Source organism: Bacillus xiamenensis (genome assembly GCF_001857925.1).
In the GTDB taxonomy this organism is placed as follows: domain Bacteria; phylum Bacillota; class Bacilli; order Bacillales; family Bacillaceae; genus Bacillus; species Bacillus xiamenensis.
Genome location: NZ_CP017786.1, coordinates 2,941,245 through 3,171,930, shown reverse-complemented (window position 1 = coordinate 3,171,930; position 230,686 = coordinate 2,941,245). Strand labels below are relative to the sequence as shown.

The following is a 230,686-nucleotide window of genomic DNA, read 5'->3' as shown; positions in this document are numbered from 1 at the left end:
TGCCATTTCTACCGAGATGGTTCCTGGCATTGGAGAAAAGATAGAAGGCCCCAGTATACGGCCTATTCCTTCATATACATCAATTTCCCCTTGTTTCATTAAATGTTTAACGCCGCCTGCTAATTTTTCTACAATCTCTGTTTTTCTTTTTTGTACGTTGGCAAATTGCAAGGCAACGCCGCTTGCTTCAACGCCAAAATCAGCGGCACGTTTCACCGTTTGATAGACTTCTGCACTTCTGAGGAGCGCTTTAGATGGAATACAGCCTTTATGAAGACATGTTCCACCAAGCTTTGATTTTTCTACGACTGCTGTTTTCAATCCAAGCTGAGAGGCACGGATAGCGGCTACATAGCCCCCTGTGCCTCCACCAAGAATGACGAGGTCATATTCAGTTGCCATGACTTGTCACTCCTTTCTTCATCCTTTGATCATTTGGGTATTCCTTCGGTGATTCTTCTTCTTTTAAAATACGGAGCGCACCTTCTGCTAAGGATTGCAACTCATTTTCACCTGGGTACACGACAACATCTGAAATCCAGTCAATGTACCCTCTAATACTTGACGTAATTTGTTTGCTGTACGCAAGGCCGCCTGTTAACACAATCACGTCAACAGCCCCTTTTAAGACAGCACTCGCCGCACCGATTTCTTTGGCAATTTGATAGCACATCGCTTCATAAATAAGGGCTGCACGCTCATCGCCAGCTTCGATCATGCGCTCTACTTTTACCGCGTCTGTCGTGCCGAGATAGCCCGCAAGACCGCCTTCACCAATAATGCGTTTGAGCATTTCCTCTTGTGAGTATTCACCAGAAAAGCAAAGGGTGACAAGGTCACCTGTCGGAAGTGTTCCCGCTCGCTCTGGGCTAAAAGGACCTTCGCCATGGAGACCGTTATTGACATCAATGACCTTTCCTTTTTCATGTACACCAATCGTAATCCCGCCGCCCATATGGGTAATAATCATGTTCAAATCTTCGTAACGCTTTCCAAAAGAAGCGGCTGTTTTTCTTGCGACTGCTTTTTGATTTAACGCATGAAAAATGCTTTTTCGCTCAATTGTCGGCAGCCCGGAAATCCGAGCAATCGGCTTTAGTTCATCTACTACCACTGGGTCCACAATAAAAGCCGGAATGTTGAGGCCAAGTGCAATTTCTCGGGCAATAATTCCGCCTAGATTGGAGGCATGCTGGCCAGCATACCCTTCTTTTAGATCTTTGACCATTTGCTCATTTACTTCATATGTGCCTCCTTCAATCGGGCGAAGAAGACCGCCGCGCGCGCAAACAGCATCAAATTTTGAGATGTTCATCCCCTGTTCATGCAGCGTTTTAAGAATTGTTTCTTTACGAAATGAAAACTGATCAATGATATGAGGGAATTTCTTTAATTCCTCATCTGTATGTCTTAATGTCGTTTCAAAGATAGATCGTTCATTATGAAACACACCGATTTTTGTTGAAGTAGAGCCAGGATTAATCGTGAGAATACGCCATTCTTTTGTCAGCAAAAACAAAACCTCCGTTTCAACTCATTCATCAAATTAGCGGCGACTTAAAATATGTTGGCCATTTTGCAGGAATTGACTTCTTGATTTGCGCATTCTTTCAATTCGTTCTTCAGCCAATCGGTCTGCCGCTTTATACGTTGGAATGGCATCACGGTTTGAGATTTCAATTACACGCTCAATATTTTGGTAAATGCCTTCTACTTTTTTCATTGCACGATCTGCATTATAGCCATAAAGTTCATCAGCCACGTTAATGACGCCACCTGCATTGATCACATAATCAGGTGCATACACTATGCCCATCTCATGAATAAGATCTCCGTGATGGGTTTCTCTCAGCTGGTTATTGGCTGCACCTGCAATGACTTTTGCTTTTAGCTTAGGAATTGTCACATCATTAATGGTTGCACCAAGTGCACATGGTGCATAAATATCACATGGTTGATCATAAATATCGTCAGGATCTACCGCTTTTGCACCGAAGTCTTCTACAGCTCGCTGAACAGAATCTTTGTTGATATCTGTGACGATCAGCTGTGCGCCTTCTTCATGCAGGTGTTTACATAGGTTGTAAGCCACATTTCCAACACCTTGAACGGCAATTGTTTTTCCTTCTAATGAATCCGTCCCGAAAGCAGCTTTTGCAGCTGCTTTCATTCCTTTATATACACCGTAAGCTGTGACTGGTGATGGGTTTCCGGAAGAACCAAATGCAGGAGAGATTCCTGTGACAAAGTCTGTTTCTTCATGGATAAGGTCCATGTCTTCTACCGTTGTACCGACATCTTCAGCTGTGATATAACGGCCATTCAGCCCTTGAATGTAGCGTCCAAATGCACGGAACATTTCTTCATTCTTGTCTTTTCTCGGATCACCGATGATGACCGTTTTACCGCCGCCAAGATTCAGGCCTGCTGCCGCATTTTTATACGTCATCCCTCTTGCAAGACGCAGCGCATCTTCAATAGCGGCTTCTTCGTTTTCATATGTCCACATTCTTGTTCCGCCTAGTGCTGGCCCAAGTGTTGTATCATGTATCGCAATAATGGCTTTTAAACCAGACTGCTCATCCTGACAAAATACAAGCTGTTCATAATCGTATCGTTCCATATATTTAAAAAGTTCCATTGTTTTTTCCTCCTATTACTTCCGCTTCATTTGATGTACAAATGGCAAGTGCAATTGAATAGAGCTTACTTTCGGCTGAATCAGACCGGCTTGTTAAAGCAATCGGTGCCTTCGCTCCTGCCACCACAGCCCCCACCTTTGCATGAGCAAAGTAGATGAGGGATTTATAAAGAATGTTGCCTGCTTCAATGGTTGGGACAAGCAAAATATCTGCATGACCAGCGACATCACTCGTAATATTTTTATGAGAAGCTGCCGTTTGAGAGATGGCATTATCTAAAGCAAGCGGTCCATCAATCAGGCAACCAGAAATTTGACCTCGGCGGTTCATTTGCGCAAGACTTGCAGCCGTGAGCGTCGAATCCATCGCTGGGTTCACCACCTCTACCGCAGATAGCACCGCCACCTTTGGCATGGCATTTCCAACAGCATGTGCGACTTGAACGGAATTGACCGTAATTTCTTTCAGCATTTTTAAATCCGGTGCGATGTTCATAGCAGAATCTGTGACATAAATAAAACGGTCGAAGCCCGGTACTTCAAATGCCGCAACATGTGATAGGACACTCGCTGTTCGAAGTCCATACTCTTTATTCAGAACAGCTTTTAACAATACGGCTGTCGGGACATGCCCCTTCATGAGAATATCTGCATGGTTTTCACTGACTGCCTGCACGGCAATTTTGGCAGATTCTTCGGGTGAATCGGAGTGAATAATATCTATCCAGTCTTCATTGATCTCATGCTGTTTGACTAGCTCCTTTAGGCTACGTTTGTTCCCAACCAGCAGGAAGCGAGCAACCTTTCGCTGAATGGCCATTTTGATGGCCTGAAGCACTTCTTCGTCTTCTGCATGAGCCACAGCCGCTGTTTTATTCTGCAACTGTGAGGCTTTCATAATCAGATCGTCAAGCTTCATACTTGCCCACCTTTCCTTGTGCTCGGTTCGTGTTTTTATATGCAAGTTCCGTGCCAGCTTGAAATGTGTGAAAAACGAACCTTTCCGAGAAGAATTCGTGCAATTTTTTGCAGATTACGTGCATGTTACTGCATGCTATCTTTTGCAAGCTGGTATTTATCCATTTTATAGTAAAGGTTTCGAATACTGATCCCTAATGTTTTCGCTGTTTTCGTACGATTGAATTGATGTTTTTCAAGGGTTTGTTTGATCAACTGCGCTTCAAATGCTTCAACAGCATCTGAAAGCGTCTCCCCTTCAAATTGACTTACATCAAGCTCCTGCTGCTCTTTTTCTTCACGCGCTTCTGACTCCATAAAGGCAATATGCCTTTCTTCGATCCATTCTTCTTGCGGATTTAAAAAGATCATGGCTCGTCCAAGCACATTTTCAAGCTCTCTTACGTTACCTGGCCAACTATAAGAGCGAAGTCTATTGAGAGCCTGTTCTGTTAATCCGTTGACATTCCGTCCATAGTCTAAATTGATCTTCTGAATGAGTCGCTTGCTTAATGAGTCAATATCTTCAAGTCGCTGCCTGAGCGGCGGGATAGATATCGGGTATCTGTTCATTCGATAATATAAATCCTCTCTGAACTTTCCCTCTGCCATCGCTTTTTCGATATTGACATTTGTTGCCGTAATCACACGGACATCTACAGGTATCGCTTTTGTTCCGCCCACTCTCACAATTTCTTTCTCCTGCATGACGCGCAGTAATTTCGCTTGTGTACTTGGGCTCATTTCACCAATTTCATCTAAAAAGATGCTACCGTGATTCGCTTCTTCAAACAGCCCCTTTTTCCCGCCGCGCCTTGCACCAGAGAAAGCTCCCTCCTCGTAGCCAAAAAGCTCTGACTCTAAAAGGGTCTCTGATAATGCCGCACAATTGACACGAACAAAGCGGTTATATTTACGGTCACTTTCATTGTGGATGGCGTGCGCAAACAATTCTTTCCCAGTACCTGACTCTCCGCGCAGCAAAATGGTTGCCGGCGTTTTTGCGCCTAGCTTTGCCTGCTCAAGTGCAACAAGCATTTGTTCACTTTCCCCAACAATGTCTTCAAACGTATATTTGGCCTCAAGTGTACGGATGAGCTGTCTCGCTTTATTCAATTCATTCGTCAGTGATTGAATTTCTGATACGTCGTGAATGACACCGACACTACCCTTTAGAATGCCGTCAACAATCACAGGCGCTACGTTGACGATCACATCTTTTTTGTTTGGTCCAACCTTCATTCTGACGCCGCGAACCGGTCTTCTTGTTTCGAGTACCTTCAAGTGCATGCTTTCCCCTTCAGAGATATCTGCACCTGCTGGTTTACCAACCACTTCTTTGTCTGTTAAACCGGTCATTTTCGTATAAGCACGGTTAATCAAAATACCTTTTCCTTGCTCATCCACAACCGATATGGCTTCATCTGATGATTGAATGATGGCCTCAAGCATCGTTCGTACTTCTTTGAGGTTCGTCACTTCCTCCGCAAGCTCAACCGCATCTGTAATATCTTTAAAGATGGATAAAGCGCCAAGCATTTTCCCTGCGTCATCAATAATCGGAAGACGCGTGGTGACAATTTGAATTTGCTGATTTAAAAATTGTTTTTGATGAAATTCTGGCTCTCTGGATCTTAAAATATCGGGAAGTTTTGTGTTTGGAATGACTTCTCGAATGTGGCGGCCGATCGCATCCTTTTGTGAGCACCCTACCATTTTGGCAGCCGATCGATTAAATAGGACCACTTCTTCATCCATATTAATAAAAATCATGCCGTCATTCGTTGCATTAAAAATGCGGTCATGTTTATAGGTTTGTTCTTTGAGTATTTGAATAAGCTGTTGTTTCTCAGCCATTAATTCTGAAATGACGTATGCCATCGAACTTGGCACAATCACAGCATGCTCTGGTTTTTCTTCAATCAATTCCTTTAGCACAGCAGAACTGCCTGTTGTTTCAATGATGATATCAATGTCATCTTTTATGTATTCTTTCCAATCTGTTGTCGTGTCAATTCCATTCTTTTTCGCTTCTACCATCCCCGGTGCCTCGAGATCAAGGTCGGCGATCGCAATGATTTGAATCATATTTGTTTTCAGCAATGTTTCAAGCAGTGCTGATCCACCCTGTCCCGCACCGACAATCAAGACTCTCTGCATCCCGTTACCCCTTTATATGAAAAATTTTGCACACCATATTTTTCCGTTGCAAAAAATTGCACAACTCTTATATTACCACGTTTTCCTTTCTTGACAAAATATTTTTTGAATTAGACAATGGAAGTAAATGACGTTTAAGGGGACATTTGATGGGGAGAATCCTAGCATTAGTGATTATATTAATACCTGGCGCCTTTGCAGCACTTGGAATTAAGCTGCTGCGCGACACTATTTTCGGCATCATCATTGCACCATTTCCATATTTATGGCTGCAAGGAATTGCAGGGTTGTTTTTTTTAGGGGCAGGTCTTTATGTTGTCGCTGGATTTATTTTATATAGAGACCGCAAACGAAATAAAGTAACCACTCGTTTTAAACAAAGATGAGCATTAAAAGAGCCCTGCTATTGATTAGCAGGGTTTTTCGTCATTTCTTCTCTTATGCTCACCGCTCGGTCAGGAAAATCAGTGAAAATGCCATCGACACCTAATGAGAACATGTTTCGTATTTGCTTTTCACTATTTACAGTAAACGGTCTGATCACTTGATGGGCGGCATGGAGCGCCGATACGACCTCTTTTGTCACCCCAGCGCCCTTGATATTCGGATGGTACCCTTTTGCCGGTATTGTTTTTAAATACATCTCCGGCTGATGAATGACATCCATCGTGAGGACAGCCAGTTCAATGTGCGGCATCAGCTTGTGAAAAAGAGCTAAGCTACCATGATGAAATGATGAGACCAGCACCCGGTCCTCAATCTGAAAGTGCTCAATTTGCTCTTTCACCTTTTCTTCGATCCCTGGATAGCGATAAATGGAGTTTTTCAGTTCAATATTGATCATAAAAGATGATCGCTGCGTGACTAGCTCTAACACTTCCTCTAAAAGGGGGATCTGCACCGCACCTGTTTCTTCATAAAAAGAATGACTCGCGTCCCCTCTTTTTAACTCCTCATATGTATAGTCTTTCACTAAGCCTTTCATATTCGTTGTTCGGTTTAGCTTCTCATCGTGAATGACTGCCAGTCTGCCGTCTTTGGTCAGCTGAACATCAAGCTCAATCCCGTCAGCTCCAGAATGGAGTGCATGTTCAAAGGCGATCATGGTGTTTTCAGGATACATTCCTTTAAAGCCTCTGTGTGCAAAAATTTTCGTCATATGCCACCTCTAAATATGATGATTACCTTCATTATGACGTGTCTATTTCCGTTTTTCCAGTCTGAGCACATAAAAAAACCTCTTCTGATAAGAGAGAAGAGGTTAACAGGTCAATTCGATCACGTAATCGCTCTGATGGCTTGCTCTGTCGTCTCTGCGTCAAGAGCAAAAAGGGAAGAAACAACTGCGAATGCTGTAACGATTGTTACACCTAACAACAACTTTTTCATAAGATAACCTCCACTTTCTTTTGAAGTATTTGTGCATCGAATTTCTTTTCAAGAAAACGAATGGCATTTTGATAATCGTTTCGTTCCTTGAAGTATTTCGATATTTGTTCAGACAAATCCTCAAGCTCCACATATAATCTATTTTTTTCTATGTAGTCTAGTTTTTCAGAGAATACGTCTGCTGCTCCACTATTTTCGCACATCAAATCTAAAATTTCAAATTTTACTATATATTCATTATTTTGGATATCGCAACTGTACTGAATACCCTCTTTAATATATTCTTTCGCCTCAGGATCATCTAGATGAACTAGGGCATTCGCCAAAACATATAAAGATTGGATGTAATAATGGCGATTGTCACGGTGAATTTGAATGCTCATCCCTTTTTTGGCGTACTGCGCACTTTTTTCATAATCGGGTTTTGCATAATAAAGAACCGCTAAATTGTGATAGCACTTTCCAATCAGCACTTCATTGTTAATGCGCTTACTTTTCTCAAGTGCCTCTTGATACTTTTCTTCTGCTTCATCAAATTGAAATAAATCAATACAATTGCTTGCATGTAAAATTAAGCTATCAATCGCCTGCGATGTGTACTCCTCATGCGCTTTGAACGTATCAATGGCTTTTTTTATATGATTAATGGAAATGAAATTCTGCTTAAGTTCATAATAGATCGAAGCGACTTTATGGTGAAAAGTTCCTACTTCCAGATCTTCATTCACCCGTTTTAGGCGCTGCTCTGCAATTTTGTAAAAGCTAATCGCTTCATCATACTTTTTCACATACGCGGCATACTGTCCTTTGTAAAAGTAAAAATAAAAATTAATAATGTCATCTGCTTTTTCATCCAGCGTTCCGACACTTTTTATAATATGATTGGCTTTTTCAATATTTCCAAGTAACATTTCATGTCTGCCGTCGACAAGCTGATAATAAAGGAGAACTTCGCGATCTTCATCTGTGTTTTTTAGCAAATTCTGAATTTTCTCTTTATAGACAACAGATTTCTCCAGATCATTTTGAGAAATGACCCTCGTCCACTTGCTAATTTCGTTCGCAACCTCAGCAGAGTGGATTTTCAGCTTTCCCATAACCTCACCCTCTTCTTTTCATTATTATAGCATAGTAAAAGAATGTGAAAATTATTAAATTCGACAATGGGAATATTCAGTTCAAAAGGCACAATCTCTAAGAAGCCAGTGACTTTAAAACGCCAATCAATCAGGTCAATAGAAATAGAACTTTCGATCTTATTTGTTTTATTTACCAATTGCATAAGACCTTTTGCTCTCATCCTTTTTCTTACGAATAAGCGTTTTCTTCTTCTATTTTGGTGTTAAGCCAATTGATTGGCGTAGCTGATTACCACTACTTTATGTCATATTGATTTCTTTCATGCTTTATTTTTCATTTTATTCTGAAAATAAAGCTGCCCGTTTGTCCAATTTAAACATAAGATGATTTTATCAATTTAACCATTTTTTGACAATGTTTTTTAAAAATAAAAAAACGCCTCAATGAAGAAACGTTTTTTCATGTTCATATATTTAGCTAGCTCTATGCTCTAAACGCAGACGATCAGCCACCATAGCAATAAATTCTGAATTGGTCGGTTTGGCTTTTGACATACTGACTGTGTAACCAAAGAGTGAGGAAATGGAATCAATGTTCCCTCTGCTCCAAGCAACTTCAATGGCATGACGAATGGCTCGTTCTACTCTGCTGGCTGTCGTGTTAAATTTCTTCGCAATGTCTGGATACAATACTTTTGTGATACTGCCGAGAAGTTCAATGTCATTGTACACCATCGAAATGGCTTCTCTTAAGTATAAATATCCTTTAATATGAGCTGGCACGCCAATTTCATGAATAATCGTCGTAATGCTCGCATCTAAGTTTTTACGTTTAGGTTCAGGTTTGTTACGAAGGACACTGTTTTGGATAGAAGAAGATCGATGGGTGATTTGTGTGCCGTTTCCACTGACTTGACGAATATGACCTACTAAGTTTTCCATATCAAATGGCTTTAAAATGAAATAGGATGCGCCTAAATCGACTGCTTTTTTCGTTACATCTTCTTGCCCAAACGCCGTTAGCATAATCACACTTGGCTGCTTGGTCATATCAGTGTTTTCACGAAGTCGTTCCAGTACAGCAAGACCGTCTAAATGAGGCATGATAATATCTAAGAGAAGAACGTCCGGCTCTTTATCTTTAAATAATGTCAGACACTCCTGACCATTATATGCCACGCCAAGTACTTCCATATCTTCCTGTCCCTCAATATACTCTGTCAAAAGGCCAACAAGTTCTCGATTGTCATCAGCTACACACACTTTAATTTTCTCCACGTTCTTTCCTCCCCAATGTCGATTCCTTTAGTCTTTTGCATTTCTCTTCTGAGTGTTCAATTCGACAAAACCATGCTATCCCCTTTAAAAAACTTTCATTTTCCGAATAATAGAGCATTATCTAGCTTTTTCTACGTTTTTCTTAATGAATCGACGATTATCGCAATTTGACAACATGCTGTTTTCCATTTTGTCGAAAAATCTCTTTTTCCTTATTTTATAACATGCGGAAAGAGAAAGAAAGGGGAGAAAAAAACTGCCGAAAGATTCACGGCAGTTTTTGATCAGCTTGCTTTTTTGTTTTTCTGATATAGGTCAATTCCTGCTTCTGACAGCATCCACTCGATGTGTACGCCATACCCGCTTGTCGGGTCATTGACGAAGACGTGAGTGACCGCTCCAATGACTTTGCCATTTTGAATAATAGGGCTTCCGCTCATTCCTTGAACAATGCCGCCCGTTTTGCTTAATAAACGTTCATCCGTTACTTTCAGCACCATTCCTTTTGTTGCCGGAAATTTTTGTGGTGTTGTGCTGACGATTTTAATATCAAACTTCTCCACTTTATCATGGTCCACAACGGTTAGTATTTCTGCTGGTCCTTCTTTTACTTCATTCGATAAAGCGACTGGGAGTGGTTGATCTGCTACATGATTTTCGAGCTTTTCGGTTAACGTACCAAATATACCGAAAGGACTGTTGCGAGAAATATCACCTATTGTTTTTCGCTCGGAAGAAAATCTGGCCAATTTTTCTCCAGGATTGCCTCCTGTGCCTTTTTCAATGGATGTTACGGTTGATCTGACAATTTCACCATTGTCGACGACGATTGGTTTTTTTGTATCCATATCAGAAATCACATGCCCTAGGGCACCATATTTTTTAGAAGATGGTTCATAGAAGGTCATGGTTCCAATTCCTGCTGCGGAATCACGAATGTAAAGACCGATTCGATAGGTGCCTTCACTTGCATCTTTCGCGGGTATTAATGTTGTTTGAAAGGTTTTATGATCTCTTTTGATGAGTAAATGAAGGGTTTCTCCCGTTTTCCCGGCTTTCTGGATAAATGGGGTAAGATCATTCATTTTCTCCATCTTTTGACCATTGATTTCAATGATCATATCCCCTGATTGAATGCCTGCGGCTTCACCTGGTGATTTTTTGCCGTCTGCTGTTGTGATTTGATGAAAACCGACAACGAGAACTCCGACAGAGTGGAGCTTGACACCAATGGATTGTCCTCCAGGAATGACTTTTAATTCAGGGAGAACGTCAACTTTTGTTTTCTTAATAGGAAATCCTTTAAAATCATAAACAATTTCGGCTTTTCCCGCCTTTTGTCCTGTTACTTCAAGTTGATTCTGTTTGTCTGAAAGACTAAAGGCTGGTGAAGAAGCATTGGCTGATGCTTCAATTGATGTCTCAATCGAATGCTTCTCGTTTTCAAATACTGCGACATTTGTTGGAATGCTGATATAGTCCTTCACTATGCTCATAAACCCTGTACTTATTAAAGAAACAAGGAGAATAACACCAATGGCTTTTCTCATCTTTTCGGGCATTCATTTTTCACTCTCCTCGCTCCTTACCCACACCAGAACATAAATGTTTTGGCTACACCTTTACTTTTGCCTTCTTAGCGAGGATTTATAACCGGCAGCTGTAGAAAATGATTGGATAAATTGATAAAAGAAAAAGACGATTCCATGCGTATATACAGTGAATTTCAGACAACATAAAAAAGGCAGCTGATTTTTCAGCTACCCTGTCGTTTTGACATCATTTGCTTGATGCAATAATTCTTTTGCATGCTGTTTTGTCAGCTCTGTGACTTCTACGCCTGCAATCATCCGGCCAATTTCACTCACTTTTTCTTCATTACTTAATGGTTTGACACTCGTCAGTGTTCTGCCAGCTTTAGAGCGTTTAGAAATGAAGAGGTGAGTGTCAGCCATTGCTGCTACTTGCGGCAGATGCGTAATGCATAGGACTTGTGAGCCTGCCGCTACTTTATAAATTTTTTCAGCAATCGCCTGTGCGACTCTGCCGCTGACGCCTGTATCCACTTCATCAAAGATAATGGATGTCACTTCTTGTTTGGCGGAGAAAATACTCTTCACCGCCAGCATGACACGTGAAATTTCTCCTCCAGATGCTACTTTTGACAAAGACTTCATCGGTTCGCCAGGATTAGTAGAAATGACAAATTGCGCTTGATCTATTCCGTTTCTCCCGAGCTGAACGGGCTTTCCATCTAAAAGCGGGCAATCCGTACTGCCAAATGGCGCATATCGAACGGAAAAGGCCGTATCAAAGGACGATTTCTCCATATATAAATCCTTCAATTCAGCTTGAATTTGCTTCGCTAGTTTTTTTGCCCATTTTTTGCGAAGCTCAGAAACGTTAAGCGCTTCAAGCAATGCATCTCGGCTTAACGCATCAAGCTTGTCTTTGAGTGTTTGCAGGTGGCTGTCTCGATGTTGAATTTGATCTATTTCCTCTTCAATCTTAGCCGCATACTCTAAAATTTCCTCTACCGTTGTGCCGTATTTTCGCTTCAGCTGTTTCATCTCATTTAGCCTGGACTCAATAAAATCAAGACGAGCTGGGTCGAATTCTAACTGATCGAGCATACTGCGCATTTGAAAAGTCGAATCCTCTAATAGGTAATAGGAGTTCGAGACTTGTTCAGAGAGCTGTTTTAAATCTTCATTGATGTCAGAAACTTGCTCAAGCTCGCTTGAGGCCATTCCAACCCAATCAAGCCCTCCTTGCTCATTGCGCAAGGCATTATATGCATTTTGCAGCGAGGAGTAGATCTTTTCGAAATTGCTGATTTGATGACGTTCCTCTTGAAGCTTCTCATCTTCCCCAGGCTCTAATTGTGCCGCTTCAATCTCTTCCAGCTGAAATTGCAATAAGTCTAAACGGTGTACCATCTCTTGCTCATTTTCAGACAGCTGTTTGAGCTTTTGGGCCGTCTTCATATATTGATCATACGCTTCTTGATATTGCATGAGAGCAGGTGCAATTTCTTCTGCCCCAAATTGATCGAGCAGATGCAGATGATTTTCATCCTCCATCAATAGCTGATTATCATGCTGTCCATGTATATCGAGCAACAGCCGGCCAATTTCTCGCAGAAGAGAGATGGTGACAAGCTTACCATTAATGCGGCAGATGCTTTTCCCGCTTTGATTGATATCCCGGCGAAGAATCATCATTTCATCCGATGCGTCAATCCCCTGCTCTTCGCATAAAGCAAACACAGGATGATCTGCTGGTACAAGAAAAAGCCCTTCCAGCTCTGCTTTTTTTTCACCGTAGCGGACAAATTCAGATGATCCTCTTCCCCCTACAAGAAGTGAGACAGCATCAATCATAATTGATTTTCCGGCACCTGTTTCCCCGGTTAGAACTGTGAGTCCTTTTTCAAATGAAACCGTTAACTCTTCAATGATTGCAAAGTTTTTAATGGTTAGTTCTGCTAACACTCATTTGACACCTCTTTTTGTAAACCTGATCTCTTTATAGAAGCTCTAAAATTTTGGCCGAAACTGTATCCGTATCATCTGGCGTGCGGCAAATGATTAAAATGGTATCATCCCCGCAAATGGTTCCCATAATTTCTTCCCAATCTAAATTATCCATTAAAGCACCAATGGCCTGAGCATTCCCCGGCATGGTTTTTAAAACAATTAAATGACTGGCAGCATCCATTTTAATAAATGCATCCATCAAAGCACGCTTTAATTTTGACAGCGGGTTAAACCGCTGATCCGCAGGTAGGCTGTATTTATACGTTCCGTTGTTCGTTGGCACTTTCACTAAATGCAATTCTTTAATATCCCTTGATACGGTCGCCTGTGTAATGTTATATCCATCGGCTTTCAAAATATCGACTAATTCATCTTGTGTTTCGATCTCTTGGCTTGCAATGATTTCTCTAATCTTAATATGCCTTTGACCTTTATTCATTTTGACCCCCCTAGTAGGCGTTTCATTCTCAGTTTGTCTTTACGTTCTATGTTATATGATGCACACTTCAAAAAACAAGCATTACGTGAGAAACTGTCGATTCTCGTCTTTTGTCTATATAAAAAGGAATAATGCGTGCCGGTGCTCAACCGGTGCTCACGAATGTTAAATTCGCTCCGGTACTCGTCCTTCCTAGGGCTGCAAAGGTTTTCAGGTCACGCTGAAAAGAAGACAAAGGGCTAAAATAAAGTTCATTTTAGCCCTTTGTCAACAATCTAAAAGGAATAATAGCGAGCTATTATTCCTTTCATTTCAATGATCTCATTTGTCAGCCGGCTCAGGACTGTTTTTCTTTTCTTTCAATACGGAATGGGCTTCCTTGACGACTTTCTCAAGCGCAGAAACTGGAAGGGCCGTATTTTCCTCTTGATTAGGACGAAGCACCAAGTGAAGCAGGAATTCAATATTTCCGTCACCGCCCGTAATGGGTGAAAATGATACATCCTTTACATCATAGCCTTCTTTTGCAGCAAATTGATTCATTTCTTCTAATACTCCGAGGTGTACAGAAGGTTCACGCACAATGCCTTTTTTTCCAACAAGCTCTCGGCCAGCTTCAAATTGAGGCTTGACGAGGGCAATACAGTCACCGCCTGGCACAAGAATATGCTTAAGTGCCGGGAGAATGAGTTTGAGCGAAATAAACGAGACATCTATGGAAGCAACCTCTGGCAATCCTTCGGTAAAATCAGCTGGAACAGAATGGCGGAAATTGGTGCGTTCCATCACGATCACTCGATCATCCTGCCTTAATTTCCAAGCGAGCTGATTGTAGCCAACATCAACAGCATAGGATTTGACCGCTCCATTTTGGAGTGCACAGTCTGTAAATCCTCCTGTTGATGAGCCGATATCAATCAGCAGTTTTCCTTTAACTGTTAAGTCAAATTCTTTTAGTGCTTTTTCAAGCTTTAACCCGCCGCGGCTTACATATTTCAAAGGATTCCCCTTTACAGTCAGCGGGGTATCACGAGCGATTTTTTCTCCTGGTTTATCCAAACGGTTTTCATTTGAGTAAACGATCCCTGCCATAATGGCACGCTTTGCTTTCTCTCTCGTTTCCATTAGCCCTTGTTCGACTAATAAAACGTCAAGTCGTTCTTTCTTTGATGTCATGATCCAATTCCTTTTCTTGGTGCTGCAGGAAGCAGGTCACGTAAAGTTTCAGCCACCTGTGTTTTCGTCAGTCCAATTTCTTCAAGAAGCGCATCGACACTTCCATGCTCAATAAATTCATCTGGAATGCCCATACGTTCTACTTTTATATGTGGCGTTTTTTTATCGTGTATATATTCTAATACGCTGCTGCCAAATCCACCTTGGAGCACAGCTTCTTCAATCGTTAAAATTGGAATGCCTTCAGACAGTATTTCATTTAACATTCCTTCATCCAGCGGCTTAATAAAACGAGCATTGACGACACGAATTGATTTTCCTTCTTTTTGCAGTTCTTCTGCTGCTTGCAGCGCCATTTTAATGGTAGTACCGAATGTTAAAATAACGGCATCTTTCCCTGGACGAAGAACTTCCCATGAACCAATTGGAATGGTTTTCAGCTGTTCATCCATTTTGACGCCTAGTCCATTTCCACGCGGGAAGCGCATGGCAATCGGACCGTCATTATATTGAATGGCTGTGTTGACCATGTGCTGTCCTTCATTTTCATCCTTTGGCATCATGAGAACCATATTCGGCATATGGCGCATGAAAGCAATGTCAAACACACCTTGATGCGTTTCTCCATCAGCTCCGACAAGACCCGCACGATCAATACCAATAAACACATTGAGGTTTTGACGGCAAATATCATGAAGCACTTGGTCATAGGCTCTTTGAAGGAAGGTCGAATAAATGGCCAAAAATGGCTTCATATTCTGAGTTGCAAGCCCTGCTGCCATTGTTGCGGCATGCTGCTCTGCAATCCCTACATCAAACATTCGCTCTGGAAATTCCTTTGCAAACCCTTCAAGCTTTGAGCCAACAGGCATCGCAGGTGTAATTGCGACAATCCGTTCGTCTTCCCTCGCCAGCTTTCTGACGGTTTCACTCACGAGCCCACTCCATGACGGTGCGGCCGCTGCCGGTTTCACAAAATCGCCTGTATCAATTTTGTATGGACCTGTGCCGTGCCAAGTACCGATTTTATCAGATTCTGCCGGCTTATAGCCTTTTCCTTTTTTCGTGATGACATGAAGGAGAACAGGGCCTTTTGTTTTCTTTGCGTATTCAAGGTTTTCAAAAAGGTCCTCATAGGAATGTCCGTCTACAGGGCCTAAGTACGTAAAGCCCATTTCCTCAAAGAACATACCAGAGACAAGCAAATATTTCAGGCTGTCTTTAATACGTTCTGCTGTTGCAGCAAGTTTTCCGCCTACTGCTGGAATACGCTTGAATAAGTATTCAAGCTCGTCCTTCACCCATTGGTATTTGCCAGCTGTACGCAGTCTGCCAAGCATGGTATGAATGGCACCGACGTTTGGCGCAATACTCATTTCATTGTCATTTAAGATGACAATCATGTCTTTCTTTTCATCACCGATATGGTTCAGTGCTTCAAGCGCCATACCGCCGGTTAATGCACCATCTCCGATAATCGGGAGAATATATTCATCTGTTCCTTTAATATCACGTGCTACCGCCATACCCATCGCGCCAGATAATGAGGTTGAACTGTGCCCAGTCTCCCACACATCATGTTCACTTTCATTTCGTTTAGGAAAACCGCAGAGCCCTTTATATTGACGAAGTGTATCAAACTCAGCACCACGTCCAGTTAACAGCTTGTGAACGTAAGATTGATGTCCAACATCCCAAAGGAATTTGTCTTTCGGGCTGTCAAATACTTTATGAAGTGCAACAGTCAGTTCAACGACACCAAGATTTGGACCGATGTGCCCGCCAGAGTTCGCTAACGACTCAATTAAAAACGTGCGAATTTCAGCACTAAGCTCCTCTAATTCTGCATTTGACATTCCTTTTAGAAACGTTGGATTTTTTATTGATAAAAGATCCAATCAGGATCAACTCGCTTTCAACAAAATTTCTATCTACATATATAATGCCTCATTCCTGTGAAAACCAATTCAGGAATAAGAGTTGTCTCATCACGATAAACTGTTTACAGTTTACCACAATTGCTCGAAGCCCCTCAAATCTAGGCTGTTTTTAATGATCTCTTGAGGCAATCAGATCGCATAAATCATGCAGCAAGTGTTGCTCTAAATCAAGATTTGAGACAATTTCTTTCGCACGAGTGATATGTTCATCAAGTTTTTCTTTCGCTCCTGAAAGCGTTAATAAAGAAGGATATGTCGACTTTTCATTTGCCGTATCGGAGCCGACCCGTTTTCCTATTTTTTCTTCGCTTCCTTCGAGATCTAAAATATCATCTCGAATTTGAAAAGCAATGCCAATGTGGTAGCTGAATTCTCTCAGCTTTTCGATATCATCATCAGATGCACCTGCCAGCATTGCGCCAGCTGCCACACTAAAGGTCAAAAGCTTTCCAGTTTTACGGGCATGTATTGATTCTAGTTCAGAAAGAGGGATTTGCTTTTGTTCTGCTTCCATATCATCAAATTGCCCGCCAACCATTCCAAGTGCACCTGCTGATTTTACAAGTTCATCGATGATTTTGAGCTTTTGCTCAGCTGGTACACGATCCGATAATTGCGATGTGATGAGGCGGAAGCTTTCCGTTAAAAGCGCATCACCTGCAAGAACCGCAGTTGCCTCTCCATATACTTTATGGTTGGTCGGCTTTCCTCTGCGCAGGTCATCATCATCCATGCAAGGAAGATCGTCATGAATCAATGAATACGTATGAATCATTTCCACCGCACAGCCCACTGGTATGCCGTCTTCTTCCCTTTTTCCATACGCATTTAAAAGAGCAAGGACAAGAACAGGGCGCAGTCTTTTCCCCCCTGCTTTAAGAGAATAAAGCATCGAAGCTTTCAAGTCCTCTGGAATAGTTAATTCCTGAACATATGTAAATAAATAATCTTCAATTGCCTGTTTTCTTGTTGTCAAAAATTCAGTTAAGTTACTTGTCACCAGCATCTGCCTCCTTCACTGAAAAAGGAGCCAGTTCACCGTCCTCTTTTAAAATGAAATCCATTTGCTTTTCAACATGCTGTAATTTCTCATGACAAAGCTTTGAAAGTGTCATCCCCTCTTGGAAATAGTGGATGGCTTGCTCAAGCGGTACATCTCCTTCTTCAAGCTTCCCAACAATCTCTTCTAAACCTTTCATCGCCTCTTCAAATGTCATTTGTTCTTCTTTTTGTTTATTTGATTCTGTCATGATGATTGCTCCTCCTTCTCAATGACCTCACAAATGAGACGTCCATCCTTCATTGTGATGGCCAGCTGATCCTTCGTTTCTACTTGATTCACACTTTTAACCAGTTCATCTTCTTTATAGGCTAAACTATAGCCTCTTTCCATCACTTGAAGTGGATTTAATGCATTTAGTTTACCAAGAACCGATTGGAACTGCGAATGAATTGTTTTCATTTGCACATTCATGCTTCGGATGAGCTGTTCTGTTTGATTGACATGCCGTTTTTTCGCCTGAAGCAGCTGCTCTTTTGGATGAAGCGGTTTAAGTCTATAGATCTCACGCTCGAGTTGACTCCGTTTTTGTTCCATTTGTCTTGTCAGCTGTTTTTGAAAACGATCAAATACCATATCAAATTGCTGCTCTTTTTGCTCTTGTAATCGCTTTGGAAAACGGAAAGCATAAGAGGATTGAAGTGCCACAAGACGGTCTTTTGCTTGTGACGTTCGATTTTTTACTGCTCTTGTTAACCGAATGTCGATTGATTTGATTCGTTCGATTAAGTCGGCGGTGCTTGGAACAGCTAGTTCGGCTGCTCCTGTTGGTGTGGGTGCTCTCATGTCTGCAGTGAAATCACTAATGGTAAAGTCTGTTTCGTGCCCAACTGCAGAAATGATTGGAATGTCTGATGCGAAGATCGCTCTTGCGACTGCTTCTTCATTAAAGGCCCAAAGTTCTTCAATCGATCCTCCGCCTCTCCCGACAATCAAGACATCACAAAGCTGTTTTTCATTGGCTTCTTTAATCCGTTCCACAATCGAACGCGGAGCATTTTCTCCTTGGACTAATGCCGGAAGCACAATGATCTTGGCCTGCTGATAGCGCCGATTGATCGTGGTAATGACATCTCGAACAGCTGCTCCTGTTGGGGATGTAATGACACCAACGACCTCTGGAAATTCAGGAATTGTTTTTTTATAGCGCTCATCAAATAAGCCTTCACTTGCTAGTTTCTTCTTCAGCTCTTCGTAAGCAAGATGAAGAGCACCAACACCATCAGGCTGCATTTCCTTAGCATATAATTGATAGCTGCCGCTCGGCTCATATACTTGAATTCCTCCACGTACGAACACTTTCATTCCGCTCTTTGGTGAAAAGGGCAGCTTGGACGCAGAACGCTGGAACATGACAGCTTGCATACGTGCATGTTCGTCCTTTAAGGTGAAATAAACATGCCCTCTTGAATGAATCTTCACATTTGATAACTCACCTTTGATCCAAATATCTTCTAAATGAGGGTCAACATCAAATTTTCTTTTTATGTATTTTGTAAGGGCTGTGACCGTCACAAAGGCTTTTTCACTCATGACGTATTCCTCCTCTTCAAAAACGCACATTCATCCACCGGCAGCACGCAGGTGGATGAATGGATCAAGCTTATGATAATGTACGTTTTGCTGATTTAACCGTATTGTGTGCAAGCATCGTAATCGTCATTGGACCAACTCCGCCAGGGACTGGTGTGATGTAAGAAGCTTTTTCTTTTGCTGCTTCAAAGTCAACGTCCCCTACAAGTTTCCCTGTTTCTAGACGATTGACTCCTACATCAATGACAATAGCGCCTTCTTTAATTTGGTCAGCTTTAATAAAGTTTGCTCGACCGACGGCAACAACTAAAATGTCCGCTTTTAACGTATGTTCTGAAATGTTCGCCGTTTTGGAGTGGCAGTATGTGACAGTTGCATTTTCGTTTAACAGCAATTGTCCAACTGGTTTGCCGACAATATTGCTTCGTCCCACAACCACTACTTCTTTTCCAGAAAGATTGACACCGGTTTTGTTCAGCAATTCAACAATACCTGCTGGTGTACATGGAAGGAATGTATCTTCACCAAGCAGCATCTTCCCAATATTCAGCGGATGAAAACCATCTACATCTTTCTCTGGTGAGATACGTTCAATGACGGCTTTTTCAGAAATATGTTTTGGCAGTGGAAGCTGAACAAGAATCCCGTGGAATTGATCGTTCGCATTGTACTGATCGATTAGCTGAAGCAATTCTTCTTCTGTTAAAGAAGCATCTAAATGATCAAGCTGAAAATGCATGCCCATGGCTTCAGCTGCTTTTTTCTTCCCGCGCACATAAGAAAGTGAGGCCGGATCATCACCGATTAGAATAACGGCAAGACCAGGTGTGACTCCTTTTTGTTTTAGCTCTTCTACTTCTTTTGCTAATTGTTCACGCTTTTCTTTTGCTGTTTCTTTTCCATCGATGATTGTTGCGGTCATGTCGAATCCTCCTATTGCTTTAGGTCGTTTTTAATGTTTGAAAGTACGCCATTTACAAATTTCGGTGCTTTATCATCACCAAACACTTTAGCCAGTTCAATGGCTTCATTCATTGAAACACTAACCGGGATGTCTTCTTGATATACCATTTCGTATACAGACAGCCTTAAAATGGCTCTGTCTACGTTCGCAATACGATCGAGTTTCCAATTCACAAGGTGCTGTGAAATCATGTCATCGAGCTTGTCCTTTTGTTCAAGCACACCGAAAACCAGTTCCTCGAAAAAAGGATCTGATTCTTGTTCATCCAGCGCATGTGTAATGGCCTCTTTCGGATCAATATTGCTGACATCAATTTGAAATAATGTTTGTAGCGCCTTTTCTCTTGCAGTTCTTCTTTTCATCATTTACTCCTTTAACCACTTTATCCGCTTGTCGTTAAGCCATACAGAGATCATAACATATTTTGAACGTGGTCGCACCAAGATCCATGCGAGCTACGGCGAAAAACGAATAAATCAAAGCGTGACGTAATCATTATTCGGAACTCACCCAAAAATGGGCTTTAAAAAACCAAAGAGGCGATGCCTCCTTGGTTTCACTTCAACCCTTTTTACATTTCTTGATCTACTTCAGCCTCAGGTGCTTTTGTATCAAATTGAATGCCCACCACATGAATGTTGATTTCATTAATCGTTAAGGCGGTCATGTTTAAAAGGGTTTGACGGATATTTTCTTGAACAGCGGTGGATACCTTTGGAATGGACAGGCCAAACTCAACCACACAATACACATCAATTGTGATGCCTTCATCAGAGACATCTACTTTTACACCTTTACGGTGATTTTTCTTACCAAAGCGTTCTGCCACATCAGCAGCGAAGTTGCCGCGCATTTCCGCAATTCCCTCAACCTCTGAAGCAGCAATCCCAGCGATGACTTCAATCACTTCTGGCGCAATTTGCACTTTTCCCAATTGATCTTCATCAAGGTTCATTTCAAGCAAATTGTTTTCTGACACGATCATTCACCTCCGAAAGCTGTTATTATTTCATAATTTGATACGTTTCTAAAAACTTCGTATTAAAATTACCGCTCACAAATGTTTCATGCTCAAGCAATCTAAGGTGGAATGGAATGGTTGTGTAGACTCCTTCAATGACGAATTCTTGAAGCGCACGTTTCATTTTTGCAATCGCTTCTTCTCTCGTCTTACCATATGTGATGACTTTTGCAATCATACTATCGTAATATGGCGGAATCACATAACCCGGATAAGCAGCAGAATCAACACGTACACCTAGTCCGCCTGGCGGAAGATACATTTTAATTTCACCTGCAGAAGGCATGAAGTTTTTCTCTGGGTTCTCTGCATTAATACGGCATTCGATTGCCCAGCCTTCATATACGACATCCTCTTGAGTAAGAGAAAGCTTTTCACCTGATGCAACCATGATCTGTTCTTTGATCAAGTCAACACCTGTGACCATTTCCGTAACAGGATGCTCTACTTGGATACGGGTATTCATTTCCATGAAGTAAAATTTCTCTTCATTATAATCATAAATGAATTCGACCGTTCCAGCCCCTGTGTATTCAACAGCTTCTGCTGCTTTCACAGCTGCTTCTCCCATTTGCTCACGAATATCTGCATTCAGTGCTGGTGATGGTGTTTCTTCAAGAAGCTTCTGCATTCTTCTTTGAATGGAGCAATCACGCTCACCTAAATGAATCGTATTCCCATGCTGATCAGCAAGCACCTGGATTTCCACGTGTCTAAAGTCTTCAATGAATTTCTCCAAATAAACACCTGGGTTACCAAAGTTCTGCGCTGCTTCTTGCTGCGTGATTTTGACACCGTTGATGAGCTCTTCTTCTGTACGAGCTACACGGATACCTTTACCGCCGCCGCCTGCAGTTGCTTTGATAATAACAGGATACCCAATACTTGCTGCGGTTGAAACGGCATCATCAAGGTCTTTTACAATTCCTTGAGAACCAGGGACAATTGGTACGCCTGCCTGCTTCATTGTTTCTCTTGCCACATCTTTTGTTCCCATTTTGGAAATCGCTGATGCAGTTGGTCCAACAAAAATGACATTACATTCTTCGCAAAGCTCTGCAAAATCTGCATTTTCAGCAAGGAATCCGTATCCTGGATGAATGGCATCTGTACCTGTCAGCTTTGCAACACTGACAATATTTGTCACATTTAAATAACTATCTTTTGAAGCAGTCGGTCCGATGCAATATGCTTCATCAGCCATTTGAACATGCAGCGCATCTCGATCCGCTTCAGAAAATACCGCAACGGTTTCAATTCCAAGCTCTTTACAAGCGCGGATGATTCTAACTGCGATTTCTCCTCTGTTTGCAATTAATAGCTTTTTAATCATGATCGTACTCCTTACTCTGCTTTCACTAGAAAGAGGGGTTGTCCGAATTCTACAAGCTGACCGTTTTCAGCTAATACTTCGACGATTTCACCTTTTACTTCTGCTTCGATTTCATTAAACAGTTTCATCGCTTCAACGATACATACAACTGAGTCTTCCTTCACCTTAGAACCTGTTGTCACGTAAGGATCTGCTTCTGGTGAAGAAGAAGCATAAAATGTGCCAACCATTGGGGATGTGATTTTATGCAGATTTTCAGACGCAACTGCCTCTTGTGCAGGGGCTTCGGTCTGAGCTGGAGCTTGTGCTTTCGGAGCTTGTTGAGCTGGAGCTGCTTGGACAGGAGCCACTGGTGCTTGTGCCGCAACTTGCTGAACGACTTCTTTATTTTTTTTCAGTTTGATTGTTGCACCTTCATTTTCGTACGTAAATTCATCAATTGTAGATTCGTCAATTAATTTAATCAGTTCATGAATTTCTTCAATTTTTAACATGGATTTGCACCCCTATGTATGGATTTATCTTTTTTTATAGGCTAGTACTAAAACTACATACTATAACCATCTTACAGGAGGATTTCGTTGAATTCAACTACTATTGTGATGAAACGCTCCATTCAGGCATCTTAAAAAGGCCGCCAAACCGCATAAAAAACGCCCTTTTCAGCAAAGGGCGCTGGTTCATTTTTTATTGATTCGATGGCTCAAAAGTGACGGCTACGTTATCAAGCCCCCTCATTTCCTTTGTGACCAAATCAATAATATCTGCTGCTTGGGACTTTGATTTTTTATCAGAACGAACCGTGATGCTCACTTTATCGCCTTCAGCACTCACAAGAGCATCTTTATATCCTTTTGTTTTAATTAATGTCTCCAGCTGACGCTCTGTTCCTTCTGCCTCACTAAGAGCTGTCATTTGATCATACGCTTCACTTTTTTCTTGCGCTGTTGCATCATCACTAGACACGATTTCGTTAAATTCTTCGCGCTGCTTGCTGCGCTTATCTTCTAGTTCTAGTCTGTATGTTGTGAAAAGCTCATCGTCTGTCTGCTCTGAAACAGCCTTTCCTTCTTCACCACTTGTTTCAACATCTTCTTGTTTGGCATTTGTTTCTTTGTCAGTTGACTTGTCACCTGCGCCTTTTTCCGTTCCTTTTTCTGTTTCAGTCTTTTTCTCTTCCATTCCTTTTGATTTCGTATCTTCTACTGTCACTGCATTCTCACCTTGTGGGGACATGATATAGTACACACTTAATACGACAACTAAACTTAGCATCGTTAATAGCCAAACCGTTTGTTTTTTTAACATCATTCCGAATCCTCCTTGATTTTTTTAGGGGCAACAGCCACTCTATGGCTCGGTACATCAAGCACTCGTGTAACCGCTTCAATGATGGTTTTCTTTATTTGAACGTTGTCTACTCCTTGAGCAACAACGAGAACACCTCGAATTTCAGGCTTTTTCGTTTGGACAACAACAGGTGTTTCTTCATTGCCGTTTTTGATGATGACGATCTCTTCTTCCTTTGTTTGATCCGTCACACTTCGCACGCCGCCTTCTTTATCTGTTTCCTCTGTCGTTGTGCTTTTATTGGATTTGTTTTTTTCAAAAACTTTTAAAGACGTCGCATCTACATTGACCACAATGGACACATCTTCAACACCAATGATCGTCTCTAAAATTTCTTTCAACTGATTTTCGTACTCTTGCTCAACATCCTCAATTGAGTTTTTCTCCTTGCTTGACGACGCTGGTTTGAACACCGTCTGCTCCTCTGAAGATGTTTTTTTAGATGCTGGAACAGCAGCCTGTTGTTTGCTTGATGGTGGTGAGAGAATCTGGCTGACTAACATGAACGACACGCCGATAATGAATACAAGCAGCAAGTAATGATGCTTCGTTAATTTTGGTTTTCCTTCACCTTTTTCAGGTGGTTGGAACAATGATTTCAGCTTTTGTTTCCAGTCCTTGTTATTCATGATCTGCTGCGTCACCTCCCTCAATGTTCAGCGCAATATGTTCAGGACTTGTATTCCATACATCCGCAAGCGTCTCTTTTACTCTCGCCATCTCTTTTGGTGACGATCCAGCGCTTTCCTCCTTTTGCCTGGAGAGATCAATGTCGACCTTTGCCACCGTTTCTACAGCATCACCTGTGAGCGGGGAGAGGACTGCTTTGATGCGGAATTGATCTACCTCCATGTTCTGATCAAGGTGCTCTTCATCTGCCAACACTTCTACGTGTTTCATTTCATAGCTCTCCTTCTCCAGTGGCTCTTTTGCGCTTTTTTCTAGTTGGACAGCCATTTGCTTTAAAATATATGCACGCTGTGAGGCTTGTATTTCTTTTTTTTCTAAATTCATCTGATTTTTTATTTCTTCTGATTGCGCTTCTTCCTTTCCCTTCATTAATTCCGAGAAAATTTGGTCAGGATCGGCACGAAATAAAGCAAAGATCGGATTAAGCATCACAACGATCAGCAGTAGGCTGACGACCATTTTTGCATATTTCTGCATGCTTGAATTAGGAAGCAAAAGATCAATCACAATAGCAAATAAAATAAATAGGATAATACTTGTGATCCATTCTGTGAGAAAACTCAAAAGGTGCCCCCTCCTTACTTCATCATCATTGTGAGATTGCCAGCTGTAATGATGACGGTAATACTTAAAAAGAACATCAGTGACACAACAGCTAGTGCAGCAAATATATACAGAACACTCTTTGAAATGACATCAAGACAGCTTATAATCGGTCCGCCCCCTAAAGGCTGAAGAATGGCGGCGGCAAGCTTATAAATAAGGGCGAGCGACAGCACCTTAATCGCCGGAAAAGCCGCAATTGAGATCAATATGGCGACACCAACAAGGCCAACCGTATTTTTAAGCAGCACTGAGGCGCTGATGACGGTATCTGTCGCATCTGTAAACATCCGGCCGAGAACAGGAATGAAATTTCCTGTAATAAATTTGGCTGTCCGAAGCGCAATGCCGTCACTGACAGCAGCAGATGCTCCCTGGACGGAAATGACGCCGAGAAAAACGGTGAGAAAAACAGCAAGTCCGCCAATCGCCACATTTCTTAACAGCTGAGCCAGCTGGGTGACCTTGTATTGTTCCGTCAGCGTGCTGACAATGCTCAATATGGCGGATAAAAAGATGAGCGGAAGAACGACATACTGAATAAAAATGCCGCTCGTGTTCATTAAAAATAAAATCACAGGATGAAAGAATCCGGCAGAAACAATTCCGCCTGATGAAGCAATGAGCGCTAATAAAAGAGGAATAAGAGCAAGAATAAAACTGGTCATCGTTTGAATCGCTTCTGTTGCATAAGAAATGGCGACATGAAAACTGTTTAATGCAATAATGATGAGCACCATATAAACAAGAGCGTATGCGACTTTACTGACAGTGCTTTGCTCAAAAGCGTTTTGTAAAAGCTGCAAAAGCGAACAAAAGATGGTGAGTAAAATCAATGTGCCTAGAAGCTTTCCATTGGCAATGACCTCATGAAAAAGATAATGAACAAATGCCTTCAGCCACGTTTGGGGAGACAACTCTTTATCGCCATCAATCATTTCCTTCACTGTGCCTTTTTGGCTTTCAGGGAGAAAGCCGCCATACTCGTCCAATATGGTTTCCCAAAAGTCATTGATGGAATGAAGCTCTAATGCATCAGCCTGTCCACTCGCCGCTTCTTCTGCGACCGGTTCTTCACTTGATAAAGGCTCATTTTCTTCTGCATTTGCATACGGAACCATCATCCAAAAGAACATGATAAGCCCCGCCACAGCCATCACCCGTTTCATTAACATCACCTCTTTTCAATCAAGTCATGGACGGGATCATGCCTAAAATGGTCTCAATGATGACCGTTAAAATCGGGACCGCCATGACCAAGATGAGAATCTTGCCGCCAAGCTCTATTTTCGAAGCAATGGCGCCTTGTCCTGCATCTTTTGTGAGCTGGGCGCCAAATTCTGCAATATAGGCAATTCCGATGATTTTCAAAATGGTTTCAACGTACTTCATATTGACACCGGCACTTGCCGCAATTTTTTCGATCATGGAGATAATGGCATAGATTTGATCGATTAAATAAAGAAAAATCACACACCCTGTAAACACAACAAGCATAAAGGCGAAGGTTGGCTTTTGTTCTTTGACGATTAAAGCTAGAAAAGTAGCAATTAAACCAAGGCCAACAATTTGAATGATTTCGATTTGTAAGCCCTCCCCTATCCTTGAAATAGAAATACGGCTTTAATCTTCTTAAACAAATCATCTACAATGGTTGCCACCATAAATAAAATGTAGATAAACCCAAGCAGTGTCACCCACTGAGCGTACTCTTTTTTCCCCATTTGATCCAAAATCGTATGAAGAAAGGCCACGACGATGCCTACTCCTGCGATTTGGAAAATGACGTTTACATCAACGCCCATGCTCTCGACTCCCTTCTTCTCACATCAATAACAGAATCAGTAGTAATCCACTTAAAAATCCAAGACTCCTCACCATTTTTTCATTTTTCGCTTGGGCAACTTCAGCTTCTTTCTCTTCTGATTCCAAATGACCTAACGCCAGCTTGATATATTTTTGCTGAGCAGTGACATCATGCTGACCAAGAGTTTCTCCAAAATGCTTCAGCGCTTCATATTCGCCTTTTTTCAAAACGGTCTTTTTCCAAACGTCCTCTAAACTTTCGTTCCATGCATGCCTTGCTGAAAAGGTGCCGGCTTTGAGTTTTTCTGCAAATTGTTCAAATAATCGATTCACAGGTGGCCCTACTTGCGATGCAATTTGATCAGCGGCTCTAGCTAAAGGTGTTTGACCATACATGATTTCAGCTTCAAGAGATTGGAGAGCAAACCGAAGCTGCCGAATTTGCTTAGGCCGGTCGCTGTATCGTTTGGCAAACTCAAATCCTCCCCAAGTCGTGGCCGCGACGATGAAAATAGCGCCAATGAGCTTTAGCATACGTCCACTCCCTGCCTATACTTCATCTCTTGTCCATCTTGGTCATACATCCGACCGATCGTGCCGGGACCATTTTTTCTATTTAATTCAACATACCGATCAAATACTCGAAACTGCCATAACGGCTCGAATGATGGCCGTTTATATAGGTCCTCCAGTGAATACCCATGAGCTGAGACGATAATGGTGACTCCAGCATGGATCGCTTCTAAAAGTGCCTGTACATCCTCACTTTTTCCGATTTCATCTACAATGATGACCTCTGGACTCATGGAACGGATCATCATCATTAACCCTTCAGCTTTTGGACACGCATCCAGTACATCAATCCGGTGTCCAAAAGAATGCTGCGGCACCCCTCTTATACACCCGGCTATCTCAGAGCGTTCATCCACAATGCCTGTTTTTCTAGCAGGGATGGTTTTCGTTCCTGTACTCGCAAGACGCGCTACATCACGCAGCAATGTCGTTTTCCCTGTTTGCGGAGGACCAATGATGAGTGTGTTGCACCAATGTTGTTCATATAAATAAGGGAGAAAGGGCAGGGCCATGCCGATTTTTTCTTTTGCAATACGGATATTAAATGACGAAATATCTCTCAAGCCTTTGACGACACCATTTTCAACGATTACTTTTCCAGCAAGTCCTACCCGGTGTCCGCCAGATATGGTGATATAGCCTTGTTTTAGCTCTTCTTCAAGTGTGTACATGCTGTAATTACTTAGCCTGCCTAATAGCTGTGATGCGTCTTCTCCTGTTGTATGATAGGAAAGAAAGCGCGGTTTTCCTCCTTGCATCAATTCAACCGGACGATCTGTGCGAATGCGGATTTCTTCTATTTGCGCCCATTCTGCTTCTTTCAGCAGGCTGAGCTCTTGTCCAATCGAATGCGGGAGAATATCCAACAAACTCCGCAACGAATTCCCCTCCTTTTTTTCTTCTCTAAAATGTATGATGTGTGGCGTTAATTATGCCAAGCCATTCACTTATAAATCCCAACAAGAATAAACACGACACCCATGAAAATAAACACAAGCTTTGCATAGGATAACTGCCCTGCGATTTGATAGATTCCAATCGTCATGGTGATAATAAAAATGAGCGGCCCGATGATCGCTAGAATGCTATTGATGACAACCGCTTTACGTACATCATTTGTAAGTAAAATGAGGATGGCGGCCGTCAGTTCAATGGTCGCTGATAAAAATCTCATGCCTGCCATTGCAGCGACTGACGGGTGTATGCCCGGGAAAAGAAATTGTTTCATATAGAACCTCCAGCTTTTTTTACACTATATGCTTCACTAGCTGGAAGTAGTCTTGTTTTTCAGAAGGAAGAGAGATGAATGAGAGAATAGAGAGAGAAGTGTTTGGAGAGGCGTTATTTTTTCAATAAAAAAAGACTGTAAACTCGAGGTTTACAGTCTCAGATTGTTGACAAAGGGCTAAAATGAACTTTATTTTAGTCTTTTGTCTTCTTTTCAGCGTGACATGAAAACCTTTGCAGTCTAGGAAGGACGAGTACCGGAGCGGAGCGAATTTAACATTCGTGAGCACCGGCACGCAGGACTGACAAAGAATGCGAGGGTTTGTCTACACGCTAAGACTGTAAACTCGAGGTTTACAGTCTTTCTTCGTTCATTACGCTCTTGAAACGTATGAACCATCAGATGTATTAATCACTAGTTTATCTCCTTGGTTCACAAAGAAAGGAACGTTGACGATTAAACCAGTTTCTGTTTTCGCAGGTTTTGAGCCGCCTGATGTTGTGTCACCTTTAATACCAGGCTCTGTTTCTACTACTTCTAGTTCTACCGTGTTTGGAAGTTCTACTCCAAGTGTTTCATCACCGTACATCACGATTTGAACCGACATATTTTCAAGCAAATATTTCAGCTCATCTTTGATTTGCGCTTCGCTTAGTTCAAGCTGTTCGTATGAACTTGTATCCATGAATACATGCTGGTCGCCATTTGCATACAAGTATTGCATTGTTTTTGTTTCAATTTGAGCTTTCGCTACTTTTTCACCTGCACGGAATGTTTTTTCTTGAATTGCACCTGTACGCAGGTTACGCAGTTTCGAACGGACAAATGCTGCGCCTTTTCCTGGTTTTACGTGTTGGAAATCCACTACACGCCAAATACCGCCGTCCACTTCAATTGTCAGGCCTGTACGAAAATCGTTTACTGAAATCATTTTGTCATCCTCCTACATTTCACCATCATAATATGATAAGTTCTTTCGGTGAGTGGGTCAATCGTTTATTGCCGTCAGCTGTCAGGACAATATCATCCTCAATTCTCACGCCGCCGACATCCGGTAAGTAAATTCCCGGCTCTACTGTCACAACCATTCCTTCTTCTAACACGACCTCTGAGCGTGAAGAAAGACCAGGCGCTTCATGTACTTCCATACCAAGCCCGTGTCCAGTCGAATGCCCGAAGTATTGACCGTAGCCATACTTTTCAATGATGTCTCGTGTGATGCGATCAGCTTCTTTTCCTGTTAAGCCTGGCTTGATTCTATCCACACCAGCGTTTTCTGCTTCTAATACGATATGATAAATTTCCTTTAGCTTGTCGCTTGGCGTTCCTACAGCGATTGTTCTTGTCATATCAGAACAATAGCCTTTATAGTAAGCACCGAAATCCAGTGTAACCAAATCACCGGATTCAATCACTTTTTCACTTGCTCTCCCATGCGGCAGGCTTGAACGAACGCCTGAAGCAACAATCATATCGAATGAAGATCCCTCAGCACCTTCTTTTCTCATGAAAAATTCAAGCTCGTTCATGACGTCAATTTCTGTCAGGCCCGGCTTGATGTAAGTGAGAATATGATCAAAGGCGTGATCTGCAATCTTCGCAGCTTCCTCTAATATCTTAATCTCTTCATTAGACTTAATCAAGCGCAACTTTTCAACTGATTCTGAGACAGGAACAAGCTCTATACCGCTTGCTTTGCCTGCGTACTGCTGATATGTGGCAAATGTCATATGGTTCTGTTCAAACCCAAGACGTTTGACCCCAAATGCCTTTGCCGTTTGGACAGCAGTTTCTACAATGTTTCCTTTATGTTCAATGATGTCATAGCCTTTTACTTGGTCCTTGGCTTGCTCTGTGTAGCGGAAGTCGGTAATAAAGGCTGCTCGATCTTTTGAAACGACGGCAAGACCAGCTGATCCAGTGAAGCTGGTCATGTATTGTAAATTAAAGCTGCTCGTAATCACTAGACCGTCAATTTCTAATTCGTTTAAAAGATTTCTTAGTTTTTCAAGTTTCATGATCCCGCTCCCCCATCACTGACCAAATAACGAATCGCCAATTTATACCCTTCTAGACCAAGTCCAACAATTTGACCTTGGCAGACTGGCGCAAGAACTGAGTGATGGCGGAATTCCTCTCTTTTATGAACATTTGTGATATGTACTTCGATGACAGGTAAAGAAATACTTGCAATGGCATCTCTTAGTGCATAGCTATAGTGGGTAAAAGCACCCGGGTTAAACACGACGCCATCGTACTGCTCCTCTGCTTCGTGGAGCGCATCAACCAAATCACCTTCATGATTCGATTGAAAAAATGTTAATTGGATATTTGCTCGTTCTGCGAATTGAAACAAATCCGTTTCTAAATCTGTCAGCGTTTTACTTCCGTAAACAGCAGGCTCTCTTTTGCCGAGCCTATTTAAATTGGGCCCATTCAGCACTAGAAAATGAGGCATTTAACCACTCCTTCACCCTAATTCAATCTATATCGATGTCTGTTTCTTTTTCCTTAGAAACCTTTCGTTTCCAAAAATATTTTATCATATGAATGAGTGATTTACACTTTATTCTGTCTTTTTCCCGAGTGCCCTCGCAAGCTTCTGGCTTGTTAATTCATTGTATTCAAATGAAATACTGTACCCTACAAACATGCCATATAAAATATATAGGCAAAATGTCGTTACAATGGTGCTTTGCTGTAAATCTTGTACTTGCTTGACATCTGGGAAAATAGGATTAAATACATAAAAAACAAGTACCCATAAAAGCCCGCCATACACCAGCCCCATCCAAAAGCCTTTGATCCGTTTTAACAGCCCGTAATAAATAAAGGCCGCGCCAATAGATAAAAGCCCTAAAAGCACAATACTAATCAATGTGCCAAGTCCTCCCTTTTTCCAATCACCAAGCACAAATGGCTGCAAAAGCATATTTGGACTCACCTCTGAAAAATGAAACATATGGGTCAGAAATCCGATAAATCCCCAAAAAAATCCGCCGACAAAGCCTGTAGCTGCTGCCCTTGCCACCATCGAAGACGTTTGTACAGACTGATTTTTTTCTTCTTGGTTTTTCTTTTCATCACGTTTCATATGAACACCTCCAGCAAGTAGTATGTCCAAAATGTCATGAAAAAAAAGGATTTCCATGCGTGAGTGTAAAATTTTTAAAACAGGGTATACTGGCTAAAAAGAGGTAGATAGAATTCTAGTAGATAATCGACCTGTGAGCTAGTGATTTCCCTTCATTTCCTGTACAATAAAGGTATAAAGAAATGCATGTAAATTACAGGAAACAGGCAGGTTGATGAAATATGTCCAATCAAACAAAATCTCCAGCATATGGAGGGCAGGCAGTTGTAGAAGGTGTCATGTTCGGAGGTAAAAAGAACTATGTGACAGCGATTCGGCGTAAGGACCAGTCCATCGAGTTTTTAAAGCTTCCCCGGACCTCCAATAAACGAACCGCCTTTCTCAAGAAAATCCCATTTGTTAGGGGTGTTGCTGCACTTGTTGAAGCAAGCGCAAACGGCAGTAAGCACTTAAATTTCTCCAGTGAGCGCTATGACTTAGATCCTTCTGAAGATCATACTCTTGAAAAAGAACAAAAAGGCTCGAAATTCTCAATGATCTTCGGCATTGCTGTGATCGGAGTTCTCTCTCTTCTCTTTAGTAAATTTGTCTTTACCCTAGTACCTGTCTTTTTAGCTGAGCTTGTGCGGCCTGTGTTCTCAGGAAACTTCGCACAAATCGCAGTTGAAACATTCTTTAAATTGATCCTGTTATTAGGCTATATTTACTTTATTTCCATGACCCCTTTAATTAAAAGGGTATTTCAATATCATGGAGCAGAACATAAAGTCATAAACTGCTATGAACAGAACCTTGACATCACAGTGGAAAATGTCCAAAGCCAATCCCGGCTTCATTATCGATGCGGCAGCAGCTTTATTTTATTCACTGTCATTGTTGGAATGTTCGTCTATTTACTTGTACCGACAGATCCTTTATGGGTGAGAATTCTGAACCGCTTGGCACTCATTCCGGTTGTTCTGGGCATTTCATTTGAAGTGCTTCAGCTTACGAACAAACTCCGTGAAGTGCCAGTGCTAAAAGTGCTTGGCTATCCTGGCCTTTGGCTGCAATTACTTACAACAAAAGAACCCTCTGACGACCAAGTCGAGGTAGCCATTGCAAGTTTTAATGAACTTCTTCGTTTAGAGGAAGCGTCTGAGAAACAAGCATCAGATTCTACTCATCAAGTGATCTAGCTTATAAATCCGGTAAATTCCTTCGGAGGTGGACAGTTATGAATCGCCGAGTACATCCTGCTTTTACCATTATTTTCGCTTTAGGTGTTTTGGGATTTATATATTTACTCACAACGAATCCTGGCAGACTCTTTACGATGCTGCTATCAGTTGTGATCATTGGAGCGGTTATGTTTTTCCTTTTTAGATGGCTGATGAATCGAAGAACTGGAACAGAAGGCAACCTATATCGTAAAGCAGTCAAACAATCAAAACGTCGCTACCAGCAGCCTAAACCAAAGACGAAAAGCCATATGAAAAATCGGGTCACTCATTTGCGAAGCGTGCCGACTGACCACAAGTCTAAGCCCGTCCTTCTCAAAAAGAAAAGCCAAACACATTTGACTGTGATTGAAGGCAAGAAAAACAAAAAGAAGAATCGCGCCTTATTTTAAAATGTCCAGCTCTTTAAAAATTGCTCGGCCTTCTGTCTACCTAGATCGACGAGCGCCCTTTTCTTTTCTGTCATGAGATGAAATTCAGTGGCAATGACGTGTTCTACCGGAATAAAAATAATATGACGTTCGTGTTTTGTGGCAATATGCCTTTCGTCATGAGCACCACGCATCGTTTCAAAAAGAGCGCCAAACAGTTCAAACGCATTGCGGATGGAATGTTGAGGGCGTTCTTTTTCGTTTGGTGTTAATGTGACACCGACAAATGGTCTTTTTTTCTCTTCCGCAAATAACCAAATTGGAAAATTGCTGAGCACTCCTCCATCTACAATGGTACAAATTCCTTTTGAAGACCTCAGTTTGACAGGTTCAAAAAAATACGGCAGGCTGCAGCTCATGCGAATGGCTCTTGCGACGGAAAAACGTTCTGGATTTAACCCATATGAAGGAAGGTCATCTGGCAGGACGAGAATTTTCCCATTCGTTAAATCAGAAGCGACGATTTTCAGTGAACCTTTTTTCAGATCGCCAAATACGGTGACGCCTTTTCGTTTTAAAATGTCTGCCAGCCATTTTTCTAGCCGGTCTCCTTTGTAAAGACCAAGACGCCAATAAATAGATACCCATCTGAGCATTTTAAACGGGATGAATTGACACCTACGGTCAAGCAATTGATGCTCATCCATTTCATCTAAAAGGTCCCGAATCTCCTGGCTTGTAAAACCTGCTGCGATGAGTGAAGCAATGATCGCTCCAGCACTTGTTCCAGCTAGACGGACAAATTGAAATCCCCTCGCTTCAAGTGCTTCATAGGCACCTGCAAGTGCTGCACCCTTAATGCCTCCACCCGAGAACACACCATCTATCTTCATCAAGGAGCCCCCTTTTCAATGTCACACTATTAATAGTGTAGGAGCATTTGCTTTCAATTAGAACTTTATTCAAAAAGGACACCCTCGGCATGGGTGTCCTTTTTCTTAAGATTCTTGATTGGTTTGTTCGTTTTTCTTTTGAATCGCTTTCAGCTGAACGGATCGCTCATCGTTTTCTTCAAAGAATTGAACGAGATCGCCAATGCGGTCAATACTGTTCCAGCTGAGATGATGTTCAATGCCTTCTACATCATCATAAATTTTCTCTTCATCTACACCAATGATTCTTAAAAATTGCTCTAGCAGTTCATGTCTGTATACGAGACGTTTTCCAATTTTTTTGCCTTTCGGGGTTAAAATTAGACCACGATATTTCTCATAAATGAGGTATTCATCTTTATCTAGCTTCTGAACCATTTTTGTTACAGAGGAGGGATGGACAGCGAGTGCTTCTGCGATATCAGATACTCTTGCATATCCTTTTTCTTCTATTAGCATATAAATTTGTTCAATGTAATCTTCCATACTAGGTGTAGTCATAAAACCCCTCCAAAATGCACCTTTACTTAATAATCATAACAATTCTACACCATCGCTCATTAAAAAACAAGAAGTGTCCTTCGTCTTAACGCTTGTAATTCCAATCATCTGAGGCATATTTCGTTTTGGCGAGATGGTGGACAAACGCTAATTCTTCATCTGTCAGCTCATAAGGCACAAGCTCGATATTTAATCCTTTTTCAAACCCTCGTTTAAACGCAACACGTGCATCGTCTATCGTACATGTTCGGTCTGAGATTTCATTAATCGCCACCGCCTTGTTTTTAAAGCTGCGCTGCATCCGCTCTCTTACCCGGTCGTTTGGATAAAGGAACAAATCAAACAATTTGTCCTCATCAAGGTCAATTAAAATCGAGCCATGCTGGAGGATCACACCTTTTTGCCTCGTTTGAGCGCTGCCTGCTACTTTTCTGCCTTCTACGACAAGCTCGTACCAAGAAGGCGCATCAAAGCAGACAGACGACCTTGGATTCTTTAAGCTTTCTTTTTCTTTTTCTGTACGAGGAATGGCAAAATACGCATCGAGTCCCAGTTCCTTAAAGCCCTCTAAAATACCTTCTGAAATGACGCGGTATGCCTCTGTCACCGTCGCTGGCATCTCTGGATGCTCTTCTGACACAATCACGCTGTAGGTCAGCTCCTGATCATGAAGAACCCCTCTGCCGCCTGTTGGTCTGCGGACAAATCCAAGACCATAGCGCTTGACCGCTTCCATGTTGATTTCTTTTTCAACATGCTGAAAATACCCAACAGATAGTGTCGCCGGATTCCAGCCATAAAAACGGATCACTGGCGGGATGAGATTCTCACTATGCCAATAAAGCAAGGCTTCGTCCATTGCCATGTTAAAGGCAGGGTCTTGGTTTCCTGTATCAATGAAACACCATTTCTCTTTTTGCATATAAAAATCCCTTCTCTTTTACGTAGTCAATGTTAGATCATGGTGGCAGCCACCGGTTTTCTCTCTTCATCAGTCTATCAAATAGGGAAGGAATTGAAAATAATTCTGACCATTTATGATGACAAGTTTCTTTTGCTTTACTATAATAGTATTTGTCTAAAACGTACCATCAGACAGGCTACTGTGCTGATGCTCAAGAAGGAGTCGAGTCGTATTGCCAATATTCAACTATATCGTCCTCTCACTTTGTGGACTTTTCGTTCTTTATTCCATCGGCAGTTTCATTTATCAGCAGCGTATTATGAAAACGCTGACGGAAGAAGAATTTATTAAAGGGTACCGCAAAGCCCAGCTCATTGATGTGAGAGAGCCAAATGAGTTTGAAGGCGGACATATTTTAGGCGCAAGAAACATCCCCCTTTCACAACTAAAGCAGCGAAAAAATGAAATACGCCCTGACAAGCCTGTTTATCTCTATTGCCAAAACAACTTGAGAAGCGGGAAGGCAGCTCAAACTTTACGTAAAAATGGCTGTCGTGAGATTTATAATTTAAAGGGCGGCTTTAAAAAATGGGGCGGCCGCATTAAAACAAAGAATTAATAAAAATGACTCTGGGAGCTATTGCCCCCTAGAGTCTTTTTATTTTCTTTCAAAAACAAGAACTGGATTCCGTGCAGCCTTTGTTTCATCCATTCGTTTGACAACTGTCGTATGTGGTGCTTCCTGTACGACTTCTGGGTTCTCTTCTGCTTCTTTTGCAATTTGAATCATCGCTTCAATGAATGCATCAAGGGTCTCTTTTGATTCCGTTTCAGTTGGTTCGATCATGATACATTCTTCTACATTGAGCGGGAAGTAGATCGTTGGCGGATGATAGCCAAAATCAAGTAATCGTTTGGCCATATCAAGCGTCCGGACACCTAGTTTTTTCTGACGTTTACCTGAAAGAACAAATTCATGCTTACAGTGGCGGTCAAATGGCAAATCGTAATGGGCACTTAAGCGGCGCATCATATAGTTGGCATTTAACACCGCATGATCTGTTACAGCCTTTAAGCCGTCAGGACCCATAGAACGGATATACGCATACGCCCTGACATTGATGCCAAAGTTGCCATAGAACGGTTTGACACGTCCAATGGATTCTGGGCGATCATCATCAAAATAATAACGACCTTCCTTCTTCACAAGTACTGGCTTAGGCAAATATGGAATCAAATCCTTTTTCACACCGACTGGACCAGAACCAGGACCTCCGCCTCCGTGTGGACCTGTAAAGGTTTTATGCAGATTTAAGTGAACGACATCAAATCCCATATCCCCCGGTCTTGCTTTGCTTAAAACGGCATTTAAGTTCGCTCCATCATAATAAAGCTTACCTCCAGCTCCGTGAACAATCTCAGCCATCTCTAAAATATTTTCTTCAAAAAGGCCGAGTGTATTTGGATTTGTGAGCATGAGAGCAGCGGTTTCTTCATTGACAACACGCCGCAGATCCTCTAAATCGACAAGACCATTTTCATCAGATGCGACGGTGATCGTTTCAAATCCAGCGACTGTCGCAGATGCCGGATTCGTTCCATGGGCAGAATCAGGCACGATCACTTTTGTTCGTTTATGATCTCCTCTTGCTTCATGATACGCACGAATCATCATGAGCCCCGTCCATTCACCGTGTGCTCCTGCCGCAGGCTGTAAAGTCACGGCGTCCATTCCTGTGATTTCTTCTAAATGGCCACCTAAATCATAAAGTAACTCTAATGCGCCTTGCACTGTGTCTGCCTCTTGAAGCGGATGCACTTGCGAGAAGCCTGCAAGACGTGCGACCTTTTCGTTAATTTTCGGATTATATTTCATCGTACAAGAGCCTAGAGGATAAAAGCCAGAATCGACCCCATGATTACGCCTAGATAATGCTGTGTAGTGACGCATAATATCTAGCTCGGAAACTTCAGGCAGCTCCGCATCTTCATGGCGGATATACGTTTCATCAAATAAAGCTGGGAGCTTTTCTTCAGGTACATCTAAATCAGGCAGGCTATAACCAATTCTTCCTTCTTTGGATAATTCAAAAATAAGCGGCTGATCTTGTTTATTCATGGCGATCCCCCAATTCCTTGATGAACGTATCAATTTCTTCTTTTGTTCTTAGCTCTGTTACGGCTACAAGCATATGATGCTGAAGGTTTGGATAGGCTAGCCCTAGATCATATCCGCCAATGATTCCTTTTTCAAGCAATCGTTTATTAGCTTCCTTCACAGGCTCATCAAGCTTGATCACGAACTCATTAAAATGGGCCCCTTCTATTTCAGCCTGTAATCCATGCTTTTCCGCCTGCGTTTTAGCATAATGAGCTTTTTGTACATTTTGATAGGCGATTTCTTTTATGCCTGTTTTTCCAAGTGCCGTCATTGCAACAGAAGCGGCTAACGCGTTTAACGCCTGATTGGAACATATATTAGAAGTCGCTTTATCTCTTCGAATGTGCTGCTCGCGCGCTTGTAGGGTCAGTACAAATCCACGCACACCGTTCTCGTCTTCTGTTTGTCCGACTAAACGCCCCGGCACTTTCCGCATTAGTTTTTTCGTCACAGCGAAATATCCGCAATGAGGTCCGCCAAATGCAGCTGGAATGCCAAACGGCTGTGCATCACCAACGACAATATCTGCTCCAAGCTTTCCTGGAGGTGTCAGTAAACCAAGTGCAAGCGGGTTACTTGAAACAATAAACAGACTTTTCCCTTGATGTGCAATCGGTTCAATCTCTTTTAACGGTTCAACGACACCGAAGAAGTTTGGATATTGTACAAGAACCGCTGCTGTTTCGTCGCAGACAGCTTCTTCTAATGCAGCAATATCCGTCTGTCCTTTACGTGCAGGTACTTCGACGACTTCAATATGCTGTCCTTTTGCATATGTTTTCAGCACCGCTCGTGATTCAGGATGAACTGTCTCAGAGACCACAACCTTTTTCTTCTTTGTATGTCCTGCAGCCAGCATCGCCGCTTCAGCTAATGCGGTTCCGCCATCATACATTGAGGAATTTGCAAGATCCATACCGGTCAGCTCCGCAATCATCGTTTGAAATTCAAAGATCGCCTGCAATTCACCTTGCGAAATCTCAGGCTGATACGGTGTATATGCTGTATAAAATTCAGAACGTGAAATCACATGATCTACAATCACAGGCTGGTAATGATCATACACACCAGCACCTAAAAACGATGCATAGGCAAGAGTATCTTTATTTTTGGCAGCGAGACGAGACAATTCCCGCACGAGCTCTGTTTCAGATGCGGCTTCTTTGATGTTATATGTGCCTTTGAATCTTACTTTCTCTGGGATATCTGAGAAAAGCTCATCAATTGACTGAACGCCAATGACATCCAGCATTTCTTTTTGATCTTGCTCTGTTTGCGGCAAATACCTGTGCTTCATCCTCTATTCCTCCTCGTTATTTGGCTCTTTTATAAAATGGTGTGGCGACGATTTTGGCTTTTAGACGTTTTTTGCGAACTTGCACTTCCACCTCTGTCCCAAGCTGGGCTTGAGCGGTTTCGATCAAGGCAAGCCCGACATTTTTCTTTAACGTTGGAGATTGTGTGCCCGTTGTGACGATTCCAATCTGCTTCTCTCCTGAAAAGACCGGATAGTTTGTCCGCGGAATTCCTTTATCCATCATTTCAATGCCGACAAGCTTTCGTTTCGTTCCCTCTTCTTTTTGTTTTTTGAGCGCGGCTTTTCCAATAAAATCGGCTTCTTTATCCGTTTTAACAGCAAAACCAATCCCGCCTTCTAAAGGAGAAATATCCTTGGTCAGCTCTTGGCCATAAAGCGGAAGTCTTGCTTCAAATCTCAAGGTATCACGTGCACCGAGACCGCATGGAATGAGCCCTTTAGGCTCACCCGCTTCTAATAAAGCCGACCAAATATGGACAGCATCCTCTGACTGGCAGTAGATTTCAAAGCCGTCTTCTCCTGTATAGCCGGTTCTTGAAACAAGCACCTCTTTTTGAGCGACCTCCGTTTTTGATAAAAATGTAAACGGCTTGAGTAATGTCACCTCTTTACCTGCCACATCCTTCATGATGTCAGCAGCAAGAGGTCCTTGAAGGGCTAACAAGGCGGTTTGATCAGAGATGTTCTTGATTGTAACGTCATCCTCCCCTTGATGCTGAAGCAGCCAATCCACATCTTTTTCGATATTTGATGCATTGATGACAAGCAAATAGTTGTTCTTTTCTTTTTGGTAGACAAGCAGGTCATCCACCGTTCCGCCATCTTCATAGCACATGGCTGTATATAGTGCCTTACCATCTGTCAGCTTCGACAGATCATTGGTTAATAACCTTTGTAAAAAAGGAAGGGCATCTTGACCTTTGACTTCCACCTCACCCATGTGAGACACATCAAAAAGCCCTGCTTTTGTTCGAACAGCTTCATGTTCTTCTTTAATGGAAGAAAATTGGACAGGTAATTCCCAGCCCCCGAAATCAATCGTTTTTGCGCCAAATGTTTCGTACGCATGAAAAAGCGGTGTTCGTTTCAACATCAATCATTTCCCCCTTTTTTCTTACAGTGCAGACCACAAGCTGAATTTTCAGAAAAAATCACAGCAAAAAAGGACAGAGCGCTCCCTTTTATCAAAAAGAAGTCTCTGTCCTTGCACCTGAAAGTTTACAGCACAACATCATTGTGCGTTTTCCCCTTTGGTGGTTTGCTAAAAACCGATGAGCAAACACTCTCCAGAGTTGCGTCCGGTAAGAGTACTTTTGCCTGAGAGATTCACTGATTCAATCAGCTTGCTCCTTCGGCGCCTGCCAGTGCAAAATAACCGCTAGGTCTCTCCCCATACCATCATCCGCTCATATTCTTCACATTTATTGGACATACTATCAAAATGGGTGACTTATTCTCTAGTTCACTTACCAACATCCTACCATTAGAAATGGATCGAGAGCAACAGAAAAATCATTAACATTTTTAAAATAAACATTTAGTATCGTTCGCTTTTATTAAAATATATCATCTTTTAAACACCTATTAAAAAATGAAGCGTTTAAAAACAGAACGATTTTACATCAACCGACTAGAAAGGCAGGCGATGACATTGAATATTCAAACGATTTTTGATGAGGAATGGGCAAATGAATTTCAGCAGCGGCTTTCAGCAGACGGCCCCTGGGCGAACTGGAATATGTACCGTTTAGCAGCGCAGGTTCAACAAGTCACAGCCATCGATTCATTCGAGGGGCTGCTGGCTCCCGCACACCTGCCTGCATTTACTCCTTTAAAACACCAGCTTGAAGTCGCTAAAAGAGTCGTAGAAGAGATGAACGGGAAAGCCATTTTAGCAGATGAAGTGGGCCTTGGGAAAACCGTAGAAGCTGGACTCATTATCAAAGAATACATGATTCGCGGACTTGCCAAAAAGATTCTCATTCTCGTACCCGCCTCCCTTGTGTCCCAATGGGTGCAAGAGCTGCGGACGAAATTTTACATTGATGCTGTCGAGCAAAAAAAGAGCTATGTGTGGGAGCAGTGTGATGTTGTCGTTTCCTCGATTGATACTGCCAAAAGACAGCCACATCGAGACACCATTTTATCCATCGCCTACGATATGGTCATTATTGATGAAGCACACAAACTGAAAAACAATAAAACGAAAAACTATGAGTTTGTGAGAAATTTGAATAAGAAGTTCTGCCTGCTGCTCACAGCGACACCTATCCAAAACCGAATAGGAGAAATTTTCAATCTCGTCTCCCTTTTGAAACCAGGGCATCTAGGAAATGAACATCAGTTCAAAGATCTCTTTGCTAAAAAGGAACTTCAGCTTGAAGACCATGACCGGCTAAAACAATTAGTCAATAAAGTGATGATTCGTAACCGCAGGCAAGACACTGGCATCGAATGGTCAAAACGTCATGTGAAGACCATTTCCATTGATTTTTCGCCGACAGAACAATCCTTATATGATGAAATCTGTCAGCTGAAAAACAATCCATCTTATACGAAGCACATGTTTTCCATTATGACCTTGGAACGAGAATGCTGTTCAAGCCGAGAAGCGGTCTATATGACCATCAAAAAAATGCAAGAAGAGGAAAAACACATTCTAGGCGCTTCTGCAATTGGGCAAATCATGGAGAAAATCAATCAAGTCGAACAAAATTCAAAGGCGCTGGAAGTCGTTAAGCTCATTCAACAATTAAATGAGAAAGTCATTATCTTCACTGAATATCGTGCGACACAAATTTATTTACAATGGTTTCTCCAACAAAACGGGATCAGCTCAGTTCCCTTTCGAGGCGGTTTTAAACGAAGCAAAAAAGACTGGATGAAGGATTTATTTAGAGAACGGGCGCAAGTGTTAATTGCGACAGAAGCAGGCGGCGAGGGGATCAACCTTCAGTTTTGCAACCAGATCATCAACTACGACCTTCCGTGGAACCCAATGCGGCTAGAACAACGAATTGGACGTATTCACCGCCTCGGTCAAGAGCGGGATGTCCACATTTACAATATGGCCACAAACGGAACAGTCGAGGAACATATTTTAAAGCTGTTATATGAAAAAATTCAGCTGTTTGAAAACGTGATTGGTGATCTAGATGATATTTTAACCCGGATTGATATCAAAGAAGCCGAAACAGAATTGCATCATATCCTCTTTCAGCACGAATCTGACAGAGACATGAAAAAGAAGTTAACCCAATTTGCTTCCTATTTGACAGAAGCACAAACACCGCTTTTAGAAAAAAGACAGCAGGGTTCATAAAGGAGAGTTGACCAATGGAGCAGCGTGACATTCACACATTTCTTCTCCGCTTCTTTCAGGCAAATCAATGCGACATACTAGAGGAAAGTGCAGGGCACATGACAGTACAACTGACAATCGAAATGGATAAATTGATTATGAACCGCCCTTTTTACTGGCACTGGCTCGAAAAAACGGGCGGTGTACCTGAGCCGCGGCAATTGACCTTGATTACCGATCAAAAAAAAGCGGGTGACACGGTCGAGGGCGAATTCGTCCACTTCGGCTCCCCTCGCTTATTCCAAATTTTCGAGGCTGTGAAACAGCAAGGCCGTTTTATCCGGCTCTACGAAAAAGTCAGACCGCTCACAAACAACCAGATCGCTCTAGAGCCATGGCTTGGCCTCAATGTGAAAATATCCTATCTGGCAGACCGTAAGAAAGATAAGCTGCTGTCCCTTGGGCTTCATCTGATACGCGGGGAAGTCATCGAACAATTTCAAGATCAGCTGGAAGCCCGTGAGCTGTCGTCTCAAATTCCTGACTATTGCTTTACAATGAGTACGATGATTAAGCCAGAGAGCGGCGTCAAACGGCTCTACAGCCTGATGGAGCGTTATGCCCACGAAGAGCCGGACGATTGGGCAGTAAGAGCTGTTCAAAAGTGGAAGGAAGACTCGGAACTTTTAAACCAATTTTATGAAGGGACTTCTGACACATCTGTAGAATATGAAATAGAAAGACAAGCACTTAAAACTTTATACGAACCAAAAATCAGTCTTACGATTGAAAATGGAGGACTTTTTTACTTACAGCAAAAAAGGGGAGGCTGACTGAGCGAGTCTCCTTCCCTTTCATATGACATACAATTTTCGATCAATCAAAAGCAACGTTTGTCTATTTGTATTGGGCGGAAACATGACGCAAGCAATCTATGAGGTCTTATCACCTGTGTCTTTCCATTTCATGCGTTAAGTGCCTGAAATACACGATTCAGTATTTTAGGAGGGTATTTGTATGGAAAAGAAAACGAAGTTATTAGACAATGAATGGGTTCAATTATTACGCGAAGCTCGCAAAGTGGGACTAACAGTTGACGAAGTCCGTCATTTTCTCAAATCAAGCGAAAAGTCCTCTGAGTCTCCCCCTATGGTAAGAAGTCATTCTATCAAACCTTTCTGAATGTGCTATAATATCGAAAGGAAGGTGATGACATTGATTGGCCAGCGTATTAAACAATACCGCAATGAAAAAGGCTACTCACTATCAGAACTGGCCGAAAAGGCTGGGGTAGCGAAGTCTTATTTAAGTTCAATAGAAAGAAACTTGCAAACAAACCCCTCCATTCAATTTCTTGAAAAAGTCTCCGCTGTTCTGGACGTCTCGGTTCATACACTGTTAAACGAAAAAGATGAAACCGAATACGATGGTCAATTAGATAGTGAATGGGAAAAACTAGTTCGAGATGCAATGACATCAGGGGTTTCGAAAAAGCAATTTCGTGAATTTTTAGATTATCAAATCTGGAAAAAAAAGCAAGAAGAGGAGTAACGCGCACGTTTTAGCGCATACTCCTCCAATTGCTATGCAGAACTTGATATCAGTCTAAAGACTGGTTTTATTTTTTATCTTCGCTGTGTGCTTTTTCGTTTTCTTTCACGTAGCCTTTTTCATCCGTATGCTCTTTTGGATTGATCGTTAACCCATTCCACTGAGTCGCTTCGAAGGAAAGATCAATTTGAATCGCATCGCCTTGGTATTTATTTTGGATATAGTGACCCGCTCTATCCTTCGTCTGGTCATTGACAAATTCAATGATCATTTCCATTTTATCGTAATCAAACGGATTCTTTGGAATGCCGTCATACTCTGGAGCCGCTGTTCCATCAACGGTTGCTACATTGATTTTACCACTTTCATGTAAAAACTTCTCATCGACGGCATGACGAAGCTTTTCAAATGCGGTCTGATCCTGCTTTGACGTTAATAAATGCAGGTCAAGCAGGTTGGCATGGTCTAAAATAATATTTTTCGGGTATCCATTTCCACCTTCGGCTCCAACCGTTAGAACACTCACCTGAAATTGGCTGAGGAATTCTTCAGCTGTATTCTTTCCGCCGTTCTTCGCTGATGTTCCATCTTTAAACTGGCTATAATCAAGACTCATCAGCACTTGATTAATCGCAAGCGACCCCTTATTTTCAAAATTAAATTCCTTCTTGATTCGGTCACCAGGTTTTAAGTTCGAAAGGTTGATGGCGCCAGAATTTTCTTTTGCAGATAAAGCCAGCTCTCCTGTAGAGTAGACCGCGTTTGCCGTCTCGACATCATTAAACGCAGCCCACGTTCCCCCGCCAATTAATGCAAGACCTAATGCCCCTGATAATACACCTAAACGAATTGATTTTTTCATTACCATGATTGAACCCCCTAATAAATTGTTTTATTGAAACCTGAATAGGTTACAAACGGAAATTTATGCTTGTTCCTCTGATATATGTAATTCAGCTGTATGTCTTCGCTGTTTTGCAGCACCGACAAAATGAATCGTGGAATAAACAAGCAGCATCACACCTGGAATAATGAGCAGCAAAGCGGTTCCAGCAGAAGTCCCAGCATACGAAAGGAGCTTTCCTGCATAAGGGATGGTCACTCCCGTATACTGCGCAGTCACTTGATTCGCTTGTACGAGCGTACCATCTTGATACATATTGTTGTCTCCTTTGGTCTCAAAAGCTTTCTTTGCCCCAGTTCCTTTTACCCCAACAATTCGGTGGGTCACAAAGGACTGATCTTGCTTCGTTTGAAAAGTAATAATATCGCCTTTTTTGAGCGTCTCAGGTGAGGTTACACGTTTCACCACAATCAACGAACCAGTTGAAAATTCCGGTTCCATTGAGCCAGATAGCACTTGCTTAAATTGATAACCAAAGATCTGAGGATCTCCGCCTGTTGTTCTTGATGACAAAACGACAATAATACACGCAATCATCATCGTGAAGACCATCACGTAAAGAATACTACCAGACATTTTCATCCATTTTTTCATGATCCTTCTCCCCTTTACATATCATTTTTCATTCAGCAGGCAGCCATTTAGGATACATTTTCTTGGCATTTAGAGAGCTGCATATGTTGAGACCAAAAGAATGGTTTTTTAGATGCACCAAACCCTTTAGGATAATAGATTTTAAATGCATAAATCCCACTCGTTTTTGCGATTTCTGTCGTGATAGTCACCGTTTTTTTTGATGGGAGGGACTGTATCGACCCTTTTTCAAGAATATGACCATCTTGTAATGGCATCTGATCACTCTCTACTTTGTGCAGTTCCCACATCCATTTAGAGTGCGCAATGGGTTGTCCAATATTTTTTAGTGTCATGCTCAGCTTTTGAGGCGCACAGACTGTTCCTTCCATAATCGTTTGATCAATGAGCTTCAAATGACTTCGATCCCATTTCTTTGGCTGGCAATGCTGATCTGTCCCTTCAAAATTTTCACATGTTTTCATGACAAAATTTGAATACTCGACATCGTTAAAAGAAGCATTGGTAGATGTGATAAGAAAAGAAGTGAAAATCAAACAAATGGCACAAATGAGTACAAAGAGCAACTGTTTCACCAATTCTTTCAACTCCTTGAACGACTGTTCTTTAAAAAGAACGATTACACATAGTATAAGGAAATACCTATAAAACCCAAAACGCCAAATTAGTCCATTTTGTTCTTAAATAAGAACTTTTATGAGAAAATTCTTCCATTTTCTCGTTCTTTCGCCATATTGGATATTTTTTTCCATGCCATTTGTACTTCTTAAAAATTTACATAAAAGTGTAGGATTTGGTCAGGATAATAAGTGGTGAGGTGATGTTAATTGAAATATGGAAGAATGATGATCATGATCAGTTTACTGTTGGGTCCTGTCATACAAGACGTCAAACCTGCGGATGCAAGAGGATTCACTACGGCCGCAGATCAATGGGAAACAAGAGCTGTCAAAGAAGCAAAGAAAAGATATCCGTTAGCACAAGTCTTATTTAAACAAAAAGTATGGGACCGGTACCGGGAAAAAGAATCTGTGAAGCAGTATCATATTACGTTAAAAGATCATGCCAAAGAATTTGGGGTATTTGTCACCATTTCCTATAATCCTTACTCAAACAAAGTCAATAAAGTGATTGTTGTGGAAGAATACAGCTAAAGTGGCATAAAAAAACCGCCTGCTGGCGGCTTTTTACTTCTGTCGATGTCGTTTTTTTAGCATCATTGAAAAACCAAACGGCAGAACCCCAAATAAACGCTGTGAAAATGGAGGTTTTGTTTCCATTTTTTCTTGTTTATGTTCCTTTCGTTCGTCACGTGGTGTATTCATATATTTGATGATTTCCTGTGTCATATATTTTACATAATCATTTGTTTTCAACGAACATTCACCTCTTCTTCCTTAAAGTGTTACCAGAAAGAGTGTGATTTTATACACTGGCTAATCGGAGATTGTCCATTTCATGATTTCACCGGTCTCCCAATCCATCATCAGTTCTCGCTCTTCTGCTAAACCATCCTTTGTTTGAACACCGACCAGCATATGCATGATTTTTTTCTTTTGATCGCAACCGGCCCGTTTCAGTGTTACAAGGCCTTCTTCAGTGTTCAAATGGGTAAGCTGCTGATCACAACTACGATTTAATTTACTTGCAGCCTCACTTAATCCCATTCTAAATAGCTGCTGCTTTTTATAAAAAGAAATCGTCATCTCTGCACTTTTCAGCTCTTTTTGAAACCCAATCGTCATCGATCCGAGGATCAAAAGAAAAAAAAGAATCGCCGCAAGTACGTGCAGATAGATAAATCCTTCTTCACTTTTCACGTTTGAGGAACCACTCCTTTATATGTGAAAAAAATGGCTTCATACACCTTATCCGATACATCTGTGACCTCAAGAATTGCTCTATGTTGATTCGTTCTGACGCGAAATTGCTTCACCTTTTGCAATAAAGGAAGATGCCCAGCCTCATCCATTCGTTCCCGCAGCATCTCTTGGTATGGCTCAACCCTTACCACTCGCCCTTGATCGGAAATATACTCTAACGCTTTTCCTTCTTTTACCGACCTAACAGCAGTTGCTCGGCTTAATTCCTCATCTAATTGCAGCACAGTTTGCTTCCACTCCATTTGTGAAAATTGGTTGATTTCTTCAAATGGGCGGGCTTTCTCTACAACAGAAAAGATGAGCACACAACCAAAAGAAAGGAACAGAAATAACTGCAATTGACACAAAGCTTGTACAAGTGTAAATCCCTGTTCATCGTTCGACATGCCGCCGAAAGCATATCGTCTTCTTTTTTTGTACTTTGTATGATACACATCCCTTTTGTTTACTCCAATCGAGTTCATATGTGATCTCGCCTCTCTTCTTTTTGACAGCTGGCTTTGTCCCTTCTATGAACGCTTCGTTCATTTGTTCATGTAACACTTGGTAGGCTTCTAGTTTTGCTCTTAATTCCTTTTTCCCCATCATGATTTGTTCATAGGCTGGCATGAGCACAAGAGCTGAAAATAGAAAGATATGACAAGCAAACAACATCTCAAACGTACTAAATCCTCTACTGTTTTTGTACATGGATCCGCCCGCTCCCTAAATAAATCGTGAGTTTATAGGTTTGACTGCCAAATTGAACAATGAGAGATCCGCCGCTTTTCGGATGTCCATTTACATTAAAATGAATCCCTTGCGGAAATGTAGAATGCTTGATGATGCCCTTTTTATGCTGATAAGAAGCAATCACCTCATCGCGATTTTGATCTATTATTTGATAAGATACATGCGGCGGATGAATCTCAACATTCACACGGGTTTTTTTGATAAATGCCGTGTAGGCAGCCAACTGGAGGTCTTGTTTCATGATATTCACTTGTTTTTTGGCTTCAGCACTTTCTAATATAGTTGGAACTTTTCCTCCTAAGATCGACAATAGAATAGATAAAATAAGTAAGATCATGAGCTGTTCAATGAGCGTAAAACCCTTCTCATGCAAAAGCCATTTACTCATGCTTCACGTCGCCGTTTTGAATGACAATAGCCTTTCCATTTGGACAGGTTAATCCCTTTTTGACATAGCCTTCTTTTTCTAATTCAGCTAAAGATGGTGTCTTGCCGTCATGCTCTAATTCATATGCCATCACCTGTGTACTCACCATTGATTTGAGCCCTTCACACCCCTTCGCTTGAATGCTTTGATGGTGACGTGTGATATTCGGAATGGTAATGAGTAAAAGAATGGAAATCACGAGCATGACAATTAACATTTCCAATAGGGTAAATCCTTTATCATTCATGCCTTTGTCCTCCTTCTCACACTTGTTCCATTAGTTGATACATCGGTAAAAGAATAGATAAATATACAATGAGTATCAGGAGGGCTGTCAAACCATATATGATCGGTTGTAGCCATGAAACCCATTTTTCAATTTTCAGCTCTGCACTCTCTAATAGAAAGTGACTATACGTGTACAACTCTCTTGCAAGCATCCCGCTAGCTTCACCATGCTTGATAACAGCTGCAAAGTGTTTTTCGAAAAAAGGAGACCTGCTTATTTGGTGTTCCATGCTTTCTCCTTTTCTTAACTCTCCAATCATCTGTTCAGATATTTCTTGAAGAAAGGGTAAATAGCTTTGCTGTTTGAAAGCTTGCAAGCTTTCAAACAGCGATAATCCAGCTTGAAGAAGACCGCTTAGCTGAAGGGAAAAAAGATACGTATGCATCAGCTGCATCCCTTTATATAAAACAGGCAGCCTGCTCATCACTCTCAGCTTTTCAAGGGTCGACTTCTTCCTAAAAAAGACATAGTAATATCCAGCTAGACAGATACACATACAGCCTATAATCATGAGGAAAGCATGAAGAATTTGAAAGAGTCCAAACATCCCTTGGATCAGCCATGACATGCGGGTATCCATGGATGAATACAATAAGGAAAATTGAGGAATGATCATCTGCTGTACAAGTAACAGCACAACCAAAACCGTAAAGATGAGGAAGACCGGGTACCGTAACATACGTTTGAACGTGTCTAACTGCTTGATTTTTTTCTCTAAAAAACGAGAGCTTTGTTCAAGAGCACGTGCCAGGCTGCCATGCTTCTCTGAAAAACAGAGAATGGCAATGACTTCCCGCTGAAAATGGAGTCTTTCCAGCACCACATAAAAAGGCTCCCCTTCAAGCAACCACTGAATACCTCTTGTTAATAGCAGCTGTTGTTTCTTTGATAACTGGATATTCACCATCGTTAATGCCTCAATCAATGTATATCCAGCTTGAATCAATTGAGCAAGTTTTGATAGAAATTCAGCTTGTTCTCTTCTAGACCAAGATTTAAATGCCTGCTTCTTCATATACCCAGCGATGATATGTGTTTTTCGATAGATAGCCCAGTGCCACTCCTTTACGAATTAATTTTTGCAATGTTTCATATGACGAGTGAGCATATTCTCCTTTGGCCTCTTTGACACACTCACCAAGCTTCTTTCCGTAAAGTAATTCAAACACATTCGTTCGCCTGACCGGGCGATTTAATTTGCAATAAAGCTGACACGTTTCCCCGCAAAAAGGACATGTGAGCTCGATTAAACGCTGCGCAGTAATCGCAACCATGGTTTGTTCGAGTTCATTCATCGTGACACCAAATTCAAGCATTCGGTAAAGGGCACCTTTTGCATTTTTCGCATGCAGCGTACTCATCACTAAATGACCTGTCAGTGCTGCTCTTATTGCTGTTCTTGCTGTTTCAGCATCTCTTATTTCTCCTAGCACAATCATATCTGGGTCGTGTCTTAAAATAGCACGTAATCCTGTCGCATACGTAATACCTGCTTTTTCATTCACTTGTACCTGTAGCACTTCTTCATTTCTTGTTTCCACAGGGTCCTCAAGTGTAATAATATTTCGATTGAAATGCTTTTTTGCAAACTGTATCAATGAATAAAGTGTTGTTGTTTTCCCTGAATTTGTTGGCCCAGTAAATAAAATGAGTCCATGCGAATGATTTAAAAATGATAATAATCTGGCTGAAGCTTTAGGATATAGCGACAGATATTTTGTTTTTGGGACATGATCCTGCGGTAAAATTCTAATCACTAAACTTTCATCATTCACAGTCGGTAATGTAGACATCCGTACAAACACTTGTCCAGTTCTTAGCATCACAGCCAATGACCCATTTTGCGGTCTCCTTTTTTCACCGATATCCATGGAGGATAAAAATTTAAAATGAGCAATTAACCGCTCCCCGCTTTTTTTATCGATGGTTCGCTGCTGGATTAAATCTGAGTCTACACGGAAAGATACCGAAGCTTCCTTTTCTTTTGGTACAATATGCACATCAGATGCTCTCATGCGGCAAGCTTCTTCTAGCAGCTCTTGTCCCACATATTCAATACCATACAAGTGGTTCACTCCTTTCTCTGACCCTATTGTAAGGTGGAGGAGCCTGTCTGACAAAAGAGGATTTGATGGTTTTAACGACTAAACAGGCGAAAAAACCATCAACTTACAATGTGAAACGTGGATTTTTAAAAAAGAGCATATAAAAAAACCTGACTTTTACAAGTTCAGGTTTTTTCGTCATGTTGCTTCTTGCTGCTGCTCTTCAAAGATACGGAATCCTCTCTTTTCTAACGCTTTTGCAAGGCTATGTTCTGTATTTACTTTTGAAAAATCTATGCCAAGTTTGACAACTGTCTGCGCAATCTCTGGACGAATACCGGAAATAATCGTCTCAATTCCTAGAAGCTTCGTACTATCAACCACTTTAAATAGCTGATAAGCAACCATCGTATCAACAATCGGAACACCAGATATATCAATAAATAAATGCGTTAGACGTAGTCTGGATGCCTGTTCTAATACGGATTCCAAAATAATTTTTGCTCTGTACGTATCAATTTCCCCGATTAGCGGCAAAATTCCAATCTCTTTAGACACTGGAATAACGGGAGCACTCAGCTCTTGAATCATCTCTCTTTGTGCATTTAGCTGATTTAGTGTCACACGGTCATATTCTTCCGATAAACGCTCAATCATATCATCAAATGTAGCGTGAAAATGCTGATTCCACCCGCAAACATCTTGCAGCGTCACTTCAAGATTTGTTTCTTGTGTGAATTTCTCAATTCTTGAACAGAAAATATGGCGGAACACCTTAAATTGTCCGATGATCTCATATAAAGGCACTTCATGAACAGCTCGATCACGTGCAATATCAACTGACCACTTTTTCAGGTGATTCTCTACTTTGTCTGATACCGTTACTAACGTCGCTGCAATGGTTTGGATGAACGCAGTATTTTGTTCTTTTAGCTTCTTTTCTGTCTCCAATGAGGCATGTTTGGAATATAATGAGCCTTCTTCTGTTCTTGTTTTCAGCCACTCTTCGGTCATGACAGGGGCTTCTTTTAGGATAAATTCATATAATTGCTCAGATTTTTCATTTTTCATTTATGTCGTTCGCTCCTTTTTCACTTACAACTAGTGACAACCAACTTTTTATGTATAAATGACCGTAGATGGTGAACAATATCATTACACATTTGATATTGGGCTATAGCCAAGTGGTAAGGCAATGGACTTTGACTCCGTGATCGTTGGTTCGAACCCAGCTAGCCCAGTTCAGCACAAAAACGAAGACGGCTGAAGCATCATTCAGCTGATCTTCGTTTTTTATTAGGAAACCGATTGATGAATCGCTTTCTTTTTTGAAATTTTTATGAGTTCGCCTGGATTATAGCCAACCACTAATTTATTTCCATCAATAATGATTGGTCTCCGAAGCAGTTTTGGTTTTTCAATGAGAAGCTGAAGTACCTCATTTACTTTTAAATCATTAATATTTAAATTTAAGCTTTTAAAAGCTTGGCTTCGTGTCGCTAGAATTTCATCCATTCCTTCTGTTGTTAAGGAAAGAATCTTTTTTAATTCATCTAGAGTTGGCGTTTCTCTGAAAAGGTGACGCTCTTTAAAATCAATTTGATTCGCCTTTAGCCAATGTTTTGTTTTGCGGCAAGACGTGCAACTCGGGTATGAATAAAAAGTAATGTCACTCATTAGTCTTCCTCCTTAGGTCGTTAACCTTTTCTCTTATGGACTAAGTACCCTCATGTATTTAGACATAAACACTTTTTCATCACTTTTTCAAAAAAACTTTTTCTACTCTAAATAAATGTTCACACGTTGTCAAAAATGTAAATGTTTACATGACAACTGTTGATCAGCTATAATATGAATCAAAGGGGTTTTTTGAAGGGGGAGGGAAAGAAATGAATCGCATGTTCCGTGTGCTTGGCTTTTGGACGGGTATTTTTGCTGTCATGTTTTATTTAGGACATATGAAAGATGCATCCTTGCTGTTCTTCGGTCAAACCGTTCTTTTTGTATTTTTATCCTACTTGAATTTATCCGAAAGAATGTATATTTACATTTTCGGAGCGTACTTGACGATTTTCTTTGCCGGATTTACATATTATTCGATTTTCATCATGGTTCCCGGCACCGGACATTAATAGAAAAAAGCATCTCTACTGAAAGAGATGCTCAGATTGTTTACAAAGGGCTAAAATGAACTTTATTTTAGCCCTTTGTCTTCTTTTCAGCGTGACATGAAAACCTTTGCAGTCTAGGAAGGACGAGTACCGGAGCGGAGCGAATTTAAGATTCGTGAGCACCGGCACGCAGGACTGACAAAGAATGCGAGGGTTTGTCTACACGCTGAGCATCTCTACTGAAAGAGATGCTTTTTTCATGCAAACATTTATAGGGAAAATCCATTGATAAACGGATTTTGCTCTTGTTCTGTGAGCACAGTTGTCTCCTCGCCATGTCCACTTAAAACAAGCGTTGATTCTGGCAATGATAATAATTTGTCATGTATCGATTGAAGCAGCACTTTCTGACTGCCGCCTGTTAAATCGGTTCTTCCGATGCCGCCTTGGAATAATGTGTCACCAGAAATAACAAATCCTTCTTTTGCCGAATAGTAAGATACACTTCCTGGTGAATGACCAGGTGTATGTAATAAGTCTAATGTAAACGATCCAATTTGAAGCGTTCCTTCTGATGTAATCAATTGTTCAGCCTCTTTGACCGTAATTCCATTTCCAATCAATCGAGCTGAACCGTTTAACTCACCATTTGTAAGCCATTCTTTTTCCTTTTCATGTACATAAAGCGGGATTCCCCATTCTTGGCGCACCTCATCTGCTGCACCAATATGATCAAAATGGGCATGTGTCAGTAAGACAGCAAGTGGTTTAAGCTGCTTTTCTTTCACATAAGAAATCAGCTTTTGCGCTTCACCGCCTGGATCAAAAATTAAGCATTCTCCCTGCTCATTTTTCCAAATATATGCGTTCGCTTGTACATAGCCTAGTGGCATTCGTCTCCAATTCATTTTCATCACCTACTTTTTTCATTCTTTTTTATTATGAAGGCTATTCAATAAAAATTCAAACAATCGTCAACTTGAATCTACTCGACAAGCATTATGAAAACGGTTAAAATGAAAAGAAAGGAAATCAAGGGGATTGATGACAAAGGGGGATTTTCAAATGATGCTCGTCATTATTTTTGGTCTAGTCACGATTTTAGCTGCTCTCGGCATCTATCGCTCACTCAAAAAAGTGAACTTACTGGCTATTGCTTTCGCTGGCGCTACATTTTTGGTTTTTGGATGGTTTACTGTCATGACCATCATCTATAGCGGTTATCCAACTGCACATTAAAAGCCTGCTATCAGCAGGCTTTTTCTATTGATTCAAATGTTTATTCACGCTTTCTAATTTGCTTGTAAGGGTTGTGGTTTGATCCCGTCTGTCATCTATGCGAATATTGGTTGCTACTCGGTGTAAACCTTTTTCAAAAGGTGCCTCATGTATACGCTGAATGACCTCAAATAAAACGGATAGCTCACCTTCAATTAACGTACTCATTGGTGTAAGCTGATATTTGATTTTCCCTTGTTGTTGAAAGCCTTCTAGAATTCGTTGTACATCTGCTACGTATGCACTCACGCTTGGTGTATCAGTGCCTATTGGAATGATGGTGACGTCTGCGATAGCCATGTTTCTTGCTCCTTTCAATTGAATCCTTATTCTTTCTCGTCTTCATTGTAACCCATCACGATTCTAAAATGCCATGATCACGTGGCGTTTAAGCTGGGTTTGTCTCGTTCTATCGTCAAATCCGCCCTCTCTACCTTCCCAATCTTCGTGAACAAAAGCAGGCATATACCTGAAGCGGCTTCAACGATCCCGCCTGCTGCAATGACATAGCCCGAACCGAATAACGTCGCCATATAGCCGCCAATGAGGGCGCCTATCGGAATCATTAAATAGGAGATCATATTGATGATTGCATACACTTGCGGCTGATCCTCCGCTTTTACTGACAATTGAATCATCGTATGTTCAGGTACATTGACTGCACTGATGGCTGCACCTAAAGCAAAAGCAGATATAAACACTAGGGGTAATAATGCGTTCATTCCTGTTATGAAAAATGCAATTCCATCAACAATCCCTGCGCCTATAAACAGTAAACCATATCGATTCACTTTCACCTTTGTCAAAACAAACCCCATCAAAAATGCACCTAGTGCCGTTGTTACTTTAATGAATGAATACACGACTGGTCCACTATGTAAATCCTCTGTTAAATAAATAACAGACAATGCTTCCCATGGGGCCGCAGCAAAGTTTGAGCAGACACAAAAAATGGCTAATGGAAACAAAATATGATGACTTTTAACAAGCGAAAATCCCCTGATCAATCTTTTTCCGTATGATAATCCTTTTTTTCCTTTTTCAATTATCCATTCTGTTTGATATGTAATCATTAAAACCAATAAAGCTGACATGAGGTAAAGAGGAATAATCACAAGCATTGTATACCCTACTCCTACAAACGCGATCATAACACCACAAATCGTCACCGTCACAAGTCTGACCACATGACTTGCTGATTGAATCGTTGCATTCGCTTTTTGTATCACATCCTCATGCACAAGCTTTGGAATAATGGACACCGAAGCCGGTTCATAGGAGCCCCCAGTCGCCGAATGCAGCAGCATGCAGCCAATGATGAGTGTTAATGGTGTGAAACCATAAAAATAACTGATCACAATTACAAGGATAATCGCTCCTCGTGTTAAATCAGCAAAACACATCCAAAATTTTAATTGATGGGGCTTCATCATTGGGGTAATAAACGGTCCAACGATTGCTTGAGGGACAAAACTAACAGCAATAAAAAACGCCGTCCCTATTGCGCCTTTCCCTTCTAGCACTAAAAGCCACAAGATGGTGTTAAAAGATAAACTATCAGCTGTGATTTTACACATTTTAGAAACAAATAAGTAAGTAAAATTTCTTTTCCACAGGCTTTGAGCACTCAATGGTCGACATCTCCCTAAAACTTATCCTTTTTTTTACATCCTTTTCTTTCACAATAGCCTACAAGGAAGCCCTCGTCAATCACTTCAACGCTGTTTTTATTGACATAAAGAAATTGCTTTACCTGAAAATATGAAAAAGGGCTAAAATAAAGTTCATTTCAGCCCTTTGTCTTCCAGCTTGATAGAAAACCTGCGCAGTCTAGGAAGGTCGAGTGCGAGGGTTTGTCTACACGCTGAAAGCACCTACCAACCAGGTGCTTTTAACACTTACATGCTTCCCATAGTAACCGCTTTGTTTTATCATAGATCGAATCAAATTGATTCATAGAAAGAGGATTTTTCCCTAATCCAAGCTCCACTGTGTAGCCCTCACTTTTACATTGATAAATAAACCAATCTCGATAGCCTGCATAGCTATCAAGATATTGAATCGCTTTATACCCACTCACCCGTTCTAACCGTTCGACCGTTTCCTTGGAAATAGCCGGTTCGTGGCCGAGAAAGCCCCAGTATATCTCTTCTCCTTGTGTATGAAGGGCGATCAGCCGGTCAAATCGCTTACGTAATGCAAGGTTTGCCATGGCTTTCGCTTCTGGTTCTGTTAACGGCTGGTGCCCAGGAAAATCTCTATAAGACGGCGCCTTTGGCGCATTACGATAGTATTCAATTTCCCAATAGGCAGGAAATTGATTGTTTAAATCAATGCCTCGAATATTTGCCTTCCATTCCTGATAATCGGAAAACCCGCCATTTAGTGGTATGAATTCCTCACTGCGCAAACCTAATGATTCTGGACCATTGCGAACCAAGTCCACCCCGTCTGGATTGACGATTGGTACAATGGACAGGGCAGTCGTTTGCAAAATACGAACCGCTGCATCATGTCTTGCTTGCACTGGATCAGACGCTGCTAAACAAAGTGATTTGAGCCATTTTAATAAAACCGAGGTCGTCATCCATTCATTGGCATGAAAAGAGGCATTGAAATGAATTGAATGTAAATGCTGAACAGGCTCCGTATGAATTTCATAAATAGGTGTTCCGAGTACTGAATGTCCAATCACACTCATCTGTAGAAAAGGAAAGACAGCTTTCAAATGTTTTAATTCTTCTTTTAAGTGAGCACTATCATATTCAAATGTTCCGTTAATCCAATCATCTGATTGCTGAAGCCGGTAAGGCGCAATAAATCCCTGCACATCACCTATCGAATGAAAGGAATGGGTGCCTTCTGGAAGTCTATAACCCGGTAAAAGAAAATGATCAGTCCTTGTTTGATTGGATAATTGGAAAGCCTCTTTCCCTATACCAAGCTGCTTTGCCACACCTTCCTTCCCCGTTTCATTCAGCTGCCATTCAATGGTTCCAAACGACGTTGTTTTCATTTTCATCCCTCCTCTCACACTATATGAGCCATCATATAAAAAAAGAAAACCTCCGCTTCTAAATAGCAGAGGTTTTCTCATAAGTTAAGACGCCTTTTTCAGCTTGCTGTCATCTTCTTTTTTGGATGGTGCATGGTCCGAGCTGTTTCGGTCATAAAATCTAAGGAGATCTCCATAGATAATTTGATCAGAGAATTGAAGCTCTTGCTTTGCCTTTTCTTCATAGGACTGACAAACGGACTCATCTTCTCTCGGCTCACCCGTTTCTTTGTTGTAACAAACACCGTCTGTGAAAACACTATCCTTCGTAATAAAACTTCCATCTCGAAGCACTGTGAAGTCATTTGTATCTTTTGATAATAGGTCATGACCAAATTGAATTTGCTTGCTTGTATCAATTCCTATAAGGTTCATGACTGTTGGGCGGATATCGACCTGGCCGCCAACCGTATCAATCTCTTTTGGATGTTTATCCGTGATACCAGGTATGTGTACAACAAAAGGTACTTTTTGAAGCTGAACTTCTTCAAAAGGTGTAATGTCTTTGTTTAAAAATTGCCCCATTGCTTCGTTATGGTTTTCAGAAATTCCGTAGTGATCCCCATATAAAACAAAAATGGAGTTATCATATAGCCCTGCTTCCTTCATCTTTTTAAAGAAAAGCTTCAATGCCTCATCTTGATAACGCACTGTAGGGAAGTATTTATTCAACGTTTTGCTCTTTGAATCATACTCATCAATCAGCTTATCTTCTTCATCTAGATCAAATGGAAAATGGTTCGTTAATGTAATCAATCTCGTATAGAAAGGCTGCGGGATCGATTTCATTAGTTCCACTGACTGTTCAAAGAACGGACCATCTTTTAGTCCCCAGCCAACTGAATTTTCTTCATTTACGTTAAATGATTTAATATCAAAGAATTTGTCGTAGCCAAAGCTATCGTAGATCAAATCACGGTTCCAGAAGCTTTTGTTATTCGCATGAATGACAGAAGAATGGTAGCCCTCCTCTTTTAACAGCTCTGGTGCGGCTTTAAACTCATTGCTTGGATTAGTGAAAAATACAGCCCCTCTTCCAAGCGGATAGAGTGAATTATCTACAATAAACTCGGAGTCAGAGGTTTTTCCTTGACCCGTTTGATGATAGAAATTACTGAAGTTGTAGCTTTTCTTGATCAATTTGTTTAAGAACGGGGTGATTTCTTTCCCATTCAGTTTTTCATTGATCACAAAGCTTTGTGTAGACTCAAGTGATATAAGAATGACATTTCGCCCTTTTGCTTGACCGAACGTCTTTTCATTACGGTCTGTTTGATTGGCGCTTACATAGTTTTCAATTTCAGTTAAGCTATTGCTGTCAGCAAGTGCGCGTTGAGCAGACTGCTTCGATTGCAGAACCCCATCATAAATATGGAAATTATATAAGCTGATATTTTTCACTAGCATCTCACGATCAAATGAACGAGTTAACAGCTCTGGTCTTTCTGTTTCAGCCAAACCAAGATTAAAGAAGAAAGTGGCTGCCACAAATAAATAATAGGCTGCACGTTCCTTACGTGAAATCGTCACATCCGTTCTAAAAGAAGGCTGTTTTTTATAGAGCCAAATTAAAATGATGATATCAACGAACATGAGAAAATCAACTGGTTCAATTAAAGAGGTAATACTTGACCCAAGATCACCCATATTGTTTGTTTGAAATAGGACGGGGATGGTTAGAAAATCACTGTAGAATCGATAAAATACAATGTTGGCTAACAAAATAAATGTCAGAATAAAGCTCGTCACGATGATATATCGATTGCGATTTTTTTCTTTAAAGAATAAACCGATACCGAAGATAAACAAGAGAAAGCTAAGCGGATTAATAAACAGGATAAACTCCTGCATGAAATTTTCAATTTTTATATTAAAGCTAGATTTATAGATAACATAGGTTTTGACCCACATGAACAAAGTCGCAATCAGTAAAAATGAAATCGCCTTTAATCTTTTCTTTCGCATTGTAACCTCCTTATGCTAAAAACGCACTCAGGTTAGGGTCATACCCCAATTATTGGTGCTTCTTCAAAAATAACTAAAGTATATCTTATCCTGTCTATGCTGGAAAATCAATGTCTTTTTCCCCATGACAAACTTATAAATATGCTAAACATTCAATTTCATGCCTAGATATCGCTTATTTTAATAAAAATGACATCATTATGACATTTTTCTTCAAGACAGCCACTTGTTTTTTGCCATCCACGCACCGCCGATAACACCTGCATCGTTTCCTAGTGAGGCAATGACCACTTCAACATCTTCAGCACAAGGAGGGAATGCGTGATGTTTGACGACCTGCTCTACTTTACTGCGAAGAAGCTCGCCTGCTTTAGATACACCGCCGCCAATGACGATTTTTGTTGGGTTTAAGGCACTGGCAAGATTCGCAAGGACAAGACCAAGGTGGGTTGTCACTTCATCTACGACACGCATCCCAAGTTCGTCTCCGTTTTCTGCTGCCTCAAATACATCCTTTGCAGTCAGCGAAGGGAGCGTACCAAGTGATGATGTATGGCGCTCTGTTTGTAATGTATCCTTTGCGATTCGAACGATGCCTGTGGCAGATGCAATCGTTTCAATACAGCCTGTTCTTCCGCAGTTACATGGTGCTCCCTGAAATGGAACGGCGCAAATATGGCCAATTTCTCCGCCAGCGCCTGTCTCCCCTTGAACAACTTCTCCATTGACGATAATACCGCCGCCAACACCCGTGCCAAGTGTGACCATCAGGATATTTTTAGCACCATCTCCTGCACCCTTCCACATTTCACCGAGTGCAGCAATGTTCGCATCATTTTCGATCACAGCTGGAAGTCCTGTCTCTGCCTCTAAATGATCTTTCAAAGGATAGTTTGTCCAGCCCAGATTCGTTGTTTTATAGACGATTCCGGAAACTTTATCTACTGGTCCAGGTGCCCCCATTCCAATACCAATGAGCGCTGATTTCGGCATACTGATCTCAACCAGTTTATGATCAATTGATTTGGCAATATCGACTGTAATCGTCTGCCCGGATTTATCCGTAGGGATCTCCCACTTATGCTGAATTTCACCATATAAATTAATGAATGCAAGCTTAATTGTCGTACCGCCAAGATCAACACCTACAAACCAATCCCCTGTCATATGCCCTCCACCTTCACATTGTTTTTCGATTTAATTTGGCTAGCTCCATTTGAAGGATGGTCATTGCATTTGACCATTCAGTTCGGTCGATGATTCCCGATGTGTACATTTCCTTCAATTCATCTGCCATAAATTCTAATTCCACTTCACGATCTCCGAAATACACGTAATTACCAAATCTCATGAGCAGCTGCTGTACATCATATAACGTTTTCATTATTTTCACCATTTCTCTAAATCAACAGATAGGATAAGCGTATTCATAAATGCGCTTTCAGTCAAGTCATTCAACGTGTTTGAGTGTTTTCGATATATTCTTTCATTTTTAAGAATTGATCATTTTCCGGTTCTTGTTTTAACGCTTTGTCGATTAGCTCTTCTGCTTCCGCTGTCTCGCCCTTTTCTACGTACAGTAATGATAAATGATACAGTTTAATCGGTTCATTTGGATCTTTTTCAAGCGACTTTTGCAGAAACTCAATCGCCTTGTCCAGATGTCCAAGCTGCGCTTCAGATAGTGCATATATATGAAGGGCTTCAGCTGACGCATCCTTTTGCTGTACATATTCCTCTAAACGCTGACTTGCTTCGCTATAGTTCTTTTCATCAAATAAACTCGCTGCCTCGCTAGTTGCCGCGGCTTCTTTTTGATCCTCTGAATGAAACCCTGTATACAATCCAAAACCGCCAATAAGGAGTAGAAGAAGACTAGCAAGAAGCATTTTGACAGGCTGAGACTGTTTTGGAAGACGAACAGCTAATGCGGCCAAAAATCCGCCAGTAAGTCCCCCAAGATGCCCTGCATTATCAATACCTGATACAGTGAAGCCTATCCCTAAGTTGATGAGGATAATCACGATAATATTTGTCCCCATCGTCCGAAAGAAAAGCTTCCGGTTAGAGACCGCTAAATATAACAGTGCGCCTAAACAGCCAAAGATTGCACCTGATGCTCCGGCTGCAATTGCCGTATTAAACACAAAGCTCGCAATCGAGCCAAATATGCCGGAAATCAAATAAATCAGCAAAAATCTTCCTGACCCATAAATTCTCTCAACCGCCGCTCCAACGGACCAAAGAGCAAATGTATTAAAGAGTAAATGCGTCAGGCCAATGTGTAAAAACATTGGTGTCACAAGGCGCCACCATTCACCCTCTAAAATGAGCACATTATTTTTAGCACCAAACGCTGTTAAAGTGGCTGTATTTGTGCTTCCGCCAGACAGCTCTAGCAAAAGAAACATCACCACTTGAACAGCAATCAGCAAATAAGTGAAAATCGGTCTTCCATTTTGAAAAACGGCCCGTTCTCGTTCACGCTGCTTTTCCTGATCGTTAAATGCCTGAAGCACGTTCATTTTAAGCTGCATGACATCTTCGGCTGTATCTGTCTTCGCCGCTTCTACATCAACCGAAAGTGATGTATTCAGCCATTTTTGCAGCTCGTGTACACCGTTTTGAAGGGTTTCTTCATTAAGTAAAACAGGTGTCACCGTCACCTTTTGCTGTTTTTGCGGCTGACCGTTTATGTCTTCCCAATCATCTACTGGATGATCAGCAGTAAATTGCAGCTGCAGAAGATGAAGAGAACGTTTACGCATGGCTTCTCTCAGTTGATTCATCCGAAAGGCCTGCTCTTCCATATCTCGAACGATCTCCTGTCTAAAATTCACATCTTTTCTATATAGACGGATAAGATCATACCCTGAGTTTCGTGGTGCTTCAAAGAATATTTCATCTTCTGGGTACGGACTCTGAATCATCTCATACCCTTTTTGCCTTAGTTCATCAACAACTCGCCAAAATAGACTATCTATGACATTCATTCATTCGCGCTCCATTTTTTACATTATTATAGCAAGAATCGGTCTTATACGCATTTCTGAACAAAAAAATCCCGGCTTTTGCGGGATTAGAATGCTTGACGAATAAATTTCGTCCGAAAATATGGGATTTTCATCAGCCATTTAATCAACAAGTGACGCACTTGATTTTGGCCTAAAATCAAATTCATGAGCCGATAACGATTTTGCACAAGAACGAATGCAAACAGTGTGAACACAATGCTCCAAATCATTTTATTCATCATATTCCCTCCTATGTTCGTATCGTGGCTTAAATAGGATTTGTTTATGCATGAACATTCTTTTTTTATCAGAGCTCGTTCATTGGTTCCTTGTTCCCAATTTAATCGGTTGTTCTTTTGATTGAATATAAAATTCTTCTCCATACTCTGTTTGAAGATAAGATACATCAAATTGTTGAAGGTCAATCAAATCCTTGAACGTATGAGGCAACTTACCATTCCACTCTAACGCTTCAATCTTATGCGGGAAGTTGTGATCGTTTGGATTTGGTGTATGGATATATACTGCGTCTAGTGCAGGATCTTGTTCGTCAATACAAATCCATGTTTGATATGGCTTTTCAAAGCCTTCAAGCAGCTTGAGTGTTCTATTGTACAAGGCGACATGAGCTTTTATATGCTCTCTTCTTATTTTTAAGTTATTTTTCCCAACACCCCAAAAATCAAGATGGGTATGAAAAAAATCGAACCAATCATCAGGATCAAGTTGTAAGTCAAAAGTATTCACTTCCTCCCACAAATTACGGAAGTATCTTTTCTTTCCTCGAAATTTTTTCAACATATGCCTCCTAATAGCTAAAAAGTCAACGTAAACGATTATTAAAATCGGTTCACTTACAGAAAAGTGAAGCCACAACTTAAATTTAAGGAGGTATCAACTCAACATTCACTTCGACCAGCGCATCAATCAAACCAAACGGTCTCAACACAAAAAAGCCCGTTCTTACGCATAAGCAGCGGACGTTTACTGTTGATAAAACGCGCCTTTCTCACTGACCATGATAGATACTGGTATGTCGTGCGGTTCAGCTGGAAGATGGGCTACTTGCTGAACAGACAGGCAAAGAGCAAGCGTAACGCCATGATAATCAGCTAAATAACGGTCATAATAGCCGCCTCCGTATCCAATACGGTAGCCATGCTGATCGAAGCATACCCCAGGAACAATCATCAAATCAATCGCCTCTTTATGTACAGCTGCCGATGACGCAGGGTCTGGTTCAGATAGACCAAAGTAGCGGGATATCATCTTTGTTTTCGGTGTATATTCATAAAACGTCATCTCTTTTGTCTTCGGGAAACAGGTGGGCACACATACTGTTTTCCCTTGCTGCCACGCCTTTTCAATCAGAGGCATGGTAGGTACCTCTTTTCCTCTAGACATGGTCAGAGCCACCGTATTTGCCTGTTTCCATTCTGGCAATTGAAACAAGTGATCGTGAAGTAAAGACGTGCTGCGCTTGAATTCCTCAGAGCTCATCTGATCAAGCTTTTCTAGTGTTTGCAGCCGAAGCTCTTTTTTCACACGAATCATCTCCCATCATAAAAAAACAGCAGGAAAATTCCCTGCTGCTTACTTTGTTTCACGATGTAAAGTTTGTTTTTTATCACGTGAGCAATACTTTTTGAATTCAACGCGATCTGGATTGTTTCGCTTATTCTTTTTAGTAATATAGTTACGCTCACCGCATTCAGTGCAAGCTAGAGTAATATTTACGCGCATGTTTTTCCCTCCAAACTAAAATCAATTCACATTCAGACCTAACTATAATACCACTTCTAGCTTAGGAATGCTAGAATGTTTTTTCACCAATTTCATTTTTCAGTGCATTCCATCCGTATCCTTATCACAATGGCATATTGATGAAATGAAAAATTGCCTGCTCCCCTATAAAACCTCGTCCTTTGACGTACTGTTATAGATGAGAATCCCTCTTTCACCCGCAGCCTTTTTTGATTTTGTCTGCCTTCTTTTATTTTGACAGCGGGCCAGGTTTTCATACTCGTTTTACATATAAAAAGAAAAAAGATGAAAAAAAGGTGATTTTCTTCAGCAATTCCTTTTGAAACTAGCTTTTTTATGGTATAAAAAAGAAGGGTCGAAAACTGTCTGAAACAACCCTGAAAGCCTTTTTCGGCTTTCAGCATTAAAATATGAATAAAAGGTGATGAAACATGGAAATTGCAATTATCGGATTGCTTGTTGTCAGTATTGTACTGATCGCATTCTCATATTTTCAAAGAGAACCGATTAAGGAAGTAGAACAGGAACTTGAAACACTTCAACTATCTGCAATGCAAGAAATCTATAAACTGAAAAAGAAAATGAAGGTTCTTGAAGAAGAATTGCTTGAAACAAACATTGTGGTCCGCAAGCATTCAGAAATTGATCCATCTATCGCAAGACAAATCATTTCAAAGCATCAAAATGGCATGTCTCCAGAGGCGATTGCGCGTGCTGAACGTGTATCTGTAGAAGATGTCAACATGATCATTAAAGACAACGAGAGGGTGCTTGTATGACGAAAAAAAGCATCCAAACGTTCGCAGCAGGTATGATTCTTGCAACTGGTGTTCTGGCCATCGTATTTTTCCTCACTGGAAAAGATGAAGCAGCAGCTGATTCAACGACAAAAGAAACACTCGCAGCGAAAGTGACAGACACTGATGTGAAAAACTACTTAGATTCAAAAAAAGAAGTATCCGTCAGCCGCGAAACATATCAGCAGCTTCTTGATTATAAAGAAAAAGCGCTGAAAGCAAATGAAGACGGTGATTCTAATAGTGAGGAACAAACATCATCCAAGCAAAAAGGTAAAACGATCAAAGTCGTGATTAAAAATGGTATGAGCACAAGTGATGTTTCAGACATGCTAGAAAAAGACGGAATCATCAACTCGTCTAAAGATTTTAATGATTATGTGATTGACGCAGGCTACCATAAAGAAATTCGTGCCGGCAAATTCACTTTAAAAACAGGTATGACATTCAAACAAATCGTCAAAGCCTTAACAAAATAAGACAAAAAATCCCCTGACGGCTCTGACCTCCAGGGGATTTTTGATTATCCAAATCGTCCAGATATATAATCATTTGTTCTTTGATCGTTTGGCTCTGAGAACATCACATTCGTATCATTGACCTCAACAAGCTCGCCCATTAAGAAAAAGGCTGTTCGATCCGATACCCTTGCCGCTTGCTGCATATTGTGCGTCACTATGGCAATCGTATATTTCTCTTTCAGTTTCATAATTAATTCCTCGATCTTTAATGTAGAAACGGGATCAAGCGCAGATGTTGGTTCATCCATTAATAGAATATCTGGGCTTGTGGCAATTGCTCTTGCGATACAAAGCCGCTGCTGCTGACCGCCAGAAAGACCTAATGCAGGCGCACTTAAACGATCTTTCACTTCATCCCAAAGGGCGACATCACGAAGGGCTTTTTCTGCGATTTCTTTCAACTCCTGCTTGCTCTTCACTCCATGAATTCTTGGACCATAAACGACATTATCAAAAATAGATTGAGGAAACGGATTCCCTTTTTGAAACACCATTCCGACATTTTTACGAAGTTCAACTAAATCGACACGGCCTTTTAAGATGTTATCACCGTTATATATCATATCCCCTGTGATTTTCACACCTGGTACTGTTTTGACCATAAGGTTTAATGTTTTAATAAACGTTGACTTCCCGCAGCCTGATGGACCGATAATTGCTGTGACTTCATTCTCTCTAATGGCTAAATCAATATCTTTTAGTGCGTGATGCTGGCCATACCAAAGGTTCATATCGTTCACACGAAAGACTTCTTTTGCTGCTATTTCAGTTGCTGCTACCATTCAAATCCACCTGCCTTATCCAAATCGACCATTGATATAGTCTTCTGTTTTTTGCTGCGTTGGGCGTGTAAAGATACGTTCAGTGGCATCATATTCCACTAAATCACCGTTCAGGAAAAAGGCTGTACGATCAGATACACGTAATGCCTGCTGCATGTTGTGTGTCACTATGACAATTGAATAATCATGTTTTAATTCTGTTAACAGCTCTTCAATTTTTGCATTGGAGATCGGGTCTAGGGCAGATGCAGGTTCATCTAATAAAAGCACGCTAGGTTTCATCGCAAGGGTACGTGCAATACAGAGGCGCTGCTGCTGACCGCCTGATAATGACAAGGCAGATCGGTGCAAACGATCTTTGACCTCATCCCATAGCGCTGCCTTTGTTAAGCTTTCTTCTACCGCATCATCAAGCACTGATTTCCTTTTTTCACCCGCATATTTGAGTGCATGCGTAATATTGTTGTAGATGGATTTAGGAAATGGATTTGGCTTTTGGAAGACCATGCCGATTTCTCTTCTTAAATTCACCACATTAATGCGGTCATCCAAAATATTTAACCCTTCATACATGATCGCCCCTTCATTTCGTGCACCTGGAATCAGGTCGTTCATTCGGTTGATGCTGCGTAAAAAAGTCGATTTTCCGCAGCCTGATGGGCCGATTAATGCAGTGATCGCATTTTTTTCAATTTCAAATGAAATGTGATTGACCGCTCTTTTTTCCCCATAATAAATACTTAAATCCTGCACCTGTAAAATCTGTTCCGTTTGAAGTGGAGCCTTTTTTGCTGCAATCTCTTTTTTTTCTGCTAGCATTTGAACCATATCCCCTTCACACCTCTCTCATTTTATTTAGACGTAAGTTTCTTATGAATAAATGAACCAAGCCATCTAGCTGCTAAGTTGAACACTAGGACAGAGAGCACAAGTACGGCAGATGCACCATTTGCAATCGCCTCTGCATCTGGAATGATCCCTTGTGTATTGACATTCCATATATGAACGGCTAATGTTTCTGCCGGTCTAAAAATATTCAGTGGTGACGTATCGGAAAAAGGACTCCAATTCGTAAAATCAAGACGCGGTGTGGAGAGACCTGCTGTGAAAAGAAGTGCAGCCGCCTCACCAAAAACTCTTCCTGATGCTAAAATCGCTCCGGTAATAATGGATGGAAGCGCACCTGGAATCAGCACCGTCTTCACTGTATGCCACTTTGTCACACCGAGCGCAAGTGAAGCTTCCTTTTGATCCTTCGGTACAGATCGAAGCGCATCTTCTGTCACCCTGACCATCACTGGTAAGTTAAAGACAGTCAGCGCAAGGGCTCCTCCGATGATCGTATAACCCCATCCTGTTAAATTAACAAACATGAGTAAACCAAACATACCAATGACAATCGAAGGCAGTGATGATAACACTTCAATACATGTACGAATAAAATCTGTGATTTTGTTTTGAGACGCATATTCTGCCATGTACACTCCGCCGCCAACGCCAAGCGGGACTGTAATCAGCATTGTAATAAACAAAATGTAAAACGAGTTAAACAGCTGATCCCTAATACCGCCGCCAGAGCCAATCGCACTTGAGCGAGTTGTCAAAAAATCAAAGTTTAATTCTTTTGCACCGTTGAAAATGATATAAGAAAACAAACCAACTAGGATCGCCGTAATAATGGCGGCACATAATCCAAAAACAAATGTGGCAAAACGATCGGTCATTTTGCTATTCATTAAATCTTCCTCCTAGACGACAAGTATCTGATAATGAGTATGAACATAAAGGATACAACTAGAAGGACCAGTCCCATTGACCAAAGTGTATTGTTTTCAACACTTCCATACGTTGTGTGTCCCATGTTTAACGTAATAATGGTTGTTAATGTACCAGCTGTGTCCATAATACTCTCTGGTAGATTACGTGTGTTCCCAATGACCATCTGAACGGCAAGGGCTTCTCCAAATGCTCTTGCCATTCCAAGCACGACCGCTGTCATTAACGTCGGAAGTGCTGCCGGTACAAGAACTCGTCTGATCGTTTGCCATCTTGTTGCGCCTAATGCATACGATCCCTCACGTAAACTTTTTGGAAGTGAAGCCATTGCGTCAGTAGCAATGGATGTAACGGTTGGCAGAATCATAATAGACAGGACAATCGTTCCTGCTAATACACTGTGCCCTGAGCCGCTTGACTTGAAATGTCCAATAAACGGCACCAATACTGTAAGACCTATGAATCCGTAAACAACGGATGGAATCCCTACAAGCAATTCAATCACCGGCTGGAGAATTTTCCGGCCCCAGGCAGGTGCAATTTCTGTCATAAAGATCGCTCCTGCGATGCCTAGCGGCGCTGCAATAAGTGCCGATAGGAGCGTGACAGCAATGGACCCAAAGATAAATGGAAATGCACCGTATTGCGGATTTTCTGCTGTTGGGTTCCAATTGATACTGGTTAAGAACTCAATTGGGCTTACACCATTAACGATGAAAGATTGTAAACCCTTAATGCCAAGGAAGATCGTAATGGCGATTGATACAGCAATCATAAAGAATGCACAAAATCTCACCAAAATACTTCCTCTTACTTCATCCATTTGCCTATTTTTTTTCGAGCTGATCAGTCGATCGCTCGCTTCTGTATGTTCTATTTGTTTCATCTTTTTCTACACTCCTATGAATGTCATAAAAGGAAAAGTGAAAAGCTCCACTTTTCCTTCATCAGCAATTCAAGACCTCTTACTTATCTGTTTGCTTACCTGTTGCGTCTCTTTCTACTTTCATATTAGAGACTGAGATGTAACCTTGGTCTTTAACGATTTCTTTTTGTACTTCGTCACTCATCAGGTAATCTAAAAATTGTTTTGCTAGACCTTCTGGCTCACCTTTTGTATAAGAGTGCTCATAAGCCCAAATTGTATATTTACCGCTTTCTACATTGCTTTCTTCTGGTTTCACACCATCAATGCTAAGCGGTGTAATTTTGTCATCTGTTAAATAAGAGAATGCTAGGTATCCAATCGCACCAGGTGTTTCTGCAATCAGCTTTTTCACTGTGTTTGAAGAATCCTCTGTGATTCCTTCAGCAGGTGTCGCGCCGTCAAGTGCATATTTCACAAATGTTGCACGTGTTCCTGAAGAATCAGGTCTGTTGACAAGTGTGATTTTTTGGTCTTTCCCGCCAAGTTCTTTCCAGTTTTTGATTTTACCAGTGAAGATTTTTTTCAATTCTTCCTTTGTGATGTCTTTGACACCGACTTCAGGGTTTACAGCTGCTGCCATTCCAACAACTGCCACTTTGTGGTCTTTTAAAGCTTTTGCGTCGATTCCGTCTTTCTCTTCTGCGAATACATCTGAGTTACCAATTTGTACAGATCCTTCTGATACTTGAGAAAGTCCTGTTCCTGAACCGCCGGCTTGTACTTGAATATCGGCTTTTGGATGTTTATCCATGAATTTTTCTGCTGCCGCAAGAACTAAAGGCTGCATCGCAGATGATCCTGAGATGGTAATGGAACCAGATGCCTCATCTTTGTTTGAAGCATTTCCTTTACTGTCCTTTGAATCTCCGCTTGAGCTGCTGTTTCCGCATGCTGTGACGAATGCTAACAATGCGATAGTAAGGAAAGTAAGCAGCCATAGTCTGTTCTTTTTCATTTCAAGAATACCCCCTGAATAATTTGTCCTACGAGTAATACATTAAAGGTTCTTTATTAATTTCGTTTAAATGCAATGTAAAGGTTTTGTAAATGTCGAAGATTTGTAGAGGTATTGCGGAGTTTTTTATGATTTTTGTCAATTTATATCGAAAAGTTTGAAGAAAATATAAAAAAACGCCCACAAAAAGTGAGCGTTTTTACCTAGGAAAGATCTAGTTATTTGTTTCTGCTTCGTTTTCAATTTTATTTTTATTCTTCGTTTGGGTATCATTGCTTTCCTGTTTCGATTTCAGTTCAAAGTACTTGTCCAATACTTGTTCACCGATATCATTTGTAATTGGATAGCGCTGATTGTAGTCTTGATACACCCACGGTACAACGACTGAAATGGCCACTTCTGGATTATCAGCAGGCGCATACGCAACAAGTGTTGTGTTATACGTCGCTGTGCCGCGTTTGCTTTTAATTGGGCCATCATAGAAGGATTGCGCAGTACCCGTTTTGCCAGCTGGATTGTATTTTTTATTGCCAAAGTTCGAATACGCTGTCCCTCTTGGGTTCTGCATCACAAGCTTGAAGCCTTGCTGTACACGCTTGATCTCAGCACTTGTCATATCGAGCTTATTCAATACATCCGGTTTAACGGATTCTGTCACAGCTCCAATGCCGCGCTGCGGATCTGGCTCTCTCACTTCTTTTACAAGCTGCGGACGTAAACGATACCCGCCATTTGCAATCGTTGACACGTATTGCGCCATTTGCAGCGGTGTAAACGTATCATACTGTCCAATCGCATAGTCAAGTAAAAGACCAGATTGTGTAGACGTTCCTCTATAGCCCGTTGCTTCATTTGGTAAGTCGATCCCCGTTTTCACCCCAAGACCAAATTTACTGAAATTGTAACGGAATGTATCAAATGCTTTCGTATCAATTGGGAGCGGCTGATTCTTACGGTATTTCCCTTTCCCAATCGCAATCGCTGTTTTAAACATATACACGTTTGACGAACGTTCTAGGGCCGTTAAATCATTAATGAGTCCCATATTTTGATAGGATTTCTTCGGCGGTGACTGAGCGATATAGAGCGGTTCATCATACTGAGTGCTGCCAATGTGAAGAACGCCTGTTTTATAACCTGTTAGTACAGTTGCCCCTTTGACAGCTGATCCCATCGCATACGATGATGTCATCGTTCCTAGTGCGTAGTCATCGAATTTATATTTTCCGTTTTTGTTTGTAATCTGTTTACCCGCAATCGAGAGAACCTCTCCATTTCTCGGGTCCATCATCACAACAAACGCACGATCAAGAAGCTCTGTTCCGCTTCTTTGCTTCGCACTTTTCAAGTTCTTCTCAATGATTTTTTCAACCGCTTTTTGCAGCTGAATATCAATCGTCAGCACAAGGTCTTTTCCGCTTTTACCTTCTGTTAAGACTTTAGAACTTGTGATATTGCCATCTTTATCGGTTGTATTCTGTTCTTTTTCTTTTTGGCCCTGCAGCACATCTTCATATTGATATTCAAGATAGCTTTTCCCTACACGGTCATTTCGGCTGTAACCAAGGGATAGGTAATGTTCAAGAAGTGACTGCGGTAGACCTTCATCACTTGAAGACACACTTCCGAGCATACTGCGAAGCAGTCCTTTATAAGGATAACTGCGCGACCAGTCTGTTGTGACATCAACGCCTGGCAGCTCGTCCAAATGCTCAGAGACGTAAGCAATTTCGCTTGCCTTGACATTTTCATTTTTAATGAATTGAGGCGTGAGCGCATAACCTGCATCCATCTGCCTTTTAATCGCAAGCACTTGTAAATCTTTTTTCGTCAGTTGCTTTAATTCCTTGTCTGTGATGCGTTTCAGCTGAAGCTCATACAGTTTATCATCAGAGACCTTATCGTCACCCTTTAATTCGGATTCCTTTTGAACAAGCTTTTTCGCTTCATTTGGATGGGTTAAGATCCAAAAATCTTTTTTGTCACGATCTGTGATTTTCTTCGTGCTCACATGAATCATGTCCGCTAATTTTGTTGCCACTTTGAGCCGCTCTTCTTGTGAAGTCGTCGAGGTTCTCGTATATGTAATGGCATTTAGCGCTTTATTGCTGACGATCGTATTATAGTTTCGATCATAAATTTTTCCGCGCGGAGCAGATGAACTGACATTCACATCTTCCTGTTTTTCTGCTTGCTTTTTATAATCTTCTCCATTGACAATCTGCACAAAACCGAGCCTGACCACAACACCGGTAAAAATAATAAACGCAGCTAAAAATAATAGATTTAGCCGGATTGGAAGTGTTTTGCGCCCTTCCTTCGCGTCTTTTTTGTTTTTCTTGTTTCTCATCACATCACCTTTTCTATCAAGAAAGAAATGGCACCCCTTTTGTGTATAAAAGGTGCCATCATCATTTTAGCGGTTTTTCTATCATTTATCTAGAAATTTGATGTTCCAGTGGTAAGGAATTTTACCTTTCTCCCTTCATAAGGTTCGTTTGAGATACTGCCTTTTGACCGTCAGCTTCTTTTATATCCGCTGTTTTTCCTTTTAAATGAATATCTTTGACAAAATAATAAATGAGGGTGTGTCCCGCCCCTAGCACAACAAGTGAAGCAGGAATGCCGAGCTCATCACCGAGTAAAGTGACAGATAAAAGAAACAACACAATGGAGCAAATACGTCCAGCATTTAAAAAAAGTTCTCTGACGACAATATATTCAATTCGGGCTTTCCTTGCATATCTGGCATGTCCGATGACATCGTATGTTAAAGAGACATACGGAACAAGCAGAAGCGGATACCCGATCGCAATGGCTACCGCATACATAAGTAGTGATACATAGGACAAATGAAAGACGATTAAAAATAAAGCCCCGTATAAAATAAGTCCGCCAAGCATAATCGCTTTTTTGCGCCATTTTTTCTTCATCAAACGTGTAGCGAAAAAATAAGCAAAAAAGGCAACACCTGAATTGACTAAACCAAATGTTCCTAAAGCAAGCTCACTGTTTGTCGCAATAAACACAAAGACACTGATTAAAAAGACAAATACGCCTTCACGCAGCCCCTGAAAAAAGTGAGCCGTTGTGATCTTACGCCAATTCTCGTCTGCATGCCGCTCTTTCCAAATTTGCTTGATCATAAATTTCCCTTTTGACTGCCTTCTCTTAAGGAAAAAGCTCATCACAACCGCTAGTGAAAACAAAAAAAGCGATAAGGTGAAAATCACAGTATAACCCGTATCATCCGTTAATTGAGAAATGACAATCCCTGCAATCAGTGGTCCGATCATGCCAGCTGTAGAAGTGAGCACCCCTAGAAATCCATTGAAAAAATCTCTTGTTTCAGGTTCGGTAATCTCAAAGGTGAGTACGTTAAAAGCAAGCCAGTAAAACCCATAGCCGATTCCAAGTACACTCCCTAATAAAACAAGCCGTGCGGCCGCTTGTTCTCCTGCCATTAAGACAATTAAATAAAAAGCGGCTAAGAAGATGACACCGAAACGAAGAACAAACGCCCGATCTATCTTTTTAGCAAGACGTCCAGCAAATAAAAAGGTAATGGGCTGAAGCACAACAATCGCCAAATTATAAATCGCAAGATCCGTAAATCGTCCAGACTGTTTCCATAAATACACATTCACAAACGTATTCGAAAGCGCAATGGCAAGTGCGTATAATCCGCCAATCGTGAGGAGGAGCAATAAATCTCTTGTGACATCCATGTCCCCGAACATTTTCTTTAATCTGCTCATATATTTCATTCTCCTTTTCTACACAATAGTCTGTCTCATCAAAAGGCAGATATGTAAAAAAAGGAGGGAAAATATAAAAAGACCCGCTCCCGGAGAGAAGCAGGTCTTTTTGAAAAAAATCATTTATTTAGCTTCGCTGTAAAGGCGAGCGACTTCATCCCAGTTCACAACATTCCAGAATGCTGAAATGTAATCAGGACGACGGTTTTGGTAGTTTAGGTAGTAAGCATGCTCCCAAACGTCTAGTCCTAGAATTGGTGTTTTTCCTTCAGTTAAAGGAGAATCTTGGTTTGGTGTGCTTGTGATTTCAAGTTTTCCGTTGTTTACAACAAGCCATGCCCAACCAGAACCAAAGCGTCCTGCAGCTGCTGCAGCGAAATCAGATTTGAATTTTTCAAATCCGCCTAATTCTTTTTCGATTGCATCTGCAAGTTCACCAGTTGGTGCGCCGCCACCGTTTGGTGAAAGAAGCGTCCAGAATAATGAGTGGTTCGCATGTCCTCCGCCGTTGTTACGTACAGCTGTACGAATGTTTTCAGGCACAGAGTTTAAGTTAGCCACTAGCTCTTCAATTGATTGATCTTCAAGAGTTGATACACCTTCGATTGCTTTGTTTAAGTTTGTTACATATGTGTTATGGTGTTTTGTGTGGTGAATCGTCATTGTTTCCTTGTCGATATGTGGTTCTAATGCATCGTAAGCATATGGTAATTCTGGAAGTTTAAAAGCCATGGTTAAATTCCTCCTTAGAAATGTATGTACTGAAATGCTTCCTTAATAAGCAAGCAATTCACCCTAATCAAAGAGTATCAAAAGAAACGGCTTGTTTCAACGTTATTGCTCACGATCTGAAACATTTCAGTGTTTATTTTGTATTTAACCCTTCAGAAAGAGGTTTAAACACCTATTTTTCATTTAACGAAGCACATAAAACAAAAAGATTCCCAGCATGAGTGCTTGAATCAATCCTTTGGCAAATACGCCTGACACAAAACCAATTAATGAGCCCAGCCCAACTTTCACACTTGTCTTCACATCTTTTTGATGAACAAGCAGCTCTGCGATGACACTGCCGATAAATGGTCCAATGATAATTCCTGCAATCGGAATGACAAAAGGACCGACTAATAACCCAATGGTGCTTCCCCAAATGGCCGCCCTGCTTCCGCCAAAGCGCCTGACCCCAATCAGGTTTGAAACATAATCCGCTGCAAATAAGACAGCTGTAAACATGGCTTGAATGAGCCAAAAGGTGAGCGTCAGCTGCTCAAAGCTAAACAAGAACCCATATAGAAGAAACCCAAGAACCATGAAAACCACACTAGGGATAATTGGATAGACAAGTCCCACAAACGCAATAATAAATGCACAGCCAATCAGAATCCAATACAGCACGTCCAAACTGCGGCCGCCTCCTTTTAATATGCTGTATACATTATGCCTCATTCCTTTTATCTTAACCAGCCATGAAGGCCGTACTTGTACTGAATGGATAGACATTGATACAATATGAGAAATAGAAAAGAATGTAGGAAGTGAAACGGTTGAACGTATTTAGTCTATTGTTAAAAGGAATTTATTCACCAAAAGATATTGCCAGAGCACGTTTTACTGGGATTGGAAAGGCCATCTTATTTCTCTTTATCCTTGCCATCATCGCAGCTGTTCCTCAGGGCTATCATATCAGCCAAGAGATTTCGAATGCGATGTCAGGATTTCAGCATGTGATCAAAAAAGAGTTACCTGACTTTTCAATTGAAAAAGGAACACTACAAGCGGATCAAAGCGCTCCGATAGAAAAAGAAGAGAACGGCATCACGATTATCTTTGACCCAGCTGAAAAAATAACATCAAGTGAGCTTGAATCAAAACAAACAGCCATTGCCTTATTAAAAGAAAAAGCAGTGATTGCCATTGATGGACAAATGACAGATATCCCATACCAGCTTCTTGGCGGAACACTCACAAAAGATGAACTCGCCCGCGTCACAAACCAGAACCAAGCGATCATTATCCCTGTCATTTGTGTACTGCTGTATCTATCAACGGCCGCACTCATGTTCATCAGCGCAACATTTCTAGCGATGCTTGGTACATTTATGAAACGGATGCAGCAAAAAGAGCTGTCCTTTCAAATGCTTTGGAAGCTCTCTGCCTACTCACTCACATTAACAACCGTCTTTTTCGCCATTATGAGTGCGTTGAATACCCCAGTTGCCAACTCATTTTTGTTAAATTGGGTGATTAACTCTATCTTCTTATACCTTGTCTTAAAAGAAATACCTGCGAAAAAATAAATCACTTGTCAAAAGCAACTGAAAGCTCTCCAAGCCGGGGAGCTTTCAGTTTGTAAACAAAGTCTATAAGCTGCATTCCACTGATCCAAGTGATTTTTATGAAAGGCTGACTAGAACTCACTAGCACCCCCCTTTGTCGCTTTTGCACTCTTTTGGTTCTATCATTTCTGGACATGCATACACTGAAGTAAACTCTTAAAAGCGGTGAGCGAAATGCGGCGAATGATTTTTTTACTAATCAGTTTGTTTGTCCTCTTTATCATCTTTTTTGATTTGAAAAATGGAACCATTCCTGTTCGGGAAGATCCTGCTGTTCCCGCCAGCGCCTTTCAAGCATCTGAAAAAAAAGCGTATAAGACAGTCACTGTCAAGCAGGGTCAAACCGTCGTATCAATCGTACAAACGAGTAAGCCACTCGATGAAGTCATTGAAGATTTTGAAGCACTGAATAAAGGCGTCAAAGCGAATGAAATTCGGGCGGGCAGCACATACAAGTTTCCCGTCTATAAGAGATAAAACGTTAATTCCTTGTCATTCATATAAAGAGACTGTTACAATATGAAATGTAAAACACGTCGTACACTGCAAATGAATTGCATGTACACTAAGGAGCGATTGACAAGTGAGTGAAGTCACACATCGTACAAAAACGCGTCCCGTCAAAGTGGGACCTTTAACTATAGGTGGAAACAATGAAGTCGTCATTCAAAGTATGGCTACAACCAAAACACATGATGTCGAAGCGACAGTAGCTGAAATTAAGCGTCTAGAAGAAGCCGGCTGTCAAATCGTGCGTGTCGCATGCCCAGATGAGCGTGCAGCAAATGCGATTGCAGATATAAAAAAACAAATCAACATTCCACTTGTTGTCGATATTCATTTTGACTACAAGCTTGCACTGAAAGCCATTGAAGCAGGTGCAGACAAAATCCGAATCAACCCTGGAAACATCGGAAGACGAGAAAAAGTCGAAGCCGTTGTCAAAGCAGCAAAAGAAAAAGGCATTCCGATTCGCATTGGGGTAAATGCAGGTTCATTAGAGAAAAAAATTCTTGATAAATACGGCTACCCAACAGCAGATGGTATGGTAGAAAGTGCACTGCATCACATTAAAATTTTAGAAGACCTAGACTTTCATGACATCATCGTCAGTATGAAAGCGTCTGATGTAAACCTTGCCATTGAAGCGTACGAAAAAGCAGCAAAAGCGTTTGACTATCCGCTTCACCTTGGGATTACAGAGTCAGGCACTTTATTTGCAGGTACAGTCAAAAGTGCAGCGGGTCTTGGCGCTATCTTGAATATGGGTATTGGAAACACACTCCGCATTTCATTAAGTGCTGACCCAGTCGAAGAGGTCAAAGTAGCACGTGAATTATTAAAATCATTTGGTCTTGCAGCAAATGCAGCCACACTGATCTCTTGTCCAACTTGTGGACGAATTGAAATTGACCTCATTAGCATTGCAAATGAAGTCGAAGAATATATTTCTAAAATCAAAGCACCGATCAAAGTAGCTGTTCTCGGCTGTGCTGTAAACGGTCCGGGTGAAGCGCGTGAGGCTGATATCGGCATCGCTGGCGCTAGAGGTGAAGGCCTCTTATTCCGCAAAGGTGAAATTGTTCGGAAAGTGCCAGAAGAAACAATGGTCGAAGAACTGAAAAAAGAAATAGATAAAATTGCTGAAGAACATTATGCGAAAATGGAAGCTGAAAAAGCAAAACATGCGAACGCATAACAAAAAACGCCTGACGTCACTGTCAGGCGTTTTTCTGTTTCCTGTTAAAAGAACGGGGTAATAAATATCCCAAGGATAACGGAAACAATTCCGATCCCGATTGACCACGCGCCAAGCGCATGTGCTCCTTTTCTTCTTGCCATATAACCAACAACGATTGCCGCTACTCCTAATAGCACCGGCAAGACAAATAGTGAGATAATCGCAATCGCGAGTGCTGTATAGCCTATCCCCTTACTGCCTGAATCGTCACCTGCATGGTCACGTTCTCGTCTGTCTTCTAGATCTCTTGATGCTTGATATGGCTCTGCAATTTCAGCAGCTGTTTCCTCTAAATAGCCATCATCATTACTAAAGTGTGTGTCGATTTCACGATCATTTCTTCTGAAATCCTTGTCTCTTTCCATGATCAATTCCCCCTTTTGGTTAATAGAAAGGAGCTTTTTTAGTATGAGCAAAAATGTCTGTTTCATGTTTGCTAAAACTTGCTGGAATTGTGAATTGATTATGTTACACTTTAAGAGTATAAATATGAGGAGTGTGGGCATGTTACGTTTAGGAATTGATATTGATGGCACAGTGACGGCGCAGGACACCTTTGTTCCTTACTTAAATGAGTCGTTCCAATGCGCCATCACACTAGATGATATGACGGATTATGATTTGACGAAGCTTTTGAAGATTTCAAATGAAGAATTTTGGGGCTGGATGGATCAGTATGAGCCTCTTATCTATAAACAGGCGAAGCCTGCCGAGGGTGCAAAGGAAATCCTCGATCAAATGAAACATCATCATAAATTAATTTATATCACAGCCAGAAGGCAGCATCACAAAGATGTGACTTATACATGGTTTCAAGAAAATCACGTGCACTATGATGACATTGAGCTTGTTGGCGGTCATCATAAGCTGGAAGCTGTTCAAAAACACAAGATTGATGTGTTTTTCGAGGATCATCATGGTAACGCGACAATGATTGCGAAAGAGGCTGACATTCCAGTCATTCTTTTTAACTCACCCTATAATCAAATGCCAACTGATGACAGAATCATTCGTGTGAGCAGCTGGCAAGAAGCGTCTCAATGGATCAAACAATACGAACAACGTCTGCAAACTGCATACTAATGTATGGAATAGAAACAAGCCGGTACGTTTAATGTATCGGCTTGTTTGATGGGTTGAAATGCTCTTCTTTCATTAAGAAATGATGGAGTGCCCCGATCATGCCCGCCTGATTGAGGTGATAGCATGTGCCAAGCTTCACCTGAATGTTTTTCCAGGCATGCAGTGTATGTAAGTGCTTCTGAATATTTGGAATCAAGTCCTCCCTTGCACTCACGCCGCCGCCAATGAGAATTTTCTCTGGATTGAGGACAGTTGCAACATTGTAAATGCCGATGGCGATTCGTTTGTACCACTGATCTACCAGCTTCTCAATGGCCGGATCATGTTTGGCTTTTTCAAAAATCTCTTGACCGACTATTTGTTGACTTTGCGGAATTCCTTGCAGGTCCTTATAGCTTCGTATTAAACCAGCCGTTGAAGCGCTGCTGTTGAGTGTCGTAAACTGACCGTTTTCTGTTTCTGTCAGCATCATGCCAAATTCACCGCCGCGAAATGAGGCTCCGCGAACAAGCTGGCCGCCAGCAAAAATACCGCCGCCAACACCAGTGCCGATCGTCATACAAATAAAGCTGTCACACTCTTTTGCATGACCGCTATATTTTTCAGCCAGGGCTGCACAGTTCGCATCATTTTCTACCTCCACACGAAGAGAAGTCCTTTCTTCCAAGAGCGTTTTCACATTTTGTCCATGCAAGGCAATAATCGCTCCTGCAAATTCCGTATAGCCGGTTTGACTGTCTACAAAACCTGGAAGACTAATGGCGATCCCTTCTACATCCCAAGACGCTTGATACTCCTGAACCACGTCCTCCATTGCCTCTAAAAATGGTTCAAGTTGCCGGCAGTTCGTTTCATAGTCACCGCTCGTCATCAGCTCCCCTTTCTGATTCATTAATCCATGTTTTGTTTTTGTGCCGCCTACATCGAACACAGCATAATACCCCACGTTTGACCCCTCCCTCTATTCCAAAAGACTCAAGTTTGCTTGAACTATGACCTTTGATCTCATTTTAATGAAACAGCCACTCATTGTAAAACGTTTTCAAAACGACAAAACAAAAAGCCAGCGCATTGGCTGGCTTCAGATTGTTGACAAAGGGCTAAAATGATCTTTATTTTAGTCCTTTGTCTTCTTTCCTACGAGTGAACTTCCTTCGGTTCACAAGAAGGGCACGTTCCGTATATTTCAAATTTATGTCCGCTGATGTGATAATCCTCTAGATCAGCGTCAAGCTTGTCCATTGGACAGGCATCAATCTCCTTTGTTTTACCGCATGCAAGACAAATAAAGTGATGATGATGATGAGAGAACGAACATTTAAAACGGAACAATTTCTCACCTGATAATTCGGTTGTCTCTAATATCCCAAGATCTTCATATAAAGACAGGTTTCGATAAATGGTATCAAAGCTAAGACCTGGGTAATCTTCACTTAATGCCGTTAACACATTTTTAGCGGTCAAGTATTTGTCAGAATCAGAAAACAATTGAAGCATATCCTCACGTTTGCTTGTATATTTGTAGCCTTTTTCCTTTAATAAATCAAGCGCTTCTTGTACGTTCAAGATGATTCCCCCTTCTGAATTTCCCAATACTGATACACCCGATTAAAATCAAAATGGACAGCATCACAATGGTTCCGCCCGGCGCTAAATCAAGATAATAGCTTAAGATCAATCCGGTCATGACAGACAATTCACCAAACAAGATCGAAAGAAAAATCGCCTGTTTAAACCCTTTAGCAATCCGAATACTTGCCGCAACAGGCAGCGTCATGAGGGCAGACACAAGGAGTGTACCTACAATACGCATCGATGCCGCAATGACGAGTGCGACAACTAAAATAAAAATGAAATGAATCCATTTTGCTGAAATACCAGAAGCCTTTGCGTGTTCTTCATCAAAAGAAAGCAAAAACAATTCTTTATATAAAAGCACAACCACTAGCACCACAACAAGTGAGATCCCAACAATGATCCAAAGATCCAGTCTCGAAACCGCACTAACGCTTCCGAACAAATAACTGAACAGGTCGGTATTAAAGCCATTAGCAAGTGAAATAAAAATGACGGAAATTCCGATACCACCCGATAGGATAATTGGAATGGCCAGCTCCTGATAATGCTTATACACAGAGCGCAGACGTTCAATAAACAATGAGCCGGCAACAGAAAACGCCATCCCTAAGTAAAGCGGGCTCACCCCTGTCAGCAGTCCAAACTTTTTATCAAGAAATAAACTCGCTGCAATCCCCGCAAGTGACACGTGACTAAGGGCATCGGCAATAAGCGAGAGCCTCCTGACAACAATAAATACACCAAGTAAGGGCGCAATAAAACCAATCAGCATCCCTGCAATAAATGCATTTTGTAAAAATTCATAATGAAAAAATGGAAATAGCATTATTCATGTCCCCCATGATGGTGATGATCGTGATGAATCACTTGAATGTCATGTCCGTAAAATTGAGATAGCGCTTGATCATCCATTGAATCAAACGTTTTCGCATCTCCATGAAAATGAAGTGTCTGATTTAAACAAGCCACATGGGTAACTTTGTCAGAAACGGTTCCCACGTCATGTGTGACGAGAATTAAAGACATGCCTTTTTCTTTATTCAATGTTTCCAATAGCTGATAAAAGCCCTCTACTGTTTTTTGGTCTACTCCAACTGTCGGTTCATCTAATATGAGCAGCTTCGGCTGACTGACGAGCGCACGGGCAATAAATGCACGCTGCTGCTGACCGCCTGAAAGCTCCCCAATGTTTTGATGCTTTAAATCTTGTATACCAACTGAGCGAATGGCCTCTTCCACTTGAAGTTTATCCTGCTTACTCATTCGTTTAAATAAACCAATCTTCGCCGTTAAACCACTTGCAACGACCTCGTATACAGAAGCAGGAAACCCTGTATTAAAGCTATTCGCTTTTTGAGAAACAAATCCAATTTGATCCCAGTCTCTAAATTTTTGAGCAGGCGTGCCAAACAGCTTCAATTCACCTTGCTGTGGTTTGATCAGCCCAAGCAGGCATTTTAATAAGGTTGTTTTACCAGATCCATTCGGTCCAACAAGTGCTAGAAAGTTTCCTTCCTCTACTGTTAAATGAATGTGATCTATGACATTTCGCTGACCATAAGAATACGAGATGTCCTTCATTTCAATAATTGGCTTTGCCATGAATCTTTCCACCTTTAATCCAATATAAAAAGAATGATTACGATTTATACAACAAAAAGAAAATGGCAAAAGCCATTTTCTTTGTCCATACATACATTTCATTATATAAAAGAAAGATAAAAAAGTAAAATAAAAGCTAATGAATGGCTGTTTTGAATTTACCGCCTTTTGTTTCATGCGTATCCATAATCGTAATAAATGCTTGACCATCTATTTCAAATACGATAGATTTCAACTTTGTAATTTCAAGTCTCGTCACAACGGCGTAGATGACATCTTTTTCTTCATCTGTATAGCCGCCTTTTCCTCTAAGCTTGGTTGTTCCCCTGCCAAGACGATGAAGGATTGCATCTGAAATTTCATCATAATAATCCGATACGATAATGACAGCTTTTGTTTCATCAAGCCCTTGAATAACAGCATCAATTGTTTTCATTGCCAAATAATATGTCATGACAGAATACATAGCTTGCTCTGGTCCGAAGACAAAGCCCGCCCAAATAAAAATGAACACATTGACGATCATGACAAACTCACCGACGGAAAAAGGAATTTTTTTCGTTAAAAGAATTCCAAGGATCTCTGTTCCGTCCATTGAGCCCCCATTACGTATCACAAGTCCAACACCAAATCCAAGTAACAGCCCCCCAAATACAGTGGCTAAAATCGGCTGTGTTGTAAATGCCTCTACATGATGAAGTGAAGATTCAATCACGGCCAAGCTGACAATTCCAATCACAGTGGAAATCAAAAAGGTTTTCCCAATATGTTTGTATCCTGATATCATAAATGGAATATTCAAAATGACAACAATCGTCGCAAAGTTAATGAATGGGTTATCTGTAAAGAGGTAATCCAAAATAAGCGAGATGCCGATGATGCCTCCATCAATAATATTGTTTGGCACTAAAAATAATTCAATACTGACTGCTGCACACGCAGCTCCTACTAGAATCAGAAAAATTCTCAAAATAAAATGAGGCACTGATTCCTTTCTATGTTGTTTACTATTTGCCATACGTTCTCCCTTCTACACTTGTTAAATTTTCAATGAACATGTTATTCACTTTACTATTTTATCATTTCACAGAGTAAAATAAAATTTTTTGCACATTTTCCGTTTTCGCCCATACATTGTTACAGAGGGGAGGAATGGAATTGATTTTAATTCAGAAAATTGTACTGCAGCGGCTCAATCAGATCACGGCAAATGATTTGTTAAGGTATGCAAAACAGTACGGAGTCAGCTTAACATCCAGTCAGGCCGCTGAGGTTGCCAAACTGATGAATGGGAAAAACGTCAATATTTTTAATGATGCAGAGCGCAGCCGGCTGCTTAAGCAAGTGGAAGCGATTACTTCTAAACAGACAGCACAGACCGTCAATGATCTGTTTAACCAGTTTACAAGTTAGACAAAAAAGGGCCGCATTTAGCGGCACCTCATCACGTTGCATTCTTTTTTATTGACCCGTAATTTTATCTAGTAGACCTTCATCAAATTGCTTTTCTTTCAGCATCGCAATTTCGAATTTGTAAGGTGGTTTTTTGTTCTTTTTATCTTCACCTACATAAGGCGTTTCTAGAATCTTCGGCACATCTTGAAGCTGTGGATGATGAACAATATAGCTCAGGGCATCAAAACCAATTTCGCCAAAACCGATATTTTCATGTCGGTCTTTTCTTGCGCCTTGTACATTTTTACTATCATTGATATGAAGAACTTTGATTCGGTCAATCCCGACAATTCGATCAAATTCTTCTAGCACACCATCAAAGTCACTCACAATGGAATAACCCGCATCATGCGTGTGACACGTATCAAAGCAGACAGAAAGTGCTTCGTTATGTGTCACACCGTCGATAATTTGGGCAAGCTCTTCAAAGCTTCTTCCGCACTCTGAGCCTTTACCTGCCATTGTTTCAAGTGCAATTTGAACCTCCTGCCCTTTCACAATGACTTCATTTAAGCCTTCAATGATTTTTTGAATGCCAGCTTCTGCACCTGCACCCACATGTGCACCCGGATGAAGAACAATTTGTTTCGAACCAAGTGCTTCCGTACGCTCAATTTCTGAACGGAGGAAATCCACTCCAAGCTCGAATGTAGCGGGATTAACGGTATTGCCGATATTGATGATATAAGGGGCATGAACGACGATATCTGTCATGCCATGCTCCTTCATATGAGCTTGTCCAGCTTCAATATTGAGATCTTCAATTTTTTTACGGCGTGTATTTTGCGGTGCACCCGTATAAATCATAAAAGTATTTGAACCATAAGAGGCAGCTTCCTCACTCGCTGCAAGAAGCATATGTTTTCCACTCATGGATACGTGTGATCCAATCTTCAACAATGTTTCCCCCTACTTTCCGTTACGCTTTGACTTTCTACGCTCTTGTCTTTTGATCTTATCCATCTCACGTGTCATTTTCTTTTTATATCCAGGTTTGACGGCTTTCGGTTTTCTGACAAGACGCTTTGCTTTTTCTTCAATTTCATTTGGTGCTTTTTTACGTCTTTGACGCTTCAAACGATCATCTGCATCTCGCCATTCGCCATGAACAATTGTTTTGTTTTCAAAGACAACACCCATTTTTTCAATTTGAACGAGTGCATCCTCATCAGCGAGATCATAGATGGTCATCGCAATGCCAGATGAACCAGCGCGAGCCGTTCTTCCCACACGGTGAACATAAAAATCAAGATCAGATGGAAGCTCATAGTTGATCACGTGGCTGACACCCTTAATATCAATTCCGCGGGCAGCAAGATCAGATGCTACAATATAAGTGAACTCCAAATCTTCAATTTGTTTCATCACTTTTTTACGTTCACGCGGTGTTAATCCGCCATGAAGCACGCCAATTTTCATTCCTTTTTCCTGTAGGAATGAGGCGATTTCATCAACAGTTGCTTTCGTATTGGCAAAGATAATCCCTAAATAAGGCTGTACATTCGTCACCATTTCATGGAGCAGCTTTAATTTGTCACGCTGTTTAGATGGGACTAAAATATGCTGAATGTTTTCAGCCGTAATCCGTCTCGGTTCAACGTGAGCATATTTCGGATTATCCATATATTTTTTGAGGAAAGGCTTTAGCTTTTCTGGAATAGTTGCTGAGAACACAAGCATTTGCAGCTGTTCTGGCATTTGCGCCCCAATACGGTCTACATCTTCTAAAAAGCCCATATCCAGCATGAGGTCTGCTTCATCAATGACAAGAGATGTCGCTTTGTACACATTCAGCGCTTGCTCATGAATAAGATCAGCAATCCGACCAGGAGTGCCGACCACTAAATGCGGCTGGTTCTTTAGCTTTTGAATAGATTTCTGCTTGTCCGTTCCACCAATGTAAAGCTTTGCCTTGATTTCTTCTTCTGGAGATGTATTTTTTAAGATGGTTTGGGCTTCTTTAAAAATTTGATTCGCTAATTCTCGTGTAGGTGCAGTAATGACCACCTGCACTTGCTCTTTGCTTGGATCAATTGAATGAATCAGGGGCAATAAGTATGCATGGGTTTTTCCCGTTCCTGTTTGTGACTGCCCAATCACGCTTTCTCCTTTTAAAACAGCAGGGATGATTCTTTTTTGAATATCAGTCGGCTCATAAAAGCCCAGTTCATGAATAGCATCTATAATAAAAGGCTTTAATTCATATGTCGTAAATTTCGTTTCTTTCATGTTTTCACTCCTTAAGGCAATGCCTTTTTGCTCATCTCCTCATTATAGCTGATTTTCAGCAAAAAAACCATGTCCGCTTTTCTTACAGGAAACCAATTGATGCTTCCTTGCATAACCTATGAAGAGAAAGAGAATGCAGTAAGGGAGGTACAAGTATGTTAGGGCAAAGGCCTATGGGCGATTTTCAGCCGCATCGTCCCTCACGCCGGCACCTTGGAAATGGCGGACAGCCCGGGATATTTCAAAGGAGACAGCAGGCTCCTATCGAACAGCCTTTTCAAGGGCAGGGAAATCAATTTCAACAAATGATGCCTCGCTCTCCGTCTGTACAGGGCGGCGGTTTGCGCGGGATGGGCGGGATTCCAGGAGGCGAAAGCCGCGCACTTGGCGGCGGAGCGGGAATTAAGGGCATGCTCGCAAAATTTCTGCCTGGAGCTGGAGGTGCAGGGATCTCTGGAGGTGGTGCGGGATTACAAGGAATCCAGAGCTTCACAAATCCTGCGACCCTCTCAAGTATGTTAGGAAATGTACAAAAAGTACTCGGTATGGCGCAGCAGTTCACGCCAATGATTCAGCAATACGGCCCTTTAGTTAGAAATCTGCCTGCCATGATTAAGCTCTACAGCCAGCTCGGCAGCGCGGATGATGATGAGACGAATGACAATGATTCAAATGCAGAACCAAAAGAAATTGGAGAAGAACTAGACGTGCAGCATAAAGAAACAGCAGAGGTCAATGAAATAGATGATATAAAAGAAGAAGAAGAAGAGCCAGAGGACATTCTTGTCAAAGAGACAGCTTCACACTCACCTGCCCCTGTCATCAAACCGAAAAAAAGAGTGGGCAGTTCAGTACCAAAACTATATGTCTAGCGGTCTTTTAAAGGTGAAGTGTTGAACGTGTATAACAATCTTTGATATATGCGCTTACTTTGGCTATAATGGAAGAAAGAGAATGATCAAAAGCCGTTTTTTACGGCTTTTTATATTGTTCTTCTCTAGCAGCACTTCCCTACAGGAGGACGAATAGATGAATGTAATTAAAATATCGCCGCGTGGCTATTGCTATGGCGTTGTAGATGCAATGGTCATTGCTAAAAATGCCGCACTTGATAAAAACTTGCCACGCCCAATTTATATATTAGGTATGATTGTGCACAACAAACATGTCACAGATGCCTTCGAACAAGATGGGATCTACACATTAGACGGACCAAACCGTCTGGACATTTTAAAGCAGGTTGAAAGCGGAACAGTCATTTTCACCGCTCATGGCGTATCCCCTGAGGTTCGTCAAATCGCAGAAGAAAAAGGCCTTGTTACCATTGATGCGACCTGTCCAGATGTTACGAAAACACACGAACTTATTTCAGAAAAAACAGCTGATGGTTATGACATTATTTATATCGGGAAAAAGGGTCACCCCGAGCCTGAAGGAGCTGTCGGTGTCGCCCCTGACCGAGTCCACCTTGTTGAAACAGAAGCCGACATCGAAGCGCTCGATTTAACGTCAGATAAACTGCTTATCACCAATCAGACAACAATGTCTCAGTGGGACGTCCATGATTTGATGGAGCTGATTAAGGAAAAATATCCTCATGTCGAGTACCATCAAGAAATTTGCCTTGCAACACAGGTACGTCAGGAAGCTGTTTCACAGCAAGCCGGTCAAGCCGATCTCACCATTGTGGTAGGCGACCCAAAAAGTAACAACTCAAATCGTCTGGCTCAAGTGTCAATGGAGATTGCAGGAACGCAGGCTTACCGTATTGGTGACCTAAGTGAACTGAAGCTTGAATGGCTAAAAGGCGTAAAAACCGTTGCCGTTACGGCTGGTGCTTCCACACCGACACCTATTACAAAAGAAGTCATCCGCTTTTTAGAAAACTATGAACCGGATGATGAATCGACTTGGAAGATCGAACATGCTGTTCCTCTTTCTAAAATATTACCTCGCGTGAAAACGAAAAAATAAGAAAACGTCAGAGCTGCTATGCTCTGACGTTTTTTGTTTACACAAATTGAAATGGGTTCGTGTTCGATTCAGACACAAAGAGCTGCACATCATACTTTTGATCTGCACATAGAGATTGCAGCTTTGCCTTCACGCCCTCTTTCATGATCTTTTCTGCGTAATGACCTGGGTCCACTACATTTAGCCCGAGCATCATGGCATCGTGAGCGACATGGAAATAAAGATCTCCTGTCACATACACATCAGCACCCATTCTTTTCGCTTGATGGATGTATTTATTTCCGTCTCCTCCAAGCACAGCTACTTTTTTTACGACGGCTTCTTGATCTCCTACAAAACGAGCTCCATTCACATCTAGTTTCGTTTTCACAAATTGTGTGAAGTCTCTAAGTGTCATCGGTTCTCTTAATTCTCCAATGCGACCAAGACCTTTTTGAATAGGAGGTAGATCCGTCGTGTGTACACTGTAAGCCACTTCTTCATAAGGATGCGCTTTGATCATTTCACGAATCACTTGTTTTTCAATACTTGCAGGGAAAATGGTTTCGATTCGTACTTCTTTCACAAATTCCAGTTTACCCGTCTCACCAATAAATGGCGCAGCTTCTTCTGATGGCAGAAAACTGCCTGTCCCTTCATTTGAAAAAGCGCAATGACTGTAGTTGCCAATATGGCCAGCTCCCGCATTTCCTAAAGCCGTTCTGACGGCCTCTTCAAATTCCACTGGGACATACAAGGCTAGCTGCTTGATTGGGTCTTCATATGTTGGAACGAGCACTCGTGTGTCCCCAAGCTCTAAAGCTTCAGCAAGTAAGTCATTGACCCCTCCATCAGCCACGTCTAAATTTGTATGTGCCACATACACCGCAATATCATGTTTGATGCATTTTTCAATGATCCGTCCAGCCGGCTGATCTGTCGCCACATGCTTTAATGGACGGAAAATCGGCGGATGGTGGGCAATGATGAGATCCACATTCCGTTCAATCGCCTCATCTACCACATTTTCTAATACATCCAAGGTGATCATGACATTGGTCACTTTTTTATTCAACGTCCCAATCTGGAGCCCAATTTTATCCCCTTCCATCGCATATGCCTTTGGTGAAAATTGCTCAAATAATTGGATGATTTCATGTCCGTTCACTGTTTTAGCCAACAGTCAAAACCTCCTTTAATATCTTTATTTTCGCATTCAGCTCTTTTAGGCGCTCTTTGTTCTCTTCCGTTGGCGCGGCCTTTTGAATTTGCTTTTCTATATTCTCCATGTGCTGAAGCTCTTGCCTCCACTTGCGACAGAAGACGTCATTTTGCTTTTTGGCAAGAAATGGGCCAACTAGCATACCTGTTTCAATGGACATGCCTTCATAGGCTTTATCTTTGTCGCCTTTTTCTGCAATGATGATTTCGTATATTTTGCCATCCTCTTCTAAGATCACTTCATCCATCAGTTCATACTCCTCTTGATAGAGCCATAAACGAATATGGTGAGCGTGGATATTAGGCTGTAGAATGAGCCGTTCCTCCCCTGTGAGCTTATGCTTGCCCTCGTTTAGAATGCTTGCAATGAGTGCCCCGCCCATCCCTGCAATCGTTACAGCATTCACCTCGCCCTTTTCAATCACTTCAAGGCCATTTCCTTTTCTGACCGAAATCTGTCCATCTAATTCAAGTCTATGTACTTGCTGCTTCGCAGATTGAAGCGGTCCATCTGTAATCTCACCAGCAATGGCTTTCACGGCTTTACGATGCAAGATCGCATAGCATGGCAAATAAGCATGATCTGAGCCGATATCAGCAAAGACAGCCTCTTTTGGTAAAAAGTCTGCGACTCTTTTTAATCGTTTTGACAAATTCATTTCATTCATACATATCACTACTTTTCTTTAATGTTCATACTTGTCTATCTTATATAAATTATGGACTTTTTAAAAGTTGTTTTCAAATGAAAAAAGCTCTTCTTATGAAAAAGAGCTTTTTGCGCTTTATTATTTAATTTTGGATACCCATTCCGCCATTTCATCCAGCTTTTCATTCGGAATTAGTCCGCCTGGCATTCCGTTTCCGCCTTCTTGAATTTTCTTCTTAATGTCTGCCACTTCAAGCTTGTCGCCAACACCTGTTAATGCAGGACCGGCGCCGCCTTCATAGTTTTCCCCATGACAGCTAATACAGTTCTGCTTATACAATTCTTCCGGCGTCGCATTTGCTGTCTCTTCTTGCTGTTGCTCTTTACCCCCTGAGGCAATTTTTTCTTCATCTTTCAGCCCCTTCATTGATAAGAAAAAAGTGAGTCCAATTCCTAAAATGGCAATCAATAAGAATGGTATAAGTGGATTCCGTTTCATTTCTTTCATCCTCCCCTTTGTGAAAAACCCCTTTTGAGACTATGCAAACAATTCTAATTCTACTTTAATTTTACAAAAAGTAAACGAATTATGATATAAAACTTTGGCCAAGTTCACAGATTAGACAAAAATGAATCAAGATGAGAAATGAAGCCTTCAGCACATTTTGATGTATTTTTTATACATCTTTTCTCTAAGATCGTTGCAAATTCATTTGTTATTCAGTAAAATATAATCAGATTGAAAAAAGCGTTTTCATTTTGATGAAGAAAGAACGGATCTCTTTCAAGATCCGTCCGGTTTCTATTCTAAGAAGTCTTTTAATCGTTTACTTCTGCTAGGGTGTCTTAATTTACGAAGAGCTTTCGCTTCAATTTGTCGAATACGCTCTCTTGTTACGCCAAACACCTTTCCAACCTCTTCTAACGTGCGTGTTCTTCCGTCATCTAATCCGAAACGTAGTCTCAGCACATTTTCTTCACGGTCCGTTAGCGTATCTAATACATCTTCCAGCTGCTCTTTTAAGAGCTCATATGCAGCATGGTCAGATGGAGAAGTCGCCTCTTGGTCTTCAATAAAATCACCAAGATGCGAGTCATCTTCTTCACCAATAGGTGTTTCTAAAGATACAGGCTCTTGCGCAATTTTAAGAATTTCTCTTACTTTCTCTGGTGTTAAATCCATGTCTTCAGCAATTTCTTCTGGCGTTGGTTCTCTGCCTAGATCTTGCAGAAGCTGTCTTTGAACACGGATCAATTTATTAATGGTTTCCACCATATGAACTGGAATCCGAATCGTTCTCGCCTGATCGGCAATAGCACGTGTGATCGCCTGTCTAATCCACCAAGTCGCATATGTTGAGAATTTGTATCCTTTGCGGTAATCAAACTTCTCAACTGCCTTCATGAGACCCATGTTTCCTTCTTGAATCAAGTCAAGGAACAACATACCACGACCAACGTAGCGTTTTGCAATGCTGACAACGAGACGAAGGTTCGCTTCCGCTAATCTTCTTTTTGATTCCTCATCGCCTTCTTCGATCTTTTGAGCATACGTAATCTCTTCTTTAGCAGATAACAAATTGACGCGACCGATCTCTTTTAAGTACATACGAACAGGATCATTAATTTTGACACCTGGTGGTACGCTTAAATCGTTCAGGTCAAATTCTTCTTCTGCTTTAGCCAGCTGCTGAACATTTGGGTCTTCCGTCTCTTCGTTTTCACTGATGAGCTCGACACCCTGTTCGCCTAAGTATTCATAGTATTCATCCATTTGGTCTGATTCAATTTCAAAGCTAGACATACGCTCTGCAATTTCTTCGTATGTTAAAACGCCCCGTTTTTTACCCGTTTCAGTGAGCTTATCTCTCACCTGTTCAAAGGTTAATTCAGTTTCGGTTTCGTGGGCTTGTTTATCAGCCATTATGGATCCCTCCTTCCAAAGCTTGCAACGAATTCTAAAGTAACTTGCGATTTGCTTCCGCTCTGCTTTTCTCTCTCTATCAAACAGAATGAGCAAATAGGAATAAAATAAATAATGATGAAGGCAAGATGCTTGCGGTCTTATGCTCCTCCCATAAAGGATTCATTGCCAGCCGTAAGTCTTGTCATAAATAGTAGACGTATTACTTCAGCGAACGGTTCAACTGAATAATTTCTTTTGCAAGTGTTGCCGCTTTGAAGAAATCTTTTTGCCTCTCCGCCTCTGCACGTTCTAGTTCTTTTTCCTTTATCATTGACAAATTCCGATGATTCAACACTTTTTTAACATAATCACTTAATTCAGCTTCACTTAGTTCGTCTCCAACTTGAATCATCAATATATCCGTCAGAAGCTGATTCATCACATCATCTTCAATACGGTTCATCAGGTGCTGCGGAGTCGGTTCTTTGCCTTCTTCATACAACGCATAAATGTACGTTGCCAGCGCCCTGTGGGAATCTATATTAAATTCAATCCCTACCCGATCAAGCACTTTGCGAATCACATCATCGCTTTTTAACATATGTGCTAGCAGCATTCTCTCTGCGTTTTCATATGCCGGCCTTAGACGCTTTCTTCTCACCTGTGTTGAAAGGTGTGCGCGCCTTTTCTCAAGCCCGTTTTCTGCTTGCGAGCTCTTGGCTTCTTGCCGCTGCTGCTTTTCAAACAGCTCCAATTGTTCCCTTAATGAGTCAAGTGAGATGGAGAACTCTCCAGCAAGCTGTTTCATGTAAATCTCTTGTTCCAAGGAGCCGTTTAACCGGCTGATTTCTCGGAGAACCTGCTTCATATAAGCAAGGCGGTCTCCTTCATCCGATAAATTCTTTCCTCTTCGGAAAAAATTCATCTTAAATGTCATGAGTGTCACACTTGCATCTATGATGTCATTCCTAAATTTTTCGCCGCCATATTTACGAATATAATCATCTGGATCGAGTCCATCTGGCACCATGGCAACGCGAACTTTACATCCTCTTTTCCCAAGCAAATCTGATGCTTTCATGGTCGCTTCATATCCGGCTGTGTCAGAGTCATAGCATAGGATGATCTCTTCTACGTTCCGCCTCAGAAGCTTTACGTGCTCTTCTGTTAAAGACGTACCCATTGTTGCAACACTTTCGCCAACACCAGATGTGACGGCCGAGATGACGTCAGCAAATCCTTCGAAAAGGACGACCCGCTCGCGTTTTCTAATATGCATACGCGCGTCATGAAAGTGATAAAGCAGCTTACTTTTATGAAAAAGTGGCGTTTCAGGACTATTCATATATTTAGGCTGTTGATGACCAAGCGATCTTCCGGAAAAAGCGACGACCGTTCCATGATGATCATGAATGGGAAACATGACACGGTCTCTAAAGCGGTCAAAAAATCCTGTGCCGTTTTCACGTTGAATCAAAAGACCAGCCTTCTCCATCATCACCGGATCAAACCCTCGTTTTTCTAAAAACTTGGTCATGAAATCCCATGAGTCGAGAGCATACCCGATCTCAAACTTGGCAATTGTTTCATCGGTAAAGCCTCTGGACCGTAAATAATCGAGTGCGTTTTGACCTTCCTTTGTATTTACCAGCAAATGGTGGTAAAATTTCTTAAGAAGCGCATGGGCCTCAATCATTTTATGATCTGCTGTATCCTCTTGCTGAGAGGAACTGATCTGGGCGTTTGCTACATGATCAGGCAAATCAATATGGTACTTATCAGCAACATGTGAAACGGCTTCAATAAATGAGTAGCCTTCCATTTGTCTGAGGAACGAAAATACATTACCTCCTGCACCGCAGCCAAAACAATGGAAGATTTGCTTATCTGCTGAAACAGAGAATGATGGAGTATTTTCACCATGGAATGGACAAAGACCAAAGTAATTCCGACCTTGCTTTCTAAGCTGTACGTATTCTCCAATCACTTCGACAATGTCTGCGTTTTTTTGGATTTGCTCCAAAAGTTCATCTGGTATACGTTTGCTCATCCTAATAACACTCCGTCGTACATTATTCGCCTTTTAATTCAAAAATCCTTCATGATTCGACAGGATTTTTTGTAGTTGCGCAATAAATCGCTTTTTATCCTCTTCTAAAAGCTTTTTGGGACCTTTTCCGTATACACCATTTCTTCGCTGTTTGCTTGAAACATGCCTGCGTTCCAAATCAAAATCAATTGTTTCGTTTGTGTACATTCGTCCTCTTTCAGAGAGAACAATGACACGTCTTGGAAGCAGTAAGGAGGCAAGACCAATATCCTGGGTGACAACAATATCATGCGCGACTGCTGCGTTCGCAATGACTAAATCCGCCGCTTCCTTATGTGTATCAACAAACCGCCAATCTTCAAGTGGTGATCTTTTGGTTTGAAAATGCTCATATGAAGCAATGAAAGTCACATGTACTTGAAATAAAGATGCGACAGCAAGAATTTCGTCTTTTACAGGGCAAGCATCTGCATCGACATAAATCGTCCTCTCTTTTTTACGTTCATTCAGGTGACTAATTCTCCATCCCTCCACCTTATTCCTGCTTTAGAGAAGTAAAAAGACCCTACTTTTCCCCCATAAAGGAATCAACAGTAAAACTCATTTTGTCGAAAAGTTATGTTCAGAATCACTTGACTTCTGCCAATATTAGTTTATTCGTTCTTGACTTAACTTAAACCTAAAATCAATCATTTTATCACAATTTTTTATTATAATACAAATGCAGCAAATATGCTATTGTTTTTGCTTACCCGTTTCCCACCATAGGAAAAACCCAGGAGGAGCATCCTGAGTTTATTCGGAACCTCTTTTGGTCAGCATTTGATGAATGACATTTGCTGTTTCCTCAACTGCTTTATTCGATACATCAACAACTTGACAGTTAATGCGGTCAACCACTTTTTCAAAATACTCTAATTCTTCTTTAATCCGCTCAATGTTCGCATAAATGGCCCGATCATTTAAACCTAAAGATTTTAAACGCTCTTTCCGAATGTGATTGAGTTTGTCTGGACTAATTTTCAAGCCAATGCATTTTTTTGGATCAACTGAGAATAACTCCTCCGGCGGATCTACTTCAGGAACAATCGGAACGTTCGCTACCTTCAGCCGCTTATGCGCCAAATATTGAGAAAGCGGTGTCTTGGACGTGCGCGATACACCAATAAGGACAATATCAGCCTTTAGGATTCCTCTTGGGTCCCTGCCATCGTCATACTTTACAGCGAACTCAATGGCTTCTACCTTTTTAAAATAGTCCTCATCTAATTGACGTACACGACCCGGCTCATGTTTCGCTTCATTTCCATATGCCGTCTCCATTTTATCAATGAGTGGACCGATAATGTCATAGTAAACGACGCCATTTGCTTCGGCCTCTTCTATTAAAAATTGGCGCATTTCTGGCACAACAAGCGTAAAACAGACGATCCCATTATCTGCTTTTGCCAGTGAAATGACTTCTTTAATCGTACCGACATCCTCTACATATGGGATTCTTCTAATATTTGAATGATCTGATGAGCCGCCATCAAATTGGCTAAGTGCCGCTTTGACCACGAGCTCTGCCGTTTCTCCTACTGAATCTGATACAACAAAAATTACGCGATTACTCATAACATCCCCTCGCAGTCTTCTGTAGTTAGATAATTTCGTTCTCCGATAAGCTAACAAGTATTTTCGTCATGTTTGTTTTCGTAATCCTGCCGACAACTTCAAAGCCCTTATCCGTATCCTTTATGACAGGAAGTGCATCTATTTGCTTTTCAATCAAGTGCTTGGCCACATCCATAATGAAATCTTCCTTGCGGCAAACGGTGATGTTCGGCATTCTTGTCATAATAATGTGGACCGGTATAGATGGAAGCTCTTGTTTCCCAATACTTGCTCGAAGAAGGTCTTTCCTTGATAATACGCCTGTTAAAATAGAGTGATCGTCCACAACGAATAATGTGCCCACATCCTCTAAAAACATCGTACAAATCGCATCATAAACTGAAACATTCTCATGTATCACAACTGGAATGGATTGAAAATCTTTCACTTGGAGTTTTTTCAGCTTATCTGCTAGAAGCTGCGTGCCAGTTTTTCCTGTAAAAAAGTAGCCGACCCTTGGTCTTGCTTCTAGAAAGCCAGACATTGTTAAAATGGCCAAATCCGGTCTAAGGGTAGCCCTTGTTAAGTTCAGCCGATCGGCGATATGCTCTCCAGTGATCGGACCATTCTCTTTGACAATCTGTAAAATCTGCTCTTGCCGTTTATTTAACTCGATTGTACTCACCACCTTTAAATAGAGAGAGCGAATCTTGACTTTATGTATATCAAATTCATAACTCATCATATTATAGCGCATCTTCGTCCGAATGAAACAAAAATCCACTCAAAACCGTGAATTAAATGAGTAAAAAACGATTGCCCTTCGAAAAAGGCAACCGCTCTTAGGTATTTATTTTACAATTAAATTGTTCATGTTCGCAAATGATTGAATGACTTTTGCTAGTTTGACCATTTGCGCCAAACGATTTCGCTTCAGTTTTTCATCATCGGCGTGAACCATTGTATGATCGAAATAATCAACGATTGGTGCTTTTAATGTATCTAACGCCTCTAGCGCTAAGTTGTACTGTCCTTTTGCCATATGGTCCTTGACAGCTTTCTCCACTTGCTGATACGCCTCAAATAGCTTTTGTTCTTGTTCATTTTCAAACAGCTCAGGCTGAATCTCTGCGTCTTCCCCTTTTTTACTGATTGAAATGACGCGGCCTAATGCCTCAGCCGTTTCTTTGAAGCTTTCTTGTTTCACACGCTCTTCAAGTACAGCTGCTTTTTTCACAACCGCATAAGGCTCAATATTTTCAACATCAAGAACTGCATCGACCACATCATGACGGATATGCTCTGCTTGGAGAACATATTTCAAACGCTGCGTTAAAAATTCAATAAGGGCAGCTTCATGTTCTGTCTCTACTTGAGCCAGTGCTAAAAGTTCTTTGAATGAAATATTCCAATGGCGATCAAGCAGAATTTGGACGATACCGCTCGCTTGTCTTCTTAGTCCATAAGGATCTTGAGAACCCGTTGGAATAACATCTATTGAGAAGAATGAACAAATAGAATCTAGTTTATCCGCTACTGCGACAATTGCACCAATGAGAGTTGACGGCGCGTCGTCGCCGGCAAAACGCGGCATATAGTGTTCGTTGATACTCTTTGCCACTTCTTCATGCTCGCCAAGTGCTCTTGCATATTTCTCACCCATGATTCCTTGCAGTTCTGGGAATTCATAGACCATTTGAGTCACAAGGTCAAACTTAGAAATACTTGCTGCTCTTTTTACGCGCTTAGACGTTTCTTCATCTGCACCGACATGTTCTGCCAGGCGAACGGCAATGTCTGTCACTCTCTTCAGCTTGTCGCCAATCGTGCCAAGCTTCTCATGGAATACCACTTTATCAAGCTTTTTAATATTGTCTTCAATGACGAGCTTTTCGTCTTCTTTATAGAAAAATGCAGCATCTGATAAACGGGCACGCAGGACCTTTTCGTTTCCTCTTGCAACATTTTCAAGGGCCTCACTGTTTCCGTTTCTCACTGTAATGAAGTGCGGCAGTAATTCCCCTTGTTCATTTTTCACAGGGAAATAGCGCTGATGCTCCTTCATTGTCGTGACCAGCACTTCTTCTGGCAATGCCAGAAACTCTTCTTCAAAAGAGCCAGATAGAACGGTCGGGTATTCAACAAGGTCGTTGACTTCTTCTAAAAGCTCAGGATCAACTGGAATGACCCAGCCTTTCTCAGAAGAAAGGGCATTTAGCTGCTCCATAATTTTTTGTTTTCTTTTATCTGAATCAGCAATCACAAACTGGTCAAGTAACGTTTGCTCATAAGAAGCAGGAGAGTCGATGCTGGCTGTCGTACCAAGGAAGCGATGTCCTCTTGTCTTGCGGCCGCTTTTCACGCCTGCAATTTCGACAGGAATGACCTCTTGCCCGAATAAACAAACGAGCCATTTAATGGGACGGATATAGCGTAAATCATTGCTTCCCCATCTCATGTTCTTAGGGAAGCTCAATGAAGCAGCAATATCACCTAACGCTGGTAAAAGGTCTTTGACTTGCTTACCTTCTTGAAACTTTTGGACATGGACATAATCCACACCTTTGATTTCTTTGAAATAAAGATCAGCTGTAGATGCACCTTGTCCGCGGGCAAACCCTTCGGCCGCTTTCGTCCAATTGCCTTCAGCGTCTTGCGCAATCTTTTTAGCTGGCCCCTTCGCTTCTTCTTTGATGTCCTCTTGTTTTTCTGCGACACCTTTGACAAGAACAGCAAGACGTCTTGGTGAATTAAATAACGCCACATCTTCGAATGAAATACGCTGCGTTTCAAACCATGCTTTTACTTTTTCACCTAGCTGCTTTGTGCTTTCTGGCATGAAACGAGCCGGCATCTCTTCTAAGCCGATTTCGAGTAATACATCTTGTTTATTCATGAGAAGCCGCCTCCTCTTTTAACATAGGGAATCCAAGTTTTTCTCGTTCTTCGTAATATGTTTTGGCTACTTTTCTCGCTAACTGACGTACTCTTCCGATATAGCCTGTTCTCTCTGTTACTGAAATAGCACCTTTTGCATCAAGCAGGTTGAACGTATGGGAGCATTTGAGCACATAATCGTATGCTGGATGCACAAGCCCTTTGTCCATTTGGCTATGCGCTTCTTTTTCATACGTTGTAAATAAATCGAACAGCATATCCGTATTAGAGGTTTCAAATGTATAAACAGAATGCTCGTATTCAGCCATTAAGAATAAATCTCTTACAGTAAAACCGTCTGTCCATTCAAGGTCAAACACATTTTCTTTGTCCTGGATGTAAGAAGCAAGACGCTCAATACCGTATGTGATTTCAACGGAAACCGGCTTACATTCTAAACCACCGACTTGCTGAAAATACGTAAACTGTGTAATTTCCATGCCATCCAGCCAAACTTCCCAGCCAAGTCCTGCGCAGCCGAGAGATGGGTTTTCCCAGTTGTCTTCAACAAAACGAATATCATGTTTCAATGGGTCTATGCCAAGTGCCTTCAATGATTCAAGATACAGTTCTTGAATATTGTCAGGTGACGGCTTAATGATCACTTGAAATTGATGATGCTGATAAAGCCTGTTTGGATTTTCTCCATATCTGCCATCAGCCGGGCGTCTTGAAGGCTCTACATATGCCACCTTCCAAGGCTCTGGCCCGATGCTTCTGAGGAACGTGTATGGACTCATCGTTCCAGCACCTTTTTCTGTGTCATACGCCTGCATTAATACGCAGCCTTCATTTGACCAATGCTTTTGCAGCGTCAAAATCATGTCTTGAATATTCAATGATCGCACCTCCATCTTTTTTACACCATCCGCTATGTATGGCGGGTGGGGATTAGAACCTCTTAAGAGAACACAAAAACTCCCGTCTCTATGCTCACAAGGTTCCTTGCAAACATAGGGACGAGAGTTTTTCCCGCGGTTCCACCCTATTTGCTGGTGTCGTAGCATCCAGCCGCTTTGTTTTACGTTGCTCAAGAATGCCTTTCGTTACGTGTCCATCCTTAGCTTACACCGTCCTAAGGTCGCTTTTATGGATTATACGTAAGTACTTCTTTCTGTCAATGCAACATATTTGATCTTAGATGATCTTACAAAAAGTCATGGGAGATGTCAACTTTTGTTTTCGCCATCCATTAGCTTTCTCATGGATTCCATCTGATTCATGAATTTTTTTGATTTTAAATAAAGGCCTGAATACTCGTCATAGTAGTGATCGAGCACTTGACGTATTTCTTGTTTCGTCTGCGGTTTCACATCAACCTGACCAAGCCTTGATAAATCAAAATAATGAAACAAACGGAGGAGCCTTGCAGCTGCTGGAGATAAGGGCAGTTTATAGGGATCTTTAGAAAAGCAATGCTCACAGATGAATCCGTTATCTCTAATCGAGAAATGGAACTGCCCTTCTTTTTGACCGCAGTGTACACATTGATCAAGCTCAGGCTTCAGCCCTATCACTGATAACATTTTGACCTCTACGATAAATAAAATAATATCAGCATCTGTGCCTTCATTGAGATGGCGCAATGATTGAAGAAGGAGCTCAAACAAGTAAGGGTTGGGCTTCTTTTCATCTGTTCCTTTATCGAGTAATTCTGTCATATATGCGGCATATGCGGTCAGAAATAAATCCTCCCGGATGGCCCGCATGCTTTCGATCATTTCACCTTGCTGGAGCGTTCCAAGTCCTGTTGATGATTGGATCAGGAAGGTTCCGTATAAAAACGGCTGGCTTATGGCTGACAGGCGGCTGTTAGCTTTTTTAGCCCCCCTTGCCATCACACCAATTTTCCCATGTTCTCTAGTGAGCAGCGTGACAATTTTGTTTGTTTCGCCATAATCTGTTGTTCTAAGGACGATTCCTTCAGTTTTAATGAGCATTTGTCTACACTCCGAGCGTTGGAGGGGGTCAAGAATTATAAGATTGGAAAATCAAGTCGTGCTACTATTTCTTCTTCAAGTACATCGGGTCTTTCCAGGTTCTCCTTTTCTAACTCTTTGAAAAGCAGATACGTGTCAACGCTTCCTGTTTGTGAAAATACGTTCCATGTAAAATTCAACATAAAAACCCCACCTTTCTTTATTAGAAGCAGCAACGCTACATCCAACATATTAATTTTATCTTGACCCGGCGACCTCCATTTCATGATAAACAATTTTTACTAATCGAACTGCACCATTGTCAGATTTCCCAACAAATACAGCGATGTTTAATATTCGTCTTCTCTAAAACCAAAATCACGAAGGTGAGTGGATTTATTACGCCAGTCCTTCTGAACCTTTACCCAAAGCTCCAAGTACACTTTTGAACCTAGAAGTGCCTCAATGTCTCTGCGCGCTTTTTGTCCCACTTCTTTTAATAAACTGCCGCGTTTTCCAATGACGATCCCTTTTTGCGAATCACGTTCTACGACAATGGTCGCCGCAACATGAATCTTGCCATTTTCATCTGGCTTGATCGATTCAATCGCAACCGCAATACTGTGAGGAATTTCTTCTCTTGTTAAATGCAGCACTTTTTCACGAATTAATTCTGAAATAATAAACCGCTCTGGGTGATCTGTTACTTGATCTGCCGGATAAAATTGAGGGCCCTCTGGAAGATAACCTTCAATCTGCTGAAGGAGCGTGTCAATGTTGTTGCCTTCAAGAGCTGAAATTGGCACGATTTCCTTAAACGGGTAGCGTGTGCGGTATTCATCAATTAAAAGGAACAGTTCATCTGGGTGAATTTGATCAATTTTATTAACGACTAGAAACACCGGTGTAGATGTTTGTTTTAGTCGTTCAATGATGAATTCATCGCCTTTTCCATAGCCTTCCTGCGCGTTGATCATAAACAAGATCAGGTCGACTTCCTTCAGTGTATTTTGAGCCACCCTCATCATAAAATCACCTAGCTTATGCTTAGGTTTATGAATTCCTGGTGTATCAATAAAAATCGTTTGTGACGTGTTGGTTGTCAGGACACCTTGCACTTTGTTTCGTGTCGTTTGGGGCTTATCACTCATAATCGCAATCTTTTGTCCAATCACACGATTAAGGAAGGTTGATTTTCCTACATTTGGTCTGCCAATAATTGATACAAATCCTGATTTGAAGCTTTCGTTAGTCATTTAAATCCTCCGGTGAAAATGCGCCTGGCAATAGTTCGTTTACTGTTGTTTCGTATATATGTCCTTTTAAGTTCGTTAGAATCACTGGCATATCAGGTGCACATAGCTCTGAAATGACCTGTCTGCATGCGCCGCATGGTGAAACTGGCCGATCTGTATCAGCCACTACTGCAAGCATTTGAAAAGATGTGATGCCTTCTGAGTAGGCTTTAAAAAGTGCTGTTCTTTCCGCACAATTACACATACCATATGCCGCATTTTCAATGTTGCAACCGCCATACACTTTTCCGTCATTTGACAATAATGCTGCACCGACTTTGAATTTAGAATAGGGTACATATGCAAAATCTCTTGCTTTGATGGCTTCTGAAATCAACTCTTGTTTGTTCATTCTAGTTCCCACTTTCAGAAGAAATGGACCCCCTGTCACATTTATATTTTACATAATTCACGTGACATTTTCACGCCCATTTCTAAAAATGTTAATAAATAGTAATATTGTTCTATTGCATGATCTTCGGTAAGAAGATCATTAACCCAATCATAACCGAAATTGCGGCGTAAACGCAAACAGCGCCTGCTGCTGCGTCCTTTGCTCTCTCCGCAAGCGGATGCTTTTCTTCTGTGCAAAGATCCACTGCATGTTCAATCGCTGTATTCACAAGTTCTAGCGCAAGCATCCCTCCGCATAATAGCAGAACGATCATCCATTCGTTCGGTTCAATGTGAAACCAAAAGCCGCAAATCACCACGATGGTGGCTGCGACTGTGTGAAATCGAAAATTCCGTTCATTCAAGAAAGTTCGCCATATTCCTTTAAATGCATAATAAAAACTCCGAAAAAAACGGACAAGCAGCGTTCGCTTCTTACGATGATCTCGAAAGCCCATAATCATCCAATATTTTTGTCTGTTTGGCGAACATTTCTTTTTCTTCTTCCTCTGTCATATGATCATAACCAAGCAAATGAAGAAAACCATGAATCGTTAAAAATCCAAGCTCTCTCATAAAGGAATGTCCATATTCCTCTGCCTGCTCTTTCGTTCGATCCACACTAATGATAATGTCACCAAGTACCGGCGGGATGTCATCTGCACCAATGATTTCAATTTCCCCTTCGCCTTCTTCCTCAAGTGCAAAGGAAATCACATCCGTTGGCGCATCCTTCCCTCGGTATTCTTTGTTGATTTGATGAATCTCTTCATTCGAAACGATTGAAACTGATACTTCCGCTTGATCTTTTACCCCAAGGGCATCCGCAGCAAATTGAAGAAGTTTTTCCACTTCTTCAAGCTGCTCTTTCGTTACTTGTCCTGTTTCATCTATTAAATCGATTAACAATGTCATTTACTTCACCTTCTGCTTCGGGGCATCTGGATATTCAATCCGAGAGTGGAAAATCCCCTTTAATGTTGTACAAATCGTTTGGCTGATAATATTTAATTCTTTAAATGTCAGATCACATTCACTGAATTGTCCATCCTGCATTTTATCTGAAATAATGCCTTTGACCAGCTTTTCAATCCGCTCTGGGTTTGGATTATGCATCGAGCGAACCGCCGCTTCCACGCTGTCAGCCACAGAAATAATGGCCGCTTCTTTTGATTGCGGTTTTGGACCAGGGTAGCGAAATTCTTCTTCTGTCACCTGATCATCCCTTTCTTTTGCCTTATAGTAGAAGAACTTCAGTAGTGACTTCCCGTGATGCTGTTCTGCAATATCAATCAGTTCCTCTGGAAACTTCTTTTCCCTCAGCATCTCAGCACCATCTGTCGTATGGGCAATAATAATATTTTTACTCAGCTGAGGAGAAAGTTTATCGTGCGGATTATCAATGTTCATTTGATTTTCAATAAAGTATTGCGGTCTTTTCGTTTTTCCAATGTCATGATAATAAGCGCCGACTCTTGCTAAAAGACCGTTTGCTCCGACTGCTTCACAAGCGGCATCCGCTAAATTCGCCACCATGACACTATGATGATATGTACCTGGCGTCTCTGTTAAAATCTTTTTGAGCAGCGGATGATTCGGATTCGATAATTCAATGAGTTTCATTGTCGAAAGAATGCCAAACATGCTCTCAAAAACCGGCATTAAGCCAATGACCAAAATAGCCGATGCAAACCCTGATACAGTTGCCATCACAAGATTCACACTAATTTCAAGCCCTGATGGAGAAGAATTTTGGATCAGCATAATGGATAGAACCACCAGCACATTCACCAATGCTACCAAAAGCCCTGCCTGTAAAATTTTCGATCTCGCATTATGTTTTCTCAAAAATAAAATTCCCGCCATCCCGCTCATCAGATAATAGGCGCAGATGACATAGTTAAAGACGCCGGTTACTCCTTGATTAAACATCATACTGCCGCAAAGAGCAAATACGAGACCGGAGAAGATCGCTAGCCGCTCATTAATGAGCAGTTTGATCAGCATCGTACCTAGCGCCACTGGCACGACGTAGCCTATCGTCGTATACTTCGTTTCCTGGAAGAGGCTGAATACTTCCATGATGATTAAAATGATGGTGAAAATAAGCGAAAAAAGCAGTAACGATTTATTCTTATGGACAAGCGACTTTTTCCTCGTTTCAAGTGAGTGAGCAATCGCTGCTAAGAAGAGACCGATTAATATGATAAGACCGCTAATAGGCTTAACCAAATTGGAGCTGTTTAACAGACCAGTCAGCTCTAATTTGCGATAAACTTCACGGTCAATGAGTTCTCCTTCTTCCACTAAAATTTGCCCTTGTTTGATTTGAACCGGCTGAATGCTATCAGCTGCCTCTTGTCTTTTCTTCTCTGTTGCTACTGGGTCAAATACATAGTTAGGAATGATCGCAAATTCACCGATTTCTTTCGCCGCATTTAAATATTTTGACGGAATCGAATTATTTTCAAGCTCTGTTTTCACTTGTTTTTTCTCTTCTTGTAACTTAGCTGCCGTGATCTCTTTACTCATCAATGAATTGACCACTGTGATGATAGAATCCTTCGTAAATGAAAGGTTTTCGTCACTTGCTTGGAGCAGCGCTTTAATAGATTGATCTGAAACAGCTTCCTGCATATCGGTTGTAAGCTTTTCTTTTACACGCTTCACCATTTCTTGATCTGTCGGCGGGTTCTCTTTATCAGCAGCTGCTGCTTTCTTCTCTTCTTTAATCGCTTCAAAGAGGGATGAAATGAGGTCAACACGATTATCAGAATACGCTTTTTTGAGTGTATATTGATCTTCTACTTGATCCGTTGCTTCTTGTTTCTTTTCTTCTGTTGCTTCTTGATCATCAACGGTAGACGGAGAATAGATGGTCTGTTCGCTCACTGAAAACAAATCTAAGTCGAGCGATTCAGGCTTTACATGGAAGAAGAGCACCACAAACAGAATGGCTGCTAAACCAGCGTATAGCAGCACGTTTAAATAACGTGAGCGCTCCATTTTCTGAGGTTCTTTTTTAGACAGCAGTCTTTTGCGCTTACTGTCTTTCTGTTTCTTTCTCAAGGAAAGTACCTCCTTTTTTACTTTAAAACACGATCGAAACAAAATGACCCGATTAAGGCGATCGGGTCACTCAGTTCATTTTTGCTTTTCATATGCGCCAATGATCTTCGCCACAAGCGGGTGTCTGACCACATCTGTTTGGTCTAATTCAATGAATGAGATGCCCTTGATCTCTGCAAGCATGTCCCTTGCAGCCGCAAGGCCTGACTGGACGCCCTTTGGCAGATCAATTTGTGTAATATCTCCTGTAATGACCATTTTAGAGCCAAACCCTAATCTCGTCAAAAACATTTTCATTTGGGCTGGCGTTGTATTTTGGGCTTCATCTAAAATGACAAATGCATCATCGAGCGTCCGGCCCCTCATATAGGCGAGAGGTGCTACTTCAATGACACCGCGCTCGATTAATCGTTCCGTATGATCACTGCCAAGCACATCATGCAAAGCATCGTATAACGGTCTTAAATAAGGATCGACTTTTTCCTTTAAATCGCCTGGCAAAAAGCCAAGACTTTCTCCCGCTTCAACAGCTGGTCTTGTCAGGATAATCCGTTTCACATGACCATTTTTCAGCGCATGTACTGCGTTGACCACTGCCAAATACGTTTTACCTGTACCAGCGGGCCCAATCCCAAAGACGAGATCATCTTTTTTCATTGCCGCAGCATATTCACGCTGGCCGATCGTTTTAACTCTGATCGACTTTCCTTTGGCATTTTTCGTAATTTCATCTTCATACATATTTTCAAAATAATTGAGCTTGTCTTTTTGCGCCATTTTAATGGCATAGACGACATCCCGTTCAGAAATCTCAATGCCTTTACGGATGAGATGTAAGAGAGATGCAATCAAACGACTCGCTGTATCTCTTGATGCTTCCTGACCAGAAACATACACCTTTTCTCCACGAGTAATAATGGAGACATTCAGCTCGTTTTCCATCAGTTTCAGATAAGCATCTTGATTGCCAAATAAAGCAATGGCTTCGTTTGGGCTATCCAATTTTTGTTGAATCTCAAGTAAATGTTCTGTCATTCTCTAGTCTCCCTGAACAATAGGTGTTGGTTGAACAATATCTTCTATTACTTGGTAAAGGATGATTAACTTAACTTTACCATTCCCTGTTGTCTCGTGCAAAACTTTTTCACTTTTTACCTCACCTGTTTGACCTAGCTTCTCTTCTAATTCTTTTTTACCCATTTTAATCCCTGCTTGAACCGCTTCTTTATTTGTGTATGTTCGATTTATTTTTTCACTTTCACGTGTGATTTCCTTTTCATAGGAGAACGGCAGCTGAACATTTAAGAAATGAAGCGGATGAACTTCCGTTTCTGTTTGTGGCTGCTGAAAATCATCTTTTTTAAAGGAGAATCCCCAAAATGGGATGGAACCTCCGAATAAGGAGAGCTTGTGCTTTGTCTTCATTTTACCCGTAAAGACGTCAAAAGATGTTTGAAGAGGGACAGAAACTTCAGAACGGTACCATGTTTCACCATAGATTTTCGCTTTAGCTCCTACCTTTTTTTTCTGATCTTCACTTCCAATCAAACCAGAGACAAGCATCTGCCCTTTTTTCACATGTTCATCGACCTGGGCAAGCGGCTCGCCTTTTTCTACATACATCCTCGTGATGACTGCTTTTTTCTTGGCGACGATGTGCTGAGGACTCGTATATTTCTCCTTTTCCGGCTCATTTTTTTCGACCACTTTCATTTGAAACGTCGTTCCGTTCAATTCAACCCCGACCCATGTAATACTTTGAATGTTGGTCGTCAGTGATTTTTGTATTTTTTCAGGTGTCCCCATAAGAAACTGAAAACGTCCTTTTTGTACCCCAATTTCGTCTAGGTGCTTTCTCATTTGATGTTCTGTCTCTGGATTCGCACCTTTGATCTCAATTTTCCACACCATATTTGAAAGAGCCAATATCGTCACTAGGAAAAAAACCATCCCAAGGGTAAATCCGATATTTCTTCTCGACCATAGGAGAAGAAACGGAAACCCCTTCTTTTGATGAAATGAACATTTCACTTCATGGTGTCTGCGCACTTTTCTAAAGGCATGTACATCTGACAGGCGAATAAATAAGCGCACGCTGTCTTGACGGCGGCTCACTTGAAAAATTGTGATCCCCTGTCTCGTGCACTCATTTATGAGGCGCTCAATGCCGCTTCCTTTCATCTCCACTTCCACTCTGCCAATAAAATAGGCAAACCATTTATTCTTCACGCTTCTCCCCTCCGTCAGTTAAGAATCAATATAACGGACCTCATCGATTTTCCCTTCCAATAAGATCTCTTCTGGCAAAATCGTTTTTATCACAAAGTCTTTTCCTGAAATCATGCATTGACCTTGCTTGAGCATAAGCCTTACCTCTTGATCACTGAAAAGTAAAAGCCCTTTATGGTTCTCTATGTAAATGTGGAGTCTGCCAACCATCGTAATACGGGGTAGATCCATCATGACGTCCGGAGGGATTTCGAGTGTTCTTGTCAGCCATGCTTTAAGTCGATTTTTTCTTTTTCCCATTCAATAAGAACCCCTTCCCACCTCATGTGTATGAGATCAAACTGAAAGATGGTGAGACTGATGAGAAAGCCTCTATATCATCCTATTCCCCAGCGGTTCATATCATGCTAATGAATCCGTAAAACAGCCAGTTCATCATATCGCTTGTGAAAAATGACCATCAGGACACAAAAACCCCCCCTTTAGTGAAAGGGGGGTTACAGATTGTTGACAAAGGGCTAAAATGATCTTGATTTTAGCCCTTTGTCGTCTTTTCAGCGTGACCTGAAAACCTTTGCAGTCTAGGAAGGACGAGTACTGGCGCGGAGCGAATTTGACATTCGTGAGCACCAGCACGCAGGACTGACACCGAATGCGAGGGTTTATCTACACGCTGAAACCCCCCTTTAGTGAAAGGGGGGTTAGACTGTTGACAGAGGGCTAAAATGATCTTGATTTTAGCCCTTTGTCGTCTTTTCAGCGTGACATGAAAACCTTTGCAGTCTAGGAAGGACGAGCACCTGAGCGCGAGCCTGACAAAGAAAGCAAGGGCTTGTCTACACGCTGAAACCCCTTTAGACAAGGGGCTTTTCTTTCTTTATCTTTGATAAGGCCGTTTCATCGTTCGATGCGGCTTTTTCGCACGCGGCTCTCCAAATACTTCACCAAGGATCATCCCTTGAACTACTGTATCTTGGTTGAGCTTCTCAATGATTTTCGGCTTCACTTCAGCAGATGCTGCCTTTGGCCTTTTAAGCTGCCTTTCAAGCGATTGGAATTCTCGATTCAGCTCGCTTTTTCTTTCTTCCATTTTGGCAAGTGTATCCGTATAGCGGTCTTGTAAGGACTGTGATGTTTTTTTCTTCATCCCGCCATGATCATGTACATCGCCAAAATCGTCTAGCTGGTCCGTCACGACTGGATCTGGACTTGTTTGTTCTGCTTGTCTTTCAGGCATCGGCTTACGCTGAGGAGCAGGCTTGTTTTGCCTGCTTTTTTCCTCATTCTCCTCTTGTTTGCCGATTTTTCCAAAGACCGCAGAGATGATACCGATGATAATCGCGATTAGTAGCGGATTTTCAAATAGAATGTCCAATGGGCTCCCTCCTTAAGGCGTGAGAGGATGCTTATTTGTTTTCATTATCAGATGGACCTTTTGTCATTTTGCCAAATGAATCTCTCATATCTGTATCAGCATCGATATTTTTAATGTTCATGTAGTCCATGACACCGATATTGCCTTCACGTAGTGCTTCAGCCATTGCAAGTGGTACTTCAGCCTCTGCTTCTACTACTTTCGCGCGCATTTCTTCAACTCTCGCACGCATTTCTTGTTCTTGTGCAACAGCCATTGCACGGCGTTCTTCTGCTTTCGCCTGGGCAATGTTTTTGTCGGCTTCTGCTTGGTCTGTCTGCAGAATTGCCCCGATGTTCTTGCCGATATCCACATCTGCGATATCAATCGAGAGGATTTCAAATGCAGTACCTGAATCTAGTCCTTTACCAAGAACAGTTTGAGAAATCATATCAGGGTTTTCGAGAACCTTTTTATGATTATCTGATGAACCGATTGTAGAGACAATCCCTTCACCTACACGTGCAATAATGGTTTCTTCCCCTGCACCACCGACAAGCCTGTCAATGTTTGCACGAACTGTAATACGTGCTTTTGCTTTTACTTCAATCCCGTCCATCGCAACACCAGAGATAAATGGTGTTTCAATGACCTTAGGGTTTACACTCATTTGTACCGCTTCAAGAACATCACGGCCTGCTAGGTCGATTGCTGCACAGCGTGCAAAGTTCAACTCGATATTCGCACGTTGAGCTGCGATCAAAGCATTTACAACACGGTCAACGTTACCACCTGCAAGATAGTGGCTCTCTAACTGGTTAATCGTCGCATCAAGACCTGCTTTATGTGCCTTGATCAGCGGGTTCACCACTCGGTTTGGTATAACGCGGCGAAGTCTCATTCCTACAAGTGTAAAAATGCTTACTCTTACGCCAGCCGCTAGGGCAGAAATCCACAGCATCACCGGTACAAAGGTGAAGAAGATCGATAGAACGATCAAACCTGCTGCGATAATCACAAATAATAGTAAAGTAGATGGATCCATTTTATTCCTCCTATAAAATCAGTATATCTATACTTTCCTCACGACAATGCGTGAGCCTTCCGCTTTAATAATTTTTACTTGTTCATCCTTGTCGATAAATGCACCTTCTGACACAACATCAATGCGCTCATCACCGAGTACAATCGTACCAGATGGACGAAGTGCTGTAGCTGTCACTGCGATTTGTCCCACAAGATCTTCTCTTGTTTCATTTGAGACATAACCACTTTCTTTATTGGTTGAATCGGTTAAAATGAACTTTTTGAAAAATTTCATACGTTTCCCCAACACCTTTGTCAATAATATAACTGCTATGATTGAAACAGCAGTGGCAATCAAGATGGAAATCGCCATTTCTGTAAAGCTCCCAGCTGCTAAAAACAAGCTGACAACGACACAGATTAGTCCAATGACACCTACGATTCCCCCTGGCAAAAATAATTCCAAAATAATGAGCACAATCCCAGCTAAAAACAGGAACAACGTCTCATATCCTGCAAAACCTGCCACAAGATGACCATAAAAGAATAGAAGAAGCGCCGTGATCCCCATCGTACCTGGGACCCCAAAGCCGGGAGAATACAGCTCAACAATTAACCCTAAGCTTGCGATGGATAAAAGGATGGGAATGACGATTGGGTGCGTGAAAAAACGCGCAACCTTTTCAGCAAAGCTCACTTCATCGTATTGAACAGAAGCATCTCCTAAGTTCAGCTTCTGAAGCAAGTCATCCAGATTTTTCGCTTCACCTTCTGCATAGCCGAACTGAAGCGCTCGATCTGTATTGAAGGTGAGCAATTCTCCTTTAGGTGCACCGGCTTCTTTTGCGTCTATATCTACATCTGCCATCGCAAGAGCATATTTTGGATCACGCCCCTGCTTCTCAGCAGCATCACTCATTTCAGCAAGCCATAGAGATTCAGACTTTTGATCGGCAGCATTGCCTTCTCCATCAATGATCGCAGCAGCCCCCATCTTTCCGTTTGGGGTCATATAAATTTGATCGGCATTTAGGGCAAGGAAAGCCCCGGCTGAAAGCGCTCTATGATTGATAAACGCTGTCACTGGGATATCGGACGCACGAATGGTATCTGCGATCTCAAGAGCCGCATCAACTGCACCACCTGGCGTATTGATGTCAAGAATAATATGTTTCGCCCGCTCCGACTTTGCTTGCTCAAATGATCGTTCAATGAATTTAGAAAGTCCTTTTTCTACTGTATCTTCAATTGGGATGACATGAACTTTCTGCTCTGCTGATTTCGCGGTCAATTGAACCCCTAATAACAAGCATATTATAAAACAACTGAAGAGAGCAATAGAAATTTTTATTTTTTTCATCTATTTGGTGATCCCCCCTCTCTTTCTTCCATTTTACCGTTCCTTTACATACGTTACAAATGTATCATAGGTTTCATTTTTATATGACAGAATGATGAGGGCATAAAAAAAGTACCCTTCTAGTGTTAGAAGGATACTTTTTTATTGAGACAGCTGCTCGCTGACAAGTCTGTTAATGACAGCACCATCAGCTTTACCTTTTACCTTTGGCATAATAGCGCTCATGACTTTACCCATATCAGCTTTCGATGAAGCACCTGTTTCAGCAATTGTTTCTTTCACAACCGCCTGTAGTTCTTCTTCAGAAAGCTGTTCAGGTAAATAAACGTCTAAAATGTCAATCTCTTTTTGAACTTTATCTACTAAATCTAAGCGATTAGCTTTCGAAAATTCATGGAGGGAGTCTTTACGTTGCTTAATCTCGCGGGAAAGGACGGTTAGTTCCTCATCGCCGGTCAAACTGTCTTTCTTAAGCCTAATTGCTTCATTTTGGAGCGAAGCCTTTACCATACGAATGACAACAAGCTTGTCTTTCTCACGGTTTTTCATAAAAAGCTTCATATCAGAATTTAATTGCTCAAGAAGACTCATAAAATCCACCCTCTTTAGAATTTACGTTTTCTAGCAGCTTCAGACTTTTTCTTACGCTTTACGCTAGGCTTTTCATAAAATTCACGCTTTCTTGCTTCTTGCAATGTTCCAGTTTTGGATACACTGCGTTTAAAGCGACGAAGAGCATCTTCAAGCGATTCGTTTTTTCTAACGACCGTTTTTGACATTCTCTTTCCCTCCCTCCGAATACACCAATCGACTGCATTAAAAAAAGATATACATGCAAACATGTACCTAGACATTATAATATAAGCCTAGTGTGAGGTCAACTAAGTGATTTGGAAATATATTTTCGTCATGAGCAGGTAGACAAGTCCATATATTCATTCGTAAGAGGAGGACTTTTCTATGATGACGATCATTTATTTTTGTGCACTTATTTTCATTTTTTTATGGTCAATGGGTTTGCTAAGAAAAGGGTTAATGGCGCTCGCATCGTCCCGTATTGAGAAATCACTTCTTCTCTTTACAGATCACCCAGTGAAAGCTTTTTTGGTTAGTATTGTGTTTACAGGGGTTCTTCAAAGCAGTTCGGCGTTTATGGTGATCGTCATCGGCTTTGTGAGTACAGGCATTCTCACGTTTAAAAAATCCATTCCAATGATTCTTGGAACCAATATCGGATCAACGTTTACAACAGAGTTTATCGCCATTAAGATGGACGTGTTCATGTGGGTTTTGATTGCAGCCGGTCTTGTATGTATTATTTTTGGCCGAAGACCCTTTCAGTATGCAGGAAAAAGTCTATTTGGCCTTGGAATGATCTTCTTTTGCATTCAAGGCTTTTCAAAAATTGCAGGTATGATGACCAGCCAGCCAGAAACATTGCGTTTTCTTGAAATGATGCAGCACTCTGACTGGACAGCGCTCCTTTCTGGTACGGTGTTCACAGCCATTGTTCATTCAAGCTCGGTTTGCATTGGCATTTTGATGGGGTTTATGAATGAAGGGACTGTAGCTCTAAAGGAAGGCATCAGCTTTGTGTTAGGGTCGAATATTGGGACATGTATTACCGCTGTGATGGCTGCAATATCTGGCGGCTATGCGGCACGCCAAACTGCCTATGCCCACGTCGTGTTTAATGTGCTTGGGGTTCTATTATGTCTCCCATTTCTCGCCCTTATCACAGAGTTCGTTGCCCTTCTGGCGAGCTCTCCATCACAGCAGATTGCACACTTTAGTCTGCTGTTTAATGTCGCAAGTTCTCTCCTTTTCTTCCCGTTCATCCGTCCTTTTTACGCCCTGATTTTGTTCCTTTTGCCTGCCCGGTCAACATAAAAAAGAAACCGGCTTGCCTAACGGCTGCCGGTTTTTCATCTATTATGAGGTCATTCTGACTTGATCTGTCTGCACGTCATCACTGATGCGGACGAATTGTCCTTCGTTATAAGGATAGCCCGCTTTCGTAATTTTCACTTTCACCAAACGGCCGATCATATCCTCTGTGCCTTCAAATACGACCTTCATGTAGTTATCAGTATAACCTACATAAAGATTGTGCTTTCCGTCTTGTTCTTTGAAGGATTCTTCTGGAATGATTTCTAAGACGTCTCCTTCATAAGCCGACGCATACTCTTTTGCAAGCTGGTCAGATAGCGCGATTAAGCGGTGAACGCGTTCGTTTTTCACATTTTCATCCACTTGATCTTCCATTCTTGCAGCTGGCGTACCTGTACGTTTGCTGTAAGGGAACACGTGAAGTTCAGAGAATTGATGGTCTTTGACAAAATTGTATGTTTCCATAAATTCTTCTTCTGTTTCTCCAGGGAATCCAACGATCACATCTGAAGTGACAGCAAGACCTGGCAGTGCTTTTTTGAGCTTGGTTAAACGCTCTGCAAAGAATTCCATCGTGTATTTACGGCGCATTCTTTTCAGGACCGTATTAGAGCCAGATTGAAGTGGAATGTGCAGGTGTCTGACAATTTTATCTGACTGATCTAGCACTTCAATCACTTCGTCTGTAATTTGACTTGCTTCAATGGACGAAATACGGATTCGTTTTAAACCGGCGACACGTTCGTCTAATTCTTTTAGAAGCTTAGCAAAGTTATAATCCTTTAGATCTTCTCCGTATCCGCCAGTATGAATGCCAGTTAACACAATTTCTTTATAGCCGGCATCTACAAGTTGCTGCGCTTGATTGATGACTTCTTCAGGATCACGAGAACGAAGAAGTCCGCGCGCCCAAGGGATGATGCAGAATGTACAGAAATTGTTGCAGCCTTCTTGGATTTTTAATGAAGCACGCGTTCTGTCCGTAAAGGCAGGAACATCTAGTTCTTCAAACACTCGTGCTTTCATAATATTACCAACCCCATTAATCGGCTGTCTTTCTCTACGGTATTCTTCAATATACCCTAATAATTTATGTCTGTCTTGTGTTCCAACCACAATATCAACACCAGGAATCGCCATGATTTCTGCTGGAGATGTTTGCGCATAACAGCCTGTGACACAAATGACACCATCTGGGTTATGACGGATGGCTCTTCTAATGACTTGGCGGCTTTTCTTATCGCCTGTATTCGTGACGGTACATGTATTAATGACATATACGTCTGCCTTTGATTCATAATCTTTTCTTTCATAGCCAGCTTCTTTAAACAGCTGCCAGATGGCTTCTGTTTCATAGTGATTGACCTTACAGCCAAGTGTATGGAACGCTACTGTTCCCATCATGATTCACCTCTTAATAACTCTGTTTGATAAGATATAGCAGAAAGCGCATATAAAGGAGCTGTTTCTGTTCTTAAAATGCGTGGTCCGAGCCCGCAAATGACTGCACCAATCGCTTCAAGTTCTTCAATCTCCTTTTCTGCTAAACCGCCTTCTGGACCAAAAACCACTAATAAGGTTTGTCCGCCTTTCATCTGTTGGAGCACAGATTGAAATCGGCTTTGCTCTCCTTCTTTCGATGATTCTTCGTATGCAACGACACATTTATCGAATTCACCCGCCAGTTGAATCAGCTCTTTAAACGTTGATACTGGGTGAACATGAGGAATGAGATTTCGGTAGGACTGCTCGGCTGCTTCTTTCGCAATTTTCTCCCAGCGCTCTCGTTTTTTACGCGACTTTTTTTGATCAAGCTTTGTAATCGAACGCGCTGCTTGGAATGGAATAAAAGCACTTGCACCAAGCTCTGTACCTTTTTGGATAATCAGCTCAAGCTTATCTCCTTTCGGGAGACCACTTGCAATCGTCACCCTGACCGGAAGTTCTCTATTCTGATTCGTCCAGTCTTCAAGGTGACAAATGACTTCTTCCTTTGTTATTGTATCAATTTTACTGAGCGCTTCAAAGCCGTCTGTCGTTAAACAAAGGATATCCTCTCCTGCTTTCATCCGCATGACGTTCGCAAGGTGATGTACATCTTCACCTTTTATGACGATGGCTCCCTTTGTCATCACTTCTTCTTTCGTGAGGTCGATAAAATATCGTTGCATACGTGTCCTGACACCTACTCGCTTTATTTTTTCGCAATGATGCTGACCCAATCTTCCATGGACAGCACTTCAACAATCTCAAAACCTGCTTCTTCTAAAGCCGTCTTGACTTGTAATTTCTTTTGTCCGATGATGCCTGATGTAATGAAGTAACCATCTTTCTTCAATAGGTCGTACGCTTGATCTGTAAAGCGCAAGATGACTTCTGCAAGAATGTTGGCAACGATCACATCACGTTCACCTGAAATGCCATCAAGTAAGTTGTTTTGTTTCACCGTTACTTGCTCACTCACACCATTTAATGCAATGTTTTGCTTTGCACTTTCCACTGCAACGGTGTCGAGATCAAATGCATAAATGTCCTTTGCACCAAGCATCGCTGCGGCAACACTTAAAATGCCCGATCCTGTTCCAACATCAATCACGGTATCGTTTTCCTTTACATAGCGTTCCAGCGCCTGAATGCAAAGGACTGTTGTCGGATGTGTACCTGTTCCAAATGCCATACCAGGGTCCATTTCAATAATCAATTCATCAGAATGAACGGGTGTATACTCTTCCCACGTTGGAACGATGGTGAACTTTTCAGAGATTTTCACAGGATGATAGTATTTCTTCCATGCAGTCGCCCATTCTTCCTCGTTTACTTCACAAGTAGACAGCGTGTTTCGTCCAAGGTCGATATCGTATAGAAGAAGGTTGTTGATGGCTTCTTTGATCTCATCTACCGTTTCCATCAAAAAGCTATTCATCGGAAGATAGGCTTTCACAATGACTCCTTCGTCAGGATAATCATTCGGATCGAGCTGGTAGATCTCACCGTATACATTTTCACGTTCCTTGACTAAATCAAGCGGGTCCTCAATCACGACACCACTTGCACCTGCTTCATGCAAAATATTGGTGATTGGTTCCACCGCTTCATTTGTTGTATGGACGCTAATTTCTGACCACTTCAATACTACCAACTCCTTATCCGTCTTACTCGCCTTTAAATGCGCGTTTCACCTTATCGAAGAAGCTCATTTCTTGTTCGTCCGGTTTATTTCCGCTCACTTCAGCAAATTTTCTCAAGATATCTTTTTGATTTTCAGTTAAATTCGTCGGTGTAACGACGCGTACAACAATATGCTGATCACCTTGACCATAGCCGCGTACATTTTTTACACCTTTTCCTTTTAGTCTAAACTTTGTACCCGTTTGAGTACCAGCAGGAACTTTTAATTTTACTTTTCCGTGTAATGTCGGCACTTCAATTTCGTCACCTAGTGCGGCCTGCGCAAAGGTGAGCGGCATTTCGCAGTAGATGTCGTCTCCATCACGCTCGAAGAATTCATGCGTCCGTACATGGAACACAACAAATAGATCGCCTGGAGGTCCTCCATTTACACCTGGTTCACCTTGACCAGATACTCTAAGCTGCTGACCATCATCAACACCTGCCGGGATTGTCACGTTAATCTTCTTACGTTTACGTACTTTACCTGACCCGCCGCATGTTGAACACTTATGATCAATTTGTTTTCCAGTTCCGCTACAGTAGTTACATACTCTGCGGTTGACTACTTTACCAAATGGAGTGGATTGCTCAACATTTAGTTGACCTGATCCGCCGCAATGTGAGCATGTCTTCGCCTCTGTTCCAGGTTTTGCACCTGATCCATGACAGGTTTCACACGTTTCTTCACGAGGAATTTCGATCGTTGCTTCTTTTCCAAATGCCGCTTCTTCAAATGAAAGGGTCATTGTATATTGAAGATCCGCTCCTTGACGCGGTGCATTCGGATCTCTTCTTCTGGCTCCGCCGCCAAAAATACTAGAGAAGATATCATCAAAACCACCGAAGCCGCCAAAGTCTCCACCGCCGCCAAAGCCGCCACCTCCAAAGCCTTGGTTTGGATCGGTATGACCGAACTGGTCATATTGCGCACGTTTTTGGTCGTCAGAAAGGGTTTCATAGGCTTCTTTTACTTCTTTGAATTTCTCATCTGAGCCAGCTTCTTTATTAATATCAGGGTGATACTTTTTTGAAAGCTTGCGGTATGCCTTTTTGATTTCGTCCTTTGAGGCGCTCTTACTCACGCCAAGCACTTCATAGTAATCACGCTTACTCATCTCTTCACACTCCCGATTTTCTCACATAAATACGATTGTATCATTTTGATTTGACCTTTTTCAATTCATTTTCATCGTTGAAAAGAAAAAAGTCAAAGCCAAGAGATCCTGACTTTGACTTTCTGACGAGTACGTTTCAGCAGTCTTATTCAAAAGTAAAGGTGATTATTTTTTCTCTTGATCGTCGTTTACTTCTTCGTATTCTGCATCCACTACATTGTCATCTGCTTTTTGAGCACCTTCAGCGCCTTCTTGCTGAGCTTGTGCTTGTTTTGCAGCTTCTTCATAGAGCTTTGTCGTTAATTCTTGAACGATTGTTTGCAGCTCATCTTTCTTCGCTTTGATGTCTTCTAGCTCGCCTTTTTCAATCGCAGCTTTCAGCGCATCTTTTGCATCATTTGCTTTTTTGACTTGCTCTTCATCGATTTTGCCTTCAAGATCTTTTAATGTTTTTTCTGTCGTAAACACTAATTGATCTGCTTCATTGCGCACTTCGATTTCTTCTTTTTTCTTTGCATCTGCTTCAGCATTTTCTTCTGCTTCTTTGATCATTTTTTCGATCTCTTCATCAGAAAGACCTGAAGAAGATTTGATGGTAATGTTTTGTTCTTTTCCAGTACCCATATCTTTTGCACGTACGTTTACGATACCGTTTTTGTCGATATCAAATGATACTTCGATTTGTGGTACTCCGCGTGGTGCTGGCGGAATATCAGTCAATTGGAAACGACCTAATGTTTTGTTATCAGCTGCCATTGGACGCTCACCTTGCAGGACGTGAATGTCTACAGCTGTTTGGTTGTCAGCAGCAGTTGAGAACACCTGAGATTTACTTGTTGGAATGGTTGTATTCCGTTCAATCAGCTTCGTGAAGACGCCGCCCATTGTTTCAATTCCTAGAGAAAGTGGTGTTACGTCAAGAAGGACAACGTCTTTGACATCTCCTGTGATGACTCCACCTTGAATTGCCGCACCAAGTGCAACCACTTCATCAGGGTTTACGCCTTTATGAGGCTCTTTGCCTGTTTCTTTTTTGATCGCTTCTTGTACTGCCGGGATACGAGTTGATCCACCAACAAGGATGACTTTATCAATCTCGCTAGCAGACAGACCAGCATCTTTAAGTGCTTGACGTACAGGTGTCATTGTGCGTTCAACTAGTTCAGAAGAAAGCTCTTCGAATTTAGCACGAGTTAACGTTAATTCAAGGTGAAGAGGCCCTGCTTCTCCTGCTGTGATAAATGGCAGTGAAATTTGTGTAGATGATACACCTGAAAGATCTTTTTTCGCTTTTTCAGCAGCATCTTTTAGACGCTGAAGCGCCATTTTATCTTTAGAAAGGTCAATGCCATTCTCTTTTTTGAATTCAGCGACTAGGTGATCAATGATGACTTGGTCAAAATCGTCTCCACCTAGACGGTTGTCCCCAGCAGTTGAGCGTACTTCAAAGACGCCGTCTCCAAGCTCAAGAATTGATACGTCAAATGTACCGCCGCCAAGGTCGTATACAAGAATCGTTTGATCTTCTTCTGTTTTATCTAATCCATAAGCAAGTGCAGCTGCTGTTGGTTCGTTGATGATACGTTCTACTTCAAGACCCGCAATTTTACCAGCATCTTTTGTTGCTTGGCGTTCTGCATCGTTGAAGTAAGCAGGAACTGTGATAACAGCTTTTGTTACTTCTTCGCCAAGATAGGCTTCAGCGTAAGATTTAAGGTGTTGAAGAATGATGGCAGAGATTTCCTGCGGTGTATATTTCTTGCCTTCAACTTCTACTTTATAATCTGTACCCATATGTCTTTTAATAGACATGATCGTGTTCGGGTTTGTAATTGATTGACGTTTTGCTACTTCACCTACTTGGCGCTCTCCATTTTTAAAAGCGACAACAGATGGTGTTGTACGTGCTCCTTCAGCGTTTGCTATCACTTTTGGCTCGCCGCCTTCAAGTACTGCAACACATGAGTTTGTTGTTCCTAAGTCAATCCCAATGATTTTACTCATATTCAATGACCTCCCATTATGTAGTTATTGATTTACTTTTACCATTGATGGACGAATGACTCGGTCTTTGAGTTTATAGCCCTTTTGCAATTCTTCTACAACGATATTTGAATCGTAGTTTTCATCTTCAACTTGCATGACGGCTTGATGAAGGTTTGGATCGAACTCTTTGCCGACAGCTTCAATTGGTTCAACGCCTTCGTTTTTCAGCGCTTCTACCAGCTGGCGGTAAACCATTTTCATCCCTTCTAACAAACTTTTCGTTTGCTCATTGTCTGGATCAATTCCAAGCGCTCTTTCAAAGTTGTCAAGAGCCGGGAGAAGATCACTGACAACATGTTGAGATCGATATTTTTGCACGGTCTCCATTTCAGTTCGAGTACGGCGTTTATAGTTTTCGAAATCTGCTTGAACACGCAGAATTTTGTTTTCTTTTTCATCTAGAAGCTGCTGCAATTCATCAATTTTCTCTTGGAAGGCAGACTGTTCATCATGCTTTACTTCCTCAGTATCTGCTTGAACTGCTTCTTCTTGTGCTTCAACTTCTGCTTCTTGCTCAGGTGTCTGTTTTTCTTCTGACATTGTGTTCACCTCCCTCAAAAGATTCAAGAATACGAAGGGGCTGCGCCCCCGCCTTTTATCACCCTAATCATCATACAAATTGGAAAGTGCGTTTGACAAGTCTTTTGATACATGATGCAAAAGACTGACGACCCGGCCATAATCCATGCGGGTAGGACCGATGACAGCAATGGAGCCAAGTGGTTTTTGATCGATTGAATAAGTTGCCGTGATTAAACTGCAATTCTCCATTGCTTCCAAATTGTTTTCTGAACCGATTTTAATGGTGATTCCTTGCTCATTTGGATGAAACAGCTGCATGACATCATTCTTCTGTTCAATCAGCATCATGAGTGAACGAATGCGGTCAATGTCATGAAATTCTGGCTGATTCAACATATTAATCTTCCCGCCAAAGAATAGTTTTGATTCATTTTGCGTTGAAGTAAATGTGCTTTCAAGCGCATCTAAAATATGATCATAGTTTTTTAAATGCGTACGAAGCAGCATCACCACTTCTTTATACATCCTGTCCTTCAGCTGATCCATCGGAACCCCTGCTAGGCGGCTGTTTAAAATATTCATCAGCTTCTCGATATCTGAGACGTCAAGATGCTCAGAGAAGGTAATGGTTTTGTTTTCAACATGTCCGCTGTCTGTAATCATAATCGCCACAGCTTTGTTAGGCTGGACGGGGACAAGCTGAATTTGCTTTAATCGATTTTCACTTAGCTTTGGACCAAGCACGATCGATGTGTAGTTTGTGAGATCTGATAAAATTTCCGCCGATTTTTGAACTGTTTTTTCCAGCTCAAAAATTTTCTCCTGAAACACTGACTGGATGAGCACAAGCTCTTTAGGTGACAGCTTTCGCGGAGAGAGCAAATGATCTACATAATAACGATATCCTTTTTCGGAAGGAATTCTTCCTGATGAAGAATGGGTCTTTTCAATAAAACCAAGTTCCTCCAAATCAGCCATTTCGTTTCTAATCGTCGCAGAGCTGAATGTGATGTCTTCCTTTTTAGAAAGCGTTCTTGATCCAACTGGCTGCGCCGAACGAATAAAGTCATTAATGATGACTTGCAGAATCAAAAGCTGACGATTTGTTAACATCATCATCACCCCTGTTAGCACTCTCTTTCAACGAGTGCTAATTGTATAAACAAAATTACCAAACTCAAATTAAAATGTCAATTATAACTCACCGAGAAACGCTTGAAAAACTTCATTTCCTAATAATTTTCCTTTTCTTGTTAAACGAATGCCCATTTCATCCTGTTCAATGAGCCCTTTTTCTGCTAATTCTTCAAGAACAGAGGAAAAGAGCGTTTCTGGAGTGTCTCCATATTTTGCTTGGAAATGAGCGCTTTTCACGCCTTCAATTTTCCGTAAACCTAAAAACATTTCTTCTTCGATCTGTTCTGCTTTTGTGACTTGATGTGTTTCTTTATATGGGAAGCCTGTTTGTTCAATCAGTTCCAAATAATGTTTCACTGGTCCAGCGTTCACATTACGGACGCCATCTACATAGCCGTGCGCTCCTGCACCAAAACCGAAGTAATCATCATTGCTCCAATAGGTGAGGTTATGCTGACTTTCAAAGCCCGGTTTGGCGTAATTGCTAATTTCATATTGTTTGAGCCCGTGACGCTCCATTTCATCCATGACCAGCTCGTACATTTCAGCCTCACGTTCTTGCGGAGGTAAATGCAGTTTCCCTTTTTGCATCAGATTGTAAAAAACCGTCTTCGGCTCGACAATCAGTGAATAGACAGAATAGTGCTCTGCACCTAATGAAAAAGCCGTCTCAAGTGAATTCATGACATGATGTTTTTCTTGATGAGGCAAACCGAACATGAGGTCGAGACTAATGTTGTCAAATCCAACCGCTCTTGCTCGTTCGAAAGACGTGAGGACATCTTTCTTTTGATGAACCCGTCCGATTTTTTTGAGCAGATCGTCTTCAAATGTTTGTACACCAAAGCTCAACCGATTGACACCTGCTGATTTTAGCACATGCAGTTTCTCAAGCGATAGTTCGTCTGGGTTTGCTTCTACTGCAAATTCGATCAGGTTTTTAGTCGGTTTTAATACGCGGTGAATGCTGTCCATAAGCTGATCTAGCTGGCTGATTGTCAGTGATGTCGGAGTTCCTCCGCCAATAAAGATCGTTTTAAGTTCTTGCTCTCCTTTTTGATCGATCGTGTGCTGCATCTCTTTTTCAAGTGCGGCTAAGTATTCATCGACCGGCTGAGTATTAATGAAAAATTTATTGAAATCACAATAGTGACAAATATGCTCACAAAATGGAATGTGAATGTAAGCTGCTTTCATTTGATGACACCTTCTTTACAGGTAAAGAGCCGCAGTTTATCGCTGCGGCACCTTTGTTTGTTTTCGACTATAAACGTCAAGGCAGACATTGTAAAGTAGGTTGCCTTGAGGCGGTTATTTTTTCGGTGTGCTGTCGTCCATTTTCAGCACGGCCATAAATGCTTCTTGCGGGACTTCTACAGAGCCCACTTGCTTCATGCGCTTTTTCCCTTCTTTTTGCTTCTCAAGAAGCTTTCTTTTCCGGGAAATATCTCCACCATAACACTTCGCAAGTACGTTTTTACGCATTGCTTTAATAGTGGATCGAGCAACAATTTTTTGACCAATCGCTGCCTGAACAGGTACTTCAAAGTGCTGGCGCGGAATCAGTTCTTTTAGCTTTTCTACAATGATCTTTCCTCGTTCATACGCGTAATCACGGTGAACAATAAAGGAAAGTGCATCGATCTTTTCACCATTGAGCATGATGTCCATTTTCACGAGAGTGGATGGGCGATAGCCAATTAGCTCGTAATCAAAGGACGCATACCCTTTTGTATTAGACTTTAGCTGATCAAAGAATTCGTATACGATCTCAGCCAAAGGAATTTCATAAACAATGCTGACGCGGTTCGCATCAAGATATTGCATATCAATGAAATGACCGCGCTTTCCTTGGCAAAGCTCCATAACAGAACCTACATAATCATTCGGCACCATCATCGTCGCTTTCACGTACGGTTCTTCAATTCGCTCAATCTTTTGCGGATCAGGCAAATTAGACGGGTTATCTACGACGATTTTTTCTCCATCTGTCATATACACATCGTAAATAACACTTGGCGCCGTCGTAATGAGGTCAATTTTAAATTCACGCTCAATCCGTTCTTGGATGATTTCCATATGAAGCATACCGAGGAAACCGCAGCGGAAACCGAAGCCAAGTGCTTGGGATGTCTCTGCCTCATATTGAAGGGAAGAATCATTTAATTCAAGCTTTTCTAACGCTTCACGCAAGTCATTGTATTTCGCTGTGTCAATTGGATAAAGTCCGCAGTATACCATTGGGTTTAGCTTTCTGTATCCAGGCAGTGCTTCTTTTGCAGGGTTTTCTGCACTTGTAATCGTATCCCCTACACGTGTATCACCGACATTTTTAATGGCAGCTGTCAAATAGCCAACATCTCCAACAGTCAGTTCGTCTGTTGGCATTGCTTTTGGTGTGAATACGCCGACCTCAAGCACTTCAAATTCTTTGCCTGTCGCCATCATCTTGATTTTCTGGCCGGGTTTTACCGTCCCTTCGACAATTCGTATGTAAGCAATGACGCCGCGATACGCATCGTAGAGGGAATCAAAAATAAGGGCTTGAAGCGGTGCTTCTGGGTCTCCAGTTGGTGCGGGCACCTTTTCGACGATTTGTTCTAAAATATCCTCGATCCCAATCCCCGCCTTAGCAGAGGCCAGAACTGCTTCAGATGCATCCAAGCCGATGACATCTTCAATTTCTTGTCTTACACGCTCAGGCTCTGCACTCGGCAGATCAATTTTATTGATAATCGGTAGAATTTCTAAGTTGTTATCAAGAGCTAAATAAACGTTCGCAAGTGTTTGTGCTTCGATGCCTTGTGCTGCATCCACAACAAGAATTGCCCCTTCACAAGCAGCCAGGCTTCGGGATACTTCATAGGTGAAGTCGACATGCCCTGGTGTATCAATCAGGTGCATAATATATTCTTCTCCATCCTTGGCCTGATATTTCAGCTGGACAGAGTTTAATTTAATCGTAATGCCGCGTTCACGCTCTAAGTCCATGGAATCAAGTAATTGTTCTTTCATTTCTCGTTGAGTAATCGCCGCTGTTTTTTCCAAAATACGGTCCGCCAATGTGGATTTGCCATGGTCAATATGGGCGATAATGGAGAAATTCCGAATTCTTGATTGCCGTTCTAATCGTTTTTCTTTATCTGTCACAATCTATCACTCCTACTATAAAACGCGGGTTGCGCTAGGTTAGATTATATCAATAGGGCTGTAAAGATTCAATCGAAATCAAGAAAAGCCGCTCATCGGTTAGCGGCTTTCATGAAAAGGTGTGTAATCTTATGAAATTCACTGTTTATTTCCCATTCACCCAATCATAAAGAGAACGGGCTGCATGGGTCATGCCATCAGATAAAGCTTTCCCTGCCTTAGAGAAGGCATTAAAGCTCTCCATTTCTTCAAGCTGCTTTTGCTTTTCTGCTAAATCCTTTTCTGTCACAGCTGTTCCTAAAATAGAGGCTTCTTTTTCTTGATCGTCATTCATGTGAATCGTGAAGGCCCCTTTTAATTGTGGATCATGGTAGCCCTTCATTTGAAGCATGCCATTATTGGCTTGCTGCATTCCTAAAAAGACGCCAAACAGCAATACCAACCCTAAAATAATGGTTTTTCCGATAAATGAGCCCATGCCCTGCACCACCTTAAGACCGTTTTTTCTCATCCTTTTCTTTGCCGTTTACCTTTTCTGCGTCCCAGAAAATCTCACTGAACACATCAGCTGCTGCGTTAGATGCATTTTTCAATTCTTCCATATTATTATCCACACCGCCAAATTCTAAAAGAAGGGCTTTGTCAGATAAGTCTTGATTATAGATTCCATTATCACCAATTTCTCCTTTGGCAAACACTCCGACGCTGAGACCTTTATATTTTTTCTCCATCAAATGGTGGAACTCCGTCGCCAGCTTTAAGTTTTTCTCATAGCTTTGATTCTTCTTCCCAACAACAAACGCTATCCGTGCATATTTCTTGCCTTTGATCTCTACTGTGGTATCTTTCTTTCTTCTTGAATCACGGTGAATATCTATTAAATAGTTGAGGTCCTCATTTTTAGCGAGGGCTTCTTTTACAACCAGTCTCGATTCATTATACGATTGCGGATACTTTAACCCTTTTTGCAGCAGTCTTTTTTCAATTTCCGTTTTATCGACTGTGTTGCCGATTCCTTGCTGGTCGAGCGCTTTACCAAACATGTCGCCGACAAGGGTGACGTTCACTTTTGAGTGCCGCGCATTGTTTGGATTTGTCTCTCCTTTTAGAAATGGTAAATATGATTCCGTATTATGTGTGTGATAAATGTACACAGCTTTTCGTTTTCCTGTAGATCGGTCCGGCTCTTTCGCAGGCTTTTTCGGCTCATCCTCATCAAGCTTGTCCAGCTCAGCCAAATTTGCCTCTTTTTCATCTTTGATGACTTCACTTGGCGGCGGCGATTCCATTGGCATATTCGTATAGTCTGTCCCTTCACCCGCTAAAATGATTTTTGTATCAAAATGTTCAAAGCCCGGCAACTCTCTTCCTAGAAAACTGCGAGGATCTTCTAAATTGATACTTGTGGCAAGCTTGAGTGACAGCCCAGAGAAATTGAATCCTTTCTGATCTTCTGGGACTGCTGAGGCGAAATATTGGTTTTCCATGCCCATTAGGGTCGCAAAGAATGCCCCTGACAGCTCATCTGCCACACCATATAATGACGCTTGAGGTCTAAGCTCAGGTTTTAAAGACGTCAAAGACCCTGACATGACAAACACAACCACAAGAGAGGCAATAAACAAGAAAATACTCTTCACTACTTTCGTTCCATTAATCGCAACAACCAACTGTCGAGGACGGCGGGGTCTTTTTTTCATGATTTACTCCCTCCAGCACGCTTTCTAGTAATTACACTATGAGCGAGCTAGAGAAAGTAGAACCGTTTAATGATTATAAGAACCCATGTTATCTTGAGAGATTTTTTGATGAAGCGCTGTATTTAATCCATTGGCGAGTACGTTCGCCATGTCATCAATGAATGTATCGACTTCCTTCGGTGTGACCATTAGATTTTGTCCAAGCGGTGCAAGCACTTCATGGATCAACTGTCTTTTTTCTTCTTCAGGCAGCGTTCCTACTATGCCTAAAAAGGATTGACGCGTTTCTTCGTCTGGTAAGTCTTCTTCATTCAGCACTTTTTTCTTCCCAAATGTCAAACCAGCTGGTACTAAAGATCGGGAAGGTCTATCATCTTTCAGTTCTCTACCAAAATGCTTTAAGACATAATCAATCGTGTCACTTGCGATCGTTACTGCATCAACCACGGTCGGAACACCAATCGCAATGACTGGAATGCCCAATGTGTCTTTGCTTAATTCCTTGCGCTTATTCCCTACACCCGATCCTGGATGTATACCTGTATCAGAGATTTGAATCGTCGTATTCACCCGTTCCACCGCACGGGCAGCCAGTGCATCTATGGCGATCACAAAATCCGGTTTGGATCGTTCAATCACACCTTGTATAATGTCACTTGTTTCTATACCCGTCAGTCCCATGACGCCAGGTGATAAAGAAGACACAGGTCGATAGCCTTCCTGCACATTTTCAGGCTGTAATTCAAATAAATGCCGCGTCACCAGCAAGTTTTCAACTGTGAGCGGCCCTAAAGCATCAGGCGTGACATTCCAGTTTCCGAGTCCCACAACAAGACAGCTCGCATCTGCCTGAATGCCGCGGTCTTTTAAAAACTGAGCAAAATGATGGGCAAAGACTTCGACCACTTTTTCTTGCATCTCAGAATCCTTCTCGCGAATTCCCTGCGCTTCAAGCGTTAAGTATGTACCCGCCTTTTTCCCTGTCAGTTCCTCTCCTTCTTTCGTGATTTCCACAGTACGTATGCGGATGCCATGCTCTTCCTTTTCCTTCTCGACAATTCCTTGAATACCGTCCTTTTTGACGACATTCGGATCGTTCTCTTGTTCTAGTATCTCTTTTGTTTCAACGGCCAAATCGGTCCGGATTTGATATGCGCTTAAATCGAGTTTCTGTTTCTTCATGAAAAAGCTCCTTCCACCAAGTCATTAACTGTAGTCTTTCCATCTCTTTCAAGAAACATTCGAGCGCTTCATCAATGAAAAATACTTTACATTTATATTGCATTCTAAAGGTGTGTTTGATAGAATACAATTTGTTCTATTGTGAAGATTTAACCTTAAGACAATTGTGTTTAGGTTGTATCTTAGGAGGTGAAACACATGCCAAATATTAAATCAGCGATCAAACGTACAAAAACGAATAACGAACGCCGTGCACACAACGCAACGATCAAGTCTGCGATGCGTACTGCGATTAAACAAGTTGAAGCTTCTGTCGCTAAGAACGATGCTGAGCAAGCAAAAGCTGCTCTTTCTTCTGCTGCAAAACGCATTGACAAAGCCGTTAAAACTGGTCTTGTACACAAAAACGCAGCTGCGCGTTATAAATCAAGACTTGCTAAACAAGTAAACGGACTTTCTGCATAATAATTGCAACGCCTCAGTCATGAGGCACCTGTTTAACTGTACGTCCGTCCTGACCGGCTTAGCCATAAGGACAGACTGGCAATTATACATCTAAACAAAAACGACCCTCTTTTCAGAAGGTCGTTTTTTTATATTCTCATGCCCCTAATAAGCGAAGCAGGAACAATTCTAATAACAGCTGCTTGTCCTTTTTGCCCGTTTTCATTTCATAATCAATCGTGGAAAGCTCTTTGACGATGCGCTTGAGCTCTTCTTCTGAAAACAAACTCGCTTGATCCATAGCGAGTTTGACCCGGAATGGATGGACTTTCAGGTTTGACGCAATTTGTTTTTGCCCATATCCCTGCTGAGCAAAGTACTTCGTTTGCAGAATTAATCGAAATTGATTTGAAATGAGTGCCAATATTTTGATGGGTTCCTCATTTTGCTTTAGGAGGTCATAAAACATTTGCATAGCTTCAGAACGGCGCCTGTTCACGATTTGGTTGATCAGTTCGAAAATATTCTGCTCCAGACTTCGTGCAACGAGCTGATTGACATCAGCCAGCTCAATTTCCTCCCGCTCTCCAATATATGTACTGAGCTTCCGGACCTCTTGGAAAAGGGAGGACAGACTTCCACCACATAACATCACAAGCTGTTCTGCCGCTTCGGCTGTGATTGTTTTTCCTTCTGTTTTCACCAATGTGATGGTAAAATCAGTCGTTTCTTTAGGATTTAACTCTTTCGCCTCGACCACAGCTGCTTTCTTTTTCAGTAATTTCGTGATTTTCTTACGTTCATCCAGTTTTTCATAAGGTGCTAATAAGACAAGAATGGTGTAAGGAGCTGGCTTTTCTAAATAAGCTTCTAATACAGAAAGCTGATGCTCTATTTTTTCCTTTTTCTTTTCTGCTGTCAGAAAATAAGGATTCTTGATCACCACAAGACGTCGTTCTCCCATAAACGGAAATGTTTCGGCGTCCGTCACAGCCTGCTCAAGCGGCACCTCTTCCATATCAAAAACCGAGTAGTTAAAATCCTTCGTTTCTTCGTCGACCACAGCTTGTCTCAATTTAGCAGCTGTCTCTTGCAATAAGTATGTTTCTTTTCCATATAAGCAATAAACGGGATGGATATCCCCTTTTTTAAAATTGTTCCATATCTCAAAGACCATTCGCTCGAATCCCTCTCTTTCACTTCCTCCTCTATCCTAAAGTGTGTGGAGACATTAGTAAAGAGGAAGCTGAAAGTGCCGCCTCCTCATTTATAGTAAACGTCTCACGTAAGCTCCCGGGTCAGCTCACAGTCAGACGATATTCATAAAATGATCATGAAAATGGAAAACGGTTACTTTGCCTTCTAGCAATTCCAAATGAGTTCAAGTATACTAAAATTAGCCAGGAGGGATGAAAATGAATGAATTTGAAAAGAATGTTCAAAGCAAGCGGAATGATGTGACCGACTCAGCTGTTGGTTTTATCGTCACATTCGGATTTTTCGCCTCAATGTTTATTTTGGCAACAGTTATACACCTTGTTGGATCTTAACTACATGAATGCAAGATGACTGCCGTTTTGGCAGTTTTTTTATTGATTTTGTAAGATATCATATGAAGGATGAGCGTAAAATGTTCCATTCTCTTCAAGAAATTCATAGGTCACACTTCCAGCGATATCTGTACGATACACCTTTGTTTGATGATCGTTGAGTTTTTTCAAGACTTCTTGATGAGGATGCTGATACCGATTTCGTTCACCTGCTGAAATCAGTGCAAATGACGGCTTCAATTGCTGAAGCCATTCTTCACTTGTTGAGCCTTTACTCCCGTGATGGGCAACCTTCAAGACATCTGCTCGCAGCTGGGGATACGCTTTTATGATTTCTCGTTCCCCTTCTTGTTCAAGATCACCCGTGAATATAAAACGCTTTCCGCCAAGAGTAAGGGCGAGAACAAGTGAATCATTATTTTTACTCGTCACCCGATCATTTGCCGGATGAAGAACCTCCATTACTTGTCCTCCAATCCTCAGCTGATCTCCTCTCTCTAATTCATCAACAGGTATCCCTTGATCAGCCGCTTCCGCTAACAGCTTTGCATCTTCCGGACTTCGGGCAAAGCCTTTTGGTACTGCAAGCCGCTTTACTTTATTTCGCTTCATTAACCGCATCGCTTCTCCCATATGGTCTTGATCGGCATGTGTGAGAATGAGAAGATCAAGTTTTGCTATTCCTTTTGCATGCAAGAACGGGATAAGCGTTTGATCACCGATCGTAGATACTTTTCGTCTTTTTTTCCACGGCTCTTCTTTAAAAGAAAGTCTGCCTCCTGTGTCTATTAATATATGCCCCGCTCGATAAGGGAGCTGAATAAACAAACTATCCCCTTGCCCTACATCCAGCATCGTGACCTCTCCTTTTTGAAGAAAGTTTGGAGTGAAATAGTGTACACCGAGTGCACCAATAAGAAAAAGAAGCGGCACAGCATAAGATTTGATGGAAGTTTTACATTCAAGCACAAATAATAGAAAAATAATAGAGGAAACCTCTAGGAGAACGTGCCACCAAGTAGATTTCATAAAGATCAGGGTGAGACCATCATAAGAAGCCATATGCGCTGACAGCTGATGACTAAACCGGATCAACGAATCAAGCAGCTGAAACAAAGTTTGACCAAGCGGAAGATAAATCAAAGACAAAAGGAAAAAGAGTAAAGACAGAGGCATGACAACGATTGTATAAAAAGGCACAAAAATCATATTCAAAGGAACACTCAGCAAGGAAAATTGCTGAAAGTAATATAAAAGAACAGGAAGTGAGGCAAGCTGTGCAATAAAGGAAATGAGGAATAACTGCATCACCGAACTTTTCGCTTTTGATAAAATTCTAGTGGATAATAAAATGAAAAATGTCACCACAAATGAAAGCTGAAAACCGACATCAAATAAATAAAGTGGCTGAATAGCCAATAAAAGCAAAAATGTCACGCTTAAGACCACCGCAGAAGGCTGTTTCATTTCTTTTGGCAGGCTTGTGATGACCAAATAGATCCCTGCCATGAGACAAGCTCTCAAAACGGACGGCGCAGCACCTGTCAAACAAGCATAAACCGGAAGAAAGCATAATAACAGAATACGCGCTGTCTCTCTTGTCACGCCAACGCGGAGCAAACACCAAAACAGGCAGGCGAGCAGCGTTTGAACATGAAGTCCTGAGATGGCTAATAAGTGAATGATGCTAAGCATTTGATAATCTCTTAATGTGTCAGGATCAATCAATTCACGGTCTCCAAAAATGAGCGCCTGTACAATTCCTACAGAGCTGTTAGGAACAAGGTTTTCAAGAAATCTTAGCCCTTTCTGTCTTAAGACCGAGAGCACATGTGAAGGGCTGTCATGTTTTGTGCAGCTTTTAATAGACTTTGGCAAGAAAACAGCATCAATGCCTTTTGTTTTTAGAAATTGATCATATTGAAACCCGTTAGGTATGGTGGCGTGTTTAGGTAATCGAACATCACCTGACATATGACAGCTCATTCCCGGCACCACGCTATTTAGTGCATCTTTTTCATACTCCGTTTGAATTGTATAAAAAGCGGCTAATCGCTCATCTTCTGTTGAAACAGTTGCTGAAAAACGATTGCCATCTATTTTCGGAATGCTTTCAATCACTACTGAACCAGAAAATGATTTTTCTTGTGCGGTATGATTCGCTTCAAGAGACTGATGAACCATAAACATGAGTGTATAAATCGTTCCACACAAGCTAACGATTAGAAAAAGCTGGGGTGTTTTTTTGAGCAAGCTGATTAGGAGAAAAACAAGAAGAAAAAGAAAAAAATACACATGAAGATGACATGCGGCCAGAGCAATTCCAGCAGCTGCTGAAATCGCCCCGAACGGCAAATACTTAAACATAGGAAGTAAATAATTGATTCGCCTTTTCATGCATTTGTCGAATTTCTGTTTCACTAAGTCCTGATTCACTTAGTTTGCCAATTAAATCCGCAACAAAGGCTAATTTTTCTTGGTTTTTTAAGTCAATGATCATTTCATCTAGTTCAACCTGTTCCGTTTGAACTCCGGCCTGCTCGAATAAATCGACAGCATAAGGATGATTTTTATAATCCTTCGCATAATACACTGTTCGAATACCTGCTTGAATAATCGCTTTACAGCACTGCAAACAAGGAAAGTGCGTCACATAGATTTCAGCATCTGCCGTTGGTGCACCAAATTTGGCACATTGCAAAATGGCGTTCATCTCCGCATGAATTGTGCGAACGCAGTGATGATCTATCACATAGCATCCTACATCTGCACAGTGCACATCACCAGCAATGGAGCCATTGTATCCTCCTGCAATGATACGCTTATCTCTTACGATGGTGGCCCCGACAGCTAACCGCTCACAGGTGCTTCGCAAAGCAAGCAAATGGCTTTGCGCCATAAAATATTGATTCCATGAAATTCTCTCCACGAGCTGATCCCTCCAGAATGATGTATGGTATTAAGTGTACATGCCTTTCTTCTATACCGTCAATTCTACTTGACCGTCAGTTGATTTTTCAGCCGTTCGATGGTCTTCTCGCCAAAACCCGAAATGTTCCGCAAATCTTCAATTTGTTGAAATTCTCCATGTTCTTCTCTATACGCAATGATGGCTTCTGCTTTGGCTGGACCTATCCCATTAATGGTCTGCAACTCCGCTGCATCAGCTTGATTCACATTCACAACTTGACTCATTTCATTTTTTGATGAATTTCCTGATGAAGTGTCTGCTGCTGCCGGCTGCATTTGCCTGCCTTCTTCTCCCTGCTTTCGTACATAAATCATCATACTGTCCTGTAATTTTGCGGCTTGATTGATGTCAAACGTATCCGCCTTACGAGTAAAGCCTCCTGCTCTTTTAATCGCATCTTCAACCCGATCCTCAGGTCGAAACGAATATACACCCGGTTTTCTTACAGCTCCTTTCACCTCCACTACAATGGATGATGACTCATTTTCTGCACTCTCCTGCTTGTCTTCTAATGTGATTGACATGTCTTTTGTTTCCTTCAACACACTCGGCTCAGCGCTGTTTTCTTTTTTTCCTGCTAAAAATAAAAAGCTGATGATGGCAGCGATAATAATTGCCGCTGCGACATAGAGTCTGTATTTTTTCAATAGAATGAGTCCTTTCACTTGCTCACGCTTCTTTCAATCATATTTTCCTACTGCTTCACATACTGTTTAGAAGATAACAGATCCTATGCGTCTAAGGAGGGAGAACGTTTGAATATCGGGTTAATCGGTACAGGAAACATGGGTACCATACTTACTGAGGCATTTATTGAATCGAAGGCAGTCAATCCCTCATCCATCACCATCACAAACCGAACCATTGAAAAAGCATTCAATATAAAAAAGAACCACCCAGAGCTCGAAGTAACGAAACAGCTTTCAGGGGCTGTAACAAATAAAGATTTCATCTTTATTTGTGTCAAACCACTGGATATTTATCCACTGTTAAAAGAGCTGAGCCCGCTGTTAACAGAACAGCAAACCATTGTCATTATTACAAGTCCTGTTCATCCTGAACAGCTTCAGGATATCGTTCCTTGTCAAACAGCCAGACTGATTCCAAGCATCACAAACCGTGCGTTATCAGGCGCATCCCTTTTAACTTTCGGTTCATCATGCAATGTTGCGACGAAAGCGACACTAAGACAACTAGCTTCGCGCATTTCAACTCCAATTGAAATTCATCATTCAATCACACGGGCAGCTTCAGATATTGTCAGTTGCGGACCTGCTTTTATCAGCTTTCTCGTTCAGAAAATGATTGAAGCCGCCGTTGAAGAAACGGATATTTCAAAAGAGGAAGCCACCACCTTATCAGAAGACATGCTTGTAGGACTTGGCCGTTTGATTGAAAAAAGAGTGTATACCCTTCCGGCCCTGCAGGACAAAGTGTGTGTGAAAGGCGGCGTCACAGGTGAGGGCATTAAAGCACTTGAAGCAGGTGTTCAAGATATGTTTCACCGGCTTTTTCAAAACACCCATGAAAAGTTCGATGAAGATCTTGAAGCGGTTGCGCATCAATACCCGCCAAGTGTGTTTACTGATGATCGCAGAAATTAGTGACCTTTGCAACAAACGAAAAAAGGGTTTTAAAAAACCATCGTTCCACTAAACGATGGTTTTTGGTTTCTTAGCTGAAATAAAATATCTTTCGGCGAATTCCTGAGGTGCTTCATTTGTAAAATCAGCAGTCACTTCAATCTTTTCAAAGCCAGCTGACTCAAGAAACGCTGCATAAGTCTCAAATGGAAATGTACGCTGTTCATGCGTCTCATCATAACGCTGATACACGTCTCCGTCCTTTACAAAAAAACTTAAATCATGAATGACCGAATACATGGCATCCCCTTTATCACTCTGCCAAATGTAGCTGATCTCTTCATCTTGATCTGCGAAGGTAGAGCCAGGGAATACCTCTTCCATTTTATAAGGGGTATGAACGTCAAAGAGTAAAACCCCACCTGCCTCTAAAAGCTGAAACATGTTTTTAAAGGTTTTTTTGACGTCATTTTCGTTTTTTAAGTAGTTCAATGAATCACAGCAAATAACCGCTGCTTGAAAGGCTTGTTCAAAGCCCGTAAGCTCTCTCATATCCTGATGTAAAAATTGAATCGACTGCTTGTGAGCCAGTGCTTTTTGCTGCGCAAATGCCAGCATCTCTTCGCTTAAGTCAATCCCTGTGACCATGTGGCCTTTTTCAGCTAACCGCAGAGATATCTCTCCAGTTCCACAGCCTACATCAATGATGGTACTATTCGGCTTGATATACTGCTGTATCCACTGAACCCATTCATCATAAGGTGCATGTGTCATGAGCTCATCATACACACCTGCAAACCCTTGATAAATCATGAATTAATGCCAAGTGAAAGCGTTTCTCTCGGCGCATCTCCCCATAACTTTTCTAGGTTATAGTATCCTCTTTCTTCCTTGTGGAACACATGAGCAATGACATCTCCTAAATCAATCAATACCCATCTTGCCTCATCAAAGCCTTCCATCTTTTTGACTTCGATGCCGCCTTCTTCTGCAAGATGTTTTACTTCTCTTGCAATGGCCTGGACTTGTTTGTCAGAATTCCCGTGACAAATGAGAAAATAATCTGCAACAAGTGAGATTCCTTGCATATTCAGGGCAATAATGTCCTCTGCCCGCTTATCATCGCATGCTCCTGCTGCGATGTTTAAAATTGATGATGCATCCATCAAAATTCCTCCTTAGTTGTTCTTATGCACAAGCGAGTTATAAGTAGCAAGTGTATCTGGAAAGATTGGCTGATTCTTTTTCATTAAAAAGCTGATTGTGTTTTTTAATGCTTGAATCAGGGCAAGATCCAAATCATGCTCTGCTAACTCTCTTACTTCTTCTACACCAGGAAAATGACGTCCTGGCTCTATATAGTCAGCAACATAAATGACTTTTTCAAGCAATGTCATGTTTGGTCTGCCGGACGTATGAAATTCAATCGCAGTTAAGATGTCCTGGTCGTCAATTCCAGCTTCTTTTTTGACCAAATATGCACCGACGGGGGCATGCCAAAGCTCGGGGGAATAATCAAGCAATAAAGGGTTCATCTGCTCCTGCTGGATGATGCCCTTCATTTCTTCCTTTGGTCTGAATTTGGCATAATCATGAAAAATAGCGGCCATCTCTGCTTTTTTCACATCTGCACCAAATCGTTCCGCTAATGAAATGGCTGTATCCATGACCCCAAGTGTATGTGTATACCTATGCTCAGTTAACTGTTCTTTGACACAGTTTAATGCTTCTTCACGATTCATATAAATGATGCTCCTTTATATAACGCTCAACAGCTTTCGGGATCAAATAATCGACAGGTTTCCCCTGCTTCATTCGCTGCCTAATCAATGTCGATGATACATCAAATGCTGGAACATCTGCAAACAAAAGAGGATACGTCGTACTTCCTACATAACCTGGTCTTTTCATCCCAATGAAGGTGATCATCTGAAGCAACTCATCAATTCGGTGCCATTTCGGCAAATTATCGACCATGTCCGCTCCAATCATAAAAAAGAACTCCTCTTCAGGATGATGCTTCTTTAACAGCTCCACGGTATCTACTGTATAAGAAGGGCCCTCTCGCTCCAATTCAATAAGCTCGATTCGAAAATGTGGATTTGACTGAATCGCTTTTTCCACCATTTTCACGCGATGATGACTATCTGCTCGTTTTTTGCCCGTTTTATGCGGAGGCTTGTGATTTGGGATAAACCAAATTTCATCAAGACCTACTTGGAAACGCACCTCACTTGCCATCAGCAGATGCCCGTTATGCGGGGGATCAAACGTACCGCCGAACAACCCTATTTTTTTCATATCATATCCACCTTTACGGCAGCTTAATTTGTTTATTTTCCTTAGATTCTTTGTACAGGACAATCACATTTCCGATCGTTTGTACGAGTTCAGCCTTTGCGCCTTTTACAAGTGCTTTTGCGACCTCTGTTTTGTCCTCGTCGCAGTTTTGCAATACGCTCACTTTCAAAAGTTCTCTTGCTTCAAGCGCCTCGGAAATTTGCTTGACCATATTGTCATTTACCCCGCCTTTTCCCACTTGAAAAATAGGGGATAAATGATGTGCTTGTGCACGTAAAAAACGTTTTTGCTTACCTTTTAACATGGTGTTCCTCCTAGTTTCTCTATGACAATTGACTTCATTTTTCTGGCGTCAGGCGTGATGCCCGTCCACAGTTCAAAGGCTCTTGCCGCTTGACCGACAAACATACCAACCCCATCTACTGTTTTCAAACCTAACCCGGCTGCTTCACTAAGCAGCTTTGTTTCTATTGGATTATACACAATATCACAAACGACCGCTGTTTTCTTTGCTTTTGTTAAAGAAATTGGGGTTTCTTCAACATTCGGGTACATCCCGATTGAGGTTGTGTGGATGATGACATCATAATTCCCGAGCCGTTCTTCTGCTTGATTTAATGGGATAGCACTTGATGTGATTTTCCCTTCAGCACTTTCAATTAATGACTCAGCTTTTTCAATGGTGCGGTTGGTGATGTCAAAGCTTTTCGGAGCATATTCAGCCATTGTCATATAAATCGCTCTTGCTGCTCCGCCAGCACCGATCATAAGAAATGACAGCTCTGATAACGGCTGATCTAAAGCTTCAAGCAATGAATGAAGAAAGCCTTCTCCATCTGTATTGTATCCAACAAGCTGACCTTTTTCGAGACGCACAGTATTGACTGCACGCAGGCGTTCAGCTGTTACATCAATTTTGTCAAGGTACTGCATGATCTCCACCTTGTGCGGGACAGTGACATTAAAACCGCTGATTCCTAAGGCTTTCATGCCGCTGACGGCATCTGCAAGATCGTGTTCTTCTACTTGAAAGCCATGATAATGCCCATCAATTCCAGCATCCTTTAATGCTGCGTTATGAATATCTGGAGACATTGAATGGCCAACAGGGTAACCGATTAATCCGTATAAAGGTTTCAAGGTCTCTCCCCCTTTGAACTTTTAAATTAACGAACGTCTCATAAACACATGAACGCCTTTTGGCGCATAGACTTTGATTTGCTTTCCTGCATCATTCGCTGTCACCCAGCCTAGTCCTGAAAAGACAATGTCCGTTTTCGGCTGATCAATGGTAAAGGTGTGCGGAACGAGCGGCGGAAAATCTTCCATTCCCTCTTTTGACGGCGGTGAAAGCAGCTCTCCTGCATGCTTTTCATATAAGTCATCTGCGTTCTCCAGCTTTGTCCGGTGAATGTTGAGCTCGTTTGGCATGTAGCAGACAAATGAGGTTCTGCCGCCTTTTACATAATCAAATCGAGCGAGCCCGCCAAAGTAAAGCGTTTGAGCTTCATTTAACTGGAACGTTCTCGGCTTTAATTCTTTTTTCGGCGTTAAAATTTTCAAATCGTTTTTGTCCACATAATGCGCCATTTGATGACGATTGATGATGCCCGGCGTATCAAATAACGCTGACCCGTCATCAAGCGGAATCTCAATGGCATCAAGTGTTGTCCCCGGGTATTGGGATGTGGTGATCACATTCTCTTCCCCAGACACCTCTTTAATGATTCGATTAATAAATGTTGATTTTCCGACGTTCGTACAGCCGACAACATAGACATTTCTCCCGTCGCGGTAATGGTCGATTGCTTCCATCACCTCAGGCACACCTTGTCCTCTGCTTGCACTGATTAAGAATACATCAATTGGGTTTAATCCGTTTTCTTTTGCTTCCCGCTTCATCCATTGAACAAGACGGTCCTTTTTCACGGATTTCGGTAATATATCTACTTTGTTGCCGACAAGCAAAATCGGATTACCACCGACAATACGGCTCAGCCCATTGATCCAGCTTCCGTTAAAGTCAAAAATATCAACGACCTTCACAATTAAAGAATCGGTCTCGCCAATGCTGTGTAAAATATTTAAAAAGTCGTCTTCGGTTAATGACACATCCTGAATTTCATTGTAGTTCTTTAACCTAAAACAGCGCTGGCAGATCACATCTTCTTTCAATAGAGATGCTGCCGGCGCATATCCTAATTGATCTTTATTTTCCGTCTGAATGGCTACACCGCAGCCAATACAAACAACCTTTTCCATTATTACTCTTCCTCCCACTGAATGTGGCCCTTACGCTTTAAGGCTCCTAAAATTCTGCGTTCAATCTGCCTGTTAAACTTCGTGAAAAATCCGTCCGACGCCGCAACAGGAACAACCAAAATCGTATGGAAGCCATGTCTGTTCCCGCCAAGCACATCTGTCATAAGCTGATCCCCAATGACAACCACATCTTCTTTTTTCAATTGCATATCAGCAACTGCCTTATTAAAAGCTCGTCCCATAGGCTTTCTCGCTTTATAAATAAACGGAATGTGCACCGGCTCAGAAAAAAGCTTGACCCTTTTTTCGTTATTGTTCGATACAATCGTCACTTGTATCCCGTGATCTTTCATCTCTTGAAACCATTCAATTAAACGCGGGGTCGCACTTGGACGGTCCCATTCGACTAGTGTGTTATCTAAATCGGTAATAATGCCTTTCACATTTCGTTCTTTTAGTTTTTGCGGTGAAATGTGGAAAATACTTTTCACAAATTCATCTGGTAAGAAATACTTCTTTAGCACAGTTTGCACCCTTTCTTCCTTTGGTTTTTCATCGATCGTGTCGAATCAAATCATAATTTGTCTGTCTATCGAATACAATGAAAAAGTTTTCGACATATGATGAGGACCTTCAACAGGTGTGGATAATTTTACACACATTATCCACCTATATTTCATCACGCTTTCATTCAATTATAAACACTCTACCCACAAGTTATCCACTTAACCATGTGGATAACAGAACGATTGTTCTTGTTTCCCATTCATGGTAGATTAAAGGTACTTCAAAGACATTCGATCAACCTATGATGATATGTCTTTTCCTCAAATTTTATGCCAACTTTTTCAGGGGAGGTGTTTTTCCCATCATATGGGTTTCTAGTATGAAAAAGCTGTCAGATGATTTACTTATAGAATCGTATTATAAAGCAAATGAAATGAACTTAAATCGTGACTTCATTGAATTAATTGAGACAGAAATGAAAAGACGTTCGCTCGGGCATATGCTCTCTGTTTCCTCTTAATTCCATATCACCAGGAACCATGCCTCCCGAGCACTCTCCTTTTTAAACTCAGGTGACTGATATTATATCACTTGCGCTATATGCTTACTACTATTTTCCGTAAAAAACACCCCTTCTAATCAAAGAAGAGGTGTCTTATTTGCAAGGCTGTTCATTCCAAAACCATAACCCTCCGCCTACGACCAAAATGACAACAAGGAATACAACAAGAAAAGCGTAACCGATTCCTGCTCCTTGAGCTGGATAAGGCGAACACGCAGGGTAAGGATAAGGACATCCCCACATATCAGTTACCTCCTTCTAGGAAGATATACTGTTAGACTATGCTGGATGGATGGTCTTGTTTAGGCAGATGGCCTGCATTTAAAAATGTTTAATGACATCACGCTCTTTGATTTCGTTATAAATGATTCTCGCCCCTTTTGGTGTCATATGATTGCCAGAAGGGTCAATGAGACCTGACTGAATCAGGGCATTGTCACTGTCTTCACCAGCTTCTCGGATGAAAGCTTTCCAATTGTCGACAAGCGGCACTTGCTGTTTTTTTGCTACTTCTCTTGTGATGTCATTATATGAGTTTTGCCAAGCTCTTGCCCCGCCTCTCTCAGCAAAATAAGATGACTTATACCGAGAGTAATAATACAAGCCCTTTTTCCCACCTTCTACAACAGGCACACAGGTCATGAGAATCGGGGTAATCCCTTCTTTTCTACTTTCAGAAATGAAGTAGGTTAAGTTTTCTTTAAATCGTTTTTTGGTCACGCGAGGGTGTTTCCCGTCTAGAATCGCCGCATCATTTGTGCCGAACATGATGAGGACGTAAGTTGGTTTTTGTTTTAAAATATCTTGCTCAAAGCGAAGCTTCGCATCTTCTGTTGTCTGCCCGCCAATGCCTGCATTCTTCACTTGAATTTGGCCGCGCTCGACGTTTTTCATGAGATTCACCCATTTTTCAGATGTTGGATAATCTCGAAAATCCCAGTTTGATCCTCTTGTGTTACTGTCACCGAATGCAATGACGCTTTCCTGCGCTGGTTTTGAGCACCCAGCAGCGACACATAAGAGGATGAAAAGGAAAACAAATTTCTTCACAACATTCACCTCCAAAAGCCCTCTTCATATAGTAAACGACAAGACTTTTGGTTTCAATGAATGACTGTTTTTGACGAATGCTTTCTATTGTAACTGAACCGGCACATAAGCTCTATCATGATGGAGCAGTTCGCTGACTTTCACAAACTGATAGCCTCTATTCTTTAATTCAGGGACCACCTGTTTCAGCGCTTCTACCGTCTGCTTACGATTTCCCCCGCCATCATGTAAAAGGATGATATCGCCGCCCTGAATATTTTCGATAATACGGCTGGCTATTTTGTGTGCACCAGGCCTTGACCAGTCCTTCGGGTCTTGCGTAAAGGACCACATGACCACATCATATCCTTGCTTTGAAAGAATGCGGAATGATTTCATGCTCAAGCGTCCGCCAGGAGGACGAAATAATAAAGGGCCGCCTGGCTGGAGGGATGCGATATGAGCTGCTGATTCTTTTAGTTCCTGCTTGATTTCCTTCGATGACAAAAGGTCAAAATACGAATGGTTCATCGTATGATTGCCGAGCTCATTTCCTTCGCCTACAATCCGCTCTGCTATTTGTGGGTATGCATGCATACGGCTCCCTATAACAAAAAAGCTGGCATTCACTTCATGCTCTCTCAGCACATCTAGTATTTGATTTGTGTATTCCGGATGAGGGCCATCATCAAAGGTTAACGCAATCTTTTTCCGTTCCTCTCTCATGTCCCAAAAGGCTCGCCCTGTTTTTTCTAGGTCGATTCTTTTTAATGTCCGCGCCTCTATTTTATTAGGAACAAAAGCACATAATACGCATACACACATTAAGATATGCAACCCTTTCATCAGACCGCCTCCACAGAACATGATTACACATTAAATTGCCCGCTTTCTGATGAATTCATTCAAGATTCATGATCATGTCTGCTTCTTTTCCGCATAAAAAAAGCCGGCCCATCAGGCCCGCTTTTTGTTTCACGTTTGGTTTCTCTCTTCAACTGTCGAACGTTGCTTAGAATTCATACAGACACTCTCCTTCTTGGATTTGATTTTGAGCCCATAGTAATTTTCGATAATACTGGTTGGACTTCTGGTACTGTTGAGAGGCTTCTAAGGCTGTCGCAATTTCTAGTGAGATATCCTCTATATAAGAGTATAGGCTAAGTTTTTCCAAATAATCAATGGTTTTTTGCAGTTGTTCTTCATTGATTCCCTGAACATATAAAGCATCCAGATACTCAAACATATGACAGAACAGCTGGTCTTCATGCTTCTTTGAGGCCAATTTCCCATCCTCTAATATGCGCATTGCCTCTGGCTGCTCATTTTGTCTAAAAAGCAATTTGGCCAATGTATAGAGTGTATGAGGAAGTGTAGGAAGCATCTCTTTGCGGGCGAGGTCAGCCGATTGGGTTAAATATCGTTCTGCTTCCTCTCTATAGCCTAGCTCTCCATAACATTTCCCTAAATTATAGAGCGCCGAGCTATAAATGCGCGGATGGTCAATTTGAGATGCGAGCTGTTTTGCCTTTTTCAAATGAGGCAGCGCCCGATCTTTACGTTTTAAATCTTGGTAATTACCTGAAATGACAAAGAGGCACTGAATAATGCGAATGGAATATGCAGCATGCTGATCGTAGATTTCAAGTGCTTTTAAAATATGGTGCATGGAGACATGCGTTTGTTTCATAATATAGTAGGCTTCTGCTACTTTAAAATGAAACTCAGCCTGCTCAATATCATCAAATACCATGGACAGCTGCTTTTCTGCCATTCGATAATATTTGACGGCCTCTAAATATTCTTTTTGACTAAACTCATGCATGCCACGAAAAAATGCGTGGTAATAATGCAGCATATCAGATAACTCATGATTGGAATTTTCGATTTTATCGACAAGGTTAGATACTGAGAAAGGTTTATATTTTGAAGGGTGTATATAGTCGAGCATAATTTGGTGCCGAAAACACATGAGCTGATAATAAATCAGTAAATGCTGGTCCTCTTCCATACGTTCAATTTCCGCTTCTACTTCCGCTTTCAAGATTTCCGCATCTGGAACACTGAACTGCCGTATCATTCGATACCATTCATTAATTTTCATGCCTACATGTGAAGAAAGAACCTTCCCCATGTTCCGAAAAAACCCCTTCCTTTTCGGTCTAATATTACATATTTTAGCACGTTTCTTAACCGCCAAGCACCGCAAAGAAACCGCAAACATATGAGAATGGCAGCAAAAACATTCGGACCCAAACACATTATTTTCGAAAAAGATGATTTTTTCCTCGTACAGACACAGACAATCCTCCCTTCACATACATTTGAGGATATAGGCAGTGGCCTAAACATGGTGGAGGTGAAAATCGTGGCAGGAGTATTTACAGCGATGGGATTGATGGTCAAAGAATTGGTGTTTTTAGTGTCCTATGTCAAAAACAATGCCTTTCCACAGCCCCTTTCGGGAGATGATGAAAAAAAATACTTAGCCCTTATGGCGCAGGGCGATGAACATGCAAGAAACATGCTGATTGAACATAACCTTCGGCTCGTCGCCCATATTGTCAAGAAATTTGAAAATACCGGGGAAGACGCTGAAGACCTCATCTCCATCGGGACGATCGGACTGATTAAAGCCATTGAAAGCTATTCCTCTGGAAAAGGAACAAAGCTGGCAACATATGCTGCGCGGTGTATTGAGAACGAAATCCTCATGCATTTACGTGCACTCAAAAAAACAAAAAAGGACGTCTCTCTGCATGATCCTATTGGTCAGGATAAAGAAGGCAATGAAATTTCATTAATTGATGTTTTAAAATCAGAAAATGAAGATGTGATTGATACCATTCAGCTCAACATGGAGCTTGAAAAAGTCAAGGAGTATATCGACATTCTCGATGGCCGAGAGAAAGAAGTCATCGTCGGCCGGTTCGGTCTTGATTTAAAGAAAGAGAAAACGCAGCGCGAAATAGCAAAAGAGCTCGGAATATCGCGAAGCTATGTGTCCCGAATTGAGAAACGGGCGCTGATGAAGATGTTTCATGAGTTTTACAGGGCGGAGAAGGAGAAACGGAAGCGGGAGAAGGGGAAATGAAGACAGACTTCAAAATAACTTTTTTCTGTATTTAAAAACAGATCTAATATGGGTCTGTTTTTATTTTGTCCATTCTTTCTTCTGTAATAGAAAGAAAACCGATCTTTGTTAAAGGCGATGCCCGCACAGCCTATTTACTTGACTATCCCATTTTCTTTTAAAAAACGCTCAAACAGCTTATTACCTTCATTCTCAATTCTGTCCTCTTCAATGGAATACTCCCCTATCAATAGCCCTAAACCCACGTATGTTTCATATGGCTTTAAAAATGTAATCCCATAACTTTTATGATCAAAAAACAATAGCCATTTTCCCGTTTCTAAATTCTTAAAGAACACCCCTTCAACATCAAAACCTCGTTCATAATACCCAACATGAACGTGCATGGTATCATCTAAAATATGCATTTTTTCCTCCTTTACACGTTCCATCTGCTTCACCCGTAAAACCCCCCTCTAGCTTTATAGACCCTGTTTGAAAATCAATATTCCTCAACCCCATCCATTCAACAACATCAGGCATCGTTTGGTCGTCAGGCTCATAGGGTTTACGGGCAATATCGTCTCCCTTTTGAGACAAATTAAAGAATCAAATAAGAAAATCATCCAGCACCTAGATCATCAAAAAATAAACAAACCTCCTTCATATAGTGGGGGTATTAGATTCGAGAGATACAATCTTTATGACTTCCATTTCAACTATTTTTTATCAAGCAACATGCTGATTCTCTGAATATAATGGAACGCAATATGACCCAGACAGAACAAAAGCCCAATTATCGCAAGAATATAGATGGGCAGCATCAAACCTGGAAAATAGTTTATCACCCATCCCAAACCAACCGCTGTCAACATATATAGGCTGATCAACCTCATCAATACCACTGAAACACTCCTTTCCTTTACATACATTTATTCCAGCAAATATTCAATAAGTATTCAATTACCTCTTTTCTTTCCCATTGCAAACTTACTATTTTTTTACATAGGTTGATAATTTAGCATCAAATTAAAAATTCAACATAAATAGTAAGTTAGACTTTCGATCCTACACTCATGTAGAGTGCGACGGACGATCGCACAGGGGAATGGGTCTATCCATATATTTCAATCCACGCACTCATGTAGAGTGCGACTTCGTATCCGTTCCATATTTGGCTCTGTGTTGATATTTCAATCCACGCACTCATGTAGAGTGCGACGTTTGTTCTGTATGGTTGTCTAGGTGCAAAATTGAATATTTCAATCCACGCACTCATGTAGAGTGCGACACACAAACGAAGGTAGAAGCTCATATCGTTAAAATATTTCAATCCACGCACTCATGTAGAGTGCGACGAAATCGTCTCCACAATTTCACCATGATCAGCACATTTCAATCCACGCACTCATGTAGAGTGCGACCCTAGCAAACAAGATAGCTCTAGATGGGTTTGTAATTTCAATCCACGCACTCATGTAGAGTGCGACAACATAGATATAATCCATTGGGAATTGTGCAACTTATTTCAATCCACGCACTCATGTAGAGTGCGACAGTGCTAGAAGCTTTACCATTGTTTTCAATTCGTATTTCAATCCACGCACTCATGTAGAGTGCGACTTTAGGTTGACCAGTGATGGTCAAAGTGCGAAGAAAATTTCAATCCACGCACTCATGTAGAGTGCGACGGCGATTTTCAATAAAAAAACAAAATAAAACAGCTTCTTTTTAAGAAAATCAGTTAAAAAAGACACATCTATTTGTACAAAGTATCAATTAATGAGACATAAGGAGATAGATTTTGTCGAAAAATCTTTCTTTTTAGGTGCGAATGCTTCAGGGAATTTATGTGCACCCCACATTCGCACCTAAAAAATAAAAGGATCTTCTACAAAAATTGTTTCTTTTACCCCAACTTGTTCTACTTTTTTTCGATATTGGTTACCTATTTGGTAAAAACGAATGCTATCTTTTTCTTCGTTGATAGCTTGCAACAACTGATGCTTCATTGTAGCAAACTCCGTTGAATCTATAATACATTCAAAAACAGAATGTTGTACTCTTTGGCCATAATTTTGACAAATTTTCGATATTTTCCTAAGTCTTCGTTGCCCAGCTCTATCAATTGTGCTGATATCATATGTAACCACAACCATCATATCAAACATCCCCTACTTCCAAAGAAATGGTGGGTATTCATCTAAATCATTTCGCAAAAATCTTGCGAGAAGGAGTGCTTGAGTGTGGGGTACTAATCCCCATGCAATTTTTTCACCTAAAAAAGGATGTTTGATTTTCTCTTGTTTGCGATTTTGCCATGCAGTTAAAAAAGTTCTTCGACCTTTGTCTGTCATGATGACTGCACCATTTTCTTTTTTTACAAAGTCAGATGGAGAGATCATTTTCTTATTCACCATTGTTAAGACAAATTTATCAGCATATACCCCTCTAAGTTCTTCCATCACATCTAAAGCAAGTGATATACGCCCTGGGCGGTCTCTATGAAGAAATCCTACATAAGCGTCTAGTCCAACTCCTTCTAATGCTGCTGCTACATCATTAGCTAGTAATGTATAAGCAAATGAAAGCATGGCATTGATCGGATCAAGAGGTGGTCTTCTGGAACGGGAATGGAAAGAGAACGCTTCTTTTTGTTGAAGAATCATTTCATCGAATACTCGATAGTATGCGGAAGCTGCTTGTCCTTCTAAGCCCCTTAACCTATCTAAATCAGACTCGATCCTCACATCAGCTAAAATATCTGAAAGATGTTGAGTCGTTTGCTTAAATAACGCTACATTTATTCTCAATGGGTAGTCTCTTGTCATTCGCTCAAGCATCCATTTATGGTTATATATCTTGCCAAATATAAAATTCCTAGCGACTTCAACTGATATATCTTGACGATCTGACATTCGATATTGTTTTTTTCTCAAAGTGACATTTCCTCTGCTTTTTCCGGAAACTCTCGCCAAGAAGCGTCCACTCATTGATAAAAACACTATCGAAATATGTTTTTCGGCACAATAACTCATTAAAGCGGGACTCATTCCCCTATACCCAAAAGAAACAATTCCCTCAATATTATGGAGAGGAAGACGACCTGCTTTTTCTTGTTCCTTCAGTAAAACAATATTCTCTCCATCCAAAGCTAAATAGACTTCAGGCTGGGTAATAAATATTGTATTTAATAACTTCCTCATTCATCCATCGCCCTTTCAATATACTGTTTGACCGTTCTTTTATTCATCAAACTGGGTAAACAAATATGTTGAAGCGAGCAATTTTTGCAAAAGGTTCCTGTTTTCACTTTTGGTGTATGACGCCTCTCAAAAAGATCCAGCATCTCTGTCATCACAACTTTTGCTTTAATTCTATTTTCTGTCGTAATTGGTACTTCCACCCTTTGTTTGATTTCATGATAATAAATATATCCAGACTGAATATCACAAAGAAGCATTTCTTCTAAACAGACAGCTTGTGCGGTCAATTGAAGAATGTCAGCATCATTCATTTTTGGCTTCCCTCTTTTATACTCGACAGGGAAAACAAGGTAATTCCCTTCTAAACTAGGGATGTAGACTCCTTTTTTATGTGAAATAAATTCAACGACGTCACAAACCCCGCTTATTTTGAGCTGGTGAGATACAATTGGCATTCCCCTAACAACCAATTTGTCTTTTCTTTTCTCTCTCACAAATGGGTTATCGGCTTTTTGATGAAGGTGCTGTCCTTCAATGGTTTTTACATTCTCTGCCCATTGTTGTTCGATATGAATGAGTGCCCATTGCCTTTTACAGAACTGAAAATGTTGAATACCAGACAGCATGAAGTATTCTTCTTCTCTATTATTTGCCATCCAACACCTGATATTGTAGACCTTCTAACTCTGATACACTGAAGTGATAGTCCTCCTCAAACGTTTTTGGTTCACCATGTAATGGCTTTATATTCAACAATCGATGAACTTTAGCAGATGAATATTGTCCCATTTTCGATTGATGCTCCCACCAAATCACTTTGTTTACTTCCATACTGCCTTCGGGACGTGCAGATGAAGCATCATTTTCAAATAATGTACGAAGTGCTTCTTTTATATTCTCTGCATCTTGTTCTGTAAAACCTGTTTTCTCAGCTAGTTGCGTGTTGATACTTCCATAAAAGATATAAACCCCATGTTCTACTCGATGTTTCATTCCCATCGTATCAGAACCTTTTTTCTCACCAGGCTCACTGTTTACACTCTTTGTGATCTGCATACTCGTCAAGTCTATGGGAGTAATACTCGTTGCGGCATGGATGGATACTGGTCCCCTCACTCCTACAGAAACACCTCCACCTGTCCCCTTAAAAGCAAAGACTTGACCAAAACTACGTACATCAGTCCATTTTTCACATGCCAATCTGGCAATCTCATCCATAGTCGCTTTCTTATCTTTCAGACGTTTTCCAACATCAGGATCTGCTTCTGCCCGCTCTTTTAAGCTGCCAAATCCATCTATCTTCCGATCGTTAGATTGAACAAAAATAGATTCTCCCATATCTAATAAACGATTTCTGATTTTTCTTTTAATGGCTACATCAGAAATTTCTCCATATCCTTCATGAGTTTGTCTTGGACGGTTTCCGTTGAGCGGATCTCCATTTGGGTTCGCTTTATGGACAGATAGCACAACTGCAAAATCAATTTTTTTGTTTAAAGTATTCATGTTTTACTCCCCTTTTTCGTCAGTCCCATTCATTTTTGTCTGATCTCTTTTTTGATAAAGTTCATGTCGTTGACTTGAAAAACCTAAGATATATTTCCCCGATAATGGTTTATTTGTATAATCATCTACTGCAAAAGAAGAAAGAATGCCATCCATCATTTTTTCTAGATACATGCCTCTTGCTCCAAGTTTTATGCGGTATGGCTGTAATGCTGCATATATTGTTGTCCATGTTCGTTCTGGGTGTCTTGAAAATGCATTCATATAACGTATCGCATTCGTTGATCTTTGTTCATCACTTCCAAGAGCACGTCTCTCCAGCACATCTGCAATGGCAAGCAATCGACCAAATAGATAACTTCGGTCTGTATTTGACTGATCTAAAGCCACTTCCATTCCCTCCTTTATATTCACTAATGCACATGCAATACCTAATGTTTTTTCCCATTCCCAGCTTTTCATTGCAACAGGATTAGAGGCACGTTGAAAAGCAAGGTTAACAATATCCTTTGGTATGTTCTGATTCATTTGATTTCCAACAATATAAGGCACTAGACGACTTGCCACCTCTTTTATCAATTGTTCCTTCACTTGAGGACCATACATGGCAAAGGCGATATCCTTTGGTGTTGGTGTCCCAATAGAGGTTTTCCCCTCAGCATAACGCTGCCTCCAACAACATGACACATACCAATGATTTAACCTGTCCAAATATAAATGCTTGTCCATATTAATATAGTAGAGTACTGCAAGCCTGCCCGTTGTAGCTGCATCTAAAATTAAAATATGAATATCTCTTTTTTTCAGTCGAAGATCATGTTCGTATCCAGCTAGTGCTTTACTGATTTCTTGTGCATATTCTCTTGCAGTAAAACTTTCTTTTTTTTCAGGAAAATCTTCAAATGAATACGGATCGTCAAAAGGCGAAGGAGTCTGTAATTGGTCATATTGCCAAACTAGAAATACCCTTTGATCTATTGATCTCCCTTGATATTGAATTAGCCATTTCAACGCATTGTGTGCCTTTTGTGATACCTCATAGCCAACACTTGCAACTTGCTGACTTTTATCAAAACGGCCTCTAAAAGTAAATCCACTTGTATCGTTTGACGATATCAACTTCGCCTTATCCCCTGAATGCCGTATTTTATTAGCATGTCTTTCAGTTTGAGGAATCACTTCGCCTTTTACAAAGCAAATATCTTCATCATTTAATAAAGTGTTATAAAACTGAACGAATGAATCATACATTTCTCCATCATTCCACACCTTACGACTTACTTCAGGATAAGAATGGACATCAAATCTTACAAAAGCACTAAATTGATCACCCGCTAAGACTGAAAAAATATCAGGCTTGTTTTCACCATATTTTTTATCCCACTTCTCTATCAAATGTTGATTTTCATCAACGTGAAGAATACCTTCATCCACCAAATTTCGAATCAGCGTTTTTTGTTTTAGATAAGCTAAAATACGACTCAATTTAGGATGTGCATGAGATGAATTGGCCCATAATTCCAAATTTTCGATATATCGTTGGAAATGCTCTTTCCTTTGTCCACCATACGCCTCATAATCTCCTGCGACATACATCAGCTTATCATGCAACGGATATGGGGCAACAACACTACCTGCACGACTAGAAGAGGCTTCTGTGCAAGGGATAACAGTCACTGCATCTTCCTTATCTGTCACCTTAGCAGAATGGAATGACCCGTCCTTTGTTACAAGAACTTCAATATGTGCGGTTTGTGTTGTGTGTGAAATTGGTAGAAGTGTAAACGTTTTAGATTTATCTCCATAAAATCTTTCTTCTATCTTTCCAATCCTGTCTAGATTCTCTTGATACGTTTTATACAAGTTCAAAAGCCAACTCATGAGCCCATTTCCCCTTTAATATGAGTAAGCAACTCTTCTACGCTTTCGATATGATCCCGATCGAACTGTTTGACACCCATTTGTTTTACCCGCCTCACGAGCTGGCATTCTTCTGGTCGTATAAATTGAATATATCCATCTGTCATCGCAGGATTCCATAATCTCACCTCTAAATGTTGACCACCTGTTTCATCAGGATAGTTCAGTCCATGGACCATCGTACCGAAGTGAATATCACCATAATCGTCATAGTAGCCCTTCCCTTCTCCAAATTCACACGGTTCCACGTAGCCCTGGCATTCCCTTGTACCAAGAAAAATATCTCGCCTGCCACCCACATTGAGCGCACGCTTCAAGATGTTATGGTGCTTATGTTCATTACGATCAAACGCCAAGTCAGATCGATGTAAATTAAATTCAAAATGAGCTTGTACCTGATATTCTACATCTTGTAAATATGTATAGTATGCCAGTGTATTTTTGTCCCTGCCATACTCAATTGGCCGTACTCCTTTTGATTCCATTTTGATCGGTTTCATGACCCTTATTTTATCAACAACCATCAATAAGGTAGGTTTCCAATAAATTGATTCGACAATTCCCTTTAGCGCCTGATATGTAGGAATATGATATGAGTACTTCTCACCACCCATTTTTGTCAAAGGATCAGTAAATAGCGCATAATTCCCATACAAGCGGAATGAAATTGAATTTCTCATCCCAACACCTCCTATCCCAGCTTCCTTTATATGAAAATAACATAACATACCATCACATTAATGTAAATTTTTAACTTTTAAAATATAGCTATTTCCATAGAACTATCATTCTCTAAATTCAAACCGAAATTCGTCTGATCATATGCACCTTCTGTTAAACAAAAAATTTGACCGTCCCAATAGCTTTGAAGAGCTCCCTGTCTGATCAATTCTTCCTTTTGATAAGATAAGATATTAATTGAGTATCGCTGGGCATCTTTTAGTAACTGAGTGATGTTGACCTGATGTGCACCGTTAAGTTCAGCGATGATAGCTTTTCCTTTTTCCTGATATGGAACAATGACACTTGTCGTTGATTGATCAATTACTTTAAAATGATCACTTGCAGTTTTATAACTGCCATATAGACAAAGAGGCAGCTTTTGATCGTGTTTAAATGTATAGGCAGCATGGTAACCATTTTTTCCAGTGATTAATTCAAGCATGCTTTTCTCAAGAGCTTTCATTGGGTAGTCTAACCTCGTCTCAAACTTCAAATAAAAATGTTGAAAATAGTAGTTCATGGCCTCCCTAGAAAGCAGGTGCCCGCCATAAGCAGAGGGATCCCTTTTTACATCTTCTAACATGCGCTTAACAATTTGACCACCTTCCTTTATTTCACACAGATGCGTCAGCTTTTCTTCTTGATAATCAATGATATAGACAAGCCCTTTTTCCTTTTCTCCATGGCGATTACAGCGCCCCGCTGCTTGTGCAATGGAATCAAGACCTGCTAAAGATCGTATAACGCATTGAAAGCTTATATCCACACCAGCTTCAATTAACTGAGTACTGATGCAGATGACTGGTTCTTGGTTTCTTAAGTGAGTATTGACTTTTTTTAAAATATCTTGGCGATGTGCAGCACACATCGATGTACTTAAATGATAGACAGGTAAGTTCAGTTGGTGTAAACATTCAAACAAGCTTTTGACAACTGATTTTGTGTTTAAAATAACCAACACACTGTTTACACGTTGGAATTGTTTTTGAACAAACATTTGCAATTGTTCAAGATGAAATGATTCTTGAGTCGCACAATCGATCATTTCCACCCGGCGAAAGGCTTCGATTATCTCATCGATAGACTGAATCATTTCAGCATCTTGGTTCAATGCTAGTTTTTTTCTCACAACGTGCAATGCTGGCTGCGTAGCTGTACAAAGAACCACACTACATTTTGCTTTTTCTTTGAGAAAATTTACAGTTTCATTAAATATAGACACACAAGAGGTCGGTACCTTTTGTACTTCATCAAATATCACGATCGATTCAGCGATTTGATGTAGTCTTCTCGTATTGCGGTTACCTTTTGCATAAAAGATATTTAAAAACTGTACCATTGTCGTTAAAATAATTGGCGAATCCCAGTTATCTCTCGCTAATTTCAACTGGTAGCTTCGATTAAAAGCAGATTCATCCAACTCTTCTTGATCTTCTGCTACATGATCTGCGCTCTCAATGACATTAGAATGATGTTCTAAAATGTGCCGATCGTCCTGTAACACCTTTCTTAACTCATCTGCATTTTGTTCGATAATTGTTGTGTATGGCACAACATAAATAATCTTCTTTTTATCATTGTAAAGCGCATGTTCCAGTCCATACCGAAGACTAGCCAGCGTCTTCCCACCACCAGTAGGAATAGACAGTGTATAAATGTCTGAAGGGTATTTTGCATGTTGAGCGCACTGTATGGACATATCGTTTCTCAATTGATTGATGGGATGACTTGTTAAATGAAACGTATCTAAATGGGATAACAATCGTTGATGAAACGTTTTAAATAATTGGTCTACTTGAACAGATTCAACCGTTTGCTGTTTCTCTTCAAAAAGGCGAGAGTTGGTACGATCCGCATCAATCAATGCACTAAAAACAAATTTAGTTAAATAAAAAGATTGGTCATATACAGACTTTGGTGGAGAATCAATATATTCTTTTAGTTCATGTACCGCCTGTTGAACATATAAACGAAATGTAGTTTCATTCATCACATCTTCAAAAAATCGTTTTTGAATAAAAGGTAACTCTTTTAATTCTGGTGTTTCTTTATCTCTGACTCTTGTCAAAAAAGGTGAGTCTGCTTTTTGATTTAAAAAATCTTGCAAATCCGAATGATGAGAAATAACTGCATTAGCAACAATTTCTACTAAAAGAGAATAATACCGGTCGTTTGGAGGACCATGAAACATCTGATATAGCATCCGTCCCCCTGCCGTTGAATGATCAACACTTCCTCTCTGCGGAGGTAGATCAGGAGAAGCAATTGCTTCTCGAATATAATGCTGAAACTCTTTAGAATATTTACCCAAATCATGAAGAACTCCTGCCAATCCAGCTATATGGCGAATGCCAAGCTTATCTCCAAACATTTCACATAATGCCTTCACTTCTAATAAATGATCGGAAACGGTTTGAATAGCACCGTCTTGTTTTCTCACATGTGCGATATAGTTCATATTAAGCTCCTTGATTGATTTTTAGGCTTCTACTTTTGTCTATATGTAAAAGTTCACAACTCCTGTTGACCTTTAAAATGGGACTAAACTAATAGACACTCTATCTCTCATATCATCATTTCAATCCTAGCACTCATGTAGAATACGACAGTCAATTTAAAGTAAATTATACCATTTTATACATTATTTTAAATGTTATTTCTTTGGAATTTTCGATTTCTAACGGGATAGCGAGCAAAATATAAACTTATGGGTATTATTTTTAAAAATGGTGCGAATCTTCTAGATATTTATGTTCATCTAGTGTTCGCACCATTTTTTCATCAATTATTATGTTTGTTTTTCTTGGCTCTTCTTCCTTCCACTCCTCAAGCTCCAGCACCGTCACCTCTCCTCTCGTGATGCCGTCATGTCTGGATAACGTGTGTTTAGTCTTTTCTTTCCTTCGCAAACGAAAGAACTTTTGTCATTAGCGACTTCCCTATACCCTGTCTGCGCCCATTCGCTGCCACATGTGCTCGATTCTTTCATTTTTGCAGGTTTTCTTGTATGAGTGTAACCGTCTCCACCAGCTGATTTTAATGCAAGGCTTAAAATGTCCACATTGATTGTGGTGTAGCAAAACGCATCTTGTAGTTTCCAATTTTATCTTGAAAGGAGATTAAAGAATGTTGGCCGCTTTGCACGGATTCCTTCCATCAGCTATTCATAACTCGGAAATCGTTTTTTTCAGCTTGATCACGGATAATTAAATGAAAGGAAACATTAAACACACAAAAGGCATCCCACACAGGATGCCTCTCTTTTTCCTCACGATCACACTACCACTTACAGCGTTTCACCCGGCGGCAGCAAGGGTTCTTGATATCACTGCCACAATCGTACTCTTCTACAATATACTCGTTTCGAGTAGATTGCGTCACAGGATAGTAGTTTTCAATTCTTTTGATGTTTTTATTCACGTTTGTGATATGAGTTGGATGAATCTTTCTGATCGTTTGTTCGTTTGTTGTCGTGTTGACAATTTGACGTGTAGGGTATACAACCGTTTCAACTTCTCCAAGATTCCCCCTGCGAGGCCCAAAGAAAAAATTGTCTAATCGATTCCGGCTCATCTCAACACCCCTTCAAGTTGTCTTTCACTTACACTCTATCGTATGTAAGAGACGCGATTTGTGATTAGATGCTTGTCTATTTTGGATAAAATTCGCTTGCAATCTATTTTTCTCTTTCTTTACAAAAGGACAATTTTAACATATTATACAAATGATCTTTTGTGAAAGAAAGGACATTCATTGATGAAAACAAAACATAAGCTCTTTTCATTGTTCATCCTGCTCGTTGTGATCATCACCCTCCCACTGCTGTCGCCTATGGTTTTTACAAATGCGACTGAAAGAGGAGCCATTCGGCATGCCATTTATCAAGAAGGCTACCCTTACCAAAGCTATTTTGCTATTTTGCAAAAAAAAGATGATGTAGACCCTCAATATGGCCAGCTTTATGATGTGTATTGGCAGGCTTGGAAAAGCGAAACGGGGATGACACCTTACGTCTGCTATTCAAAAAAGATACAAGAAAAAGAATATAAGGTCAGCTGCGGAACTGCACCATAATCTTTCCAATGACCTTGAAAAAAGAGGTGAACGATATGTTTAACACAACATCACAAACCATGGAACGAAACAAATTGGACATTGCACTTGAACTCACTCAATTGCATTTGAATCGTTATGAAACGAAACATCCTGATCAGCTCAGTGAAATTTATGCAAAATATTATGCACTTCTTGAAGTACTGGATTTGTCTTCATATGATCAATTGATTGATTTACTGCCACATGAGCTGAAACAGACGCTTGAGTAAAAAAAACCATCTATCCACGGGACGGGACTGACCCCCGTTTTTGAGACAGGAATCAAAACAGCATTTAGGGGATCATATTCAAACATTTTCACGTGCACACCAGCATGAGCTGACCGCCCTCGTTTGCTATAACGATGAGGTGGGGTTAGAAGTGGCAAATGTATGCAGTGAAATGGGGCTATCCATTCAAGATGATCTGTCGATTATTGGACAGGATAACTCGTATATTGTCCAAAAAAATGCCCCTGTGAAGCTGACAACACTGACACATCCTCAGGAGCAAATGGGACGAGATGCAGCAGACTGGATGATTAAGAACATTCAAGGAAAAAAGAACCTGCCTGATCAAACATTTTACGAGCCCGAACTGATTCCAGGTGAAACGATTAAACAACTGAATGAACGAAAAAAATGAGCCCTCTTTACAGGTGGCTCATTTTGCTGTTGATCTTTTTAGCATGCTCATCAAATCATATGACGGAGGAACCTCTTTGCCATTTTCTTTAGGGTCTAAGATATTGTCATAAAGGTGTCTTCATGATTCATGAATAAAAAAATCCCCATCTTTTATCAAGATAGGGAGAATATCTATTATGCTTCTTCTTTATTTGATGGCACTGCACATACGCCATCTGCACATGCTGCTTCAAATGAAGCAGCAGCAGCTTTCTTCGTTTGCACTGCTTCTTCTGTCCAAGCCGTTTCAAGCGCACGAAGGAACGTATCTGCTGGCTGTGCACCAGCAACCGAATATTTGTCATTGATCAAGAAAAAAGGCACGGCAGAAATTCCGAGCTGTCTAGCTTCTCTTTCATCTTTTCGCACTTCATCTGCAAATTCTTCTCCGTCTAGAACCTTCTGTACTTCGTTCTGATCAAGACCTGCTTTTTCAGCGATTTCTAAAAGGGTTTGACGATCACCAACATGCTTGCCATCTGTAAAATACGCTTGAAACAGCTCTCCCATGACAAGATCGCCTTTTCCCATTTTTCCAGCATATTGTGCGAGCTGGTGGGCATCAAAGGTGTTTGTTAAAATAAGTGGATCGAATTGAAAATCGATTCCTTTCTCCTTGCCAGCCTGCTTTACTTGTTCATTCATTGCGATGGCTCTGCTGCGGCTCATGCCATATTTTTTGACGAGCATATCATGCACATCATAATCTACTTCAACAGGTGCATGCGGATCAAGCTCAAAGCTTTTAAACTCTACTTCTACCTGTTCTTTATGAGGGAATTGATCAAGCGCTGTTTCTAGCTGTTTTTTTCCTATATAACAAAAAGGACAGGCGATATCTGACCAAATTTGTACTTTCATCTTCATCTTCCTTCCGAGGCTTACGTTTTTTCCTTTAAAGATGTAACTATTATAGTTACATCTAATCCATTATGTCAAGTGATCCTCCTTTTTGAGTTCCATTTTATTAAAAAAACCTTCCCCTAAAAAAGGAAAGGTTTTAACCATGGCTATTCTAAGTTCGCATGGTGACCGTACATGTTATGTGTGTCGAGCTCTTTCATCTCCATCAATCTCAAGACGACCGCATCATACATAAGAAGCAAAGATTGCTCAAATAATGAGCCCATCGGCTGAATCGTATGATGCTTTCCCTCATGTTGATCCTTTGGCGCACCTGACAGTAAGATGACTTCATCCGATAGATCAGCTATAGGTGATTCAGCTGAAAGAGTAAACGTTGCCACTCTTCCGCCAATCGCCTTTGCCTTTTTCACGAGCACAAGCAAGGTCTCTGTGCGACCAGAACCGCTTCCGACAATGAATAGATCCTCTTTTGTAAAAGCAGGCGTATTCGTTTCGCCGATCACATAAGCCTTGATGCCGATATGCGTGAGCCTCATGGCAAACGCTTTTCCCATCAAACCAGATCTGCCTGCACCAGCCACAAAGACCTTCCTTGCGTTTAAAATACTTGAGACAAGCTTTTCTGTTTGTTCATCTTGAGTAGCTAAGGAGTGCTCAGATAGCTCACTTAAAATGGCTTTCACATAGTCGCTTGTTTTCATGATTGTGTGATCAACTGCTTCATTTGCGCCGCCACTTCTGCTTTATTGTCTTGGCTCGCAATACCACCGCCGACAATAATTAAATCTGGGTTTAATTTCACAACTTCAGGTAACGTATCAAGCTTAATACCGCCTGCAATCGCTGTTTTCGCCTGTTTGACCACTTGTTTAATGGTCATAAGGTCAGCAAATGAGTTTTGACCAACTGCTTGCAGGTCATAGCCTGTGTGCACACAAATATAATCGACTCCAAGCTCATCCAGCTCTTTCGCACGACCAGCGATATCTTTAATACCAATCATATCGACTAAAATTTCTTTCCCTCTTGCTTTTGCTTCCTTCACCGCTCCTTGAATGGACATATCTTCTGCCGCCGCAAGAATGGTCACAATATCCGCTCCAGCTTCGGATGCCTGCTGCACTTCATAACCGGCAGCATCCATAATTTTCAGATCGGCCAGCACACGTAAATTCGGAAACGCCTGTTTGACTTCTTTCACAGCACGCAGCCCTTCGTTGATCACAACGGGGGTCCCAATCTCGACCACATCAATAAATTCTTCTACTTCTTTGATCAGCTCAATTGCTTCTGGTATATTCACTAAATCTAATGCTAATTGTAATTTCATCAACTTTCACTCCTGTGCATTTATTTCATCTTCAAGAGCTCCGCGGATGATGCATCTTGAATCTTTCTTGCATGAAACGAGTATAACAACAGGAATGGCGCAATCCTAGTACGCACTTTTTTTTTACATACTATACTTTTTCGCATATGGTCACAAAAAAGATACTGTCTTTCGACCAGTATCTCATGTAGGTATTTCTATTTATCATCTTTTAAGAAATTGCTGTCGAGATATTGTTTGCCCCAATCATACATCGCCTCTAAAATTGGCATTAAGCTTTCTCCTAGTTCTGTGAGAGAATACTCAACCTTTGGCGGAACGACAGGATAAACCTCCCGGTGCACAATGTGATCTTCCTCTAATTCTCTTAGCTGATTGACAAGCATTCTTTGCGTAATCCCAGGCATTAACGACTTTAACTCACCAAACCGTTTTGTCCCTTCTCTGCCAAGGTGCCATAAAATCAACATTTTCCACTTCCCGCCGATAATATTCAGCGTCAGCTCTTTTTCGCAATTGAACACTTTATTTTCCATTCGTGATGACAATAACATACACTCCTTTGATCTCAAACCATTTACAGATTATCATATACCGCGGCAAAATGGATTACCTGAGCATACGGTTTTCATTATTGATTTTGTTTTTTCACAAAAGCCATGACAGCCTTTGTCATCTCTTGCGCTTCTTTTGGCGCCCGGTCTGATCCAAACCATTTATTTAGGTCACTGTGGCTCAGCGTATGAACCCGAAAAACATACCGAGAGCCTTTATCATGATTGAGCTTTTCGGCAAATCGATATCCTTCAGGATTTTCCCATCTTGTAACTAAATAAACAGGCGGCAGGTTGGCTCCGTTCATATAAGTGACAGGCGAAGCCTTTGTCCAGGTCTTCTCCTGTTGGCCAAACACTTTTTTATACGATGGAATGGCTTGTATAAATTGATTGATGTTTAACGGTCCATCTAAAATAACGATGGATTTGATCGTTTTTGGCGACAGCCCCACACGTTTTAAGTAGGTCGAATCTGTAGCAACCAATGCCGTTAAATGACCACCTGCTGAGTGACCCATGACATTAATTTTTGACGAATCGATTTGATATTCATCTGCATGATCCTTGACCCACTTAATAGCATTCGCCGTATCATCTGCCATCTGCTCATAGGTGGCATCAGGGTGAAGCCTGTAATTCATTGAAACAAACACATACCCTTGACCCGTAAAATAATCCGCTTTAGAAGCAACTCTGTTTTTATCACCGCCTGTCCATCCTCCCCCATGGAGATAGATCATAACTGGATGCTTCTTCTTTTTGTCTTCATCTTTTCCCTTTGGCATATACATATCGAGTGTTTGCTGTTTGTTTTGTGTGTCTGCGTAATGGATGTTTGTCGTCGGTTTAGGCTGGTTGAAACGGAACACAAAAAACGCACTAACCAATAAGCCTGTGATGACAGCTACAAATAAGAGCCCTTTCATGATTCGATTCAATGTCATTGCACCTTTCTGTGTTGGGATGGGGAAGTATGATTCGCACATATGTAGAGCGACTAGCCCGATTCATTTGATACGACTTGTATGACTTGAACCGTTTGACAGTAAAAAGAAAAATACTGTTCTTCATAATCTTCGACAAAGTAATTCAAATATTCCCAGCCTCTATCCAAAAGTTGAATGTTCAAAAAAAGATAGGAATCGTTTGTTAACTCCAAATCTTTGATTTGAACAGAAGAGACGTTGGTAAATTTCAGATGAATGTCTGCTTGCAGATTCGGGGAATCATATGGGATGTGTATTACAATACAGTTGATCAAGTCGTAATGTTCATTATACTCTTTAAAGTAGTGAAATTCATTGATTTGCTTTAGATGGTTGATATTGAAATCAGGGATTTGTTTCTGGATTTTTTCATTTAAAAACCATGTCATTGTTTGGCCTCCAAGAGGTTATTGTATAAGTGCAATGATTCGTTTTCTCGTTTCCTCATGGTACTGAATATAGGAATGTAATAAAGGATATGACGTAAGGATATGTTGATACGTTTTGATTTGAGGATATTGCTCTTCAAATGACTGACGCAGCACGTTTAACTGTTTTTTCGGTATTCGTTTATGATCGATCACAAGACTCAAGCTGCCTGCAACAAGTGTAAAAAACATATAAACATCTCCTGAGCATATCCCAGTTTCTTCTTCAAAAGAGACGATATCATCTGGATAACTAGAATCTAATAAGTATTGATAACGTTTCTTTAATTCATCGAATAAGCCTTGTTTATCCCCGCTAATTTTCATGGCCCTCTCCCCATTCTCTCAATGTTTTTAATTCTGATTTAGACGCTAATGAGATCTTTCTATACACTGCAAATAAATTCTTGTGAATCGAAACATACGTTTTTCGATTCTATTGCGAGTAACATCCCATTGATGTTAAATAGAAAATTTGCATTTGAATCAAATTCTTCAAGAAGTACATTTTTAAGGTTCCCTATCCCATTAGGATGGTAACTACATTCAAAAATTTGCCAATTCATCTCTTCTTGAATCAATTCTTCAAATCTATCATTACCTTCACCCCCATTATAATAAAGACTCGCCACATTCATAAATCGCAATTCATGATACCGAGCATCATTTATTTCACTTATACTAATGTTTATGACTAGTTCTTTACGAAAAAAATCAAATGAGAATGCCAGTACATCACAGACACCATCTAAATAATCGATCCATTTCTCTATACTGCTAAACATCTCATTCACTCCCCTAACGTATTTCCCTATTTTTTCAAAATGAACTCTATTCTTATCGTGTCACGGAGTTTGTAAATATTCTTCAAATGAAATAAAGTCCGCTTTTTTTCGAAATTCGCTTAAGATATTCTGATCTCCTGTAAAAATAACATCTGTCGAATCAAAAAATCCGATTTCAAACACGGCTTGAGGGATAACGGGTGTATAATTCACGTTCCAATATCGTTCATTCTCTTCAATTTGAGGTATTGAACTGATATTCAAATGCTCTACATGACGAGGCAATGCGGTCAAAACAGCGAAAATAAAAGAATAAGAATAGTCGTGTAAGAATTTTTTGAAATGTTCACCCTTTAGAAATAAAAAATCCGTATAATTCGGCATGACTTCTGAATGAGATTGATTTTTTCGATCGTGAAGCATTGTGAGGGTCACATCACTTATGACCCAGTTATACTCTTCTACGTTTAAATTGATTTTCTTTATTAATTCATTTACTTCGAATAGATTTTTCTCTTTTGCTAATACGATTCTCATTACTTGCTCCACCTCACCGATTTAAAACATCAGACGAAACTAAAAATATTCCACAGTATCAAAATCTGACCATAATCTCCAGTCAGTGTTCGTATTTATATTTACAATGCATGTTGGATCTTGATAGATCAAACTCTTCGCAACCGATTGAAAAAAAGGAGATTGACTAGGGAGTTGGCTATGCGTTTCTGGATGAAACCATGATTCAGTTGTATAGAGCGGTTTAGCATATACATGCTGAACGATGTCAAATTGTTCTTGATCTGTCATCCATAAACTATCCAGCAAATCTCGATGTTTGGCCATTTCTCTTAACAAAGTAATCCATTCATTTTCCTCTGTTACATCAGCTTGGCATGACTCTGGTATTTGAACATGAAAATAGTCTTCATTTAATCTAATTCGTAAAGGATGCTTTGTGAACCCATGTTCTATCTCATCATCATCTATTATTTCATGATGATGATCCACGAAATCAAAAAGCTCATCCAGTAGAAAATTGATTGATCCATTCTTTAAATCATGACCAATCGCATAAAAATCAATAGACGGTCCTACCTTCGATAAACCGAATAATTGAATCGTGATCAGCCAATTTTCCTCTCTAGTAAATAGAGAAAGCTTCCCTTTGGCAAAATCAAAGTTTACATTATCTAATAATGGAAACTCTTTATTTAGAAAAGACTCATCTAGTATAGATAACACATTGTCTATTTGATTCATGTCTTCCTCCTTATGAAGTTATTTCATTCTACGTTTGTATAATTTCGAATCAGTTCTTTTTTAAAATCATCAGGAAGTTTTTGATTCGGAAATACAACTGAAATCCAGCCTAATACAATCTCATCTAAAATTCTCCACGTTTTTAACAATTGTTTATTCATTTGTTCTAATTGAAGAATCGCTAGTACTCCTATCTCATAACCTCTGTCGCCATAAATGATCCATTTCGCAGAAGGGGAAACCCATATCACACGTGAAGCAATATCCATTATGCTATCATTTACACTCTCTATCGGATAATCCGTTAAAAGATCGAGGTAATCACTTGGTGTGAGGTTTAACGATACTTTCACCCAAGGATAATAACCAAAATCATGATAATAATCATCCATGCTCTTCTGCTCATCTAATACAGCCATGAGTATATAGTCATCATGATGATTCAAAGCTAAACCTTTTAATATTTCCCAACCATCATCTGATAACAACCAATGGAATTCTTCGAATAAATAATGAGGGGTTTTCGTTTTCAACACTTGATCAGGGAATGTCTTCGTACTGTGAATGAGCGAATGAACAAACGATAGAACATGTTCAAGTTCTTTTGGATCGGATATAAACAAATGTTTCACTTTATGCTCCTTTCATATCTTCGGGTAAGTCTATCATTAGTCGTTGATACTCCATCTCACCGCTTGTAACATGACGCATAATGAGAAAGCATTTGAGTGTAATAATCATTGAATGTTTTTTGGTCCTTCAATAAGCCTTCAAGCCAATTTGCTAAAACAGGGTGATCCATTCGTTTCCATCCTTCTTTTAATAACCTATTTTTCACAGAATCTTTTGTTGATATCATCCCTATTACACAAATTCCCATATCCCTATCTGCCCAAATCGCCCACTGCAAAGAATGAGCTAACCAGACAACTATATTCGAATTCGTGATTATATTATCCGCTATGGAACCTTTTGGGTGCATCCATAGTGCGTTTACATAATCCTCACTTGAAATGTTCACACTCGCTTTGACCCAATTAAAATAACCAAATTCCTTTAAATAATATTGAGTTGGATCTGGTTGAAGTACTGCAGTTAAAAATTCTCTATCTTGTGTAACAGTTGATAACTCTTTAATGGTTGGTAAAATATCATTACTCAATGCCCAATCAAACTCTTGAAACAAAAAACAATCAAATGTCTTACGGAAGACTTGTTGTGGTAGCTCTTTATTTGTGTCAAACACATGGTCTACTAAATTCTGATAGAATTTGAATTCTTTTTCTGAACGAATAAATAAGTCTTCAAGCCGTTTCAAACAACTACCTCCACTCTTGTCGAACTAGTAGTTTTTTAATTCTTCCTCTATATCTTCTTTTAATGTTTGAATTTCAATTGACACCGAATTATTTCGATTATAGAAAATGGACGGATTGATTCCATCTGCTATCATTCCCGGCAGCCACTCTTCTATGAAATCGTCTAAATCAATCATTTCTGGCACTGTTTTTCCCCATTGGTCGATCGCACAATAAGCGGCATGTTCCTCTGTCGGCCAAAAATGAAGCTGCGGTACACGATGTTCATCCTCTGACATCACCCACCCCTTCTCGTTTCTTAATGACCAAACCTCTTCAAAATCAACAATCTTTTTGATGAAATAGTCATAACGCTTTTTCGCAGGTAATTGGACGGTGGTTTCTAATTCTTTCGGATGCATGGATATTGCGTCACTCCTTTTATTTATAAATGGGCTTAACCATAAGAATTTAGCAAGCTCGTATATAGGAACTATTTGTATTCTTCTAACCAGTCATTCAAATCCTCTACAGGATGTAAGTAAGAATTAGGTGAATCTTTCAAATCAATTCCACTTAAAAGAATCAGCATATCCCAAACTTGATCATCGTCTATTTTTGGATCGTCTGCAGAAACGTAAATTTCAGCCCAATCAGACACTTGTTCTCTTGTGATCGTCCCCTTTAAGACATTTCGTATTTTATTTAAACAGTCTAGCATTTTTGGTTCAGCCATTTATTACACCATTCCTTTTTCAAAACTTATTTTGCGCTGTAAACTGCCTATATTTCATATTTAATAATATCCTCCATTGACATACCTTTAAAATATAATGAAAGAATGCTTATAATAGTGTATTCGCCAAGCATACCAATCGGGTTAAATATCATTTTAGCCGTTTTTGGGTCAGCAACCTCTAAGTCCATAACAGGTGCATTGTGACCTTCTTTCCCCTTGCTTACGTAATAATTTCCATCTCGGTATTCCACGAATTTCAGATTTTGAAGATTCTCTTCTTCTATAAAATCTTGATTTATTTTTGTGATGACATTCCATGAACCATTTAAAAAGCCTGTCAGACCTGTATTTGCAACAAATAGTTCATTCTCTTTTTTCATCAATTGTTTTAATTCATTTTTTTCTATTCTTTCATCAACAAACAAATCATAGTATTGGATTAAAATATCATCATATTGATTTTTCCCCTCACCCGCAATGATCAAAGCATAGCTCAATTTCCCAACTTCTTTTAATGGGAGTTCAAATATAGCTCCTGGTTCTACTTTACTTAAAGTTTTTACTTTTTTAGTTGTTATTTTAATATCCGTTACTTCTTTGTCGTTTAAATCATCAAAATAGTGACTACCTCCATTGTTTAAAGCCATCATAATTGTCAAAAGCATCTCATCAATCGTTGGCTTTCTCTTCAAATGTTCCTCAGTCATTTCATAGAATTGTTCAATCGCTTCTTCAAAAATATCTAATCCATCATCACCAATAATGATATTTTTTTTCTTATGTTCTTCTTCCCAAAAACCCATTGAAAGCATACACTCCTTATCTATGTTTTCTTGATTCCGACAAGTAATATTTATACTTTTTGTTCTTTTTACTAATTGGTCTTATTTTATTTCGAAGCTTTTTCTTTCCACCATAAAGTTTAACTGTTTTTTCGGTATTCGTTTATGATCGATAACAAGACTCGAGCTCCCGCAACAAGTGCAATAAATAAAATTATCGGACCATATAACAGTATCTTCTTCAAAAGAGACGATATCATCTGGATAACTAGAATCTAATAAGTATTGATAACGTGTCTTTAATTCATCGAATAAGCCTTGTTTATCCCCGCTGATTTTCATGGCCCTCTCCCCATTCTCTCAATGTTTTTAATTCTGATTTAGACACTAATGAGATCTTCCTATACACTGCAAATAAATTCCTGTGAGTCGAAACATACTTTTTTCGATTCTATCGCGAATAACATACAATCTATGTTAAATATAAAGTTTGCATGTGAATCAAATTCTTCAAGTTGTTTATTTTTAAGGTTCCCTATCCCATGAGGATGAGGATGGTAACTGATGCTGATCCACGAAATCAAAAAGCTCATCCAACAGAAAATTGATTGGACCATTATTCAACTCATGACCCATCTCAAAAGAATCAATAGCCGGTTTTAACTTCGATAAACCGAATAATTGAATCTTGAACAGCCAATTTTCCTCTCTAGTAAATAGAGAAAGCTTTACTTTGGCAAAATCAAAGTTCTCGTTATCTAATAGTGGAAACTCTTTATTAGAAAAGACTTATCTAGTATGAATAATCATTTCTTCCTTTCTTTTCTCACTTATATTTTCAGTATTTTTAGTTATTTCGAGTCCTCGCAAAACTAAGAATCACTAGATTAAAATTGAGTTGCGTATTTTTCTTAACATTGTTTTTATTAATCTAAATTTATAACAAAACCTCTTTTCTAAAGAAAAGAGGTTTTGTTAAATTAAAGTTGATAATTATAGTTAGATTTGTAATCTATAATCCTAAGATATCTTTCCAATATAAATATTATTATATTCATCTAATCCAGCAATAATATTATTATGTGATGTTATATCGGTGAATACTATTTTTTCATTAGTTTGCAAATCTAATAGACTTAAATCAAAATAATTTACAAAATCATTCGTTTTAAAAGCTTTACTGATTTCATAGTTAAGGGGGTCCCTTATAAAAAGATATAAACTTGATTTATGTTCACAAATAGCAGTCAAATCTAAATCTATTTTTCTAGTTTCAACAAATTTATCTGATACTAAATCTATTTTTTTAAATATTTTTTCACCTAATACACTAAAGTAGAGATATACATATGATCCAGTTACAAATGAATCATAATAGTGATCAATTGGATGAGGCTTTTCTTTATCTAATACTGGTTTGATTCTAAAAGTAGAATCAAACCTATTAAATCCCTTTTCACTTAATTCTCCATCGATCATCGAGAAAATTCCCATTTCATCATAGCCTACCCAAATATTTTGATCGTTGTCTATCTTAATAGAATTGATATAACGTCCAGCATAAAATGATTTATAAAATCCCTTTATAGGATTCCAAAAATATACATTTGGAGTCTCATCAATAATACCATCTTCATATTCTCTATCAAAAATCAAAAGATAATCATCTTTACACTTTAGTACAGAGGTAATCTGATCAATCGTAGTTACACTATACTCATAGTGTAACTCCTGTTCACTAATATGGTAAACATATAAATTATTAACATATTTATTCGCGTCAACTTCCTTTTGTAGAACAAATACTAAATACTCTTCGTTTAAGCTAAAACAACTAAGTTCTCTCTCATTAATATCCAAATTAAGTTTTTTAAAATAAATTTCCTGCATACTATCCTCATTTCTATTTTTAATAGTAAGATTTAAAGATCAATACGGATAACTTGTCACAACATAGTCTCCTGATTTTACTACCTTTACTTTTCTAGTCAATTTACCTTTTGTATTTCTTCCTACTGGTTTTTTAAACACCTTAAAATGAACTGTTCTCCCATCTGCTTGAGTGTATGCTGGTTTTTTTCTAGCAGTCGCCCTAGTAGTTCTCTTTAAAGTTTTTGAACTTTTGAATTTACTTTTAGGTCTTTTATTAGGCATTTTAGCTTTAGATTTTGGACCATGCTCTTGTTTTATATGTCGCCAGTTAATATTAGATTTTTTAGAAGGTTTCGCAAAATTATAAACCCTTTTCGCTCCCTTTAATTTTCCACCACCCAAAAATCCTGATACGGTTGCAGCCGCTACACCTTTCCAATCTTTCCCTGATTTATGTGCTTTGTATCCATCATATACCGCAAATCCTGCATTGACAACAAACCATACCCAATGGCCGTCTGGGTCTACATTCATGACTGGGTTGTTGTTTCCATAGGTATATCCGTTTTGATCTAGTGAATCTCCATCGCTTCCTGGGTCTGGGTCAAGTGATAGGAATACGCCATTTTTTGGTTCATAGTAGCGGGCGATTAAATAGTACAGTCCTGTTTCTTCGTCGAAGCGGTAGCCAGCATAGCGATATGGGTTTCCTTTTACTTCTTCATCTTCTTTTACTTTAGTTGGAACGCCCCATGTATCGTATTCGTACTCAGCAACGATTTTTCCTGCACTATTTGTGATGGCCATGACATCACCATGTGCATTGTAGTGATAGAAATATTTGTATCCATTTTGCGTGAATGCAAGGAGTTGTCCACTGTCACCGTATGTGTATGCTTTTGTGACTTCGTTGTCTCCATCTGTTTCGTATAAAACATTCAGGCTGTCGCCGTCATAAAAGTAATTGGTGACTTTCCCATTCACTGTTTTTTGAATTCTGTATCCACGCTCATCATATTTGTAAGTGACAAATGGCTTGTCTTCCCCTTTTTTTGTGATGGCTTTTATGTTATCTTCTGCATCCCATTCATAAAGGAATTGGCCGTCAGACGTTCGATTGCCATTTTTGTCATAAGTCAAGGTCTCATCATTTACCTTTGTTAGTTGGTTCATGATGTTAAATGATGCGTTGATTGTTTTCTTTACACCATTTTTTTCTGTCGTAACTGTTTTTCTATTCCCAAATCCATCATATGTGTACTCAATGACCGTGCCATCTGGATGAGTTTCTTTGATCAATTGATCTAATTTTCCATACTCATAACGAATCTTCCCGTTAATGCCTTGATCAACAGTTATTCTGTTTCCATTTTGATCATATTCGTAGGCTTCGTTTAAAATCGTAGTCCCTTGGTTTGTTCCAATATGCAATTCGTTGATTAAATTACGTTCATCATATGCAAAGCTAGCACCACTGCCGTTACCTGTAATAAAGGACTGGACATTTCCATTTTCATCATAATCAAACGAATACGTAGAACTCGAATCCTTCATCTGCGTCATTTGATCAAGCTTATTGTAACTGAATTGGTTCGTCCCTTTTTGATTTCCGTGTGTCCACTCAAAGGATTTCAGTTTATCTGAATCGGTTGGATACGTCCAAGTTTGGCTACTGCCTCGCTCCGTTAACTTTGTCATACGGTTTTGTTGGTCAAACGTTCGATTTTTGGTTGTGTTTTGTTCTTTATTGACTACCGTTGTTTCGTTTCCATTTTTATCATAGCTAAAGTGATATTTTTCTGTTCCATTATATGACTTTGATTTCACTCTGTCTGTTCCATCATACGTGAGAGAAACTTCATGTCCATTGGCAGAAATGGTTTTGATTAAGTTGCTATTTGCATCATATTCACTTTTCAACACATTCCCTAATGGATCAATCGTTTTTGTCAATTTACCCATCAGGTCGTATTCAAATTGATACGTCTGATCTGAATCAGCACGAATAGTTTTCGACCGTTCATTTCCCTCTTTATCGTAGGTTCTCACGATGGATGTCCCGTTAGATAAAGTGATTTTCTTCAGCTGATCGGCTTGGTCGTATTCAAATGTTGTTTTTTCGCCTTTCGCATCTGTTTCAGAAAGCTTTTTGCCCGTTTCATCGTAGGTAGATTGAGATGAGTAACCAAGCTCATCCTCTTCTTTAACAGCATAATTTCCCTTCTCGTCGTAAGTGGTTTTCGTTAACAGGCTACCTTCTACTAGGCGGATATCATCAAACCAAGCCGTTCCAGTCGCGCTTTTTTGGAAAACGATCTGAACGTCGACTTTTTTCAACGGTTTTGTTTTTGGTATGACAACCGCCGCTCGGTTCCACTCTTGTGTACCAGTTGGGAATTTCGCATTAAACGTTCCTGTTGTGCCATCTGTATACGTAACGGACGCTTGAAGTGAGTAATCATTTTCATTTGATACTTTTACATTTTCAGCCTTAGACATCCCAGTCAGTGTGACATACACAGGTTGATCATTCGTACTTTGCTCAATTGGGACAGATTGTTTATAGATGACATTCGCTTGAGATGAAGAAGTTCTAGTCATTTTTAACGAAACGTCATCGTTAAAGCCTTCTTCATTATCTAATGAACCACCTGTTCCACTCCAACCTGTTGTTTTATCCGTAAAGGAATTATTTTTGACTGGATTATAACTTGAAGAAACTTCGCCTTTTTCCAGTTGAATCTCATCGAACCAGGCTTTTCCTTTTCCAGCTTTATTTCGATGATCCACTTCCATATAGATCACAGCTTTACCTGCATGAGATGGCGTCGTAAACGTGACTTGACGCTTTGTCCAATCATTTTTGCCTGATAATGTGCTGTAGCCGTTACTGATCCATTGAATTCGCTTGTTGTTTGTATCTCTTAAATCGATGTTAAAAAATGCTCTCGCTTTCGTTAGCTCAGTCTTTATTTTTCCACTAAGTGTATACGTTGTATTTGGCTCTAGTGTCACTTCTTGAGTAGCCGAAGAATAGCCAAGTTCAGTTCCTTCAGTTGTCGATTGTGAACTGATCTCTAATACTTTACTACCAGACAAAGCACCACTTTTTCCAGCTGTTTGCGCTAACTTCCCATCATCCTTAGATGCTGTAAGCTTCCAGCCAGTTAGCGTATCTTCAAAGCTACCATTTTTTAATATACTCGCAGCTGCAGCAAGTTCTTTACTCGTTTGTACCAAATTCCCGTAAGAATCATAAATACTTGCTGAAGACATATTTCCACTTTGATCCGTTTCAGATACAGCATCTAACCCATCGTAGGCGATATCTGTGATATCTCCTTCTGTATCTTTCACTTTAGTGACGTCATTGTTTTTGTTATATTCGTAGGTTTCTGTGCCGTAAGCATCCTTTGCCTGAATGACGTTGCCATTTTTGTCATACGAATAGCTTTCTGTAGCTTTTCCTTTTTCTACATCATTGGGGTCAGTTTCTTCTACGATTTGGTTGCCTTCATATTTCGTTTTAGTGGTGATTTTAAGCCCTTCCGCATCATCTACTACTTGAATTGGATTAGCTGCTTCGTTGTACGTATACTGTATTTTTCGGCCGTTTGGCTGCGTTAGCATGAGTGTCTTTTTAGACATATCATATGCATACTCAAAGGTTTCTTTTTTTGCATTGATTGCTTTGACTAAACGGTGATTTTCATATTGGTATTCTGTAAAAACAGGCTGATCTTCTGTGCTGTTTTGAGAGAATTGTTTAATCAATTTGCCTTCTTTGTCGTATTCATACGAGATGCTCGTTCCATCTGAGTCAATGACTTTCACTAGTAGACCTGCATCGTACTCATATGAAAGCTTTTTCCCTTTTGGTCCTTGAACCGAGATGATATGACCATCTGCATCATATTCGATTGTTATTTTTCGTCCAGATGCATCTTCTATTGATGTGAGCTGATTGTTTTCGTTATATTCGTATGTCGTTGTATTTTTATGTCCATCTACAATCTTGGTGATCTTCCCACCATTTTTACTAAAGTGCGCAAAGGTTTGATCCTTCGTTTTTAACATGTATTCATCTTTTGATTCCGTTAATTCAAGGAAAATACCTGTTGGTGGTTGATACGTACCATCTGCTTTTTTTGTAAAAACATGAGTTGTGGCGTCCTCATCAAGATAGATGGCACCTTCTTTTGTTGGCGTGATGCTTGTTTCTACATCTGCGTACCACCCTTGACCAAACAGATGGTCAGCTGCATCTAAACTGTTGTACGTTCTGCCAATTCCTAGTCCCGGTCCTCTTCCATCAATCGACATTTCTTCTTCACTGACAATCATATTACCAGTTGCACCATTGAGCTGGCCGTCTGGTATATCAATAATCGACCAATAATCCTCTGTTCCAAGGAATTCTACACCTTCATGGAATGTCGGGTTAAAGGCTGGTGTCGGAATGGTTTCTCCATTTGCATCGTAGGCGGAAAGAGTAAAGGAGTAGTTCTTGCGTCCTTTGTAATTTCCATTCGCATTTTCATATACGGGTGAAGGATCTAGTGCTAGTTCCCCTCCCTTACCATCAGTATGGAGTACATATTTTCCATTTTTAATTTCATCAGGAGTTGGCCAGATGTTCTTGTTTTGTGTCGTCCAATGATCGACATCACCCACATCAAATGATTGATATGCCTTACCATTATAGATATTGATTTTATACCCTTTTGCATTTTTCACTTTGTCCCAATGTAAATTGATGTAACCCGTTTGGCTCTCTTTTGTATTGGTATAAGCATATCCAGATAAAGCTTTCGGTCTAGATAGATCAGGTAAAGTTGGTCCAGCTGGCGGCGAAGCAATGGCTTCTCCATCTTTATTGTAGGCAATCACTCTGAAGGAATAATGTTTTTGAGACGCATCTCCTCCAGCATTTTTATAAGTCGCACCAGGATGAATTGGAAGCTCTGCACCTTTTCCATCTTGCAGGTGCAATGCATATTTACCTGCTTTAATCTCAGCAGCTGTCGGCCAGACTTTTTTCCCTTTTGTTGACCAAGATGTTTGATTCCCGAGATCCAATGTCTCATAGCTTTTTCCGTTAAACATTTGAATTTTATATCCGGTTGCACCAGAAACTGGATTCCAAGAGAGATCAAAGTAACCTGTTGCGTTATTATTATTGAAACCTTTTGTACTAGGTGCTTTTGCTCTAGCCACATTCGGCACAACAGGTTTTACTTTTGCCGACATAGCACCTTCACCTTGGTCAAATATCGCACTTACAGCTACCCAATAATTTTTACTTGTCGCATAATTGCCGCCTGAGTTTTTATAAACTGGAGAAGGATCAACTGCTAATTCAGTCCCACCTTTTCCATCTAAATGGAGTTTATATTTTTTTGCGGCAATCTCGCTCGCTGTCGGCCATATATTCTTTCCTTTTGTACTCCATGACGCCACATTCCCAACTGAAATGGCTTCATACTCTTTTCCGTTATATATCCACACTTTGTAGCCTTTTGCGCCAGACACCTTTTTCCAACTTAAATTTAAGTAACCTGTACCATTTCCATTACTAAAACCTTTTACAGTTGGGGCATTTGCTTGTGGAATTGTATACGTTACTTCAATGACTGGTTTATTGGTAGAGTTTGTTGATGAAATTATTTTTTTCCAATGGTCTTGTCCATTTCCATTTGCATGTAATTTAAATCCATAGTTAGCTGTTCCGCTATTCCAAGCTTTAATGGTCGATGTCACATCATAGGTGGCCCATTGTCCTTTATATACGTTGGCTTTACCGATGTTTTTGGAACTTGGTTTATTGTTCCATGTTAGTTTTGTATGATCATAGTTTGCATTCACTGTATCCAGCCAAAGACCCGTTGCCTTCGTTCCGTAATATGAATGAGCAACATACGCTTTGAGCGTCGCTTTTGTTACATTCATATTTTGAATCGGTTTGAATGAATTAAACTTCATGAACGCGTAGTTTGTACCAGTTGTTTTGTCATAATAACCGGTTTTCAGTACATAACTTTTTAGATTAGCATCCCATTTTTGCGTAGAAGTTGAATAGTTTGTTGTTGGGTATGCACTCATAATGAATGTGTCTGATGAAACAGATAAAGAAGTCGATGGATCGATAGACACAGGATAAACTCGTTCAGGGTCCTTGAGCCATTTCTCATCAGCAGTCACTCGAAGTAAATAGCCATCATCCTCTTTTTGCAATTCAAAGCTCACATCTTCTGATCGAGCCACTTCACCTGACTTTTCATCTAGATTTGAATCAGTCATAAACGGTTTTGGAACTTGAAAAATGGTTCGTTCTTTTTGATCATAAAATGTAATAGAACCATCTTCTTCAATTTTTCCAGTTAAATCTGTCTTTATTTTAAATGTAAAAGAATTGTAGCCATCATATCGTTTGAGTACAATATCTTCTTTGATATTTTCATTAAAAGTAAATGATCGCAAATCAATATTTGGAAATACCTCTTCGTATGTAAGCTCGTTGGTGTTCTCTGTAAATTGTGCAGAGGGATCTTTGGAACGAATTTCTGATTTGTTTGTTCCTGAAGCTTTTAAAATTGAAAATTCAATTTGATGCTTCTTATGTTCGAATGTAGCATAGAGCCCTTGCTTCATTTGTTTTTGAAAGGTTGAATCCAACCTTGCATTTTCCGTTTCTATTTCTTTTTTCGAAGTTGACTTTAACTCTGGAGAGATGTCCTCCCACTCAGCATCTGGTGACTCTTTTATATGAATTGGGTCAGGATATACTTCTTGCGTAAATACCCCCTCTCCTTCATAGAAAAGTTTGCTATTTTCTGTTCTTTCCGAAAGAACTTCTCCGTCTTTTCCAATTTCAGCTTCATCAATCCCTGCCATTTCAAGGGTCTTTGAATCGTCTGTTTCTTGCATGCTGTTAGGACTTGATTTTGTATTTTCTACATGTTCTTCTGCAAAAATGTCAGAAGGTAACATTGATATAAGCATCACAAAGGCTAGAAGCGCTGCAATATTTCTTTTCCAATTTACTTTTCTTTTTAGATTCATATCGGTCTCCTTATCATATATTTGTAACATTTGTAACAATACGTCATATATCATAATATATTCAAAATCATGTTTCAATATTTTTCTAGAAATATACCATTCTTTCAAACTAACCCAAGTATCATCTTTTTATCAATATATACCCAAATTCACTCATAAAAAAAGCACCCTAAACGGATGCTTCTACCAAATTCAAAATACGATAGGTGATTTCTTTTGCTTCTAGTCCGGTGCCTTCTATATTTGTGGCGAAGATGTAGGTTTTGTTTTCCTTTTTGATGAAGCCTGCGTACCAGCCGATTCCTGATCCGGAGCCTGTTTTTCCGTATAGCGTGGCGTGTTTCTCTTCTTCTTGTATCATCATTCGTTTGACGGTTCTCATAACCAATAGGTCAAATGGGAGACTTTCTTCATATAGCTGTTTAAGGAAATGGACTTGTTCTACTGGAGAAATGCGCAACGTACTGCTTAGCCAAAATTGATCGATTCCGCCAGATATGTCTTGATTCCCATAATGAATGGCGTTTATCCAATGGCTCATGCGTTCTTCCCCGATGTCACGCGCCATGGCTTGATAATACCAGACGACTGAATCTCTCATGCAGAGACCAGTGTATGGTCCTTATTCCAGTTATCACTCTCTCTTTTTACTCCGTCCCAATATTTGAAATCGTATTCATCTTTAACTGCGCCAGTTTGAAGTTCGATTAAGGCATTTGCTATTTTAAACGTTGATTGTGGTGCAAAGCGCTGTTTCGCTCTTTTTTTGTTATAGTTATACACCCAAGGTAATTTTTCTTTTACTTCTTGAATCAAAATGTGCCTTCCCGCTCTTTCATGAATTCATCGACGGACTATTTTGGAGATGTTCCTTCACTTGATGCAGGCTTGCTCATACAAGGTGCTGCAAGCATCACGCCAGCAATCAGCCATTTCATCTTCTTTTTTTGCAAACAATCACTCTCTTTGCTCATGATTGCAATCGATTCTAGCATGCTGACTGATCAGAAATAAGAGCCGCTCGTCCTCTTTTTCAATCAAAAAAGCCGGTTTTATCCGGCTTTCTGTTTATTGTACGTTCATTTTTTCTCTTCAATCGCTTGCTTTGCAATTTTCGAAATCGTCATATCGTCCATTGGTGGGTTATGAAGGCCAGCACGAATGTCTCGATAGTAACGTTGAAGCGGGCAGCTAAGGCTTAAGCTTTTTGCACCGACTAAACGCATGGCTTTATCGACCACTTGCAAACTATGATTGACGACTGTATGCTTCACAGCACCGAATTCATTGATTAACAGCTCTCTTTTCTCTGGCTGCTCATACAATGTTGTCGTTGAATAGATGACATGGCGTGCTTGCTTTAGTAGTAAATCAATTTCGCCAATCAGTGTTTGGACATTTGGCAGTTCGCTAATCGTTCCGCTAATACTGTTCGGTGAATGGGTGATGGCATACTGAACAGCATAGTCTCTTGCCGCTTGCGCAATCCCTAAATAACAGGAAGGGATATGTGCGATCCAAGGATTCAGCGTACCGCCCCGAGGTCCTTTTTGCACTTCAACCAACATGTCATCTGGAACTTCCACTTGATCTAGAATTAAATCATGGCTCTCTGTTCCTCTCATGCCAACAACATCCCACGTTTCTTCTATAGAAACACCTTTTGTATCACGGTGAATTAAGAAGAAGCCCATCGCTTCTTTTTCTTCGATCCATACTCCGACGAGAAAGTATGTGAGTGCTGGTGACATCGTTGTGAATATTTTCCGGCCATTGATCACCCAATGATCTCCTGATTTCGTTGCAGTTGTTCCAGGTTTGCCTCCTCTTGTTGGACTCCCTGTCTGCGCCTCACTGACGGCCCGGTTCACAAGAGCCCCATTCTTGATTTCTTCAGCAAAAAATTGCAGCTGCTTCTCATTCCATAGTTTCTTTTCATAAATTTCACCAACAACTCCTTGATGCCAGCCGATCGATAAGGCAGTTGCTCCATCCATACTTCCTAGCGTTTCTTGAAAAAGGACCATATCCTTTACAGATTGACCCCCGCCCCCGTACTCAACAGGCAGAGACAACGTTGTATAGCCCAGTTCTACTAATGATTCGATATTTTGTTTAGGAAAATAGGCACCCTCATCATGTTCTTTTGCAGATTGTTCGATCGTCTCACGAAGGGATTCTAGTTGATTTAGCCAATTTTTTTGAAAATCTGTATCGACAAATAATGCTTTAGACAAAACATATCCAACTCCTCTGTTTCTCGCAATCTATCTTATCCGATTTATCCAATAGGTATTATTAAAACACACTTTACTTATAGGATTTAATGTGTTAAATTTTATCAATATTAAGTACATATGTCAAAGGAACGTGATGCTTTTATGATTTCTGCTACTAATCTACATAAATCCTATGGGTCAACTCATGTGTTAAAAGGAATTAATTTCACCGTACAAGAAGGTGAAGTGGTCGCCATTATTGGACCGAGCGGATCAGGAAAAACAACACTTCTTCGCAGTTTAAACAGCCTTGATATCCCAGACAAAGGAACGCTGACAGTTGGAGAAGCCACGATTCAATTTGAACAATATCGAAAAAAAGATCTTCTAAAACTCAGACAGCAATCGTCTATGGTATTCCAGCATTATCACTTGTTTCAAAATAAACGAGCACTTGAAAACATCACAGAAGGATTGATTGTGTCTCAAAACATGTCTAAAAAAGAGGCAGAAAAAATCGGAGAGCAATTGTTAACGCGAATTGGGCTACTTCATAAAAAAGAAGCATTTCCAAGCGAATTATCCGGCGGTCAACAGCAGCGAATCGGAATTGCGCGTGCTCTTGCCATGAATCCTGCGGTGCTTTTATTTGATGAGCCGACGTCCGCGCTGGACCCAGAGATGGTCGGAGAAATCCTTGAAATGATGAAAGATATTGCGAGCCAAGGAATGACGATGGTCATTGTGACGCATGAAATTTCGTTTGCAAAGGATGTAGCGGATACAGTGATCTTTATGGCAGATGGGGAAATCGTTGAAAAAGGCTCACCAGAAGACGTCTTGATGAAGCCTCAGCATGAACGGACGAAACAATTTTTATCAAGAATTCATCGCGGGATGTGGCAAGGAACGGAGGAAGACAGATGAAGCGCAAGACTTTATTCACTTCCGCTAGTATTCTTCTGTTTCTCCTCTCACTCATTGGCTGCAGTAGTGTGAAAACAACAACAGATGATGGCAGACAAATTGTCAAAGTCGCACTAAGCGCAGAAGTCAATCCGCCTTTTTTAGCCACAAATGACCAAAACGAGCCGATTGGCTATAACATCGATTATTTAAATGAAGTCGAGAAACGTTTGCCACACGTTCATTTTGATTATATCTTTGGCGAGGAAGAATCCAATTTAATTGGGATTGGCGCTGGGAAATTTGAAATGGCGGCTAATTGGTTTTTCAGTAATCCTGAACGCGAAAAACGTTTTCTTTATCCTAAGGTTCCATACGGCTATTCGATGACAGGCTTAATTGTGAATGAATCAGAGCAAGATATTCAATCTCTTGACGATATGACATCAAAAAAGCTCGCCCCCGTCAGTCCTAGCGGCGGCCTTCGTTCCATATTAAATCAATATAATGAAGAAAATGATCCAAAAATTCCGCTCACCACCATTGAAAGTCCTTCAAACGAACTCAATTTAAAACGAGTCGAAAGCGGACGATCCGATGCGGCTTTTATGAATATTTCGACCTTTGATACGATTCAAAAACATCTTCACCTGAAAGTCAAAGTGGGCGGTATTGTCTCAAAGGAACCTATTTATCTTGTCTTACAGCCTAGTCAAAAGAAACTAGCATCAGAATTGGACCGAGTGACACAAGAGATGATCGAAGATGGAACATTACCTGACCTTGCGAAGAAATGGTTTGGCGTTGATTTCTTTCAAGATATTGACTATATATCAGAGCAAGGCTATCAATATGAAGAAAGGAAGGAAGCGCCATGACGTTTACAGCTGGAGATTGGCTGAGCATCTTTTTACAGGTGGTTGATCGTCTGCCACTCACATTTCTTATGATTGTGGTGTCTTTGTTTTTTGCCATCATCATCGGATTGCTATTTGCCTGTATTCGAATCAAACAAATGCCAGTGCTGAAACAATTGGCGGTCATTTATTTGTCATTTACACGAAGTACGCCGCTCATTGTTCAGTTATTTCTGATTTATTTTGGCCTACCTCAGCTTTTACTCATGGCCGGTATTCAAATCAATCATTGGGATCGTGTGTTATTTGTCATGATCACATTCTCTTTACATACGGGCGCTTATTTATCTGAAGTCTTTCGCAGTGCCTATTCCTCTGTGGGGAGAGATCAGCTTGAAGCAGCTTACATTGTTGGGATGACAGATACGCAGGCATTAATGAGGATCATTATTCCGCAAGCCTTTCTCATTGCACTTCCGAACCTCGGAAATTACACCATTGATCTCGTAAAAGATACCGCCATTGCATTTACAATCGGACTCATTGATATGATGGGACAGGTCAAAATCATCCTAGGCAATAACTACGGGATAGGGATGTTTGAAGTGTACGTCATCATTGCAATTGTGTATTGGCTGATTTGCATCAGTATTGAACTGATCACGATGCTACTGGAAAGAAAGTTTGTGAAAGGCCGCACCAGCCTGTCACGCTAAGGAGGCGATTTGATGCAAACCATTGATATATCATTTGCGATTGACCAAATACCACATATTCTAAAAGGCGTTCCCTTTACCTTATTGATTGCACTTGTTTCTATGGCTGTGAGCCTTTTGATTGGATCTGTTTTTGCTTTCATTCGCCTCTTTCGTATCCCTGTGCTCCGCCAGCTGGTCACACTCTATGTCTCATTTTTTAGAGGAACACCTCTCATTGTTCAGTTGTTTGCTTTCTTTTATGGCATTCCATTTGTTCTGACCAAAATAAATAGCACTTTTGGGTTGACCTTTCACCCGGATATGGTCTCCCCGCTTACCGTTGCCCTTATCACCTTCAGCCTGCATTCAGCCGCACATTTAACAGAAGTGGTCCGAAGCGCACTTCTTGCAGTAGACAGAGGGCAGCTTGAAGCGGCAAAAATCGTTGGCATGACCACCAGACAGGCGATGATTCGCATTATTTTACCGCAAGCGTTTGTGGTTGCCCTGCCAAACCTAGGAAATCAGCTCATTCAGCTGTTAAAAGCCACATCCCTTTCGTTTACAATTGGTGTACTGGAAATCATGGGAATCTCTCGCATCATTGCAAATGATGGCTACAAGTTTTTAGAAACGTATCTTGTCTCTGCTTTGATCTATTGGATGCTTAGTATTTTCTTTGAACTCGCTTTTGCTTTGTTAGAGAAACGAGTCAGCGTGTACGGAAAATCTCTTGGACGTTAAAAAAAAAGAGAATGGCAGATGCCCTTCTCTTTGTCGTCCTACTTATTCAGCACTGACTAAAATTTTCACTTGATCTTTTTCATTGATTAATGCATGGAAGCCTTCCTCGATCACATCGTCCAGCTTGATTTTTTTCGTGACGAGTGTATCCGCAGAGAAATAGCCTTTTCTCATTAGGTTTAATACAGATGGGAAGATATTTCTATAGCCAATGATGCCTTTGATTGTCCGTTCTTTAATGACAATGTCATTCGGCAGAATTTCTGCACCTTGCTCCCAAATACTCACAATGACCGTTTCACCTGAAATTCTAGTTGATTGGATGGCTTGCTTCAATACAACAGGTACACCTGTCACTTCAAAAGAAACATCGACTCCACCGTTTGTACGGCGGGCGATTTCTTGAACAACATCTTCATATTGAGAAGGATCTACAATGATCGCTCCAAGCTCTTTTGCTTTTTCTTGGCGCTCTTTTGATAATTCCACTGCATAAATATCTGTAGCACCAGCCGCTTTCAGCGCTTCAATGACAAGTAAGCCAATTGGTCCGCAGCCAAACACAGCCGCTGTATCCCCAGCTTTTAGTTTACTAGAACGAACGGCATATAAAGCAACTGCAGCAGGTTCTACGAGTGCACCTTGTTCATATGAGATTTCGTCTGGTAATAAATGAAGTAATTCTTCATCGACTGATACATATTCAGAGAATCCACCGCCGCCACCGGCAAGTCCTAAAAAGCCCAAGTTTTCATCTAAGTTGTAGGCACCTTGATGCCCGTGAGTTGCAAAAATAGGTTCTACAACGACTCGATCGCCTACTTTGTAATCGCTCACACCTTCTCCTACCTCAACAACCTCACCTGAAAACTCATGACCAAGTGTCACAGGTGCTTTTTCTTTTGTCAGTGGATGAGGTTCATTGACCGGAATGAAGATAGGCCCTCCTAAATATTCATGTAAATCACTACCACAAATGCCGCACCATTTTACTTTAAGCTTCACTTTTCCTGGAGCAACTGTTGGTTCGTCAATTTCCTCTAGTCGAATGTCCTTTTGATCGTGCCAGCGTAGTGCTTTCATTTGTAAGACTCCTTTTCTCTTTTTTTTAATTAACTTACTTAAATAATGATAACATAATTTTTTAAATTTTCTAAGAAAGATGCACTATTTTTTTGACAGTCAATGGACGAAAAATGACAAAACATAGCAATAGACAAATAAGAAGCATACATAGACAACCAATTATGACAGAGATTCGAATCGATAAAACATGTGCCAACACGCCAGATATTCCTGTCATGGGAATCGTCAGAACGGCTTCACATAAAGCATAAAAACTTACCACTCTCCCCATGACCTCTACCGGGATATTCGTTTGATAAAAAGTCATAAAGCCTGTGTTCGCAAATGCTAAAAAGAAAGCGAGAACAAAAAAGCCAACTGCTGCTGCAGTCAATGTGCTGGAAAAAGCATAGATCAAGTAACCAAAAGCCACAAACAAACTTCCCGCACCAAGCATAATAGAAACAGGCAGCCTTTCGACAATGACCGTATTGAGACATGCCCCTGCGATAATCCCTGCTCCTGCCATACTGACAAGAAATCCATATTCGGTATTGGTCAGCATCAACACTTCTTTTGCAAAAGCTGTTTCAAGTGAGTCAATAGCAGTAGGCAACACCATGATAGCGGCACTGAATAATAAATACACCGCCATCACTTGGCGAGATGTGAGACTGAAACGAAGAACAAGTGCTGCATCCTCCTTTAATATGGAAAGGGAAAACTCCTTTTGTGCCTCGTTTGTTTTTGACAAAATCGGTAAACACATTGTCAAAAGAGCGGATATCAAAAGGCAGATCGCATTCACATAAATTGAAAAGACTGGTGTGCCGATCAGAAAAAGCAGCCCTGCTACGGCGGGTCCGAGTAAAAATCCACCAGACTGAAGCAAAGATCGAATGGCATTAAACCGTTTTCGTTTATCCGCCGGTATTAGTGCTGTCATATACACCATCGAAGCTGGATGAAACATGGCGTGTGCCATCTGCATGAGAAACAACATAACGTATACGATCAATAAATGGCCTGAAAATAAGGCAATGGGAATACATGCAATCAGAACGGCCCGGCATAGATCTAGACTGATCATGACATTACGCTGATTCAGCCTGTCAATCAAACTGCCAGACCAGCTATTTGTTAAAAGAGCAGAGACAGGCCTTAGCAGATAGACGGCTGTTACAGCAAGAACGGAGCCCGTTTCCTGAAAAATCAGTAGGTGGAGAGCAATCATGTATATCCATTCTCCTATGTTCGCCATACCAATCGCTCCAAGTAAAATGCTCATATCTCGCCAATGTTTTTTCATCGTAACGTTCCCCCTATTTGTCATCAAAAAAAATCCCGCCCCCAAGACATTTCTGTCTTGAGGACGGGATTGACTCCGCGTTGCCACCTCAGTTCATTCACCTGTTACCAGATGAACCTCAGCAGGTTATCGCTAACCCTTCTCTATAACGGGAGAATATCGCTGCACCACCATCAAAATGAATCCGATGCAGAGCTAAGAGGCTTGGTTCCGTAATGCTTCCAAGCTCCTTCTCAGCTGAACGGAGTTCTCTGTGCAGGTAGCCATTACGTACTCTTCTCTATTTGCGCTTTTCCTTTTTTATACGATCTTCAGTTGAATTGTTACATATTATACAGCGGCTCGATCAACGCGTCAATGTTTTTCCATATTTAATCAGCATAAATCATCTTTCTTGTCATGCCTCCATCAACGACTACATCTGTCCCTGTCACAAATTGATTGTCTTCATCAGTTAAATAAAAACAAGCTTTGACAATATCCTTTGGCGTTCCGACTCGATTTGAAAAATGCTGCTGATGATCGATCTCCCGAAGATTTTTCTCATCTTTCGTTTCAATCCACCCAGGGGAAATACTATTCACAGTAATGGAATCCTGACTAAAGGAAGCCGCCAGAGCATGAGTAAGCGCTGATATCCCGCCTTTTGATGCTGCATATGCTTCTGTATGAGGTTCTGACATGATCGCACGAGTCGATGAAATATTCACAATGGAACCGCCTGTTTGATTTACTTTCATATAACGTGCCGCTTCTCTTGCACATAAAAAAGCACCTCTTAGATTCGTATGTAACACATGATCAAACTCATCGACCGTTAGTTCATAAGGGGATTTTGTACACATGACCCCAGCATTATTGATGAGGATATCGATCGTTTTATAACGCTCCACAGCAGACAACATTAAATCTTGAATATCCTTCTCTTGTTTCACATCCGTTCTTTGAAAAAAGGCCACAAAGGACTCTTTTTTCAACTGCTCCTCCAAGCGCTTCCCTTTTTCTTCATCAATATCCGCAAGCACGACACGCGCCCCTTCTTTCGCATAGCCATACGCGATCGATTCACCAATTCCATTGGCTGCGCCAGTGATGATGATTGTTTTTCCCGCAAAATTTATCATATGACTAATTCCTTTCTTTAGCTAATATGAACTGAACCCTCTTATTCTTTCCTGAAAAGTGCAATCCAGTCGTCCACCTCGATCGATTCTATTTTATTTCCTCTCATTTTTAATTTATAGTACTCCTTTATTTTTTCGTTTGCACCTAACATATATTCTATAACTCTCTTTTCTTCTTTCAAAGAATTTGTTGTTCGTTTTACCCAGTCTTGAAAAGGGTAGAGCTTTTTCCTTTCTACTGCTCTCTCTTTTTTTAATCCCTTATCCATAAACAATTCGCACCACTTTTTCGTAGACAGACAAGAAGCATGACTTTGATCTCTCAAACGTTCTAGCTGATTGATAAATAAAGCGAGTTCTTCGTCATTTGGAGTAACATTATCGATAAATAAAAACAAACCGTTTGGCTTTAAGACACGAGCTGCTTCTTTGGCAAATTGATCAGGATGCGGGAAATGATGTGCAGCAATTCGGCAAGTGACCATATCAAAAGTTCCATCTAAAAAAGGGAGATTTTCTGCATCTGCTATTACATAAAAAATTTGAGGATACTCTTTTAAATGTAATGCAGTGTTTGAAAGCATATCTTTTGTTAAATCCGTCGCAAACACTTGATTCACGTAAGGGGCAAGCACTTTTGCTGTATGACCTCCACCCGTTGCTATATCAAGTACGATCCAGCTTTCTTGAGGGGATGACCATTCAACTATTAGATCAAGATCTGCTCCTTTTGCATGAGTTTGACTCGTCACATATTTTTCTGCATTTCTCCCAAATTGTTCTACAACTTTTCTTTTTGCCTGATCTGAACTCATTCTGTTCCTCCTCTTTGAAATAATGTTTTGTGCCTGCTATTGTTCGCCACAAAATAAAGAGCCGTTCCATTTTATTGAACGGCTACTTTTTAATTAAAGGATTAACGAGAAAGCATGCCATGCGGGTCAATCACAAATTTCTTCGCTACACCCGAATCAAAATCACTATATCCTTTAGGGGCTTGATCGAGGGGAATGACGGTTGCATTGACGGCTTTGGCGATCTGTGCCCTTCCGCTTAAGATGGATTTCATTAGACTGCGGTGATATTGCATGACAGGGGTTTGGCCTGTCACAAAGGTATGGGCTTTGGCCCAGCCAAGTCCAATCCGCACTTTAAGAGAACCCACTTTTGCATCCTCATCAACGGCACCTGGATCTTCTGTGACGTAAAGTCCTGGGATTCCAAGTTTACCGCCAACTTTGGTAATATCCATAATTGTATTTAAAACGGTCGCTGGTGCTTCTCCTTGATCTCCATGTCCTGAAGCTTCAAAGCCGACACAATCGACCGCACAGTCGACTTCCGGCTCTCCTAGAATGTTTGTGATTTGTTCGCCGATTCGATCATGTTTTCGTAAATTGATCGTCTCGCAGCCAAAGCTTCTGGCCTGTTCCAGCCTTTGTTCATTGAGATCACCGACGATGACAGCGGACGCGCCAAGGAGCTGAGCGGAATGCGCTGCTGCAAGACCTACTGGCCCTGCGCCCGCAATGTAGACGGTAGAGCCTGGCTTAACGCCCGCCGAATAAGCACCATGAAAACCTGTCGGGAAAATATCAGAAAGCATCGTCAAATCAAGTATCTTTTCCATTGCCTGATCTTTGTCCGGAAATTTAAGGAGCTGGAAATCAGCATATGGAACCATCACGTACTCGGATTGGCCGCCAACCCAACCGCCCATATCTACATATCCATAAGCTGAGCCAGGGCGATCAGGGTTTACATTTAAGCACACATGGGTTTTTTGTTCCTTACACATGACGCAGCGGCCACAGGCAATATTAAACGGAACTGATACGAGATCCCCTTTTTGGATAAACTCTACATCCCGTCCAACCTCAACAACCTCACCTGTAATTTCATGACCAAGGACAAGTCCTTCAGGCGCAGTTGTACGTCCCCTTACCATGTGCTGGTCACTTCCACAAATGTTTGTTGTCACCACTTTTAAAATGACGCCATGCTCACATTTACGTCCAACATTGGCTTTAGGTACACCAGGGCCATCCTTTAACACCAAATCAGGGTATCCGATATCCTCCACTGCTACATTTCCTGCTCCTTTATAAACGACACCTTTGTTTCCCGACATGTTTCCATTCCTCCCTTTTTGTTTAAAAATGAAGTCTCTACAATTTTCTCTATTTCTCGTGCATTTCCCTTCTTCAAACCGCACATTGACTCAAAAAGTAAAAACTGAATGTCTACCATGGAAAGAAAAATGTATTTTCCAGTCAAATAAAAAAGAAAATATTGAAAAAAAAGCTAAACATTTGCAGAATAATGTCGATATAAGGAATAAGCCAGACAGGTATCCTTAATCGACAAACAAATTCCTTATATATACTATCATTCCTTACACACCTGGCTGGCCCCTACATATGAAATGAATCCAAAAGGCTCTTTTTATGAAGAGTCTTTTTTATTGCCGAACGATGGATTTCATCCCACGCAAAAAGAGGCTCCTCTGACGAAGAGCCTCTTTGTTGATTGCTTGTTCATTACCTGGGAAATATTTTCATCATTTTAAGGCTTTGATACAGATATATGTATCATAGTGATAAACAGAAACGTCTCTAAAGTGATACGCTGAAAAGAGGCGGCTGATTTCTTGTTCACTGTATGTCGAAACGGACTTTGAACGTTTTTGTTCCTTCATGAGATCCTGCTTTTGAAAAGAGAGGAATACCTCTCCATCCACTTGAAGAACGCGGTACACCTCTTTCATTACTTGCTCTATGTCTGACAAGTAATAGATGGTCTGCACTGTAAACAATTTATTGAATGATCTGTCTTCAAAAGGTAATTGCTCAGCTTTTCCAAGTGTGATAACGGCTTTTTCCTGCTCTACAAGCCTCTTATTTTTTCTTTTTGCGTATTTCACCATATGACGAGAAGCATCGACTCCATATACTTTTCCTCGATCGAGTTTTTCTGCTACTTTTGATAAAGTCATACCTCTTCCAGTACCAATTTCTAAAATTCGGTCATTTTCTTGTATATTTAAGAGTTGAATCGTCCATTGATTGATATTATGATGATTTTTTTCCATATAGCGGGCAACCCATTTTGAGAACAAGCCTTTTGGTTCCCTCATTTGTTTTCCAATCCAGCTTTGAATCAATGTTAACACCTGCTTTGCATCAGTAAATAAAGCTATTTACGAATTTTCTTACTTTTCATATCGGCTCTCACCTAACAAAAATTAAGACCTAGTCCTAATTTCTTTGTCCTTTATTAGACGGCACCTTTTATGAAAATGTTTCGCACGTGATGAAAAATATTTTAACGAATAGGCATTTTCATTAATTATGCTCAGATTGATTTCGTTTTCTGCATGAGCTGCATATTTTATGAATGTATCTTGATTAGATAAAGGTGGTGCTAGATTATGGGCTTTGGCGGTTATTCTGGAGGCTACTGCGGTGGCTACGGTGGCGGTTTTGCAGGCGGATTCGCGTTGCTTGTTGTACTGTTCATTTTGTTAATCATCATCGGTGCAAGCTGGATTTGCTAATGTAAAAGGAGCAGGAAACGATGACGTTTTCCTGCTCCTTTTCTTTAATACCAATAGGTTGGATATGTGTACATATAGCGTCTGAGCATTTCCTCTTGCTCTCTTTGCAATCTGTATGGATTGCCGTACCCGTGCTTTAAAGAATGCGGAATAGACGCATACCCGTGCCCCACTGACGGAAACCTCATATATGGTGACATCGACATTCATTGATCACCTCACAATCTCCTTTTACGGTTATCATATGTGCGGATGATCAATGTGGAGCGTGTCTAAACCTGGTCCTTCTCCCTTGTATAACAATCAAGCATTGCCAGCATCATAAACATGTCAATCTCCTCCTTTTCATCTTTTTCTTTTCCTTCTTAGTTCATATACTTTAATTGTTTCTGCTTCATTTCTTCATAAAAGGATTCGACTTGTTGTTCATAAAGAACTGTTTCAATGTCTTTGTATTTTCGCCGGATCGTCAATGTAATAAAAAATAAATGGATTGTCATATACGCTCACCTCCCTTCAGTTCGCAGCACGCGAAATAGCCCGCAGATCTTCTTTATCAGTTGACCTGCGGGCACACAAAAATGCAGATCAAAAGACAGTGTCTTTCAACCTGCGATGGATGATACGTGAAATCCTCGTTTACTTAAACAGTTTTGAAGCGTGCACCGTAAAAGGTAAAGGAAGGACACGAGCTCTTCCACAGGCTGATGACATAATGAAATTGTTTGTTGAGTTGATCACAAGTAGATACGAATAACATATTCTTCAGCCTCCTTTACGTTTTTAATTACTTTGTAAGTATATCCAGCAAGCACCATTTTGTAAACCTGTTTTTAGTAAATGAGATGATTTTTGTGTGTTTGACTAAATTTCTACAGTCATTCTTGTCCAATTGTCCAATGCCATAAAAAAAGCCTCCTCATCACATGAGGAGACTTTACGAATTAATCTTCATCTAGTTCTTGCAGCTTTTTTTGAAAAAAGATCGCGCGTTTCACACAAAGAAAAGCGACTATTAAGAAAACACAATCCACTGCCATCATCAGCATTTTTGGAGATGTTTCAATGTGCTGATTAGGTAAAATCGTACCAATATATAAAAAGGTGCTGACAGCAAGCAAAATAAAAGCGTATTGCTTATAATCTGTCACTAAACCACTCCACTTTTTCTTCACTTGTTTCACCTTCCCGTTATCCATGTCTATTCATAGCTTAACATAGTGAGAGAAAGCGAGGGGCATGTAAATCTATCCATTCGCTAGTGCGTCCAGCCCTTGTTCGATATCATGTAATAAGTCATCAATATCCTCAATACCGACAGAAATACGAATTAAACCATCTGTGATGCCAAGCTCTTCCCTGCGCTCTTTTGGAATGGATGCATGAGTCATTCGAGCAGGAACAGAGATTAAACTTTCGACCGCTCCAAGGCTTTCTGCGATTGTAAACAGCTTAAGCTGACTTAAAAACACATCGACATTTTCTTCGTTTCCAATATCAAAAGAGATCATACCACCAAAGCCTGTTGCTTGTGTTTTCGCAAGCTCATGACCTGGGTGAGCGCTTAAACCTGGATAATAGACACGTGTAATGGCAGGATGTTGTTCTAAAAACTCAGCAATTTTCTGCGCATTTTGTTGATGTGCTTCCATTCTTAGTCCAAGCGTTTTCATCCCTCTCATCAGAAGCCATGCATCTTGCGGCCCGAGAATACCGCCTGTAGAATTTTGAACAAAGTGCAGTTCTTCACCAAGTTCTTCAGTGGCTGTCACGACAAGTCCGCCTACGACATCACTATGGCCGCCTAAATATTTTGTGGCGCTGTGCAAGACAATGTCAGCCCCGTATTCAATCGGCTTTTGGAAATACGGTGTGAAGAATGTGTTATCTACAATCATTAAAATGTTGGCTGCTTTTGTAATGCGGCTGATAGCTTGTAGATCGGTCATTTTGAGTAGTGGATTGGTCGGTGATTCAATGTAGACAGCTTTTGTTTCTGGCAAAATCGCTTTTTTCACCGCTTCAGGATCACTTGTATCAACAAATGTGGCTTCAATGCCAATCCGGTTTAACACCTTTGTGATCACGCGATAGGTTCCGCCGTATACATCGTCTGTCAGTACGATATGATCCCCGCTGTTAAACAGCATCATCACTGCTGTAATCGCAGCCATCCCTGAACCGAATGCGTAGCCGTTTGCTCCCCCTTCGAGATCACGAATGACCGATTCCAGTGCTGTTCTTGTAGGGTTCGCTGTTCTGGAATATTCATATCCTGTATGTTCGCCTGCTTTTGGCTGCTTATAGGTGCTCACTTGGTAAATGGGAACAGACACGGCTCCTGTTTTTTCATCACCAGTTGTTCCGCTGTGAATCATCATTGTTTTTGGTTTCATTTTAATTTCCTCCCTCATAAATGCCTTTACTTAAATAGCGCTCACTGCTATCAGGAAAAATGGTGACAATGACTGTCCCAGGTGCTGCCTTTTTTGCTTCTTCTAAGGCGGCAAATAAAGCAGCACCAGATGAGCTTCCGATCAGAACGCCCTCTTTTTCAGCCGCTTCTTTCACCATTCGGAAAGCATCGTCGTCACTGACGGTATAAATCTCATCAAATAAAGACGATTCCATATAATCTGGAATAAACTCAAGGCCAATTCCTTCCGTTCTATGCGGGCCCGGCTTTCCGCCATTTAAAATTGATCCTTCTGGTTCCACAACAACCGTTTTTAACGCTTTATTTTGCTCCTTTAAATAGGCGGCACATCCTTGAAACGTCCCGCCAGAGCCCGCTCCTGCTACGAATACATCTATGTTCCCTTGCAGATCAGACCATATTTCTGGCCCAAGTGTTTTATAGTAAGTCAATGGATTTACTTGGTTTTTAAATTGCAAAACACAATACGCATTGTCAAGACTTGCCTCTAGTTCAAGGGCTCGATCAATCGCACCCTTCATTCCATCTTTTCTTGGTGTATGAATAATCTCTGCACCAAGCGCCTTCATGAGTTGTTGTTTCTCTTGACTAAAGTGTTCTGGCACACAGAAAATGGTGCGTAATTGATGCTTCCTTGCACTTAGCGCAAGCCCGATGCCTGTGTTTCCCGCAGTTGCTTCAATAATGGTTCCGCCTGGCCGCAGTTTGCCCGATGCCAGTGCTTCTTTCATCAGCATATCACCTAAACGATCCTTAATACTTCCGCCTGGGTTCATCATTTCAAGCTTTGCATAAACATCAACACCTGCTGGCACGCCAATGCCTGACAGCTTTAAAAGTGGTGTGTGACCAATTAATTCCGTAATATCATGTATGACAGCCATATTTTTTCCCTTCCTTTGCATGGAAAAGAAGGGGGAAACCCCTTCTCAGCGTGTAGACAAACCCTCGCATTCTTTGTCAGTCCTGCGTGCCGGTGCTCACGAATGTCAAATTCGCTCCGCGCCGGTACTCGTCCTTCCTAGACTGCAAAGGTTTTCAGTTCACGCTGAAAAGAAGACAAAGGGCTAAAATAAAGAGCATTTTAGCCCTTTGTCAACAATCTGAGAAGGGGGAAACCCCTTCTTTTATTGTGTTTGCTTTATCATACGCAGGACAAGGTCTGTTGAGTGAATTGCTGCTTGCTCAAGAAATTGATCAAAGGAAATATTGGATTCTTTCCCCGCAATATCAGATAGCGCTCGAACGACCACAAATGGCGTTCCAAACAGATGGCAAACTTGCGCAACGGCTGCTGCTTCCATTTCCACCGCATATAGCTCTGGAAACTTCTCTCTGACAAACGCTACACGGTCAGGATCATTCATAAATGAATCTCCTGTTGCAATCGTTCCTTTTGCCACTTGAATATGATCGATTTCTAAAGCAGCTTCCTCTGCCAGCTTCACAAGCTTTTCATCGGCAATAAAAGCAGCCGGCAGCCCTGGCACTTGTCCATATTCGTAATCAAAGATTGTCACATCCACATCATGATGTCTAACATCTGTCGATATGACAATATCACCTACATTTAATGAGTGATGAAAACCGCCAGCAGATCCTGTATTGATCACATAATCTGGCTGGAAGCGGTCAAGCAGAAGTGTTGTGCTGACCGCAGCATTTACTTTTCCTATGCCTGATTTTAATAAAATCACTTCTTTATCTTCATAAACACCTGTTGTAAATTCACACCCAGCGATGTTTTCTTGTGTGGCATTCTTTAGTTGATCTCTTAAAATCGTCACTTCTTCTTCCATTGCACCTATGACTGCGATTTTCAAATCAAAAACATCCTTTCATTCCCTTTTCTTCGCTTCTACGATCCACACAAAATCATTCATTTGTTGAAAGGATGTGCTAAAACCTTCTTCTTCAAAGATTTGCTTTAGCACATCAATAGATGGATAGTATTCTGTTTCTAAATCCTCTGCAAGCTGATCGAATCCAGCGGCTTTCGCCTTGTCGATTTCAGCTTGATGTGCTGCTTGATTTTGAAACATTGTATCAGCAAAGACTATTTTACCACCTGAGGGAAGGATGTTGCCATAGGTGTGAATGGCTTGTTTTTTTTCTTCATCCGTTAAATGATGGAAAGCATATGAACTGACGACCGTATCAGGTTCAAAAGGCGGGGCTGGAAACGATAAAAAGTCTCCATCATGAAATACATTTGGTACTCCCTTTTGAAGAGCCGCTTTCTTCATCGCCTCAGAAGGTTCAACGCCAAACACTTTTTTATTTGCTTTAAGAAGCGCCGCGGTTAGATTTCCAGTACCGCTTCCAAACTCAAGAACATGTTGACCTGAACGGCGAGCAATCTCTTTTAGAATAGCCGGATACCCGCGAAACACTTCTTCATACTGCTCGTCGTGACCACTGACTGTGTCATCATAAGACTCAGCCCAATGATCAAATAAAGAAAGAAACTCACGTCCCATTTTCTTTCCCTCCACTTTATCTATTTATTCCTATGCGTATAGTATGTTTTAATCCGTTGAACAGTTCCTATCCTACCACATCTTCTGATTCTTTCCTACTAAAAAATACTGGGAGGGGTAGAAAAATATTTGCCCTTTTGAAAGGAAGAGATTATGATGATTCTAGAGCGTGAAGGGGTGAATGAAATGGATTTTCAACTGGATTTTTTAAAGGACAAAATTGAATTTTTTGAAGCAGCATCTTTAAAAGAACTTGAACAAAAGATCCAAAAACAAATTGAACATAATCAGGCGATCCTGCTGACTGTTCATTCAGTGAGTCATCAAACGACCGTCATTGATGACCGGATTTTGTATACAGCGGTTGTTCATTTTAAAGCGAATGTCTAAATAAAAAAAGATAGCATGTCCGCTATCTTTTTTTCATGTTTATTTTAATTTTTCAACCTTCACAGGTTTCCAGCCTTTTTCATCCACCCATGTAATTTCTACACGGTAGCGTTCACCTGTTGATTTATCACGGATGGTTCCTTTTGCATCTTGAGGCCCTCCGTTATTTCCTAACCAAAGAACAGTCATTTGATCTTCTGAAATTCCTGTCGCATAGGACATGGCTTTGATCATTTCTTTCCAGTCTTTTGAGTTAGAATCATAGGTCGCTGTATGTGAACCGGATTGCTCTGTTCCTACAGGCTCCCAGTCATCGTTTTCATATGTTTTGTCTACGTCACTTGTTTTGCCGCCATCTGTTACTTTGGCGTCTTTTAACGCATCTTTGTTCGTCTTTTCTTCATCATCTGTTTTCTTTGTATCTTCGTCTTGATCAGATGAATCATCTTTTTTTGTATCTGCATCATCGGATGTATCTTTCTTTTGATCTTTCACATCTTCTTGTGAGTTTTGTTTATTTTCACTTGAAGCAGGTGCCGTTTTTGATGGTGCGTCTGCTACATCTTTCGTTGGCTTATTAAAAATTAACAAACTCGATGCGACAACCAAAATAAGCACCACAACGATACCAATTAATATGTTAAGCACCATATTCGCCTTTCTGCGCTTATCACGATGTTCAAATCGAGAATTTCTACTCAAAATCTCTGCACTCCTTTGCCTCTGTTCCCTAAGTCGTTACTATTCTAACATGACATGAAGGGATGTTCTATGTCTGTTTCTTTTCAATTTCATTGACCTTTTTTACAATATCATAAAACGCTTCATTTGTCTTAGCACGGCCACTTGTCTCATCGAGATGAACAACCACAAGGGCGTATTTTGGCTTTTCTACCGGAAAGTATCCAGCAAACCATTTATGATAAAGCGGATCCCCCTTTTTATCTTTACTGCCTGTTTGGGCAGTGCCTGACTTCCCCGCTACATGAAATGGCAGATCTTGAAACCTCCTGCCTGTTCCTTTGTCAGACGTCACCACCTGACTTAAGTACTTTTGCAATTTTTGAGCTGTATAGCGGTCAATGCTCTCGCCTTCAGGCTGTTTGTTTTGAAAGGACAGCATCGTTGTTCCGTTTTGATACAGCACTTTATCTGCAATTCTCACTTCTTTTCGTTCTCCGCCCCTTGCAATCGTTGCCATCATATTGGCGATTTGCAAGGGAGTTGTTTTAACATTTTTTTGACCGATTGCCGTTTGTGCAATGGCTTTTTTGACATGCTTGTCTCTTTTATCTCCCCACACACTGCCTGTTTCTTCACGATCAAACTGTTTGAATTGCTGCTTATGGTATACATCCCCTTCCCAGCCCACTCGATCGACTAGCCCAAGCTTTGAAGCTGTCTTTTCAATGATTTGATCATCTGTTTGAATGAGCTGATCAGCGAGTGTCGCAAAGGTATAATTACAGCTTTGCGCAAAGCTCTCAGACAAATTCAGCACTTCCTGTTTTCCTTCTGGCTCTCCATATAAATTCTTTCGACAATCATACATCGTTTGTGGCTTGTCTAGGTTTTTTTCGATCGCTGCGGCAAGCACGGCCGTTTTAAATACAGAGCCTGGTGCCATCGCAGTCAGCATGTAATTTCTTGCCTCATGCCGGTTTTTACTCGTGACATTTGGAACACTCGCCATCGCCAGCACACTGCTGTTTTGAATGTCGAGCAGAACAGCTCCGCCTTTTTCGACGGCTTGTTCTTTTAGAACATTCTCCATTTCAGCTTGCATGTCTTCATCCATGGTTGTCTGAACCTGCAGCGGATAAAACGAATGAGCTTCTGCTGTATATTTGACGTCCATCCCAAACAAAGGGTTTCCCCTTCCGTCCACATGATATAACAATTTTGTGTCTTGCTCGGGTAATAGAAATTCGTCAAATGTACTTTCTAGCCCAAATGTACCGATTTCGGTTCGGATTGAAAGCTCTTTTTTTTCAGGATAACGCTTTCTTAAGAGTTCTGGATTCTCGCTTGTGAAGCCTAATGTGTGAAGGGCCAGTCTTTTTTTGTCCTTCTCTTTCATATATACGCCATAAACACCTGAATATTTCATCTCATTGATGTCTTTGAGCTTTTTTTTCGTGATGTCATTTTTTAAAATCAGTGGTTTTTTCGTTTCTGTCAGCTGCCTTTTCAGTTCATCTTCTTCCATCTCAAGAATCAAAGCCGTTTGCTTTAAGTGAGGAAGGTCATATTGGAGGAAAGGAAAGATGATGACCGCTGGCTCTTCTTTTGTGAGAAGTGCCTCGCCGTTTCGATCTAAAAACTCGCCACGTCCGTCTGAAATGACCACTTCTTCTGTCCGCTGTTTGACACTTTCTTGTATCAAATTGATATCAAGCTTTGAAAAAGATTCTGTGAAAAACAGCTGGATTTCTGCCAATCTGATCAGAAGAGCGAGCAATAATATAAATATAATGGCACCCGTCCATTGAATTCTTCTTTTTTTGCGCATAAAAACACCTCGTCCCTATTGTGGACGAGGTGTTTATCGTATAAACGTGATTATGAAATTTTTACAATTTGGACGAACATTTCTCCGCCTGGTGTTTGAACGGTAACTTTGTCATCTACTTGTTTACCTAACAGGCTTTTCGCAATTGGTGAGTCGTTTGAAATTTTGCCTTCAAACGGATCAGCTTCTGCACTTCCGACAATTGTATAAGATTCTTCTTCTCCATCCGGCAATTCAACGAATGTCACCGTTTTACCAAGTGAAACAACATTTGAATTCCCTTCATCTTCGATAATTTTGGCATTACGAATCATATTATCAAGCGTAGTAATACGGCCTTCTACAAACGCTTGCTCTTCTTTCGCAGAATCATATTCCGAGTTTTCAGAGAGGTCCCCAAAGCTTCTAGCAATTTTAATACGCTCTACAACCTCTTTACGTTTAACCGTTTTCAAATATTCAAGCTCTTCTTCTAATTTACGCTTTCCTTCTTCTGTCATTGGAAATACTTTCTCTTGTGCCATGAATCATTCACTCCTTCTATTAATCCTCATCATGCAAGCTTTCTGCATGTGAGTGACGACTGAAATATACAAGAATGAGGACACGTTCAGGCCCTCATTCCGTCTGTCCCATATTCGTAAAAGTCCATCTTACATGGCGTCCCTTTTAGATGCAACTATTATGCCTTTTATCTAGCAGGACCCAGCAGCGGTCTAAAGATCATTTATCTTTATCGCACAAACTGTGGAAAGGCACAGGAAGCTCCTGTACCTCGTTCGGCCATTTCGATCATATGTAGAAGAATAGCTTATCCATTCTCCAACTTCCAATACATAATATGGTCAGTGTACGATATGTCTATGCTATATTATTACAAAATTGCATTTTGATCAAGAATTGTTTGAAAATTTGTGATGATTTGTTTGTCGTTTTTTTAATATACTTTTACAAACTAGGAATCACTACAACGTTCAGCTTACCATCGCCATTTTTCCACTTCCGCTTCGAATGATTGTTTTCCTATCATATCAAATCTTGCATGCAAGGTATGCTTCTCCAATGCTGAACGAAAATCTACTAGCAGGTTACGTATCTTTTCTACGTGATTATTATGCTGAAAAGACCTTTACAGTGTAAAGGTCTTTTCATCTACTCTCCGCGGTTTTGAAGAATCGTTTGAATCTTTGTCACCATTAAATCAATGGCCACATGATTTTGGCCGCCTTCTGGGATGATGATGTCTGCATATCGTTTTGACGGTTCAATGAATTGATTATGCATCGGTCTGACGACAGATACGTATTGTTCAATCACTGAATCAATAGACCTGCCTCTTTCTTTCGTATCGCGTAAAATACGGCGAATGATTCGAAGATCTGCATCAGTATCCACATACAGTTTAATATCCATTAAGTTTCTAAGACGCTCATTTTCAAGCGCAAAGATCCCTTCAACGATGATGACATCCTTCGGTTCAACATGTACTGTCTCTTCTGAACGTGTGTTTAGTTTAAAATCATAAATTGGTTTTTCAATGGACTCGTACCTTAGCAGCTGTTCTACATGCTCGATCATCAGGTCATTGTCGAATGCAAGCGGATGATCATAGTTTGTGAGCAGGCGCTCTTCAAATGGCATATGACTTTGATTTTTATAATATAAATCTTGCTGAAGCATGAGGATTGAATGTCCTTTAAATTTTTCATAGATCGAATTGGTGACGCTCGTTTTACCTGAACCCGAGCCGCCCGCAATGCCAATCACCACTGGTTTTTTCCCCATGTGCTGGTTATTTCCCCTTTCTCATCATGTTGCTAGGGTATACTTTTTGATCAAGCTTAAACTTCACAATTTGAAGCGGGTGACGAGCAGCATCAAGCTCGTTTCCTTTTTCGTCCCAAATGGTATCAATTTTGCAGGTGAAATTTTCAATTTCGGGACCGAAGAATTCAACTTCATCGCCTGGTTTAAAGAAATTACGTTGCTGCAAGGTAACGATTTGTTCTTTTTCATCATAATGGAGCACAAGACCTGCGAAATCAAATGTCGTTTTCTTTCCGTGTACGCCAAACATTTGTTCATCCGTTCCTGGTACACCTTCGAAAAAGGCAGGTGCTGTGTCACGGTTGGCACATTTATCTAATTCGTCTAACCATTCTTGCTGAATAACAAAATGGTCTGGATCAGCACAATAAGCATCAATGACTTTACGATACACACTCACGACCGTAGCCACATAATGAATGGATTTCATTCGTCCTTCGATCTTTAAGCTGTCAATCCCCATTTCGATCATTTGCGGTATGGATTCGATCAGCTTTAAGTCTTTCGGACTCATTGCAAATGGTGCGTCTTCTTCGCTGAACAGCGGTGATTCCTCAGAGCCTTCTAGTTTATAAAGGTCATAATCCCAGCGGCAAGATTGACAGCAACCGCCGCGGTTCGAATCTCTCGCTGTCATATGGTTACTAAGGACGCACCGGCCAGAATAAGCAATACACATTGCACCATGAATGAACGTTTCGATTTCAATATCGACTTTTTCTTTCATTTCTCTAATCTCTTGGGCACTTGTTTCACGTGCAAGAACCACACGCTCAAGCCCTTCTTCCTTCCAAAACTGAACCGCTTTCCAATTTGAAAGAGATTGCTGGGTGCTCAAATGAACTTCAAGCTTTGGTGCCACGCGTTTGCACGTTTCAATGATGAGTGGATCAGCAACAATAATGCCCGCTACACCAGCACTTTCAATCCCTTGTAGGTATTCTTCCAGCCCGTCCATATTTTCATTGTGGGCGAAAATATTCGTTGTCACATAAATTCGCGCACCGTATTTATTTGCAAATGCGACGCCTTCTGCCATTTCTTCAATTGAAAAGTTATCTGCATTTGAACGCAGTCCAAATTCTTTCCCGCCAATAAAGACAGCGTCTGCTCCATAATGTACAGCAATTTTCAGCTTTTCCAAGTTTCCTGCTGGTGCAAGCAGTTCTGGTTTTTTCGTAATGACACGTTTTCCATCAATCATCTCAGAAATTCCATCCTTTAAAAGTGTCATTTCTTCTGCCTCCTTTTCTATTAATAAACCGTTTCTTTAAAAAAGAATCCTGTATCGATTGGGCGGTTGACAGGCTGAATCTCTTCAATTCGCTGTACCCACTCGTCTTTCTGATCTTCATAGGCTTCTTTGTCAGTTGTGAGTAAATCGATTGCTTTTCGATATAGTGATGTCACCTCTGTCATATATGAAAGTGACTTTAAAATTCCGTCAATTTTAAAAGAGTCAATGCCTGCGTCGACAAATTCTTCTAATTCGTCAATCATACATACATCATTTGGACTCATAATGTGTGTGCCATTTTTATCCTCAAAAATAGGATATTTGTTTTGACGCTCCTCGTCGTGAAGGAATAGTCCTTCCTCCATATTTCTGCCTTCCACGTTCATTTGCTTGCCTTGATATTCAAAGTAGTTGCCAATGAGTGTACGTTTCGATTGGAACATACATGTCATGCCGTGGACTTGGATTTCAATTTCCACTTCAGCGTTTTCTTTGATGTCGATCACGCTGTCCATATTGAGTTCTTTGGCAAGAACAGCACGCGTTGCGCCTTTTCTGCCCCAGTAGTTACAAGTGTAATAGTTGGTCCCAGTCGTTTCTGTACTCCAATGAAGATTCAGGCTCACCCCCGTTTCCTTTGCAGCCATAATCACTGCCGGGTCTCCAAAGACCACACCATCCACGTTTAATCCATCGAGAAAGGTTAAATAATCTCCAAGCAGTTGAACCCGGTCATTATGAAAGATCGCATTCATTGCCACATATACTTTTTTGTGATGTGCATGTGCGAGCTGAACCGTTTGTTTCACATCTTCTCTTGAAAACTCACCTGCAAGACGAATCCCGTATGTTTGTTCGCCGATTAAAAATGCGTCTGCTCCCGCCTCAATTAGTGGCAGTACATCCGATACCTTGCTTGGCGTCACAAGCAATTCTGGTTTTTTCATGATTGGTCACCTCTTTTTGTACTAATCGCGATCCCATCTCCAACAGGAATGATACATGTTTGGTAATCAGGGTTTGACATCAGCCATTGATTGTATCGATCAATTTTTCCTATTAATTGTTTTTTCCGTTTATCTTCAATGTCTTCTTCATAATTCGTCGCAACTAAACCTTTAAATAATACGTTGTCTGTGATAATCATTCCGTCATCAGACAGCATCGGTTCAAACAGCTCGAAAAAGCGTTGATACTGTCCTTTTGCCGCATCAATGAAAATGACATCATATGGCGCCATCGTCTGGACTGTTTTAGCCGATTCCATGGCATCGCCAAAGAACACGTGAATTCTATCTTTGAAATGTAATTCCTCAATATTCCTCGTCGCTTCTTCATACCGTTTCGCATTTCGCTCAATCGTGTAAATCTCAGCATCTGGCAGAGCTGACGCCATTCGAATCGCAGAATAGCCAATGGCTGTTCCAACCTCAAGAATCTTCTTCGGCTTTTTCAAGGAAAGGAGCTGCAGTAAAAGTTCAATGCTCACCTTTTCCATAATTGGCACATGATGCTCTTTTGCATATTCCTCTAATTGAGCGATTGCATCAGGACTCGGCTCAATTAAATGTTCAATATAATCATTTATTTGATCATCTTCGATTGTCATTATATGTCTAGCTCCTTCATGACCTGAAAAAGAAGAGTCCTGCCTGCTGCAGCTCTCTTTCTCGTCAATCTTTCGTTCATCTAAGTAAAAACAACCCGATATATTTTACCACAAAGAAGTGGTAATTGCGAATCTATAAAATAGATATTCCAACGAGAAAAACTGTAGGCAATCTAAACAATTGTCTACAGTCTTTTTCCTCTCACATGGGCGTTAATTGCTGCCTGTGATGTATTTCGCTTTCGCTTTGTTGTGCTCATTTAACGTTTTCGTAAAGACGACTTCTCCATTTTTCTTCGCTAGGAAATAAACAAAATCTGTTTTCTCTGGATGGAGTGCTGCTTTCCAAGAAGATTCACCAGCATTTGCAATCGGACCTGGCGGCAGTCCTTTGTTGGTATACGTATTATAAGGAGATTTCACCTTTAGGTCTTTGTAATAGACGCGCGACTTATGCTCCCCAAGTGCATAAAGAATCGTTGGATCTGTTTGAAGCGGCATATCCTTTTTCAGCCGATTATAAAACACACTTGAGATTTTTGCCCGGTCTGTCTTTTCGGTTGCTTCCATTTCAATCAGCGATGCCATCGTTAATACATCATGGATGGACATGTTTCGCTTTTTCATGTCTTTTTCATACGTTTTCACATATTGATCTGTTTGTTTAATCATGGTGTCAATGATCGTTTCGAGTGATTCATCCTCGCGATAAAACGGATACGTAGCAGGGAATAAATATCCCTCTAACGGATGTTTGATCTGTTTTCCGTTCACCTGTGACGTCACCGTTTTCGGGTATTTTTTCATCATTTTTTTAATAAACGCTGGGTCATCGAGCTTCGCTTCAACTTCCTTCGCTGTGAAATTCGTCTGATTCGCAATAATGGTTGCAATATCAGACAGCTTTTTCCCTTCAGGAATCACAAGCTGAAAGGCATAATCTGTACCGCCAGAGGTCAGCTTTTGAATGAGCTGATCTGCATCCATTGTTTGTTTGAGATGAAAATAGCCCGCTTTAAAGCCGTACGCTTTTTTGTATTTTGCATAGTACGTGAAGATCGTGTCATTTGAAATAAGCCCATTTTCTTTTAAAATGCCCGCAATCTCGCTGACAGATGTCCCATTTGGAATATGAATATTAATCGTTTGTTTGCTTTTTTGATCGACCGGTCCGAGTGCTGATTTAACATATAGAAAACCTGATAATGCTGCAATGATGATCACAGCAAGTACAGATAACAGGACGATCCCCATTTTTCGTTTAAAAAATGGTCGTTTCTTTTGTTCTGAAAACATGCATGGCCCTCCTCACATCTAGCCTTTATAGTACATGATTCGACGGAGTTCGGCAATTACTTGCTCATGCATGTCATGACAGAACTTTCCATAAGACGGCTAAGCCCACACCGCCGCCACTGCCAATGGCAGATACGACATAGCTCCCTTTCGGTAAGCCGTGCGCTTCGTAAAATAATCTCACCATCATAGCAGCTCCCGAGGCGCTGTATGGATGCCCAAGACAAAGCGCACCGCCCCTTCTATTGATCCGGTCATAAGGTATACCAAGCGCAAGTGCAATCAGTGCTACTTTGAGCGTAAACGCTTCATTAATGCCATCTGCATCATCTCTTGAATGTTCAATATTCATGCCCCTCACTCGATTCTTTTTAATAAGTAAAAAGTTGAGCGACTTATGTCAACACAAAGTAAATAAAAGTTAACATATTGAGTATAAAAAAAGACCTGTGAAGAACGATCGTTTAGATCATGCTCAAAGGCCTTTTATTTGTTCTATTCTTCTTCTTGATCTAAGAACGTATTTAACGTTTCTTCGATCATGTCCCACTCTTCATCCGTTTCAATTGGCTCTAGCTCGCCATCTTCACCATCTTCGTTTGGTGTGAAGCTTGATGCATGAATTTCAATTTCTTCGTTATCTTGTTCAGAAATTGGATAGTAAAGGACATATGATTTGTTAAAATGATCGCTTTCAAAAGTAAATAGTACTTCGCAAAGCTGTTCATTTCCATTATCATCAACGATTGTAATTTGCTTTTCTCCGTGTTCCATTTGATTCACCTCATTTTAATTTAAGCTGTCTAAATATCCTTGAAGGATCATAACAGCGGCCATTTTATCAATGACTTTTTTGCGCTTTTGCCTGCTCACATCTGCAGAGATGAGCATTTTTTCCGCTGCCATTGTCGACAGGCGCTCGTCCCAAAGCACAACAGGAACATTGTACGTGTTTTCTAGCACTTTCGCAAATGATTGGCTGGCCTCGCCTCTTGGACCGACCGTACCGTTCATATTCTTTGGAAAGCCCAGTACAATTTTATCTGCTCCGTATTGCGTAATAATCTCAGACAGGCGGCTGAGACCAAAGTCTCCGCCTGCTTCATCAATTTTAATTGTTTCAATCCCTTGCGCTGTCCATCCCATTTCATCACTGATCGCAACACCAAGGGTTTTCGTGCCTAAATCTAAGCCTAAAATTCTCATGTTTTACGCCTCTTTATGTGTCTCTAAGTACGATTTAACCAATTCCTCAATTAATTCGTCTCGTTCTAGTTTACGAATTAGGTTGCGTGCATCCTGATGTCTTGGAATATAAGCAGGGTCGCCTGACAGCAAGTATCCGACAATTTGATTGATCGGGTTGTATCCTTTTTCTTGGAGTGCGTCATGAACTGTAATGAGCACTTCATTCACATTGGTTTCAGCTGAATCATCAGAGAAGTTAAACTTCATTGTCTTATCAAATGAACTCACTGCTTCTTGCACCTCTCTTCCAACATTCTACTAGCAAGCTTTTTCTAACCGCTCATCTAATACCATTATTCTACACTACATTGACTGATTATAAAACGGATTTGACAGATTCTTCGACAGTTGCTAATGCTTCTTCAAGCTTTTCTGGCTGTTTCCCGCCTGCTTGTGCCATATCTGGGCGTCCGCCTCCGCCGCCTCCACAGATTTCAGCTGCCTGCTTGACAAGCTTTCCTGCATGGAGACCTTTTTCAATAACGTCTTTTGTCACACCTGCTGAAATGTTTACTTTTCCATTTTGAACGGATCCAAGTACAATGACAGCTGAACCTAATTTGGCTTTTAAGTCATCGACCATTGTTCTTAAATGGTTCATGTCTTTGGCGTTTACTTTTTCCGTTAACACTTTTACTCCGCCGACTTCTGTTACTTTTTCTAAAATAGAGCCTGCTTCTGCCTGACTTAATTTCGCAAGAAGGGATTCGTTTTCTCTTTGAGCCTCTTTTAAATCGGCCTGCAAGGAAGCGATGCGTTTTGGTACATCTTTCGTATTTGATTTCAGCACACTCGCTACCTGCTCTAAAATGGCCAACTGGTCATTTAATTCTTCATAAGCCCCTTTGCCTGTGACAGCTTCGATACGGCGTGTTCCAGCACCAATACCCGATTCAGATGCAATTTTAAACAAACCGATCTCCGCAGTGTTTTGAACGTGACAGCCGCCGCATAACTCGATGCTGTAATCGCCTACTTGCACAACACGGACGATATCGCCATACTTCTCGCCAAACAGCGCCATTGCGCCCATTTCTTTTGCTTCAGCAATTGGCTTCAGGTCAATCGCAACCGAAATCCCTTCCCAAATCTTTTCGTTGACGATTTTTTCGATCTGTGACAATTCTTCTTTTGTCACTTGTCCAAAGTGAGAGAAATCAAAGCGAAGTCTGTTCTCGTTCACAAGTGAACCTGCTTGATTGACGTGGCTGCCTAATACATCTTTGAGCGCCTGATGCAATAGATGCGTCGCTGTATGATTTTTCACAATGCCTTTTCGAAGAGCTGATTCGACTTCTGCAGTCACTTCTATTCCTTTTTGAACGGTACCGCTTACGACGACCCCTTCATGGACATGCTGACCGTTTGGCGCCTTTTTCACATCTTTGATGTCAATGATGACTTCGGCACTTTTTAACGTCCCTTTATCCGCAACTTGTCCGCCGCTTTCCGCATAGAAAGGCGTTTCATCTAATAAGATTTGTACCGTTTCCCCTTCGTGTGCTTCTGCGACAATTTCACCGTTTTGAAGCAATTCGATAATACGAGAATCCGCAGTTAAGTTTTCGTAACCAACAAACGTGCTTTCGGCTTTAATATCGCCTAAAGCCCCGCCTTGAACCTGCATACTGCCGACATCTTGTCTTGCATTTCTCGCGCGTTCACGCTGCTTCTCCATCTCTGCCTGGAAGCCTTCTCGATCGACTGTCATGTTCTCATCTTCTGCATATTCTTCTGTGAGCTCGACAGGGAATCCGTATGTGTCATACAGCTTAAACACATCTTCACCTGAAATTTGTGAGCTGCCATTGTCTCTTTCTTTTTTGATCACTTCTGACAAAATGGCTAACCCTTCATTCAGTGTTTCATGGAAACGTTCTTCTTCATTTTTGATTACTTTTGCAATAAATTCTTCTTTTGCCTGAACATCTGGATAGAAGTCCTTCATGATCTCCGCAACAACTGGTACTAGATCATACATAAACGGACGGTGGATATGGATCGTTTTTGCATAACGCACAGCACGGCGCAGCAAACGTCTTAATACATAGCCGCGGCCTTCGTTAGAAGGTAGTGCTCCGTCACTGACAGCAAAGGCAACTGTTCGAATGTGGTCAGCAATGACTTTAAAGGCTGTGTCCTTCTCCTTCGACTCACCATAGCTTTCTCCAGAAATCGTTTCTACTGCACGGATAATCGGCATGAATAGATCGGTGTCAAAGTTCGTTGGCACGTTCTGAATGACAGAGACCATACGTTCAAGACCCATTCCTGTATCAATGTTTTTCTTCGGCAGCGGCGTGTATGTACCATCTGGATTATGGTTAAATTCAGAAAAAACGAGATTCCACACTTCTAGATAACGCTCATTTTCCCCGCCTGGATATAATTCTGGATCGTTTATATCGTGACCATATGCTTCGCCGCGGTCATAGAAAATTTCTGTATTCGGACCACTTGGCCCCTCGCCAATATCCCAGAAGTTCCCCTCTAGACGAATAATCCGTTCTTCAGGGATACCAATTTTATCTCTCCAAAGAACATACGCTTCTTCATCCTCTGGATGTACCGTAACAGATAACAAATTCGGATCAAAACCAATCCACTCGTCACTTGTGAGGAACTCCCAAGCCCATTCGATGGCCTCTTCTTTAAAATAGTCACCAATCGAGAAGTTGCCGAGCATTTCAAAAAACGTATGATGGCGTGCTGTTTTCCCTACATTTTCAATGTCATTCGTACGAATCGATTTTTGTGCGTTGCAAATACGCGGATTGTCAGGCACAACGCGGCCATCAAAGTATTTCTTTAATGTCGCAACTCCGCTGTTAATCCATAAAAGTGTTGGGTCATCGTGAGGTACTAAAGACGCACTCGGTTCGACAGCATGTCCTTTTTCTTTAAAAAAGTCTAAAAACATTTGACGTACTTGAGCTGAAGTTAAAGTTTTCATTCAAAAATCCTCCCTTTTCATTTCATCAATCTTCACACAAACGAAAAAACATCCCGCCCTATGCAAGCATACAATTACTTACACAGGGACGAGATGTTCTCGCGGTACCACCCTGATTATAGACCTATTCGTCTATCACCTTCACATCCGATAACGCTGGAAGAGAGCGGCAGTGTTTATCTGCACTCGGGACTAGCTTCCGTTAAAGGTCTGATAAGGCTTTTCTCAGCAACATAAAGCCTCTCTCTGCAACAGCTTTTTAACGTACTCGGGTCCGTCATTGAATTCAATATGTATGAATCGAAATTATTATAGACAACTCGGCTCGTCTTGTCAATGAACGCTTCGTCTCATGTAGATATATTGCACAATGATGACCCTGATAATGGCTGCGGACGGCACTGCTAAAATCATGCCAATTAAGCCAAACAGCTCACCTCCAGCGAGTAACACAAGCATAATGACGACAGGATGCATATGCAGACTTCTCCCAACGATGATCGGACTAAGAACATTGCTTTCCAAAAATTGAAGCACTGCCACTGTAATCAGCACAATAAGGACCGACTTAACTGAGATGGTAAAAGCAATAAATACAGCAGGAATGGCACCAATAATTGGACCAAAATACGGGATCACATTCGTTGCACCGATGAACATACCTAATACAAGGGGGTACGGGATATGAAACAGCCAGAGAACAACGGCAGCTGTTCCCCCAATTAAAGAACAGACAAGCAGCTGTCCTCTAATATAATCCCCAAGTGAGTCATCCACTGCTTTCACAAAGGCATGACCCCTTTTCCGAAAGTTTGGCGGCGTTAAATACCATGCCGCCCGCTTCATCGTGTTCATATCTTTCACCATATAAAAGACAAGAAAAGGGATGAGTGCCGCAACTAAGGCGTAATCAAGCAGCACTTTACAGCTAAGAATCATTCGCTCTGCCCCATTTGCTGCATATGTCTCCGATTGGACAATAAAACGATCAAGCCGATCGTGCAGTCCGTCAGGCCAATGGCTTGTATGACGATGAACATGAGATAAAGCGCCATTATACGTTTCCGCAAGCACAGGAATTTGCTCTGACAATTCATTTAATTGAGCGATTAAAACAGGTGCCCCTTTATACACAGCAAAACCAATTCCTCCAAAAAACAGCACATAAATCAATAAGAGACTGACCGTTCTAGGCAAGCCTCGCTTGTGCAGCCTTTCAACAATAGGATAAAGAAGGTAAGAAATAAAAATAGCGATAAGAAGCGGGATCAAAACCGCTTTGAGCAATAAAAAAATAGGCATCCATAACTCGTCGAGCTGAACCAAAATGAGTAAGGATGCAAGGACAAGCAGTACACCTGCAGCATATATCAGAAACTCGATCGGACGTTTCTTCACCTTTTTCACCTCTTTTCTTATTGTTTAACCAACTTCTGCAATTATCCATGTAAATAAAATTTGTCCTAACTTCGTTAAAAATGAATACATATGAAACATACAGCTCCAACCAAAGTCACTGTTTGCTGTAAAATCTCGTCAGATAATATTCCATTATTTACTTCTTTTTACACAAGGTGTGCTAGAATCCACTTTAGCCAAATAATCACAAGAGGAGGTTCTTCATGATCACATTCGAAGAAGTCAACAAGCATTATGGCCAGTTCCACGTACTCAAAGACATTAACCTACATATTCAAAAGGGTGAGGTTGTTGTGATCATCGGTCCTTCAGGATCCGGTAAAAGCACGATGCTCAGGTGCATCAATCGTCTTGAAAGCATTGATGAAGGAAAAGTACTTGTCAACGAAGTCCCTGTCCAGCATCCAAAAACAAACATCAATCAAGTCAGGCAAAATATCGGGATGGTGTTTCAACACTTTCATCTCTATCCTCATAAGACAGTGCTTGAAAACATTATGCTTGCGCCTATGAAGGTCAAAAAAGTAAGCAAGGCAGAAGCAAGAGAAACAGCTGAATTTTATTTAAATAAAGTTGGGATTCCTGATAAAGCAGACACTTATCCTTCAAGACTATCAGGAGGACAGCAGCAGCGTGTTGCCATTGCAAGGGGGCTCGCGATGAAGCCTGATGTCATGCTTTTTGATGAGCCGACGTCTGCGCTTGATCCGGAAATGATCGGTGAGGTACTAGATGTGATGAAACAGCTGGCCAGAGAAGGAATGACCATGGTTGTTGTCACGCATGAGATGGGATTTGCCCGGGAAGTGGCTGACCGCATTGTTTTTATTGATGAAGGGCGAATCCTCGAAGAATCAACACCGGCTGCATTTTATGAAAAACCGCGCGAGAAACGCGCTCAGCTCTTTTTAAGCCGTATTTTAAATCACTAAGGGGGAATGTTTTGATGAAAAAAATGAAACGATTTGGCCTATTATTACTGATGACTTGCTGTATTGTCGCTCTTGCTGCCTGCGGCTCTGCCGAGAAAGGCTCAACGGATGCCAAGCAAGGAAGCTCATTAGACGCAATTAAGAAAGACAAAAAAATCATGTTCGGTGTCAAAAATGATACCCGCCTTTTCGGTCTGAAAAATCCTAGCACCGGGGATATCGAAGGATTTGATATTGATATCGCAAAAGCGATCACAAAAGAAATGCTCGGTGATGAAGGAAAGGCAGAATTCAAAGAAGTGACATCGAAAACAAGAATTCCTTTACTGCAAAAAGGAGACATCCATGCAATTGTTGCCACAATGACCATCACAGAAGAGCGTAAAAAAGAAGTCAATTTCTCAGATGTTTACTTTGAAGCAGGACAATCACTGCTTGTGAAAAAAGGAAGTGACATCCAATCCATTGACGATCTTAAAAAAGGGACGAAGGTGCTGGCGGTCAAAGGGTCTACTTCATCTCAAAACATCCGCGAGAAAGCCCCTGAAGCGACTGTACTAGAATTTGAAAACTATCAAGAAGCCTTTACAGCATTAAAATCAAACCAAGGGCAAGTGCTCACAACAGATAATGCCATCCTATTCGGTATGGCTGACGAAGACTCAAATTATGAAGTCGTTGGCGGAACCTTTACCGATGAGCCATATGGCATTGCTGTGAAAAAAGGCGATGAAAAATTGACAGAAGCCATTAACAAAGCATTAAAAGCATTAAAGGATAATGGTGAGTATGACAAGATTTATGAAAAATGGATCAAAGAATAGCCACTTAACTAAATCAACATTCATACCTTCAGGAGGGCCAGTTCTCGGCTCCCCTGTTGATTAGGAAGGAAGTGAACGGATTGCTGCGGTTTTCAATTTTAACTGAAAACTTCCCTCTTTATTTAGAAGGATTTAAATATACGATTGGTGCAAGTGTCATTGCGTTAATTGGAAGCTTTTTGATCGGTACACTCATTGCCATTATGAGAATCGCGCCCCTTAGGCCGCTCAACTGGTTAGGAACGGCTTACGTGGAATTTATTCGGAATATTCCGTTATTATTGATCACATTTGTTTTCTTCTTTGGTTTACCGGTGCTTGGTATTGTGGCAGATGGCTTTACTGCTGGGACCATCGCCCTTGCGATTTATACGTCGGCTTTTATTGCTGAAGCCATCCGTGCCGGTATACAAGCAGTACCACTTGGACAAATGGAAGCCGCTAGAGCTTCTGGTCTGTCATATGGTGGTACGATGCGATATATTATTTTGCCTCAGGCGATCAAAATTGTCATCCCGCCTCTTGGGAATCAATTTATTAACCTTGTCAAAAACTCGTCTATTTTAGGTGTCATAGCCGGTTTTGATCTCATGTATCAAGGGGACCTCATCGCTTCCAGAACATTTGTGACGTTTGATGTATACATTTTCGTTGCCATGTTTTATTTACTCTTAACCATTCCGCTCAGCCTAGGCGTTGGTTATTTAGAAAGAAGATTAGCAAGAAGCCACTAGAAAGGAGGAAACACAATGGATTTTATAGGTGCCTACCAGCCGGATCATCTCGCCTTTTTACTTGAAGGATTTGCTGTCACCTTAAAAGTGGCTTTTATCTCCATCATTTTAAGCTTTATCATCGGTTTAATCGTTGGCACATTCAGGTTCGCTCAAATCCCTATTTTATCAAAGGTGCTGGCGGTCATTGTTGAAACCATTCGGAACCTGCCGCTTTTGCTGATCATCTTTTTCACATATTTTGCACTTCCTGAAATCGGCATTAAGCTGAGCATCACTGCCTCTGCCATAGCAGCTTTAACCGTGTTTGAATCGGCCATGCTGTCAGAAATTATTCGCAGCGGCCTCAAATCAATTGATAAAGGGCAGATTGAAGCTGCCAGATCTTCCGGTTTAACCTATGTTCAAACGTTAAAAATGATCATTATGCCTCAAGCGTTACGCCGTATGGTACCGCCGATTGTCAGTCAATTTATTTCTCTTTTAAAAGATACATCGCTTGCCGTTGTGATTGCCCTTCCAGAATTATTGCATCACGCACAAATTTTAAATGGTCAGAGCCAATCTTACTTACTCCCTATTTTCCTTTTGGCGGCCATGATGTATTTTGTTGTCAACTTCGGCTTGTCCTTACTTGCACGGAGATTAGAGTACAGGCAGGCATAAAAAAGGACATCCACTCATAGTGGATGTCCCCAGCGTGTAGACAAACCCTCGCATGCTTTGTCAGTCCTGCGTGCCGGTGCTCACGAATGTCAAATTCGCTCCGCTTCGGTACTCGTCCTTCCTAGACTGCAAAGGTTTTCAGGCCAAGCTGAAAAGAAGACAAAGGGCTAAAATAAAGATCATTTTAGCCCTTTGTCAACAATCTGAGGACATCCACTCATGGTGGATGTCCCTTTTTTGTTTAAAACATTCGCATAACACGTTTTCTCATCTTTTTCATATCACGCTTTGATGGCATATCATATCGACTTGCAAAGTGATATGCGAGTGCACCTGCACCAAGCGTTAATAGTGAAGACGTCATTTTTCCCATTCGAAATTCCCCCTAAACACTTATAGTTGAATTGAACGTTCATCATCACTAAACAGATCATCTAAACTGCTTAGTGTACCGTCTTCCTCCACTTGATGAGTAGATATTTTGCCTTTTGCCAGCGTCAATTCAATAAAACAGCCCCAGCAATAATATTGATTGACCCCAATTTTTCCGATGTCTTTACATTTGCAATTTGGGCAAATGAGCATATTCAGCACCTCTTTATGTTCGGTTTAGAACAAGTGCTTCCTTTTGAACGTCCATCAAAGTTCCGGCAGCATGCAGCTGTTTTCGAATCCCTGATAACTCTGTAAAGAAGCCGTCCGAAAGTTCATATGCTACGATTGTGCCCGAATTTGCGTCAAAGTATACATCTTCCAAAACACCTAATGTTTCACCATCTGGTGACTGCATCATTTTCTTTTTCAATTTCGAAAAGAAGAAGGCTGGGGCAGAGGAATCTATTTCTCCTCCCTCCTGGCAGCTCACATATAGACCTTTGTCTGTCAATTTGTCGCCAGCTGAGAATGGAATGAAGGCACAGTCTTTCTTTTTCCCATCTAATACATATCCCCCGCAGCTGCCGCCGGCTAAAAAGCAAATATCTTTGATCGAACCAAGTGAATGAGACAGCTCATCTGTATAGATCGTCATTCCTTCAAGCTCTCGACATGTTCTCAAAATGTGATCAACCACCTTTTGCGGAACAGTCTTATCGTGTGCGTTTGCTTCATGACTCATACGAAGAAATGGCTTCCATGAAGGAAGCCATCAGCGTGTAGACAAATCCTCGCATTCTTTGTCAGTCCTGTGTGCCGGTGCTCACGAATCTTAAATTCGCTCCGCGCCGGTACTCGTCCTTCCTAGACTGCAAAGGTTTTCAGGTCACGCTGAAAAGAAGACAAAGGGCTAAAATAAAGATCATTTTAGCCCTTTGTCAACAATCTGATGGCTTCCATGAAGGAAGCCATTTACTCTTGCATAAAATCAAACGGAGTGATTCCCTCCATGCCAATATTTGCATCGTGTACGCTGAAAGGCAGCTCTTTTTGAAGCGCTGCAAGCTCAGCATCCATGATTTCTTCGGTCTTAGCAAGACGCATTGTTAAGGACGTTTGTCTAAGGGAATCCTCATTATTTTTCACGCCCCACTCCAAGGCTGATTCCTCACCGCACAAAATTAAAAACTTTTTACTGCGTGTAATGGCTGTGTACAGTAGATTTCGCCGAAGCATTCGATAATAGCTTCTGACGACTGGCAGCACAACAATGGGGAATTCACTGCCCTGAGATTTGTGAATAGAGCAGCAATAAGCATGGGTAAATTGATGAAAATCTTTTTTTGTAAACGTGATTTCGTTTCCATCAAAAGAAATCACCGCCATATCTTCTTTTTCCGTGTTTTCTTTCGCATAAAAAATCGATACGATTTCACCAATATCCCCATTAAAGATATGATTCTCCGGCTGATTGACAAGTTGAAGCACCTTATCACCTGTCCGGTAGACGACGTCACCAAAGGGAATTTCTCTTCCTTTTGGCTTTTTAGGGTTCAAAATTTGCTGAAGCATTTTATTCAGCTCGTTGATACCAGCTTTCCCTTTATACATCGGTGCCAGCACCTGAATGTCCTTTGCTGAATAGCCCTTTTGAGCAGCGTTGCTGACAACTTTTTCGATGACTTCTTTTATTTGATCAGCTGAACATTGAATGAAGGATCGATCCTTCGAGCGTGCGGTAATATCTTTTGGTAAAACACCATTTTTCATATCATGGGCAAGCTCAACAATGGATGAACCGTCTGCCTGACGGTAAATATCAGTTAACGTTACAGCTGGTACGGCTTGTGATGCAAGCAGGTCTCTTAACACCTGACCGGGTCCGACAGATGGAAGCTGATGTTCGTCTCCAACCATAATGACTTGAATGTCATTTGGAATCGCCTTAAACAAATGATTAGCCAGCCAAATATCCAGCATACTCGATTCATCAATAATCACGAGTTTTCCTTCAATCGGCTGATCTTCATCATGTGAGAAGCCTTCTGACCCATTCCAGCCTAATAGCCGGTGAATGGTCACAGCTGGAAGCCCTGTAGATTCAGTCATTCGTTTCGCCGCGCGTCCAGTTGGTGCAGCAAGCACAAACGGAAAAGACTCATCTTTTTTATAATCACTAGGGTCAAGAGAAACGCCATGAAGATCGCTATAAAGCTCGACAATCCCTTTAATGACCGTCGTTTTCCCTGTACCCGGTCCGCCTGTTAAGAGCAGCATTGGGGACATGAGCGCCTTTTGAATGGCTTCCTTTTGTGTCGGCGCATACTGGACGCCCAGCCGTTCCTCCAGCTCACCGAGTGCGAGAAGGAATTCTGATTCAGGAAATTGATCAGCATATTCTGTTTGAGAGACGATTTTCCGAATGCGTTTCGCCACACTTTGCTCCGCATAAAAAAGCGACGGATGATAGCACCGCTCATCTTCTATGATCATCTCTTTCGCTTCTCCAAGTGCAATGATCTGATTGGCAACGTCCATTTCATTCACTTTGTAGTCATTACCTGTTTGATTGAGCAGCTTACGGGTTTCGACGATCAGATCTTTCGTTTGTATGTACGTATGACCGTCCTGAAGGCTTGCTGTCTCGACAGTGTAAAGCAGAGCTGCACGAATGCGGTCTGGGTCATTTCCAGATATCCCTGTTCTAGCGCCGAGCTCATCTGCTTTAATAAACCCAATCCCTTCTACGTCTTTGACAAGCTGATAAGGATTTTCCTCAATCTTCTGCAAGGTTTCACTCTCGTACACTTGGTAAATTTTCATACTGAGCTGCGGACCAAAGCCATATTGATTCAGGTTGATCATGATTTGCTCCAGTCCTTGATGCTCCTGAAGTGCGGCAGCCAGCTTGTCTGCCTTCTTTTTTGACAGGCGCGGAACGTCATACAACACAGACGGATCACGCATAATTTGATGAAGCGTCTGATTGCCAAGTTTCCCGACGATTTCTTCCGCCGTCTTCTTCCCTATTCCTTCGAATAAGTCACTTGAGAGATAATGAATAATCCCTTGTTTTGTTGTAGGTACTTCCTTTTGAAAATGAGTGGCCTTAAACTGCTCACCAAATTTCGGATGGCTTGTGACTTTGCCATAGAAGGTGTAGGTTTCCTCCTCATGAAGTGCCGGGAAGTAGCCTGTGACAGATGCTGTTTTTTCCTCTAAGTTTTCTGATGTTTCAATGACTTTGACTTTTAACACCGAATATAAATTACTTTCGTTATGGAAAATAACCGCTTGAACCGTCCCTTTTAAAAATGGTTCGTCTTCAAGCTTTATTTGATCTGGATGTTCCTGCACAGGTCTTCCCTCCTTCCGTCTATTCTGCCTCTTGAATCAGCTTTTGTGCATGCAGTGCAAGCATATGATCTGGCTGCACGTCAATGGCTTTTCCTAGCATCTCAAGTGCTTCGTCTTTTTTCTCTAAATAGGCATACGCAACCCCTAAATTATAAAAGGCATCTGCATGCTGCGGATCTCGCGTGACCACTTCGGTAAAGGCCGCCACCGCTTCTTCCAGCATCTGTTCATTCGCAAGGCACATGCCAAATTGAAACCTTGCTTCGTTATCTTCTTCGTTTAGCTCAACGGCACGCTGAAGATAAGGCATCGCAAGCTTCGGTTGCTCTAATTTGATAAGCGTTTGCCCTAGCATATAAAACAAATCGCTGTTTACCATTCCAGCTTTTAGCGCTTGCTCAAAATAGTCTTTTGCTTTCATAAAGTCTTCTTTCAATGTGTACACATTTCCTGCTCCGTAATAGGCTGCAGCTGCTGTATGATCAAGTTCAATGGCTTTTTGAAAGAAGTTCAGAGCACGTTCAAATTCATTGATACTTGAAAGTAAGTTTGCAAAGTTAATATATGGAACCGGGTCCTTTGGGCTTTCTTCAATGGCTTTTGTAAAAGCTTCGGCTGCCTTTTCGATGTTCCCTTGGTTTAACGCTTCTATGCCGATCTCATTATGATTCATTTGCTCTTATCATCCTTTCATTAAAAAACCTCAACAGCGACGTTGAGGTTTTTAACACATGTTACACATACGACAGCTTCTGACCGTCTTTAAAGACATCGTCAATTGTCCCGCCGCCAAGACATTCTTCGCCATCATAGAAGACAACGGCTTGTCCTGGTGTGACAGCACGCACTGGTTCATCAAAGATGACCATCGCTTCTTGTTCACCTGTCATTTTGACTTTCACATGATGGTCTTCTTGACGGTATCTGAATTTTGCTGTGCATGTTAATTCACCGTTTTCGTCGACAATATGAGGACGAGTCCAGCTTATATTTACGGCTGAAATGCTTTCAGAGTATAAAAGTGGATTGTGGAAGCCTTGTTCAACAAATAAGATATTTTTCTCTAAGTCCTTCCCAACAACGAACCACGGATCACCGCTTCCGCCAATGCCAAGTCCTTGGCGCTGACCAATCGTGTAATACATCAGTCCATCATGTTCACCTTTTACTTCTCCGTCCATTGTCTGCATCACACCGGGCTGTGCAGGCAAATATTGGCTGAGGAACGTTTTAAAGTTTCTTTCCCCAATAAAGCAGATGCCCGTTGAATCTTTTTTCGTTGCGGTAGCAAGCCCCGCTTCTTTTGCTAATTCACGCACTCTTTTTTTCTCTAAATCGCCGATTGGGAACATCACTTTATCAAGCTGTTCTTGAGTCAGCTGATTCAAGAAATAGGTTTGGTCTTTGTTTGCATCAAGACCTCTTAGCATTTTCACTTCATCGCCAGTTCTGTCGATACGTGCATAGTGGCCTGTTGCTAAATAATCTGCACCAAGTGACAATGCATGCTCAAGAAATGCTTTGAACTTAATTTCTTTGTTACACATGACATCTGGGTTTGGCGTTCTGCCTGCTTTATATTCATCAAGAAAATATTGAAACACTTTGTCCCAATACTGCTTCTCGAAATTTACTGCATAATAAGGGATTCCAATCTGGTTACAAACACGAATGACATCCTCATAGTCCTCCGTTGCTGTACAAACACCATTTTCATCTGTGTCATCCCAGTTTTTCATAAAGATGCCGATTACATCATAGCCCTGCTCCTTTAGCATGAGAGCAGCAACTGATGAATCGACTCCTCCAGACATACCAACCACAACTCTTGTGTCTTCTGGTCTTTTTGTCATCTTCATCAACTCCAATTTCAATGAAACAGCGTGCGCGTTTCGTTCTTCAGGTGCCTGGCTGTTTCATTTTTCACACACGAACAAAAAGGGAGCATTTATTTGGCTAGGCGTTTGACAACAGCCGCGATCTTACGCGCCGCCTGCTTTACATGTTCCTCTTCATTTCCAAGACCGAAGCTTATTCTGACTGAGGATGTCAGCTCTTTTGCTTCTTCGCCATACATGGCGCTTAATACGTGCGAAGGAAGGACAGATCCAGCCGTACATGCTGACCCGCTTGAAACAGCAATCCCTTCCATATCTAAGTTCACAAGTAACGATTCAATGGAGACACCGGGGAAATGAACATTTAAAATGTGCGGCAATGTCTGTTCCGGATGTCCATTGATAGAGAAATTGAGTGATTCCTCCTCGAATACTTTGAGCATCGTTTCTTTGAGCTTACCATAATGCACTGCTTTTTCTCTTCTATTTTGCTTTGTTAATTGAACAGCTGCTGCCAGCCCAACGATCCCCGCCACATTTTCAGTGCCAGCACGGCGTTTTCTTTCTTGTTCTCCTCCGAATATTTGCGGAGAGAGTTTTACGCGTTCGTTGACATATAAGAAACCTGTTCCCATTGGACCATTTAATTTATGGCCAGAAGCAGATAACAGGTCAATATGAAGAGCTGCAACATCAATTGTCATTGTGCCAAACGCCTGTACGGCATCTGTATGAAAATAAGCCGTGTGATCGTGTAGAAGTTCACCAATTTCTTTGATTGGCTGAATGACGCCTGTTTCATTATTGCCGTACATGATGGTCACAAGAATCGTATCATCTCTTAGTGATTGTTTGAATTGGTCAAGTTGAATGAATCCAGTGTGATCAACATCTAAATACGTCACATCAAAACCAAGCTTCTCTAATCGCTCACATGTATGAAGCACTGCATGATGCTCTGTTTTTGCTGTGATAATATGTTTTCCTTCATGTTGCCTTGCCATTGCAACACCTGTGATCGCCAAGTTGTCCGCCTCTGTTCCCCCGCTTGTTAGGATGATCTCCTGCGGTTTACAGTGTAATTCTTCTGCAATGATTTCTCTTGCCTCATCGAGCCGCTTCCTTGCCTCGCGCCCGTATGAATGAATACTCGAGGGATTGCCAAATATCTCTGTAAAGTAAGGCATCATCTTGTCCACAATGCGCTGATCCATAGGCGTTGTAGCTGCATGATCTAAATAGATACGTTCCATTTCCGGTACACCTCTGATCTAAATATAGAACATATACGCGTCTTGATCCCCGTCATCTGTATAGCTTGCCAAGTCTTCAAGAGTGGTATTGTCTAGTACGTCTTTTACTGCATCACGAATTCGAATCCAAAGTTCACGCTTTGCTGGTTCTTCGTTTTCGATCACTTCGACAGGACTAATCGGTCCTTCTAATACACGAATAATATCACCGGCTGTAATCTCGCTTGGTTCATGGGCAAGAACATAGCCCCCATAAGCCCCGCGGATACTTTTCACAAGACGGGCATTGCGAAGTGGTGATACAAGCTGCTCTAAATAATGCTCAGACAAATCATTGTTTTGAGCGATTGATTTTAATGATGTAGGGCCTTCGCCATGTTTTTTGGCTAATTCGATCATGATCGTCAGACCATATCTGCCTTTAGTGGAAATTTTCAAGTTAAACACCTCTGCGTTTTCTAATTCTATGTCATCAATTATTTTTCTGATTTCATATACGCTGTTATATAGACCAAAAGCAATTATATCATACTTTCAGCCAACTTTCATTTGCGGCCTCTGAGCGCTAAAGGAGGACGCATCCCTTTTCTATTTGAAGAAATTTCGGTACTCTATATAAACAAGACATTGCTTTAGGAGAGATAATCATGAAACCTTTAGCGTATCGGATGCGCCCAAGTCATATTGAAGATATTATCGGGCAGGAGCATCTCGTTGGAGAAGGTCAAATTATTAGACGAATGGTCGAGGCAAAACATTTATCCTCGATGATTTTATACGGACCGCCGGGCATTGGCAAAACATCAATTGCAACTGCGATAGCTGGCAGTACAAGCATTGCCTTTCGTACGTTGAATGCGGTCATTCATAACAAAAAAGACATGGAAGCTGTCGCCGCTGAAGCAAAAATGAGCGGTCAGGTCATCCTGATTTTAGACGAAGTTCACAGGCTGGATAAAGGGAAGCAGGATTTCCTTCTTCCGTATTTAGAAAATGGCATGATCATTTTAATTGGCGCAACAACAGCCAACCCGTATCATGCAATCAATCCAGCTATCCGCAGCCGGACACAAATATTTGAGCTGAAGCCGCTTGAAACAGAGCAGATCAAAGCCGCTTTATCACGGGCTTTACAGGATGAACATCGCGGGCTTGGCGGTTATTCGGTCACAGTTGATGAAAAGGCGATGAATCATTTTGCGAATGGATGCGGAGGAGATGTGCGCTCTGCTTTAAATGCGCTTGAACTAGCCGTCCTATCGACAAAAGCTGATGAATCTGGACATATCACGATCACTCTTGCCGCAGCAGAAGAATGTTTACAGAAAAAGAGCTTCTCGCATGACAAGAACGGTGATGCCCATTATGATGTCCTCTCGGCTTTCCAAAAATCCATCAGAGGGTCTGACACAGATGCCGCCCTGCATTACCTTGCAAGACTTATTGAAGCGGGAGACCTCGAAAGCATTTCAAGACGATTACTTGTGATGGCTTACGAAGATATTGGCTTAGCCAGTCCGCAGGCAGGGTCCCGCGTGTTAAGCGCTGTTCAAACAGCTGAGAGAGTCGGCTTCCCAGAAGCACGGATTCCACTCGCCAACGCCGTCATTGAACTGTGTCTTTCTCCAAAATCAAACTCCGCTTATCAAGCAATTGATGCAGCACTGCATGATATTCGTACTGGGAAAATAGGTGAAGTCCCTGCTCATTTAAAGGATGCTCACTATAAAGGAGCAACAGCACTCGGAAGAGGCGCCGATTACTTATATCCGCACGATTATGAAAATGGCTGGGTGAAGCAGCAATATTTACCTGACCCGCTGAAAAACAAGCAATACTATGAACCGAAGCAAACAGGAAAATTTGAAGGTGCACTGAAGCAAGTCTATGAGAATTTAAGACGGCAAAAATAAAAATAGCCCCCTGCATTTCGCAGGCGGGCTATTTATTTATCTTTCACACGTGTAATCGGAATGTCTTTTAAAAGCTTCATAATGACATGACCACCCATGATCAGTCCAGCAACAGATGGAACGAATGCATTGGATGATGGCGGCATTTGCGCCTTACGAATTTTCGCTTCATCATTTCCAACTTCTTTTCTGACATCTTCACGAATCACAATCGGACTTTCATCAGAGAAAATCACTTCAATCCCTTTTCGAATCCCTTCCTTACGCAGACGTGTTCTAACGACTTTTGCAATGGGATCCGTATGTGTTTTCGAAATATCATCAATTTTAAAGCGTGTCGGATCTGTTTTGTTTGCAGCACCCATACTAGAAATGATATTCACACCGCGTTTTAGGCACTCTTTCATTAAATGAATTTTATAATGAATCGTATCTGATGCATCAATGACATAATCAAGCGGATACTCAAAGAACTGTTCATATGTTTCTTCTGTATAGAACATTTTGAGCGCAACGACTTCACATTCTGGGTTAATGTCAGCAATTCTCGCCTTCATTAAGTCCACTTTAGGCTGACCGACTGTTGACAGCAATGCTGGCAGCTGACGGTTTACATTTGTAATATCAATATCATCTTTATCAACAAGAACAATACGGCCAACACCTGAACGAGCGAGCGCTTCTACTGCAAATGAGCCAACGCCGCCTACTCCAAGCACTGCAACTGTACTGTTTTTTAATATATTTAAGCCTTCCTTGCCAATGGCAAGCTCGTTTCTTGAAAACTGATGTAACAAGTGCCTCACTCCACCTTTATTTAAAATGAATCGAAAGAATCATATCATATTCAGACTTCTCCGTCATCCTTCTCAAAAAGAAAAAAACACAAAAAAGTCCCGATGACGCCGCCAGCTGTTCCTTCGTTTTGAACCCCGCACCATGCAGGTGGGTGCTTTCTTCCTCACTTTATAAGTCCTCAGATGAGGCATGAATGCAGAAAGGAAAGCCAAGCTCCCGTAGAAAAAAATGTTCGGTCAAAACTAGGTAACCACCGTACGTATCAGGACTTTATTGATTAGTTGATGAAAGCATATCATAGGCATGCCGCTTTTTCAAGCGTTTACATGCCTATAAACATCCGCCTATTTTACTGTTTTACTTTTGTTTTAATCGCTAAACTTAGCTCATCAAGCTGGGCTTCGCTTACAGTGCCAGGAGCATCTGTGAGCACACAGCTTGCACTTGCCGTTTTCGGGAACGCAATGGTATCTCTTAGGTTAGATCGGCCGGCAAGAAGCATGACTAAACGGTCAAGACCAAGCGCGATTCCGCCGTGCGGAGGAACACCATGCTCAAACGCATCTAGAAGGAAACCGAATTGATCGTATGCTTCTTCTTTTGAAAAGCCAAGTAAACCAAACATTTTTTCTTGAATGTCCTTTTCGAAAATACGAATAGAACCCCCGCCAAGCTCATAGCCATTGAGCACAAGATCATAAGCCTGAGCTTTCATGTCTTCTGGACTTGTTTCAATTAATTCAAGGTCATCCCGAACTGGCATTGTGAAAGGATGGTGAGCAGCATAGAAGCGGCCTTCTTCTTCATCTTTTTCAAGCAGCGGCCAGTCAACGACCCATAAGAAATTGAATAAAGTCTCATCAATCAGTCCAAGCTCTTTCCCAAGTTTTAAACGAAGTGCACCAAGGGCATCATGGACAACAGACGTCTTGTCAGCGACAAAAAGTAAAAGGTCACCCTCTTCGACTTGAAGCTGCTCTTTCAATTCTGCTTGCTTTGACTCATCAAAGAATTTAGCAATCGGTCCTTTTAATTCTGTCCCTTCAGCTTTTAGCCAAGCAAGACCTTTAGCCCCGTAGTTCGCCGCAAATGCACCAAGGGCATCAATGTCTTTTCTTGAGTATTTTGCTGCAGCCCCTTTTACATTTATGGCTTTGACAGCTCCGCCATTGGTTACAGCCCCGCTGAAGACTTTGAAATCTGAGTCTTTTACCGTGTCTGAAATGTTGATAAGCTTCATGTCAAAGCGGGTATCTGGCTTATCAGATCCATAGGAATTCATCGCTTCATCATACGTCATACGTGGTAATGGCAATGTAAGGTCAATGCCTTTGACATCTTTCATGACCTTTGCCATCATCTCTTCAGCAAGCGTCATGATGTCTTCTTGACTCATAAAGGACATTTCAATATCGACTTGTGTAAATTCCGGCTGGCGGTCAGCACGTAAGTCTTCATCTCTAAAGCAGCGAGCAATTTGATAGTAGCGGTCCATCCCAGACACCATCAATAATTGCTTAAATAATTGCGGAGACTGCGGCAACGCATAGAACTCTCCTTCGTGTACACGGCTTGGCACAAGATAGTCACGTGCACCCTCTGGCGTACTTTTTGTTAAAATTGGTGTTTCAATGTCTAGAAAGCCGTTATCATCTAAGAAATGGCGGAATGCTTTTGTGACTTCATGTCTCATTTTCATCGTTTCAAACATTGCAGGACGGCGAAGATCTAGATAGCGGTATTTTAATCGTACATCTTCCGATACCTCGTCTGCTTGATCTGAAATCATAAATGGAGGGGTCTTTGCTTCATTTAACACAGTGACCGTCTCCACTTGAATTTCAATTTTGCCTGTTTTTAAATTTGGGTTGATGGTGGTTTCTTCTCTTGCGACGACTGTTCCTTTAATATCAAGAACATATTCATTACGAATCGATTCTGCTGTCTCAAGTGCCTCTTTTGATAGGTCTGGATTGAAGACAATTTGCACAATGCCTGTACGGTCACGCAGGTCTATAAAGATTAATCCGCCAAGGTCACGCCGTTTTTGTACCCACCCTTTTAATACAACTGTCTGACCAATCTGGTCTTCTGTTACTTCTCCACAATAAAAAGTTCTACCAAACACAAACATTCCACTCCTTCTTTACGCTTTCTGGTGGGCTTTCATCATTTGAATGAGCTCATCAAGCTTCACTTCAATTTGTTCACCCGTTGTCGTATCTTTCACATTCACAATTTGCTGCGCCAGCTCATCCTCACCAAGAACTGCAATAAACTTGGCTTTCAAGCGATCCGCCGCTTTAAATTGTGCTTTTAGCTTTTTCCCTGTATAGTCCATTTCACTTGAAATGCCTTCTTTTCGTAGTCGATTCAATAATGAAACAGCATAATCTTTTGCTTGATCTCCTAATGCGGCAATGTAAAGATCAATGCCGCCTTGTACTGGAAGCTCAATCTTTTCTGCATCAATTGCTGATAGGAAACGCTCAATACTCATCGCAAAGCCGATGCCTGGGGATTCAGGACCGCCAATTCCTTCAACGAGTCCATCATAACGGCCGCCTCCGGCTAATGTTGTGATCGCACCAAAGCCTTCTGCATTACTCATAATTTCAAATGCTGTGTGATTGTAATAATCAAGACCACGCACTAAGTTCGGATCGACGACATATTCAATGCCTAGATCTGTTAAGTATTGTTTGACTTTTTCAAAATAAGTCCTTGATTCTTCATTTAAGAAATCTTGAATGGATGGTGCCGTTGCCATCAGTTCGTGGTCACGGTCCTTTTTACAATCAAGAATACGTAATGGATTTTGATGTAAACGAATTTGGCAGTCGTGACAGAATTCATCCATTCTTGGCTCAAAGTGCTCAACAAGTGCTTGGCGGTAATCTGCCCGGCTTTCTTTGTCACCGAGGCTGTTAATGACAAGCTTTAAGTTGGAAAGACCTGCTTTCTCATACACACTCATTGCAAGTGAAATGACTTCAGCATCAATGGCAGGATCTTTTGAACCGATCGCTTCAATTCCAAATTGATAAAATTGACGATATCTTCCCGTTTGCGGGCGCTCATAGCGGAACATCGGTCCGATGTAATACAGCTTTGTAGGCTGCGTAGGCTGAGCGAATAATTTATTTTCTACATAAGAACGTACTGTTGAAGCCGTTCCCTCTGGACGAAGGGTGATGCTGCGTCCTTTTTTGTCTTCAAATGTGTACATCTCTTTTTGAACGATATCCGTTGATTCGCCTACTCCTCGCGCAAACAGCTCCGTATGCTCAAAAATCGGTGTGCGAATCTCTTTGTATTGGAAGGCTGCACATGTATCTCTCGCAATTTGTTCAACATACTGCCAGCGTTCTGACTCTCCAGGTAAAATATCCTGTGTACCTCTTGGAATATTAAAACTCATTTTTCGTCCTCCTACGACCATCATCATTTTTTATGTGGACATATAAAAAACCCCCGCCTCTACTATGTGTATAGTAGGGACGAGAGTTATACCCGTGGTGCCACCCTAGTTGGAACATGATTCAGCCATGTTCCCGCTCAAATCCTTAACGCAGATTCACGTTCTCCGCCTAATGACTCATTTTTAGAGCGTTCAGCAGGAAACCTACAGAGTGTTCTTTCGTGATAAATGCCATGCGGATTCGCTTTCAGCCTAAGGCGATTCCTCTCTGCTCACGCAATTTACCCTACTATTCTCTATCATCAGTTCCACATTTTAAATTTTCAAGTGTGTTGATTTATATTATAATAAGGTCGGTGCTGCCACTCTGTCAACCCTTGCCGTGCCTCTTTTTCTTTTCCAGCTCTTCTTTTGACGTGCAGCCGTATTCAGATGCCGTTTCTTCAAGGAAGCCTGGTTGATCCATTTCGTCGTGCTGCCAGCGATCGATATCACGATGTCCATTATACTGCACTCGTCCTAATTTTCTGCTTAATCTCATGTTTGTACATCCTTTTATCACATTTTTATCTAGTATAAACAGATTGATTCATTTTTATTAGGGATACTGCAAGGAATTAGTCCATTACATAACGAATTTACATTCATCGGTTTTACAAGGGAGGGGAAAACACCGTTTTGAATCTGAAAACACACAATCACATGATCATGTTGCTGACCTGTTTTGTTCTCATCGCCAGCACGTTGCCCATGACACATGCGACTGCTCAAACAGACCAAGCAGTCGTTGCAACAGATGAAATCAATGTGCGAACCGGTCCTGGTTTGAGCTATGGGATCGCAGCTGTTGCGAAACGAGGAGAAAGCTATCCGATTCTCACTGAACAAGGGGAATGGGTGCAGATTGGGCTATCGAACGGACAAAAAGGCTGGATTGTCTCATGGCTGATTACCCGGTCATCTGACACGCAAAAGCCTGCGAAGACAAAGACGCAAGATCAACGTGCAGAAGGAAGCCGCACAATTACCTCGACAGCCTCCGATCTTCGCATTCGGACAGGCCCAGGGACTTCCTATCAAGTCATCGGAACTTTCCCGCAGGGCGCTTCCGCTAAGAAGCTGGGCACAAGCGGCGCATGGACAAAAATTTCGTATCAACAAGCAGAAGGCTGGGTCCACTCTGATTACATTTCTGGCGGACAAAAAACTTCTCAATCAAGTTCAGGTGAGTCCGCTCGTTCTAAACAGACAGGCACAGTTGGCGTATCCAGCTTGAATGTTCGACAATCAGCGGCACCAAATGCACAAGTGGTGGCTTCACTTAGCCGCAATACACACATCACCATTTTACGAGAGCAAAATGGCTGGTATGAAATCGAAGTCAAAGGGACAAAAGGCTGGGTTGCAAGTTATTATATTGTCACAAGCCAAGGAGCAAGTTCGGCCCGTGAAAAGAGTTCATCATCTTCGTCCTCTCATCAGAACGCGTATATCGTCTATGATGGAACGAATATTAGAAAAAGCGCTTCTACCTCTGCTGCGATTGCAGAAAGATCAACGAAAGGAGCAGCTTATCAAATTGTTCGAACGCAAGGTGACTGGTATGAAGTCACCCTATCTAACGGTGGAACAGGATATGTGGCGAGCTGGGTTGTTCAAACAAAGAAAAATAGCAGCGAGGCACCAAGACCTCAGCAGGATTCATCGTCTGGAACTGGATCTTTAAAAGGGAAAACGATTGTTCTTGATCCTGGTCATGGCGGGAAAGACAGCGGGACGATCGGCGCAGACGGTGCTTTTGAAAAGAATATCACCATAAAAACCGCCAATTTACTGGCAGGCAAATTAAGAGCTTCTGGAGCAAATGTGTATTTAACAAGAAGTGATGATACATTTATCAGCCTTCAATCGAGGGTTGCCACTTCTCATTACCGAAATGCAGATGCATTCATCAGTCTTCATTATGATAGTTTTATGGACCCAAGTGTCAGAGGAAGCACCGCATATTATTATCAGGCATCAAAAGATCAAAGCCTAGCGGCAAACGTTCATGCTGAAGTCGCAAAACGATCACAAATCCCAGATAAGGGTGTTAAATTCGGAGATTATTTTGTTTTAAGAGAAAATAAACGCCCTTCCCTTTTATATGAACTCGGCTATTTAAGCAACCCTCAGGAGGAAGCGATCATCTATAGCGCCTCTTACCAAGAGCGAGTGACAGAAGGAATGACAGAAGGATTAAAACAATATTTTAGATAGAAAAAAAAGAGGCCGCTGCGCCTCTTTTTTGATGCCAAAAGAAAAAGACTCTAAACAAACTCTCAGCAAGAGTTTATCTACAGTCTATTCTTTGCTATCCATCAAAATCGTGACTGGCCCTGAATTGGTCAATGACACGTCCATCATCGCGCCAAAACGGCCAGTTTCAACAAGGATGCCCTTTTCTCTAAGGGTTTCATTGAAGCATTCGTAAAGTGCGTTTGCCATATCCGGCTTGGCAGCTTTCATAAAATTAGGCCGTCTGCCTTTTCTCGTATCACCATAAAGGGTAAATTGAGACACAGACAGAACGCTTCCTTTTACATCCAACAATGAACGATTCATTTTCCCGTTTTCATCTTCAAAAATACGTAAATGTACCAGCTTTTCAGCTAAGTCATGCACATCTTCTTCTGTATCTTCATGTGTGACACCAACCAGCACCATATATCCTTCATTGATGGCACCTGTGACCTCATCTTCCACCTTCACAGATGCACTCGTCACACGCTGAACAACAAGCCTCATAGACGATATACTTCCTTTCTAATTCATAAATCGGCGAACAGAGTAAATGTCTTTGATTTGTTTGATGCGTTCCACTACTTTATGCAAATGGTTGATATTTTGGATAAAAATAGCCATATGAATCGTCGCTACTTTGTTACGATCAGACTTCCCAGAAACAGAGGAGATGTTCGTTTTTGTTTCATTCACTGCTTGAAGCACCTCATTGAGTAAGCCGCGCCTGTCATATCCTAATATCTCAATTTCCACATTGTATTCTTTACGGTTTCGAGCAGGCTGTTCGTGCTCCCACTCGACCGGGATTAACCGCTCCTGCGCTTCTCCAGTCTTCACGTTCGGACAGTCCTCACGGTGAACAGATACGCCCCGGCCTTTTGTAATAAAGCCCACAATGCTATCACCAGGAACAGGATTACAGCACTTGGATAAGCGGACAAGCAGATTATCAATTCCTTTGACTCGTACGCCCGCTTCGCGTTTTTTCCCGTGATATGGTTTTGACTCTACCGTCACTTCTTGGACGGTTTTCTCTTGTTCTTCCTGATCTCTTTGTTTTCTTTCTTTTTCAGTTAAACGATTCGCCACTTGGAGTGCCGTAATTCCGTTATAACCGACGGCCGCATACATGTCCTCTTCATTTGAGAAATTAAATTTATCGGCCACTTTTTGCAGGTTTTCAGGTGTCATAATGTCTTTGACATCAAACTCAAGGTTTTTGATTTCTTTCTCCACGAGTTCTCGGCCTTTTTCGACATTTTCTTCACGGCGCTGTTTTTTGAAAAACTGTCTGATCTTGTGCTTCGCTTGGGAAGTTTGGGCAAGCTTGATCCAATCCTGACTTGGACCATAGCTATGCTTAGATGTCAGAATTTCAATAATGTCACCTGTTTTTAATTTGTGATCAAGTGTGACCATTTTGCCGTTGACCTTGGCTCCGATTGTTTTATTCCCAATTTCCGAATGAATCCGGTACGAAAAGTCAATTGGAACTGAACCAGACGGCAGCTCAATGACGTCTCCTTTTGGCGTAAACACAAACACCATATCAGAGAAGAGATCGATTTTTAACGATTCCATAAATTCTTCCGCATCTGTGGATTCATTTTGGAATTCTAGGATTTCTCTAAACCAAGACAGCTTCTTCTGGAAAACAGCTTCTTCCGTCGATTCTGCTGATTCTTTGCCTTCTTTATACGCCCAGTGTGCCGCAATTCCGTATTCCGCAATTTCGTGCATTTCTACTGTACGGATCTGAACTTCCAGCGGGTCGCCTTTTGGACCAATCACTGTTGTATGAAGTGACTGATACATGTTCGGCTTTGGCATAGCAATATAATCTTTAAATCTGCCTGGCATCGGCTTCCAGCACGTATGAATAATACCGAGTACGGCATAGCAGTCTTTAATGCTGTCCACCAAAATACGAACAGCCAGCAAATCATATATTTCATTAAACTGCTTATTTTGCAAGACCATTTTGCGATAAATGCTATAAATATGTTTCGGTCTGCCGGAGAATTCAGCCTTGATGTTCACCTCAGACACACGGTCTTTCACTTCATTAACAACCTCGTCCAAGTATTCCTCACGTTCCGCTCGTTTGCGCTTCATGAGATTCACAATCCGGTAATATTGCTGCGGATTTAAATAGCGGAGGGCTGTATCCTCAAGCTCCCACTTAATCTTTGAAATCCCTAATCTGTGCGCAAGCGGTGCAAAAATCTCAAGCGTTTCATTTGAAATTCTACGCTGCTTTTCCTGCGGAAGATGCTTGAGTGTTCTCATATTGTGAAGACGGTCTGCCAGCTTAATCAAGATCACACGAATATCCTGCGCCATTGCAACAAACATTTTCCGGTGGTTTTCGGCCTGCTGTTCTTCTTGTGATTTATATTTAATCTTCCCAAGCTTTGTCACACCATCAACCAGCATTGCCACTTCTTCGTTAAAATGCTCTTTTAAATCCTCTAATGTCACATCCGTATCCTCGACAACATCATGCAAAAAGCCGCCAGCAATGGTCGAAGGGTCCATTTCAAGATCAACAAGAATTCCAGCCACTTGAATAGGATGGATAATATAAGGCTCACCGGATTTCCGGTATTGCTCCTTGTGTGCATTCTCAGCATACTCGTATGCACGCTCTATAAATTGAATATGTTCAGCGGACAGGTATTCTCTTGCCTTGTCAATGACCTGCTGCGCCGTTAAAACTTGTTCGTTCGCCATGGAATCACCTTTTTTAAATGAAAACTGTATTGTAGTTTATTATCAAGAAAAATTCGATAGATGTAAAGAGAAGAAGTCCGCTAAAAGATTTTTGATAGGAAAAAAGCACCCTTCTTACTGAGTGCTTTTTTCGTAAAACTCCATTAGTATTGCATTAACGTCAAGATGTCGTAACCGTCCAGCTTCTTTCTGCCATCAAGATACGTCAGCTCAATTAAAAATGCAATCCCTGCAACAACGCCGCCTAATTCCTCAACAAGCTTGATGGACGCTTCAATCGTTCCACCAGTCGCAAGTAAATCATCTGTAATCAGTACACGCTGACCAGGACGAATCGCATCTTTATGAATCGTTAATACATCTTTACCGTATTCCAAACCGTAATCAACTTTAATGACTTCACGAGGAAGCTTTCCTTCTTTACGAACTGGTGCAAAACCTACACCAAGTGCATATGCTACAGGACAGCCAATAATGAATCCACGCGCTTCAGGTCCAACAATGAGATCAATGTCTCTTTCCTTTGCGTACTCAACGATTTGATCCGTTGCATAACGGTACACTTCGCCTTTATCCATTAATGTTGTAATATCTTTAAATTGTACACCTTCCTTTGGGTAGTCAGGTACAACTGTCACATATTGTTTTAAATCCATCTTTTCCTTTTCCTCCTCGTACGTCAAAGCACAGGTGAGACTTCGCTCATCATGCTATTCAGCCATTCCTTCAGCTCTTTGGCTGAGGAATATGTTAGTGTTTGATCGAGTTCCATCAATCGTTGTTTTGCTGTATAAGACGATGATGCGGTTAAATCTTTTTTAGGGGCATCACGTACTATTGTCAGCACACCATTCTCTATTTTAACAAAACCGAGTTCAAAAAACACCTTTGTCATAAAAATGATTGTATCTTTTGTCCAGCCTCTATGTTTGGCAAGCTCCATGCCTTGTTCTTTGAGAGGAAAACTCCCCCGTTTTAACAAGAACCCATAAAACCATTTAAATTGGTCACGGCTCGGGAATGCGGACATAAAGTGATCTTCTTTCCGTTGAAACACCGTATAAATTCTTGCTGGTTTTTGATTTTCTAAAAGCAACTTGAGCAAGTGCTCATCTGCGGGAACATCGGCAAAGACCACATATTTCTCATGGACATCAAACGATGTAACATTGTCTGCATCGACAACATGAACCGGAATTTCCGTTTGCCGTTTTGTTTCTTCATCAAAACAGAGCACAACACTTTTCTCTGGATCAAGTGTTGATACTTTCTTTTCCCAATCCTTTTTCCCGCGTAAATCAAACAGCTGCCATTCATCCACTCGAGCGTCCTTTAACATAAGCTGAGGTTTCTTTCGATTATTCCATTCATTAATGGAGATCTCGCCAATGACCGAAATTTGACTTCCTGGGACGAGTTCTTCTTTTAGATTGCCTTGATGAAAACCGACACAGTCCAGCAGTTTGTCTTCGTCTTTCAGTGACATTTTTATATGATTTTGATTGGCTCCAATCGTTCGTATGTCTTCAAGCTTGGCGTCTTCAATCATGATAAACGGCTTAGGGTTCTGCATGCCAAATGGGGACAGCATCCCCACTTCTTCAATGGCCTGCACCGTAATCTCGTCCACTTTACATACCGCATCAACCCGTTGAATTGGAATAAAATCTTCTTCTGTCAACGTTTCATTTGCATATTGATTCAATCTTTCCCTAAGCAAAGGAACATCATCCGCTTGAAGTGTCATTCCTGCTGCCATCGGGTGTCCGCCAAAATGCGGCAGGATGTCACGGCACTTGCTCAAATGGAAAAACAAATCAAAGGCAGGAATACTTCGTGCTGACCCCTTCGCCATCTGCGTTTCTTCGTCTATGCCTAGCACAATCGCCGGACGAGAAAATGTATCAGTCAATTTCGAGGCAACAATGCCAACAACGCCAGGATTCCAGCCCGCTTTTGCGACAACGATGGCAGGCTGGTCACCGCCCGTCTCTTCGACCATTCGAATGGCTTCTTCCGTGATCGTACTGACGATTTTCTGCCGTTCTTTGTTGAGTTCTTGAACAAAACGAGCGAGCTCTTCTGCTTCATCCCTATCCTCCGTCATGAGAAGATGAACAGCTGGGTCTGCCTGCTCAATTCGTCCGACTGCATTCAGCCTTGGCGCAATTTGAAAGCCGACTGTTTCCTCATTGGCTTCTTCAAGAGTAGCCCCCGCTTCTTTTATTAACGCTTTTAGCCCAGGCCGACGAGACTGCCGAAGCTGCATAAGGCCTTTTTTTGCAAGCCATCTATTTTCATCATGCAGCGGGACAAGATCCGCAATTGTCCCAATTGCAGCAAGATCTAATAAATCTACAGGCAGTTTCCCTAGGAGGGCATGTGCCACTTTAAACGCAACACCGACACCAGCCAGTTCTTTAAATGGGTACTCACAGCCTGGCTGCTTAGGGTGTACAATCGCAAGTGCCTCCGGCAGTTCCTCGCTTGGTTCATGGTGATCTGTGATGATCAGGTCTAATCCTATTTCTTTTGCAATTCGTGCTTCATTTACAGCAGCGATACCTGTATCCACTGTGATGACAAGCGATGCTCCCTGCTCTTTAATATATCGGAAAGCCTGTTCGTTTGGCCCATAACCTTCTTTAAATCGATCTGGAATATAAAAGTCTACTTTCGCAGACCGCTCTTTTAATGTATGTAAAAGTACAGACGTACTTGTCACACCATCTGCATCATAATCTCCGAAGATCACAATCGATTCTTGCGCTTCGATCGCTTTGTTGATGCGCTCTACTGCTTCTTTCATTCCTTTTAATAAGAATGGATCATGAAATTCGGCTTTTTGATCAAATAAAAAAGACCTCGCTTCTTCTACTTCTTCGAGTCCTCTTTGTACAAGAAGTGATGCAGTCAGCGCAGAAATATTCAGATTTTCAGAGAGTGATTTCACTTTTTCTTCGCTTGGATGCTCATATTCCCAGCGCATTTTGGATAATAACATAAATTCACCCCTCAACCACACTATTATACTAGAGTGGCCTGAGGGGTTTCAATTTTTATTTTATGAAATTGGACTGGAAGATTATTTTTCCTTCCGGTCAAAAGACGCTGTTTGTTCTTTTAAAGGCGTGACATTCGATTTCTTTTGAACGTCTTTGTCTGCCTTTTTGGAAGAAGCAGCAGGAACAGTCGCAGCGGCTGCACGTTCAGCTTTTAATGCTTTTAGTTCACGTTTCAGTTTTACAATTTGGAAAATCCCTGCAAAAGCCACAATGAGCCCACCCATGAGAACAGAGCCGATAATGACAAGGATCAGTGGCCATTCAGCCGTTCCAAATAAGTAGTCTACCTGCACAGGCCGCACATTAATCACGGCAAAAACTGAGACAATTAATACGAAAATAAATGCGAGTATAATGGTCCATTGTTGTTTATTCATCTACATATCCCCCAAGCTTTTTCTTTTATTCTTCCCTTTTTCTTGTCCTTTTTAAACACACAAGGAAAGTGGAAGATCTTCTATCAGCATGGGTGTGATTAGCTGCTGAGTTTTTCTTTAATTAAGTTCTTTAATTCTTTTCTTTCTCCAGAGATGACAAGGGTATCCCCTTCTTCAATGATCGTATCTGGTCCTGGATTTAAAATCTTCTCATGTGACTTTCTCACAATGGCGATGACTGTCACTTGATAATTTTGACGAACATCGAGGTCGCCAATCGTCTGTCTAACAGCTGGTGCGTTCTTTTCAATCTTAAACCATTCGATCATGAGTTCATCAATGGCAACCTCCACTGTCTCAAGCGCCTTTGGTTTATACACCATACCGCCTAAAATAGCCGAGATTTGCCTTGCTTCTTCATCGCTAAGCAAGATACCAGAAATACATTCTTCGTGATCATCCTCTTGAAAATGATACATCTCTCTTCTGCCGTCATCATGTGTGATGATGGCAAGCTTCTCATTATTTCTTGTGATCATTTCGGCTTTGTGACCGATACCAGGCAGTTCAGTTTCCCGAACCTTCATAACAGCCCCTCCAATGAATAAAGCCAAATGCCCAAAACAGGCACTTGCTTTCTATACTGATCTAAACGTATGTCATTATAGCAAAAGACCATTTCAAGATCAACGAAACCCGAAATGTTTTTTCAAATTGTCTTATTGTTGTGACAAATGGAGATGATGCATGAAAAAAAGACTGCCATGCTGGCAGTCTCAGATTGTTGACAAAGGGCTAAAATGATCTTCATTTTAGCCCTTTGTCTTCTTTTCAGCGTGACATGAAAACCTTTGCAGTCTAGGAAGGACGAGTACTGGCGCGGAGCGAATTTGACATTCGTGAGCACCAGCACGCAGGACTGACACCGAATGCGAGGGTTTGTCTACACGCTGAGACTGCCATACTGGCAGTCTTTCTTGTTTAGATGTCTTGTTCTGTGTCTACTTTAGCCGGTCTTTTCAGCTCACGGCCTTTCCACATCAGCCAAATTTGTGCCGCGATATAAAGAGATGAATACACCCCTGTTAATAGGCCAACAAGTAAGGCGATAGAGAAGTTTGTAATAGACGCTGATCCGAAGATGAGCAGTGCAATAACCACTACAAGTACGGTGAGCACGGTGTTCACAGAACGCGTAAAGGTTTGCTGTAAGCTTAAGTTCACAATATGTGATAAATCTTCAATGGTTTTCGGTTTGCGTTT

At 41.1% G+C, this 230,686-nt stretch carries 248 protein-coding genes, 1 tRNA gene, 1 other RNA gene, 4 pseudogenes, 1 CRISPR repeat array, 2 riboswitches and 3 other annotated features (2 of these 260 only partly in view); of the genes and pseudogenes, 42 read left to right on the top strand and 212 right to left on the bottom strand.

The window, feature by feature from the left end; all coding sequences use genetic code 11:
- From lpdA to BK049_RS16180, 5 genes are all read right to left on the bottom strand, one after another.
- Positions 1-402 carry the 5' portion of a dihydrolipoyl dehydrogenase gene (gene lpdA, locus BK049_RS16200; RefSeq protein ID WP_071168957.1) on the bottom strand. Its footprint begins 1,023 nt before the window's first position, so the window shows 402 of its 1,425 coding nt (coding positions 1-402); its start codon is at positions 400-402; its stop codon lies off the left edge, out of view.
- Complete coding sequence (gene buk / locus BK049_RS16195) at positions 392-1,513, bottom strand: butyrate kinase (RefSeq protein WP_008358576.1); 1,122 nt, start codon at positions 1,511-1,513, stop codon at positions 392-394. Before buk ends, lpdA begins: the two co-directional genes overlap by 11 nt.
- 33 nt (positions 1,514-1,546) lie before the next feature.
- Entirely contained in the window at positions 1,547-2,641 is a 1,095-nt protein-coding gene (gene bcd, locus BK049_RS16190) for a branched-chain amino acid dehydrogenase (protein ID WP_008358578.1), read from the bottom strand.
- On the bottom strand, positions 2,628-3,560 hold the full coding sequence (yqiS, locus tag BK049_RS16185) for a phosphate butyryltransferase (protein ID WP_071168956.1): 933 nt from the start codon (positions 3,558-3,560) through the stop codon (positions 2,628-2,630). Before yqiS ends, bcd begins: the two co-directional genes overlap by 14 nt.
- A 125-nt stretch (positions 3,561-3,685) precedes the next feature.
- Positions 3,686-5,758 (bottom strand): sigma-54 interaction domain-containing protein, encoded by a 2,073-nt coding sequence (locus BK049_RS16180; protein WP_071168955.1) that lies wholly within the window; start codon positions 5,756-5,758, stop codon positions 3,686-3,688.
- A 149-nt stretch (positions 5,759-5,907) separates the two neighbouring features.
- On the opposite strand from BK049_RS16180, the gene BK049_RS16175 reads away from it, so the two are divergent.
- The gene (locus BK049_RS16175; RefSeq protein ID WP_008358585.1) at positions 5,908-6,144 is read left to right on the top strand and encodes a DUF2627 domain-containing protein; all 237 of its coding nucleotides are present in this window, start codon (positions 5,908-5,910) and stop codon (positions 6,142-6,144) included.
- 17 nt (positions 6,145-6,161) lie between these two features.
- On the opposite strand, the gene BK049_RS16170 is transcribed toward BK049_RS16175, so the two are convergent.
- From BK049_RS16170 to BK049_RS16025, 29 genes are all read right to left on the bottom strand, one after another.
- On the bottom strand, positions 6,162-6,917 hold the full coding sequence (locus tag BK049_RS16170) for a glycerophosphodiester phosphodiesterase (RefSeq protein ID WP_071168954.1): 756 nt from the start codon (positions 6,915-6,917) through the stop codon (positions 6,162-6,164).
- 226 nt (positions 6,918-7,143) lie between these two features.
- Positions 7,144-8,244, bottom strand: coding sequence for a Rap family tetratricopeptide repeat protein (locus tag BK049_RS16165; RefSeq protein WP_008358589.1), 1,101 nt, complete (start codon positions 8,242-8,244; stop codon positions 7,144-7,146).
- A 456-nt stretch (positions 8,245-8,700) separates the two neighbouring features.
- On the bottom strand, positions 8,701-9,504 hold the full coding sequence (gene spo0A, locus BK049_RS16155; protein WP_008358592.1) for a sporulation transcription factor Spo0A: 804 nt from the start codon (positions 9,502-9,504) through the stop codon (positions 8,701-8,703).
- A gap of 284 nt (positions 9,505-9,788) precedes the next feature.
- Positions 9,789-11,066, bottom strand: coding sequence for a SpoIVB peptidase (spoIVB, locus tag BK049_RS16150; RefSeq protein WP_071168953.1), 1,278 nt, complete (start codon positions 11,064-11,066; stop codon positions 9,789-9,791).
- A 198-nt stretch (positions 11,067-11,264) separates the two neighbouring features.
- Entirely contained in the window at positions 11,265-12,998 is a 1,734-nt protein-coding gene (recN, locus tag BK049_RS16145) for a DNA repair protein RecN (protein WP_071168952.1), read from the bottom strand.
- 34 nt (positions 12,999-13,032) lie between these two features.
- A complete protein-coding gene (gene ahrC / locus BK049_RS16140) occupies positions 13,033-13,482 on the bottom strand; it encodes a transcriptional regulator AhrC/ArgR (protein ID WP_008358598.1) in 450 nt (149 codons plus the stop codon).
- A gap of 321 nt (positions 13,483-13,803) precedes the next feature.
- Positions 13,804-14,658, bottom strand: a complete 855-nt coding sequence (locus BK049_RS16135; RefSeq protein ID WP_071168951.1) for a TlyA family RNA methyltransferase — start codon at positions 14,656-14,658, stop codon at positions 13,804-13,806.
- Positions 14,655-16,556, bottom strand: a complete 1,902-nt coding sequence (dxs, locus tag BK049_RS16130; protein ID WP_071168950.1) for a 1-deoxy-D-xylulose-5-phosphate synthase — start codon at positions 16,554-16,556, stop codon at positions 14,655-14,657. Before dxs ends, BK049_RS16135 begins: the two co-directional genes overlap by 4 nt.
- A gap of 151 nt (positions 16,557-16,707) precedes the next feature.
- Positions 16,708-17,604: a polyprenyl synthetase family protein gene (locus BK049_RS16125; RefSeq protein ID WP_174549241.1), complete on the bottom strand. Its 897-nt coding sequence runs from the start codon at positions 17,602-17,604 to the stop codon at positions 16,708-16,710.
- Entirely contained in the window at positions 17,588-17,848 is a 261-nt protein-coding gene (locus BK049_RS16120; protein ID WP_003215880.1) for an exodeoxyribonuclease VII small subunit, read from the bottom strand. The genes BK049_RS16125 and BK049_RS16120 overlap by 17 nt, the downstream gene beginning before the upstream one ends.
- Complete coding sequence (gene xseA / locus BK049_RS16115; RefSeq protein WP_071168948.1) at positions 17,845-19,191, bottom strand: exodeoxyribonuclease VII large subunit; 1,347 nt, start codon at positions 19,189-19,191, stop codon at positions 17,845-17,847. Before xseA ends, BK049_RS16120 begins: the two co-directional genes overlap by 4 nt.
- Positions 19,192-19,261: 70 nt before the next feature.
- Complete coding sequence (gene folD / locus BK049_RS16110; RefSeq protein ID WP_008358610.1) at positions 19,262-20,113, bottom strand: bifunctional methylenetetrahydrofolate dehydrogenase/methenyltetrahydrofolate cyclohydrolase FolD; 852 nt, start codon at positions 20,111-20,113, stop codon at positions 19,262-19,264.
- A gap of 11 nt (positions 20,114-20,124) precedes the next feature.
- The gene (gene nusB / locus BK049_RS16105) at positions 20,125-20,517 is read right to left on the bottom strand and encodes a transcription antitermination factor NusB (RefSeq protein ID WP_008358612.1); all 393 of its coding nucleotides are present in this window, start codon (positions 20,515-20,517) and stop codon (positions 20,125-20,127) included.
- 209 nt (positions 20,518-20,726) lie between these two features.
- Positions 20,727-21,134 carry an Asp23/Gls24 family envelope stress response protein gene (locus BK049_RS16100; RefSeq protein ID WP_034280262.1) on the bottom strand — a complete coding sequence of 136 codons (408 nt, stop codon included), beginning with the start codon at positions 21,132-21,134 and terminating at the stop codon, positions 20,727-20,729.
- Positions 21,135-21,159: 25 nt separating this feature from the next.
- Positions 21,160-22,509 (bottom strand): acetyl-CoA carboxylase biotin carboxylase subunit, encoded by a 1,350-nt coding sequence (gene accC, locus BK049_RS16095; protein WP_008358616.1) that lies wholly within the window; start codon positions 22,507-22,509, stop codon positions 21,160-21,162.
- A gap of 11 nt (positions 22,510-22,520) precedes the next feature.
- Entirely contained in the window at positions 22,521-23,003 is a 483-nt protein-coding gene (gene accB / locus BK049_RS16090) for an acetyl-CoA carboxylase biotin carboxyl carrier protein (protein WP_071168947.1), read from the bottom strand.
- 193 nt (positions 23,004-23,196) lie between these two features.
- Positions 23,197-23,817, bottom strand: coding sequence for a SpoIIIAH-like family protein (locus BK049_RS16085; RefSeq protein WP_008358619.1), 621 nt, complete (start codon positions 23,815-23,817; stop codon positions 23,197-23,199).
- Positions 23,817-24,488 carry a stage III sporulation protein AG gene (spoIIIAG, locus tag BK049_RS16080; RefSeq protein WP_008358621.1) on the bottom strand — a complete coding sequence of 224 codons (672 nt, stop codon included), beginning with the start codon at positions 24,486-24,488 and terminating at the stop codon, positions 23,817-23,819. Before spoIIIAG ends, BK049_RS16085 begins: the two co-directional genes overlap by 1 nt.
- A complete protein-coding gene (gene spoIIIAF / locus BK049_RS16075) occupies positions 24,481-25,113 on the bottom strand; it encodes a stage III sporulation protein AF (protein ID WP_071168946.1) in 633 nt (210 codons plus the stop codon). The genes spoIIIAG and spoIIIAF overlap by 8 nt, the downstream gene beginning before the upstream one ends.
- A gap of 14 nt (positions 25,114-25,127) precedes the next feature.
- Complete coding sequence (gene spoIIIAE, locus BK049_RS16070) at positions 25,128-26,309, bottom strand: stage III sporulation protein AE (protein ID WP_425304344.1); 1,182 nt, start codon at positions 26,307-26,309, stop codon at positions 25,128-25,130.
- Between the two features lie 31 nt (positions 26,310-26,340).
- Positions 26,341-26,754, bottom strand: a complete 414-nt coding sequence (gene spoIIIAD, locus BK049_RS16065) for a stage III sporulation protein AD (RefSeq protein WP_087978339.1) — start codon at positions 26,752-26,754, stop codon at positions 26,341-26,343.
- Positions 26,751-26,957 carry a stage III sporulation protein AC gene (gene spoIIIAC, locus BK049_RS16060; protein ID WP_003153142.1) on the bottom strand — a complete coding sequence of 69 codons (207 nt, stop codon included), beginning with the start codon at positions 26,955-26,957 and terminating at the stop codon, positions 26,751-26,753. Before spoIIIAC ends, spoIIIAD begins: the two co-directional genes overlap by 4 nt.
- A 19-nt stretch (positions 26,958-26,976) precedes the next feature.
- Entirely contained in the window at positions 26,977-27,492 is a 516-nt protein-coding gene (spoIIIAB, locus tag BK049_RS16055) for a stage III sporulation protein SpoIIIAB (RefSeq protein ID WP_008358628.1), read from the bottom strand.
- Entirely contained in the window at positions 27,486-28,409 is a 924-nt protein-coding gene (spoIIIAA, locus tag BK049_RS16050; RefSeq protein ID WP_071168944.1) for a stage III sporulation protein AA, read from the bottom strand. Before spoIIIAA ends, spoIIIAB begins: the two co-directional genes overlap by 7 nt.
- A 65-nt stretch (positions 28,410-28,474) precedes the next feature.
- A complete protein-coding gene (locus BK049_RS16045) occupies positions 28,475-28,759 on the bottom strand; it encodes a YqhV family protein (protein WP_008358631.1) in 285 nt (94 codons plus the stop codon).
- Positions 28,760-29,132: 373 nt separating this feature from the next.
- Complete coding sequence (gene efp / locus BK049_RS16040; RefSeq protein ID WP_007501192.1) at positions 29,133-29,690, bottom strand: elongation factor P; 558 nt, start codon at positions 29,688-29,690, stop codon at positions 29,133-29,135.
- 25 nt (positions 29,691-29,715) lie between these two features.
- Positions 29,716-30,780 carry a M24 family metallopeptidase gene (locus BK049_RS16035; protein WP_174549256.1) on the bottom strand — a complete coding sequence of 355 codons (1,065 nt, stop codon included), beginning with the start codon at positions 30,778-30,780 and terminating at the stop codon, positions 29,716-29,718.
- Entirely contained in the window at positions 30,774-31,217 is a 444-nt protein-coding gene (aroQ, locus tag BK049_RS16030; RefSeq protein ID WP_008360272.1) for a type II 3-dehydroquinate dehydratase, read from the bottom strand. The genes BK049_RS16035 and aroQ overlap by 7 nt, the downstream gene beginning before the upstream one ends.
- A gap of 108 nt (positions 31,218-31,325) precedes the next feature.
- Positions 31,326-31,853 (bottom strand): YqhR family membrane protein, encoded by a 528-nt coding sequence (locus BK049_RS16025; protein ID WP_071168942.1) that lies wholly within the window; start codon positions 31,851-31,853, stop codon positions 31,326-31,328.
- 221 nt (positions 31,854-32,074) lie between these two features.
- On the opposite strand from BK049_RS16025, the gene BK049_RS16020 reads away from it, so the two are divergent.
- On the top strand, positions 32,075-33,031 hold the full coding sequence (locus BK049_RS16020; protein ID WP_008360268.1) for a DUF1385 domain-containing protein: 957 nt from the start codon (positions 32,075-32,077) through the stop codon (positions 33,029-33,031).
- Between the two features lie 38 nt (positions 33,032-33,069).
- Complete coding sequence (locus BK049_RS16015; RefSeq protein WP_071168941.1) at positions 33,070-33,465, top strand: SA1362 family protein; 396 nt, start codon at positions 33,070-33,072, stop codon at positions 33,463-33,465.
- On the opposite strand, the gene BK049_RS16010 is transcribed toward BK049_RS16015, so the two are convergent.
- The 3 genes from BK049_RS16010 to BK049_RS16000 form a co-directional block, all read right to left on the bottom strand.
- On the bottom strand, positions 33,462-34,337 hold the full coding sequence (locus BK049_RS16010) for a patatin-like phospholipase family protein (RefSeq protein ID WP_008360263.1): 876 nt from the start codon (positions 34,335-34,337) through the stop codon (positions 33,462-33,464). The genes BK049_RS16015 and BK049_RS16010 overlap by 4 nt on opposite strands.
- Before the next feature lie 105 nt (positions 34,338-34,442).
- Positions 34,443-34,877 carry a transcriptional regulator MntR gene (gene mntR, locus BK049_RS16005; protein ID WP_003215946.1) on the bottom strand — a complete coding sequence of 145 codons (435 nt, stop codon included), beginning with the start codon at positions 34,875-34,877 and terminating at the stop codon, positions 34,443-34,445.
- A gap of 85 nt (positions 34,878-34,962) precedes the next feature.
- Positions 34,963-35,799 (bottom strand): lipoate--protein ligase family protein, encoded by an 837-nt coding sequence (locus tag BK049_RS16000; protein WP_071168940.1) that lies wholly within the window; start codon positions 35,797-35,799, stop codon positions 34,963-34,965.
- A 220-nt stretch (positions 35,800-36,019) separates the two neighbouring features.
- On the opposite strand from BK049_RS16000, the gene BK049_RS15995 reads away from it, so the two are divergent.
- Positions 36,020-36,400, top strand: a complete 381-nt coding sequence (locus tag BK049_RS15995; protein WP_071169246.1) for a rhodanese-like domain-containing protein — start codon at positions 36,020-36,022, stop codon at positions 36,398-36,400.
- Between the two features lie 39 nt (positions 36,401-36,439).
- On the opposite strand, the gene gcvPB is transcribed toward BK049_RS15995, so the two are convergent.
- Genes gcvPB through gcvT form a run of 3 tightly spaced genes read right to left on the bottom strand, consistent with a single transcriptional unit; the run spans position 36,440 to position 40,353 of the window.
- Positions 36,440-37,900, bottom strand: coding sequence for an aminomethyl-transferring glycine dehydrogenase subunit GcvPB (gene gcvPB, locus BK049_RS15990; RefSeq protein ID WP_008360257.1), 1,461 nt, complete (start codon positions 37,898-37,900; stop codon positions 36,440-36,442).
- On the bottom strand, positions 37,893-39,239 hold the full coding sequence (gene gcvPA / locus BK049_RS15985; RefSeq protein WP_071168939.1) for an aminomethyl-transferring glycine dehydrogenase subunit GcvPA: 1,347 nt from the start codon (positions 39,237-39,239) through the stop codon (positions 37,893-37,895). Before gcvPA ends, gcvPB begins: the two co-directional genes overlap by 8 nt.
- Positions 39,240-39,255: 16 nt before the next feature.
- Complete coding sequence (gene gcvT / locus BK049_RS15980; RefSeq protein ID WP_071168938.1) at positions 39,256-40,353, bottom strand: glycine cleavage system aminomethyltransferase GcvT; 1,098 nt, start codon at positions 40,351-40,353, stop codon at positions 39,256-39,258.
- Between the two features lie 103 nt (positions 40,354-40,456).
- Positions 40,457-40,552: riboswitch (glycine riboswitch) on the bottom strand.
- A gap of 3 nt (positions 40,553-40,555) precedes the next feature.
- Positions 40,556-40,662, bottom strand: a riboswitch (glycine riboswitch).
- 249 nt (positions 40,663-40,911) lie between these two features.
- Here gcvT and BK049_RS15975 point away from each other — a divergent pair.
- The 4 genes from BK049_RS15975 (at position 40,912) to sinR (ending at position 44,112) form a co-directional block, all read left to right on the top strand.
- Entirely contained in the window at positions 40,912-42,582 is a 1,671-nt protein-coding gene (locus BK049_RS15975) for a DEAD/DEAH box helicase (protein WP_071169245.1), read from the top strand.
- Positions 42,583-42,596: 14 nt separating this feature from the next.
- Positions 42,597-43,394: a YqhG family protein gene (locus BK049_RS15970; RefSeq protein WP_008360250.1), complete on the top strand. Its 798-nt coding sequence runs from the start codon at positions 42,597-42,599 to the stop codon at positions 43,392-43,394.
- Positions 43,395-43,578: 184 nt separating this feature from the next.
- Positions 43,579-43,743, top strand: coding sequence for an anti-repressor SinI family protein (locus BK049_RS19105; RefSeq protein ID WP_008360248.1), 165 nt, complete (start codon positions 43,579-43,581; stop codon positions 43,741-43,743).
- 33 nt (positions 43,744-43,776) lie between these two features.
- A complete protein-coding gene (gene sinR, locus BK049_RS15965) occupies positions 43,777-44,112 on the top strand; it encodes a transcriptional regulator SinR (protein WP_008360247.1) in 336 nt (111 codons plus the stop codon).
- A gap of 67 nt (positions 44,113-44,179) precedes the next feature.
- Here the strand turns inward: sinR and tasA are convergent, their stop codons facing one another.
- Genes tasA through tapA form a run of 3 tightly spaced genes read right to left on the bottom strand, consistent with a single transcriptional unit; the run spans position 44,180 to position 46,185 of the window.
- The gene (gene tasA, locus BK049_RS15960; protein ID WP_071168937.1) at positions 44,180-44,980 is read right to left on the bottom strand and encodes a biofilm matrix protein TasA; all 801 of its coding nucleotides are present in this window, start codon (positions 44,978-44,980) and stop codon (positions 44,180-44,182) included.
- A 57-nt stretch (positions 44,981-45,037) separates the two neighbouring features.
- Positions 45,038-45,610 (bottom strand): signal peptidase I SipW, encoded by a 573-nt coding sequence (gene sipW, locus BK049_RS15955; RefSeq protein ID WP_008360243.1) that lies wholly within the window; start codon positions 45,608-45,610, stop codon positions 45,038-45,040.
- 47 nt (positions 45,611-45,657) lie between these two features.
- Positions 45,658-46,185 (bottom strand): amyloid fiber anchoring/assembly protein TapA, encoded by a 528-nt coding sequence (tapA, locus tag BK049_RS15950; RefSeq protein WP_071169244.1) that lies wholly within the window; start codon positions 46,183-46,185, stop codon positions 45,658-45,660.
- Between the two features lie 252 nt (positions 46,186-46,437).
- Between tapA and BK049_RS15945 the strand changes: the two genes are divergently transcribed.
- On the top strand, positions 46,438-46,764 hold the full coding sequence (locus tag BK049_RS15945; protein ID WP_008360239.1) for a YqzG/YhdC family protein: 327 nt from the start codon (positions 46,438-46,440) through the stop codon (positions 46,762-46,764).
- A gap of 33 nt (positions 46,765-46,797) precedes the next feature.
- Here BK049_RS15945 and BK049_RS15940 read toward each other — a convergent pair whose 3' ends face one another.
- From BK049_RS15940 to BK049_RS15900, 9 genes are all read right to left on the bottom strand, one after another.
- On the bottom strand, positions 46,798-46,986 hold the full coding sequence (locus tag BK049_RS15940) for a YqzE family protein (protein ID WP_008360237.1): 189 nt from the start codon (positions 46,984-46,986) through the stop codon (positions 46,798-46,800).
- Positions 46,987-47,046: 60 nt separating this feature from the next.
- Positions 47,047-47,430, bottom strand: coding sequence for a competence type IV pilus minor pilin ComGG (locus tag BK049_RS15935; RefSeq protein ID WP_008360235.1), 384 nt, complete (start codon positions 47,428-47,430; stop codon positions 47,047-47,049).
- Positions 47,427-47,879, bottom strand: coding sequence for a competence type IV pilus minor pilin ComGF (gene comGF / locus BK049_RS15930; RefSeq protein WP_008360233.1), 453 nt, complete (start codon positions 47,877-47,879; stop codon positions 47,427-47,429). Before comGF ends, BK049_RS15935 begins: the two co-directional genes overlap by 4 nt.
- Complete coding sequence (gene comGE, locus BK049_RS15925) at positions 47,866-48,183, bottom strand: competence type IV pilus minor pilin ComGE (RefSeq protein ID WP_008360231.1); 318 nt, start codon at positions 48,181-48,183, stop codon at positions 47,866-47,868. The genes comGF and comGE overlap by 14 nt, the downstream gene beginning before the upstream one ends.
- Positions 48,167-48,613, bottom strand: coding sequence for a competence type IV pilus minor pilin ComGD (gene comGD, locus BK049_RS15920; RefSeq protein ID WP_008360229.1), 447 nt, complete (start codon positions 48,611-48,613; stop codon positions 48,167-48,169). The genes comGE and comGD overlap by 17 nt, the downstream gene beginning before the upstream one ends.
- The gene (gene comGC / locus BK049_RS15915) at positions 48,606-48,899 is read right to left on the bottom strand and encodes a competence type IV pilus major pilin ComGC (protein WP_008360227.1); all 294 of its coding nucleotides are present in this window, start codon (positions 48,897-48,899) and stop codon (positions 48,606-48,608) included. The genes comGD and comGC overlap by 8 nt, the downstream gene beginning before the upstream one ends.
- 16 nt (positions 48,900-48,915) lie before the next feature.
- Positions 48,916-49,956, bottom strand: a complete 1,041-nt coding sequence (gene comGB / locus BK049_RS15910) for a competence type IV pilus assembly protein ComGB (RefSeq protein ID WP_071168936.1) — start codon at positions 49,954-49,956, stop codon at positions 48,916-48,918.
- Positions 49,937-51,007 carry a competence type IV pilus ATPase ComGA gene (comGA, locus tag BK049_RS15905; protein ID WP_008360223.1) on the bottom strand — a complete coding sequence of 357 codons (1,071 nt, stop codon included), beginning with the start codon at positions 51,005-51,007 and terminating at the stop codon, positions 49,937-49,939. The genes comGB and comGA overlap by 20 nt, the downstream gene beginning before the upstream one ends.
- A gap of 177 nt (positions 51,008-51,184) precedes the next feature.
- Positions 51,185-52,057, bottom strand: coding sequence for an STAS domain-containing protein (locus BK049_RS15900; protein ID WP_071168935.1), 873 nt, complete (start codon positions 52,055-52,057; stop codon positions 51,185-51,187).
- 99 nt (positions 52,058-52,156) lie between these two features.
- Here BK049_RS15900 and BK049_RS15895 point away from each other — a divergent pair.
- Positions 52,157-52,227, top strand: a tRNA-Gln gene (locus BK049_RS15895).
- A 55-nt stretch (positions 52,228-52,282) separates the two neighbouring features.
- On the opposite strand, the gene BK049_RS15890 is transcribed toward BK049_RS15895, so the two are convergent.
- Positions 52,283-52,663, bottom strand: a complete 381-nt coding sequence (locus BK049_RS15890) for a Spx/MgsR family RNA polymerase-binding regulatory protein (RefSeq protein ID WP_071168934.1) — start codon at positions 52,661-52,663, stop codon at positions 52,283-52,285.
- A 212-nt stretch (positions 52,664-52,875) separates the two neighbouring features.
- On the opposite strand from BK049_RS15890, the gene BK049_RS15885 reads away from it, so the two are divergent.
- Complete coding sequence (locus BK049_RS15885; RefSeq protein ID WP_003217440.1) at positions 52,876-53,118, top strand: DUF2626 domain-containing protein; 243 nt, start codon at positions 52,876-52,878, stop codon at positions 53,116-53,118.
- Positions 53,119-53,366: 248 nt separating this feature from the next.
- Here BK049_RS15885 and BK049_RS15880 read toward each other — a convergent pair whose 3' ends face one another.
- Complete coding sequence (locus tag BK049_RS15880; RefSeq protein WP_008360086.1) at positions 53,367-54,005, bottom strand: MBL fold metallo-hydrolase; 639 nt, start codon at positions 54,003-54,005, stop codon at positions 53,367-53,369.
- 157 nt (positions 54,006-54,162) lie between these two features.
- Here BK049_RS15880 and BK049_RS15875 point away from each other — a divergent pair, with 157 nt between their 5' ends.
- Entirely contained in the window at positions 54,163-54,336 is a 174-nt protein-coding gene (locus BK049_RS15875) for a DUF2759 domain-containing protein (protein ID WP_008360083.1), read from the top strand.
- A gap of 24 nt (positions 54,337-54,360) precedes the next feature.
- Here the strand turns inward: BK049_RS15875 and BK049_RS15870 are convergent, their stop codons facing one another.
- The 11 genes from BK049_RS15870 to rpmG all read right to left on the bottom strand — a co-directional run bounded on the left by BK049_RS15870 (position 54,361) and on the right by rpmG (position 64,152).
- Positions 54,361-54,675, bottom strand: a complete 315-nt coding sequence (locus tag BK049_RS15870) for an MTH1187 family thiamine-binding protein (RefSeq protein WP_071168933.1) — start codon at positions 54,673-54,675, stop codon at positions 54,361-54,363.
- 77 nt (positions 54,676-54,752) lie between these two features.
- Entirely contained in the window at positions 54,753-56,006 is a 1,254-nt protein-coding gene (locus BK049_RS15865; protein WP_071168932.1) for an MFS transporter, read from the bottom strand.
- A gap of 260 nt (positions 56,007-56,266) precedes the next feature.
- Positions 56,267-57,391, bottom strand: coding sequence for a M14 family metallopeptidase (locus BK049_RS15860; protein WP_071168931.1), 1,125 nt, complete (start codon positions 57,389-57,391; stop codon positions 56,267-56,269).
- 84 nt (positions 57,392-57,475) lie between these two features.
- The gene (locus BK049_RS15855) at positions 57,476-59,395 is read right to left on the bottom strand and encodes an LTA synthase family protein (RefSeq protein WP_008360073.1); all 1,920 of its coding nucleotides are present in this window, start codon (positions 59,393-59,395) and stop codon (positions 57,476-57,478) included.
- 213 nt (positions 59,396-59,608) lie between these two features.
- Positions 59,609-60,562, bottom strand: coding sequence for an ROK family glucokinase (locus BK049_RS15850; RefSeq protein WP_071168930.1), 954 nt, complete (start codon positions 60,560-60,562; stop codon positions 59,609-59,611).
- Positions 60,563-60,575: 13 nt separating this feature from the next.
- Positions 60,576-60,779 (bottom strand): YqgQ family protein, encoded by a 204-nt coding sequence (locus BK049_RS15845; protein WP_008342322.1) that lies wholly within the window; start codon positions 60,777-60,779, stop codon positions 60,576-60,578.
- 70 nt (positions 60,780-60,849) lie between these two features.
- The gene (locus BK049_RS15840; RefSeq protein WP_071168929.1) at positions 60,850-62,388 is read right to left on the bottom strand and encodes a rhomboid family protein; all 1,539 of its coding nucleotides are present in this window, start codon (positions 62,386-62,388) and stop codon (positions 60,850-60,852) included.
- Positions 62,389-62,474: 86 nt separating this feature from the next.
- The gene (locus tag BK049_RS19600; protein WP_008360066.1) at positions 62,475-62,648 is read right to left on the bottom strand and encodes a hypothetical protein; all 174 of its coding nucleotides are present in this window, start codon (positions 62,646-62,648) and stop codon (positions 62,475-62,477) included.
- A 79-nt stretch (positions 62,649-62,727) separates the two neighbouring features.
- Positions 62,728-63,207, bottom strand: coding sequence for a Gfo/Idh/MocA family oxidoreductase (locus BK049_RS15835; RefSeq protein WP_071168928.1), 480 nt, complete (start codon positions 63,205-63,207; stop codon positions 62,728-62,730).
- A gap of 186 nt (positions 63,208-63,393) precedes the next feature.
- Positions 63,394-63,954: a 5-formyltetrahydrofolate cyclo-ligase gene (locus tag BK049_RS15830; protein WP_008360063.1), complete on the bottom strand. Its 561-nt coding sequence runs from the start codon at positions 63,952-63,954 to the stop codon at positions 63,394-63,396.
- A 48-nt stretch (positions 63,955-64,002) separates the two neighbouring features.
- Positions 64,003-64,152, bottom strand: a complete 150-nt coding sequence (gene rpmG, locus BK049_RS15825) for a 50S ribosomal protein L33 (RefSeq protein ID WP_008360061.1) — start codon at positions 64,150-64,152, stop codon at positions 64,003-64,005.
- 452 nt (positions 64,153-64,604) lie between these two features.
- On the opposite strand from rpmG, the gene BK049_RS15820 reads away from it, so the two are divergent.
- Positions 64,605-64,952 carry a hypothetical protein gene (locus tag BK049_RS15820; protein WP_008360059.1) on the top strand — a complete coding sequence of 116 codons (348 nt, stop codon included), beginning with the start codon at positions 64,605-64,607 and terminating at the stop codon, positions 64,950-64,952.
- Entirely contained in the window at positions 64,949-65,449 is a 501-nt protein-coding gene (locus tag BK049_RS15815; protein WP_071168927.1) for an endolytic transglycosylase MltG, read from the top strand. The genes BK049_RS15820 and BK049_RS15815 overlap by 4 nt, the downstream gene beginning before the upstream one ends.
- Before the next feature lie 44 nt (positions 65,450-65,493).
- On the opposite strand, the gene pstB (BK049_RS15810) is transcribed toward BK049_RS15815, so the two are convergent.
- The 9 genes from pstB (BK049_RS15810) to BK049_RS15770 all read right to left on the bottom strand — a co-directional run bounded on the left by pstB (BK049_RS15810) (position 65,494) and on the right by BK049_RS15770 (position 75,091).
- A complete protein-coding gene (gene pstB / locus BK049_RS15810; RefSeq protein ID WP_008360054.1) occupies positions 65,494-66,273 on the bottom strand; it encodes a phosphate ABC transporter ATP-binding protein PstB in 780 nt (259 codons plus the stop codon).
- 15 nt (positions 66,274-66,288) lie between these two features.
- Complete coding sequence (gene pstB / locus BK049_RS15805) at positions 66,289-67,101, bottom strand: phosphate ABC transporter ATP-binding protein PstB (protein WP_071168926.1); 813 nt, start codon at positions 67,099-67,101, stop codon at positions 66,289-66,291.
- A 23-nt stretch (positions 67,102-67,124) separates the two neighbouring features.
- A complete protein-coding gene (gene pstA / locus BK049_RS15800) occupies positions 67,125-68,009 on the bottom strand; it encodes a phosphate ABC transporter permease PstA (RefSeq protein WP_071168925.1) in 885 nt (294 codons plus the stop codon).
- On the bottom strand, positions 68,009-68,935 hold the full coding sequence (gene pstC / locus BK049_RS15795) for a phosphate ABC transporter permease subunit PstC (protein ID WP_008360048.1): 927 nt from the start codon (positions 68,933-68,935) through the stop codon (positions 68,009-68,011). Before pstC ends, pstA begins: the two co-directional genes overlap by 1 nt.
- A 79-nt stretch (positions 68,936-69,014) precedes the next feature.
- Entirely contained in the window at positions 69,015-69,932 is a 918-nt protein-coding gene (locus BK049_RS15790) for a phosphate ABC transporter substrate-binding protein (RefSeq protein ID WP_008360047.1), read from the bottom strand.
- A 214-nt stretch (positions 69,933-70,146) separates the two neighbouring features.
- Entirely contained in the window at positions 70,147-72,282 is a 2,136-nt protein-coding gene (locus tag BK049_RS15785; RefSeq protein WP_071168924.1) for a peptidoglycan D,D-transpeptidase FtsI family protein, read from the bottom strand.
- A gap of 121 nt (positions 72,283-72,403) precedes the next feature.
- Positions 72,404-73,690, bottom strand: a complete 1,287-nt coding sequence (locus BK049_RS15780; protein ID WP_008360042.1) for an MFS transporter — start codon at positions 73,688-73,690, stop codon at positions 72,404-72,406.
- 123 nt (positions 73,691-73,813) lie between these two features.
- Positions 73,814-74,422 (bottom strand): superoxide dismutase SodA, encoded by a 609-nt coding sequence (gene sodA, locus BK049_RS15775; protein ID WP_071168923.1) that lies wholly within the window; start codon positions 74,420-74,422, stop codon positions 73,814-73,816.
- A 183-nt stretch (positions 74,423-74,605) separates the two neighbouring features.
- Positions 74,606-75,091 (bottom strand): DUF456 domain-containing protein, encoded by a 486-nt coding sequence (locus BK049_RS15770; protein WP_008360040.1) that lies wholly within the window; start codon positions 75,089-75,091, stop codon positions 74,606-74,608.
- A 143-nt stretch (positions 75,092-75,234) separates the two neighbouring features.
- Between BK049_RS15770 and BK049_RS15765 the strand changes: the two genes are divergently transcribed.
- The 3 genes from BK049_RS15765 to ispG all read left to right on the top strand — a co-directional run bounded on the left by BK049_RS15765 (position 75,235) and on the right by ispG (position 77,725).
- Complete coding sequence (locus tag BK049_RS15765; protein ID WP_071168922.1) at positions 75,235-75,987, top strand: DUF1189 domain-containing protein; 753 nt, start codon at positions 75,235-75,237, stop codon at positions 75,985-75,987.
- A gap of 213 nt (positions 75,988-76,200) precedes the next feature.
- Entirely contained in the window at positions 76,201-76,503 is a 303-nt protein-coding gene (locus BK049_RS15760; protein ID WP_008360036.1) for a LysM peptidoglycan-binding domain-containing protein, read from the top strand.
- A gap of 106 nt (positions 76,504-76,609) precedes the next feature.
- A complete protein-coding gene (gene ispG / locus BK049_RS15755; protein WP_008360034.1) occupies positions 76,610-77,725 on the top strand; it encodes a flavodoxin-dependent (E)-4-hydroxy-3-methylbut-2-enyl-diphosphate synthase in 1,116 nt (371 codons plus the stop codon).
- A gap of 44 nt (positions 77,726-77,769) precedes the next feature.
- Here the strand turns inward: ispG and BK049_RS15750 are convergent, their stop codons facing one another.
- Entirely contained in the window at positions 77,770-78,132 is a 363-nt protein-coding gene (locus BK049_RS15750) for a DUF308 domain-containing protein (RefSeq protein ID WP_071168921.1), read from the bottom strand.
- Between the two features lie 139 nt (positions 78,133-78,271).
- On the opposite strand from BK049_RS15750, the gene BK049_RS15745 reads away from it, so the two are divergent.
- Positions 78,272-78,850: a 5' nucleotidase, NT5C type gene (locus BK049_RS15745; RefSeq protein ID WP_071168920.1), complete on the top strand. Its 579-nt coding sequence runs from the start codon at positions 78,272-78,274 to the stop codon at positions 78,848-78,850.
- Positions 78,851-78,878: 28 nt separating this feature from the next.
- Here BK049_RS15745 and BK049_RS15740 read toward each other — a convergent pair whose 3' ends face one another.
- The 5 genes from BK049_RS15740 to BK049_RS15720 form a co-directional block, all read right to left on the bottom strand.
- Positions 78,879-79,796, bottom strand: coding sequence for an ROK family protein (locus BK049_RS15740; RefSeq protein ID WP_083381137.1), 918 nt, complete (start codon positions 79,794-79,796; stop codon positions 78,879-78,881).
- A 191-nt stretch (positions 79,797-79,987) separates the two neighbouring features.
- A complete protein-coding gene (gene zur, locus BK049_RS15735; RefSeq protein WP_012010595.1) occupies positions 79,988-80,416 on the bottom strand; it encodes a zinc uptake transcriptional repressor Zur in 429 nt (142 codons plus the stop codon).
- On the bottom strand, positions 80,394-81,254 hold the full coding sequence (locus BK049_RS15730; RefSeq protein ID WP_008356296.1) for a metal ABC transporter permease: 861 nt from the start codon (positions 81,252-81,254) through the stop codon (positions 80,394-80,396). The genes zur and BK049_RS15730 overlap by 23 nt, the downstream gene beginning before the upstream one ends.
- On the bottom strand, positions 81,254-82,030 hold the full coding sequence (locus BK049_RS15725; protein ID WP_008356294.1) for a metal ABC transporter ATP-binding protein: 777 nt from the start codon (positions 82,028-82,030) through the stop codon (positions 81,254-81,256). Before BK049_RS15725 ends, BK049_RS15730 begins: the two co-directional genes overlap by 1 nt.
- A 136-nt stretch (positions 82,031-82,166) precedes the next feature.
- Positions 82,167-83,048: a YitT family protein gene (locus BK049_RS15720; protein ID WP_008342375.1), complete on the bottom strand. Its 882-nt coding sequence runs from the start codon at positions 83,046-83,048 to the stop codon at positions 82,167-82,169.
- Positions 83,049-83,188: 140 nt separating this feature from the next.
- Here BK049_RS15720 and BK049_RS15715 point away from each other — a divergent pair, with 140 nt between their 5' ends.
- Entirely contained in the window at positions 83,189-83,443 is a 255-nt protein-coding gene (locus BK049_RS15715) for a DUF2624 domain-containing protein (RefSeq protein WP_071168919.1), read from the top strand.
- Between the two features lie 48 nt (positions 83,444-83,491).
- On the opposite strand, the gene BK049_RS15710 is transcribed toward BK049_RS15715, so the two are convergent.
- Together BK049_RS15710 and BK049_RS15705 are read right to left on the bottom strand one after the other, a co-directional pair.
- Complete coding sequence (locus tag BK049_RS15710; protein ID WP_008356291.1) at positions 83,492-84,385, bottom strand: deoxyribonuclease IV; 894 nt, start codon at positions 84,383-84,385, stop codon at positions 83,492-83,494.
- 9 nt (positions 84,386-84,394) lie between these two features.
- A complete protein-coding gene (locus BK049_RS15705) occupies positions 84,395-85,714 on the bottom strand; it encodes a DEAD/DEAH box helicase (RefSeq protein ID WP_008356288.1) in 1,320 nt (439 codons plus the stop codon).
- A 155-nt stretch (positions 85,715-85,869) separates the two neighbouring features.
- Here BK049_RS15705 and vrrA point away from each other — a divergent pair, with 155 nt between their 5' ends.
- Complete coding sequence (vrrA, locus tag BK049_RS15700) at positions 85,870-86,586, top strand: VrrA/YqfQ family protein (RefSeq protein WP_071168918.1); 717 nt, start codon at positions 85,870-85,872, stop codon at positions 86,584-86,586.
- 157 nt (positions 86,587-86,743) lie between these two features.
- Positions 86,744-87,688, top strand: a complete 945-nt coding sequence (locus BK049_RS15695) for a 4-hydroxy-3-methylbut-2-enyl diphosphate reductase (protein ID WP_071168917.1) — start codon at positions 86,744-86,746, stop codon at positions 87,686-87,688.
- Between the two features lie 37 nt (positions 87,689-87,725).
- Here the strand turns inward: BK049_RS15695 and BK049_RS15690 are convergent, their stop codons facing one another.
- The 25 genes from BK049_RS15690 to rpsU all read right to left on the bottom strand — a co-directional run bounded on the left by BK049_RS15690 (position 87,726) and on the right by rpsU (position 111,450).
- Entirely contained in the window at positions 87,726-88,847 is a 1,122-nt protein-coding gene (locus BK049_RS15690) for a Nif3-like dinuclear metal center hexameric protein (protein WP_008356282.1), read from the bottom strand.
- Positions 88,840-89,556: a tRNA (adenine(22)-N(1))-methyltransferase gene (locus BK049_RS15685; RefSeq protein WP_071168916.1), complete on the bottom strand. Its 717-nt coding sequence runs from the start codon at positions 89,554-89,556 to the stop codon at positions 88,840-88,842. Before BK049_RS15685 ends, BK049_RS15690 begins: the two co-directional genes overlap by 8 nt.
- A 120-nt stretch (positions 89,557-89,676) precedes the next feature.
- Positions 89,677-90,036: a cytochrome c550 gene (cccA, locus tag BK049_RS15680; protein ID WP_008356279.1), complete on the bottom strand. Its 360-nt coding sequence runs from the start codon at positions 90,034-90,036 to the stop codon at positions 89,677-89,679.
- Positions 90,037-90,339: 303 nt separating this feature from the next.
- Positions 90,340-91,461 (bottom strand): RNA polymerase sigma factor RpoD, encoded by a 1,122-nt coding sequence (rpoD, locus tag BK049_RS15675; RefSeq protein WP_008342392.1) that lies wholly within the window; start codon positions 91,459-91,461, stop codon positions 90,340-90,342.
- A gap of 202 nt (positions 91,462-91,663) precedes the next feature.
- A complete protein-coding gene (dnaG, locus tag BK049_RS15670) occupies positions 91,664-93,493 on the bottom strand; it encodes a DNA primase (RefSeq protein ID WP_008356277.1) in 1,830 nt (609 codons plus the stop codon).
- A gap of 33 nt (positions 93,494-93,526) precedes the next feature.
- Positions 93,527-94,027, bottom strand: a complete 501-nt coding sequence (locus BK049_RS15665) for a YaiI/YqxD family protein (protein ID WP_008356275.1) — start codon at positions 94,025-94,027, stop codon at positions 93,527-93,529.
- Positions 94,028-94,288: 261 nt separating this feature from the next.
- The gene (locus tag BK049_RS15660) at positions 94,289-95,110 is read right to left on the bottom strand and encodes a pyruvate, water dikinase regulatory protein (protein ID WP_008342399.1); all 822 of its coding nucleotides are present in this window, start codon (positions 95,108-95,110) and stop codon (positions 94,289-94,291) included.
- 25 nt (positions 95,111-95,135) lie between these two features.
- Positions 95,136-95,774, bottom strand: coding sequence for a transcriptional regulator CcpN (ccpN, locus tag BK049_RS15655; protein ID WP_024423017.1), 639 nt, complete (start codon positions 95,772-95,774; stop codon positions 95,136-95,138).
- 165 nt (positions 95,775-95,939) lie between these two features.
- Positions 95,940-97,985: a glycine--tRNA ligase subunit beta gene (gene glyS, locus BK049_RS15650; protein ID WP_071168914.1), complete on the bottom strand. Its 2,046-nt coding sequence runs from the start codon at positions 97,983-97,985 to the stop codon at positions 95,940-95,942.
- Entirely contained in the window at positions 97,978-98,865 is an 888-nt protein-coding gene (gene glyQ, locus BK049_RS15645; protein ID WP_003217487.1) for a glycine--tRNA ligase subunit alpha, read from the bottom strand. Before glyQ ends, glyS begins: the two co-directional genes overlap by 8 nt.
- A gap of 113 nt (positions 98,866-98,978) precedes the next feature.
- Positions 98,979-99,156 (bottom strand) — a binding site (T-box leader).
- A 39-nt stretch (positions 99,157-99,195) separates the two neighbouring features.
- Positions 99,196-99,966, bottom strand: coding sequence for a DNA repair protein RecO (gene recO / locus BK049_RS15640; RefSeq protein WP_008356268.1), 771 nt, complete (start codon positions 99,964-99,966; stop codon positions 99,196-99,198).
- 35 nt (positions 99,967-100,001) lie between these two features.
- Positions 100,002-100,148 (bottom strand): YqzL family protein, encoded by a 147-nt coding sequence (locus BK049_RS15635; protein WP_008356266.1) that lies wholly within the window; start codon positions 100,146-100,148, stop codon positions 100,002-100,004.
- A 147-nt stretch (positions 100,149-100,295) separates the two neighbouring features.
- Entirely contained in the window at positions 100,296-101,201 is a 906-nt protein-coding gene (gene era / locus BK049_RS15630; RefSeq protein WP_007501305.1) for a GTPase Era, read from the bottom strand.
- Positions 101,194-101,592 carry a cytidine deaminase gene (locus tag BK049_RS15625; protein ID WP_008356263.1) on the bottom strand — a complete coding sequence of 133 codons (399 nt, stop codon included), beginning with the start codon at positions 101,590-101,592 and terminating at the stop codon, positions 101,194-101,196. The genes era and BK049_RS15625 overlap by 8 nt, the downstream gene beginning before the upstream one ends.
- 112 nt (positions 101,593-101,704) lie before the next feature.
- Entirely contained in the window at positions 101,705-102,091 is a 387-nt protein-coding gene (locus BK049_RS15620; protein ID WP_071168913.1) for a diacylglycerol kinase family protein, read from the bottom strand.
- Entirely contained in the window at positions 102,069-102,548 is a 480-nt protein-coding gene (gene ybeY / locus BK049_RS15615) for an rRNA maturation RNase YbeY (RefSeq protein WP_008356260.1), read from the bottom strand. The genes BK049_RS15620 and ybeY overlap by 23 nt, the downstream gene beginning before the upstream one ends.
- The gene (locus tag BK049_RS15610) at positions 102,549-104,663 is read right to left on the bottom strand and encodes an HD family phosphohydrolase (protein ID WP_406566827.1); all 2,115 of its coding nucleotides are present in this window, start codon (positions 104,661-104,663) and stop codon (positions 102,549-102,551) included.
- Positions 104,664-104,777: 114 nt separating this feature from the next.
- Positions 104,778-105,737: a PhoH family protein gene (locus tag BK049_RS15605; protein ID WP_008356254.1), complete on the bottom strand. Its 960-nt coding sequence runs from the start codon at positions 105,735-105,737 to the stop codon at positions 104,778-104,780.
- Between the two features lie 3 nt (positions 105,738-105,740).
- Positions 105,741-106,931 carry a sporulation protein YqfD gene (gene yqfD, locus BK049_RS15600; RefSeq protein ID WP_071168912.1) on the bottom strand — a complete coding sequence of 397 codons (1,191 nt, stop codon included), beginning with the start codon at positions 106,929-106,931 and terminating at the stop codon, positions 105,741-105,743.
- Positions 106,932-106,949: 18 nt separating this feature from the next.
- Positions 106,950-107,231 carry a sporulation protein YqfC gene (gene yqfC / locus BK049_RS15595; protein ID WP_008356251.1) on the bottom strand — a complete coding sequence of 94 codons (282 nt, stop codon included), beginning with the start codon at positions 107,229-107,231 and terminating at the stop codon, positions 106,950-106,952.
- 577 nt (positions 107,232-107,808) lie between these two features.
- Positions 107,809-108,306, bottom strand: a complete 498-nt coding sequence (locus BK049_RS15590; RefSeq protein ID WP_071168911.1) for a hypothetical protein — start codon at positions 108,304-108,306, stop codon at positions 107,809-107,811.
- A gap of 31 nt (positions 108,307-108,337) precedes the next feature.
- The gene (gene floA, locus BK049_RS15585; RefSeq protein WP_007501317.1) at positions 108,338-109,330 is read right to left on the bottom strand and encodes a flotillin-like protein FloA; all 993 of its coding nucleotides are present in this window, start codon (positions 109,328-109,330) and stop codon (positions 108,338-108,340) included.
- 27 nt (positions 109,331-109,357) lie between these two features.
- Positions 109,358-110,671, bottom strand: coding sequence for an NfeD family protein (locus BK049_RS15580; RefSeq protein ID WP_071168910.1), 1,314 nt, complete (start codon positions 110,669-110,671; stop codon positions 109,358-109,360).
- 141 nt (positions 110,672-110,812) lie between these two features.
- Complete coding sequence (locus BK049_RS15575) at positions 110,813-111,262, bottom strand: GatB/YqeY domain-containing protein (RefSeq protein WP_071168909.1); 450 nt, start codon at positions 111,260-111,262, stop codon at positions 110,813-110,815.
- A 14-nt stretch (positions 111,263-111,276) separates the two neighbouring features.
- Complete coding sequence (gene rpsU, locus BK049_RS15570) at positions 111,277-111,450, bottom strand: 30S ribosomal protein S21 (RefSeq protein ID WP_003152957.1); 174 nt, start codon at positions 111,448-111,450, stop codon at positions 111,277-111,279.
- 181 nt (positions 111,451-111,631) lie between these two features.
- Here rpsU and BK049_RS15565 point away from each other — a divergent pair, with 181 nt between their 5' ends.
- Complete coding sequence (locus BK049_RS15565) at positions 111,632-112,561, top strand: Na/Pi symporter (protein WP_008356241.1); 930 nt, start codon at positions 111,632-111,634, stop codon at positions 112,559-112,561.
- A gap of 42 nt (positions 112,562-112,603) precedes the next feature.
- Here the strand turns inward: BK049_RS15565 and mtaB are convergent, their stop codons facing one another.
- From mtaB to gpr, 12 genes are all read right to left on the bottom strand, one after another.
- The gene (mtaB, locus tag BK049_RS15560; protein ID WP_008356240.1) at positions 112,604-113,962 is read right to left on the bottom strand and encodes a tRNA (N(6)-L-threonylcarbamoyladenosine(37)-C(2))-methylthiotransferase MtaB; all 1,359 of its coding nucleotides are present in this window, start codon (positions 113,960-113,962) and stop codon (positions 112,604-112,606) included.
- On the bottom strand, positions 113,962-114,732 hold the full coding sequence (locus BK049_RS15555) for a 16S rRNA (uracil(1498)-N(3))-methyltransferase (protein WP_008356238.1): 771 nt from the start codon (positions 114,730-114,732) through the stop codon (positions 113,962-113,964). The genes mtaB and BK049_RS15555 overlap by 1 nt, the downstream gene beginning before the upstream one ends.
- Before the next feature lie 23 nt (positions 114,733-114,755).
- On the bottom strand, positions 114,756-115,691 hold the full coding sequence (prmA, locus tag BK049_RS15550) for a 50S ribosomal protein L11 methyltransferase (RefSeq protein WP_071168908.1): 936 nt from the start codon (positions 115,689-115,691) through the stop codon (positions 114,756-114,758).
- Between the two features lie 22 nt (positions 115,692-115,713).
- A complete protein-coding gene (gene dnaJ, locus BK049_RS15545; RefSeq protein WP_071168907.1) occupies positions 115,714-116,847 on the bottom strand; it encodes a molecular chaperone DnaJ in 1,134 nt (377 codons plus the stop codon).
- 165 nt (positions 116,848-117,012) lie between these two features.
- The gene (gene dnaK / locus BK049_RS15540) at positions 117,013-118,851 is read right to left on the bottom strand and encodes a molecular chaperone DnaK (protein WP_071168906.1); all 1,839 of its coding nucleotides are present in this window, start codon (positions 118,849-118,851) and stop codon (positions 117,013-117,015) included.
- A 24-nt stretch (positions 118,852-118,875) separates the two neighbouring features.
- Positions 118,876-119,433 (bottom strand): nucleotide exchange factor GrpE, encoded by a 558-nt coding sequence (gene grpE / locus BK049_RS15535; protein WP_008356231.1) that lies wholly within the window; start codon positions 119,431-119,433, stop codon positions 118,876-118,878.
- Positions 119,434-119,496: 63 nt separating this feature from the next.
- Positions 119,497-120,528: a heat-inducible transcriptional repressor HrcA gene (gene hrcA / locus BK049_RS15530; protein WP_008356229.1), complete on the bottom strand. Its 1,032-nt coding sequence runs from the start codon at positions 120,526-120,528 to the stop codon at positions 119,497-119,499.
- 81 nt (positions 120,529-120,609) lie between these two features.
- A complete protein-coding gene (gene hemW / locus BK049_RS15525) occupies positions 120,610-121,749 on the bottom strand; it encodes a radical SAM family heme chaperone HemW (RefSeq protein WP_071168905.1) in 1,140 nt (379 codons plus the stop codon).
- Positions 121,750-121,863: 114 nt separating this feature from the next.
- Positions 121,864-123,702: a translation elongation factor 4 gene (lepA, locus tag BK049_RS15520; RefSeq protein ID WP_008356225.1), complete on the bottom strand. Its 1,839-nt coding sequence runs from the start codon at positions 123,700-123,702 to the stop codon at positions 121,864-121,866.
- 145 nt (positions 123,703-123,847) lie between these two features.
- A complete protein-coding gene (locus BK049_RS15515; RefSeq protein ID WP_008356223.1) occupies positions 123,848-124,180 on the bottom strand; it encodes a YqxA family protein in 333 nt (110 codons plus the stop codon).
- Positions 124,181-124,193: 13 nt separating this feature from the next.
- A complete protein-coding gene (locus BK049_RS15510) occupies positions 124,194-125,402 on the bottom strand; it encodes a stage II sporulation protein P (RefSeq protein ID WP_071168904.1) in 1,209 nt (402 codons plus the stop codon).
- Positions 125,403-125,468: 66 nt separating this feature from the next.
- Entirely contained in the window at positions 125,469-126,584 is a 1,116-nt protein-coding gene (gene gpr / locus BK049_RS15505) for a GPR endopeptidase (protein ID WP_008356219.1), read from the bottom strand.
- Between the two features lie 198 nt (positions 126,585-126,782).
- Between gpr and rpsT the strand changes: the two genes are divergently transcribed.
- Positions 126,783-127,049 (top strand): 30S ribosomal protein S20, encoded by a 267-nt coding sequence (gene rpsT / locus BK049_RS15500; protein ID WP_008356217.1) that lies wholly within the window; start codon positions 126,783-126,785, stop codon positions 127,047-127,049.
- A gap of 136 nt (positions 127,050-127,185) precedes the next feature.
- Here rpsT and holA read toward each other — a convergent pair whose 3' ends face one another.
- Positions 127,186-128,205, bottom strand: coding sequence for a DNA polymerase III subunit delta (gene holA / locus BK049_RS15495; RefSeq protein WP_008356215.1), 1,020 nt, complete (start codon positions 128,203-128,205; stop codon positions 127,186-127,188).
- A 238-nt stretch (positions 128,206-128,443) separates the two neighbouring features.
- On the opposite strand from holA, the gene BK049_RS15490 reads away from it, so the two are divergent.
- Positions 128,444-128,578: a YqzM family protein gene (locus BK049_RS15490; protein WP_008342491.1), complete on the top strand. Its 135-nt coding sequence runs from the start codon at positions 128,444-128,446 to the stop codon at positions 128,576-128,578.
- A 39-nt stretch (positions 128,579-128,617) separates the two neighbouring features.
- On the opposite strand, the gene BK049_RS15485 is transcribed toward BK049_RS15490, so the two are convergent.
- From BK049_RS15485 to BK049_RS15475, 3 genes are all read right to left on the bottom strand, one after another.
- Entirely contained in the window at positions 128,618-130,945 is a 2,328-nt protein-coding gene (locus BK049_RS15485; protein ID WP_071168903.1) for a DNA internalization-related competence protein ComEC/Rec2, read from the bottom strand.
- Positions 130,938-131,507, bottom strand: coding sequence for a ComE operon protein 2 (locus BK049_RS15480; protein WP_008356210.1), 570 nt, complete (start codon positions 131,505-131,507; stop codon positions 130,938-130,940). Before BK049_RS15480 ends, BK049_RS15485 begins: the two co-directional genes overlap by 8 nt.
- A gap of 65 nt (positions 131,508-131,572) precedes the next feature.
- On the bottom strand, positions 131,573-132,214 hold the full coding sequence (locus tag BK049_RS15475) for a helix-hairpin-helix domain-containing protein (protein ID WP_071168902.1): 642 nt from the start codon (positions 132,212-132,214) through the stop codon (positions 131,573-131,575).
- A gap of 90 nt (positions 132,215-132,304) precedes the next feature.
- Here BK049_RS15475 and comER point away from each other — a divergent pair, with 90 nt between their 5' ends.
- Positions 132,305-133,153, top strand: a complete 849-nt coding sequence (comER, locus tag BK049_RS15470; RefSeq protein ID WP_071168901.1) for a late competence protein ComER — start codon at positions 132,305-132,307, stop codon at positions 133,151-133,153.
- A gap of 48 nt (positions 133,154-133,201) precedes the next feature.
- Here comER and BK049_RS15465 read toward each other — a convergent pair whose 3' ends face one another.
- Genes BK049_RS15465 through BK049_RS15430 form a run of 8 tightly spaced genes read right to left on the bottom strand, consistent with a single transcriptional unit; the run spans position 133,202 to position 138,219 of the window.
- Positions 133,202-133,945, bottom strand: a complete 744-nt coding sequence (locus BK049_RS15465; RefSeq protein ID WP_071168900.1) for a class I SAM-dependent DNA methyltransferase — start codon at positions 133,943-133,945, stop codon at positions 133,202-133,204.
- On the bottom strand, positions 133,942-134,298 hold the full coding sequence (gene rsfS / locus BK049_RS15460) for a ribosome silencing factor (protein ID WP_008342502.1): 357 nt from the start codon (positions 134,296-134,298) through the stop codon (positions 133,942-133,944). The genes BK049_RS15465 and rsfS overlap by 4 nt, the downstream gene beginning before the upstream one ends.
- Positions 134,299-134,310: 12 nt before the next feature.
- A complete protein-coding gene (yqeK, locus tag BK049_RS15455; protein WP_008356201.1) occupies positions 134,311-134,874 on the bottom strand; it encodes a bis(5'-nucleosyl)-tetraphosphatase (symmetrical) YqeK in 564 nt (187 codons plus the stop codon).
- A complete protein-coding gene (locus tag BK049_RS15450) occupies positions 134,864-135,433 on the bottom strand; it encodes a nicotinate-nucleotide adenylyltransferase (RefSeq protein ID WP_071168899.1) in 570 nt (189 codons plus the stop codon). The genes yqeK and BK049_RS15450 overlap by 11 nt, the downstream gene beginning before the upstream one ends.
- Before the next feature lie 13 nt (positions 135,434-135,446).
- A complete protein-coding gene (yhbY, locus tag BK049_RS15445; protein WP_008342507.1) occupies positions 135,447-135,737 on the bottom strand; it encodes a ribosome assembly RNA-binding protein YhbY in 291 nt (96 codons plus the stop codon).
- On the bottom strand, positions 135,731-136,573 hold the full coding sequence (gene aroE, locus BK049_RS15440) for a shikimate dehydrogenase (protein ID WP_008356196.1): 843 nt from the start codon (positions 136,571-136,573) through the stop codon (positions 135,731-135,733). Before aroE ends, yhbY begins: the two co-directional genes overlap by 7 nt.
- Positions 136,574-136,594: 21 nt before the next feature.
- Entirely contained in the window at positions 136,595-137,695 is a 1,101-nt protein-coding gene (gene yqeH, locus BK049_RS15435; RefSeq protein WP_008356193.1) for a ribosome biogenesis GTPase YqeH, read from the bottom strand.
- A 2-nt stretch (positions 137,696-137,697) separates the two neighbouring features.
- Positions 137,698-138,219, bottom strand: coding sequence for a YqeG family HAD IIIA-type phosphatase (locus tag BK049_RS15430; protein ID WP_008356191.1), 522 nt, complete (start codon positions 138,217-138,219; stop codon positions 137,698-137,700).
- A 362-nt stretch (positions 138,220-138,581) separates the two neighbouring features.
- On the opposite strand from BK049_RS15430, the gene BK049_RS15425 reads away from it, so the two are divergent.
- On the top strand, positions 138,582-138,722 hold the full coding sequence (locus tag BK049_RS15425) for a sporulation histidine kinase inhibitor Sda (RefSeq protein WP_003217327.1): 141 nt from the start codon (positions 138,582-138,584) through the stop codon (positions 138,720-138,722).
- 135 nt (positions 138,723-138,857) lie between these two features.
- Here BK049_RS15425 and BK049_RS19595 read toward each other — a convergent pair whose 3' ends face one another.
- From BK049_RS19595 to BK049_RS15410, 4 genes are all read right to left on the bottom strand, one after another.
- Complete coding sequence (locus tag BK049_RS19595) at positions 138,858-139,007, bottom strand: hypothetical protein (protein WP_003217499.1); 150 nt, start codon at positions 139,005-139,007, stop codon at positions 138,858-138,860.
- A 78-nt stretch (positions 139,008-139,085) separates the two neighbouring features.
- Positions 139,086-139,814, bottom strand: a complete 729-nt coding sequence (locus tag BK049_RS15420) for an SGNH/GDSL hydrolase family protein (protein WP_034738389.1) — start codon at positions 139,812-139,814, stop codon at positions 139,086-139,088.
- Positions 139,815-139,898: 84 nt separating this feature from the next.
- Complete coding sequence (locus BK049_RS15415; RefSeq protein WP_071168898.1) at positions 139,899-140,639, bottom strand: polysaccharide deacetylase family protein; 741 nt, start codon at positions 140,637-140,639, stop codon at positions 139,899-139,901.
- A 166-nt stretch (positions 140,640-140,805) separates the two neighbouring features.
- Complete coding sequence (locus tag BK049_RS15410; RefSeq protein WP_071168897.1) at positions 140,806-141,927, bottom strand: response regulator aspartate phosphatase; 1,122 nt, start codon at positions 141,925-141,927, stop codon at positions 140,806-140,808.
- Between the two features lie 231 nt (positions 141,928-142,158).
- On the opposite strand from BK049_RS15410, the gene sigK reads away from it, so the two are divergent.
- Complete coding sequence (gene sigK / locus BK049_RS15405; RefSeq protein WP_034738387.1) at positions 142,159-142,887, top strand: RNA polymerase sporulation sigma factor SigK; 729 nt, start codon at positions 142,159-142,161, stop codon at positions 142,885-142,887.
- 134 nt (positions 142,888-143,021) lie between these two features.
- Here sigK and BK049_RS15400 read toward each other — a convergent pair whose 3' ends face one another.
- From BK049_RS15400 to BK049_RS15350, 9 genes are all read right to left on the bottom strand, one after another.
- Positions 143,022-143,294, bottom strand: coding sequence for a DUF3986 family protein (locus tag BK049_RS15400; RefSeq protein WP_071168896.1), 273 nt, complete (start codon positions 143,292-143,294; stop codon positions 143,022-143,024).
- Positions 143,295-143,990: 696 nt separating this feature from the next.
- Positions 143,991-144,557: direct repeats of the CRISPR family, unit length 32 nt; unit sequence ATTTCAATCCACGCACTCATGTAGAGTGCGAC.
- A gap of 180 nt (positions 144,558-144,737) precedes the next feature.
- The gene (gene cas2, locus BK049_RS15385) at positions 144,738-145,028 is read right to left on the bottom strand and encodes a CRISPR-associated endonuclease Cas2 (RefSeq protein WP_008356173.1); all 291 of its coding nucleotides are present in this window, start codon (positions 145,026-145,028) and stop codon (positions 144,738-144,740) included.
- A 12-nt stretch (positions 145,029-145,040) separates the two neighbouring features.
- Entirely contained in the window at positions 145,041-146,072 is a 1,032-nt protein-coding gene (gene cas1c, locus BK049_RS15380) for a type I-C CRISPR-associated endonuclease Cas1c (RefSeq protein ID WP_071168893.1), read from the bottom strand.
- Positions 146,069-146,728, bottom strand: coding sequence for a CRISPR-associated protein Cas4 (gene cas4, locus BK049_RS15375; protein ID WP_008356169.1), 660 nt, complete (start codon positions 146,726-146,728; stop codon positions 146,069-146,071). Before cas4 ends, cas1c begins: the two co-directional genes overlap by 4 nt.
- Entirely contained in the window at positions 146,718-147,578 is an 861-nt protein-coding gene (gene cas7c / locus BK049_RS15370; RefSeq protein ID WP_008356168.1) for a type I-C CRISPR-associated protein Cas7/Csd2, read from the bottom strand. The genes cas4 and cas7c overlap by 11 nt, the downstream gene beginning before the upstream one ends.
- 3 nt (positions 147,579-147,581) lie before the next feature.
- A complete protein-coding gene (gene cas8c / locus BK049_RS15365) occupies positions 147,582-149,459 on the bottom strand; it encodes a type I-C CRISPR-associated protein Cas8c/Csd1 (RefSeq protein WP_071168892.1) in 1,878 nt (625 codons plus the stop codon).
- Positions 149,456-150,178 (bottom strand): type I-C CRISPR-associated protein Cas5c, encoded by a 723-nt coding sequence (cas5c, locus tag BK049_RS15360; RefSeq protein WP_071168891.1) that lies wholly within the window; start codon positions 150,176-150,178, stop codon positions 149,456-149,458. The genes cas8c and cas5c overlap by 4 nt, the downstream gene beginning before the upstream one ends.
- A gap of 77 nt (positions 150,179-150,255) precedes the next feature.
- Positions 150,256-152,679 (bottom strand): CRISPR-associated helicase/endonuclease Cas3, encoded by a 2,424-nt coding sequence (locus BK049_RS15355; RefSeq protein ID WP_071168890.1) that lies wholly within the window; start codon positions 152,677-152,679, stop codon positions 150,256-150,258.
- An 821-nt stretch (positions 152,680-153,500) separates the two neighbouring features.
- Positions 153,501-153,794: a spore coat protein gene (locus BK049_RS15350; protein WP_071168889.1), complete on the bottom strand. Its 294-nt coding sequence runs from the start codon at positions 153,792-153,794 to the stop codon at positions 153,501-153,503.
- Between the two features lie 183 nt (positions 153,795-153,977).
- Here BK049_RS15350 and BK049_RS15345 point away from each other — a divergent pair, with 183 nt between their 5' ends.
- The 3 genes and pseudogenes from BK049_RS15345 to BK049_RS15335 form a co-directional block, all read left to right on the top strand.
- Complete coding sequence (locus BK049_RS15345; RefSeq protein WP_008356159.1) at positions 153,978-154,295, top strand: hypothetical protein; 318 nt, start codon at positions 153,978-153,980, stop codon at positions 154,293-154,295.
- A 35-nt stretch (positions 154,296-154,330) separates the two neighbouring features.
- Positions 154,331-154,546: a hypothetical protein gene (locus BK049_RS15340; RefSeq protein WP_008356156.1), complete on the top strand. Its 216-nt coding sequence runs from the start codon at positions 154,331-154,333 to the stop codon at positions 154,544-154,546.
- Positions 154,547-154,583: 37 nt separating this feature from the next.
- Positions 154,584-154,971, top strand: a pseudogene (locus tag BK049_RS15335) (substrate-binding domain-containing protein); the annotation flags it as partial.
- Between the two features lie 166 nt (positions 154,972-155,137).
- On the opposite strand, the gene BK049_RS15330 reads toward BK049_RS15335, so the two are convergent.
- From BK049_RS15330 to BK049_RS15235, 21 genes and pseudogenes are all read right to left on the bottom strand, one after another.
- Positions 155,138-155,863: a DsbA family oxidoreductase gene (locus tag BK049_RS15330; RefSeq protein ID WP_071168887.1), complete on the bottom strand. Its 726-nt coding sequence runs from the start codon at positions 155,861-155,863 to the stop codon at positions 155,138-155,140.
- A gap of 149 nt (positions 155,864-156,012) precedes the next feature.
- The gene (hxlB, locus tag BK049_RS15325; RefSeq protein WP_071168886.1) at positions 156,013-156,570 is read right to left on the bottom strand and encodes a 6-phospho-3-hexuloisomerase; all 558 of its coding nucleotides are present in this window, start codon (positions 156,568-156,570) and stop codon (positions 156,013-156,015) included.
- Positions 156,567-157,199 carry a 3-hexulose-6-phosphate synthase gene (gene hxlA / locus BK049_RS15320; RefSeq protein ID WP_071168885.1) on the bottom strand — a complete coding sequence of 211 codons (633 nt, stop codon included), beginning with the start codon at positions 157,197-157,199 and terminating at the stop codon, positions 156,567-156,569. Before hxlA ends, hxlB begins: the two co-directional genes overlap by 4 nt.
- Before the next feature lie 197 nt (positions 157,200-157,396).
- Positions 157,397-157,753: a transcriptional activator HxlR gene (gene hxlR, locus BK049_RS15315; RefSeq protein ID WP_029708013.1), complete on the bottom strand. Its 357-nt coding sequence runs from the start codon at positions 157,751-157,753 to the stop codon at positions 157,397-157,399.
- Positions 157,754-157,830: 77 nt separating this feature from the next.
- A complete protein-coding gene (locus BK049_RS15310) occupies positions 157,831-158,700 on the bottom strand; it encodes an alpha/beta hydrolase (protein WP_071168884.1) in 870 nt (289 codons plus the stop codon).
- 53 nt (positions 158,701-158,753) lie between these two features.
- Positions 158,754-159,131 carry a hypothetical protein gene (locus BK049_RS15305; RefSeq protein WP_008356143.1) on the bottom strand — a complete coding sequence of 126 codons (378 nt, stop codon included), beginning with the start codon at positions 159,129-159,131 and terminating at the stop codon, positions 158,754-158,756.
- Between the two features lie 18 nt (positions 159,132-159,149).
- On the bottom strand, positions 159,150-159,497 hold the full coding sequence (locus BK049_RS15300) for a YxiJ family protein (protein ID WP_071168883.1): 348 nt from the start codon (positions 159,495-159,497) through the stop codon (positions 159,150-159,152).
- 59 nt (positions 159,498-159,556) lie between these two features.
- A complete protein-coding gene (locus BK049_RS15295) occupies positions 159,557-159,955 on the bottom strand; it encodes a YxiG family protein (RefSeq protein ID WP_008342588.1) in 399 nt (132 codons plus the stop codon).
- A gap of 60 nt (positions 159,956-160,015) precedes the next feature.
- Positions 160,016-160,492, bottom strand: coding sequence for a hypothetical protein (locus BK049_RS15290; RefSeq protein ID WP_071168882.1), 477 nt, complete (start codon positions 160,490-160,492; stop codon positions 160,016-160,018).
- A 39-nt stretch (positions 160,493-160,531) separates the two neighbouring features.
- A complete protein-coding gene (locus tag BK049_RS15285) occupies positions 160,532-161,215 on the bottom strand; it encodes a DUF7003 family protein (protein WP_071168881.1) in 684 nt (227 codons plus the stop codon).
- A 23-nt stretch (positions 161,216-161,238) separates the two neighbouring features.
- The gene (locus BK049_RS15280) at positions 161,239-161,847 is read right to left on the bottom strand and encodes a hypothetical protein (RefSeq protein ID WP_008356136.1); all 609 of its coding nucleotides are present in this window, start codon (positions 161,845-161,847) and stop codon (positions 161,239-161,241) included.
- A 56-nt stretch (positions 161,848-161,903) separates the two neighbouring features.
- Positions 161,904-162,533, bottom strand: coding sequence for a hypothetical protein (locus tag BK049_RS15275; protein WP_071168880.1), 630 nt, complete (start codon positions 162,531-162,533; stop codon positions 161,904-161,906).
- A gap of 24 nt (positions 162,534-162,557) precedes the next feature.
- A complete protein-coding gene (locus BK049_RS15270) occupies positions 162,558-162,935 on the bottom strand; it encodes a DUF2750 domain-containing protein (protein ID WP_008356132.1) in 378 nt (125 codons plus the stop codon).
- A gap of 71 nt (positions 162,936-163,006) precedes the next feature.
- Complete coding sequence (locus BK049_RS15265) at positions 163,007-163,249, bottom strand: DNA-binding protein (protein WP_008356129.1); 243 nt, start codon at positions 163,247-163,249, stop codon at positions 163,007-163,009.
- A 47-nt stretch (positions 163,250-163,296) separates the two neighbouring features.
- On the bottom strand, positions 163,297-164,055 hold the full coding sequence (locus tag BK049_RS15260; protein ID WP_071168879.1) for an Imm26 family immunity protein: 759 nt from the start codon (positions 164,053-164,055) through the stop codon (positions 163,297-163,299).
- Between the two features lie 380 nt (positions 164,056-164,435).
- Positions 164,436-164,627 (bottom strand): YxiG family protein, encoded by a 192-nt coding sequence (locus BK049_RS20200; RefSeq protein ID WP_083381164.1) that lies wholly within the window; start codon positions 164,625-164,627, stop codon positions 164,436-164,438.
- Positions 164,560-164,757, bottom strand: a pseudogene (locus tag BK049_RS20195) (hypothetical protein); the annotation flags it as partial. The pseudogene BK049_RS20195 and the gene BK049_RS20200, both read right to left, overlap by 68 nt.
- A 297-nt stretch (positions 164,758-165,054) precedes the next feature.
- Positions 165,055-165,924: a hypothetical protein gene (locus BK049_RS15250; protein WP_071168877.1), complete on the bottom strand. Its 870-nt coding sequence runs from the start codon at positions 165,922-165,924 to the stop codon at positions 165,055-165,057.
- A gap of 39 nt (positions 165,925-165,963) precedes the next feature.
- Entirely contained in the window at positions 165,964-172,968 is a 7,005-nt protein-coding gene (locus BK049_RS15245; protein ID WP_071168876.1) for a DNRLRE domain-containing protein, read from the bottom strand.
- A gap of 169 nt (positions 172,969-173,137) precedes the next feature.
- A pseudogene (gene blaOXA / locus BK049_RS15240) lies at positions 173,138-173,742 on the bottom strand (class D beta-lactamase); the annotation flags it as partial.
- A gap of 305 nt (positions 173,743-174,047) precedes the next feature.
- Positions 174,048-175,205, bottom strand: coding sequence for an acyl-CoA dehydrogenase family protein (locus tag BK049_RS15235; RefSeq protein WP_008358462.1), 1,158 nt, complete (start codon positions 175,203-175,205; stop codon positions 174,048-174,050).
- A 144-nt stretch (positions 175,206-175,349) separates the two neighbouring features.
- Between BK049_RS15235 and BK049_RS15230 the strand changes: the two genes are divergently transcribed.
- Genes BK049_RS15230 through BK049_RS15215 form a run of 4 tightly spaced genes read left to right on the top strand, consistent with a single transcriptional unit; the run spans position 175,350 to position 178,392 of the window.
- Positions 175,350-176,114, top strand: coding sequence for an amino acid ABC transporter ATP-binding protein (locus BK049_RS15230; protein ID WP_034739082.1), 765 nt, complete (start codon positions 175,350-175,352; stop codon positions 176,112-176,114).
- The gene (locus BK049_RS15225; protein WP_071168875.1) at positions 176,111-176,971 is read left to right on the top strand and encodes an amino acid ABC transporter substrate-binding protein; all 861 of its coding nucleotides are present in this window, start codon (positions 176,111-176,113) and stop codon (positions 176,969-176,971) included. Before BK049_RS15230 ends, BK049_RS15225 begins: the two co-directional genes overlap by 4 nt.
- Entirely contained in the window at positions 176,968-177,666 is a 699-nt protein-coding gene (locus BK049_RS15220; protein ID WP_008358467.1) for an amino acid ABC transporter permease, read from the top strand. The genes BK049_RS15225 and BK049_RS15220 overlap by 4 nt, the downstream gene beginning before the upstream one ends.
- A 12-nt stretch (positions 177,667-177,678) precedes the next feature.
- Positions 177,679-178,392: an amino acid ABC transporter permease gene (locus BK049_RS15215; RefSeq protein ID WP_008358470.1), complete on the top strand. Its 714-nt coding sequence runs from the start codon at positions 177,679-177,681 to the stop codon at positions 178,390-178,392.
- 42 nt (positions 178,393-178,434) lie between these two features.
- Here BK049_RS15215 and BK049_RS15210 read toward each other — a convergent pair whose 3' ends face one another.
- From BK049_RS15210 to BK049_RS15185, 6 genes are all read right to left on the bottom strand, one after another.
- A complete protein-coding gene (locus BK049_RS15210; protein WP_008358472.1) occupies positions 178,435-179,475 on the bottom strand; it encodes a 2,3-butanediol dehydrogenase in 1,041 nt (346 codons plus the stop codon).
- A gap of 70 nt (positions 179,476-179,545) precedes the next feature.
- Positions 179,546-180,766 (bottom strand): MFS transporter, encoded by a 1,221-nt coding sequence (locus BK049_RS15205; protein ID WP_071168874.1) that lies wholly within the window; start codon positions 180,764-180,766, stop codon positions 179,546-179,548.
- A 371-nt stretch (positions 180,767-181,137) separates the two neighbouring features.
- On the bottom strand, positions 181,138-181,887 hold the full coding sequence (locus BK049_RS15200) for a glucose 1-dehydrogenase (protein WP_071169242.1): 750 nt from the start codon (positions 181,885-181,887) through the stop codon (positions 181,138-181,140).
- Positions 181,888-181,931: 44 nt separating this feature from the next.
- A complete protein-coding gene (locus BK049_RS15195) occupies positions 181,932-182,705 on the bottom strand; it encodes a class I SAM-dependent methyltransferase (protein ID WP_071168873.1) in 774 nt (257 codons plus the stop codon).
- Between the two features lie 101 nt (positions 182,706-182,806).
- Positions 182,807-184,021 (bottom strand): formaldehyde dehydrogenase, glutathione-independent, encoded by a 1,215-nt coding sequence (gene fdhA / locus BK049_RS15190; RefSeq protein ID WP_071168872.1) that lies wholly within the window; start codon positions 184,019-184,021, stop codon positions 182,807-182,809.
- Between the two features lie 429 nt (positions 184,022-184,450).
- Positions 184,451-185,053, bottom strand: a complete 603-nt coding sequence (locus BK049_RS15185; RefSeq protein ID WP_071168871.1) for a class I SAM-dependent methyltransferase — start codon at positions 185,051-185,053, stop codon at positions 184,451-184,453.
- Positions 185,054-185,320: 267 nt separating this feature from the next.
- On the opposite strand from BK049_RS15185, the gene BK049_RS20190 reads away from it, so the two are divergent.
- Positions 185,321-185,446, top strand: coding sequence for a YjcZ family sporulation protein (locus tag BK049_RS20190; protein ID WP_008342643.1), 126 nt, complete (start codon positions 185,321-185,323; stop codon positions 185,444-185,446).
- Between the two features lie 44 nt (positions 185,447-185,490).
- Here BK049_RS20190 and BK049_RS19590 read toward each other — a convergent pair whose 3' ends face one another.
- From BK049_RS19590 to BK049_RS15155, 7 genes are all read right to left on the bottom strand, one after another.
- Positions 185,491-185,652 carry a hypothetical protein gene (locus BK049_RS19590; protein ID WP_155887861.1) on the bottom strand — a complete coding sequence of 54 codons (162 nt, stop codon included), beginning with the start codon at positions 185,650-185,652 and terminating at the stop codon, positions 185,491-185,493.
- 159 nt (positions 185,653-185,811) lie between these two features.
- Positions 185,812-185,946, bottom strand: a complete 135-nt coding sequence (locus BK049_RS15180; RefSeq protein WP_008358488.1) for a YrzI family small protein — start codon at positions 185,944-185,946, stop codon at positions 185,812-185,814.
- A gap of 444 nt (positions 185,947-186,390) precedes the next feature.
- Positions 186,391-186,621 carry a YrhC family protein gene (locus BK049_RS15175; RefSeq protein ID WP_083381135.1) on the bottom strand — a complete coding sequence of 77 codons (231 nt, stop codon included), beginning with the start codon at positions 186,619-186,621 and terminating at the stop codon, positions 186,391-186,393.
- Positions 186,622-186,693: 72 nt separating this feature from the next.
- Positions 186,694-187,842, bottom strand: a complete 1,149-nt coding sequence (locus tag BK049_RS15170) for a bifunctional cystathionine gamma-lyase/homocysteine desulfhydrase (RefSeq protein WP_008358492.1) — start codon at positions 187,840-187,842, stop codon at positions 186,694-186,696.
- Between the two features lies 1 nt (position 187,843).
- Positions 187,844-188,767, bottom strand: a complete 924-nt coding sequence (locus BK049_RS15165) for a PLP-dependent cysteine synthase family protein (RefSeq protein WP_008358494.1) — start codon at positions 188,765-188,767, stop codon at positions 187,844-187,846.
- A 243-nt stretch (positions 188,768-189,010) separates the two neighbouring features.
- Positions 189,011-189,706, bottom strand: a complete 696-nt coding sequence (gene mtnN, locus BK049_RS15160; protein WP_008358496.1) for a 5'-methylthioadenosine/S-adenosylhomocysteine nucleosidase — start codon at positions 189,704-189,706, stop codon at positions 189,011-189,013.
- 15 nt (positions 189,707-189,721) lie between these two features.
- Complete coding sequence (locus BK049_RS15155) at positions 189,722-190,363, bottom strand: class I SAM-dependent DNA methyltransferase (RefSeq protein WP_008358498.1); 642 nt, start codon at positions 190,361-190,363, stop codon at positions 189,722-189,724.
- A 186-nt stretch (positions 190,364-190,549) separates the two neighbouring features.
- On the opposite strand from BK049_RS15155, the gene BK049_RS15150 reads away from it, so the two are divergent.
- Complete coding sequence (locus BK049_RS15150; protein WP_008358500.1) at positions 190,550-190,753, top strand: YrzA family protein; 204 nt, start codon at positions 190,550-190,552, stop codon at positions 190,751-190,753.
- A 39-nt stretch (positions 190,754-190,792) separates the two neighbouring features.
- Here the strand turns inward: BK049_RS15150 and BK049_RS15145 are convergent, their stop codons facing one another.
- From BK049_RS15145 to BK049_RS15080, 14 genes and pseudogenes are all read right to left on the bottom strand, one after another.
- Entirely contained in the window at positions 190,793-191,455 is a 663-nt protein-coding gene (locus BK049_RS15145; protein WP_008358502.1) for a YrrS family protein, read from the bottom strand.
- Positions 191,456-191,522: 67 nt separating this feature from the next.
- A complete protein-coding gene (locus BK049_RS15140) occupies positions 191,523-193,265 on the bottom strand; it encodes a peptidoglycan D,D-transpeptidase FtsI family protein (RefSeq protein WP_071168869.1) in 1,743 nt (580 codons plus the stop codon).
- A gap of 50 nt (positions 193,266-193,315) precedes the next feature.
- A complete protein-coding gene (greA, locus tag BK049_RS15135; RefSeq protein ID WP_008358505.1) occupies positions 193,316-193,789 on the bottom strand; it encodes a transcription elongation factor GreA in 474 nt (157 codons plus the stop codon).
- Between the two features lie 628 nt (positions 193,790-194,417).
- Positions 194,418-195,050: a uridine kinase gene (gene udk, locus BK049_RS15130; protein WP_008358507.1), complete on the bottom strand. Its 633-nt coding sequence runs from the start codon at positions 195,048-195,050 to the stop codon at positions 194,418-194,420.
- Positions 195,051-195,057: 7 nt separating this feature from the next.
- Entirely contained in the window at positions 195,058-196,326 is a 1,269-nt protein-coding gene (locus tag BK049_RS15125; RefSeq protein ID WP_008358509.1) for a peptidase U32 family protein, read from the bottom strand.
- 20 nt (positions 196,327-196,346) lie between these two features.
- Positions 196,347-197,276 carry a peptidase U32 family protein gene (locus tag BK049_RS15120; RefSeq protein ID WP_008358511.1) on the bottom strand — a complete coding sequence of 310 codons (930 nt, stop codon included), beginning with the start codon at positions 197,274-197,276 and terminating at the stop codon, positions 196,347-196,349.
- A complete protein-coding gene (locus BK049_RS15115) occupies positions 197,273-197,938 on the bottom strand; it encodes an O-methyltransferase (RefSeq protein ID WP_008358513.1) in 666 nt (221 codons plus the stop codon). The genes BK049_RS15120 and BK049_RS15115 overlap by 4 nt, the downstream gene beginning before the upstream one ends.
- A gap of 213 nt (positions 197,939-198,151) precedes the next feature.
- Complete coding sequence (gene mltG, locus BK049_RS15110; protein WP_071168868.1) at positions 198,152-199,234, bottom strand: endolytic transglycosylase MltG; 1,083 nt, start codon at positions 199,232-199,234, stop codon at positions 198,152-198,154.
- 73 nt (positions 199,235-199,307) lie between these two features.
- Positions 199,308-199,550: pseudogene (locus BK049_RS15105) on the bottom strand (acetyl-CoA C-acyltransferase); the annotation flags it as partial.
- 179 nt (positions 199,551-199,729) lie between these two features.
- Positions 199,730-200,008, bottom strand: a complete 279-nt coding sequence (locus tag BK049_RS15100; protein ID WP_008358518.1) for a DUF1292 domain-containing protein — start codon at positions 200,006-200,008, stop codon at positions 199,730-199,732.
- A 15-nt stretch (positions 200,009-200,023) separates the two neighbouring features.
- Positions 200,024-200,440, bottom strand: coding sequence for a Holliday junction resolvase RuvX (gene ruvX, locus BK049_RS15095; RefSeq protein ID WP_008358520.1), 417 nt, complete (start codon positions 200,438-200,440; stop codon positions 200,024-200,026).
- 3 nt (positions 200,441-200,443) lie between these two features.
- A complete protein-coding gene (locus BK049_RS15090) occupies positions 200,444-200,710 on the bottom strand; it encodes an IreB family regulatory phosphoprotein (protein ID WP_008358522.1) in 267 nt (88 codons plus the stop codon).
- 88 nt (positions 200,711-200,798) lie between these two features.
- Entirely contained in the window at positions 200,799-203,435 is a 2,637-nt protein-coding gene (gene alaS / locus BK049_RS15085; RefSeq protein WP_008358525.1) for an alanine--tRNA ligase, read from the bottom strand.
- A gap of 81 nt (positions 203,436-203,516) precedes the next feature.
- Positions 203,517-203,725 (bottom strand) — a binding site (T-box leader).
- Between the two features lie 43 nt (positions 203,726-203,768).
- Positions 203,769-204,833 (bottom strand): AI-2E family transporter, encoded by a 1,065-nt coding sequence (locus tag BK049_RS15080; RefSeq protein ID WP_008358527.1) that lies wholly within the window; start codon positions 204,831-204,833, stop codon positions 203,769-203,771.
- A 224-nt stretch (positions 204,834-205,057) separates the two neighbouring features.
- Between BK049_RS15080 and BK049_RS15075 the strand changes: the two genes are divergently transcribed.
- The 4 genes from BK049_RS15075 (at position 205,058) to BK049_RS15060 (ending at position 208,010) form a co-directional block, all read left to right on the top strand.
- Positions 205,058-205,786: an amino acid ABC transporter ATP-binding protein gene (locus BK049_RS15075; protein ID WP_071168866.1), complete on the top strand. Its 729-nt coding sequence runs from the start codon at positions 205,058-205,060 to the stop codon at positions 205,784-205,786.
- Between the two features lie 14 nt (positions 205,787-205,800).
- Entirely contained in the window at positions 205,801-206,610 is an 810-nt protein-coding gene (locus BK049_RS15070; RefSeq protein WP_008358532.1) for a transporter substrate-binding domain-containing protein, read from the top strand.
- A gap of 80 nt (positions 206,611-206,690) precedes the next feature.
- The gene (locus BK049_RS15065) at positions 206,691-207,344 is read left to right on the top strand and encodes an amino acid ABC transporter permease (protein WP_008358534.1); all 654 of its coding nucleotides are present in this window, start codon (positions 206,691-206,693) and stop codon (positions 207,342-207,344) included.
- Positions 207,345-207,359: 15 nt separating this feature from the next.
- Positions 207,360-208,010 carry an amino acid ABC transporter permease gene (locus BK049_RS15060; RefSeq protein ID WP_008358536.1) on the top strand — a complete coding sequence of 217 codons (651 nt, stop codon included), beginning with the start codon at positions 207,360-207,362 and terminating at the stop codon, positions 208,008-208,010.
- A gap of 241 nt (positions 208,011-208,251) precedes the next feature.
- On the opposite strand, the gene BK049_RS15055 is transcribed toward BK049_RS15060, so the two are convergent.
- The 8 genes from BK049_RS15055 to cymR all read right to left on the bottom strand — a co-directional run bounded on the left by BK049_RS15055 (position 208,252) and on the right by cymR (position 215,271).
- Complete coding sequence (locus BK049_RS15055) at positions 208,252-208,383, bottom strand: YrzQ family protein (protein WP_008362324.1); 132 nt, start codon at positions 208,381-208,383, stop codon at positions 208,252-208,254.
- Positions 208,384-208,403: 20 nt separating this feature from the next.
- Entirely contained in the window at positions 208,404-208,595 is a 192-nt protein-coding gene (locus BK049_RS15050; RefSeq protein ID WP_071168865.1) for a hypothetical protein, read from the bottom strand.
- Between the two features lie 13 nt (positions 208,596-208,608).
- Complete coding sequence (locus BK049_RS15045) at positions 208,609-209,067, bottom strand: PRC-barrel domain-containing protein (RefSeq protein WP_071169241.1); 459 nt, start codon at positions 209,065-209,067, stop codon at positions 208,609-208,611.
- Between the two features lie 290 nt (positions 209,068-209,357).
- Positions 209,358-211,742 (bottom strand): SF1B family DNA helicase RecD2, encoded by a 2,385-nt coding sequence (recD2, locus tag BK049_RS15040; protein WP_071168864.1) that lies wholly within the window; start codon positions 211,740-211,742, stop codon positions 209,358-209,360.
- A gap of 19 nt (positions 211,743-211,761) precedes the next feature.
- A complete protein-coding gene (locus tag BK049_RS15035; RefSeq protein ID WP_008360849.1) occupies positions 211,762-212,415 on the bottom strand; it encodes a tetratricopeptide repeat protein in 654 nt (217 codons plus the stop codon).
- Positions 212,416-212,476: 61 nt separating this feature from the next.
- A complete protein-coding gene (gene mnmA / locus BK049_RS15030) occupies positions 212,477-213,595 on the bottom strand; it encodes a tRNA 2-thiouridine(34) synthase MnmA (RefSeq protein ID WP_008360852.1) in 1,119 nt (372 codons plus the stop codon).
- 95 nt (positions 213,596-213,690) lie between these two features.
- Positions 213,691-214,833, bottom strand: a complete 1,143-nt coding sequence (locus BK049_RS15025) for a cysteine desulfurase family protein (protein WP_008360854.1) — start codon at positions 214,831-214,833, stop codon at positions 213,691-213,693.
- Between the two features lie 18 nt (positions 214,834-214,851).
- On the bottom strand, positions 214,852-215,271 hold the full coding sequence (cymR, locus tag BK049_RS15020) for a cysteine metabolism transcriptional regulator CymR (protein WP_008360856.1): 420 nt from the start codon (positions 215,269-215,271) through the stop codon (positions 214,852-214,854).
- Between the two features lie 209 nt (positions 215,272-215,480).
- Between cymR and BK049_RS15015 the strand changes: the two genes are divergently transcribed.
- On the top strand, positions 215,481-216,746 hold the full coding sequence (locus BK049_RS15015) for a replication-associated recombination protein A (RefSeq protein WP_071168863.1): 1,266 nt from the start codon (positions 215,481-215,483) through the stop codon (positions 216,744-216,746).
- A 32-nt stretch (positions 216,747-216,778) separates the two neighbouring features.
- Here the strand turns inward: BK049_RS15015 and BK049_RS15010 are convergent, their stop codons facing one another.
- The 5 genes from BK049_RS15010 to BK049_RS19585 all read right to left on the bottom strand — a co-directional run bounded on the left by BK049_RS15010 (position 216,779) and on the right by BK049_RS19585 (position 221,506).
- The gene (locus BK049_RS15010) at positions 216,779-217,543 is read right to left on the bottom strand and encodes a tRNA threonylcarbamoyladenosine dehydratase (protein WP_008360859.1); all 765 of its coding nucleotides are present in this window, start codon (positions 217,541-217,543) and stop codon (positions 216,779-216,781) included.
- A gap of 92 nt (positions 217,544-217,635) precedes the next feature.
- Positions 217,636-217,816, bottom strand: a non-coding RNA gene (ssrS, locus tag BK049_RS15005) — 6S RNA.
- 77 nt (positions 217,817-217,893) lie between these two features.
- Entirely contained in the window at positions 217,894-219,672 is a 1,779-nt protein-coding gene (gene aspS / locus BK049_RS15000; RefSeq protein WP_145939416.1) for an aspartate--tRNA ligase, read from the bottom strand.
- Positions 219,673-219,690: 18 nt separating this feature from the next.
- On the bottom strand, positions 219,691-220,965 hold the full coding sequence (gene hisS, locus BK049_RS14995) for a histidine--tRNA ligase (protein ID WP_071168861.1): 1,275 nt from the start codon (positions 220,963-220,965) through the stop codon (positions 219,691-219,693).
- 72 nt (positions 220,966-221,037) lie between these two features.
- Positions 221,038-221,277 (bottom strand) — a binding site (T-box leader).
- Positions 221,278-221,335: 58 nt separating this feature from the next.
- A complete protein-coding gene (locus tag BK049_RS19585; RefSeq protein WP_003216250.1) occupies positions 221,336-221,506 on the bottom strand; it encodes a YrzK family protein in 171 nt (56 codons plus the stop codon).
- 137 nt (positions 221,507-221,643) lie between these two features.
- Here BK049_RS19585 and BK049_RS14990 point away from each other — a divergent pair, with 137 nt between their 5' ends.
- On the top strand, positions 221,644-223,224 hold the full coding sequence (locus BK049_RS14990) for an N-acetylmuramoyl-L-alanine amidase family protein (RefSeq protein ID WP_071168860.1): 1,581 nt from the start codon (positions 221,644-221,646) through the stop codon (positions 223,222-223,224).
- 84 nt (positions 223,225-223,308) lie between these two features.
- On the opposite strand, the gene dtd is transcribed toward BK049_RS14990, so the two are convergent.
- The 7 genes from dtd to secDF form a co-directional block, all read right to left on the bottom strand.
- On the bottom strand, positions 223,309-223,752 hold the full coding sequence (gene dtd, locus BK049_RS14985) for a D-aminoacyl-tRNA deacylase (RefSeq protein ID WP_008360868.1): 444 nt from the start codon (positions 223,750-223,752) through the stop codon (positions 223,309-223,311).
- An 18-nt stretch (positions 223,753-223,770) separates the two neighbouring features.
- The gene (locus tag BK049_RS14980; RefSeq protein WP_008360869.1) at positions 223,771-225,981 is read right to left on the bottom strand and encodes a RelA/SpoT family protein; all 2,211 of its coding nucleotides are present in this window, start codon (positions 225,979-225,981) and stop codon (positions 223,771-223,773) included.
- Positions 225,982-226,124: 143 nt separating this feature from the next.
- A complete protein-coding gene (locus BK049_RS14975) occupies positions 226,125-226,637 on the bottom strand; it encodes an adenine phosphoribosyltransferase (protein WP_008342729.1) in 513 nt (170 codons plus the stop codon).
- A 23-nt stretch (positions 226,638-226,660) separates the two neighbouring features.
- The gene (recJ, locus tag BK049_RS14970; protein ID WP_071168859.1) at positions 226,661-228,985 is read right to left on the bottom strand and encodes a single-stranded-DNA-specific exonuclease RecJ; all 2,325 of its coding nucleotides are present in this window, start codon (positions 228,983-228,985) and stop codon (positions 226,661-226,663) included.
- Between the two features lie 81 nt (positions 228,986-229,066).
- Positions 229,067-229,423, bottom strand: coding sequence for a LapA family protein (locus BK049_RS14965; RefSeq protein WP_008360873.1), 357 nt, complete (start codon positions 229,421-229,423; stop codon positions 229,067-229,069).
- 98 nt (positions 229,424-229,521) lie between these two features.
- Complete coding sequence (locus BK049_RS14960; protein WP_008360876.1) at positions 229,522-230,010, bottom strand: cation:proton antiporter regulatory subunit; 489 nt, start codon at positions 230,008-230,010, stop codon at positions 229,522-229,524.
- Between the two features lie 394 nt (positions 230,011-230,404).
- Positions 230,405-230,686: the end of a protein translocase subunit SecDF gene (secDF, locus tag BK049_RS14955; protein ID WP_008360988.1), read on the bottom strand. 1,947 nt of this gene lie beyond the right edge of the window; 282 of the gene's 2,229 nt are visible here — the last part of the coding sequence; its start codon lies off the right edge, out of view; its stop codon occupies positions 230,405-230,407.

Coding starts and splice junctions, on each gene's coding strand:
- bcd (WP_008358578.1), bottom strand. CDS start 2,641: ATGGAACTTTTTAAATATATGGAACGATACGATTATGAACAGCTTGTA.
- yqiS (WP_071168956.1), bottom strand. CDS start 3,560: ATGAAGCTTGACGATCTGATTATGAAAGCCTCACAGTTGCAGAATAAA.
- BK049_RS16180 (WP_071168955.1), bottom strand. CDS start 5,758: ATGCAGAGAGTCTTGATTGTCGGTGCGGGACAGGGTGGATCAGCACTG.
- BK049_RS16175 (WP_008358585.1), top strand. CDS start 5,908: ATGGGGAGAATCCTAGCATTAGTGATTATATTAATACCTGGCGCCTTT.
- BK049_RS16170 (WP_071168954.1), bottom strand. CDS start 6,917: ATGACGAAAATTTTTGCACACAGAGGCTTTAAAGGAATGTATCCTGAA.
- BK049_RS16165 (WP_008358589.1), bottom strand. CDS start 8,244: ATGGGAAAGCTGAAAATCCACTCTGCTGAGGTTGCGAACGAAATTAGC.
- spoIVB (WP_071168953.1), bottom strand. CDS start 11,066: ATGCCCGAAAAGATGAGAAAAGCCATTGGTGTTATTCTCCTTGTTTCT.
- ahrC (WP_008358598.1), bottom strand. CDS start 13,482: ATGAATAAAGGTCAAAGGCATATTAAGATTAGAGAAATCATTGCAAGC.
- BK049_RS16135 (WP_071168951.1), bottom strand. CDS start 14,658: ATGACATCAAAGAAAGAACGACTTGACGTTTTATTAGTCGAACAAGGG.
- BK049_RS16125 (WP_174549241.1), bottom strand. CDS start 17,604: ATGCTGGTGACAAGTAACTTAACTGAATTTTTGACAACAAGAAAACAG.
- BK049_RS16120 (WP_003215880.1), bottom strand. CDS start 17,848: ATGACAGAATCAAATAAACAAAAAGAAGAACAAATGACATTTGAAGAG.
- xseA (WP_071168948.1), bottom strand. CDS start 19,191: ATGAGTGAAAAAGCCTTTGTGACGGTCACAGCCCTTACAAAATACATA.
- folD (WP_008358610.1), bottom strand. CDS start 20,113: ATGACCGCAACAATCATCGATGGAAAAGAAACAGCAAAAGAAAAGCGT.
- nusB (WP_008358612.1), bottom strand. CDS start 20,517: ATGAAAAGAAGAACTGCAAGAGAAAAGGCGCTACAAACATTATTTCAA.
- accC (WP_008358616.1), bottom strand. CDS start 22,509: ATGATTAAAAAGCTATTAATTGCAAACAGAGGAGAAATCGCAGTTAGA.
- accB (WP_071168947.1), bottom strand. CDS start 23,003: ATGTTAAAAATTGAAGAAATTCATGAACTGATTAAATTAATTGACGAA.
- BK049_RS16085 (WP_008358619.1), bottom strand. CDS start 23,817: ATGTTAAAAAAACAAACGGTTTGGCTATTAACGATGCTAAGTTTAGTT.
- spoIIIAG (WP_008358621.1), bottom strand. CDS start 24,488: ATGAATAACAAGGACTGGAAACAAAAGCTGAAATCATTGTTCCAACCA.
- spoIIIAE (WP_425304344.1), bottom strand. CDS start 26,309: ATGGCTGTGGCGGGGCTTATCATGTTCTTTTGGATGATGGTTCCGTAT.
- spoIIIAC (WP_003153142.1), bottom strand. CDS start 26,957: ATGGGCGTTGATGTAAACGTCATTTTCCAAATCGCAGGAGTAGGCATC.
- spoIIIAB (WP_008358628.1), bottom strand. CDS start 27,492: ATGCTAAAGCTCATTGGCGCTATTTTCATCGTCGCGGCCACGACTTGG.
- BK049_RS16045 (WP_008358631.1), bottom strand. CDS start 28,759: ATGAAACAATTTCTTTTCCCGGGCATACACCCGTCAGTCGCTGCAATG.
- efp (WP_007501192.1), bottom strand. CDS start 29,690: ATGATTTCAGTAAACGATTTTCGTACAGGCCTGACAATTGAAGTGGAC.
- aroQ (WP_008360272.1), bottom strand. CDS start 31,217: ATGCCTCATTTTCTAGTGCTGAATGGGCCCAATTTAAATAGGCTCGGC.
- BK049_RS16025 (WP_071168942.1), bottom strand. CDS start 31,853: ATGAAACGTGATGAAAAGAAAAACCAAGAAGAAAAAAATCAGTCTGTA.
- BK049_RS16020 (WP_008360268.1), top strand. CDS start 32,075: ATGTCCAATCAAACAAAATCTCCAGCATATGGAGGGCAGGCAGTTGTA.
- BK049_RS16015 (WP_071168941.1), top strand. CDS start 33,070: ATGAATCGCCGAGTACATCCTGCTTTTACCATTATTTTCGCTTTAGGT.
- BK049_RS16010 (WP_008360263.1), bottom strand. CDS start 34,337: ATGAAGATAGATGGTGTGTTCTCGGGTGGAGGCATTAAGGGTGCAGCA.
- mntR (WP_003215946.1), bottom strand. CDS start 34,877: ATGACTACACCTAGTATGGAAGATTACATTGAACAAATTTATATGCTA.
- BK049_RS16000 (WP_071168940.1), bottom strand. CDS start 35,799: ATGCAAAAAGAGAAATGGTGTTTCATTGATACAGGAAACCAAGACCCT.
- gcvPB (WP_008360257.1), bottom strand. CDS start 37,900: ATGAATAAACAAGATCAGCCGCTTATTTTTGAATTATCCAAAGAAGGA.
- gcvPA (WP_071168939.1), bottom strand. CDS start 39,239: ATGAAGCACAGGTATTTGCCGCAAACAGAGCAAGATCAAAAAGAAATG.
- gcvT (WP_071168938.1), bottom strand. CDS start 40,353: ATGTTGAAACGAACACCGCTTTTTCATGCGTACGAAACATTTGGCGCA.
- BK049_RS15970 (WP_008360250.1), top strand. CDS start 42,597: ATGGAGCAGCGTGACATTCACACATTTCTTCTCCGCTTCTTTCAGGCA.
- BK049_RS19105 (WP_008360248.1), top strand. CDS start 43,579: ATGGAAAAGAAAACGAAGTTATTAGACAATGAATGGGTTCAATTATTA.
- tasA (WP_071168937.1), bottom strand. CDS start 44,980: ATGGTAATGAAAAAATCAATTCGTTTAGGTGTATTATCAGGGGCATTA.
- sipW (WP_008360243.1), bottom strand. CDS start 45,610: ATGAAAAAATGGATGAAAATGTCTGGTAGTATTCTTTACGTGATGGTC.
- comGF (WP_008360233.1), bottom strand. CDS start 47,879: ATGTCGAACGATGAACAGGGATTTACACTTGTACAAGCTTTGTGTCAA.
- comGE (WP_008360231.1), bottom strand. CDS start 48,183: ATGTACAAAAACAGTAGAGGATTTAGTACGTTTGAGATGTTGTTTGCT.
- comGD (WP_008360229.1), bottom strand. CDS start 48,613: ATGAGTAAATGGCTTTTGCATGAGAAGGGTTTTACGCTCATTGAACAG.
- comGC (WP_008360227.1), bottom strand. CDS start 48,899: ATGAATGATAAAGGATTTACCCTATTGGAAATGTTAATTGTCATGCTC.
- comGB (WP_071168936.1), bottom strand. CDS start 49,956: ATGAAGAAGCAGGCATTTAAATCTTGGTCTAGAAGAGAACAAGCTGAA.
- BK049_RS15900 (WP_071168935.1), bottom strand. CDS start 52,057: ATGAAAAATGAAAAATCTGAGCAATTATATGAATTTATCCTAAAAGAA.
- BK049_RS15890 (WP_071168934.1), bottom strand. CDS start 52,663: ATGAGTGACATTACTTTTTATTCATACCCGAGTTGCACGTCTTGCCGC.
- BK049_RS15885 (WP_003217440.1), top strand. CDS start 52,876: ATGAATCGCATGTTCCGTGTGCTTGGCTTTTGGACGGGTATTTTTGCT.
- BK049_RS15880 (WP_008360086.1), bottom strand. CDS start 54,005: ATGAATTGGAGACGAATGCCACTAGGCTATGTACAAGCGAACGCATAT.
- BK049_RS15875 (WP_008360083.1), top strand. CDS start 54,163: ATGATGCTCGTCATTATTTTTGGTCTAGTCACGATTTTAGCTGCTCTC.
- BK049_RS15870 (WP_071168933.1), bottom strand. CDS start 54,675: ATGGCTATCGCAGACGTCACCATCATTCCAATAGGCACTGATACACCA.
- BK049_RS15860 (WP_071168931.1), bottom strand. CDS start 57,391: ATGAAAACAACGTCGTTTGGAACCATTGAATGGCAGCTGAATGAAACG.
- BK049_RS15855 (WP_008360073.1), bottom strand. CDS start 59,395: ATGCGAAAGAAAAGATTAAAGGCGATTTCATTTTTACTGATTGCGACT.
- BK049_RS15850 (WP_071168930.1), bottom strand. CDS start 60,562: ATGACAGGGGATTGGTTTGTAGGTGTTGATCTTGGCGGTACGACAATT.
- BK049_RS15845 (WP_008342322.1), bottom strand. CDS start 60,779: ATGAAAACGTTATATGATGTACAGCAGCTGCTCATGAGATTTGGTAAT.
- BK049_RS15840 (WP_071168929.1), bottom strand. CDS start 62,388: ATGAATGTCATAGATAGTCTATTTTGGCGAGTTGTTGATGAACTAAGG.
- BK049_RS19600 (WP_008360066.1), bottom strand. CDS start 62,648: ATGAATAAAATGATTTGGAGCATTGTGTTCACACTGTTTGCATTCGTT.
- rpmG (WP_008360061.1), bottom strand. CDS start 64,152: ATGCGCGTAAATATTACTCTAGCTTGCACTGAATGCGGTGAGCGTAAC.
- BK049_RS15820 (WP_008360059.1), top strand. CDS start 64,605: ATGGAAATTGCAATTATCGGATTGCTTGTTGTCAGTATTGTACTGATC.
- BK049_RS15815 (WP_071168927.1), top strand. CDS start 64,949: ATGACGAAAAAAAGCATCCAAACGTTCGCAGCAGGTATGATTCTTGCA.
- pstB (WP_008360054.1), bottom strand. CDS start 66,273: ATGGTAGCAGCAACTGAAATAGCAGCAAAAGAAGTCTTTCGTGTGAAC.
- pstB (WP_071168926.1), bottom strand. CDS start 67,101: ATGGTTCAAATGCTAGCAGAAAAAAAAGAGATTGCAGCAAAAAAGGCT.
- pstA (WP_071168925.1), bottom strand. CDS start 68,009: ATGAATAGCAAAATGACCGATCGTTTTGCCACATTTGTTTTTGGATTA.
- pstC (WP_008360048.1), bottom strand. CDS start 68,935: ATGAAACAAATAGAACATACAGAAGCGAGCGATCGACTGATCAGCTCG.
- BK049_RS15790 (WP_008360047.1), bottom strand. CDS start 69,932: ATGAAAAAGAACAGACTATGGCTGCTTACTTTCCTTACTATCGCATTG.
- BK049_RS15785 (WP_071168924.1), bottom strand. CDS start 72,282: ATGAGAAACAAGAAAAACAAAAAAGACGCGAAGGAAGGGCGCAAAACA.
- BK049_RS15780 (WP_008360042.1), bottom strand. CDS start 73,690: ATGAGCAGATTAAAGAAAATGTTCGGGGACATGGATGTCACAAGAGAT.
- sodA (WP_071168923.1), bottom strand. CDS start 74,422: ATGGCTTTTAAACTTCCAGAATTACCATATGCTTACGATGCATTAGAA.
- BK049_RS15760 (WP_008360036.1), top strand. CDS start 76,201: ATGCGGCGAATGATTTTTTTACTAATCAGTTTGTTTGTCCTCTTTATC.
- BK049_RS15750 (WP_071168921.1), bottom strand. CDS start 78,132: ATGGAAAGAGACAAGGATTTCAGAAGAAATGATCGTGAAATCGACACA.
- BK049_RS15745 (WP_071168920.1), top strand. CDS start 78,272: ATGTTACGTTTAGGAATTGATATTGATGGCACAGTGACGGCGCAGGAC.
- BK049_RS15730 (WP_008356296.1), bottom strand. CDS start 81,254: ATGCTATTTCCATTTTTTCATTATGAATTTTTACAAAATGCATTTATT.
- BK049_RS15725 (WP_008356294.1), bottom strand. CDS start 82,030: ATGGCAAAGCCAATTATTGAAATGAAGGACATCTCGTATTCTTATGGT.
- BK049_RS15720 (WP_008342375.1), bottom strand. CDS start 83,048: ATGGCAAATAGTAAACAACATAGAAAGGAATCAGTGCCTCATTTTATT.
- BK049_RS15705 (WP_008356288.1), bottom strand. CDS start 85,714: ATGAAAGAAACGAAATTTACGACATATGAATTAAAGCCTTTTATTATA.
- vrrA (WP_071168918.1), top strand. CDS start 85,870: ATGTTAGGGCAAAGGCCTATGGGCGATTTTCAGCCGCATCGTCCCTCA.
- BK049_RS15695 (WP_071168917.1), top strand. CDS start 86,744: ATGAATGTAATTAAAATATCGCCGCGTGGCTATTGCTATGGCGTTGTA.
- BK049_RS15685 (WP_071168916.1), bottom strand. CDS start 89,556: ATGAATGAAATGAATTTGTCAAAACGATTAAAAAGAGTCGCAGACTTT.
- cccA (WP_008356279.1), bottom strand. CDS start 90,036: ATGAAACGGAATCCACTTATACCATTCTTATTGATTGCCATTTTAGGA.
- rpoD (WP_008342392.1), bottom strand. CDS start 91,461: ATGGCTGATAAACAAGCCCACGAAACCGAAACTGAATTAACCTTTGAA.
- dnaG (WP_008356277.1), bottom strand. CDS start 93,493: ATGAGCAAACGTATACCAGATGAACTTTTGGAGCAAATCCAAAAAAAC.
- BK049_RS15660 (WP_008342399.1), bottom strand. CDS start 95,110: ATGAGTAATCGCGTAATTTTTGTTGTATCAGATTCAGTAGGAGAAACG.
- glyS (WP_071168914.1), bottom strand. CDS start 97,985: ATGAATAAACAAGATGTATTACTCGAAATCGGCTTAGAAGAGATGCCG.
- recO (WP_008356268.1), bottom strand. CDS start 99,966: ATGCTCATTAAAACTGAAGGAATCGTCCTTAGAACAACAGATTATGGC.
- BK049_RS15635 (WP_008356266.1), bottom strand. CDS start 100,148: ATGTTGAATTTTACATGGAACGTATTTTCACAAACAGGAAGCGTTGAC.
- era (WP_007501305.1), bottom strand. CDS start 101,201: ATGACTAACGAAAGCTTCAAATCAGGATTTGTATCAATTATTGGCAGA.
- BK049_RS15625 (WP_008356263.1), bottom strand. CDS start 101,592: ATGAACAAACAAGAGTTGATTTCAGAAGCCATCAAAGCAAGAGATTTT.
- BK049_RS15620 (WP_071168913.1), bottom strand. CDS start 102,091: ATGGGCTTTCGAGATCATCGTAAGAAGCGAACGCTGCTTGTCCGTTTT.
- ybeY (WP_008356260.1), bottom strand. CDS start 102,548: ATGACATTGTTAATCGATTTAATAGATGAAACAGGACAAGTAACGAAA.
- BK049_RS15605 (WP_008356254.1), bottom strand. CDS start 105,737: ATGACAGAACATTTACTTGAGATTCAACAAAAATTGGATAGCCCAAAC.
- yqfC (WP_008356251.1), bottom strand. CDS start 107,231: ATGGGAAAAAGAAAAAATCGACTTAAAGCATGGCTGACAAGAACACTC.
- floA (WP_007501317.1), bottom strand. CDS start 109,330: ATGGATCCATCTACTTTACTATTATTTGTGATTATCGCAGCAGGTTTG.
- BK049_RS15580 (WP_071168910.1), bottom strand. CDS start 110,671: ATGAAAAAAATAAAAATTTCTATTGCTCTCTTCAGTTGTTTTATAATA.
- BK049_RS15575 (WP_071168909.1), bottom strand. CDS start 111,262: ATGAGTCTTCTTGAGCAATTAAATTCTGATATGAAGCTTTTTATGAAA.
- rpsU (WP_003152957.1), bottom strand. CDS start 111,450: ATGTCAAAAACGGTCGTTAGAAAAAACGAATCGCTTGAAGATGCTCTT.
- BK049_RS15565 (WP_008356241.1), top strand. CDS start 111,632: ATGATGACGATCATTTATTTTTGTGCACTTATTTTCATTTTTTTATGG.
- mtaB (WP_008356240.1), bottom strand. CDS start 113,962: ATGGGAACAGTAGCGTTCCATACACTTGGCTGTAAGGTCAATCACTAT.
- BK049_RS15555 (WP_008356238.1), bottom strand. CDS start 114,732: ATGCAACGATATTTTATCGACCTCACGAAAGAAGAAGTGATGACAAAG.
- dnaJ (WP_071168907.1), bottom strand. CDS start 116,847: ATGAGTAAGCGTGATTACTATGAAGTGCTTGGCGTGAGTAAGAGCGCC.
- dnaK (WP_071168906.1), bottom strand. CDS start 118,851: ATGAGTAAAATCATTGGGATTGACTTAGGAACAACAAACTCATGTGTT.
- grpE (WP_008356231.1), bottom strand. CDS start 119,433: ATGTCAGAAGAAAAACAGACACCTGAGCAAGAAGCAGAAGTTGAAGCA.
- hrcA (WP_008356229.1), bottom strand. CDS start 120,528: ATGTTAACAAATCGTCAGCTTTTGATTCTGCAAGTCATCATTAATGAC.
- hemW (WP_071168905.1), bottom strand. CDS start 121,749: ATGAAAGCAGCTTACATTCACATTCCATTTTGTGAGCATATTTGTCAC.
- BK049_RS15515 (WP_008356223.1), bottom strand. CDS start 124,180: ATGGGCTCATTTATCGGAAAAACCATTATTTTAGGGTTGGTATTGCTG.
- BK049_RS15510 (WP_071168904.1), bottom strand. CDS start 125,402: ATGAAAAAAAGACCCCGCCGTCCTCGACAGTTGGTTGTTGCGATTAAT.
- gpr (WP_008356219.1), bottom strand. CDS start 126,584: ATGAAGAAACAGAAACTCGATTTAAGCGCATATCAAATCCGGACCGAT.
- rpsT (WP_008356217.1), top strand. CDS start 126,783: ATGCCAAATATTAAATCAGCGATCAAACGTACAAAAACGAATAACGAA.
- holA (WP_008356215.1), bottom strand. CDS start 128,205: ATGGTCTTTGAGATATGGAACAATTTTAAAAAAGGGGATATCCATCCC.
- BK049_RS15490 (WP_008342491.1), top strand. CDS start 128,444: ATGAATGAATTTGAAAAGAATGTTCAAAGCAAGCGGAATGATGTGACC.
- BK049_RS15485 (WP_071168903.1), bottom strand. CDS start 130,945: ATGTTTAAGTATTTGCCGTTCGGGGCGATTTCAGCAGCTGCTGGAATT.
- BK049_RS15465 (WP_071168900.1), bottom strand. CDS start 133,945: ATGATTTATCAAGGGTTTGCAGGTGTGTATGATGAGCTCATGACACAT.
- rsfS (WP_008342502.1), bottom strand. CDS start 134,298: ATGGATGCATCATCAATTTTAAACATCGCAGCAGGAGCATGCGATGAT.
- yqeK (WP_008356201.1), bottom strand. CDS start 134,874: ATGAATCGTGAAGAAGCATTAAACTGTGTCAAAGAACAGTTAACTGAG.
- BK049_RS15450 (WP_071168899.1), bottom strand. CDS start 135,433: ATGAAAAAAATAGGGTTGTTCGGCGGTACGTTTGATCCCCCGCATAAC.
- yhbY (WP_008342507.1), bottom strand. CDS start 135,737: ATGTTAAAAGGTAAGCAAAAACGTTTTTTACGTGCACAAGCACATCAT.
- yqeH (WP_008356193.1), bottom strand. CDS start 137,695: ATGGAAAAGGTTGTTTGTATTGGCTGCGGTGTAGCCATTCAGACGGAA.
- BK049_RS15425 (WP_003217327.1), top strand. CDS start 138,582: ATGAAAAAGCTGTCAGATGATTTACTTATAGAATCGTATTATAAAGCA.
- BK049_RS19595 (WP_003217499.1), bottom strand. CDS start 139,007: ATGTGGGGATGTCCTTATCCTTACCCTGCGTGTTCGCCTTATCCAGCT.
- BK049_RS15415 (WP_071168898.1), bottom strand. CDS start 140,639: ATGAAAGGGTTGCATATCTTAATGTGTGTATGCGTATTATGTGCTTTT.
- BK049_RS15410 (WP_071168897.1), bottom strand. CDS start 141,927: ATGGGGAAGGTTCTTTCTTCACATGTAGGCATGAAAATTAATGAATGG.
- BK049_RS15400 (WP_071168896.1), bottom strand. CDS start 143,294: ATGCATATTTTAGATGATACCATGCACGTTCATGTTGGGTATTATGAA.
- cas2 (WP_008356173.1), bottom strand. CDS start 145,028: ATGATGGTTGTGGTTACATATGATATCAGCACAATTGATAGAGCTGGG.
- cas1c (WP_071168893.1), bottom strand. CDS start 146,072: ATGAGGAAGTTATTAAATACAATATTTATTACCCAGCCTGAAGTCTAT.
- cas4 (WP_008356169.1), bottom strand. CDS start 146,728: ATGGCAAATAATAGAGAAGAAGAATACTTCATGCTGTCTGGTATTCAA.
- cas7c (WP_008356168.1), bottom strand. CDS start 147,578: ATGAATACTTTAAACAAAAAAATTGATTTTGCAGTTGTGCTATCTGTC.
- cas8c (WP_071168892.1), bottom strand. CDS start 149,459: ATGAGTTGGCTTTTGAACTTGTATAAAACGTATCAAGAGAATCTAGAC.
- cas5c (WP_071168891.1), bottom strand. CDS start 150,178: ATGAGAAATTCAATTTCATTCCGCTTGTATGGGAATTATGCGCTATTT.
- BK049_RS15355 (WP_071168890.1), bottom strand. CDS start 152,679: ATGAACTATATCGCACATGTGAGAAAACAAGACGGTGCTATTCAAACC.
- BK049_RS15350 (WP_071168889.1), bottom strand. CDS start 153,794: ATGAGCCGGAATCGATTAGACAATTTTTTCTTTGGGCCTCGCAGGGGG.
- BK049_RS15345 (WP_008356159.1), top strand. CDS start 153,978: ATGAAAACAAAACATAAGCTCTTTTCATTGTTCATCCTGCTCGTTGTG.
- BK049_RS15340 (WP_008356156.1), top strand. CDS start 154,331: ATGTTTAACACAACATCACAAACCATGGAACGAAACAAATTGGACATT.
- BK049_RS15330 (WP_071168887.1), bottom strand. CDS start 155,863: ATGAAAGTACAAATTTGGTCAGATATCGCCTGTCCTTTTTGTTATATA.
- hxlB (WP_071168886.1), bottom strand. CDS start 156,570: ATGAAAACAAGCGACTATGTGAAAGCCATTTTAAGTGAGCTATCTGAG.
- hxlA (WP_071168885.1), bottom strand. CDS start 157,199: ATGAAATTACAATTAGCATTAGATTTAGTGAATATACCAGAAGCAATT.
- hxlR (WP_029708013.1), bottom strand. CDS start 157,753: ATGTTATTGTCATCACGAATGGAAAATAAAGTGTTCAATTGCGAAAAA.
- BK049_RS15310 (WP_071168884.1), bottom strand. CDS start 158,700: ATGACATTGAATCGAATCATGAAAGGGCTCTTATTTGTAGCTGTCATC.
- BK049_RS15305 (WP_008356143.1), bottom strand. CDS start 159,131: ATGACATGGTTTTTAAATGAAAAAATCCAGAAACAAATCCCTGATTTC.
- BK049_RS15300 (WP_071168883.1), bottom strand. CDS start 159,497: ATGAAAATTAGCGGGGATAAACAAGGCTTATTCGATGAATTAAAGAAA.
- BK049_RS15295 (WP_008342588.1), bottom strand. CDS start 159,955: ATGTTTAGCAGTATAGAGAAATGGATCGATTATTTAGATGGTGTCTGT.
- BK049_RS15290 (WP_071168882.1), bottom strand. CDS start 160,492: ATGAGAATCGTATTAGCAAAAGAGAAAAATCTATTCGAAGTAAATGAA.
- BK049_RS15285 (WP_071168881.1), bottom strand. CDS start 161,215: ATGAATCAAATAGACAATGTGTTATCTATACTAGATGAGTCTTTTCTA.
- BK049_RS15270 (WP_008356132.1), bottom strand. CDS start 162,935: ATGCATCCGAAAGAATTAGAAACCACCGTCCAATTACCTGCGAAAAAG.
- BK049_RS15265 (WP_008356129.1), bottom strand. CDS start 163,249: ATGGCTGAACCAAAAATGCTAGACTGTTTAAATAAAATACGAAATGTC.
- BK049_RS15260 (WP_071168879.1), bottom strand. CDS start 164,055: ATGGGTTTTTGGGAAGAAGAACATAAGAAAAAAAATATCATTATTGGT.
- BK049_RS20200 (WP_083381164.1), bottom strand. CDS start 164,627: ATGAGCTTTTTGATTTCGTGGATCAGCATCAGTTACCATCCTCATCCT.
- BK049_RS15250 (WP_071168877.1), bottom strand. CDS start 165,924: ATGCAGGAAATTTATTTTAAAAAACTTAATTTGGATATTAATGAGAGA.
- BK049_RS15245 (WP_071168876.1), bottom strand. CDS start 172,968: ATGAATCTAAAAAGAAAAGTAAATTGGAAAAGAAATATTGCAGCGCTT.
- BK049_RS15230 (WP_034739082.1), top strand. CDS start 175,350: ATGATTTCTGCTACTAATCTACATAAATCCTATGGGTCAACTCATGTG.
- BK049_RS15225 (WP_071168875.1), top strand. CDS start 176,111: ATGAAGCGCAAGACTTTATTCACTTCCGCTAGTATTCTTCTGTTTCTC.
- BK049_RS15220 (WP_008358467.1), top strand. CDS start 176,968: ATGACGTTTACAGCTGGAGATTGGCTGAGCATCTTTTTACAGGTGGTT.
- BK049_RS15215 (WP_008358470.1), top strand. CDS start 177,679: ATGCAAACCATTGATATATCATTTGCGATTGACCAAATACCACATATT.
- BK049_RS15210 (WP_008358472.1), bottom strand. CDS start 179,475: ATGAAAGCACTACGCTGGCACGATCAAAAGGACATTCGACTAGAGGAA.
- BK049_RS15205 (WP_071168874.1), bottom strand. CDS start 180,766: ATGAAAAAACATTGGCGAGATATGAGCATTTTACTTGGAGCGATTGGT.
- BK049_RS15195 (WP_071168873.1), bottom strand. CDS start 182,705: ATGAGTTCAGATCAGGCAAAAAGAAAAGTTGTAGAACAATTTGGGAGA.
- fdhA (WP_071168872.1), bottom strand. CDS start 184,021: ATGTCGGGAAACAAAGGTGTCGTTTATAAAGGAGCAGGAAATGTAGCA.
- BK049_RS20190 (WP_008342643.1), top strand. CDS start 185,321: ATGGGCTTTGGCGGTTATTCTGGAGGCTACTGCGGTGGCTACGGTGGC.
- BK049_RS19590 (WP_155887861.1), bottom strand. CDS start 185,652: ATGTCGATGTCACCATATATGAGGTTTCCGTCAGTGGGGCACGGGTAT.
- BK049_RS15180 (WP_008358488.1), bottom strand. CDS start 185,946: ATGACAATCCATTTATTTTTTATTACATTGACGATCCGGCGAAAATAC.
- BK049_RS15170 (WP_008358492.1), bottom strand. CDS start 187,842: ATGAAACCAAAAACAATGATGATTCACAGCGGAACAACTGGTGATGAA.
- BK049_RS15165 (WP_008358494.1), bottom strand. CDS start 188,767: ATGGCTGTCATACATGATATTACGGAATTAATTGGTCACACACCACTT.
- BK049_RS15155 (WP_008358498.1), bottom strand. CDS start 190,363: ATGGGACGTGAGTTTCTTTCTTTATTTGATCATTGGGCTGAGTCTTAT.
- BK049_RS15150 (WP_008358500.1), top strand. CDS start 190,550: ATGGATTTTCAACTGGATTTTTTAAAGGACAAAATTGAATTTTTTGAA.
- BK049_RS15140 (WP_071168869.1), bottom strand. CDS start 193,265: ATGCGCAAAAAAAGAAGAATTCAATGGACGGGTGCCATTATATTTATA.
- greA (WP_008358505.1), bottom strand. CDS start 193,789: ATGGCACAAGAGAAAGTATTTCCAATGACAGAAGAAGGAAAGCGTAAA.
- udk (WP_008358507.1), bottom strand. CDS start 195,050: ATGGGGAAAAAACCAGTGGTGATTGGCATTGCGGGCGGCTCGGGTTCA.
- BK049_RS15125 (WP_008358509.1), bottom strand. CDS start 196,326: ATGACACTTTTAAAGGATGGAATTTCTGAGATGATTGATGGAAAACGT.
- BK049_RS15120 (WP_008358511.1), bottom strand. CDS start 197,276: ATGAAAAAACCAGAATTGCTTGTGACGCCAAGCAAGGTATCGGATGTA.
- BK049_RS15115 (WP_008358513.1), bottom strand. CDS start 197,938: ATGACAATCGAAGATGATCAAATAAATGATTATATTGAACATTTAATT.
- mltG (WP_071168868.1), bottom strand. CDS start 199,234: ATGTTTTCAGAACAAAAGAAACGACCATTTTTTAAACGAAAAATGGGG.
- BK049_RS15100 (WP_008358518.1), bottom strand. CDS start 200,008: ATGGAACACGGAGAAAAGCAAATTACAATCGTTGATGATAATGGAAAT.
- ruvX (WP_008358520.1), bottom strand. CDS start 200,440: ATGAGAATTTTAGGCTTAGATTTAGGCACGAAAACCCTTGGTGTTGCG.
- alaS (WP_008358525.1), bottom strand. CDS start 203,435: ATGAAAACTTTAACTTCAGCTCAAGTACGTCAAATGTTTTTAGACTTT.
- BK049_RS15075 (WP_071168866.1), top strand. CDS start 205,058: ATGATCACATTCGAAGAAGTCAACAAGCATTATGGCCAGTTCCACGTA.
- BK049_RS15070 (WP_008358532.1), top strand. CDS start 205,801: ATGAAAAAAATGAAACGATTTGGCCTATTATTACTGATGACTTGCTGT.
- BK049_RS15060 (WP_008358536.1), top strand. CDS start 207,360: ATGGATTTTATAGGTGCCTACCAGCCGGATCATCTCGCCTTTTTACTT.
- BK049_RS15055 (WP_008362324.1), bottom strand. CDS start 208,383: ATGGGAAAAATGACGTCTTCACTATTAACGCTTGGTGCAGGTGCACTC.
- BK049_RS15050 (WP_071168865.1), bottom strand. CDS start 208,595: ATGCTCATTTGCCCAAATTGCAAATGTAAAGACATCGGAAAAATTGGG.
- BK049_RS15035 (WP_008360849.1), bottom strand. CDS start 212,415: ATGAATCATAATGAGATCGGCATAGAAGCGTTAAACCAAGGGAACATC.
- mnmA (WP_008360852.1), bottom strand. CDS start 213,595: ATGACAAAAAGACCAGAAGACACAAGAGTTGTGGTTGGTATGTCTGGA.
- BK049_RS15025 (WP_008360854.1), bottom strand. CDS start 214,833: ATGGAACGTATCTATTTAGATCATGCAGCTACAACGCCTATGGATCAG.
- BK049_RS15015 (WP_071168863.1), top strand. CDS start 215,481: ATGAAACCTTTAGCGTATCGGATGCGCCCAAGTCATATTGAAGATATT.
- hisS (WP_071168861.1), bottom strand. CDS start 220,965: ATGAGTTTTAATATTCCAAGAGGTACACAGGATATTTTACCTGGAGAG.
- BK049_RS19585 (WP_003216250.1), bottom strand. CDS start 221,506: ATGAGATTAAGCAGAAAATTAGGACGAGTGCAGTATAATGGACATCGT.
- dtd (WP_008360868.1), bottom strand. CDS start 223,752: ATGAGGCTTGTTGTTCAGCGTGTGACGAGTGCATCTGTGAAGGTGGAA.
- BK049_RS14980 (WP_008360869.1), bottom strand. CDS start 225,981: ATGGCGAACGAACAAGTTTTAACGGCGCAGCAGGTCATTGACAAGGCA.
- BK049_RS14975 (WP_008342729.1), bottom strand. CDS start 226,637: ATGGATTTAAAACAATATGTGACAGTTGTACCTGACTACCCAAAGGAA.
- recJ (WP_071168859.1), bottom strand. CDS start 228,985: ATGTTATTATCCAAAATGCGCTGGGAATATGAGCATCCAAGCGAAGAA.
- BK049_RS14965 (WP_008360873.1), bottom strand. CDS start 229,423: ATGAATAAACAACAATGGACCATTATACTCGCATTTATTTTCGTATTA.
- BK049_RS14960 (WP_008360876.1), bottom strand. CDS start 230,010: ATGAAGGTTCGGGAAACTGAACTGCCTGGTATCGGTCACAAAGCCGAA.